At 60.7% G+C, this 223,531-nt stretch carries 236 protein-coding genes, 1 tRNA gene and 2 pseudogenes (1 of these 239 cut by a window edge); 161 read left to right on the top strand and 78 right to left on the bottom strand.

Translation table 11 applies throughout. The features are described from left to right. The 5 genes from I2E45_RS01190 to I2E45_RS01170 all read left to right on the top strand — a co-directional run. A protein-coding gene (locus I2E45_RS01190; protein WP_195443819.1) for a flavodoxin family protein crosses the window boundary here: on the top strand, positions 1-398 show its 3' portion. 226 nt of this gene lie to the left of the window's left edge; 398 of the gene's 624 nt are visible here — the last part of the coding sequence; the start codon falls outside the window, past its left edge; its stop codon occupies positions 396-398. Between the two features lie 16 nt (positions 399-414). Beyond that, on the top strand, positions 415-756 hold the full coding sequence (locus tag I2E45_RS01185; protein WP_195443817.1) for an arsenate reductase family protein: 342 nt from the start codon (positions 415-417) through the stop codon (positions 754-756). 86 nt (positions 757-842) lie between these two features. Beyond that, the gene (locus tag I2E45_RS01180) at positions 843-1,973 is read left to right on the top strand and encodes a CobW family GTP-binding protein (RefSeq protein WP_195443814.1); all 1,131 of its coding nucleotides are present in this window, start codon (positions 843-845) and stop codon (positions 1,971-1,973) included. Positions 1,974-2,067: 94 nt separating this feature from the next. Beyond that, positions 2,068-2,667 carry a tRNA (cytidine(34)-2'-O)-methyltransferase gene (locus I2E45_RS01175; RefSeq protein WP_195443812.1) on the top strand — a complete coding sequence of 200 codons (600 nt, stop codon included), beginning with the start codon at positions 2,068-2,070 and terminating at the stop codon, positions 2,665-2,667. Between the two features lie 144 nt (positions 2,668-2,811). Continuing rightward, positions 2,812-3,912, top strand: coding sequence for an ATP-binding protein (locus tag I2E45_RS01170; RefSeq protein WP_271741852.1), 1,101 nt, complete (start codon positions 2,812-2,814; stop codon positions 3,910-3,912). A 40-nt stretch (positions 3,913-3,952) separates the two neighbouring features. On the opposite strand, the gene I2E45_RS01165 is transcribed toward I2E45_RS01170, so the two are convergent. The 4 genes from I2E45_RS01165 to I2E45_RS01150 all read right to left on the bottom strand — a co-directional run bounded on the left by I2E45_RS01165 (position 3,953) and on the right by I2E45_RS01150 (position 10,417). After that, positions 3,953-6,433: an excinuclease ABC subunit UvrA gene (locus I2E45_RS01165; protein WP_195443870.1), complete on the bottom strand. Its 2,481-nt coding sequence runs from the start codon at positions 6,431-6,433 to the stop codon at positions 3,953-3,955. Positions 6,434-6,458: 25 nt separating this feature from the next. Further along, the gene (locus I2E45_RS01160; RefSeq protein WP_195443810.1) at positions 6,459-7,577 is read right to left on the bottom strand and encodes an AAA family ATPase; all 1,119 of its coding nucleotides are present in this window, start codon (positions 7,575-7,577) and stop codon (positions 6,459-6,461) included. Between the two features lie 93 nt (positions 7,578-7,670). Continuing rightward, complete coding sequence (locus I2E45_RS01155; protein WP_195443809.1) at positions 7,671-9,674, bottom strand: GTP-binding protein; 2,004 nt, start codon at positions 9,672-9,674, stop codon at positions 7,671-7,673. A gap of 254 nt (positions 9,675-9,928) precedes the next feature. Beyond that, positions 9,929-10,417, bottom strand: a complete 489-nt coding sequence (locus tag I2E45_RS01150) for a GNAT family N-acetyltransferase (RefSeq protein ID WP_195443806.1) — start codon at positions 10,415-10,417, stop codon at positions 9,929-9,931. A 77-nt stretch (positions 10,418-10,494) separates the two neighbouring features. Here I2E45_RS01150 and I2E45_RS01145 point away from each other — a divergent pair, with 77 nt between their 5' ends. Beyond that, entirely contained in the window at positions 10,495-10,791 is a 297-nt protein-coding gene (locus I2E45_RS01145; protein ID WP_055286660.1) for a hypothetical protein, read from the top strand. 48 nt (positions 10,792-10,839) lie between these two features. Here I2E45_RS01145 and I2E45_RS01140 read toward each other — a convergent pair whose 3' ends face one another. Further along, positions 10,840-11,544, bottom strand: coding sequence for a class I SAM-dependent methyltransferase (locus I2E45_RS01140; protein ID WP_195443803.1), 705 nt, complete (start codon positions 11,542-11,544; stop codon positions 10,840-10,842). A gap of 434 nt (positions 11,545-11,978) precedes the next feature. Between I2E45_RS01140 and I2E45_RS01135 the strand changes: the two genes are divergently transcribed. Then, positions 11,979-12,380, top strand: a complete 402-nt coding sequence (locus tag I2E45_RS01135; protein WP_195443800.1) for a hypothetical protein — start codon at positions 11,979-11,981, stop codon at positions 12,378-12,380. 128 nt (positions 12,381-12,508) lie between these two features. On the opposite strand, the gene I2E45_RS01130 is transcribed toward I2E45_RS01135, so the two are convergent. Continuing rightward, positions 12,509-13,324: a putative RNA methyltransferase gene (locus I2E45_RS01130; protein ID WP_195443798.1), complete on the bottom strand. Its 816-nt coding sequence runs from the start codon at positions 13,322-13,324 to the stop codon at positions 12,509-12,511. A gap of 178 nt (positions 13,325-13,502) precedes the next feature. Here I2E45_RS01130 and I2E45_RS01125 point away from each other — a divergent pair, with 178 nt between their 5' ends. Further along, positions 13,503-14,885 (top strand): MATE family efflux transporter, encoded by a 1,383-nt coding sequence (locus tag I2E45_RS01125; RefSeq protein WP_195443797.1) that lies wholly within the window; start codon positions 13,503-13,505, stop codon positions 14,883-14,885. Between the two features lie 27 nt (positions 14,886-14,912). On the opposite strand, the gene I2E45_RS01120 is transcribed toward I2E45_RS01125, so the two are convergent. Further along, entirely contained in the window at positions 14,913-15,779 is an 867-nt protein-coding gene (locus tag I2E45_RS01120) for a LysR family transcriptional regulator (RefSeq protein ID WP_195443796.1), read from the bottom strand. A gap of 158 nt (positions 15,780-15,937) precedes the next feature. Here I2E45_RS01120 and I2E45_RS01115 point away from each other — a divergent pair, with 158 nt between their 5' ends. Both I2E45_RS01115 and I2E45_RS01110 read left to right on the top strand, forming a co-directional pair. Then, positions 15,938-16,840, top strand: coding sequence for a DMT family transporter (locus I2E45_RS01115; protein WP_195443794.1), 903 nt, complete (start codon positions 15,938-15,940; stop codon positions 16,838-16,840). A gap of 88 nt (positions 16,841-16,928) precedes the next feature. Beyond that, positions 16,929-17,654 carry a uracil-DNA glycosylase gene (locus I2E45_RS01110; protein WP_195443792.1) on the top strand — a complete coding sequence of 242 codons (726 nt, stop codon included), beginning with the start codon at positions 16,929-16,931 and terminating at the stop codon, positions 17,652-17,654. A gap of 55 nt (positions 17,655-17,709) precedes the next feature. On the opposite strand, the gene I2E45_RS01105 is transcribed toward I2E45_RS01110, so the two are convergent. From I2E45_RS01105 to I2E45_RS01095, 3 genes are all read right to left on the bottom strand, one after another. Then, the gene (locus tag I2E45_RS01105) at positions 17,710-18,390 is read right to left on the bottom strand and encodes an SDR family NAD(P)-dependent oxidoreductase (RefSeq protein ID WP_138111790.1); all 681 of its coding nucleotides are present in this window, start codon (positions 18,388-18,390) and stop codon (positions 17,710-17,712) included. A gap of 9 nt (positions 18,391-18,399) precedes the next feature. Then, a complete protein-coding gene (locus I2E45_RS01100) occupies positions 18,400-19,122 on the bottom strand; it encodes a VUT family protein (RefSeq protein ID WP_229058757.1) in 723 nt (240 codons plus the stop codon). A 156-nt stretch (positions 19,123-19,278) separates the two neighbouring features. Continuing rightward, positions 19,279-20,892, bottom strand: coding sequence for a peptide chain release factor 3 (locus I2E45_RS01095; protein ID WP_055286676.1), 1,614 nt, complete (start codon positions 20,890-20,892; stop codon positions 19,279-19,281). Between the two features lie 392 nt (positions 20,893-21,284). Between I2E45_RS01095 and I2E45_RS01090 the strand changes: the two genes are divergently transcribed. The 4 genes from I2E45_RS01090 to I2E45_RS10535 all read left to right on the top strand — a co-directional run bounded on the left by I2E45_RS01090 (position 21,285) and on the right by I2E45_RS10535 (position 24,597). After that, positions 21,285-21,665 carry a GntR family transcriptional regulator gene (locus I2E45_RS01090; RefSeq protein WP_195443790.1) on the top strand — a complete coding sequence of 127 codons (381 nt, stop codon included), beginning with the start codon at positions 21,285-21,287 and terminating at the stop codon, positions 21,663-21,665. A 23-nt stretch (positions 21,666-21,688) separates the two neighbouring features. Next, the gene (locus I2E45_RS01085; RefSeq protein ID WP_195443787.1) at positions 21,689-22,570 is read left to right on the top strand and encodes an ABC transporter ATP-binding protein; all 882 of its coding nucleotides are present in this window, start codon (positions 21,689-21,691) and stop codon (positions 22,568-22,570) included. After that, positions 22,567-23,265, top strand: coding sequence for an ABC-2 transporter permease (locus I2E45_RS01080; protein WP_195443784.1), 699 nt, complete (start codon positions 22,567-22,569; stop codon positions 23,263-23,265). Before I2E45_RS01085 ends, I2E45_RS01080 begins: the two co-directional genes overlap by 4 nt. A gap of 456 nt (positions 23,266-23,721) precedes the next feature. Next, positions 23,722-24,597 (top strand): EamA family transporter, encoded by an 876-nt coding sequence (locus tag I2E45_RS10535; protein WP_195443781.1) that lies wholly within the window; start codon positions 23,722-23,724, stop codon positions 24,595-24,597. 15 nt (positions 24,598-24,612) lie between these two features. Here the strand turns inward: I2E45_RS10535 and I2E45_RS01070 are convergent, their stop codons facing one another. From I2E45_RS01070 to I2E45_RS01055, 4 genes are all read right to left on the bottom strand, one after another. After that, complete coding sequence (locus tag I2E45_RS01070) at positions 24,613-25,404, bottom strand: EFR1 family ferrodoxin (RefSeq protein ID WP_195443777.1); 792 nt, start codon at positions 25,402-25,404, stop codon at positions 24,613-24,615. 37 nt (positions 25,405-25,441) lie between these two features. Continuing rightward, the gene (locus I2E45_RS01065; protein WP_195443775.1) at positions 25,442-26,731 is read right to left on the bottom strand and encodes a chloride channel protein; all 1,290 of its coding nucleotides are present in this window, start codon (positions 26,729-26,731) and stop codon (positions 25,442-25,444) included. Positions 26,732-26,856: 125 nt separating this feature from the next. Beyond that, positions 26,857-27,390, bottom strand: coding sequence for an LOG family protein (locus I2E45_RS01060; RefSeq protein WP_195443772.1), 534 nt, complete (start codon positions 27,388-27,390; stop codon positions 26,857-26,859). 35 nt (positions 27,391-27,425) lie between these two features. After that, positions 27,426-27,851, bottom strand: coding sequence for a potassium channel family protein (locus tag I2E45_RS01055; RefSeq protein WP_195443770.1), 426 nt, complete (start codon positions 27,849-27,851; stop codon positions 27,426-27,428). A 223-nt stretch (positions 27,852-28,074) separates the two neighbouring features. Here I2E45_RS01055 and I2E45_RS01050 point away from each other — a divergent pair, with 223 nt between their 5' ends. Next, the gene (locus tag I2E45_RS01050; protein WP_195443767.1) at positions 28,075-30,879 is read left to right on the top strand and encodes an ATP-binding protein; all 2,805 of its coding nucleotides are present in this window, start codon (positions 28,075-28,077) and stop codon (positions 30,877-30,879) included. A gap of 41 nt (positions 30,880-30,920) precedes the next feature. Beyond that, positions 30,921-31,400 carry a pyridoxamine 5'-phosphate oxidase family protein gene (locus I2E45_RS01045; RefSeq protein ID WP_117746139.1) on the top strand — a complete coding sequence of 160 codons (480 nt, stop codon included), beginning with the start codon at positions 30,921-30,923 and terminating at the stop codon, positions 31,398-31,400. 70 nt (positions 31,401-31,470) lie between these two features. On the opposite strand, the gene I2E45_RS01040 is transcribed toward I2E45_RS01045, so the two are convergent. The 4 genes from I2E45_RS01040 to tsaA all read right to left on the bottom strand — a co-directional run bounded on the left by I2E45_RS01040 (position 31,471) and on the right by tsaA (position 36,738). Next, entirely contained in the window at positions 31,471-33,663 is a 2,193-nt protein-coding gene (locus I2E45_RS01040; protein ID WP_195443764.1) for a hybrid sensor histidine kinase/response regulator, read from the bottom strand. Next, positions 33,660-34,529: a substrate-binding periplasmic protein gene (locus tag I2E45_RS01035; protein WP_195443763.1), complete on the bottom strand. Its 870-nt coding sequence runs from the start codon at positions 34,527-34,529 to the stop codon at positions 33,660-33,662. Before I2E45_RS01035 ends, I2E45_RS01040 begins: the two co-directional genes overlap by 4 nt. 144 nt (positions 34,530-34,673) lie before the next feature. Next, entirely contained in the window at positions 34,674-35,888 is a 1,215-nt protein-coding gene (locus I2E45_RS01030) for a MalY/PatB family protein (protein WP_195443761.1), read from the bottom strand. 112 nt (positions 35,889-36,000) lie between these two features. Beyond that, positions 36,001-36,738, bottom strand: a complete 738-nt coding sequence (gene tsaA / locus I2E45_RS01025; RefSeq protein ID WP_229058755.1) for a tRNA (N6-threonylcarbamoyladenosine(37)-N6)-methyltransferase TrmO — start codon at positions 36,736-36,738, stop codon at positions 36,001-36,003. A gap of 141 nt (positions 36,739-36,879) precedes the next feature. Between tsaA and I2E45_RS01020 the strand changes: the two genes are divergently transcribed. Further along, positions 36,880-37,707, top strand: coding sequence for a TipAS antibiotic-recognition domain-containing protein (locus I2E45_RS01020; protein ID WP_195443757.1), 828 nt, complete (start codon positions 36,880-36,882; stop codon positions 37,705-37,707). A gap of 51 nt (positions 37,708-37,758) precedes the next feature. After that, complete coding sequence (locus I2E45_RS01015; RefSeq protein ID WP_195443755.1) at positions 37,759-38,004, top strand: glutaredoxin family protein; 246 nt, start codon at positions 37,759-37,761, stop codon at positions 38,002-38,004. Positions 38,005-38,068: 64 nt separating this feature from the next. Here the strand turns inward: I2E45_RS01015 and I2E45_RS01010 are convergent, their stop codons facing one another. Continuing rightward, positions 38,069-39,022 (bottom strand): tRNA dihydrouridine synthase, encoded by a 954-nt coding sequence (locus I2E45_RS01010; RefSeq protein WP_195443753.1) that lies wholly within the window; start codon positions 39,020-39,022, stop codon positions 38,069-38,071. A gap of 544 nt (positions 39,023-39,566) precedes the next feature. Here I2E45_RS01010 and I2E45_RS01005 point away from each other — a divergent pair. Beyond that, entirely contained in the window at positions 39,567-40,700 is a 1,134-nt protein-coding gene (locus tag I2E45_RS01005; protein WP_195443751.1) for a hypothetical protein, read from the top strand. A 271-nt stretch (positions 40,701-40,971) separates the two neighbouring features. On the opposite strand, the gene I2E45_RS01000 is transcribed toward I2E45_RS01005, so the two are convergent. The 4 genes from I2E45_RS01000 to I2E45_RS10620 form a co-directional block, all read right to left on the bottom strand. Continuing rightward, positions 40,972-44,226 (bottom strand): ABC transporter ATP-binding protein/permease, encoded by a 3,255-nt coding sequence (locus I2E45_RS01000; RefSeq protein ID WP_195443750.1) that lies wholly within the window; start codon positions 44,224-44,226, stop codon positions 40,972-40,974. A 254-nt stretch (positions 44,227-44,480) separates the two neighbouring features. Beyond that, positions 44,481-45,452 (bottom strand): TlpA family protein disulfide reductase, encoded by a 972-nt coding sequence (locus tag I2E45_RS00995; protein WP_195443748.1) that lies wholly within the window; start codon positions 45,450-45,452, stop codon positions 44,481-44,483. A 29-nt stretch (positions 45,453-45,481) separates the two neighbouring features. Further along, positions 45,482-46,384: a 4Fe-4S binding protein gene (locus I2E45_RS00990; protein ID WP_195443746.1), complete on the bottom strand. Its 903-nt coding sequence runs from the start codon at positions 46,382-46,384 to the stop codon at positions 45,482-45,484. Next, positions 46,377-46,448, bottom strand: a complete 72-nt coding sequence (locus tag I2E45_RS10620) for a CD1871A family CXXC motif-containing protein (RefSeq protein ID WP_254179316.1) — start codon at positions 46,446-46,448, stop codon at positions 46,377-46,379. The genes I2E45_RS00990 and I2E45_RS10620 overlap by 8 nt, the downstream gene beginning before the upstream one ends. A gap of 147 nt (positions 46,449-46,595) precedes the next feature. Between I2E45_RS10620 and I2E45_RS00985 the strand changes: the two genes are divergently transcribed. The 7 genes from I2E45_RS00985 (at position 46,596) to I2E45_RS00960 (ending at position 58,692) form a co-directional block, all read left to right on the top strand. Beyond that, positions 46,596-47,288 (top strand): response regulator transcription factor, encoded by a 693-nt coding sequence (locus tag I2E45_RS00985; protein WP_229058754.1) that lies wholly within the window; start codon positions 46,596-46,598, stop codon positions 47,286-47,288. Continuing rightward, the gene (locus I2E45_RS00980) at positions 47,285-48,436 is read left to right on the top strand and encodes a HAMP domain-containing sensor histidine kinase (RefSeq protein ID WP_195443741.1); all 1,152 of its coding nucleotides are present in this window, start codon (positions 47,285-47,287) and stop codon (positions 48,434-48,436) included. The genes I2E45_RS00985 and I2E45_RS00980 overlap by 4 nt, the downstream gene beginning before the upstream one ends. Positions 48,437-48,503: 67 nt before the next feature. After that, positions 48,504-49,337 carry a hypothetical protein gene (locus I2E45_RS10350; RefSeq protein ID WP_229058753.1) on the top strand — a complete coding sequence of 278 codons (834 nt, stop codon included), beginning with the start codon at positions 48,504-48,506 and terminating at the stop codon, positions 49,335-49,337. Continuing rightward, positions 49,322-49,507 (top strand): response regulator transcription factor, encoded by a 186-nt coding sequence (locus I2E45_RS10345; protein WP_271741872.1) that lies wholly within the window; start codon positions 49,322-49,324, stop codon positions 49,505-49,507. The genes I2E45_RS10350 and I2E45_RS10345 overlap by 16 nt, the downstream gene beginning before the upstream one ends. Positions 49,508-49,663: 156 nt before the next feature. Further along, entirely contained in the window at positions 49,664-54,016 is a 4,353-nt protein-coding gene (locus I2E45_RS00970; protein ID WP_195443735.1) for a hypothetical protein, read from the top strand. Positions 54,017-54,408: 392 nt separating this feature from the next. Beyond that, on the top strand, positions 54,409-56,406 hold the full coding sequence (locus tag I2E45_RS00965; protein WP_195443731.1) for a DNA gyrase/topoisomerase IV subunit B: 1,998 nt from the start codon (positions 54,409-54,411) through the stop codon (positions 56,404-56,406). A gap of 45 nt (positions 56,407-56,451) precedes the next feature. After that, complete coding sequence (locus I2E45_RS00960; RefSeq protein ID WP_195443729.1) at positions 56,452-58,692, top strand: DNA gyrase subunit A; 2,241 nt, start codon at positions 56,452-56,454, stop codon at positions 58,690-58,692. A 103-nt stretch (positions 58,693-58,795) separates the two neighbouring features. Here I2E45_RS00960 and I2E45_RS00955 read toward each other — a convergent pair whose 3' ends face one another. The 3 genes from I2E45_RS00955 to I2E45_RS00945 all read right to left on the bottom strand — a co-directional run bounded on the left by I2E45_RS00955 (position 58,796) and on the right by I2E45_RS00945 (position 60,447). Further along, a complete protein-coding gene (locus I2E45_RS00955; RefSeq protein WP_195361426.1) occupies positions 58,796-59,326 on the bottom strand; it encodes a flavodoxin family protein in 531 nt (176 codons plus the stop codon). A gap of 236 nt (positions 59,327-59,562) precedes the next feature. Then, positions 59,563-59,901 (bottom strand): ATP-binding protein, encoded by a 339-nt coding sequence (locus tag I2E45_RS00950; RefSeq protein ID WP_195443726.1) that lies wholly within the window; start codon positions 59,899-59,901, stop codon positions 59,563-59,565. A 303-nt stretch (positions 59,902-60,204) separates the two neighbouring features. After that, complete coding sequence (locus I2E45_RS00945; protein WP_195443723.1) at positions 60,205-60,447, bottom strand: hypothetical protein; 243 nt, start codon at positions 60,445-60,447, stop codon at positions 60,205-60,207. 379 nt (positions 60,448-60,826) lie between these two features. Between I2E45_RS00945 and I2E45_RS00940 the strand changes: the two genes are divergently transcribed. Both I2E45_RS00940 and I2E45_RS00935 read left to right on the top strand, forming a co-directional pair. Further along, a complete protein-coding gene (locus I2E45_RS00940) occupies positions 60,827-61,288 on the top strand; it encodes a PH domain-containing protein (protein ID WP_195443720.1) in 462 nt (153 codons plus the stop codon). Further along, positions 61,224-61,715, top strand: coding sequence for a YjdF family protein (locus I2E45_RS00935; RefSeq protein WP_229058752.1), 492 nt, complete (start codon positions 61,224-61,226; stop codon positions 61,713-61,715). Before I2E45_RS00940 ends, I2E45_RS00935 begins: the two co-directional genes overlap by 65 nt. 208 nt (positions 61,716-61,923) lie before the next feature. Here the strand turns inward: I2E45_RS00935 and I2E45_RS00930 are convergent, their stop codons facing one another. Next, positions 61,924-62,373, bottom strand: coding sequence for a hypothetical protein (locus I2E45_RS00930; RefSeq protein WP_117848167.1), 450 nt, complete (start codon positions 62,371-62,373; stop codon positions 61,924-61,926). Between the two features lie 563 nt (positions 62,374-62,936). On the opposite strand from I2E45_RS00930, the gene I2E45_RS00925 reads away from it, so the two are divergent. From I2E45_RS00925 to I2E45_RS00915, 3 genes are all read left to right on the top strand, one after another. After that, positions 62,937-63,566 carry a class I SAM-dependent methyltransferase gene (locus I2E45_RS00925; RefSeq protein ID WP_195443717.1) on the top strand — a complete coding sequence of 210 codons (630 nt, stop codon included), beginning with the start codon at positions 62,937-62,939 and terminating at the stop codon, positions 63,564-63,566. Next, the gene (locus tag I2E45_RS00920) at positions 63,553-64,158 is read left to right on the top strand and encodes a class I SAM-dependent methyltransferase (RefSeq protein ID WP_195443714.1); all 606 of its coding nucleotides are present in this window, start codon (positions 63,553-63,555) and stop codon (positions 64,156-64,158) included. Before I2E45_RS00925 ends, I2E45_RS00920 begins: the two co-directional genes overlap by 14 nt. 118 nt (positions 64,159-64,276) lie before the next feature. Continuing rightward, on the top strand, positions 64,277-65,107 hold the full coding sequence (locus I2E45_RS00915; protein WP_195443710.1) for a class I SAM-dependent methyltransferase: 831 nt from the start codon (positions 64,277-64,279) through the stop codon (positions 65,105-65,107). Between the two features lie 95 nt (positions 65,108-65,202). Here the strand turns inward: I2E45_RS00915 and I2E45_RS00910 are convergent, their stop codons facing one another. From I2E45_RS00910 to I2E45_RS00875, 8 genes and pseudogenes are all read right to left on the bottom strand, one after another. Continuing rightward, a complete protein-coding gene (locus tag I2E45_RS00910; protein ID WP_229058751.1) occupies positions 65,203-66,087 on the bottom strand; it encodes an ROK family protein in 885 nt (294 codons plus the stop codon). A gap of 79 nt (positions 66,088-66,166) precedes the next feature. Next, positions 66,167-67,291 (bottom strand): glycoside hydrolase family 172 protein, encoded by a 1,125-nt coding sequence (locus I2E45_RS00905; RefSeq protein ID WP_172676343.1) that lies wholly within the window; start codon positions 67,289-67,291, stop codon positions 66,167-66,169. A gap of 12 nt (positions 67,292-67,303) precedes the next feature. Beyond that, complete coding sequence (locus tag I2E45_RS00900; protein WP_055287011.1) at positions 67,304-67,702, bottom strand: PTS sugar transporter subunit IIA; 399 nt, start codon at positions 67,700-67,702, stop codon at positions 67,304-67,306. 26 nt (positions 67,703-67,728) lie between these two features. Then, entirely contained in the window at positions 67,729-68,562 is an 834-nt protein-coding gene (locus tag I2E45_RS00895) for a PTS system mannose/fructose/sorbose family transporter subunit IID (protein ID WP_195443707.1), read from the bottom strand. Positions 68,563-68,564: 2 nt separating this feature from the next. Next, positions 68,565-69,350: a PTS mannose/fructose/sorbose/N-acetylgalactosamine transporter subunit IIC gene (locus I2E45_RS00890; protein ID WP_117680462.1), complete on the bottom strand. Its 786-nt coding sequence runs from the start codon at positions 69,348-69,350 to the stop codon at positions 68,565-68,567. A 9-nt stretch (positions 69,351-69,359) separates the two neighbouring features. Then, positions 69,360-69,833: a PTS system mannose/fructose/N-acetylgalactosamine-transporter subunit IIB gene (locus I2E45_RS00885; protein WP_055287016.1), complete on the bottom strand. Its 474-nt coding sequence runs from the start codon at positions 69,831-69,833 to the stop codon at positions 69,360-69,362. Between the two features lie 123 nt (positions 69,834-69,956). Then, positions 69,957-72,698 (bottom strand): PRD domain-containing protein, encoded by a 2,742-nt coding sequence (locus I2E45_RS00880; RefSeq protein WP_195443704.1) that lies wholly within the window; start codon positions 72,696-72,698, stop codon positions 69,957-69,959. A gap of 226 nt (positions 72,699-72,924) precedes the next feature. Next, positions 72,925-73,143 (bottom strand): annotated as a pseudogene (locus I2E45_RS00875) (phosphorylase family protein); the annotation flags it as partial. 21 nt (positions 73,144-73,164) lie between these two features. Here I2E45_RS00875 and I2E45_RS00870 point away from each other — a divergent pair. From I2E45_RS00870 to I2E45_RS00775, 20 genes are all read left to right on the top strand, one after another. After that, entirely contained in the window at positions 73,165-73,380 is a 216-nt protein-coding gene (locus I2E45_RS00870; protein ID WP_195443701.1) for a hypothetical protein, read from the top strand. A 353-nt stretch (positions 73,381-73,733) separates the two neighbouring features. Beyond that, complete coding sequence (locus I2E45_RS00865) at positions 73,734-73,994, top strand: hypothetical protein (RefSeq protein WP_123220199.1); 261 nt, start codon at positions 73,734-73,736, stop codon at positions 73,992-73,994. A gap of 113 nt (positions 73,995-74,107) precedes the next feature. Beyond that, positions 74,108-75,070: an Abi family protein gene (locus tag I2E45_RS00860; RefSeq protein ID WP_195443698.1), complete on the top strand. Its 963-nt coding sequence runs from the start codon at positions 74,108-74,110 to the stop codon at positions 75,068-75,070. Between the two features lie 504 nt (positions 75,071-75,574). After that, on the top strand, positions 75,575-75,994 hold the full coding sequence (locus I2E45_RS00855; RefSeq protein ID WP_117648540.1) for a YjdF family protein: 420 nt from the start codon (positions 75,575-75,577) through the stop codon (positions 75,992-75,994). A 738-nt stretch (positions 75,995-76,732) separates the two neighbouring features. Further along, positions 76,733-76,951, top strand: coding sequence for a helix-turn-helix domain-containing protein (locus I2E45_RS00850; RefSeq protein ID WP_073293326.1), 219 nt, complete (start codon positions 76,733-76,735; stop codon positions 76,949-76,951). A 78-nt stretch (positions 76,952-77,029) separates the two neighbouring features. Then, a complete protein-coding gene (locus I2E45_RS00845; protein WP_073293324.1) occupies positions 77,030-77,278 on the top strand; it encodes a helix-turn-helix domain-containing protein in 249 nt (82 codons plus the stop codon). 4 nt (positions 77,279-77,282) lie between these two features. Further along, on the top strand, positions 77,283-77,798 hold the full coding sequence (locus I2E45_RS00840) for a hypothetical protein (protein ID WP_195443695.1): 516 nt from the start codon (positions 77,283-77,285) through the stop codon (positions 77,796-77,798). Between the two features lie 14 nt (positions 77,799-77,812). Further along, positions 77,813-78,601, top strand: coding sequence for an ATP-binding protein (locus tag I2E45_RS00835; protein WP_195443693.1), 789 nt, complete (start codon positions 77,813-77,815; stop codon positions 78,599-78,601). A 201-nt stretch (positions 78,602-78,802) separates the two neighbouring features. After that, positions 78,803-79,336, top strand: a complete 534-nt coding sequence (locus I2E45_RS00830; protein WP_195443690.1) for a peptide ABC transporter substrate-binding protein — start codon at positions 78,803-78,805, stop codon at positions 79,334-79,336. A gap of 57 nt (positions 79,337-79,393) precedes the next feature. Then, entirely contained in the window at positions 79,394-79,945 is a 552-nt protein-coding gene (locus I2E45_RS00825) for a hypothetical protein (RefSeq protein WP_195443685.1), read from the top strand. Then, on the top strand, positions 79,942-81,759 hold the full coding sequence (locus I2E45_RS00820; protein WP_195443682.1) for a VirD4-like conjugal transfer protein, CD1115 family: 1,818 nt from the start codon (positions 79,942-79,944) through the stop codon (positions 81,757-81,759). The genes I2E45_RS00825 and I2E45_RS00820 overlap by 4 nt, the downstream gene beginning before the upstream one ends. Positions 81,760-81,843: 84 nt before the next feature. Further along, on the top strand, positions 81,844-82,059 hold the full coding sequence (locus I2E45_RS00815; protein ID WP_006234636.1) for a hypothetical protein: 216 nt from the start codon (positions 81,844-81,846) through the stop codon (positions 82,057-82,059). A gap of 12 nt (positions 82,060-82,071) precedes the next feature. Further along, positions 82,072-82,497 (top strand): PrgI family protein, encoded by a 426-nt coding sequence (locus I2E45_RS00810; RefSeq protein WP_073293314.1) that lies wholly within the window; start codon positions 82,072-82,074, stop codon positions 82,495-82,497. After that, positions 82,466-84,943 carry a VirB4-like conjugal transfer ATPase, CD1110 family gene (locus I2E45_RS00805; RefSeq protein WP_195443679.1) on the top strand — a complete coding sequence of 826 codons (2,478 nt, stop codon included), beginning with the start codon at positions 82,466-82,468 and terminating at the stop codon, positions 84,941-84,943. Before I2E45_RS00810 ends, I2E45_RS00805 begins: the two co-directional genes overlap by 32 nt. Before the next feature lie 29 nt (positions 84,944-84,972). Continuing rightward, the gene (locus tag I2E45_RS00800) at positions 84,973-86,547 is read left to right on the top strand and encodes a glucosaminidase domain-containing protein (protein ID WP_195443676.1); all 1,575 of its coding nucleotides are present in this window, start codon (positions 84,973-84,975) and stop codon (positions 86,545-86,547) included. Between the two features lie 30 nt (positions 86,548-86,577). Continuing rightward, the gene (locus I2E45_RS00795) at positions 86,578-87,276 is read left to right on the top strand and encodes a hypothetical protein (RefSeq protein ID WP_175406002.1); all 699 of its coding nucleotides are present in this window, start codon (positions 86,578-86,580) and stop codon (positions 87,274-87,276) included. A gap of 2 nt (positions 87,277-87,278) precedes the next feature. Continuing rightward, positions 87,279-88,280: a conjugal transfer protein TrbL gene (locus tag I2E45_RS00790; protein WP_195443673.1), complete on the top strand. Its 1,002-nt coding sequence runs from the start codon at positions 87,279-87,281 to the stop codon at positions 88,278-88,280. A 109-nt stretch (positions 88,281-88,389) separates the two neighbouring features. After that, positions 88,390-88,848, top strand: a complete 459-nt coding sequence (locus I2E45_RS00785) for a hypothetical protein (protein WP_042433176.1) — start codon at positions 88,390-88,392, stop codon at positions 88,846-88,848. A 12-nt stretch (positions 88,849-88,860) separates the two neighbouring features. Beyond that, positions 88,861-91,590 (top strand): VaFE repeat-containing surface-anchored protein, encoded by a 2,730-nt coding sequence (locus tag I2E45_RS00780; protein WP_195443671.1) that lies wholly within the window; start codon positions 88,861-88,863, stop codon positions 91,588-91,590. 72 nt (positions 91,591-91,662) lie between these two features. Next, the gene (locus tag I2E45_RS00775; RefSeq protein WP_195443668.1) at positions 91,663-92,394 is read left to right on the top strand and encodes a class B sortase; all 732 of its coding nucleotides are present in this window, start codon (positions 91,663-91,665) and stop codon (positions 92,392-92,394) included. Between the two features lie 205 nt (positions 92,395-92,599). On the opposite strand, the gene I2E45_RS00770 is transcribed toward I2E45_RS00775, so the two are convergent. From I2E45_RS00770 to I2E45_RS00745, 6 genes are all read right to left on the bottom strand, one after another. Then, complete coding sequence (locus I2E45_RS00770) at positions 92,600-93,154, bottom strand: hypothetical protein (protein ID WP_073293304.1); 555 nt, start codon at positions 93,152-93,154, stop codon at positions 92,600-92,602. Beyond that, positions 93,151-94,422: a relaxase/mobilization nuclease domain-containing protein gene (locus tag I2E45_RS00765; RefSeq protein ID WP_138111682.1), complete on the bottom strand. Its 1,272-nt coding sequence runs from the start codon at positions 94,420-94,422 to the stop codon at positions 93,151-93,153. The genes I2E45_RS00770 and I2E45_RS00765 overlap by 4 nt, the downstream gene beginning before the upstream one ends. Further along, a complete protein-coding gene (locus tag I2E45_RS00760) occupies positions 94,410-94,856 on the bottom strand; it encodes a CopG family transcriptional regulator (protein WP_138111680.1) in 447 nt (148 codons plus the stop codon). Before I2E45_RS00760 ends, I2E45_RS00765 begins: the two co-directional genes overlap by 13 nt. Before the next feature lie 210 nt (positions 94,857-95,066). Continuing rightward, the gene (locus I2E45_RS00755; protein ID WP_195443665.1) at positions 95,067-96,023 is read right to left on the bottom strand and encodes a ParB/RepB/Spo0J family partition protein; all 957 of its coding nucleotides are present in this window, start codon (positions 96,021-96,023) and stop codon (positions 95,067-95,069) included. Then, positions 96,010-96,774, bottom strand: a complete 765-nt coding sequence (locus I2E45_RS00750) for a ParA family protein (RefSeq protein ID WP_033499416.1) — start codon at positions 96,772-96,774, stop codon at positions 96,010-96,012. The genes I2E45_RS00755 and I2E45_RS00750 overlap by 14 nt, the downstream gene beginning before the upstream one ends. A 205-nt stretch (positions 96,775-96,979) precedes the next feature. Then, positions 96,980-97,351 carry a YraN family protein gene (locus tag I2E45_RS00745; protein WP_195443661.1) on the bottom strand — a complete coding sequence of 124 codons (372 nt, stop codon included), beginning with the start codon at positions 97,349-97,351 and terminating at the stop codon, positions 96,980-96,982. Between the two features lie 546 nt (positions 97,352-97,897). Between I2E45_RS00745 and I2E45_RS00740 the strand changes: the two genes are divergently transcribed. The 3 genes from I2E45_RS00740 (at position 97,898) to I2E45_RS00730 (ending at position 99,437) form a co-directional block, all read left to right on the top strand. Beyond that, positions 97,898-98,173, top strand: coding sequence for a hypothetical protein (locus I2E45_RS00740; protein ID WP_154313562.1), 276 nt, complete (start codon positions 97,898-97,900; stop codon positions 98,171-98,173). Positions 98,174-98,341: 168 nt separating this feature from the next. Continuing rightward, a complete protein-coding gene (locus tag I2E45_RS00735) occupies positions 98,342-98,554 on the top strand; it encodes a YlcI/YnfO family protein (protein WP_227561562.1) in 213 nt (70 codons plus the stop codon). A 4-nt stretch (positions 98,555-98,558) separates the two neighbouring features. Beyond that, complete coding sequence (locus I2E45_RS00730; protein ID WP_035010864.1) at positions 98,559-99,437, top strand: phospholipase D-like domain-containing protein; 879 nt, start codon at positions 98,559-98,561, stop codon at positions 99,435-99,437. On the opposite strand, the gene I2E45_RS00725 is transcribed toward I2E45_RS00730, so the two are convergent. Then, positions 99,410-99,640: a hypothetical protein gene (locus I2E45_RS00725; protein WP_425292712.1), complete on the bottom strand. Its 231-nt coding sequence runs from the start codon at positions 99,638-99,640 to the stop codon at positions 99,410-99,412. The genes I2E45_RS00730 and I2E45_RS00725 overlap by 28 nt on opposite strands. Positions 99,641-99,690: 50 nt before the next feature. Next, positions 99,691-101,610 (bottom strand): tetracycline resistance ribosomal protection protein Tet(W), encoded by a 1,920-nt coding sequence (gene tet(W), locus I2E45_RS00720; protein WP_195443658.1) that lies wholly within the window; start codon positions 101,608-101,610, stop codon positions 99,691-99,693. Between the two features lie 675 nt (positions 101,611-102,285). On the opposite strand from tet(W), the gene I2E45_RS00715 reads away from it, so the two are divergent. From I2E45_RS00715 to I2E45_RS00700, 4 genes are read left to right on the top strand one after another with little or no spacing between them, the layout of a single operon-like run. Beyond that, the gene (locus tag I2E45_RS00715) at positions 102,286-102,936 is read left to right on the top strand and encodes a hypothetical protein (RefSeq protein WP_199408098.1); all 651 of its coding nucleotides are present in this window, start codon (positions 102,286-102,288) and stop codon (positions 102,934-102,936) included. Position 102,937: 1 nt separating this feature from the next. Next, on the top strand, positions 102,938-106,000 hold the full coding sequence (locus I2E45_RS00710) for a type III restriction-modification system endonuclease (protein ID WP_032746259.1): 3,063 nt from the start codon (positions 102,938-102,940) through the stop codon (positions 105,998-106,000). Position 106,001: 1 nt separating this feature from the next. Beyond that, positions 106,002-107,129 carry a DUF4238 domain-containing protein gene (locus I2E45_RS00705; protein WP_195443653.1) on the top strand — a complete coding sequence of 376 codons (1,128 nt, stop codon included), beginning with the start codon at positions 106,002-106,004 and terminating at the stop codon, positions 107,127-107,129. Positions 107,130-107,180: 51 nt separating this feature from the next. After that, positions 107,181-108,884, top strand: coding sequence for a DUF262 domain-containing protein (locus tag I2E45_RS00700; RefSeq protein ID WP_195443650.1), 1,704 nt, complete (start codon positions 107,181-107,183; stop codon positions 108,882-108,884). 3 nt (positions 108,885-108,887) lie between these two features. On the opposite strand, the gene I2E45_RS00695 is transcribed toward I2E45_RS00700, so the two are convergent. The 3 genes from I2E45_RS00695 to I2E45_RS00685 are packed head-to-tail and all read right to left on the bottom strand — an operon-like array spanning position 108,888 to position 110,594. Beyond that, entirely contained in the window at positions 108,888-109,313 is a 426-nt protein-coding gene (locus tag I2E45_RS00695; RefSeq protein ID WP_195443647.1) for a plasmid mobilization protein, read from the bottom strand. 5 nt (positions 109,314-109,318) lie between these two features. Beyond that, a complete protein-coding gene (locus I2E45_RS00690) occupies positions 109,319-110,389 on the bottom strand; it encodes a site-specific integrase (protein WP_195443645.1) in 1,071 nt (356 codons plus the stop codon). A 1-nt stretch (position 110,390) separates the two neighbouring features. Beyond that, entirely contained in the window at positions 110,391-110,594 is a 204-nt protein-coding gene (locus tag I2E45_RS00685) for a hypothetical protein (RefSeq protein ID WP_006681531.1), read from the bottom strand. A 140-nt stretch (positions 110,595-110,734) separates the two neighbouring features. On the opposite strand from I2E45_RS00685, the gene I2E45_RS00680 reads away from it, so the two are divergent. Continuing rightward, complete coding sequence (locus tag I2E45_RS00680) at positions 110,735-111,148, top strand: helix-turn-helix domain-containing protein (RefSeq protein ID WP_022349661.1); 414 nt, start codon at positions 110,735-110,737, stop codon at positions 111,146-111,148. A 953-nt stretch (positions 111,149-112,101) separates the two neighbouring features. Here the strand turns inward: I2E45_RS00680 and I2E45_RS00675 are convergent. From I2E45_RS00675 to I2E45_RS00665, 3 genes are all read right to left on the bottom strand, one after another. After that, positions 112,102-112,818 (bottom strand): DUF3800 domain-containing protein, encoded by a 717-nt coding sequence (locus tag I2E45_RS00675; protein ID WP_324249322.1) that lies wholly within the window; start codon positions 112,816-112,818, stop codon positions 112,102-112,104. A 217-nt stretch (positions 112,819-113,035) separates the two neighbouring features. After that, positions 113,036-113,635, bottom strand: coding sequence for a hypothetical protein (locus I2E45_RS00670; protein ID WP_195443643.1), 600 nt, complete (start codon positions 113,633-113,635; stop codon positions 113,036-113,038). Positions 113,636-113,664: 29 nt separating this feature from the next. Beyond that, a complete protein-coding gene (locus tag I2E45_RS00665; RefSeq protein WP_195443641.1) occupies positions 113,665-113,919 on the bottom strand; it encodes a hypothetical protein in 255 nt (84 codons plus the stop codon). 114 nt (positions 113,920-114,033) lie between these two features. Between I2E45_RS00665 and I2E45_RS00660 the strand changes: the two genes are divergently transcribed. Both I2E45_RS00660 and I2E45_RS00655 read left to right on the top strand, forming a co-directional pair. After that, positions 114,034-115,239, top strand: coding sequence for a helix-turn-helix transcriptional regulator (locus tag I2E45_RS00660; RefSeq protein WP_195443639.1), 1,206 nt, complete (start codon positions 114,034-114,036; stop codon positions 115,237-115,239). A gap of 85 nt (positions 115,240-115,324) precedes the next feature. Then, positions 115,325-116,611, top strand: a complete 1,287-nt coding sequence (locus I2E45_RS00655; protein WP_195443637.1) for an SEL1-like repeat protein — start codon at positions 115,325-115,327, stop codon at positions 116,609-116,611. A 102-nt stretch (positions 116,612-116,713) separates the two neighbouring features. On the opposite strand, the gene I2E45_RS00650 is transcribed toward I2E45_RS00655, so the two are convergent. The 3 genes from I2E45_RS00650 to I2E45_RS00640 are packed head-to-tail and all read right to left on the bottom strand — an operon-like array spanning position 116,714 to position 120,117. Continuing rightward, a complete protein-coding gene (locus tag I2E45_RS00650; protein WP_195443635.1) occupies positions 116,714-118,531 on the bottom strand; it encodes an ATP-binding protein in 1,818 nt (605 codons plus the stop codon). Then, positions 118,524-118,988 (bottom strand): ABC-three component system middle component 2, encoded by a 465-nt coding sequence (locus I2E45_RS00645; protein WP_195443633.1) that lies wholly within the window; start codon positions 118,986-118,988, stop codon positions 118,524-118,526. Before I2E45_RS00645 ends, I2E45_RS00650 begins: the two co-directional genes overlap by 8 nt. Continuing rightward, the gene (locus I2E45_RS00640) at positions 118,975-120,117 is read right to left on the bottom strand and encodes an ABC-three component system protein (protein ID WP_195443630.1); all 1,143 of its coding nucleotides are present in this window, start codon (positions 120,115-120,117) and stop codon (positions 118,975-118,977) included. The genes I2E45_RS00645 and I2E45_RS00640 overlap by 14 nt, the downstream gene beginning before the upstream one ends. A gap of 239 nt (positions 120,118-120,356) precedes the next feature. On the opposite strand from I2E45_RS00640, the gene I2E45_RS00635 reads away from it, so the two are divergent. From I2E45_RS00635 to I2E45_RS00560, 16 genes are all read left to right on the top strand, one after another. After that, the gene (locus tag I2E45_RS00635) at positions 120,357-120,692 is read left to right on the top strand and encodes a helix-turn-helix transcriptional regulator (RefSeq protein ID WP_195443628.1); all 336 of its coding nucleotides are present in this window, start codon (positions 120,357-120,359) and stop codon (positions 120,690-120,692) included. Between the two features lie 214 nt (positions 120,693-120,906). After that, positions 120,907-121,086 (top strand): helix-turn-helix domain-containing protein, encoded by a 180-nt coding sequence (locus I2E45_RS00630; RefSeq protein WP_229058750.1) that lies wholly within the window; start codon positions 120,907-120,909, stop codon positions 121,084-121,086. Between the two features lie 7 nt (positions 121,087-121,093). Then, complete coding sequence (locus I2E45_RS00625) at positions 121,094-121,624, top strand: hypothetical protein (RefSeq protein ID WP_195443624.1); 531 nt, start codon at positions 121,094-121,096, stop codon at positions 121,622-121,624. Positions 121,625-121,638: 14 nt separating this feature from the next. Further along, a complete protein-coding gene (locus tag I2E45_RS00620) occupies positions 121,639-122,433 on the top strand; it encodes an ATP-binding protein (RefSeq protein ID WP_195443623.1) in 795 nt (264 codons plus the stop codon). A gap of 233 nt (positions 122,434-122,666) precedes the next feature. Further along, positions 122,667-123,191: a peptide ABC transporter substrate-binding protein gene (locus I2E45_RS00615; RefSeq protein WP_195443621.1), complete on the top strand. Its 525-nt coding sequence runs from the start codon at positions 122,667-122,669 to the stop codon at positions 123,189-123,191. Between the two features lie 88 nt (positions 123,192-123,279). Next, a complete protein-coding gene (locus I2E45_RS00610; protein ID WP_195443619.1) occupies positions 123,280-123,834 on the top strand; it encodes a hypothetical protein in 555 nt (184 codons plus the stop codon). Continuing rightward, positions 123,831-125,663, top strand: a complete 1,833-nt coding sequence (locus tag I2E45_RS00605) for a VirD4-like conjugal transfer protein, CD1115 family (RefSeq protein ID WP_195443617.1) — start codon at positions 123,831-123,833, stop codon at positions 125,661-125,663. Before I2E45_RS00610 ends, I2E45_RS00605 begins: the two co-directional genes overlap by 4 nt. Positions 125,664-125,853: 190 nt before the next feature. Beyond that, a complete protein-coding gene (locus tag I2E45_RS00600; RefSeq protein ID WP_013978966.1) occupies positions 125,854-126,069 on the top strand; it encodes a hypothetical protein in 216 nt (71 codons plus the stop codon). Between the two features lie 10 nt (positions 126,070-126,079). Then, a complete protein-coding gene (locus I2E45_RS00595) occupies positions 126,080-126,487 on the top strand; it encodes a PrgI family protein (protein ID WP_195443614.1) in 408 nt (135 codons plus the stop codon). Next, entirely contained in the window at positions 126,471-128,981 is a 2,511-nt protein-coding gene (locus I2E45_RS00590; RefSeq protein WP_229058749.1) for a VirB4-like conjugal transfer ATPase, CD1110 family, read from the top strand. The genes I2E45_RS00595 and I2E45_RS00590 overlap by 17 nt, the downstream gene beginning before the upstream one ends. Further along, positions 128,974-130,548 (top strand): C40 family peptidase, encoded by a 1,575-nt coding sequence (locus I2E45_RS00585; protein ID WP_195443611.1) that lies wholly within the window; start codon positions 128,974-128,976, stop codon positions 130,546-130,548. Before I2E45_RS00590 ends, I2E45_RS00585 begins: the two co-directional genes overlap by 8 nt. A 15-nt stretch (positions 130,549-130,563) precedes the next feature. Next, positions 130,564-131,274: a hypothetical protein gene (locus I2E45_RS00580; protein WP_195443608.1), complete on the top strand. Its 711-nt coding sequence runs from the start codon at positions 130,564-130,566 to the stop codon at positions 131,272-131,274. A gap of 62 nt (positions 131,275-131,336) precedes the next feature. Beyond that, positions 131,337-132,275 carry a conjugal transfer protein TrbL gene (locus I2E45_RS00575; RefSeq protein WP_229058748.1) on the top strand — a complete coding sequence of 313 codons (939 nt, stop codon included), beginning with the start codon at positions 131,337-131,339 and terminating at the stop codon, positions 132,273-132,275. A 125-nt stretch (positions 132,276-132,400) separates the two neighbouring features. Next, complete coding sequence (locus I2E45_RS00570) at positions 132,401-132,877, top strand: DNA gyrase (RefSeq protein WP_195347144.1); 477 nt, start codon at positions 132,401-132,403, stop codon at positions 132,875-132,877. Between the two features lie 15 nt (positions 132,878-132,892). Then, positions 132,893-135,949 (top strand): VaFE repeat-containing surface-anchored protein, encoded by a 3,057-nt coding sequence (locus tag I2E45_RS00565; RefSeq protein ID WP_195443604.1) that lies wholly within the window; start codon positions 132,893-132,895, stop codon positions 135,947-135,949. 76 nt (positions 135,950-136,025) lie between these two features. Further along, a complete protein-coding gene (locus I2E45_RS00560) occupies positions 136,026-136,763 on the top strand; it encodes a class B sortase (RefSeq protein ID WP_195443602.1) in 738 nt (245 codons plus the stop codon). Between the two features lie 275 nt (positions 136,764-137,038). On the opposite strand, the gene I2E45_RS00555 is transcribed toward I2E45_RS00560, so the two are convergent. Further along, positions 137,039-137,554 carry an HIT family protein gene (locus I2E45_RS00555; protein WP_195443600.1) on the bottom strand — a complete coding sequence of 172 codons (516 nt, stop codon included), beginning with the start codon at positions 137,552-137,554 and terminating at the stop codon, positions 137,039-137,041. Between the two features lie 138 nt (positions 137,555-137,692). Here I2E45_RS00555 and I2E45_RS00550 point away from each other — a divergent pair, with 138 nt between their 5' ends. After that, positions 137,693-138,292 (top strand): hypothetical protein, encoded by a 600-nt coding sequence (locus I2E45_RS00550; protein ID WP_195443598.1) that lies wholly within the window; start codon positions 137,693-137,695, stop codon positions 138,290-138,292. 125 nt (positions 138,293-138,417) lie between these two features. Here the strand turns inward: I2E45_RS00550 and I2E45_RS00545 are convergent, their stop codons facing one another. The 7 genes from I2E45_RS00545 to I2E45_RS00515 all read right to left on the bottom strand — a co-directional run bounded on the left by I2E45_RS00545 (position 138,418) and on the right by I2E45_RS00515 (position 143,818). Then, entirely contained in the window at positions 138,418-138,990 is a 573-nt protein-coding gene (locus tag I2E45_RS00545) for a hypothetical protein (RefSeq protein WP_195443596.1), read from the bottom strand. Then, entirely contained in the window at positions 138,987-140,237 is a 1,251-nt protein-coding gene (locus tag I2E45_RS00540; RefSeq protein ID WP_195443594.1) for a relaxase/mobilization nuclease domain-containing protein, read from the bottom strand. The genes I2E45_RS00545 and I2E45_RS00540 overlap by 4 nt, the downstream gene beginning before the upstream one ends. A 1-nt stretch (position 140,238) precedes the next feature. After that, entirely contained in the window at positions 140,239-140,658 is a 420-nt protein-coding gene (locus I2E45_RS00535; protein ID WP_229058747.1) for a hypothetical protein, read from the bottom strand. Between the two features lie 262 nt (positions 140,659-140,920). Then, a complete protein-coding gene (locus tag I2E45_RS00530) occupies positions 140,921-141,847 on the bottom strand; it encodes a ParB/RepB/Spo0J family partition protein (protein ID WP_195443593.1) in 927 nt (308 codons plus the stop codon). Continuing rightward, entirely contained in the window at positions 141,840-142,601 is a 762-nt protein-coding gene (locus tag I2E45_RS00525) for a ParA family protein (RefSeq protein ID WP_195443590.1), read from the bottom strand. Before I2E45_RS00525 ends, I2E45_RS00530 begins: the two co-directional genes overlap by 8 nt. 127 nt (positions 142,602-142,728) lie before the next feature. Continuing rightward, positions 142,729-143,331 carry a hypothetical protein gene (locus I2E45_RS00520; RefSeq protein ID WP_195443588.1) on the bottom strand — a complete coding sequence of 201 codons (603 nt, stop codon included), beginning with the start codon at positions 143,329-143,331 and terminating at the stop codon, positions 142,729-142,731. 97 nt (positions 143,332-143,428) lie between these two features. Further along, the gene (locus I2E45_RS00515; RefSeq protein WP_195443585.1) at positions 143,429-143,818 is read right to left on the bottom strand and encodes a YraN family protein; all 390 of its coding nucleotides are present in this window, start codon (positions 143,816-143,818) and stop codon (positions 143,429-143,431) included. Between the two features lie 489 nt (positions 143,819-144,307). On the opposite strand from I2E45_RS00515, the gene I2E45_RS00510 reads away from it, so the two are divergent. From I2E45_RS00510 to I2E45_RS00465, 10 genes are all read left to right on the top strand, one after another. Then, positions 144,308-144,508 (top strand): hypothetical protein, encoded by a 201-nt coding sequence (locus I2E45_RS00510; RefSeq protein ID WP_195443582.1) that lies wholly within the window; start codon positions 144,308-144,310, stop codon positions 144,506-144,508. After that, positions 144,492-145,103: a DUF1819 family protein gene (locus I2E45_RS00505; protein ID WP_195443579.1), complete on the top strand. Its 612-nt coding sequence runs from the start codon at positions 144,492-144,494 to the stop codon at positions 145,101-145,103. The genes I2E45_RS00510 and I2E45_RS00505 overlap by 17 nt, the downstream gene beginning before the upstream one ends. Next, positions 145,104-145,700, top strand: a complete 597-nt coding sequence (locus I2E45_RS00500) for a DUF1788 domain-containing protein (RefSeq protein ID WP_195443576.1) — start codon at positions 145,104-145,106, stop codon at positions 145,698-145,700. Positions 145,701-145,714: 14 nt separating this feature from the next. After that, positions 145,715-149,314 (top strand): BREX system P-loop protein BrxC, encoded by a 3,600-nt coding sequence (gene brxC, locus I2E45_RS00495; protein ID WP_195443573.1) that lies wholly within the window; start codon positions 145,715-145,717, stop codon positions 149,312-149,314. A 1-nt stretch (position 149,315) separates the two neighbouring features. After that, positions 149,316-152,870 carry a BREX-1 system adenine-specific DNA-methyltransferase PglX gene (gene pglX / locus I2E45_RS00490; RefSeq protein WP_195443571.1) on the top strand — a complete coding sequence of 1,185 codons (3,555 nt, stop codon included), beginning with the start codon at positions 149,316-149,318 and terminating at the stop codon, positions 152,868-152,870. 9 nt (positions 152,871-152,879) lie between these two features. Beyond that, positions 152,880-154,382: an ATP-binding protein gene (locus I2E45_RS00485; RefSeq protein ID WP_195443569.1), complete on the top strand. Its 1,503-nt coding sequence runs from the start codon at positions 152,880-152,882 to the stop codon at positions 154,380-154,382. Continuing rightward, on the top strand, positions 154,372-157,005 hold the full coding sequence (gene pglZ / locus I2E45_RS00480; RefSeq protein ID WP_195443567.1) for a BREX-1 system phosphatase PglZ type A: 2,634 nt from the start codon (positions 154,372-154,374) through the stop codon (positions 157,003-157,005). Before I2E45_RS00485 ends, pglZ begins: the two co-directional genes overlap by 11 nt. A 10-nt stretch (positions 157,006-157,015) precedes the next feature. Next, positions 157,016-159,187: a protease Lon-related BREX system protein BrxL gene (brxL, locus tag I2E45_RS00475; RefSeq protein ID WP_195443565.1), complete on the top strand. Its 2,172-nt coding sequence runs from the start codon at positions 157,016-157,018 to the stop codon at positions 159,185-159,187. Positions 159,188-159,414: 227 nt separating this feature from the next. Next, complete coding sequence (locus I2E45_RS00470) at positions 159,415-160,041, top strand: Hachiman antiphage defense system protein HamA (protein WP_195443563.1); 627 nt, start codon at positions 159,415-159,417, stop codon at positions 160,039-160,041. Further along, complete coding sequence (locus I2E45_RS00465; protein ID WP_195443561.1) at positions 160,038-163,049, top strand: DEAD/DEAH box helicase; 3,012 nt, start codon at positions 160,038-160,040, stop codon at positions 163,047-163,049. The genes I2E45_RS00470 and I2E45_RS00465 overlap by 4 nt, the downstream gene beginning before the upstream one ends. Before the next feature lie 24 nt (positions 163,050-163,073). Here the strand turns inward: I2E45_RS00465 and I2E45_RS00460 are convergent, their stop codons facing one another. The 3 genes from I2E45_RS00460 to I2E45_RS00450 are packed head-to-tail and all read right to left on the bottom strand — an operon-like array spanning position 163,074 to position 164,714. Beyond that, positions 163,074-163,442 carry a plasmid mobilization protein gene (locus tag I2E45_RS00460; protein WP_195443558.1) on the bottom strand — a complete coding sequence of 123 codons (369 nt, stop codon included), beginning with the start codon at positions 163,440-163,442 and terminating at the stop codon, positions 163,074-163,076. Continuing rightward, positions 163,442-164,515, bottom strand: coding sequence for a site-specific integrase (locus tag I2E45_RS00455; protein ID WP_195443555.1), 1,074 nt, complete (start codon positions 164,513-164,515; stop codon positions 163,442-163,444). The genes I2E45_RS00460 and I2E45_RS00455 overlap by 1 nt, the downstream gene beginning before the upstream one ends. Beyond that, on the bottom strand, positions 164,505-164,714 hold the full coding sequence (locus tag I2E45_RS00450) for a hypothetical protein (RefSeq protein WP_195443552.1): 210 nt from the start codon (positions 164,712-164,714) through the stop codon (positions 164,505-164,507). The genes I2E45_RS00455 and I2E45_RS00450 overlap by 11 nt, the downstream gene beginning before the upstream one ends. 149 nt (positions 164,715-164,863) lie before the next feature. Here I2E45_RS00450 and I2E45_RS00445 point away from each other — a divergent pair, with 149 nt between their 5' ends. Further along, complete coding sequence (locus I2E45_RS00445) at positions 164,864-165,286, top strand: helix-turn-helix domain-containing protein (protein WP_195443550.1); 423 nt, start codon at positions 164,864-164,866, stop codon at positions 165,284-165,286. A 501-nt stretch (positions 165,287-165,787) separates the two neighbouring features. Here I2E45_RS00445 and guaA read toward each other — a convergent pair. Then, entirely contained in the window at positions 165,788-167,386 is a 1,599-nt protein-coding gene (gene guaA / locus I2E45_RS00440; RefSeq protein ID WP_195443549.1) for a glutamine-hydrolyzing GMP synthase, read from the bottom strand. 267 nt (positions 167,387-167,653) lie between these two features. Here guaA and I2E45_RS00435 point away from each other — a divergent pair, with 267 nt between their 5' ends. Further along, positions 167,654-168,667 carry an asparaginase gene (locus I2E45_RS00435; RefSeq protein ID WP_195443548.1) on the top strand — a complete coding sequence of 338 codons (1,014 nt, stop codon included), beginning with the start codon at positions 167,654-167,656 and terminating at the stop codon, positions 168,665-168,667. 21 nt (positions 168,668-168,688) lie between these two features. Here I2E45_RS00435 and I2E45_RS00430 read toward each other — a convergent pair whose 3' ends face one another. Continuing rightward, positions 168,689-168,907, bottom strand: coding sequence for a helix-turn-helix domain-containing protein (locus I2E45_RS00430; RefSeq protein WP_035136926.1), 219 nt, complete (start codon positions 168,905-168,907; stop codon positions 168,689-168,691). 76 nt (positions 168,908-168,983) lie between these two features. On the opposite strand from I2E45_RS00430, the gene I2E45_RS00425 reads away from it, so the two are divergent. Further along, positions 168,984-169,373: a hypothetical protein gene (locus I2E45_RS00425; RefSeq protein WP_195443547.1), complete on the top strand. Its 390-nt coding sequence runs from the start codon at positions 168,984-168,986 to the stop codon at positions 169,371-169,373. 9 nt (positions 169,374-169,382) lie between these two features. Here the strand turns inward: I2E45_RS00425 and I2E45_RS00420 are convergent, their stop codons facing one another. The 3 genes from I2E45_RS00420 to I2E45_RS00410 all read right to left on the bottom strand — a co-directional run bounded on the left by I2E45_RS00420 (position 169,383) and on the right by I2E45_RS00410 (position 172,222). Continuing rightward, positions 169,383-169,766 carry a DUF1648 domain-containing protein gene (locus tag I2E45_RS00420; protein WP_089572786.1) on the bottom strand — a complete coding sequence of 128 codons (384 nt, stop codon included), beginning with the start codon at positions 169,764-169,766 and terminating at the stop codon, positions 169,383-169,385. Between the two features lie 11 nt (positions 169,767-169,777). Beyond that, a complete protein-coding gene (gene ychF, locus I2E45_RS00415; RefSeq protein ID WP_055309950.1) occupies positions 169,778-170,854 on the bottom strand; it encodes a redox-regulated ATPase YchF in 1,077 nt (358 codons plus the stop codon). Between the two features lie 114 nt (positions 170,855-170,968). Then, the gene (locus I2E45_RS00410) at positions 170,969-172,222 is read right to left on the bottom strand and encodes a 4Fe-4S binding protein (RefSeq protein WP_195443546.1); all 1,254 of its coding nucleotides are present in this window, start codon (positions 172,220-172,222) and stop codon (positions 170,969-170,971) included. Between the two features lie 154 nt (positions 172,223-172,376). Here I2E45_RS00410 and I2E45_RS00405 point away from each other — a divergent pair, with 154 nt between their 5' ends. After that, entirely contained in the window at positions 172,377-173,333 is a 957-nt protein-coding gene (locus I2E45_RS00405; RefSeq protein ID WP_195443545.1) for a 2-hydroxyacid dehydrogenase, read from the top strand. A gap of 131 nt (positions 173,334-173,464) precedes the next feature. Here I2E45_RS00405 and I2E45_RS00400 read toward each other — a convergent pair whose 3' ends face one another. Both I2E45_RS00400 and I2E45_RS00395 read right to left on the bottom strand, forming a co-directional pair. Further along, positions 173,465-174,565 carry a glycerol dehydrogenase gene (locus I2E45_RS00400; RefSeq protein ID WP_195443544.1) on the bottom strand — a complete coding sequence of 367 codons (1,101 nt, stop codon included), beginning with the start codon at positions 174,563-174,565 and terminating at the stop codon, positions 173,465-173,467. Positions 174,566-174,643: 78 nt separating this feature from the next. Continuing rightward, entirely contained in the window at positions 174,644-175,867 is a 1,224-nt protein-coding gene (locus tag I2E45_RS00395) for an iron-containing alcohol dehydrogenase (RefSeq protein WP_022093871.1), read from the bottom strand. A gap of 500 nt (positions 175,868-176,367) precedes the next feature. Between I2E45_RS00395 and I2E45_RS00390 the strand changes: the two genes are divergently transcribed. From I2E45_RS00390 to I2E45_RS00370, 4 genes are all read left to right on the top strand, one after another. Continuing rightward, positions 176,368-177,444 carry a hypothetical protein gene (locus tag I2E45_RS00390; protein ID WP_195443543.1) on the top strand — a complete coding sequence of 359 codons (1,077 nt, stop codon included), beginning with the start codon at positions 176,368-176,370 and terminating at the stop codon, positions 177,442-177,444. Further along, positions 177,444-178,487 (top strand): hypothetical protein, encoded by a 1,044-nt coding sequence (locus I2E45_RS00385; protein WP_195443542.1) that lies wholly within the window; start codon positions 177,444-177,446, stop codon positions 178,485-178,487. Before I2E45_RS00390 ends, I2E45_RS00385 begins: the two co-directional genes overlap by 1 nt. Positions 178,488-178,532: 45 nt before the next feature. Beyond that, a complete protein-coding gene (locus I2E45_RS10340; RefSeq protein ID WP_229058746.1) occupies positions 178,533-180,710 on the top strand; it encodes a MurT ligase domain-containing protein in 2,178 nt (725 codons plus the stop codon). Between the two features lie 101 nt (positions 180,711-180,811). Continuing rightward, a tRNA-Glu gene (locus I2E45_RS00370) sits at positions 180,812-180,888 on the top strand. Here the strand turns inward: I2E45_RS00370 and I2E45_RS10580 are convergent. From I2E45_RS10580 to I2E45_RS00350, 3 genes are all read right to left on the bottom strand, one after another. Further along, on the bottom strand, positions 180,847-182,286 hold the full coding sequence (locus I2E45_RS10580; protein WP_411161275.1) for a recombinase family protein: 1,440 nt from the start codon (positions 182,284-182,286) through the stop codon (positions 180,847-180,849). The genes I2E45_RS00370 and I2E45_RS10580 overlap by 42 nt on opposite strands. A 90-nt stretch (positions 182,287-182,376) precedes the next feature. Beyond that, the gene (locus I2E45_RS00355) at positions 182,377-182,658 is read right to left on the bottom strand and encodes a hypothetical protein (protein WP_195443541.1); all 282 of its coding nucleotides are present in this window, start codon (positions 182,656-182,658) and stop codon (positions 182,377-182,379) included. Between the two features lie 3 nt (positions 182,659-182,661). Then, positions 182,662-182,886 (bottom strand): helix-turn-helix domain-containing protein, encoded by a 225-nt coding sequence (locus I2E45_RS00350; protein ID WP_195443538.1) that lies wholly within the window; start codon positions 182,884-182,886, stop codon positions 182,662-182,664. A 133-nt stretch (positions 182,887-183,019) separates the two neighbouring features. Here I2E45_RS00350 and I2E45_RS00345 point away from each other — a divergent pair, with 133 nt between their 5' ends. The 29 genes from I2E45_RS00345 to I2E45_RS00205 all read left to right on the top strand — a co-directional run bounded on the left by I2E45_RS00345 (position 183,020) and on the right by I2E45_RS00205 (position 194,814). Next, positions 183,020-183,226: a helix-turn-helix domain-containing protein gene (locus I2E45_RS00345; RefSeq protein WP_195443535.1), complete on the top strand. Its 207-nt coding sequence runs from the start codon at positions 183,020-183,022 to the stop codon at positions 183,224-183,226. Beyond that, entirely contained in the window at positions 183,227-183,367 is a 141-nt protein-coding gene (locus I2E45_RS00340) for a hypothetical protein (protein WP_195443532.1), read from the top strand. Further along, the gene (locus tag I2E45_RS00335; protein ID WP_195443531.1) at positions 183,364-183,717 is read left to right on the top strand and encodes a hypothetical protein; all 354 of its coding nucleotides are present in this window, start codon (positions 183,364-183,366) and stop codon (positions 183,715-183,717) included. The genes I2E45_RS00340 and I2E45_RS00335 overlap by 4 nt, the downstream gene beginning before the upstream one ends. A 56-nt stretch (positions 183,718-183,773) precedes the next feature. Continuing rightward, positions 183,774-184,064, top strand: coding sequence for a hypothetical protein (locus tag I2E45_RS00330; protein ID WP_195443528.1), 291 nt, complete (start codon positions 183,774-183,776; stop codon positions 184,062-184,064). Then, positions 184,057-184,392: a hypothetical protein gene (locus tag I2E45_RS00325; protein WP_195443526.1), complete on the top strand. Its 336-nt coding sequence runs from the start codon at positions 184,057-184,059 to the stop codon at positions 184,390-184,392. The genes I2E45_RS00330 and I2E45_RS00325 overlap by 8 nt, the downstream gene beginning before the upstream one ends. Continuing rightward, the gene (locus I2E45_RS00320) at positions 184,389-184,850 is read left to right on the top strand and encodes a RusA family crossover junction endodeoxyribonuclease (protein WP_195443525.1); all 462 of its coding nucleotides are present in this window, start codon (positions 184,389-184,391) and stop codon (positions 184,848-184,850) included. The genes I2E45_RS00325 and I2E45_RS00320 overlap by 4 nt, the downstream gene beginning before the upstream one ends. Further along, a complete protein-coding gene (locus I2E45_RS00315; RefSeq protein ID WP_195443523.1) occupies positions 184,847-185,182 on the top strand; it encodes a hypothetical protein in 336 nt (111 codons plus the stop codon). The genes I2E45_RS00320 and I2E45_RS00315 overlap by 4 nt, the downstream gene beginning before the upstream one ends. 2 nt (positions 185,183-185,184) lie before the next feature. Further along, the gene (locus I2E45_RS00310) at positions 185,185-185,403 is read left to right on the top strand and encodes a hypothetical protein (protein ID WP_138378172.1); all 219 of its coding nucleotides are present in this window, start codon (positions 185,185-185,187) and stop codon (positions 185,401-185,403) included. Next, complete coding sequence (locus tag I2E45_RS00305; protein WP_195443521.1) at positions 185,396-186,403, top strand: DUF1351 domain-containing protein; 1,008 nt, start codon at positions 185,396-185,398, stop codon at positions 186,401-186,403. The genes I2E45_RS00310 and I2E45_RS00305 overlap by 8 nt, the downstream gene beginning before the upstream one ends. Before the next feature lie 9 nt (positions 186,404-186,412). Continuing rightward, entirely contained in the window at positions 186,413-186,979 is a 567-nt protein-coding gene (locus I2E45_RS00300) for an ERF family protein (RefSeq protein ID WP_195443519.1), read from the top strand. Between the two features lie 3 nt (positions 186,980-186,982). Further along, positions 186,983-187,336, top strand: a complete 354-nt coding sequence (locus I2E45_RS00295; protein ID WP_138378169.1) for a hypothetical protein — start codon at positions 186,983-186,985, stop codon at positions 187,334-187,336. Further along, the gene (locus tag I2E45_RS00290) at positions 187,333-187,953 is read left to right on the top strand and encodes a single-stranded DNA-binding protein (RefSeq protein ID WP_195443517.1); all 621 of its coding nucleotides are present in this window, start codon (positions 187,333-187,335) and stop codon (positions 187,951-187,953) included. The genes I2E45_RS00295 and I2E45_RS00290 overlap by 4 nt, the downstream gene beginning before the upstream one ends. Before the next feature lie 88 nt (positions 187,954-188,041). After that, positions 188,042-188,638 carry a hypothetical protein gene (locus tag I2E45_RS00285; protein WP_195443876.1) on the top strand — a complete coding sequence of 199 codons (597 nt, stop codon included), beginning with the start codon at positions 188,042-188,044 and terminating at the stop codon, positions 188,636-188,638. Further along, positions 188,613-189,329 (top strand): ATP-binding protein, encoded by a 717-nt coding sequence (locus I2E45_RS10530; RefSeq protein WP_195443516.1) that lies wholly within the window; start codon positions 188,613-188,615, stop codon positions 189,327-189,329. The genes I2E45_RS00285 and I2E45_RS10530 overlap by 26 nt, the downstream gene beginning before the upstream one ends. Next, positions 189,326-189,781 (top strand): hypothetical protein, encoded by a 456-nt coding sequence (locus I2E45_RS00275; protein WP_195443515.1) that lies wholly within the window; start codon positions 189,326-189,328, stop codon positions 189,779-189,781. The genes I2E45_RS10530 and I2E45_RS00275 overlap by 4 nt, the downstream gene beginning before the upstream one ends. A gap of 2 nt (positions 189,782-189,783) precedes the next feature. Then, positions 189,784-190,161, top strand: coding sequence for a hypothetical protein (locus I2E45_RS00270; RefSeq protein WP_195443514.1), 378 nt, complete (start codon positions 189,784-189,786; stop codon positions 190,159-190,161). After that, positions 190,158-190,370 carry a hypothetical protein gene (locus I2E45_RS00265; protein WP_195443512.1) on the top strand — a complete coding sequence of 71 codons (213 nt, stop codon included), beginning with the start codon at positions 190,158-190,160 and terminating at the stop codon, positions 190,368-190,370. The genes I2E45_RS00270 and I2E45_RS00265 overlap by 4 nt, the downstream gene beginning before the upstream one ends. After that, positions 190,367-190,573 (top strand): hypothetical protein, encoded by a 207-nt coding sequence (locus I2E45_RS00260; RefSeq protein WP_195443510.1) that lies wholly within the window; start codon positions 190,367-190,369, stop codon positions 190,571-190,573. Before I2E45_RS00265 ends, I2E45_RS00260 begins: the two co-directional genes overlap by 4 nt. Beyond that, the gene (locus I2E45_RS00255; protein WP_195443508.1) at positions 190,546-190,896 is read left to right on the top strand and encodes a hypothetical protein; all 351 of its coding nucleotides are present in this window, start codon (positions 190,546-190,548) and stop codon (positions 190,894-190,896) included. Before I2E45_RS00260 ends, I2E45_RS00255 begins: the two co-directional genes overlap by 28 nt. After that, positions 190,889-191,113, top strand: coding sequence for a hypothetical protein (locus I2E45_RS00250; protein WP_195443507.1), 225 nt, complete (start codon positions 190,889-190,891; stop codon positions 191,111-191,113). Before I2E45_RS00255 ends, I2E45_RS00250 begins: the two co-directional genes overlap by 8 nt. A gap of 2 nt (positions 191,114-191,115) precedes the next feature. Beyond that, positions 191,116-191,340 (top strand): hypothetical protein, encoded by a 225-nt coding sequence (locus I2E45_RS00245; RefSeq protein WP_195443506.1) that lies wholly within the window; start codon positions 191,116-191,118, stop codon positions 191,338-191,340. Then, the gene (locus tag I2E45_RS00240) at positions 191,337-191,705 is read left to right on the top strand and encodes a DUF4406 domain-containing protein (RefSeq protein ID WP_229058742.1); all 369 of its coding nucleotides are present in this window, start codon (positions 191,337-191,339) and stop codon (positions 191,703-191,705) included. The genes I2E45_RS00245 and I2E45_RS00240 overlap by 4 nt, the downstream gene beginning before the upstream one ends. Beyond that, positions 191,695-191,955, top strand: coding sequence for a hypothetical protein (locus I2E45_RS00235; RefSeq protein WP_195443504.1), 261 nt, complete (start codon positions 191,695-191,697; stop codon positions 191,953-191,955). Before I2E45_RS00240 ends, I2E45_RS00235 begins: the two co-directional genes overlap by 11 nt. Before the next feature lie 5 nt (positions 191,956-191,960). Then, a complete protein-coding gene (locus tag I2E45_RS10325; RefSeq protein WP_229058741.1) occupies positions 191,961-192,776 on the top strand; it encodes a DNA cytosine methyltransferase in 816 nt (271 codons plus the stop codon). Between the two features lie 56 nt (positions 192,777-192,832). Next, complete coding sequence (locus tag I2E45_RS10465; RefSeq protein WP_271741934.1) at positions 192,833-193,111, top strand: DNA cytosine methyltransferase; 279 nt, start codon at positions 192,833-192,835, stop codon at positions 193,109-193,111. Continuing rightward, the gene (locus tag I2E45_RS00220; protein WP_195443503.1) at positions 193,108-193,341 is read left to right on the top strand and encodes a hypothetical protein; all 234 of its coding nucleotides are present in this window, start codon (positions 193,108-193,110) and stop codon (positions 193,339-193,341) included. The genes I2E45_RS10465 and I2E45_RS00220 overlap by 4 nt, the downstream gene beginning before the upstream one ends. Further along, positions 193,338-193,694 (top strand): hypothetical protein, encoded by a 357-nt coding sequence (locus I2E45_RS00215; protein WP_195443501.1) that lies wholly within the window; start codon positions 193,338-193,340, stop codon positions 193,692-193,694. Before I2E45_RS00220 ends, I2E45_RS00215 begins: the two co-directional genes overlap by 4 nt. 186 nt (positions 193,695-193,880) lie before the next feature. Next, entirely contained in the window at positions 193,881-194,171 is a 291-nt protein-coding gene (locus tag I2E45_RS00210) for a hypothetical protein (RefSeq protein ID WP_138378155.1), read from the top strand. Between the two features lie 229 nt (positions 194,172-194,400). Then, positions 194,401-194,814, top strand: coding sequence for a hypothetical protein (locus I2E45_RS00205; protein ID WP_195443499.1), 414 nt, complete (start codon positions 194,401-194,403; stop codon positions 194,812-194,814). Positions 194,815-195,125: 311 nt separating this feature from the next. Here the strand turns inward: I2E45_RS00205 and I2E45_RS00200 are convergent, their stop codons facing one another. Genes I2E45_RS00200 through I2E45_RS00185 form a run of 4 tightly spaced genes read right to left on the bottom strand, consistent with a single transcriptional unit; the run spans position 195,126 to position 197,140 of the window. Further along, positions 195,126-195,449, bottom strand: coding sequence for a hypothetical protein (locus I2E45_RS00200; protein WP_195443497.1), 324 nt, complete (start codon positions 195,447-195,449; stop codon positions 195,126-195,128). Between the two features lie 59 nt (positions 195,450-195,508). Beyond that, positions 195,509-196,162: a DUF2786 domain-containing protein gene (locus I2E45_RS00195; RefSeq protein ID WP_195443495.1), complete on the bottom strand. Its 654-nt coding sequence runs from the start codon at positions 196,160-196,162 to the stop codon at positions 195,509-195,511. 51 nt (positions 196,163-196,213) lie between these two features. Next, positions 196,214-196,549, bottom strand: coding sequence for a DUF2958 domain-containing protein (locus I2E45_RS00190; protein WP_178414306.1), 336 nt, complete (start codon positions 196,547-196,549; stop codon positions 196,214-196,216). A 57-nt stretch (positions 196,550-196,606) separates the two neighbouring features. Beyond that, entirely contained in the window at positions 196,607-197,140 is a 534-nt protein-coding gene (locus I2E45_RS00185; protein ID WP_195443493.1) for a hypothetical protein, read from the bottom strand. 221 nt (positions 197,141-197,361) lie between these two features. Here I2E45_RS00185 and I2E45_RS00180 point away from each other — a divergent pair, with 221 nt between their 5' ends. From I2E45_RS00180 to I2E45_RS00085, 20 genes are all read left to right on the top strand, one after another. Beyond that, positions 197,362-197,616: a helix-turn-helix domain-containing protein gene (locus tag I2E45_RS00180; RefSeq protein ID WP_195443491.1), complete on the top strand. Its 255-nt coding sequence runs from the start codon at positions 197,362-197,364 to the stop codon at positions 197,614-197,616. Further along, a complete protein-coding gene (locus I2E45_RS00175) occupies positions 197,585-198,295 on the top strand; it encodes an adenine nucleotide alpha hydrolase family protein (RefSeq protein ID WP_195443488.1) in 711 nt (236 codons plus the stop codon). The genes I2E45_RS00180 and I2E45_RS00175 overlap by 32 nt, the downstream gene beginning before the upstream one ends. Further along, on the top strand, positions 198,285-198,863 hold the full coding sequence (locus I2E45_RS00170; RefSeq protein WP_195443484.1) for a hypothetical protein: 579 nt from the start codon (positions 198,285-198,287) through the stop codon (positions 198,861-198,863). Before I2E45_RS00175 ends, I2E45_RS00170 begins: the two co-directional genes overlap by 11 nt. A gap of 258 nt (positions 198,864-199,121) precedes the next feature. Further along, complete coding sequence (locus I2E45_RS00165) at positions 199,122-199,361, top strand: hypothetical protein (RefSeq protein ID WP_138378146.1); 240 nt, start codon at positions 199,122-199,124, stop codon at positions 199,359-199,361. Positions 199,362-199,363: 2 nt separating this feature from the next. Further along, entirely contained in the window at positions 199,364-199,777 is a 414-nt protein-coding gene (locus tag I2E45_RS00160) for a hypothetical protein (RefSeq protein WP_138378145.1), read from the top strand. Continuing rightward, the gene (locus I2E45_RS00155; RefSeq protein WP_195443480.1) at positions 199,761-201,038 is read left to right on the top strand and encodes a hypothetical protein; all 1,278 of its coding nucleotides are present in this window, start codon (positions 199,761-199,763) and stop codon (positions 201,036-201,038) included. Before I2E45_RS00160 ends, I2E45_RS00155 begins: the two co-directional genes overlap by 17 nt. Next, entirely contained in the window at positions 201,039-202,490 is a 1,452-nt protein-coding gene (locus I2E45_RS00150) for a phage portal protein (protein WP_195443478.1), read from the top strand. After that, positions 202,471-202,914: an SH3 domain-containing protein gene (locus I2E45_RS00145; protein ID WP_195443475.1), complete on the top strand. Its 444-nt coding sequence runs from the start codon at positions 202,471-202,473 to the stop codon at positions 202,912-202,914. Before I2E45_RS00150 ends, I2E45_RS00145 begins: the two co-directional genes overlap by 20 nt. Then, positions 202,907-204,433, top strand: coding sequence for a minor capsid protein (locus I2E45_RS00140; RefSeq protein ID WP_195443473.1), 1,527 nt, complete (start codon positions 202,907-202,909; stop codon positions 204,431-204,433). Before I2E45_RS00145 ends, I2E45_RS00140 begins: the two co-directional genes overlap by 8 nt. Further along, positions 204,430-204,639: a hypothetical protein gene (locus I2E45_RS00135; protein ID WP_138378140.1), complete on the top strand. Its 210-nt coding sequence runs from the start codon at positions 204,430-204,432 to the stop codon at positions 204,637-204,639. Before I2E45_RS00140 ends, I2E45_RS00135 begins: the two co-directional genes overlap by 4 nt. Before the next feature lie 78 nt (positions 204,640-204,717). After that, on the top strand, positions 204,718-204,981 hold the full coding sequence (locus I2E45_RS00130; protein ID WP_195443471.1) for a hypothetical protein: 264 nt from the start codon (positions 204,718-204,720) through the stop codon (positions 204,979-204,981). Between the two features lie 159 nt (positions 204,982-205,140). Further along, the gene (locus I2E45_RS00125; protein WP_195443469.1) at positions 205,141-205,827 is read left to right on the top strand and encodes a DUF4355 domain-containing protein; all 687 of its coding nucleotides are present in this window, start codon (positions 205,141-205,143) and stop codon (positions 205,825-205,827) included. After that, the gene (locus tag I2E45_RS00120; protein ID WP_195443467.1) at positions 205,814-206,128 is read left to right on the top strand and encodes a hypothetical protein; all 315 of its coding nucleotides are present in this window, start codon (positions 205,814-205,816) and stop codon (positions 206,126-206,128) included. Before I2E45_RS00125 ends, I2E45_RS00120 begins: the two co-directional genes overlap by 14 nt. An 18-nt stretch (positions 206,129-206,146) precedes the next feature. Then, a complete protein-coding gene (locus tag I2E45_RS00115) occupies positions 206,147-207,229 on the top strand; it encodes a major capsid protein (protein ID WP_195443465.1) in 1,083 nt (360 codons plus the stop codon). A 2-nt stretch (positions 207,230-207,231) separates the two neighbouring features. Next, a complete protein-coding gene (locus I2E45_RS00110; RefSeq protein WP_195443463.1) occupies positions 207,232-207,576 on the top strand; it encodes a hypothetical protein in 345 nt (114 codons plus the stop codon). After that, positions 207,573-207,887, top strand: a complete 315-nt coding sequence (locus tag I2E45_RS00105) for a hypothetical protein (RefSeq protein ID WP_195443460.1) — start codon at positions 207,573-207,575, stop codon at positions 207,885-207,887. Before I2E45_RS00110 ends, I2E45_RS00105 begins: the two co-directional genes overlap by 4 nt. Next, positions 207,875-208,240, top strand: coding sequence for an HK97 gp10 family phage protein (locus tag I2E45_RS00100; protein WP_195443457.1), 366 nt, complete (start codon positions 207,875-207,877; stop codon positions 208,238-208,240). The genes I2E45_RS00105 and I2E45_RS00100 overlap by 13 nt, the downstream gene beginning before the upstream one ends. Positions 208,241-208,250: 10 nt before the next feature. Next, positions 208,251-208,664 (top strand): DUF5072 family protein, encoded by a 414-nt coding sequence (locus I2E45_RS00095; protein ID WP_195443454.1) that lies wholly within the window; start codon positions 208,251-208,253, stop codon positions 208,662-208,664. Between the two features lie 12 nt (positions 208,665-208,676). Continuing rightward, positions 208,677-209,219: a phage major tail protein, TP901-1 family gene (locus tag I2E45_RS00090; protein ID WP_195443451.1), complete on the top strand. Its 543-nt coding sequence runs from the start codon at positions 208,677-208,679 to the stop codon at positions 209,217-209,219. Between the two features lie 12 nt (positions 209,220-209,231). After that, complete coding sequence (locus tag I2E45_RS00085; protein WP_195443448.1) at positions 209,232-209,654, top strand: hypothetical protein; 423 nt, start codon at positions 209,232-209,234, stop codon at positions 209,652-209,654. A gap of 2 nt (positions 209,655-209,656) precedes the next feature. Here the strand turns inward: I2E45_RS00085 and I2E45_RS00080 are convergent, their stop codons facing one another. After that, positions 209,657-209,860 carry a hypothetical protein gene (locus tag I2E45_RS00080; RefSeq protein WP_195443445.1) on the bottom strand — a complete coding sequence of 68 codons (204 nt, stop codon included), beginning with the start codon at positions 209,858-209,860 and terminating at the stop codon, positions 209,657-209,659. Between I2E45_RS00080 and I2E45_RS00075 the strand changes: the two genes are divergently transcribed. The 16 genes and pseudogenes from I2E45_RS00075 (at position 209,846) to I2E45_RS00005 (ending at position 222,808) form a co-directional block, all read left to right on the top strand. Next, positions 209,846-210,055: a hypothetical protein gene (locus I2E45_RS00075; protein WP_138378128.1), complete on the top strand. Its 210-nt coding sequence runs from the start codon at positions 209,846-209,848 to the stop codon at positions 210,053-210,055. The two genes, I2E45_RS00080 and I2E45_RS00075, sit on opposite strands and share 15 nt — an antisense overlap. Next, positions 210,048-212,645 carry a tape measure protein gene (locus I2E45_RS00070; RefSeq protein ID WP_195443443.1) on the top strand — a complete coding sequence of 866 codons (2,598 nt, stop codon included), beginning with the start codon at positions 210,048-210,050 and terminating at the stop codon, positions 212,643-212,645. Before I2E45_RS00075 ends, I2E45_RS00070 begins: the two co-directional genes overlap by 8 nt. A 3-nt stretch (positions 212,646-212,648) precedes the next feature. Next, entirely contained in the window at positions 212,649-214,958 is a 2,310-nt protein-coding gene (locus I2E45_RS00065; protein WP_195443440.1) for a fibronectin type III domain-containing protein, read from the top strand. After that, complete coding sequence (locus I2E45_RS00060; RefSeq protein ID WP_195443438.1) at positions 214,951-216,033, top strand: hypothetical protein; 1,083 nt, start codon at positions 214,951-214,953, stop codon at positions 216,031-216,033. Before I2E45_RS00065 ends, I2E45_RS00060 begins: the two co-directional genes overlap by 8 nt. Beyond that, the gene (locus tag I2E45_RS00055) at positions 216,023-216,277 is read left to right on the top strand and encodes a hypothetical protein (protein ID WP_195443436.1); all 255 of its coding nucleotides are present in this window, start codon (positions 216,023-216,025) and stop codon (positions 216,275-216,277) included. Before I2E45_RS00060 ends, I2E45_RS00055 begins: the two co-directional genes overlap by 11 nt. An 11-nt stretch (positions 216,278-216,288) precedes the next feature. Continuing rightward, positions 216,289-217,014 carry a hypothetical protein gene (locus tag I2E45_RS00050; protein ID WP_195443434.1) on the top strand — a complete coding sequence of 242 codons (726 nt, stop codon included), beginning with the start codon at positions 216,289-216,291 and terminating at the stop codon, positions 217,012-217,014. Positions 217,015-217,027: 13 nt separating this feature from the next. Further along, complete coding sequence (locus I2E45_RS00045) at positions 217,028-217,942, top strand: DUF6273 domain-containing protein (protein WP_195443433.1); 915 nt, start codon at positions 217,028-217,030, stop codon at positions 217,940-217,942. 105 nt (positions 217,943-218,047) lie between these two features. Then, positions 218,048-218,518, top strand: coding sequence for a hypothetical protein (locus I2E45_RS00040; protein WP_229058740.1), 471 nt, complete (start codon positions 218,048-218,050; stop codon positions 218,516-218,518). A 34-nt stretch (positions 218,519-218,552) separates the two neighbouring features. Further along, positions 218,553-218,690, top strand: a pseudogene (locus I2E45_RS10320) (DUF6273 domain-containing protein); the annotation flags it as partial. A gap of 192 nt (positions 218,691-218,882) precedes the next feature. Then, positions 218,883-220,112: an RNA-directed DNA polymerase gene (locus I2E45_RS00035; protein WP_195443431.1), complete on the top strand. Its 1,230-nt coding sequence runs from the start codon at positions 218,883-218,885 to the stop codon at positions 220,110-220,112. A 118-nt stretch (positions 220,113-220,230) separates the two neighbouring features. Continuing rightward, entirely contained in the window at positions 220,231-220,557 is a 327-nt protein-coding gene (locus I2E45_RS00030; RefSeq protein WP_195443429.1) for a hypothetical protein, read from the top strand. Then, positions 220,557-220,727, top strand: a complete 171-nt coding sequence (locus tag I2E45_RS00025; RefSeq protein WP_138378119.1) for an XkdX family protein — start codon at positions 220,557-220,559, stop codon at positions 220,725-220,727. Before I2E45_RS00030 ends, I2E45_RS00025 begins: the two co-directional genes overlap by 1 nt. After that, positions 220,727-221,062, top strand: a complete 336-nt coding sequence (locus tag I2E45_RS00020; RefSeq protein WP_138378118.1) for a hypothetical protein — start codon at positions 220,727-220,729, stop codon at positions 221,060-221,062. The genes I2E45_RS00025 and I2E45_RS00020 overlap by 1 nt, the downstream gene beginning before the upstream one ends. 12 nt (positions 221,063-221,074) lie before the next feature. After that, positions 221,075-221,383 (top strand): hypothetical protein, encoded by a 309-nt coding sequence (locus tag I2E45_RS00015; RefSeq protein ID WP_195443426.1) that lies wholly within the window; start codon positions 221,075-221,077, stop codon positions 221,381-221,383. Positions 221,384-221,431: 48 nt separating this feature from the next. Next, entirely contained in the window at positions 221,432-222,493 is a 1,062-nt protein-coding gene (locus tag I2E45_RS00010) for an N-acetylmuramoyl-L-alanine amidase (RefSeq protein WP_195443423.1), read from the top strand. 3 nt (positions 222,494-222,496) lie between these two features. Continuing rightward, entirely contained in the window at positions 222,497-222,808 is a 312-nt protein-coding gene (locus I2E45_RS00005; RefSeq protein WP_195443420.1) for a hypothetical protein, read from the top strand. The last annotated feature ends 723 nt before the right edge of the window (positions 222,809-223,531 follow it).

Below are 223,531 nucleotides of genomic sequence, written 5' to 3'. Positions count from 1 at the left end.
AGGCCGACGGTTTTGTCTTTGGCTCGCCCGTCTACTATGCGCATCCCAGCGGACGCATCCTCTCGGCACTCGATCGCGCATTCTATGCCGGCAGCAAGGCCTTTGCACACAAGCCGGGCGCTGCCGTCGCCGTCGCCCGTCGCGGCGGTACATCGACCACCTTCGATGTGCTCAACAAGTACTTCACCATCAACCAGATGCCCGTGGTCGCCTCCACGTACTGGAACAACGTGTTTGGCCGCGTGCCCGGCGACGCCGATGGGGATGCCGAGGGCCTTGCCACCATGCGCAACATCGGTAAAAACATGGCCTGGCTCCTGCGCTGTATCGAGGCAGGACAGGCCGCTGGTATCAACGCACCCGAAGCCGATCGCGCAACGACCAACTTCATCAGGTAGAACGGCGGAACATACTATGAACGTGCAAATCTTCGGCACCAAGAAGTCCTTCGATACCAAGAAGGCACAGCGTTATTTTAAGGAGCGCCGCATTAAGGTGCAGTTTATTGACCTTAAGGAAAAGGAGATGAGCAAAGGCGAGCTCACGAGCGTGATGCAGGCGGTCGGCGGCATCGACAAGCTGCTCAACCCCAAGGCCAAGGACGAGGAGACGCTCGCGCTCATCCAGCACCTTACCCCCAGCCAGCGCTTCGACAAGCTGCTCGAGAACCAGCAGGTTCTAGCCGAGCCCATCGTGCGCAACGGCAGAAAGGCCACCGTCGGTTATTGCCCCGATGTATGGGGAGCCTGGGAGTAGCCTGTGTTATTTGCCGGCGCGTGGGTATAAGAGCAGGCGTTTGGCATAAGATTCAACTGTAAGCCATGTCTAACAAAGGAGGGCACATGCCCAACAAACCCGTCAAGATCATCATGCTTACCGGATACCTCGGTGCCGGCAAGACCACGCTGCTCAACCACATCCTCGCTAACGACGGCGGCATCCGCGCCGCCGTGATCGTCAACGATATCGGCGAGATCAACGTCGACGCCAGCCTTATCGCCGACGGCGGCCTTTCCGAGACCGATGACCTCATCCCGCTCACCAACGGCTGCATCTGCTGCACGCTTTCGGACGACCTGGCCAACCAGCTGCAGGGCATCGCCGATTCGGGCAACTTCGACTACATCATCATCGAGGCATCGGGTATTTGCGAGCCTATCCCCATCGCCTACACCATCTCGAGCTTCTGCGACGAGGCCAAGGCGGGCGGCGAGCCCAAGCTCGCGCTTGACAACATCGTGGCCGTGGTCGACTGCGCCCGCATGTACGACGAGTTCAACGGCGGTCGCGACCTGCTGGCCGAGGATATCGACGAGGACGACATCGAAAGCCTGCTCATCCAGCAGATCGAGTTCTGCTCCACGCTGATCCTCAACAAGACCGATACCGTGACGCCTGAGCAGATCGCCGAGCTCAAGGCCATCGTGCGCAGCCTGCAGAAGGACGCCGTGATTGTCGAGGCTCAAAACGGCGAGGTCCCCATGGAAGAGCTGCTCGACACCGACCGCTTCGACTTTATGCGCGCCTACAACTCCGCCGCCTGGATCGAGGCCATGGAGCATCCCGAGGAGCACGACGACCCCGAGGTGCTCGAGTACGACATCGAGACCTTTGTATACTCGCGCCGCAAGCCGTTTGACCTGCAGAAGTTCACCGATTTTGTTGAGCAGGAATGGCCCGACGAGGTCATCCGCGTCAAGGGTCCGCTGTGGCAGATCGGCGATCCGGACATGTGCTACATGTTTGAGCAGGCCGGCCACCAGATGCGCCTGATGGAGAACGGCCTGTTCGTTGACTCGGCGCCCGAGGGCGAGAAGCAGAAGATTATCGACGAGAACCCCGAGATCATGCAGATTTGGGACGACGAGACGGGCGACCGCATGACGAGCCTGTGCATCATCGGCCGTCACATGGACAAGGATGCACTCATCGCCTCCCTCGATGCCTGCCTGACCGACTGGCACCGCGCCTAGGTTTATCCAAGCGGACATTTTCCGCCTACGTAACCGCCAAACCACCACGAAGGTGCCCTTCGTGGTGGTTTTTCATTCCGAGCCAAGGAGATTCATGTTCAACATCGTGCTGTATGCGCCCGAGATTCCGGCAAACACGGGTAACATCGGCCGCACCTGCGTGGTCACTGGCGCCTGCCTGCATCTGGTGGAGCCACTGGGCTTTTCGCTCGATGACAAGACGGTGCGTCGCGCCGGCCTGGGCTACTGGCAAAACTTGGACGTGACGACCTATGCCGGCTGGGAGGATTTCCTTGCCCGCAACGGCCTCTCCCCCGCCGACGAGCGCCTGCATCTGCTGACCAAAAAGGCACGCCGCACCTATGCGCAGAGTACCTACCGCGACGGCGACTACTTGGTCTTTGGCAGCGAGAGCTCGGGCATTCCCGAGCCACTGCTCGCCGCGGCGCCCGAGCGCTGCGAGCGCATCCCTATGCTGCGCGATTGCGACTCGCTCGATAACGCCGAGGCTTGGGAAGCCCACGAGGAATCGCTCGGACATACCGAGGACAGCCACGAGGCTATCCTTCAACAGGACATCTGCGGCAACTTCGTCAACCCGGACGACTACCGCATCAGTGCCCTCAACCTCTCCAACAGCGCCGCCATCGTCCTCTACGAAGCCCTGCGCCAAACAGGCTTTCCGGGAATGTGACAAAGGAACTGTCCCTTTGTCACATTCAAGCGCCGCGCCGATGGCGCACACGCCTAATTGATGCTCTAGATAAAGAGCCCTCACTTTTAATCAGAATTAACTAAAGTAAAATGAAGTTAAACGGCGGTGTGAAAGGAGAGCCTTGTGAAATATCTCGAGAACCCGTTTACCCCCAGTTTTGGTGAGGTTCCTGCCCATCTCGCTGGCAGACAACAGATTATTCGGGATTTGGACCGTGCCTTCTTGAGCCAGCGCAGGCGCCCAGAATTGACCTCGATCTTCTCAGGCGCGCGTGGAACCGGTAAAACCGCTCTCATGTCGTCGCTCGCGACAATGGCGGAATCCCACGGCTGGATAGCCGTAAAGACGACCGCGCTCCCGGGAATGCTTGAGGAAATCGAGTTCGGGGCGAAACGTGCTGCCGGCCATCTTATCGACCCGTCTAAGAACTTCGAAGTCACCGGTCTCGGAATTGCACCGCTCGGCAGCATCGAGGTCAATCGCGTTCACGATGCCTCAACCTGGCGTTATCGCATGAGCGACATTATCGACCAGCTCAACGAAGCGGGCACCGGTCTGCTCGTCACGGTTGACGAGGTGGACCCGACACTCGACGAGATGATTCAGCTCGCAGCGACGTATCAGCACTTTGTGACCGATGGGAAACGCGTCGCCCTGCTCATGGCAGGACTTCCCAACAACGTATCGACACTACTGAACCACAAGACGGTCTCGTTCCTTCGCCGCGCCCAACAATATCATCTGGGTCGCATTGCCGACTATGACGTACGCGAGGCCTTGATTCGCACAATCCAGGAAAACGATCGCCTGGCAGATGCTGAGGGAATCGATAGAGCCGTTCGCTCGATCTCTGGTTTTCCCTTCCTATTGCAACTCGTAGGCTACCGTGCCTGGGATCTCACAAGCGATTCGAAGAAAATCTCGTCGCGCGACTTTGACCTGGGAATCAAAATCGCGCGCGACGAGATGGACGATCGAATCCTCGCGGCAACCTATCGGGAACTCACTGCAGAGGACAAGCGATTCCTCGTCGCCATGCTCGATGACGAGGAAGAGTCCACCACCGCTGACCTTGTCGAGCGCCTTAAGCGTTCGCCACAGCAGGTCTCCCGCTACCGACGCCGCATGATAGATGCCGGCATCATTGGGGAGCGAGGACGAGGGCTCGTCGCATTTGAATTGCCATTCTTCCGCGACTATCTCGCGGCTCAATGCGTGAAATAGGCATCAATGAGGCAAAGGGACTGTCCCTTTGCCTCATTGTCTATAGGTAGCGGCCGGTGATGCTTGCGGAGCAGGCCGCGATGTCGCCCGGCGTGCCGGCGCAGACGATTTGCCCGCCCGCGTCGCCACCGCCCGGGCCCATGTCGATCACGTAATCGGCATTGCGGATAAGGTCGAGATCGTGTTCGATCACGATAACCGTGGCGCCCTTGGCAACAAGGCCATCAAACACACTCAGCAACACCTGAACATCGAGCGGATGCAGGCCAATCGTGGGCTCGTCAAATACGAATACGGCATCATCCTGCACGCGACCCATCTCGCTCGCGAGCTTAAGACGTTGAGCCTCGCCGCCCGAGAGCGCCGGCGTGGGCTCACCAAGCGTGAGATAGCCCAAGCCCAGGTCGTGCAAGGTCTGTAAACGCACCTGAACTTTCTTGAGCCCCACCGTGGCATCGAGCGCCTCATCCACACTCATGTCCATGAGCTGCGGCAACGTAAGTAGGTTCCCGTCCTTGCCCTCGCGATGGATAAGCGAGGCCGCGTCTGCATAACGTGAGCCACGGCATGCTGGGCAGACGATCTCGACATCGGGCAAAAACTGCACGTCGAGCGATATCGAGCCCGTGCCGTCACACGTAGGGCAGCGCAAGGCGCCGGTGTTGTAGCTAAAGGCGCCCGCCTTGTAGCCGGCTGCCTTGGCCTCAGGCGTACGGGCGAAGGCGCGGCGCAGCTCATCATGGATGTCGGCATAGGTCGCTACCGTCGAGCGCACGTTGGCGCCGATAGGCGTAGCGTCAATCAGGTTTGCGCGTGCGATACCCTCGGCATCGACCCAGCGCACATGTTTTGGCAGGCGCTCGCCAGCTGCCTGCGCCTTAAGCGCCGGGATAAGCGTCTCGAGCACCAACGTCGTCTTGCCCGAACCCGAAACGCCCGTCACCGCAACGAGACGGCCGCGCGGAATATCGACTTCGAGCGGTTTGACGGTATGGATGGCCTCGGTTGCCATGCGGATGTGGCCCTGATCGAACATTTCGTCGTCAGTCACCTGCGGACGCAAGCGCTTGGACTCTGCACGCAAAAACGGAGCGATGCGGCTGCCCTGCGATTGTTCGACCTCGTCCACCGTGCCAGCGGCAATCACATTACCGCCGCCTGCTCCGGCACCGGGGCCCATCTCGACCAGATAATCAGCTTCCGCCAGTACGCGCGTATCGTGGTCGACAACGACCACGGTGTTGCCGTCATCCACCAGATCGCGCATCACGCCTACCAAGCCGTCGACATTGGCAGGATGCAAGCCGATCGAGGGCTCATCTAGCACATAAAGCACGCCCGTCGATCGATTGCGCACCACGCGGGCGAGCTGCACACGCTGACGCTCGCCCGTAGAGAGCGTGGCACCGGCGCGATCGAGTGAAAGGTAATCGAGACCCAGGTCGACCAGACGACGGGCCGCGCTCAAAAACGAATCGCAGATATCCGTCGCCATGGGCTGCATCTCGGCCGGCAAGGATGCGGGCACCCCGCGCACCCACTCAATCGCCTCGCTCAATGTCATGGCCGCCGCCTGTGCTAGATTGATACCGCATACCTGGGGCTGGCGTGCGGCCTCGGAGAGACGCGTACCGCCACAGTCATGGCATGGCCCCTCGCGCAGAAAGCGCGCAACACGCTTGAGCCCCTTATCGTCCTTGACCTTGGCGAGCGCATTCTCGACGGTATAGACGGCGTTGTAATAGGTGAAGTCGAGCGGCGTGGCGCCCTCGCCGTTTTTGGGAACGTAGAGAATGTGCTTTTTAACCGCCGGGCCGCGGAACACGATGTCGCGCTCTTGAGGCGTGAGCTGGTTAAACGGCACGTCGGTGCGCACGCCCATCTCACCTGCCACCTGCTTCATCAGATCCCACATGAGCGTACCCCAGGGAAGCACCGCGCCCTCGTTGATAGTCTTTGACTCGTCGGGCACCAGGCTCGCTTCGTCCACCTCGCGCATGACACCGGTGCCGCCACAGGTGGGGCATGCACCGCCGCTATTGAAAGCCAAATCCTCGGCACTCGGCGCATAGAACTCGCGACCGCATGTCGAACACGTGAGCGACAGGCCCGCAGCCACGTTAAGGCTCGGCTCCACGCGTGCCCCGCAATGCGGGCACACGTGATGGGCGCAACGGCTAAAGAGCAGACGCAGGCTGTTGTTGAGCTCGGTCATGGTGCCAAAAGTGGACCGCACGCCCGGCACGCTGGGGCGCTGATGCAATGCGAGCGCGGCCGGCACGTGCAGCACCTCGTCCACCTGGGCGTGTTCGGCCTGCGTCAGACGACGGCGGGTATAGGTGCTGAGCGCCTCCAGGTAACGGCGCGAGCCCTCGGCGTAAAGAACGCCCAGTGCCAGCGAGCTCTTACCCGAACCCGACACGCCGGCAATACCCACGAGCTTTCCCAGCGGAATATCGATATCGATGTCCTTGAGGTTGTGTACACGCGCTCCACGCACTTCGATAGCCTGCGGGCTCATCTTCTGTTCTGTCACCTTTATCACCCTACTCGTGCCATAAAATGCGATCGCTAATGTACGCGCCCAGCATGGGCACGGTAAATCGGACGAGGCCGTATCCGGCAGCTTCGATGACGCGCTCGCGAATCAGGCTTGCGCGATATTTACTCGCCCAGCTCTGGGTACGATCGCAGCGCTCAATGATATCCGCCATGCGCGTCGGCTTACCCTCGTCAGCAGCCATGGCCTCGATAAAGAGGCGCTGTGGACTACGCAGTCCGTAATATAGAGGCGCGTCAACCGCCTCGTAGAACTCGGAGACGGCATCCGCATGGCCATCCTCGACATCGCGCCTTTCGATGACCTGCGAGCCACGCCGGACAGCAGACCGCCACATGTAATAGCCCACCAGCTGAACCATATAGGGATGCCCCATGCTTTTGCGCGCCGCAAGGTCCGCCGTCTCCGCGTCAACGTAAAGACCAGCGTCTTTGACCGTCTGGATATACGAATCGCGCACCTTGGGCAAAGATATCGCCCCCAGCGTGCGCTGCTGGGCACGCCGCAAAAACGTCACGCTCGGCTCTTCGAGCAGATCGTCAACCATACTGGGTAAGCCGGCAAAAACAAGCGCAAGGCCGCGCTGGTCGCTATCGGACAAGCCCGTGGCATCCTGGTCTCCGAGCACCTGCTGATAGAGAACGGCAAGAGCCGCCAGCTCCTCGATAGACGCAGATTGAGCCTCGTCAATCGCAAACAGTATGCCCTTGCCTGGACCGAGCTTCTTGAGGCGCTCGTTGACCAGCCCTCGCAACGTCTCGCCCTTTGCTCGCGCCGCCTCGACCGACATCCGCCCAAACGACGGACCGAACTCCATTGACGTCACAACGGGTTTATTCGAGCGAAGCGCGTCGGCCAAGCGGTCGCATAAGCCAAGCGAAGCGGAATCGGAGACAACCGCCCATCCGCGCTCGCTGGCTAGACGTTGCAGCTCCCGCAGGAGAACTGTCTTGCCGCAGCCGCGGTTTCCCGTAATGAGCATGAGCCTGCCCGGCGCTCCGGCGCCGTTATCGAGCCCTTCCTCAAAATCTTCGATGACCGACTCGCGACCGATGAGTATCGGAGGCCGCTTGCCAGCCGTGGGCTTAAAGGGATTTGGATTCATGTCGGCCTCCTCGGATTGGCAAACCCTGGTAATAGTTATACCAACTTATACCGAGTTATACCAATAGCATGTGACAAAGGAACTGTCCCTTTGTCACATGTGGCCGAAAAACTCGGCGTCTGCTGCTCGCCAGGGGCGGAAGGTGGCGGGATCGATCTTTACGTGCGCCGCGGCGGGTACGTCGTACCATTTGACCGTGTAACCGGCGCCGTGAGAGCAAAAGACCGAGTCGGGCGTGTTGGGCAGATCGGCTTCTGGCTCATAGGCGGCCGTCTCGATGACGCGCTCGGCATCATGACAGGGCGCGTGGCCGGCAAACTCTAGGTACAGATGTCCGCGACCACTCGTGTAGGCAGCCACCTCCAGCGCGTAATCCTGCACTTCGGATGCCGGCACGCGACCCACAAGCTTCGCCCGGTCTCCCGCCATCGTCGGCGGCTCGTACTCGGCACCCATACGCGTGGCATCCGAGAGCGCCCGGCCCACGCACTCCCCCGGCACCTCGAGCTCAAAGCGATACCACGGCTCCAACAGTACCGCCGCGCCAGCCTCACGCGCCTGCATGAGCCCCTGGCGAATCGCGCGGTACGTGGCCTGGCGAAAATCGCCGCCCTCGGTGTGTTTGGCATGCGCACGGCCGCCCGTGAGCGTAATGCACACATCGGTGATGGGCGAGCCGGTCAGCGCGCCCAGGTGATCGCGCTCCATGGCGTTGGTGAGTGCCAAACGCTGCCAGTTAAGATCGAGTTCGTCGGTCGAGGTCACGGTGCCAAACTGCACGCCCGAACCCGCTGGCAACGGCTCCAGGCGCAGATGTACCTCGGCATAGTGGCGCAGTGGCTCAAAGTGGCCCACGCCCTCGACCGGCTGCGAAATAGTCTCCTTATAGAGAATGCCGCCGGGCTCAAACTCGACCGCAAGGCCAAAACGATCGGCAAGCACGCGCTGCACGACCTCGAGCTGCACCGCTCCCATGAGCTGCAGATGTATTTGTTCAAGATGCGTATTCCAGCTTACGCCGAGCATGGGATCTTCGTCCGCCAACTCAGTCAACGCTTTGAACACCGTATGGACATCGTGTTCGCCCGGAAGCACCGTATAGGTGAGGACTGGCGCAATGACGGGCGCATCGCCCGCAGGCTCCGCGCCCAGGGCGTCCCCTGGGCGAACGTGCGCAAGACCCGTCACGGCACAAATACCGCCAGCAGCAATTTCTTGGGCAAGCTCATACTTCTCGCCGTTATAGATGCGTACCTGATCGACCTTTTGCTCCCATGCCTCGGCACCGGAACGTCCGTCAATCATCTGCTTGGCATGCAGTGTGCCGCCGGTTACTTTAACCCATGCCAAGCGCTCGCCGCGATCCCCGCGGCTGACACGATAGACGCGCACGGCAAACTCCGGGTGCCATGCCCGGTCGCGCATCAGCGTGCATATGCCATCCAGCAGCTCGTCCACGCCTTGGTCCTTGAGCGCCGAGCCAGCAAAGCAGGGAAAGAGCTTGCGCTCGGCAACCATGCGCGACAGCGTCGCGACGGAAAGCTCACCCGCCTCAAGAAACTCCTCGAGCGCTTCTTCGTCTAACGCGGCAGCGTCCTCCTGAACGGCCCCGCCCGCCAGCAGTTCGCCGGCATCCAGGCAGCCCTCGGAGAGACGTTGCCCAAGTTGTGCCAGCAAAACATCGCGGCCGGGATTCTCCAAATCGATTTTGTTGATGAAGATGAACGTCGGGATGTCATAACGTGCAAGCAGACGCCACAGGGTTTCGGTGTGCCCCTGCACGCCATCGTTGGCGCCCACAACCAAAATCGCGTAGTCGAGCGCTCGCAATGTGCGCTCCGCCTCGGCTGAAAAATCGACATGTCCCGGTGCATCCACGAGCATGACGTGGGTATCGCCGTGGTCGAGCACGGCCTGCGACGAGAAAATCGTGATGCCACGCTCGCGCTCGATCGCGTTAGTGTCCAGATGCGAATCGCCATCGTCCACGCGGCCGCACTTGCGAATGCGGCCCGCGTTGAACAGCATGGCCTCGGCCAGCGTGGTCTTGCCGGCATCGACATGCGCCAAGATTCCAACGACCGCTTGCTTCGACACGGCTCTCCTCTTATTACAAGCCCATCGCACGCGGCAACGGGCGTTCACGCTCCACACTGGATGATACAATTTACGGGCCGGCGGGCGAAGCGGGCCCTATCCCCCGACCGAGCTCATCGCCCCGCGTTGCCGCGCGGCGGTTTTCGTAGGTTCGCGCCTTGCGAAAGCCGGCTTTCAAAACAGTGCAGCGAACGAAAATGGCCCCACCTGAGGCCATTTTCGTTCGCGCGAATTGTTGATACGCGTCCCCGCTCTTATGCCTCGCGCAGCCAGTCAAACGCAACACGCGGTGTGCCGTCCGACACATACACGATGCCGGCGCGCTCAAACCCCGCCTTGATGCTCGCCCCCTGCATGGGCAGGTTGTCCTGATGCGTGTCGATGCGCAGGTGATCGGCACGCTCCTTGGCAAAGGCAAACATCGCAGCCGTGATACCGTGCACGGTGCCGTCGGATGCCACACGGTGCAGCACGGCGTACGGAGTGTCGCTACGCCATTGACCGTCCTCAATTACGTCATAGCACTCGTCCGGGCCCGGTAAAAAGGCAAACGTCGCCACCACGCGGCCGTCGACTTCACACACATAGCTGCCACCGGCGGCGATATCGGCAGCCAGCTGCTCGGCAGAAGGCGTGCCCTCGGGCCACTGCGTGGCGTTGCCATGCGCGCGCATAAAGGCGCGGGCGGCGTCGTAGATAGCCATGACGGCGGGAATGTCGGTATCGAGGGTTTTTCTGATCATCACGCGGCGACCTCACGTTTATTGGTATCACTTTGATTGAGCAATGATACCAGCGTTTGAAGAGGGGCGCGAAGCAGATGGGGAGCAAAAAGCGAGCCGCTTGGTCAAAAGCCAAAAGCGAGTTTTTAGGCGCTGCCACGGGCGGCGATATGAGCGACCTGTTTGCGCGCGAGGATGAGCGCCGCGACGCCCTGGACGCCGAGCGCGATGAAGCCTGGCGCTACAAGTCGTGCGAACGCAAAAACCGTTACGACACGCGTGCCGAGGCCGAGGCAGTCATGGCCGACTGCGAAAACCATGGGCGGCGTGGTTTGGCCTGCTACAAATGCGAATACTGCGGCGGCTGGCACCTGACGTCGCACCCTTGGAAATAGGCACCGCATCGGTACGGCACTGACGGAGTGCCAGCCATCGCACGCAAGCTACGGGCGCGGCGGCACTAAAACATCGTAACGAACTGCCTTGCCCGCAAGTTGATAGCTCGGCTTAACGCCGGCAAGCAGCGGCCCCTTCACCGGCCGCTTGATAACGACCTTGCGCGGATGCACCGCAAGCGCAGCTTCGACCAGCGTCTCCTCATCGGCGCACGGCTGTTCCAGATGATGTAGGAGCTGGAACTTCTTTTTGACCGCCGCACTTTTAGTACGCTCGGGAAACATGGGGTCCAGATACACCACGTCGGGAGCCGCGAGCTCGCCCTGCCCGATCAGCTCAGCTGTATGGCGAAGGCCGGTAATACTGTCCTCGCCCGCATGTAAGCGCATGCGCGCCACGGCTGTCGCAAGCGCCGGATCATCTGCCGCGCGATCCAAAGCATCCTTGAGGAGTGCCGCGATCACGCAATCCTGCTCATACAGATCGACGGTAAAGCCCGCGGCCGCCAACAGCAGCGAATCCTCGCCAAAGCCTGCCGTGGCATCAATCGCCCATGGGCGCTCGATACCTTTTGTGCGCGCAGCCTTTACCAGCAGCTCTTGCTGCAAACGGCCCTGCTTGAGCCGCGGATGCATGCGGGTGAAATCGGCGCGCAGCTCCATCGTGCCGTCGGTGAGCGTGAGTCCCTCGGACTTCCCGGCCAGCTCAAGCCCCGCGGCCCGAGCAACAGAAAAGGGATCGACTACGCCCATGGGTACTCCTTAGCAAGCAAAACGAATACGTGAGCGCCGTTTGTGTCGGCACCCCACCGTCCGCTATTGTCCCACATGCGACATGGCCCACAGCATCCCAATGCAAAGCACCGCCATCAATCCCGTGCACACGGCAGCGATCACGGAATCACTCATGCGCCTTCCCAACGACCGCGGCTCACGCACTTGCCCTGCTCCGTACATCATGGCTTCTCCTTCGGTCCAGCTCTTACCATGGCCCCATCATCGCAGCGCCGCGCATACGCTGCCATCGATTTGACTTACGCCCAGCTTTCTTTTTTGAAAGGTTGGACCGTGCGGGCAAGAGACGCTTTCAAACGCATGCATCGCCGCGTTGAACTACAATGTGCTTCACCATATGTGCAGTACATTGGGTGCGCCAAGTTGGCGTACTCGTATCGAAAGGACCAGCCATGAGCTTCACTCGCAAGACTCTCAAAATCCTTGCTCTCATCTACTTTGTTTTGGGCATCGCCAGCCTCGTCACCGCCGGCGTCGGTATCGCCACGGGCGGTCTCGATTCCACGTACGGTTCGTACGCCACGCTCGCAGCGGTCGTGCTTATCGCCAAGGGTCTCGTCGACCTTGCCGCAGGCGTCACCGGTATCAAGGGCGCCAACAAGCCTTCGCAGGTGGGCGGCGCGTTTAAGCTCGGTATTGTTGCCGCGGTCGCCACGCTTGCCCAAGCGGCGCTCACGCTTCCCGCGTTTGGCGGCGATGCCATCAACTTTGGCGCCTTTGTCATCGTGGTGTACGACCTGTTCTTTGTTCAGCAGGCACACGCCGTTAAGGCCGAGAACAAGGACCGCCTATAAGCGCTCGCTTCTCATAACCTCTGCAGCCAAGCAACTAAAAAGGGCCGATCGCGCATCTCCGCGGTCGGCCCTTTACGTTTGCCCAGATAAAACCTACCAAAATAAACCTGTCCCTTTTTGGCAGGTTGTTAGCTGTGGCGGTACTCGGCGATGATGAAGTCGATGTCAGTCTGAAGGGTATCGAGGTTTGCCAGGCGTTCTTTGTCGGAAGGGCGCGTACGGTAGTAGTACGGCGTCATCTGGAACACTGCCTCGATGTCGGCCTGGGTCTGAAGCGTAATATTCGCAGACACCCGCTGCATTCCGACTAACTCGAGCTCGGTGGTCTTCGGCAGCTTCTCATCGTTAAGGTACGGCGTGTCGTAGAGCACCTCCTTAAGCCCAAAGAGATGACGGGCGCCCGGCACCACGGTGTAGAGCGAGCCCTCTGGCGCCAGCACGCGGGCAAATTCGCGCTCGTTAAAGGGAGCAAAGAGCTCGGTCACCATATCGAAGGCGCCATCGGCCACGGGGATATCCTTCATGTTGGCTACGAAATAGGCTGCATCGCCGCGCTTGGCGGCCAGGCGAACCATCTCTTTGCCCAAGTCGAAACCGTAAGCATCCACGCCCGGCACCGCGCCCATGGCGCTGGTGTAGTAGCCCTCGCCACAGCAAATATCGAGCAACGTCATGGGGCCGTTCGTAGACGCGGCGCGCCCAGACACCTGCTTGCGCACCAGCTCAACCATCGCATCGCGCAACGGCGCATAGTATCCACGGTTCAGAAAGTCACGACGGCTGCGTGCCTGCGACTTGGGATCGCCCATGGAGTCGCCGCTCTTGGACGAACGTAGTAGATATAGATAGCCCTCGCGAGCTCGGTCAAACCGGTGTCCGCCCGCACATGCAGCACCACGCTCGTCGTCCACCAACGGCTCATGGCAAACGGGACACAACAACATGGCAACTCCTTAGCGCGAACAACACAACGCCCACCATTGTCGCACGCCTTCCCCGCCTAGTCATTGGGGACGTTCTTGAATGACTAATCGTTTTAGAACGTCCCCAATGACTAGTCGATTAGGAGTATCATCGTCTGCGCAAATAAGCACGAAATAGCATGTTAGAGATTGAGAGCGTATGGCTGACACCGTATCTAAGCACATTGACATGACCACCGGCTCGCTGTGGCGCAATATTCCCCTGTTCGCCTTCCCCGTGGCCGCCACGAGCATCTTGGAGCAGCTGTCGAACCTCATCGCCACGGTCATCATCGGTAACTTCTCGGGCGACCAGGGAACCCTCGCCATGGCGGCAGTCGGCTCCAATGTTCCGCTTACCAGTCTTATGCTCAACCTGTTTATTGGCATGTCGCTTGGCTCCAACGTGGTCATCGCCAACGCTATCGGCCGCAACGATCAGAACATGGTCAAACGCGCCGTCCATACCTCGATTTTAATGGCACTCGTGGGCTTTGTCGTCATCGCGCTGGGCGAGATCTTTGCCGAGCCCATGCTCGCCGCGCTCAACGTTCCCGCCGAGACCATGCCGCTCGCCTCACTCTATCTACGCGTCTTTTTGCTGAGCATGCCCTCGATCTTGCTCTACAACTTTGAGGCCGCGATCTTCCGCTCCGTCGGCATCACCCGCATGCCGCTGCAGGCGCTTGCCGTGTCCACCGTCCTCAACATTGGCCTGGATCTCATCTTTGTCCCTGTGCTCCACTGGGGTGTCGCGGGCGTCGCCATCGCCACCGCCATCGCCTACACCGTCAGCGCCGCTACGCTCTTTGTCCGCCTGCTCAAGACCGACTCCGTCGTCCGTGTCACCCCGCGCGACTTGGCTATCGACCCCGTCGCCCTCAAGCGCATCGTCAAGATCGGCCTGCCCGCCGGCATCCAGAGCGCCGTCTTTGCCGTCGCCAACATCATCATCCAGTCTGCCATCAACAGCCTGGGAACCGAGGTCATGGCAGCATCGAGCGCCGCCATGAGCCTGGAGTACGTGTGCTACAACCTGCTCAACAGCTTTAGCCAGGCGTGCACCACCTTTGTGGGACAAAATCACGGCGCTCGCCAGATCGACCGCTGCACCAAGACGCTCAAGGTCTGCCTGGTCGAAGGCGGTATCGTTGCACTCACCACGATCATCGTTATTGTCAGCCTGGGGCGCGAGATCCTGTCGCTGTTCAACAGCGATCCCAACATCGTCTCGATCGGCTATATCCGCGTGTGTTCGATCTTCCCGGCGTACGCCTTTAGCATGTTCTACGAAAACATGTCCGGCTACCTGCGCGGCTTTGGTATCTCGCTCATGCCCGCTCTCATCACCATGATTTGCGTCTGCGGCATTCGCTTCTACTGGGTGTTCTGCGTGTTCCCGCACTTCCGCACCTTTGCGAACATCATGATGGTCTACCCCATCAGCTTGGGCACCACGGCGTTCTTCATGGTCGTGGCGGTACTACTCTGCCACCCGGCACGCACCTATCGCGCCACCCAAGCCAAAGCGACAGCCCGCTAAACACCGCACCCAACGCCACGCCAGTCATTAATTGACAATATGCGAGCTCATATAGTCGATAAAGCGCCTCGTGGCGATAGGCATGGTATCCCAGCTGCGCCAGGCGGCCACCACGTCGCGCGAGGGGGCATGCACGATGGGCCGCACACGAATATCGGCTCGCATGCCCTCCACAGTACGCCGGTAGAGCATGCTCACGCCTAGGCCCTCCTCCACCATTGCCATGATGGTGTAGTCGTCGGTCACCTCACTCGTCACGTGCGGCGACAGTCCATGCGTTGCGAATGCATCGAGCACCAGACTCTGTTCGCCCTCATCCAGCAGCACAAACGGCTCGGACGCCAGGTCGGCAAGTGTCACCTTTTCCTTTGCCGTCAGCGGATGCTCGGCCGGCAACAATGCTACCAACTCGTCGTGATAGACCACGCGCTTCTCGAGCCCAGCGGTAAACCCACGTGCCGTAAAGCAAAAATCAACCACGCCATCGTGCACCCACTGGGCGTTGCGCGTGTAATCGCCCTGCTTGAGGGTAAAGCGTACGCCCGGGTGCAGAGCTCCAAAGTCGCGAATCACGCGCGGCAGCACGGTTCGACTCACGTTGGTAAACGTCGCGATGCGAATATCAGTCGACGAAAGCCCCAGCAGTTCCTGGCGCTTGCCCTCAAGCTCGGCCTCGGCAGTCACGATCTGGCGCAGGTACGGCAGATATTGTTTACCGTCGCGCGTAAGCGACACGCCCTGCTTACCCCGCTCGATAATCGTAGTGCCCAGCTCGCGCTCGAGTGCCTTGACGGCCTGGCTCACCGCACTTTGCGTATAGCCCAGCTCATCGGCCGCACGTTTCAGACTGCCGCGATCGACCACCATACAAACAATCTGATACCGCGATGCCATCGTGCCTCCACATCGGTGTAGCTGTAAAACGTTTTGTCAGGGCTTTTCCCACCAACATTAGCATTTCTTAATCATACTGAAGATACATTCGCTTTACTACATCCACATCTGGGAGCAGAATCCTTTTTGCGAAACCGTTCTGTAACAAAAGGAGTCCCATGGATCGCAAAAAAGCAATCGCGCTCTCATTTTCCGTTCCCGTCGCATGGGGCTTTTCGTATCCCCTCATGAAGATCGGTATGGACAGCATGAACGCCACGAGCATCGTCGCGCTACGCTGCATCATCGCCTTTGTGGTCTGCCTGCTGCTCTTCCACAAGTGCGCGTTCCGTATCAACCGCGACCTTATGGTCCGTGCCGCCATCATCGGCGCCATCATGGCAACCGAGCTCACCTGCATGTGCCTGGGCTCCAGCCTCACCTCTGCCTCCACTGCCGGCTTTTTGCAGAGCCTGACGGTCGTGATCGTGCCGTTTGCCAACGCCGCCCTGCTGCGCCGCGCCCCCGAGCGCAAAGCGCTCGTCGGCACCGCCATCGTCACCTGCGGTATGTTGCTGCTCTCGGGCGCCGACTTCACCAGCCTGAACCCGGGCGCGCTCATCATGCTGCTCTCCGCTTTTGTCTATGCCGGCCATATCATTGTGGCGAAGCGCTTTGTCGAAGAAGTCGATCCGCTGTCCCTGGGCGTTTGGCAGCTGGGCTTCGGCGGCCTGTTCTCGGGCATTGCCGCATGCGTCTTTGGCGGTTTCACACTTCCCAGTACGCCCAGCGAGATCGTGGTTGTTGTCGCGCTCGCACTCATTTGCTCTGCCTACGGCTTTATCACCCAGACGCTCGTGCAGCCCCACGTGCCCGCCGAGACCACCGGCTTCGCCTTCTCGCTCGAGCCGGTCTGCTCCGCTGTCTTCTCGTTCTTCTTGGTCGGCGAGGTCCTGAGCCCCATCGCCTTCTTTGGCGCCGCCCTCATCCTCACCGGCGTCATGGTAGCAACCGTCGAGCTTCCGCGCCTCCGTGCACATGGACAGGCTCGCATGGCAGGAGCGCCCGAGCGCGTCTCGTAGACCCCGCTCCTTATACAGCCGCGGCATAAAGGCAACCGGTGCGCCTTTACAATAGATGCCAACAGAGCATCTGACGTAAAGGAGCCCCATGGACGCCGCGACCCGCGACCGCAACATAGCAACTTGGTTGGGCGATGCGCCGCAGCCGGTACGTGACACTACGAACCAGCTGCTCGAGCGCATCGCCCTTTTGCGTGCCGAGCAGACCATCTACCCGGCACAAGACGACATCCTCAATGCCCTCGCCTATACGCCGGCCGACCAGGTCAAGGTTGTCATCCTGGGTCAAGACCCCTATCACGGGCCCAACCAGGCCATGGGGCTGTCGTTCTCGGTCCCTGCGACGCAAACCAAGTTGCCGCCGAGCCTGCGCAACATCTATAAGGAGCTCAAAGCCGATCTGGGTTGCCCCATTCCCGCCACGGGAGACCTAACCCCATGGGCACAACAGGGCGTCCTGCTCCTCAACACCACGCTCACCGTGCGCGAGCATGCCGCGAACTCGCACGCCAAGCTGGGCTGGAGCGCGCTCACCGACTACGTTATCGAATGCTGCTGCCAGCTGCCCCAGCCGGTAGTCTTTTTGGCATGGGGCCGCTTTGCCCAGCAGATGGTCGAAGGCAAGCTCGCCGCGACCGGCGCGGGCAAGGCAACCGGCAAGTTCTGCCTGGCCTCCACGCACCCCTCGCCGCTTTCGGCCAACCGTGCCACGGCAGAACTCCCCGCTTTTATGGGATCGCGCCCCTTCTCGGCAGCCAATCGGCTACTCGAGCAGCACGGCTCGACCCCCGTCAACTGGACTTGCCTCGGCTAAAAATCGATACATCAAAAACGCGCCCGACGGCAATCTTGCCATCGGGCGCGTTTTGTTACTCGGGCCAGATAAACTGGGTGCGGCCGGCCTCGCCACCATCGATCAGCAGACTCTGTCCGGTCATAAACCGGTTGGTCACGCCCACAAAGTAGATCCACTCGGCGATTTCTTGGGCGGTGGCCCAGCGCTTAAGCGGCGTGAGCTCCATAATCTGGTTCCACAGGTGTTCGTCTTCCATCACGCAACGGTTGAGCGGCGTGATAACGCCACCCGGGTCCACACTGTTGGCGATGGCCTGCGGCGCCAGGCGGTTTGCAAGGTTCTTGGTGTAGGCGATAACGCCGCCCTTGCTGGCAGCATAGGCGGGAAACTCCGATCCCGTATGTCCGCTCGCCGACCCCACATTGACCACGGATTCGATAGCCGGCGCCGGCTTGGCGGCAAGCCCCTCCCCCACAAAGGCGTAGCGCTCGGTCACGTTGATGGTGCCACACAGGTTGGCGGCGATGTCGTCAGCCGAATCCTGCACACCGGCAACGTTCACGATTACCTGGGGTTCAAGGTCGTCCGGAAACGCGTCCGGCTTGCGGACATCAACGATCAGATGGCGGTAGCGCTCGTGTTCGATCGCCGCCGGCAGCAGATCAAAGCCCACGACCTCGTGGCCCTCGTCCAAAAAGCGCTGCACGCACGCGGCTCCGATACCGCCCGAAGCGCCCGTGATCAAAACCCGCATACTTGCTCCTTAGGCGGTTGCGTGGCGCTCGAGGTACTCGGCGCCCACGTTCTCGCGCTCCCAGCCGCGCACGACCTTGTAGCCCACGGGGCTCAGGAAGACCTCGCACAGCAGCTCGGCGACGGCACCCGTCAGCGAGCACATAAGGACCTGTACCCAGGTCCAACCAAAGAACGTGTGGCTTACCACAATGGCAAAGACCAGGTTGTCGATAAACTGGCCAACGCCCGTGGACACATAAGAGCGGAAGGCAAAGCTCGCAAAGTTATTCTTTTTGAGCATACGGCCGAGCGACTGGTTGAGCGTGGAGTTAACCACGGCAGAAACGAGCATTGCCAGCGAAGAGCCCAGCACCACGTACCAGGTGCCGCCGATGGTGGCATTAAGGGCATTGTTGACCTCGATCATGCCCGTATCGTAGTACGCGCCCCACATGCCGGGCGTGAGCGAGCACGCCCAAAAGCACAGGCTCACGGCAAGGTTGACCAGCAGCGCGAGGATAGAGATTTTGATGGATGCCTTGGCGCCAAAGCGCTTGCAGATCATGTCCTGGCACAAAAACGAAACCCAGCTCACCACAAAGCCGCAATCGAGTGCCAGATACGGCAGGCTGATGAGCTCTTTGTTGGCCAGCAGGTTCATCATGATGACGCTCACGAAAAACAGCGAAACCGTTGCCGCGGGAATGCTCCGCAACAGGACCTTGTAGTCCTCCATGACCTTCTTGATCATTATGTACTCCTTTGGTTTTAGGTTTAACGAGCAGGATATCGGACCCGAACTGCTCGGACGCCCCGGTCTTGAGACGACGGTGGGTATGATAGCCGCTCACACGGCATCAGGCAAGCAAACGGCGCGGCAGCCCCGCAGGACCACCGCGCCGATGCGTTAAAAGGCTACGTTGCCAAACTCCGACAGGATAAGGTCGGGGTTGTGGTCGGTTGCCCAATCCACGTTCCACGGGCTCGTGAACAGCAGCAGCTTGCCGCCGCGCATGTCCTCGACGCGCAGCGTGTCGCGCGTGAGCGAAAGGCCCGGAATATCGATGGTGTCGGGGTCGTTCTGGATCCAGCGGATGTCCGTATAGGGCAGCGGCTGGCGACGAACCTCAACACGGTACTCGGCCTTGAGACGGCGCTCGAGTACCTCAAACTGCAGCACGCCGACCACGCCCACGATGACGCTCTCCATGCCGGCACCCAGCTCGCGGAAGATCTGAATGGCGCCCTCCTGGGCAAGCTCCTCCATGCCCTTGACGAACTGCTTGCGCTTGAGCGTGTCGACCTGTGTAATGCGAGCGAACATCTCGGGGGCAAACGTCGGGATCTGCGGATACTGCACGTGGCGCTTGCCGGAGCACACGGTGTCACCGATGCTAAAGATACCCGGGTCGAACAGGCCCACGATATCGCCCGCGTACGCCTCGTCCACGATGGCGCGGTCATCGGCCATCATCGAGGTGCCCGTGGCAAGCTTAAGTTTGCGGTTGCCCTGCACGTGGAAGGCATCCATGCCGCGCTCGAACTTGCCCGAGCAAATGCGCACAAAGGCGATACGGTCGCGGTGGTTCTTGTCCATGTTGGCCTGGATCTTAAACACAAAGCCGCTAAAGTCGTCGCGGCAGGGATCGACCGGTTCACTGGTGAGCGTATCGGTATAGGCGCGCGGCGTCGGGGCCAGACGCAGGAACTCCTTGAGGAAGGGCTCCACGCCAAAGTTGGTGAGCGCCGAGCCAAAGAACGCCGGGCTCAGCTTGCCGCAGGCTACGGCATCCAAGTCGAGCTCGTCGCCGGCGCCATCGAGCAGCTCGATGTCGTCCATCAGGTTCTTATGGTTCTCCTCGCCGATAAGCTCGTCCATGGAAGGATCGCCCAGCTCGGCCTCGACCTCGGCGACCTTCTTGGTGGCGTTGGCGTGGCCGTCGCCCTCAAAGGCGATAACGCGACGGGTCTGACGATCGAACACGCCGCGGAAGTTGCGCCCGCTGCCGATCGGCCAGTTCATGGGATACGTATTGATACCCAGGACGTTCTCGATCTCTTCCATGAGCTCAAACGGATCGCGAGCCTCGTGGTCGAGCTTGTTCACAAAGGTGAAGATGGGAATGTGACGCAGCGTGCAGACCTTAAAGAGCTTTTTGGTCTGGGCCTCGACGCCCTTGGCGCCGTCGATGACCATGACCGCGGCGTCGGCGGCCATAAGGGTACGGTAGGTATCCTCCGAGAAGTCCTGGTGGCCGGGGGTATCGAGGATGTTGACGCAGGCGCCGTTGTAGGTGAACTGCAGAACCGAGGAGGTAACGGAAATACCGCGCTCCTTCTCGATGTCCATCCAGTCCGAGACGGCATGCTTAGCCGAGCTCTTGCCCTTGACCGATCCGGCGGTCTGAATGCTGCCGGTATAGAGCAGCAGCTTCTCGGTAAGCGTGGTCTTACCGGCGTCCGGGTGGCTGATGATCGCGAATGTGCGGCGCGACGAGATTTCATCCGACAGGCTTGCCATGCGGATCCTTTCTTGCATTGAGTGCATTACGTCGTTGTAACCGCCCTATTGTAGCCGCGAAATGCCGTTACAGGGCGCCTATCAGGACAAATTCATCAGTTGGGGTCTAGGGTAGCAGTCGATAGCGGCACTCCGCAGCAGTTTGTCTCGATCTGTAACATCTAGCAGCCAAAATCTTCTCCAGTTGTTACAGATCGAGACAACCAGGTGGGGCCCGCCAGCAAAATCTCAATCTGTAACAGGTAGCCGTCCAAATCGGTTCCAGATGTTACAGATTGAGATGAATGAACGAGTGGACAATCCCTATTTGCCTCTTGCGTAACTGTGCATAGTGTATATATACTGTGCTTACCGGTTATATACACGTGTAGTTCAACAGCTAAGGAGTCGCTGTGGACATCATCCTATCCAATTCGAGCGATAAGCCCATCTACGAGCAAATAGCCTCGCAGGTCAAAGCTCAGATCCTTTCGGGCGCACCTACTGCGGGAGCCAAACTCCCCAGCATCCGTGCGCTCGCGAGCGATCTTGGCGTGAGCGTCATAACCACCAAGCGCGCCTACGCCGACCTGGAGCAGCTCGGTTTTATCTGCACCGTGCAGGGCAAGGGCTGCTTTGTCGCCGAGGGCAACCAGGAGCTCTTGCGCGAAAACCAGCTCTGCCATATCGAAGAGTTGCTTGCGAAAGCGGCGAGCCAAGCCGAAACCCTGGGCGTCACGCGCGACAAACTGCACGAGATGCTCGACCTGGTAGCCCCCGAAACCATGCAGTAGCCATCTGCAAGAAAGGCTATACCATGCAAAACTTGCTAGAACTCAAAGGCATCTCACGCCGTGTGAGCGACCGTTTTTCGCTGCGTGATGTCACGCTCGCTGTGGAGCCCGGCCAGATTGTCGGCTTTGTGGGTGCCAACGGTGCCGGCAAAACAACGACGATTCGAGCCGCGCTTGGGCTTATCAAACTCGATGCCGGCGAAGTGCACCTGTTTGGGCAGCACTGTGGCGCCGACGCGCCCGATGAAGCGCAGCGCTGCTTGCACACTCGTGTCGGCCTCGTGCTGGACACATGCCCCTTCCCTTCCACACTCAAGGTGACCGAAGTTGAGGCACTCGTAAGCCCGGCGTACCCCGCCTGGAGCCATGGCACCTTCGCCGACCTCCTCAGCCAATTTGGCCTCGATCCCAAGGCAAAGGTCAAGGACCTTTCCCGCGGCATGGGCATGAAGCTGCAGCTTGCCTGCGCGCTCAGCCACCAGGCCAAGCTGCTCGTTTTGGACGAAGCCACCGCGGGGCTTGATCCCATGGCACGCGAGGAGCTGCTTGATGAGCTGCTTGCCTTTGTCGCCGACGGCCAGCACAGCGTGTTACTCTCGAGCCACATTACGTCTGACCTCGATCGCGCCGCCGACCGCGTCATCTGCATCGATAACGGCTCGATTATTTTTGACCTGCCGCGCGAGGACATTACCGACCGCGCCGGCATCGCCCACTGCACCCAAGCACAGGCCGCCGAGCTTATGGCTTGCGTCGAAGGCGCCCGTGCCGTCCACCACGCCTATAGCGTGGACGTGCTCGTGCCCAACCGTTGCGAAACGCTCGAGGCCTTCCCCGAGATTCCCTGCGATCGGGCAACCATTGATGACTATCTGCGCCTCATGCTGAAAGGGGCTTCGAAATGAAACGCGCCTTTATGTCCGAGCTCGCCATCGCTCGCTCGCTTATCCCGAGTATTGCGGGCGTCGGCTTGTTCATCTTCGTTGTGCTGACGCTCGCCAACGCGTCGGATGGCGATTCCGGTATGAGCGCCGGCGCCTGCGCCGTCAGCGCCATGTCGCCCATCATAGTCATGAACTCACTGGCCGGTTTCGACAATCAAAACGGTTGGGAGCGCTACCGGGCAACGCTGCCCTTCTCGCGCAAAGACATCATCTGCGCACGCTACCTGAGTGTTATTGTCTTCTCCGCCGTCATGGCATGTGCAGCTACGCTTTTGAGTATCGTCGCCATCCCGCTCTTCAACGGCACGGGCATTCCTTCGACAGGACAAACCGTCTTTGAGATCGCAATAGCCTCGGCAGCCTCGATGCTCATCTCCCTCATGATGGTGTTCTTGGCGCAGCCGCTGTTCTTTCGCTTTGGACACATGGAGGCGCTGCGCCTATCCGTCGGCCTGTTTGCCCTGCTCTGGTGCCTTGCCATTGCCGCGTTGAGCTCCTCCAACCCCATCAGCAACTGGCTCATGTCGATTGCCGGGGCGAATCCCGATCCCACCGTCCTTGGCTGTCTGTGTGCAGGAACTGCAGTACTGGCGCTCGCACTATGTGCAATCAGCTGCGCTGTCAGCACCAAGGTTTATCGAGTACGCGATCTGTAAACGACAGCTAAAAAAGCTTAGGTGGTAGGTGGTACCCCGCGTTTTTTTTCAATGAAACAAGGCGGCATAGCGTCACCACCGCCCCTCACAGCAGGCCGTCTAGTTCTTGGCAACCAAAAAGACACCGTCAGCATATCGAAGGTGAATACTTTTCCGAGAAGTGAACGAGTAAAAACAGCGCCCTGTAGCATCGACATTTTTAAGGACTCAATTCCTGCGGTTTTGTCTAAGAATCCTGCAGTTTTGTTCGAAAAAAGTGTGCATGTTCCAGGGGTCCAGATTTACTCGTTCACTTCGCGGAAAACCATTCACCTTCGATTCGAGCCTTAACCAAATGCCCTCTCGAACTATGGCCCCTGTCTCACCACAGCGATATCAAAGCTTCATGGCGGGACGGTATCATCGGACGAGCGCCGTAAATCTGGCGCGGTCGTTCTTTGGGGAGGCATTTCACCCGTGTCGTGGGTCGCAGCAGCATTTGTGTCAGCTTTCTTTGCCGGCGTCACATCTGTCCTGGCCAAATGCGGCATCAAGCAGACTGACTCCGATATCGCGACGGCCATTCGCACCTGCGTGGTGCTCGTTTTCGCCTGGGCAATGGCGGGCATTTCTGGATCCATTGGAACCATCGGCAGCATCGAACCCAGATCTTGGCTCTTTCTCGTCCTCTCGGGACTCGCTACCGGTGCTTCGTGGATCTGTTACTTTAAGGCGTTGGGCATCGGAGACGTCAATAAGGTCGTACCGGTCGACAAGATGAGCACCGTACTCGCCGCACTGATCGCCATCGTGCTTTTTGGCGAGACGGGCAACCTTGCGGTTAAGCTCGTGGGAACCGCTGTCATCACCCTCGGCACGTTTTTAATGATCGAGAAGAAGCAGTCTGCCGGACCCGAGCAGCAGCAAGACCGGACCTGGCTCGCTTACGCCCTCGGCGCCGCCGTGTTCGCGGCGCTCACGTCCATCCTTGCCAAGGCTGGCATCGAAGGCGTCGAATCCAACCTGGCCACGGCAATCCGTACCTGTGTGGTACTGGTTATGGCATGGGCGATCGTGGCAGCCAAGGGAAAACTGGATCAGGTCGCGCACGCTGACCGGCGCGAGCTCACATTTCTCGCAACATCGGGCATCGCGACCGGAGCATCGTGGCTGCTCTATTACTACGCCATCGCCACAGGCCAGGTAAGCGTCGTGGTGCAGATCGACAAACTATCGATTGTCGTATCGGTACTATTTGCGCGCCTGGCATTCAACGAAAAACTCTCACGACGCAGCGCCATCGGTCTCGCCCTCATCGTCCTGGGCACTGCAGCGCTCGCAGTTTGGAAGTAGCGCGGCCAGCAGCCGCTACATCCTCACACCTGGTTTGGGATGCCTGTACTGACCGTGGGATGCCGTGCGCTTACCGTGCGAGATGGCAAATTTGGGACAACAGTGCAGGCAACGAAGGCAGGCGGCGCACTCCGGCTTTGTCCAGACGGGAAGGCCGTCGCGCATCTCAATCGCCGCCATGGGGCAGCGCTTGGCACACAGACCGCAGCCGATGCAGCGATCGGCATCGACGGCAAACTTGCTCGTCTGTTGCATGCGCGGCAGCCCAATTGCGTGATACGCGCACGATGCAAACAAAGGCACGCGATGGCGCATCATGTTGCCCGTGCGGCGTGCCCGCACCGCCTCGATCACGGCATCAATCTGCGCCTCGGCAGCTCTATTGATACCCTCAACCTTTTGAGGGTCAGACAGGTCGAAAACAGGCGTCCAGGTATCGGGCATCTTGACGCTCATCGCCGCATCTAACTCGAGCCTACGCTCGTGTAGCAGATCGCGGGCAAACTTGGCCGATTGGCCGGTCGTCGAACCGTACGTCGAAACATAGAACGTATAGGGCTGCTTGCCACCGTTCGCATCGGCGCCATCCGACAGGTCGGCAGTCTTCAAAAACTCGATCATCGGCGTCGGCAGACCCCAGGCATACACCGGAGCAACAAATCCCAGTTGGCAGGGACCTTCCGCCAAGGCAAGGCGAAAGGCCTCGGCATCAAAACGCTCAATCGACATAACCCTGTCGTCCGTCGCCGCCGCAATGCGACGCGCCACATGTTCGCTGTTCCCCGTCGCGCTAAAGTACAGGATCATCTCGTACCCCTCTGGAGTTGACTCACGATTAACCGCGCTACTTGCGCAGCGGCTTGGGCAGTGGAATACCGGCGGCGATAACGGCGGCGATGATCATGCAGACGATACCCTTGAGTGGGAAGCACATGAGCAGCAGGCCCACGACCATGACCGGCTGACGCATGACCGCACCCATCGTCGATGCCGTGCAGACGGCGACGCAAAAGACCGGATCTGCGCCGGTGAGGATGGCAAGGCCATAGCCCAGGCTTACGCCCGAGAAGATAACCGGGAAGAAGTGGCCGCCGCGCCAACCAAGGTTGATGAGGGCAGGCGTCAGCATGGCCTTAACAAGACCGGTCGCAATAAGTACGCCGGCGGGAATGGTCAGATAGGTTTCCATGAGCACGTCGGCCTGGGTCTCGCCGGCAAACATGGTGTAGGGCAGGACCGTGCCGCAGATGGCGAGCGCCAAACCGGCTAGCATGGCCTTGACGACAGGACACTCCCCTATGGCATGGGCAAGCGCTTCGCTCGCGTGCTCAGAGACAAAGTACAGCCAGCCGCAGATTGTTCCGATCAGCGACAGAGGAATGAGCCAGGTAAGCTCCAGATTGCCTACCTCGGCGGCGTCGAACCTGGGCATGCCCATGCCGCCGCCCACAAGCTGGCCAAGCAGCAGGTAGGTACCCAGACCGCCGGCAATCGCAATACCGTAGACCACCGTCTTTTGCGCCTTGGGCAGCTTGATGGTGATCTCGCCGGACGCGGAGCCCTCGTCGCCGTCGGCACTACCGGCAAGCGGCGCCACAAAGCCAAAGACGGGCGCGGTAAAGAGCGCCGTCAGGGCAGCCTGGGTACCCAGCAGCGTGAGCTCCCTAAACTCGGCGCCAAAGCGACGCATACGGTCGCCGACCCAGCTGCACAGACCCGCGATAACACCGGTCAGGCCGGCCTCCGGTCCAATGCTTCCGCCAAACAGCAGCGGCAGCAATGCCGCGAGCGAAAGCTTGCCCAGGTTGTCGTACGGGTAGCGCCCGTCTTGCTTAACCTTAGCCATCACCTGGTTGAGGTCATCGGTCTTGGTGCCTGTCATCTTTTCGTACAGACCGATTAACAGACCGCCCAGCAGGCAGACGAAAAACGGGTACGGCAAAAAGCCAAACGGGCCGCTGGCAAGCTCGGGCGAAGCGACGCCCAGCGCGTGCGGAATCTCGGTCCATAGATAGTCGATACCGTGCTCCATCGCAAAAAAGAACAGCCAGACCGCGGCACCTGCGAACGCACCGGTCACGGCAACGCTAAGTAAAAACAGCGCGCGGTTTGTGGGTTTGGCAAGGTTATCCATCGGGTCCTCCCGCGGTCAAAGTCGACATAGTTATGTTTTATTGTAGAGCGAGCGTTGCCCGAACGAGCCAACCGTCTGCGCCGCAAACGGCACCATTGGGAGTCATAGCGGGACAGGCTCAAGACTTATCCGTTGATAATCGAGGCAATCTCGCGCAAATCGTCGGCAAAGTAAATGCCTTGCTGGCGCTGCGGGCTCGATAAACCCTTATCGATCATGTGCCCGAGCAGCGCCTTGAGGTCGTTGTAGTAACCGTCCAGGTTATACAGAATGCACGGAGCACTCAGGTGCCCCAACGACACCGCGGACATGACCTCGGCAATCTCCTCGAGCGTGCCCGTCCCACCGGGAAAGGCGATGAACGCATCGCCGAGCTCAATCATCTTGGCCTTGCGCTCCGCCATATCGCTCGTCACGATGAGGTCGTCGATACCGTCATGTTGAAACTCGGCCTCGATAAAAAAACTCGGCTCCACACCCGTCACGTGTCCGCCAGCATCGAGCACGCTATCGGCGAGCGCGCCCATCAGGCCCGATTTGGATCCGCCGTATACCAGCGCGTGTCCGTTGGAGCCAATCCAGCTACCCAGTTCTTGCACCGCAGGCAGAAATGCTGGGTCATAGCCGGCACTGGCACCCAGGTACACGGTGATGTTCATATTTGCCCCCCCTGTTGTGGCGCACGACGTTCGTCTTAGTGCTGGCGTCGACGATACTCGCGCACGCGACGCGAAAGATCGGCAAGCTCGTCGCGATCGAGCTCTTCCAAATGCTCCAGATCATCCATAAAGCGTGCCATGGTGTCCTTTTGACGCATCTTGATAAGCGTATTGCAGTAGTTCACCGCCACGCCCGTGAGCATGGCGATGTAGAAGATGCTGATGACGCTCAGAATGACGGTAATGGCGCGGGCAACCGGTGTCTCGGCCGGAATGTCACCAAAGCCGATGGTCGAGACCGTCTCAAAGCTAAACCACAGGCCATCGCCAAACGTGAGGGTCGTGGGCTCGGACAGCCAAACGGCCGTCGAGCACAGCAGATAGAAGATAAGAAACAGGCCCGTGATGCGCGCAAAGCCAGCCTGGCGCAACACGTCGGCAAGCGTCCTCAACTTGTTCATCGCGACCCCTTTTCCCAGACGCCCAATCACGTTCGCTCGGTATTGTCCCACGCCTCCCCCGCAAACGAAACTAGTCATTGGGGACGTTCTTAAATGACTAGTCAAACAAGAACGTCCCCGATGACTAGTCGTTTAAGAACGTCCCCAATGACTACCAGCTGCCGCCTGGGCGGGCTGAGCTGGTATCCTTATGCGGTAATGTCTCGATTCGTTAGGATTGCATGTGAGAGCTGCCACTGTCCTTCGTTCAGTTATATATCGCGCTCTGGCCATTGTGCTTGCCGCGCTTGCCGTACTAAGTTCTATCGCGCCTGTCCAGGCTTTTGCCGATGACTCTAGTCAGCAAGTCAAAACGGTCCGCGTCGGCTGGCTCGTCAACAACGAGGGCTTCCAGAACGGCACCCCCGGCGAGCGTCTCTCGGGATGGGGTTACGAGTACCTCCAGACCCTGTCGTACTACACGCCCGGCTGGCGGTACGAATACGTCTCCGGCACCTTCACCGAGCTTATGGACATGCTCGAGACGGGCGAAATCGACCTCATGCCCAACATCTCCTATTCCGAGGAACGCGCCCAAAAGCTGCTCTTTTCCTCGAACCCCGAGGGCACCGAGCGCTACTACATCTACGCCAAGCCCGATCGTGACGACCTGACCAAGGGTGACCCCCAAGCGCTCCAAGGCCTTACCATCGGCTACAACCCCGACGTTATGCAAACCTTCGTTGGCCAGCAGTGGCTCGCCAACGAAGGCATTACCTGCACATACAGGGAGTATGACGGGGGACCCATGCTCTTTGACGCACTCGCAAACGACGAAGTCGATGCCGTTATCATGAACGACACCATTTCGTCGCCCGATGCCTCCCCCATGTTCTACGTTGGCTCGAGTGATTACTATTTTGCCGTCCCCAAAAGCCGCCCCGACCTGATGGACGACATCAATGCCGCCATGTCGGCAATCGCCCGCGTCAACCCACGCTATATCGACGAAGTCAAATCTAACTACTCGGCCCAAAACAGCGGTTCATCATCGCTCAACGGCCCCGAACGTTCCTGGCTCAAAGCAAATGACAACACCATCACGCTTGGCTACATTACGGGCAAACTCCCCTACTGCAACGAAGACGAGGACGGCAAAATGGAAGGCTCGCTCGCATCGCTTGCGACGACGTTGCACGATAAATTTGGCATTACGGTCAAAACCGTCGCCTTTGATAGCTACAAGATGATGTCAAAGGCCCTGTCAAAGGGAAGCATCGACGCTGCGCTGCCGGTATACCGAGATTACTGGTTTGCCGAGCAATCTGGCGTTGTGCAGTCGGTATCGTTGGGAACCGTGTCCCTCACCGCCATCCACACCGGCGGCAACCTGAACAAAGACCTTCAGAACATCGCCTGCACCAAATCATCGTTTATCAACCAAAATGTACTTGAAAGTCTGTTCCCCACAGCGACCGTGACCGAATACCAATCCGCCGATGAAGCGTTCGACGCCCTCAGGAAGGGAACGGCACACTGCATCGTCGCTCCCAGTTCACGTGTAAAAACCATCGGCGACCGTTATGATCTCGAAAGCTACGAGACGACCGAGCTCCCTGACACCTGTGAGCTCTCGTGCTGGATTTCGCGCGGAAAACCCGAGCTGTTGGGAATCATCAACAAGGGCATCATCAATGCCGGAGAATCGCTCTCCGCAAGCAATTACTCCTCCACGTCGTACACGGCCCAGGAATCCAACACGCTTCAATTCCTTTATCGCAACCGTGCCGCCGTTGCAGCTGCCCTCATCGGTATGTTGTCGGTCGGCATCGTCCTGCTCATCTGGGCACTCGTGCGCGCTCGAACCGAGCGCAAAAAAGCCGATTCCGCCAACGCCGCTAAGACGGCATTCCTCACGCGCATGAGCCACGACATCCGTACACCGCTCAACGGTATCCTGGGCCTTATCGAGATCGAGGAATTGAAGGAAGGCGATATCCAGGTCGCCCGCGAAAGCCGTGCCAAGGCGCGCGTTGCCGCCAATCACCTGCTCTCGCTGATCAACGACATCCTCGAGATGGGCAAAATCGAAGACCGCAAGCTAACACTGGAGCATACGCCTTTTAACCTCAAAGAGCTCTGTGACGATACACTGGTGCTGTGCAAGCTCCGCGCGTCCAGTAACGGCATCACAATGCAGGACAATAGTCTGCCGTACGCCGCGGGGCCATACATGATCGGCAGTCCCACCCATATCCGACAGATCATGATCAACCTGTTAGACAACAGCATTAAGTACAACAAGCACGGCGGCTCCGTCACCTTTAGCTCAAAGACCAAGCCACTCGATAACGGGCGCGCGCTCTTTTGCTTTAGCGTTTCGGATACCGGCATTGGTATGACTCCCAAGTTTTTAAAGCATATCTATGAGCCGTTTGCCCAAGAAGGTGACGATGCGCGCAGCAAGTTCCAAGGAACCGGCATGGGCATGCCAATCGTCAAGTCGCTTATTGAACTGATGGGCGGCACGATTGAGATTTCGAGTGAGGTTGGCGTGGGGAGTACGTTCAACGTCCAGATTCCGCTCGATATCGACAAAGACCCTCAGGCAAGAGAACGCGCGGACGAGCAAGCAGACAGCTGCTCGCTTGCCGGCATGAACGTTCTTTTGGCAGAAGATAACGAGCTCAATGCCGAGATTGCCCAGGCGCTGCTCGAAAGCGAAGGCATTGTCGTAACTCGCGCCGCCGATGGCAACGAAGCGGTCGACCTATACGTTGGCCGTCCCGCCGGCAGCTTCGATGCGATTCTGATGGACATCATGATGCCGGGCATGGACGGCTACGAGGCGACCCGCGCGATTCGTCTGAGCGAGAAGGTCGATGCAGCCGATATCCCCATCATCGCGCTCACCGCCAATGCCTTTGCCGAGGACGCCAAGGCGGCACACGAAGCCGGCATGAACGCCCATCTGTCCAAACCGCTCGACTTTAACAAGCTCAAAAACATACTCGCCCGCATCAAGAAAAACGGAGCTGTTTCGCTATAGTTTGTGCTCAACAACCATACGCAGTAGAAAGGACGCCAACGATGTTTAGGCCCTTACGTCGAAAGAAACGCGCCATCACCGACGAGGAAGCGCGCGAACTGCTCGCTACCTGCAAGCGCGGCGTCTTTGCCGTCAACGGCGACGATGGCTACCCGTACGCCATTCCCGTCAACTACTTCTTTGACGCCGAGCACGACAAGATTTATTTCCATGGCGCCAAGGCCGGCCACAAGGTCGACGCACTCAAGCGCGATGACAAGGTCTGCTTTACCGTTTACGGCAACGAGTGGTACAAGGACGGTGACTGGGCTCCCTACGTTATGAGTACCGTGGTCTTTGGCCGCTGTCGCCTGGCGAATGACACCCCCGCGTTTATCGAGGATAAAGTCCGCCAACTCGCGCTTAAGTACTACCCTTCTGCCGAGGAGGTCGAAGAGGAAATCGCCAAGGACATTAAGGGCGTCCAGCTCTACGAGATTACGATTGAGCATCTTTGCGGCAAGCAGATTCAGGAAAAGTAAGCCTCAAAAGCAAAACTCACAAATAGCACTATGGCCTGGTTCCAACCCACCTTGGAACCAGGCCATATGCTTATGAAGCGTCGGCGGCTATGTGCGCAAGCGCCTCAACGAGCTCCTGCGAGCTCACGGGTTTACTCAGGTGCGCATCCATGCCCGCCTCACGCGAAAGCCTGCGGTCGTCGGCAAAGGCGTTGGCACTCACGGCGATAATCGGCGTGGTCGCGGCATCCTCGCGATCGAGTGCTCGAATTCGACGCGTGGCCTCAAGGCCATCGATACCGGGCATCATGATGTCCATCAACACCACGTCGTACTCGTGCGGTGCGCTCGCGGCAAACGCCTCAACGGCAGACTCGCCATCCTTAGCATGTGTCACGACGGCACCGGCACGGTTGAGCGTAAACTGCGCGATCTCGGCATTCAGATCGTTATCCTCTACGAGCAAAACGCGCAAGCCCTGGAGCGCATCGCCATCACCCGCATCCACGCGAACTGCCTGAGGAATCTCGGAGCGCTTGCATTTCTCGAACGGCAGGCGGATGGTAAACGTCGTCCCCTGCCCCAAGACGCTCGTAAAGCTCATGGTTCCGCCCATAAGCTCGACCAGCTGTTTTGCGATAGGCGCGCCCAGGCCAGTTCCCGACGAAGCGCCTTCCACCTGTTGCTTCTCGCGGCAAAACGGCTCGTAGAGGTGCTGTTGGAACTCCTCGCTCATGCCAATACCGTTGTCGGCGATCGTGTATTCATAGACAGGGACGCCATCTACAGGCTCCACCTCGCGGCACACCAGGCGAACATAGCCGCCCTGGCGGTTGTACTTGACGGCATTGCCGGCAATATTGAGCAACAAGCGCTTGAGGTGCGTCACGCTCACCCGTGCATAGGGATGATCAAGCGTCTGCTGGTCGCAGATAATTGTCACCAGACGCTCCTCGGCCTGGCGCTCCAGAATATCGCGCACTTCACAGTTGAGTGCCACCAAATTTGTGGGTACGAGGTTCAGGTCGACCTGCCCGCTCTCCAGGCGACTCATATCGAGCGCCTCGTTGGCAAGGTCGAGCAGCAGTCCCGATGCCGTCCAGATCTTTGAGCGGCACTCGGTCTGCTTTTGCAGATCGTCCGCATTGGCATCGCCAACCTCGACCATGCCGCGAATACCGTTGATAGGCGTGCGCAGATCGTGGCTCATGCGACGCAAAAACTCCGTCTTTGCCGAGTTGGCGGACGAGGCCTCGCGCGCCGCCTTTGCCAGCTTGTCGCCATAGTCGCGCTCCTGCAGCAACAGGTCGGTCATGCGCTGGCGCTCGGCACGGCGACGCATCATCACAACGGCGGCTATTGCACCGCCGTAGAGCACCAGCACGCAGGCGACAACGGCGGCGACGATCTCGAAGTAATGCCGCGCCGAGGCATAGGTGTACACATAGAATTTGTGCGCTTTTCCAAATGTGCCCAAATACCACTCGCCGTCGGCGTTAATCAATTTGACCTTACCGGCCAGGCATCGATCCTTAATACCGTCGACAATGAAGACATCCGTCACAGGCAGATCGAATACGCCCAATATGGTGGGTTCAACGGCATTGGTCGCAACGACCTTGCCGTCGCTTTCGATCACGATATTGCCGCTATCGATGGTTTCGTAGCCTTCGAGCAGGCTCTGCAGTTTGAGCGTATTACTCGCGACCGCCTTCGCGCCCTGATGCCTTACCGCGATAACGACGCCCTCGCCATCCCGCCGAGACACGCAGCCAATGTCTGCGACCGAATCATCCGCAAGCGTGATGCGGGCGGTATAGGACTTAAGCGGATGAGTTGCCACCTCCAGCACGGGTGCTTCCTTGAGATACGTAGCAAGCGACTCGTAGCCCACGCCATCCGTCGAGGACTCGGACACCAAATTGCCCGATGCATCCGTCACAATCAGCGCGCTCACGTTGAACTGGTCGGCGTATTGCTCCAGCATGGCGTTATCCACCGAACCGTCGCGCTCCATATCGCGAGCAGTCTCTCCGGCAATCTCCATAACGCGAATCAGGTTTTTGGTCGCATAGGCGCTGTTGAACGCGTCGTAGGAAAGGCTCTGCGTCGCCACGTAATCGACAACGTCGGCAAAGCGCTGCTCGGCTTGGGCCGTCGTGTAACCGTAGCTCATCATGCCGGCAACAACCGAGAGCGCTATCCCCAGCAGAGCGACAAGGAGCCATGCCCCTGTCGAACGATTGCCCCGCTCCTGAGCGGCGTGGTCGGGCGCATCGATCATGACAGGCCCTCCATATTCAAAAATGGCGAAGGGTCATCAAAGTACTTTGACACCAGACGTTCCATGGTGCCATCGGCAAGCATTTCTTGATAGGCATGAGCGAGCTTAACGTCGATGCCGCGCGTATCGTTGATATCGAAAGCGGTGCCCAAACCGACCTCTAGCAGCGGCTCATCCAAAATGCGATATGTCACACCATAGTCTTTTTCGTAGGTGAGGAACGAGGACTCATGCGCGGCGATAGCGTCGACCAGGCCCTCGACGAGCGCCGGGTTCAGATATGAACCGTCCGAAAAGCTGTAGAGCTCCTTGGTCTGCGGAACGTTTTCATTTGTGCGATTGAGCAAAATGCCCTCGGGCTTGGTGGTGGACTGAACCGCCACGATCTTATCCTCAAGATCGGCAAGCGTGTAGATATCGCTCTGGGGATCGACCGCGACCACCTGGCGGCTCGCAAGGTACGGGCCGGCCCAACGATATTCGTTTTCGCGACCCGTCATACTAAAGCTGCCCATGACGCAATCGAGTTCGCCGCTCGCCAGCAGCTCTTTCTTCTTTTCCCAATCGATCATCTGGTATTTTGGCTTGTAACCAATGCGGGCCAAAGCCTCGGTCAATATCTCGACATCCAGGCCAACGATATCGCCGTACTCGTCGGTATACACAAACGGTGGATAGAGGTCGCTGCCGACGTTGAGCGTCTTAAGGTTGTCGTCTTTGGCCTGCGAGGCGTCCGGGACTTTTGATGCTGGCGTCGAGGCTTCGTCATTGTTCCCGGAACAGCCGGCCATCGCTATGACAAAGGCGCTCGCCACTGCAAGCGCAACAAACAACGAAATGGCAGCCGAGCGACGGGGTCTTTTCATCGAACTCCAGACGATCCTGTTTACAGACTGAAATGGTTAAAAATAATAGCAAACAAAACCACACGAGCGCCCAATGGTTACAGACGTTTTACCATGCGGGGCCTTCTTGCCGACTTGACAGAAGGCCCCGCATGCAGTGCTCACTTACCGTGCATTAAAAACGTAGCGGTCCAAGCGGTCGCACGCTTCCCTTACGCGCGAAAGCGGCAGCGCCAGATTCACGCGAATGTGGCAGGGCCCGTGGAACGGGCGGCCGTCCTGATACCCCACGCCCACGCGCGCCCCCTCGTCAAGCAACCACTGAATATCGCGGCCATGCTCGCGGCACCACTCGGTGCAGTCCAGAAACACCATGTACGTGCCCTGCGGACGCGAATAGGACACGCCCTCAAAATGCTCGTCCACGTAATTGCAGAAGTACTCGATATTGCCGGCAAGCACCTGGTTGAGCTCGTCCACCCACTCGTAGCCCTGCGGCTGGTAGGCACCGATAAGCGCATGCATGGAGAGGACGTTCATCTCGTTGTAGTGGGTCTTGTTGGACACGGCGCACACGCGGTCGCGCAGCGTCTCGTTGTAGATGATGTGGTAGCTGCCGACCAGGCCCGCCAGGTTGAACGTCTTGCTGGGCGCGTAGAGGGCAACCGTGCGCATGCGGGCATCCTCGCTCACCGACTGCGTCGGGATGTGCTTGTGTCCCGGCAGGATGATATCGGACCAAATCTCGTCCGAAATCACCACGCAATCGTGCTGGCGATAAATGTCCATGGCGCGCTCGATCTCGTCGCGCTCCCATACGCGGCCGCAGGGATTGTGCGGCGAGCAGAACACCGCGGCATGGATGTGGTTTTGGGCGAGTTTGCGCTCCATGTCCTCAAAGTCCATGCGCCACACGCCCTGGTCGTCGAGCTTAAGCGGGCTGTGGACAATACGATAGCCCGCGGCCTCGATGGACTTGGTAAAGCCGATGTAGGTAGGGCTGTGGACCAGCACCGCATCGCCTGGCTGGACATACGCGCGTAGCGTCGACACGACACCGCCCAGCACGCCGTTTTCGTAGCCGATATGCTCCGGCGCCAAGTCCTCAACGCCGTTGCGACGGCTCTGCCATTCGATGATGCGGTCGAAGTACTCGGGACGCGGATTGAAGTAGCCAAACATGGGGTGCTGAGCGCGCTTGATGATGTACTCCTGAGCCGTGGGCACCGTGGCGAAGTTCATGTCGGCCACCCACATGGGAATGCGGTCGAAGCCCTCGTCGGGTGCGTTCGGAGCCATACCGGGGATCTCGCCCCAAGAGTCAACGGCGATGGCATCCATGCCGTGGCGGTCGATAAGCGAGCTAAAGTCGTATTTCATGCTGAGCTCCCATGCAAAGCGGACTATTTTGGTAGGCGTTATTGTCCACCAGCATGGGCGATTTTGACATGGGGCTTGGCGCTTAATTTGACGGGTTCAGACGAATGACTGGTTAGTCTTGCGCGTCGTTGACGGCGACTACGGTTAGCTGGGTTTTATCGACCGTAAAAGATATGTCGAGCCCAGCATAAGCTAAGTGGTAAACGCGGTTTGGCTCGTGCTTGCTGCCCGCGCGGCGCGGATCTTGGCAAAGGACCTCGACCAAGCCGGGGAGCTTTGCGGGCGGGACCATATCCTGCAGCGCTTGTGGAAACTCAACATCGAGCTCTTGCCACGGAGCACCCTCAATCCAGCCGCCGGTCGCATCCGGGTGGCAGTCCGCAAACGGGATGTAGGGCTTGATATCGTAGATGGGCGTGCCGTCGCGCAGATCGGCCCCCAGCACATGGATGATGGGGCCGTCGTCGGTAAGCTCCACGCGGTCGAGCTTAACGCAGGTGAGCCCGATGGGATTAGGGCGAAACGGACTGCGCGTGGCAAAGACACCCACGCGCTCGGCTCCGCCCAGACGCGGCGGACGCACGGTCTTCGACCATTTTGCGTTGGTTCCGGACCTGTCCCGCGTCTTGGCATCGGCGGCTATGTCCTTAGCCGTGCCGCCGGGCGTTCCGTTTTCGAAGCGCCACAGCAGCCATAGGTGAGAGAAGGAGCCCAGACCCTCAACCGCCGCGTTGGAGGCAAATTCCGGCTCAAAGACGATTCGTCCCTGTAGATGAGGCGCCAAAAAGCTGTTGCGCGGAATGCCGAACTTCTGCGGCAGATCGGTATGTATGTGTGCAATAGGTTCCATGCCGGCCATTGTACGGCATGAAGGTGTGGGGCGTTGCGCGCAATTCTTCGCCGCGGTCCCCCGTCGTGCAACCAACGGTTGCTTGGAAGGGCACCTGCTGCCGCGTATGCTTAAGCCGCCAACCAGCAGAAAGGAGCCGCTATGGCCTTTGCAGAAAAGCTCATCGCTGTCCGTCGCGCCCATCACCTTACCCAGGAGCAGCTCGCCACCAAGCTCTTCGTCACACGCCAAGCCGTCAGCCGTTGGGAGCGCGGCGAAGTCACCCCGGGTATCGACATGATGAAGCTCATTGCCGCCGTAACCGGAGAGCCGCTGCCCCACCTGCTCGAAATGCCCGAGCATTATTGCCAGAGCTGCGGCATGATACTCACGCCCGACGACTGCGGCACCGACGCCACGGGCGCCACGACCGACCATTACTGCAAGTGGTGCTACGACCACGGCAAGTACACCTACGACACCACCATGGAGGCGATGATTGAGGATTGTGCCCCGCGGCTGGCGCAAAACACCGGCATGTCGCTCGACGAAGCCGTCTCGCTCATGGGCGCCGTCCTGCCGCAACTGGAGCGCTGGCGCACCGTGCAGGAAAACGAGGAGCGCCACGGTGCCGAAGCCCGGGCGCGCTATGGCGATGAGGCTATCGATGCGGCAAACGAAGCGCTGCTGGACATGGACCCCGAGACATGGAACGACATGAAGGAACTTGAACGCGCTATTCTGGGTCAGCTCTCGATTGCCATGGGCGACGGCGATGCGGATGGAAGCGAGGCTCGCAAGCTTGTCGCGATGCATCGTCGTTGGATTGGTCTCAACTGGGGACGCGAACCCCAGGACGAAGCACACCTGGGCCTCGCCCACGGCTATCTTGCCGATCAGCGCTTTATCGACTACTACGACAAGCCCTGCGGCACCGGAGCCACGGCGTTTCTGGTACAGGCCATCGAGTCGTCGTTGACGCGCGCATAGACCGCGGCGGCTTTGGGTATTTCAATCAAAACCTCAACCGATTGGAGACCTATGGCTACTGATCATGAGCTCGAGCTGTACGTTATGACCGGCTGCCCGTATTGCATAAAGGTCAAGCACTTTTTGGCCGATAACGGCGTGACCATTCCCGAGCGCAATATCTCGACCGATTCCGATGCCGAACAGACACTCATCTCCATCGGCGGAAAACGCCAGGTTCCCTGCCTGTTCATCGACGGCAAACCACTCTACGAATCGAGCGACATCATCGCATGGGCACAGGAGAACCTGCTCTAGTGCAACAGAGTCGTTGGGGACGTTCTTAAATGACTAGTCGTTAAAGAACGTCCCCAATGACTAGCTAACTGTGGAAGCGGGCTATGGGCGCAAGTGGCTGCTCGCGAAAGACGCGATCGACGGCGGCGCGGTATTCGTCGACCTTTTTAGTCTTGCGCACGAGCTTGTGGACGGTAGCGGGGTCGGCGAAGGCGCATTTGGCGTAGAACCACCACTCCTTCATGCGAAAGACCGCATTACCGCCAATCTCTTCTGCATATGCCGCAAACAGCGTGTCGTGGAAGCGCTGCAGCTCAGCAGCCGTTGCAGCAGGGCCGCCCTTGACCATGCGAGCCAACGCGGGGTTCGCAAGCAAGCCACGCCCCAGCATCACATGGCGTGTACCGGGATAGGCCTCAACCAGCGCGTCCATATCCTCAAGATCAAAAATGTCACCGTTATAGGCGACCGGAAACGGCGCGCGCTCCAGCGTCTCGCCATAAAACTCCTTGCGCGGCGTGCCCGTATAGCGGTCCTTTTGTACGCGCGGGTGCACGATCAGCTCTGCCAACGGTATGCGGCAATACAGATCGAGCACGCGCTCGTATTCGTCGTCACTCTCCAGCCCCAGCCTGGTCTTGACCGATACCGGCAACGGCGAGCGTTCGCACACGTCGCTCAAGAACACCTCAAGTTCGTCGAGATTACGCAAGAAACCCGAGCCCTTGCCCTTGGCGACAACCGTCCCCGAGGGGCAACCCAAGTTGAGATTGACCTCGCGATAGCCCATGTCGGCGAGCACCTGTGCCGCCCACACAAACTCGTCCGCGTTCTTGGACATCAGCTGAGGCACTACGTTAAGCCCCTGGTTATTGGCAGGATCGATCTCCTTAAACGCCTTGCCGCCAAAGCGGTTGCCCACCCGCGGCGGCGGCAAAAACGGCGTGTAATAGCAATCGAGTGCGCCGAAGCACTCCGCATGCACGCGACGGAACACATGCCCGGTAATCCCCTCCATAGGGGCAAGCGAAAGAATCATCTACTCTTCTCTCATATCAACGGATGTGACAAAGGAACCGCCCCCTTGTTACATGCATTATGCCTTGTGCTCCAGATGATTCACAAGGCAGAGGCAGCAGCTTGACGATAATCACCCTTCCATCCGGCGCCTCATGCAACGAAGGTGAATGGTTTTCCGCGAAGTGAACGAGTGAAATCGGACCCTCGATGCATCGACACTTTTGGAAGGCCAATTCCTGCGGTTTTATCACTCAAATCCTGCGGTTTTAGCGTCGAAAAATGTGGGTGCTTCAGGGGTCCAAATTAGGTCGTTCACTTCTCGGGAAACCATTCACCTTCGATTTGCTGGCGCTCACAAACAGCGAGAGGCTGTCCCACGACACCCCCCTTGCGCGTCATTTGCCCCATGACAGCGGCTTCATGCTCCAAAAGACGACGTTCGCGATCAAACGATCGCCAACAGCATGCTGTTGACCGCTATGTCTGAACAACAGACACCCTCCACTCATCTATACTCAAGAGCGCGTGCACATCGCCCAAAAACGATGAGAGTCGAGGCCCCCATGCAGCAGCTCACCGAACGAGAAAAGAAACGCATCCAGCGGTACTGCATGTACCCCAAGATCGCAGCGACCGCACTCATCATGTCGTTCGTAGCATGCCTGTTGATGTTGCCGCTCCAAATGATCAACGATATCGCGTTCCACCAAAAGGAATTCCAACCCGCGGGCATATATACCGCCATCGCACTCACCGTAATCGAGCTCGTCATCTTTTGCTATTGCGCCCTTGCACCACGCTTTGGAATGCAGGGCAAACAGTGGAAGGAGCTGCAGGGCAGGCTTGCGGTAGCCCAGACCAACAAGGACCGTTCCGCGGAGGTCGCCGGCGTACTTGCCACGCAAGCTGCCGGCCGCCTGCTCAAGAACAGCGACAACGATCTCGCGCGCAACCTGGGCGGTGCCGCCGAGGTCGCCAGCGCCGTGGGGACAGTCACCACGGCGGCAGACGTGCTGGCCGAGACCTCGAGCAATGCCGAGGCCATGGCGGCTGCATACGGCGTTGCGATTCCGAGCGCCAAGAAACAGATTATCGCGCTCATCGCAGTGCCCGCCATTGTGCTGCTTGGTGTCTACATCCCGCAGTTTGTCCAGGGAAATAACGAGCTTCAGGCAAGAAAGGCTGCAGCCGCCGAGCAGCTCGCCATCGCGCAAGATGCCTTGGAGCCCGCGTGCGAACGCGTCGCAGCAGACGACCCATACGAGTCGTATCACGACTACGGCTACCGCATTATCGGCTATCTACGCGACAATGACCTCGGCGCTCAAGCGGCCTATGTCTACCTTTCTTTTGATGCAGACGGCATGCTCACGGACGTCGATTACACCAGTCAGATCGACCCCGAGGCAAGCCTCGCAGACAACCTCGCCCGCGCCGAGCAGGATATCGCGACGCTCTGCGCCCCGCTCAACGGGTTGGACATTTCCGTTGCCACACCGGACCTCCTCACGCCATACAGCCTGTCGGATGAATTTAAACAGGCATTTTTAGCCGGATCCCTATATGAAGAAATCAGCATCAAGGCAGAGGACGAATCCATCAAGTCGTACTACACCTTTGACACCGAGCCCAAAGAAGAGTTCGACGAATACACCCATCCGGAAATTAGGCTTATGCTCTCTGCAAAGAAGAACTAAAGGCTTACGCTCTAATTTTCGCTCGCGAACATCGTCTATATCTCGAGGTCTAATACTTTTCCAAGAAGTGAACGACCGTTTTTTGACCCCCGAAGCATCGACATTTTCTGGCGCCAAAACCGCAGGATTCAACAATCAAAACCGCAGGAAATTGCATCTCAAAAGTGTCGACGCTTCGGGGGTCCATTTTGACTCGTTCACTTCTCGGAAAAGTATTAGACCTCGAATTCACAAGCCGCTCAATGTGACAAAGGGACCGTCCCTTGTCACATTATTCGGAGCGCAGGGCCTCCACGGGGTCCTTTTTGGACGCGCTGCGAGCGGGCAGCAGGCCGGCAACGACCGTCAACAGCACCGAAATTGCAATGAGCACCAGCGCATCCTGCACGGGCAGACTCATCAGGTTGGGGACCTGTTTGGCCGCAAGCGCCCAGGCATTAACCGGAAAGCTCACAGCCACCACGACGACGATGGCAAAGACGCCGGCGATGAGGCCTTCGATAAAGGTCTCGGCATTGAATACGTTGGCCACGTTGCGCTTTGACGCGCCGATCGCGCGCAGGATGCCAATCTCCTTTTTGCGTTCCAGCACGCTGATGTAGGTGATGATACCGATCATGATGGAGCTCACCACCAGGCTGATACTCACGAATGCGATGAGCACCAAGCTGATGGTGTTCACGATGTCGGTCACCGACCCCATGATGATGCCCATGTAGTCGGTGTACGAGATTGCCCGCTCGTCGTGGCCGGCGGCTTTGACCTGCTTGTTGTACGCATCGATATGGTCGAGTACGCGCTCCTTGGCCTCAAAGTCACGCGGGAAAATCTTGACCGAGATGGGGTCCGCCTCGTCCGCATAACCCAGTGTGGTCAGGTTGTTGTCATAGGTGAGCTTCGACGCCTTGGCATAGCTCATCATGAGCGAACTCAGGTCCTCGACGTCCATGTTGAAGTGAATGGCATTGGCAAAGGCGCTCGCATCAACACGCATGGCGCCCGCCAAGTTGGCAATACTCGACGACATCTGCGTAGCCATCTGTCCCATGAGCCCCGCCGCGCCTGCTTTAAGCTGGGACGATACCGTCGACGCTATCTGCTCGCTGATCGCCTTCATCACCTGATCCATAGCCTGCTGCAGATACGGAGCCAGCTGCTTTTGCACATAGTCGGTCATCGCCTGCTGCAGGCGCTCGGCCAGGGCATCGCCGCCGAGCGCTTTGAGCTGGGCCAGGATTTGCTGGGCTGCCGTATCACTCTCAAGATACGTCGAGAACGCGGCGGCAAGCTTTGACGCGTCCTTAAGATCATCGGGTGTCAGCGCCTTAAACTGATCAGACTGCAAAAAGCCCTCAAACAGCTGGTTGGCCAGCGTTCCCACCTGCTGCATTTGCTCGGGCGTGAGTTCCAGACCGTCAAAGATACCCGAGAAATCTGGGGTTGGCGCTTTGGCCATGATGTCGCTGAAGTCGATGTCCTTACCAACGCCAGAAAGGTCAATGTCCAGCCCGGACAAGTCGATGCCAGAAAGGTCCATACCACCGGCAGCGCCCGAGAGCGCAGGCGTATCGAACGAGAACGCGCTCTTCAGCGCCGCCTCATCCACGCTGAACATACTGCCCAGATCCACGCCTTGTTTGGCCTCGCCCTGCAGCTCATCGAAAGACTTGCCCGTAAAGACATCCGTCTCGGGGTGGGCGAGTTGCTCCTGCACAATCTGCGAATCGGCGGCGCGCTCCATAAGCTGGCGAGTCAGCGCATGCGTGTAGGCAATGCCCGGAGACAACGCGCTCGCGTTGGCGGTCTCGTTAGGTTGCACCACGCCCACAATGTGCACGTCAATACCGTCGGCAACCTTGGCGGCCATAAAGTCGGCGTCGCCAGACATGTCAGTCCACATGCCGGTCTCTTCGTTTTTGCGATACGCATCGGCCGGCGACAGCACCTTAAACGTCGTGGACAGCGCATCGTCGTAGGTAAAGTCGGCGCCGGTCTCGGGCGTTTCGACCCCACCGTCTGCCGTCATGGCGCTGTTGACCAAGTCGTTGAGCTCATTGATATCCAGCGCGCCGATGCTGTAGAGCGTGTAGTCGCCCACCGTACCGCGGCTCGAAAGCACCATCACGGCTTCGTTGGCGGACGTGGGCCAGTGACCAGCGACGACATCGTACTGGCTGTCGAGCAGACTCTGGTCGTCGATCATCTCGTTGAAGACCGAGGTTCCCATGGATTCCATGCTCACCGTTGCCGCCGAACTTGCGCCTCCGCTCATGGCCTCGGTCATAGCGTTGGGAACAAGCCGAACGGGCTTCTCGTCACCCTTGCCCGCACGATAGACAACCGGCGTCACGCCGTAGCCGTACTGGATAGCGTTGACTTCTTTATCGATGCCGTCGCCACCGGCATCGAGCCATGCCTTAAAGCTCGTCATGTCGTTGGACTTAACGCTCGCAAACATATCCTTTACGGCCGTGACCACGGGAATCTTATCAGTTCCCTGAGCCTTGCCGTCGGTGCCGTCGTCGGATAAATCCTCGCCGTTGGACGCCTCATCATCCACAGCCCCCTGTCCGCCCATCATGGACGACAGGTCGTAGTCCTGCTTGGAGATCGTAAGCGGGTAACTCGAGAGCGTATCCTCCTCGACCTTTTTGATGTAGCCGTTTACGCCGTTGGACAGCGCTAGGATCGCCGCAATGCCGATAATGCCAATCGAACCTGCAAAGGCCGTCATGGCCGTGCGACCCTTCTTGGTCATGAGGTTTCGGGCAGAAAGCCCCAACGCCGTCACAAAGCTCATCGAGGTTTTGCGCGTAGGCTTAGCCTCGCGACGCACGGCCTTTGCTACATCAAAGGGGTCGGAATCGTCGGTGATCTTGCCGTCCGCCAGGTTGACGATGCGCGTGGCGTACTGGTACGCCAGCTCGGGATTGTGCGTGACCATAATAACCAGACGGTCGCGCGCCACGTCCTTGAGCAGATCCATGACCTGTACGGATGTCGTTGAATCCAAAGCGCCGGTCGGCTCGTCTGCCAGCACAATCTCGGGATCATTAATCAGGGCGCGGGCGATGGCCACACGCTGCATCTGCCCGCCCGAAAGCTGGCTCGGGCGCTTGTTAACGTGCTCGCCCAGGCCGACTTTCTCCAACGCCTCGCGCGCACGCTGGCGACGCTCGGCATGCCCCACGCCCGTGAGCGTAAGCGCCAGCTCCACGTTTTCCAAAATGGTCTGATGCGGAATGAGGTTATAGCTCTGGAACACAAAGCCGATGCGGTTGTTGCGATAGGCATCCCAATCGCGATCGTGAAAGTCCTTGGTCGATATGCCGTCGATCAGCAAGTCACCAGAATCGAAATGATCGAGCCCACCGATAACGTTGAGCATCGTAGTTTTGCCCGAGCCCGAGGGACCCAGAATGGCCACGAACTCGTTATCGCGAAAAGACAGGCTTACGCTATCGAGCGCCACCTGCGTAAACGACTGCGTAACGTACCTTTTGCAAATACTCTTGAGCTCCAACATGGACGGCAACCTCTCCCACGCGGGCGCACTTGCCCGCTCTCCCCCGCCGTTCGTATTCGACGCGTTTGTCCTACTCTATCCCCATTTTTTGCCGGCGCCAGTGAGGAATGTAACGAAGCACGCCAAAAAACGAACGGGACGGCGCCTAAAAGAAGAGGCCCCGAGCGGGACCTCTATATGGTGGAGATTATCTTGAAAGGCAGCGGACCACTCCGCGCAGCGGCGCACGATCCTCGCCATGCTTTACGCGTTTTTTACTGTTCGCTATTCGCAATCGCCTGGTCGATAAGCTTGTCGAGTGCTGCGCGCTGCTCGGCGGAGCTAATGGCTCCCACGATTGGATCCCCTACGATGTTGCCGTTCTGATCGATGACATACGTCGTCGGGAACGAGAACAAATTTGACGTGAACTTACCGGCCTCGCTATCCGACTTGAACCAGATGTTCTTATATGTCACGCCCTTCTTGCTCAGCACGTCCTTGGCATCTGCAATCTCGCCCTTGTTGCCATCGAGCGTAAAGGAATTGACGCCCACGACCTGGCCGCCCTTCTCGGCAAGCTCCTGATTCAGCTTCTCAAGATCGCCCAGCTCGCCCACGCACGGCTTGCAAGTAGTGAACCAGAAGTTCATGACGGTGACCTTGTTCTTAGAGAACAGCTCGTCGCTGTTCACGTCGTTGCCATCCAGGTCCTTGCCCGTAAAGCTGGGGAACTTCGTCGCCTCGCTCGAAGCATTGGCACCAGCCGTCATGCCAGCGGTCGAAGCGTCGATGCTCTCGCCTGCACTCGGCGTGCTTCCACAGCCGGGGAACTCCTTCTCCAGGCTCTCGAGCTTGTCCTCGATCTCCTTGATCTGCTGTGCACCGGCCTTGAGCGTCTTGAGCTCATCCGCCGTGAGCTCATCCTTGGCGCCGTCGATGGTCTTGAGCAGGAAATCGCCGTAATTGCTGCCGTCCTCAATCATTGCCGAGTCTTTATTTGCCGCATTGAATACCTTTTCCCACAGCGCGTTATCACTCGAAAAGATCTCGTTCTCCTTCTGCATGAGCTTCGCATACAGCTCGGCGGCCTCGTCGGCATTGGCCGGCTTCTGCGCAGTGAGTTCTGCGATCTTAGGATCGGAGCTCGCAGATTCGCTCGCATTGCCGCCAGGTGCCGAGCACGCCACAAGACACAAGGCCAGCACCGGCACCATAAACAGGGCCGCAATCTTAGAAAGCTTCATAGTCGTTCCTCCGTTTTGTCGAAGCTTGTTTACTTTTTATCGGCAGTCAAGGGAAGCTTTTCCGCCGACACATCCAGGCCATAGCGATAGCTGATGGCATCGACGGGGCAGGCCCCGATGCACTTTCCGCACCGGATACATTCGGCATGATTGGGCGCGCGGACCACATCAACGTCCATCTGACAAACCCTTGAACACTTGCCGCACGAGACGCATTTGCACGCGTCGACCTGAATCCCCAACAAGGACACCTTATTCATGAGCGCATAGAATGCGCCGAGCGGGCAAATCCATTTGCAGAAGGGGCGATAGAACAAAACGCTCAGCACTACCACGGCAATGAGAACGACAAGTTTCCAAGTAAAGAGCCGCCCCAGCGCAGATCGAATGCCGGCGTTGGCGATGGCCAGCGGAATGGCGCCCTCGAGCACGCCCTGGGGACAGATGTATTTGCAAAAGAACGGATCTCCCATCCCCAGATCGTTGACCACCAGCACAGGCAGCACTACCACAGCAAACAGCAGCACGACGTACTTGATGTACGTGAGCGGCTTGAGCTTTTTCGTGGAGAACTTTTTGCCGGGAATCTTGTGAAGCAGCTCCTGCAGCCAGCCAAACGGGCACAGAAAGCCGCATACAAAGCGTCCCAGCAGCACGCCGAGCAAAATGAGCGTACCGGTAACATAGTAAGAAAAGTTGAACTTGGATGAACCTACTACCGACTGGAACGACCCGATGGGGCACGCACCCGATGCCGCGGGGCACGAATAGCAGTTAAGCCCGGGTACGCAGACTGTTTTCCCCGCGCCCTGATAGATGCCGCCTTTGGCAAAGTTTGACAGGTGAATATTGGTGACCAGCGTCGCCGCCGCCTGAATGAATCCGCGAAATCGGGCCAAAACATGCGACGCAGTGTTTTCTCTTTTATCCAATTCCGATACACTCCAAGCACAGCCTAATCGCTTTGGCCAGCACGGCATCCGCCTCGCCACGCATAACACCAAAGCACACCATGGCAATTCCGACGATCAACAAAGCGACCTGTACCACGGGTTTTACCGCTTTGAACAACCTGACCACTCCTTTCGTTACGCGACCATTGGACCATATCGGCTATAAAATCCGTGTTAAGCGCGATTTGGAATGTGCAGGGAGACTGTTATGCGTATTTTGATCGTCGAAGACGAGCGAGCACTGTGCGATGCAATCGCGCGCAGCTTGCGAAACTTGGCGTACAGCGTCGACTGCTGTCACGATGGACGGGAGGCGCTCGACCTGCTGGGCATCGAAGTCTTTGACCTCGTGGTACTCGACCTCAATCTTCCCCATGTCGACGGCATGACCGTGCTCAGGGAACTTAGGAAAACCGATTGCGAGACCAAGGTACTGATTCTGTCCGCGCGTGGCGAAGTATCCGATAAAGTCGCCGGACTCGATGCCGGCGCCAACGATTACCTTACCAAGCCGTTTCATCTGGACGAACTTGCGGCAAGGATCCGCAGCCTTACCCTCAGGCGCTTCGCACAAAGCGACATAGTATTAACCTGCAGAAAGCTCAGCTTTGACACCAAGGCGCGCATCGCTTCCGTGGACAGTGAAGCTCTATCTCTTACACGCAAGGAAACGGGAATCTTGGAATACCTGATGCTTAATCAGGGGCGACCGGTAAGCCAAGAGGAGCTTATCGAGCACGTTTGGGATAGCAGCGTGAACAGCTTTAGCAACGCAACCCGCGTTCATATCTCGTCGCTCCGAAAAAAGTTGCGCAGCGCTTTGGGATACGACCCGATTCGCAATCGGATTGGAGAGGGCTACGTTATGGAGGACAGTGAATGAAAAGGCTTTCGCTGCAATGGCGCATAACGATTATGACGGCACTGCTCACGTGTGCGGCATGCGTGCTGACGAACTGCCTGGTCGGCTATACGGGCATGCGCTACATGGATGCCATCGGCAGTGACATCTCGGCCTTTACCGCAACCGGCGAAGATTCGCCCCAGGCGTTCGACCCAACGAAAGCGACCCTCGATAACGAGGTTACGATCGTCGTAAACGACGCACAGGAGTCTTTTGGCACGACAGCCTGGTGCATCACGGCTGGAATCACACTCCTTGGCGGCGTGCTGGCATACTTTGTGAGCGGCCGTGCACTCAAACCGCTACGGGCTTTTGCAGCCCAGGTTGAGCGTGTGCAGCCTGACAACCTAAGCGAAATCAGGCTCAGTGAGGATGTGCCCACCGAGTTACAACGATGCAGCGCCTCTTTCAACGACATGATCGCCCGTCTTGGCGAAGGGTTCTCTGCACAGCGTCAGTTTACCGGCAACGCCGCACACGAGCTGCGCACCCCGCTCGCCCTTATGCAAGCACAGATTGAACTATTCATCTCCGAGCACTCCGGTTTGCAACCCGAAACAGCCGAGCTGCTCGGCCTGCTACAAGAACAAACCGAGCGCATGTCGCGGATGACCAAGGTATTGCTCGAGATGAGTGAGCTCCACAGCGTTCCTTGCGAGGACGATGTTGAACTTGGTCCCTTGTCCGAAGAGGTCCTCACCGACCTTGCGCCACTTGCCGAAAATAAGGGCATAGCCCTCAATTGTGCTGGAGACGCTTTAGTAATCGGGAGCGACACGCTCCTCTATCGGCTGGTGTTTAACCTGGTCGAAAATGCCATCCATTACAGCCGCCCCGGCTCGACTGTCAACGTCTCCATCTGCGACAACGACAGCCACGTGTTCCTGAGAGTCGAGGACCAGGGCCCGGGAATACCCAAGCAGTACCGTGAGAGCATCTTCCAGCCGTTCTTTCGTCTAGACAAATCCCGCAGCAGGGCATACGGCGGCGCAGGACTCGGGCTAGCGCTTGTTTGGGAGATTGCAGCGCTTCACGGTGGCGCGGTAGAGGTCGAAGCAAGTTCCGAGAGCGGGACCACCATGCTCGTAAGCCTTCCAAAACGATCCGTAGCGTTAACCGAACAGTAAAACGAAAGGGGTCCCGAGCAACAGGAGTACAATTGCTGCATTGTTGCCAGCTGTTGGGAGATGGAAGATGGACTGCGATGGCTACCCATGCGTTCCCATGCCGTTGATGTGCACCGCCTTTGTGCCGGGGCAGATTGACGCTGCGGTTGCAGGCATTTCCGACCCCGATTCACGCACCATCGCCATGGCAGAAGCGCTGTACTTTCGCGGACAGGCCGCCCTCGCTGCCAAGACGGCGCGCCCCTATCTTGACGCCACCGATTCCGCACTGCGCTATTCCGCATGCTTTATCTGCGGATACGCCAGTCTGTCGCTCAACCGTATCGCCGACGCCCGCCGTTGTCTTGCGGGCATCCTCGATACGCCAACTGACGAGGAATCACCCGCCGTCCACGCCACGCATATCCTGTTCGCCTCGGCCGCAAGCGTCCTGCTGCACTTGTCTTCCCCGTATTCTGCCGAAGAGTTTTATCCGCTTGCGGCGCATCTGCCCGAAGGCCTGCGCCTGTTCGCCAGCTACGTGATGGCGCATGCCCTGTACCTGCGCGGCGAATATGGCCGCAGTCTGGGCATGGCGGAAAACGCCCTGATCATGAAACAGGGGAGTTATCCCATCTCGGAACTGTTCCTGCACCTGGCAGCTTCCATGGCATGCATGAGCCTCAAGGACATCGACGCCGCAAAAACGCACTTCGGAGTTGCTTGGAACATTGCGCGTCCCGACGGCCTTATTGAGCTCATTGGCGAGCATCACGGCCTTTTACAGGGGCTTATCGAGGCATGCCTAAAACGCAATACCCTGACGACTTCGCGCGCATCATCGAGATCACGTACCGCTTCAGCTACGGCTGGCGGCGCATCCACAACCCCGATTCGGGCGAGGACGTGGCCGACGATCTAACGACCACAGAGTTCACCATGGCCATGCTCGCCTGCCGTGGATGGACCAACGCCGAAATCGCTCGTCATATGGGTGTGTCGCCGGGCACCGTTAAAAACCGCCTATCCGGCGTATACGCAAAGCTTGGCATCGGCACACGCGCCGAGCTAGTCGCGCATATGTTGCGTTAGCGACCGAGCTGCCGAGCGCATCGAACGCGTTTCGGAACCCCGGCGCTTCGCTCAATCAATTTGGACATTTTGACCCTTGAATGGCACTACCGCCACGTGGCGCCTTCTCGCAAAATTGGATTATTTCCACCGATACCTGCGGGATGGGAGCCAAAGATGCTTGATCGCCGTTCGTTACTTGTTGCCGGAGCGTCCTCGCTGGCGAGCATTATGTTGCCGCGCGTGCCGGGAAGCGCAAACGCCTTCATATTGCCGTTCGCGCCCACCGAGGCATACGCCGATGAAGATGATCCCTTCAAGGTCTTGGTGCTCTCGCGCACCATGTTTGGCGTGGTCGTAGTCGACGTCGCCAACAAGAATACGCCCATCACGGGTGCCCAGGTCACGCTCACATCGCGCTATGCCGCAGGCAAGCAGCTCACCGCCACGACCGATGACGAAGGCACGGCCATCTTTGAGGTCGCGCCGCTTTCGGAAGGCTACGTGGACGAGACAACGCTTCTCGACGCGTACGACTTTAACGGCGGCATCTCCATTAGCATGGCAGGCTACCGTGATGTCGAGATTCCCCTTGCGCGTATCCAGGGTGGCACCGCCATTACCGCGCCAACGCGTCCGCTTTCTGACGGCGAGCCGTACTTTCGCCAGCTCACGTTTGACGAATGGGACATCCAGTACGCTGAAGCCACGTTCATGACATTGCCGAAGGACGACACGGCAAACGAACAGCCCGATACGCACGCCTTTACTGTACAGGCTCATCTGCCGCAGGGCGGGCGGGCAACGCTGCGCATCAACAAGGTAATGCCCGCCACGGGCAGCTCGCCCGAAACCGTCACGCAGGTTGGCCAAGTCAAGGCCAGCGCATCGGGCGCGGATAATCTGGCGACGTTCACGCTCGAAGACACGTTCCTCGATGCAGCCTCGGGCCTTCTGGAAGAAGGATGCAAGCTGCGCTTTGTCCTCGACTATCAGGGCAAAACCTATACACTCTCCTCCCCCATGGCCGTTGTCACCGCGCCGGCCGCAAAGGCGGAATCGGGCTCGACCACCATCATTCCCACCACTATGGACCAAGAGATCACTCCGTTTGATTTCCCAGCGGCGTTTCCCGGCATCGGCGGCAACAAGTTCACCTGCTGGATGCCCTCGTTCCCCATTCTGTTCGATTTCTCGTTTGCCGGGTACGTACTGTTTGGCGGAGGATACAAGCCGGTCGGCTACATGAACGATTCGGGCAACCCTGATCCGGAATACTGGAAGAAATCGCCGCGCGAGTCGGGCGCCAAGCAGGCAAACCGCTACCTCGACGAGATGGAGGGGAAGTGGAATCAGTACAAGAGGATGAGTGCCGGTTCGGGCACCGATCCAAGAAACACCAAGCTCCTTCGCCACCATTGCACGCCGCTGTTCACGATGGATATCGCCACACAGCTGTACGGCTCGCTCGCCTACGATTGGGTGGGCAAAACCTGGGGTAACAACAACGACCCCGCATACGGCAATATTAAGGCCCTCTTCCAGGTAAGAACCGACCTCAATTGGACCGAGCAGTTTACCCTAGGACCGGTGCCATTTTTCCTAAACGTCAACCCCTGGGTGCTGGCAAAACTGGCGCTCGCCGTGGGTGCCCACACGCACGGCAGCGGCGCGGCGTTTTTTAAAAACATTTCGCTCGACTATTCAAACACGTCGGGCTCGTTCACCATCCAGATCGGGCTTGCCGTCACCTTTGGCGCCGGCGTTGCAGGCGTCGCTTCGTCTGCCGTGCGCGGCGCCGCATCCCTCACGCTGTTCATTGGGTACGAGAAGGCAGATGGACACCAGCTTCCGCGACTGCGCGTAGGTGCAGACGTCGATGTCGATGTGATACTCCAATTCGTAATGTTCAAGTGGACCACCAAGGCTTGGTCGGGGTCGTGGCCCACGCTCATCGATTCGTGGAATATGTCGGTGAACAATGGCGACCAGTATGTGCTCCAGCGCTCTGAGCTCGCATTGGGTGGAGATACGCCTTATACGCTGGATGCCTGCTTCGGCTCGGCCGGCAACATTGAGGCGGGCGGCGTGCCGCAATTTATCGCATCGGCCACCATCGTCACCAACGCCGAACTGCTCGCACGCGCCGAGGTTAAGGCCACTGCCGTAAACGCCGCGCCTGTCGTGCGCGATTGGGATCAAGCGGTCACGCGCATTGAGCTCGAGGCGGATGCAGAAAGCGACGACACGGGACAGATCGAGCATTTCGTCCACGTGCTGATGGAGAACGACGAAAACGCCGCGCCGATGTATGAGTACACCTACATCGGTCAGGCAACGAACACCGCTGCCGACCCGAACGCCGATTCTGCCGGCGTGTCGGAGGACGAGCGTGGCGGCATCAAGCCCTCGAGCGACAACGTGCTGTTTGCTGGCGTGCTCAGCGAAGCCCACATGAAGCTGGCAATGATTGCCGGCGTAGAATGCCTGTTCCGTATCGCCTCGGTGCGCTACGGCGACAATGGTCGCTCGCGCCTGGTGGTACACACAAAGGCAAACGGAACGTGGTCCGCTCCCACGCCTGTGGACTTTCCCCTTGGGTTTGGCGAGGGCGACGTGGAGCGCGACAGCATATACGATTACGACTTCGACGTAGTGGAATATACGGACGGAAGAGGAAACCAGGACGCCTACGTGCTGCTGGTCTCGGGCGAGCGCCCCGCCGGCGACGACACCCTTTTCGATATGGCAAGCACAGCCGGCATACTGTCCGTTGTGCGCCTGCGCATAAGCAGCGACGGAGTTCGCGTGGTATCGCACACGTCGTGGCGCAGCATCTCGCGCGGCCGCCTTCAGGAGGATGGCTACCATTGCCTGCAGTGCCCACGCATCACGGTGGGCAAGACACTTGTCAACGGGCGCCTGTCGGGCGCCTACCTCCACCGCCGCGGAACCACCGCAGAAAAGGCGCTCGGCAGCGAGGCCGAGGTTGCGCTGGAGTGCTTTACCCTGTGGTCGGACGTTTCGGGCGACAGCCTGACGTTCCGCCAAGTTCTCCGTTTTCCGCAGGCACCGTCGAGCATCGAGCTCGGCGCGCCCGAGAATATCAACGGCAAAATGGTGGTGCCCGTTGCATACGAGACCGCAGGCGGTTGTGGCTGTGCATCGTACGCCGTGATCGGCCAGTCCATTGCGGGCTGGGGCGTTATGTCGCCAGATGCCACAGTACCCCACGCGGTGCCGTGGCCGCAGCACACGGGCTTTTTGGCTACCGTCAACGAGCAACTGCAGCATATTACTTGGACGCGAGGCGCATCGGTATTTGCAACGCAGCCCGTGGGTGCCGCAGGCTGCGGCCCGGCATCGTTTAGCGTAAGCAACAACGGCAGGTGCGTGCTCTATGTAGAGAACACCGATGGCAAGGTGGGACAAACCTACGACGAAGAAGGCAACCCGGTAGCAGTGATGGGCAAGCACTTCCGCATCTTCGCCAGCACCTTGGCAGGCGATCTGTTCACGGAGCCGTTCGTGATGTGCGAGCTGGACCATCCCGTCGATCAGATAACGACATTTTTGACGTCGGGGAGCATGCTCTCCGCGCTCGCCACGCACATTGTGAGCGCGGAGAAGAGCGAGGCAGAACTACACGGCATCGAAGTGCCCTTGGTGGCGTGTGCCACTCCGACGGGCGCAGTCGCTACCTCGGGCGCGGTGGTGCCCGGAGCAGCAGGCGAATCCTTCATGGTCACGGTGCGAAACGACGGCAACACCTTGCTGACCGCCGGCACGATCGATCTGTACCGAGAGGGCTCCAGTCAGCCGTTCTCCAGCGCATCCATCGGGTTCGGAGTGAACGCACGCATGGCATCGATCTACGATCCAGAGCTTGCCGAGGACGCTTCGGCCAACGACATGACACACGTGAAGTACACGCTCGAGACGCTGGGCGCACATTTTGCAACGCACCCGCTGGTAGCCGACAGTGGCAACGCCGTGCTGGCACCGGGTTGCACGGCACAGTTCCGCATGAGCTTCGCCATCCCCGAGAGTTGGAGCGACGAGGTGGGCAAACGTGTAACGCTGTATGCGAAGGCGCGTAATCTGGTGGCGCTCGATCCCGTAACGCTCGAGGAAATTCGACTGGGCGCAAACTCGGCGCTGGGTGCCGTACTGCACGAGCTTCATGTGCCCGACGCGGCATGCGAACGCTCAGAAGTTCAGGTCGGCGTATGCGACAACGCGGATACGACGGGGCTTCACGATGCACCGATGACGGCGGACGGCAGTGGCGGCTCCGGCGGAAGCAGCTCCGGTAGCGGCAGTGGCTCTGGCAGCGGCAAGGATCACGGCAATAACAAGCGCCCCGGAAAAGCGGGCGCGCTTGCGGGCACGGGCGATGTCAACGCTCCCCTTACGGCAGCCGCAGCAGCACTCGCCGCAGCAGGCGCCGGCCTCGTCGCCTACAGCGCCCGCCGCACGGCGCTCGAAACCGACACCGCTGATGAGGTCAATTCGGATAGGCCTCGCTAGCTCCTAGTTACTTTTGTGAGAGACGCCGACTCGGCTCATCGAACACCAAAAGGGGCTGGTTCTGGATACCCAGAGCCAGCCCATTTCGCATTAGATATCATCAGGGGAGTCGAGTTCTGCCTCGAGCTTGGCACGGCGTCTTTTCGCCAACAATCCGCACGACATGTCTTCGACAGCGTATCCAACCGCAAACGCAGCAGGACGCATTCGGCCGTCTTCAAACTTACTCGGACAGAGCCGACTCGGTTTTGTCCGAGTAAACGAATCTCCATCGAACTCCGAACGATTGTTCGATGGATTTCGTGTTGGTTGGAATCGCCTATGGGCTGGGCTATGCTACCTTGACTATCTATATGACTTAAACGCAGCAAAGGAGCACCGAGAGAGCGAGTATGGCAAAAAACACCGCAAACTATGGTAACGACAGTATCCGCCAGCTCAAGGACGAGGAGCGCGTACGCCTGCGTCCCGCCGTCATCTTTGGCTCGGACGGACTCGACGGCTGCGCGCATGCCGCCTTCGAGATCCTGTCCAACGCCGTTGACGAGGCGCGCCAGGGCTACGGCAAGCTCATCACCCTTACCGCCTTTCGCGATGGTTCCATTCAGGTAGAGGACAACGGCCGCGGCTGCCCGCTCGACTGGAACCCCTCCGAGAAGCGCTTTAACTGGGAACTCGTCTTTTGCGAGCTCTACGCCGGCGGCAAATACAACAATAACCAGGGCGGCGACTACGACTTCTCGCTCGGTACCAACGGCCTGGGCTCATGCGCAACCCAGTACGCCTCCGAATACATGAACGTTACCGTCTGGCGTGACGGTAACAAGTACTCCCTGCACTTTAAGAAGGGCAAGGTCGTCGGTCCGAAAAAGAAGGCACTCGAGATTGAGCCCAGCGACGAGAACCGCACCGGCACCACCATCAAGTGGCGCCCCGATCTTGAGGTCTTTACCTCGATCAGCATCCCCCACGATTGGTATCGCGAGACCATGCGCCGCCAGGCCGTGGTCAACGCCAACGTGACCTTCCGCCTGCGTATTGAGGGCGACAATGGTGAGTTTACCGAAGAGGATTTTTGCTATCCCAAGGGCATCGAGGACTACGTGCTCGAGAAGGTCGGTACCGACTACCTTACCGAGCCCTTCTCTATCGAGGCCGACCGTCGCGGTCGCGACCGCGAGGACCTGCCCGATTACAACGTAAAAATCACCGCGTGCATGTGCTTCTCGCGCACCTTCATGATGCAGGAGTACTACCACAACTCATCGTGGCTCGAGAACGGTGGCTCACCCGAGAAGGCCGCCCGCAGTGCTCTGACCAGTGCCATCGATGCTTACATTAAGCAACAGGGCAAGTACAACAAAAACGAGAGCGGCATCAAATGGCAGGACGTCCAGGACTGCCTGGTGCTGGTGACCAACTGCTTCTCCACCCAGACGTCCTATGAAAACCAGACTAAGAAGGCCATCAACAACCGCTTTATCCAGCAGGCCATGACGGCATTCTTTAAGGAGCGCCTCTCGACCTACTTGATCGAGAACAAAGATGCCGCCAACAAGATCATGGAGCAGGTGCTCATCAACAAGCGCTCGCGCGAGAACGCCGAAAAGACGCGCCAGAGCATCAAGACCAACCTACAGCAGAAGACCGACATGGCCAACCGCGTGCAGAAGTTCATCGACTGCCGCTCCAAGGACAAGAGCCGCCGCGAGATCTACATCGTAGAGGGCGACTCGGCAGCAGGCGCCATCCGCACGTCGCGCGATGCCGAGTTCCAGGGTGTTATGCCCGTCCGCGGCAAGATCCTCAACTGCCTGAAGGAAGACTATCCGCGCATCTTTAAGTCCGACATCATCATGGACCTCATGCGCGTGCTGGGCTGCGGCGTGGAGATCAAGGACAAGCGCATCAAGAACCTTGGCGCCTTTGACCTGGACAACCTCAACTGGAACAAAGTCATCATCTGTACGGACGCCGACGTCGACGGTTATCACATCCGCACGCTTGTGCTCACCATGCTCTACCGCCTGGTGCCCACGCTTATCGACGAGGGTTACGTGTATATCGCCGAGTCGCCGCTCTACGAGATCAACTGCAAAGAGAAGACCTACTTTGCCTACACCGAGCTCGAGAAGAACGGCATCCTCAAGGAGATTGGCGACCAAAAGTGCTCCATCAACCGCTCCAAGGGTCTTGGTGAGAACGACCCGGACATGATGTGGCTCACCACCATGAACCCCGAGACGCGCCGCCTGATCAAGGTGGAGCCCGAGGACGTCACCAAGATGGAGACCATGTTCAATCTGTTGCTGGGCAACGACGAGGCAGGCCGCAAGCGCCATATCTCTGAGCACGGCAAGGAATACCTGGACCAGCTGGACCTGCAATAGCAGTAAATCGACAACGACGGCCCATAAGAAGTTCAAGAGGAAATCGTGGCAAAGAAGAAGACGAAAAACCAGCCAAAGAAAAAGCAGGTCAACGCCGAGAACGTCATCGGCCTGCACTCCGAGGTCACCGACCAGCCGATCACGCAGACGCTCGAGGTCAACTACATGCCCTACGCCATGAGCGTCAACGTCTCGCGTGCGTTCCCCGAGATTGATGGCTTTAAGCCCTCGCACCGTAAGCTGCTCTACACCATGTACAAGATGGGCCTGCTCAAGGGCGAGCGCCAGAAGAGCGCCAACATTGTGGGCCAGACTATGAAGCTCAATCCGCACGGTGACGCCGCGATCTACGAAACGATGGTGCGTCTGGCCACCGGCAACGAGGCACTGCTCGCTCCCTTCGTGGAGTCGAAGGGCAACTTTGGCAAGTACTATTCGGGCGACCTGAGCTACGCCGCCTCACGTTATACCGAGGCCAAGCTCTCCCCCATCAGCGCCGAGATTTTCAAGGACATCGACAAGGACCCGGTCGACTTCGTCGACAGCTACGACGGCGCCATGAAGGAGCCGCGCCTGCTGCCCACCACGTTTCCCAACATCCTTGTCTCGGCCAACAAGGGCATCGGCGTCGCTATGGCGTCCGACATCTGCGGTTTCAACCTCAACGAGGTCTGTACTGCCACGATGCATTACCTCAAGGATCCCGACTGCGATCTGCTCGAGTACATGCCCATGCCCGACTTCTCGACCGGCGGCGAGATAATCTACCGCCGCGAGGAGATGGAAAAGATTATCGAGACCGGCCTTGGCAGCTTCCAGATCCGCTCCCGCTGGCGCTGGATTCCCGAAGAGCGCATTATCGAGGTCTACGAGATCCCCTACACCACCAAGACCGATGTCATCATCGAGCGCATCGTCAAGCTCTCCAAGGAGGGCAAGGTCAAGGAGATCGCTGACATCCGCGACGAAACCGACCTCTCGGGCTTGCGCATCGCCATCGACCTTAAGCGCGGTGTCGACCCCGACAAACTCATGGCCAAGCTCTATCGCTCGACCACGCTGCAGGATTCGTTCTCGTGCAACTTCAACGTGCTCGTCGACGGCTATCCCCGTGTTATGGGCGTGCGCCAGATTCTGCACGAGTGGGTCAAATGGCGTATTGAGTCCACGCGTCGCCGCATTAACTTTGACCTGGGCAAAAAGTCCGAGCGCCTGCACCTGCTGCACGGCCTCGAGGCAATCTTGCTCGACATCGACAAGGCCATCGCCATCATCCGTGGCACCAAGCTTGAAGCCGAGGTCGTGCCCAACCTTATGAAGGGTTTCGACATCGACGAGACCCAAGCCGAGTTTGTTGCCGAGCTCAAGCTCCGCAACATTAACGAAGAGTACATCCTCAACCGCACCAAGGACATCGCCAAGCTCGAGGGCGAGATTGCCGAGCTTGAGGAGATCCTCTCCAGCGAGGAGAACATCAAGAAGGTCATCAGCGACGAGCTGGCCGCGGTCAACAAGAAATATGTGATGCCGCGTCGCACGGGCAGGATCGAGCCCCATGAGGTTATCGAGGTAAGCTTGGAGCCCGAGGTCGAGGAGTACCCGGTGACCATCATGCTCTCGCGCGATGGCTACCTTAAGAAGATGACGGACCGCGTGCTCAAGAAGGCGACCACGCTCAAGTACAAGGACGGCGACAAACCCTTTATCGAGTTCCCGTCCTCCAACACCCACGAGCTGCTGGTCTTTACCAACAAGAGCCAGGTGTACAAATGCAAGGTTGCGGCGTTTGAGGACACCAAGTCGGCCCAGCTGGGCTCGTACCTGCCGACCGATCTTGAGATGGAACCCGACGAGAGCGTCATCTGGGTCATCGACCCCGAGGACTATAAGGCCGACGTGCTGTTTGTCTTTGAGAACGGCCGCGTGGTGCGTGTCGCACTTTCTGGATACGTCACCAAGACCAACCGCAAGCGCCTCAAGAACGCCATCTACGGCGGCAGCAAGCTGCTGTATGCCCAGGTGCTCAAGGAAGACCGCGACATCGCACTGGTCTCGAGCGACTATCGTTTGATGAACTTCAACACGTCGTTGCTCAAGACCAAGACGACTACCAACACGCAGGGCGTCCAGGCCTTTACCGCCAAGAAGGGCCGCTCGGTCACCACCGTCGGCACAACCGAAGAGATCCTTGGCGCCGGCGTCTCGGCCGAGAAGTTCACCGCGCAGAGTCTGCCCTCCGCCGGTGCCCTCATGAAGGAAAACGACATGCCGAGCCTGTTTGATTAACAGCCGTCTGGCCGGTTTCGACAGCCCAGCTCCCTTGAAACGCAGCAAGGCCCGAATGGTTCAAATGAACCTTTCGGGCCTTGTTCGTTATTGGAAATGCGCGCTAGGCAAGCTTGCGAGCGAGCTCTCGCACCTCTTCCAACTTGGGCGACGATGCCATGCTATCGCGCTCGGTCATACCGCTGATGGTGACAATGCCCAGGTCCTCCCACTTGCAGTACGCGCAGGTTGACTTGTACATAGCGATCGCCGCATCATAGACGCCCTCACTGTGACTATCGAGTAAAAGGGCCGTCTTGGTGAACGGGAAGCCTGTAGCACCGAAGGCGTACAGGCGGTCAATGGCAGCTTTCTCCTGCGCAGTGATATCAAACCAGTAGATGGGCGAAGCGAAGACAACCATGTCGGCGTCTTTCAGCGACTCGATCACGCCGGCCATGTCGTCCTTTTGCACGCAGGTGCCCTCATGGGCAAAGCAGTACTGGCATCCCAGGCAGCCGGCGATCTTTTTGCCGGCAACGCGGATGACCTCGACCGTATTGCCGCCCTCGCGCGCGGTCTCGGCAAACGCCTCGACCATGGTGTCGGTATTGGCGCCCTTGCGCGGGCTGCCGCTCAATACAACGATATTCATAAGAATCTCCCTTCTTCATGCCGCAGGCGCACGGCATATTTTTTGTTTTAACCAAAACGTATGGAGTTATTCAATCGCCTCGTTTCAGCTACTCCCACTCGACAATAGGAGCCACTGGCCAAAAGCCTGTCAACATCAAAACAAGTTTTCAATCTATCGATTCTACGTGAGGCAATGGTCCTCATTTGATACCCGCGCTGTTTGCGCACTAGGGAGCAAAGGAATCTGGCCGCCGCTCAAATAAGATCACCGCCATCTTGCATAAACGACGCCATGTTAAGGTGCCTGACGCCATCCCTCTCCTGCAATAGAGGATCAAGCGTGAACAAGTAGCGCGGATACCCATCCCGGATGTGGCCGAACGGCCTGTACTCGCGCTCCTCGACGCCTCTGTCGGCAATCGACATAGAGACCTGGATGTAGGCGTAAGCATTGCGCCTACGAGCGATGAAGTCACACTCGAGCTTCCCAATACGGCCCACAGAAAGCTCGTACCCGCGCGATGCAAGATAGAGGTAGATCTTCACGTCGGTATATACGCAAGATGCACCCCTTTTTCTCAGCGTCCATTTCATCAGTTATGGGGGTACTTTTTTACATTTTATAAAAAAGCGTACCGATAACTTATTCCCACTCAGTTTCGAAAATCGAATGGTTTTGAAGTTTCGAAAGCGGCAGAGCACCATGCATAAGGGCATGTTGGGATCCGCACCAGTAAAACAGGAATTAACTCACGCGAGAAGGCGCCGCCCCGTCGCCTCGATGCGTGCGACAGGCAGATTAGGTTTGGGGAGTAGAACGACCCTTGCGCGAGGCGTGAATTGTAATCGATAAAGCCGAGCTTTGAGAACATGCGGTTTATCTCGTCGAACGTTGAGTCAACAGGGACTTGCGCCCCGTCGGCCGACTTGGCGACGCCCATGTCCATGATGCCGGGCACAAGTGTGAATGCGCCACGTGGAGGCGAAGGGGCCACCCGAAAGGTTGATGGTAAGCGAGCACCAGAGGTCAAGGTAGTCCTCGCCTTCCGGGTTTATGAGGTCGAGGGCGAGTGCCCCTCCCTCGGTCGCGTACAGCGGCGGCAGGCACTCGGCCAGCTCCTCAGTCATAAGCGCTTGCATGTCCGTCTCCCCTCCAGGCCACGTCGGACCCCTAGAATCTTCGCCCCGCGGGCAAAGCCTCGGCGCGCCCCATGGCATCTCGGCTTTGCCCCCTGCAATGTCGCGCAGCGGAGACACCACCTGGGACGGATGTCGATGCATCGAACCCGAGACCGGGCGCGGCGGCGGGGAGCCTCTCGCGCGAACAATCTGCTCGATCCTGCCGCACCCATCTTAAAAAAGTTCGAAAAACGTTCAATCGTACGACATCCGTCGAACAGTCGGGGGTACACACCACTACAGAAGGCCCACGGAACGGGGGGCGAGATGGTCGGCGACGGGTTCAAGGCACTCTCCGGCCCCACGCGCCGCCAGGGAGGGCGTCGGGAGGGAGGCCGTAATGGGTGAGAAGGGCGAGCGGCCGGAGCGGGTGTTCCCCGGCAGGACAGACCCGTGGTTCATAGCGGCCATGGTGATTGTGGCGGGCGGTTTATCCGCAGCGTGTATCGCGTGTTTCCTGAGCTCAAGTCCCGCGCTCCTATGGGGCTGGCTCGCGCTGGTGCCCGTCCCGGCCCTCGTGGCCCTGGCCGCCCTTCCCGTCCGCAGCAACCGCCTCGAGCTCTACGGCGACCGCCTCGTCGTCGTGTACGCTGGGACGCGTTCGGTGATACCCTACGCCCACGTGCGGGGCGTCCGGCGCACCAGGACGCTCTGGGCGGGGACGGCCAACTCGCTCGACCGCGTCTACATCGAGGCGCCCTACGACGACGACGCCATCGTCTCGGTGACCGACAACGATGCCCTCGTGGCGGAGCTCGAGCGTAGGTGCGGCCTGCGGCCCGGCTGCGAACAAGGCAACTAGCTTCGCAGGGCGGCTATCAGCGACTTGCTGCTCATCGTCATATCACGACGGCCAATTCTGGGTCGGGCTGGCGGAGCACGTCGAGGACGGAAGGTACGGCGTCGCCCGCATCGTCTTCGGCGCGGAGCCGTCCGATGAGGAGATTCTGCGATTCGTTACAAGCGAATGGGAGAAGCTCTCGTTCTTCGGCGACAAGGCCACTGAAACAAGCAAGCCCGCGAAGAACCCCAAGCGGCGCGCTCGCGAGGCGGCGAAGGCCCTTAAACGGCCCGCTGTGAGCACCAAGGCACAACAGGCGCTCGCGGCACAGCGGGAAGCGATGAAGCGGGAGTCGGCTCAAGCAAGAAGTCAGCGTCGCGCGGATGAGGCGGAGGCGCGCTTCGAGCAGCGGAAGTTGAAGCGCAAGCAGAAACATCGCGGGCACTGATCGCCATTTGCAGCAAGGCAAACCATATACAGCAGCGGCGCCAGTTCCACTTGAAGCCGACGCCGCGCAGACGCTAATGGTGACGGCTATGCACGGGCACGGTCGCGCCACCGCACTTCACAGCTTGTTTCTCAAGTATTTGGGACGCACACGCGGCGTTCAAAAATGCGGAGCGACTCCGCATGGCTCGAGACTGAGCCGAGGTGCCCTACTTCTCGCCCTCCAGCAGCCCCACGATACGGTCGATGTCGACGGCAAAGCGAGGCCTTCCCTCGCGCTCGTAGCGGTCGAGGTATGCCTGGCACTCGGAGACAATGCGCTTGGTGTTGCCGTCGATGATGCGCTGGAGCGTCTCGTAGTAGGCCGAGCCCTCGGTCCTAAAGCGGCGCTGGTAGGCCTTGGTTATGGGGAACATCTTGATGTAGTGGATGCCGTGGCGGCAGCCGGGGCGCGTCGTGGGGCGGGGTGGCAACGCAAAGTACTGGTCTTTGGGCACGTTAGGGGCGATGTTGGAACGCAGCGGCACGGCGAAGTCCCTGCGCTTCCCGCGGAAACGCAGCCTCACCACCACGATGCAGGGGCGATTGTGCTTAAGCATGAGCTCGCGGTCGCCCTCGACGAGGTCGAAGAAATCCTGAGAGATGGATACGATCTTCATCGGTTACGCCCCCTTCATACGAAGCGGGGCCCGCATCGCTGCAGGCCCCTACAGGTGGGCGATATTCTACGCCTTGCGGCACCCCGTCGCCCACGGAGGTTAAACGTACACGTAAGCCGTACTCTGAAAGCCGCGGCTTCCGGCAAGTAGTTTATACCACGAAAGGTCGCTTTCAATGCGCATAGCTCGCAAAATAACACTCGTTGGGCCGTCACCCCTGACCGTTACCCTCCAATCTTCATTGAAGTCAGCAGGTCAATTCATATAGTCATGGGGGTTTATCCTGAAGGAAATCAAATTTATACCCCCATAACTAAGGAATTTTCTATTCCCACTCAATGACTAGAGCCCTGGTGTAATTGGCTGGATCACCGTTCCGGGAACCGGTATCGACCTACCTGTCCGCCAAGCTCCTTCTTCAGCTCCAGCCTAGTATCTGACTCGCGCCGTTATAAGCGAAAACCGAAGAGATGCATCTTAGCCAAGAAATAAGGTTAGCCTTATTTTACTGTATGATTCGTGTGTTATAGTTAGATGGCTCTAACTGTTTGGGGGCGATAGCCATGCACGAACGCAAGGGCTTCTGGGACAAGAATGCCGGTCGATACGACCGTTTCATGCGAAACGACCGGGCGGCGTATGAGAAGATGTATGGACTGATCAGGCCGGTAGTGAAAGCAAAAACCGTACTGGAGGTTGCCACCGGCACGGGGCTTATCGCAAAGAGCATCGTGAATGCGGCGGCACACATCGAGGCTACAGACGCTTCTGCACAGATGATCCTTGAAGCAAAGCGGGACAATCAATCCGCAAAGCTGCACTTTTCCGTACAAGATATGTTCCGCCTGCCCTATGCACAGAAGTCCTTCGAAGTGGTGATCGCGTCCAACGCGCTTCACATAGTGCCGCATCCAGAAAAGGCCCTGCAAGAAATCAGGCGGGTGCTGAAGGACGACGGCGTGCTCATCGCGCCAACCTTCACCCACGCGGGAAACTCGGTTTCCGGCAAGGTAAAAGCCTTTTTCATGAGTATGGCAGGATTCCCCCTCCACAGCAGGTGGACAAGCGAGGAATACCTGTGTTTCCTGCGTCAAAACGGCTGGGCGGTGCAGAAAAGCGCGGTGCTGAAGGCTTCGTTCCCGTTGACCTATGCGGAATGCACGAAATCGGAGGGACCAGATGTCGTTCTTTGAAAACACCCGCAAGCCCGTGGGCCTCGGCGGAAAACTTATGGTTGCCATGATGAATCTGGGCCACAGCCCTGTGGCGCGGTGGGGACTTCGATTTCTACGACTTGCGCCAAATGCCAAGGTGCTGGATTGCGGCTGCGGCGGCGGGACGAACATAAAACGGCTGCTGAAAAAATGCCCGCATGGCGTCGTCAAGGGCATCGACTATTCACCCGTCAGCGTGGAGAAGACTAGAAAGCTCAACCGAATTGCAATTCAGGAGGGGCGTTGCGCCGTTCTGCAAGGCAGTGTGGCAGATATGGCGTTTGAGGATAGCTACTTCGATGCCGCCACGGCCTTTGAGACCGTCTATTTTTGGCCCGATTTGCCCCGATGCCTCCGTGAGGTCTGGCGGACGCTGAAGCCAGGCGGGACAATTCTTATCTGCAACGAGAGCAATGGCGATACGGACAAGGACGAGAGGTGGACGCAGATCATCGGCGGCATGACCATCTACAAGGACATTGAATTAAAGGCGTGTCTGGAGCAGGCGGGTTTTCACGAGGTGCAGATACGCAAAAAGAAAAGGTGGCTCTGCGTCACGGCGCGGAAGTAAGGGTATCAAGCACGGGCGTTTTTGCATCCACCCTGCACATGGCGATAGGCATGACGGTCATAGCGGCTGTGCTGGCGGCGGCACTTATGACAGTTTTTATTCACTGAGGAAGAAACCTATGAAATGTAAAATTGAGAAAAACACCGTGCAAGAGACGCTGATCCTCCCGCTGTATTCCCGAAAGCTGTGTACGGAGCTGTACCCGAACCTTTACAGGGATGAAACAGCGGTTCGCCTGCTCGACCAGATCGACTACGACTTTTCAGAGGCAGAGAAAAACTCCCGCAGCCTGATGCAGCGCTTTGGTGCGCTGGAGGTGGCCATGCGGCAGAGTGACCTTGCTTTCGAGGTGCGGGATTACCTGGAAGGCCATCCCAATGCGGCGGTGGTCAATCTGGGCTGCGGGTTGGACAACACCGGCAGAACCTGCGACAACGGTAGATGCAAGATCTACAATCTGGACTTCCCGGATGTGATTGCCTTGCGGCAGCAGCTACTGCCCGCCGGGGATCGGGAACAAAATATCCCCTGCGACCTGAAAGACACCGCATGGTTTGGCAAAATCGATGCCTCCGGCGGGGCGGTGTTCTTTGCCTCCGGGGTGTTCTATTACTTTCTGACCCAGCAGGTCCGGGAACTGGTGCGGGAGATGGCGGACGCTTTCCCCGGCGGTGTGCTGGTCTTTGATGCTGCCAATCGGACAGCAGTAAAGATGATCGCAAAAACATGGCTTAAGACTGCAAAAATCAAGGATGTGGGGGCATATTTTGCGGTTTCGGATGCCGCCAAGGAAATCGGCACGTGGGACAGCCGTCTGCAGGTCACAAGTCGCGGCTATATGCTGGGTTATAACGATTTGAGAGACCCTTCTGTCAGCGGCTTTTTCCGGTTTCTCGCAAGGGTCGGTGACAACGGGATGAAAATGCAAATCGTGAAAATAAGATTTTGAGAGACAAAAATGCAAAAGACGGGCACTTCTTGCCGCTCAATTGGCAAGAAGCGCTCGTCTTTTCTTAACGCGTTGTATGGCGGAGAGAGCGCAAGTTACGCGAGCGCCCTTCTTGCCAGCTCGGCCGCGCCGAGGATTCCTTGGTCGCCGCCGCAGCCCGGGGCGCAGATGTAGCGCTCCATGTCCTTAAGCTCGGCGGTCTGGATGTAGCCACCCAGATATTCGAGGGTTTTCTTGCGGACGATGCCGTAGAGCTGCTCCTGGTGCATCACGCCGCCGCCGAGGACGATGCGGCGAGGCGAGTACATGAGCACGAGGTTCGCGCACATCTGCCCCAGATAATCCCCCTCGAGCGCCCACACCTCATCGTTGTCCGCGAGCTCGGCCGCGGGCTTTCCCCAGCGCGCGGCAATGGCGGGGCCGGAGGCGAGGCCCTCGAGACAGCTCGCGTGGCTCGGGCAGACGCAGCGTCCCTCCTCGGTGGGACGGGTCCTTACCAGCATGTGGCCGGCCTCGGGGTGCAGCATGCCGTGAAGGAGCCTGCCCGCGCACATGACGCCCGCGCCCACACCGGTGCCGATGGTCACGTAGACGGCGTCCTCGAGCCCCTTGCAGCAGCCGAAGACCACTTCGCCGAGGCAGGCAACGTTCACGTCCGTGTCGTAGGCCACCGGAATCCCGAGGGCGTCGGCGAACGCGGCGCGAAGACCATGGCCTCGCCACGCGAGCTTGGGCGTCTGGAGGATGGAGCCGTAGCGCTCGTCGTTGGGGTCGACGCAGGTCGGGCCGAAGGCGCCGATGCCCAACGCGTCCACATCACGGACGGTGAACCACTCGATCATCTGCGGGACGGTCTCGGCGGGCGTAAGCGTCGGGGTCTCCATACGGTCGAGGACCTCGCCGTCGCCGGACACCACGGCACAGACCATCTTGGTCCCGCCGGCCTCGAGGGCGCCGAGCCTCATTTGCTTTTCGCTCATGTGATCCTCCTTACAAAGGGACGCCCGCAGTCATGGTCAACCGCGGGCGCCCATAACGTTGGCTTGTTTCGAGGCGACCCTACCTGGGCACGCGGTCCTGCCTTGCGGCAAACGGGGCGAGCACGGCGTGCGGCTCGCTTTGGTACCAGTAGGCGACGGTGGAGATGTCGTCCTCGCGCTCGTAGAGCTTGATGTCGTCGTTGCCGAGGTCCTGGAACGTCACGCGCAGGTCCTCCTTGAACGAGATCGGGTCGGGAAGGTGCCACCTGTAGAGGCCGTGCCTGGGCAGCGCGTCGTCGTTGGTCGCGAGCATCGGGTTCGGGTTCGGCTTGCCCGCGCTGAAGCGGTCGCGCGTGGCGTCGCGCGTCGAGCGGTACGGGTAGCCGGCGAACAGCGTGTTGAAGCACTGCGCCTCGGGCAGCGCGTGGGGCGGCCTGTCGAGGAAGGCCCAGGCACCGCCGAAGTAGTCCTCGGCTCCCGTCGAGGTGACCGTGGGGAACTCCTCGTCGCCGTCGAGGAAGAACTTCATCTCGCCCTCGCCCCACCAATAGCGCTCCAGGGCGCACAGGGCCATGTAGGTGCCGACGTAGTAGCCCTTGCCGCGCACGCCGTCGAGCACGGTGTAGTCGACGCCCCTGCGGGTGCTGCGCTCGCGGTTAAAACGGGCGTGGAAGTACATGGCGTCGTCCGGCACGTCGGTGAGCGCGTAGTTGAACGTGTAGAAGATGTACTTAATGAACCCGGGGTGCTCGCTCGTAAGCGTGACCTTGGCGTGCTTCCTGAAAGGCATCTCGAAGTAGCAGTTCATGCCGCCCGTCGGGTTCACGCAGATGGGCATCGAGTTGACGATGGCGCGCTCACCAAAGCCGTTGCAGAAGAAGTCGCCGACAGGGCACTCGACCGAGGGGGTCTCCTCGTCGTCCCAGTAGAAGCGCAGCACGAGGTCGCGCATGACGAAGCTGCCGGCGGCGGTCTTGTCGGGGACGGTCATCCAGATGTGGCGGATGATGCCGGGGCCCTCGATGTCCGCGAGCGTGATGGTCTCGCCGGACTCAAGGGGCACGCAGCACGAGCCCTTGCGGCCGACGCCGAGGTGGCTGGCCGACATGGCGGCACGGCCCTTCTCGCCCGTGATGTTCTCGGGGGTGATGGCGCGGCTTTCCTCACCGCCGTGCATCCACACGTCCTTAAGGAACTCTCTCATCGTCGACCTCCTCTATTCGTCGTCTTCGCACTCGGCGGAACTGGCACCGTTCACGTAGACGATCTGCTGGCGCGCCTCGTCGACGAGGGCGTCGAAGTCGAGTTTCTCGTCGGGGCGCGCGAGCGCGACCGTCATGGCGAGCGGGAGGTTGACACCCGCGATCACGTGGATCCGGTCGGAGGCGAAGCGGGAGAAGCGCTGGTTCACGCTGCCGCCGAGCGCGTCGGTGAGGACGACGACCTCGTCAGTGCCCGAAAGAGCCGCCTCGACCGCCGCGTCGAGCCCCTCGCCGTTGTCGTTCACGTAGGCGCACACGGCGTTGACGGCGTCGCTCTTACCCGTAAGGAACTCGAGGGTGTCCTTGAAGCCCTGGGCGAGAAGGGAATGGCTCGCCACAACTATCTTTCTCATTGATTCACCAATCTCTTGGGTCGAAGCTAGGCAAGGATGCCGGCGGCGGAGGCGACCATCGCGAGGACGATCACCACGAGGATGAGGGCCGTCATGCTCGCGTTCTTCTTGGTAAGAAGGTAATACGCGCTTCCCGTGATGGCGGTGGGGATCATGGCAGGCAGGATCTTGTCGAGCAGCGGCTGAATCTCCATCGAGACGTCGCCGAAGCTGAAGCTAATCGGGCAGGTGACGCCGATGACCGAGGCGATGAGGCAGCCGACCACGGTGAGGCCGAGCACGGAGGCGGCGGCAGTGAGGTTGGGAAGCTTCTCGCTGAAGTCGGTGACGAGCTTCACGCCCTGCTTGTAGCCGAACTCGAGGGCGTGCATGCGGACCCAGAAGATGGCCAGGATGAGCGCGAACCAGATGCCGGCTCCCACGGGGTTGCCCTCGATGGCCATGTAGGCGGCGATGGAGCCCATGATGGTCGGGATCATGGTCATGAGCGGGGAGTCGCCGACGCCGGCGAGCGGTCCCATGGTGCCAATCTTCAGGTCTTGGACGGCGTCCGCCGCCGCTAGGCCGTCGCGTTCCTCCATGGCCACGCAGGCGCCAAGGATGATGGCGGCGAGCCAAGGCTGGGTGTTGTAGTAGCGGAAGTGGTTGTTGAGCGCTTGCTTATAGTCCTCGTCGTTCGTGTAGATCTTCCTCAGGACCGGCGAGAGGGCGTAGGCGACTGAGGCGCCCTGCTGGGTCTGGTAGTTGAAGGTGCACACGCTCATGAGCCAGCGCCAGTTCGCGTTGCGCAGGTCCTTCTTGGTGACCTTGTAGCCGGAGGGCTTGCCCTCGGCGACGGCGGTGATGTTCTCGTTTTCCATGGTTACTCATCCTCTCCGATGAAGGCGTCTGCGGAAGCGTGGGCGGCGAGCTCGGTGTCCCTCTCGGCACGCTGGTAGAACGCGATCGCGAGGGCAACGCCGACGATGGCGGCGCCGATGATGGGCACGTTCAGGAAGGCCGAGAGGAAGAAGCCAGCGAGCAGGTACTGGAAGTACTTGCCGGTGGGCATGTAACGCAGCAGCATCGCGATGCCGACGGCCGGGAGCATCTTGCCGGCGAGGGTGAGGCCGGAGAGGAACCACTGGGGCATAACCTCGAGGAGCCAGTTGACGGCGGGCTGGCCGAGGGTCACGGAGACAAAGACGGGCAGGGCGGCGCACAGGCCGAAGAGCACGGGGCAGACCCACAGGATGGCGTTCATCTGCTTGAACTTGCCCTCGTCGCAGAACTTCTGGGACTTCTCGACGACGAAGCCGTTGAGGATCTTGACGATGACGTCGAGCTGGATGCCGAGCATGCCGACCGGCAGGCCGATGGCGAGGCCCGTGTCGGAGCCCAGGGTCACGCCGTAGGCGGTGGCAATGATGGCCATCGTGCCGTAGTCGGGAATCGACGAGCCGCCGAAGCCCGCGACGCCGAGCTGCATGAGCTGGATGGTGCCGCCGATGACGAGGCCGGTCTGCCAGTCGCCCATGACGACGCCGGTGATAAGGCCCCAGAAGACGGCATAGTTGACGAAGATCATCGGGATGCCGTAGTAGTCCACGTGCTTGATGAAGGCCAGCAGGGTCAAAAGGACGACTTGCAGGATAGTGAAGTTGACCATGATCCCTCCTTAGATGAGGTCGGCGACGGAGACGGGCTTGTCGGCGGGCACGAACTGTGCCGTCACCTTGACGCCGCGGGCGATGAGCGCCTTGTAGCTCTGGACGTTCTCGGCGGAGGCATAGGCGCGCTGGGTGAGCTGGACGCCGCCCTCCTTGACAAGAGAGCCGCCGACGATCAGCGACGGGAGCTCGATGCCCGACTCGACCAGGTGAAGGATCGTCTCGGGCTCCTTGGCGATGACAAAGACCTTCTCGCGGTCGTACTTGCCCGCCGCGAAGTTCTTGAGCGCGGTCTGCTCGGAGATGATCGAGACGGCCATGCCCGCGGGGCGCGCCATCCTCATGGTGGACTTCAGGACCTCGTCGCCGGCGACCTTGTCGTCGATGACCATGACTCGGGTCGCGCCCGACACCGGGGCCCACTGCGTCACGATGATGCCGTGAAGCAGGCGATTGTCGATTCGTGCCATAACAACACTCATGTTTGCTCCTATCAAATGAAGTTTTACGTTCGGTACTGCCTCGGCGCTATCCGGATTCGCGCCGGGCAAGGGGTTATCGGATTATTGAGGACGCGCGGTCAGCTCGCGGCGGCGCGGGGAAGGTCACTCGTCGAGCAGGAGGTCCGAGGAGCCGAGGCGCTCTTCTCGCGCCGGGGCGGCGCTCACGCTTATGTAGTCGAAGACATATGCGATCTCGCTTACGGGAACCTCTACGCGATAGCGCGTCGAGATGCTCGAGAAGCTCTGCCTGAAGGACTCGATGAAATCGGCGCGTTCCTCCTCGAAGCGGTCCTGGCCAACGTAGGTCTCAATGGGGTTTCTGGTAACAAGGCGCTCGACGAGACAGCAGAGGTGGACGTAGAGCCCAATGATGGCGTTGCTGCCGATCTTCTCGCCTGTCCTGCGCTGAAGCTCGTGCACGGCGCTCTCGATCTCGTGGAATAGCCGCTCCGGGTCGAGGATGGTGATGGAGCGGATGACGTTCTGCAGCGTCATGTTCGAGAGCAGCTTCTCGTGGAAAGAAGAGAGCTCGGAAGCGTCAAGCCACCTGCCGAACACGGCATCGACCTTAGAGGCGGACGCCGTCGACATGATGTCCTCGAGGGCGACGAAGGGAACGGAGGCGACCCCGGGGTCTCCCGTGCCGATGACGGCGCAGACGCGGTGCTCGGAGAAAACGGCGTCGTTCGACCCGTTCGCGACGAGCTGCTTGAAGGGCCTCGTGAGCAGGCGCGCGCCTATGGTGCGCGGGAGGCTCTGCGAGACGAGCAGGCGTATCCTTTCCGCGGCGTCGACCCCGGACTCGGAGCAGAAGACGATGGCGTCCTCACGGTTGACGCGCTCGATCACCTTGCAGTGCGTCACGCACGCGGCGGTCGCGTCGCCAAGAACCTCGGCGATGGACTTGCCGCCGAGCAGCCCGACCCCGATCTCGAGCGCAAGACCGGTAGAGACGTTGTTCACCACGCCGATAGTGGAGTCGGTAACGTTCTCGAGGGCCTTATAGGCCTCCTCCAAGGAGCCCATGTCGACGAGGAACACGACCCCGGTGCAGTAGGAATGGCGGTCGACGAGGCGCTGGAGCGGACCGACGATGTCCTTCAGCTGCTGGTCGTAGGGCATGTCGACCGCCTCGTACACATGCATGCCGAGCATACGGTTCGCCGCGTCGGCGATGCTCGTCGCCGTTGAGTAGCCGTGGGACAAGATGACGCAGAGCGTCCGAGGGGCCTTCGCATCGCGAGACTCCGATGCGACGCACAGCGTCAGAAGCGTCTTCGTGAAGTGATCGAGCGAGATTCCGAGCGCCCCTTCCACGTCTGCGGCGACCTGATCGGAGACACTCGAGGCAAACGGCAATTCGGAGGTCACGGCACCGAGGAGATGGGAGATTTGCTCCGCACAGGCAGACTTTCGCTTAGCCAGGCCGATACCCGGCCACAACTGCAGGCAAATCTCCTGGGCCAGTAGAAAAGCGACCTTCCTCGAAAGCTCGATGCCATAAGAAGAGCCTGCGTCGGCAAGGACCGCGCCCACGATGCGCTCGAAGGCGCGCGACCTCGAGGAGGTAACGCCGCAGCCGAAGATCAAGTGATCCTCAACGCCGCGCACAGCGGAGACAGCTTGCGAGACGAGCTCGGAGACAGAGAGCTCCCCGGCGCAGAATCGCTCATCGAGAGAGCACAGGGCATCGAGCGCCTGCTCGACCGGCCCTGTGCTCTCGGCGGCATCCAGGGACGCATCGATCAGAACGCCATCGTCGGGCTGTTGATCGATCTGTGCGGAGGAGAGGAGCCCGCTGGGAAGAAGATACGGGCGAACGACGACGTAGTCGCCCTCGCGATTGAGAAACGCTTTGGCGCAGCAGTTCGTCACGCAGGCGCGCAAGCCGGCGATGTTATCGGAAAAGTCCGCGTTCACGAGGCAACGGTATGCGCCGCGGCTAATCTTCACATCAGAACCGATTCGGCACCCCTCGCTGCGCAGGAAGCTCAAGATGAGATCCTCGCGCTCCTCGGGGGTCCGCTCCTTGAGTGAGGGGACGCGGGCACAGATGGGCATTTTGCTGTAGGCCGAGGAAACCTTCAGGTCATCGGCGGAAAGCGTCGTCGAAAGAACGAGGCGAGCGCGCGGCGCATCCTGGGAGGCATCGAGCCCGAGGGCCGTCGCAAGGCAGTGCTCCATCGCAGAGGGAGAGAGTGCCTCGATGCCGTTGACAAAAACCACACCCCCGCGCGATTTCGCGATCGACTCGTCAAGAAGCCCGTTGAACGAGGCGGCGTCCGGGACCCCGGCGCAGTCGATGCGCACATAGGAGGAGTCGCGGGACAGCAAGCCCTGGTTCTTGCCGTACTCGTACACAAGACGAGAAAGGAAAGACTTGCCGACACCCACGCCGCCGCTCAAGAGGATGGGCAGGCCAAACGGAGGGTACTGAACCGCAGCCTTGCACTGCTCGACAACGGAGCTGAGGCTCAGGTCAAAGCCCACGGCACGCGCGAAGTCACGGTGATCGGCGATTCCCGTCGCCTGGATGAGGTCGGCGAGCGAGGCGTACTCGCTTGCAGAGAGCTTTACCTGAAAACGCTTCTGGAACGCGCGGCGATGAAAATAACGGACAGGCCTGCCCGCCACCTTAACCACAAGGCCGGCGCGAACAAGGTCGTTGAGGTACTGGCTCGCCAGACTCCTGGAGATGATGAGCGTCTCGGCGATGTCGGAGGTGGACAGACGGGCAAGGTCGTCGAGCGAGACGGCAGAGGTAAGGGCCTCGAGATGCTCGAGAATCCTGTCCCTCATGTCGACGGGCTTCTTTGCCAAGCTGTCCTGTGCGGTCTTGTCCATGACTTCTTACCTCCTTGTACAAGGAGTATAAGGGGAACACAGAGAACGGAAGGGGGCGCGTGGGGGAATCAACAGCCCCGAGGAGAAGTTCACCACTTGAGGGGCAGAAAACAACGGCCATTGAACATTCAGGGCCGACGCTCAACACTTCGACTCGACACTTCGCTTTGGAAAGGGCCCTGCGCGCCGGGGTCCCAACATAAAGAAGAGCCCCGGCGCGCAGGGCCTAAAGCTTAACCATGCGCGCGGCGATGCGGGCGCAGTCGCAGGCGGCCTTCTTCTCGAAGGTGTTGTAGTCGACGACCTGGCCCTCGGCGCAGGGCTTGTCGCTGATGGCGCGCACGACGACGAGGGGCACGCCGTTGAGATAGGCGGCCTGCGCGATGGTGCAGCCCTCCATCTCGCAGCACAGGTCGCCGAAGGTCGCGAGGATGCGCTCCTTCTGTTCCGCGGGCGAGACGACTCGGTGGGCAAGGTCCTCTCAAAAGGGGTCGTCCGATGCCGCAAGACCTCGATGACCGACTACCGCCTCGAACAAGTGGCGGATTACCTCTGCACTATCGAACTTGCCTTGGTCAAGTACGAGGCCAAGGAGGACGGCGAGACGTACAACAAGTTCTTCGGAGGTATAGGCTCTTTCAAAAGGAACTGGTTCAAGCAAGCCCGCAGCAAGCGGATATAGGTGGCCTAGCGGTTTCGCAAGGAACGGCCAGCTCTCCTCTGGCGAGGAACACCGGGCGACGTGCCTCAAGCAGCGGAAGCTGAAGCGCAAGCAGAAGCAGCGCGGGCAATGATCGGTGCCGATATGGGCCCAGACGTGAACAGTGCTACGTCCCCTGTTCACGGGGCGCGAAACCGCAAAGGTTGCACAGAGGTTGCAAAATAAGAAGCCCCCGACCTGTTTTCGCAGGTCAGAGGCTTGAAATCAACGAATATCGTTTACTCCCACTCGATGGCGTCGGTTCTGCCGTCCCGTCACTCCAGTTACACCCAGTTTTCGGCATCGACACGGAACGCGTGCCGCCGAATGACGCGATGTCGCGTTTCGTCGGCTTCGGGGACAAAAGCTGGGACAACCTCAAAAACTTTTTTCAAACTCAGGGCTTTGAGTTTTTGTTTTTGTCCCAAAGTGCGCGGCGGGTCGCCTTTGGAGGCTCGATGGCGCCGAAAACGCCCGTTTTGAAACTCAACCGCCCTTTTGCCCGCAAGCCGCCAGCTGCAATCGCAAGTGAATTAACGCGGGTGGCTTGCGCGCCATTTGCAAAACCCCAGGTCGCAGGTCTTCGCCATTCGTGAACAAAGTGAGTAGTCTCAGGTGGCTTGCTTATGAGTTGGCGAACGGGCCTTCAGGATTCAGGGCAAACATGCTGGTAGAATAGGATTCTCAAATCAATGACAGGAGACCGAGCATGGCCGAACCCCACGATAGGAAGCCGATCCTCACGATCGAGCGGCAGATAGAGCACCTCAAGCAGAAGGGCGTAGCCTTCGAACTGTGTTCCGAGGAAGAGGCCGCGGACTACCTGCGCGACAAGTGCAACTTCTTCAAGCTCGCATCCTACCGCAAACTCTTCTCGAAATACGAGGGAGGCCCGCGCGACGGCCGCTACGTAGACCTCGACTTCGGCCAGCTGCGCCTGCTCGCGGCGCTCGACCAGGAGCTGCGCCACGCCCTGCTCGGCATGACGCTCGACATCGAGCACTTCCAGAAGGTGACACTGCTTCGCGAGATGGAGGACCGTGGAGAGGACGGCTACGCCATCGTGGCCGACTACATGGCATCGCTTACCACTGCAAACAGGGAGTACCGCCTGCGCGAGCTCAAGATGAGCGGCCGCAGCCCCTACAGCTCGAGCCTCTACGCGAAGTACTCCGGCGACATGCCTGCCTGGGCCTTCCTTGAGCTCACCTCGTTCGGCACCCTCATCGACTTCGTGCGCTTCTGCGCCAGGCGATGGGGCGACAGGCGCCTCGAGGCCTCCCACTACGACCTCAAGCGCGTGAAGTCCGTCCGCAACTGCGCCGCGCACGGCTCGTGCCTGATCAACTGCTTCGCCGAGAGGGGCGCCGCCCGGGGCTCGGCGTCCAGCGGCGTCTCCCGAAGGGTCGCCGCCGTGGGGATTCCCAAGGCGACCAGGAGGAAGTGGATGGGGAATACGGCCATGCAGGAGGTCGCGACCGTGCTCGTGGCGCACTCCGGCTTGGTACCCGAGGGCTCCTCGCGCTCGCGCGCCGCATCCGAGCTCGCCGAGATGTTCGCCAGGGCCGACGGCGAAACCGAGGCGCTGCCCGACAAGGGGCCCGACGCCGCAGCTCGCTCCGCGCTCGAGTTCCTTCGCAGGTTGACAGAATCGCTCGGGTTGGTAGAATAGCCTGCAGATAGCAAAACCTTCACGGTTTTAGGGGCGGACTTGCGCAAGCGACTCTGCCCTATTTTTATATTCACTCGCTATAGGAGACGGATGATACCTGGGTCAATGACAGAACTGAGAAGCCCGGAATAATGGAGCCAGTTAGAAACCCTCGGGTTTGCGGGGCGGGATCGTGAGAGCGATTCTGCCCTATTTTTTTCCTCCGTCTGCCCCAACAAAGTAGTTCGAAGATAGCCTGTAGGTGTCCTCGTGGGCGCCTTTTATTTTCAGGGAATCGGCCGCTTCATGAACGAGCGACCGGCTTGACCTAGATCGAACCGCCTTCATCTCCGTCTAGGCGCCGGCAATCAACATCGTGAATCCGCGCGTGCTACAATGCGGGCACCAGAGATGAAAACACAGTCCCCGTCGGGTAGTCGTGGGCGTGCGGGAGTCCGCATCAGTAACCTGCCTCCTTGGTTGTCCCTTCTCTGCATGGTCATCTACATAAAGGAGGAACCAGCCATGCAGATCAGCGTGTCGTCCACCCTGACCGTATATCACGACGGCCAATTCTGGGTCGGGCTGGCGGAGCATGTCGAGGACGGCAGGTACGGCGTCGCCCGCATCGTCTTCGGCGCAGAACCGTCCGATGAGGAGATCCTGCGATTCGTTACAAGCAAATGGGCGAAGCTCGCGTTCTTCGGTGACGATCCGTCCGAGGCGAGCGAGCCCGCGAAGAACCCCAAGAGACGCGCCCGCGAGGCGGCGAAAGCCCTCAAGCAGCCGGCGATGAGCACCAAGGCGCAGCAGGCGCTCGCGAATCAGCGGGAGACGATGAAGCGGGAATCGGCTCAAGCAAGAAGCCAGCGTCGCGCGGATGAGGCGGAGGCGCGCTTCGAGCAGCGAAAACTGAAGCGCAAACAGAAGCATCGCGGTCATTGATACCACCATCAACCCATATATAGCAGCAGGCGTAGCTTCGATTGAAACTACGCCTGCCACCTGGTGCTATAACGTTATACAGAACGTATGTTCTATACCCACTCGATGACTAACCCAGTCCGAGCACTACCGATGCGTGTCGCGTCATACCGCCTAAGAGCTGATTCGTTCAGAAAAGGTTCAGGGGGATCGTCGAGTTTATTGCACCCTCGCGTTTTACAAAAGAGAGTACAAGGCCCTCTAGCTCGAATTATTGCATTTAGAACCCCGCCGCTCGTCCATCCCAGCTTGCCCAGAAAGCCCTCCCGCAATGTCCGTGTCCCAACAGATGGGTACCATTTATCAGGGTGCACCTGGGGCAACGGGCCGGCAGGCCCGCGCAAGGTCGCTCGCATAACACGCAACATCAAACACGACAGAAGAGGCGAACGACAGATGCCGGACCCCGGACGACAGCACCGCGGAAGAGAAGCATTCCAACCACAACCGAACGAACATCGCTCCTAGGCAGGCGCCCGCATGGGCGCCTTTTACTTTTCAGGGACTTAGCTGAGAGCTAAGCCACGCGGCTCATGGCCGTTTCGTGGAGGCCCGACCAGCTCGACCCACCTCGACCCGTCTCCGTTCCCGTCATGCGCGCGATGCGCCAGCAGGCGGTTCAATCGTCGCGCAGACGAAAAGGGACACTGTGCCGCGCGGTGTGCCCGCACGGTGCCGCACGGGAAGATTGGAGGAACCATGGCACGCACAGCCGAATGCGCCGCGCCCGAGAACAACCAGGGCCGCGACGAATGGATGACGGTGATCGAGATGCAGCAGTACATGAGGGCGAGCCGAAACAAGGCGTACGACCTCATCTGGTCGGGAGAGATCGACTCGTACAGGCTCGGCAGGAAGCTCCTGGTTTCGAGGGCGTCAGTGGACGCCTACATCGAGTCGAGGAGCGGCAGGAAATGACGGCGGCGACCGCCCCGGGAGCCGCCCGCGGCCGGGCACGCGAGGGAGCCTCGAGACGAAAGGAGCTCGAGGACGACCATGACCAAGAGCACTAGCAGGAGCCAGGTGAGGCTCATCGCATCGACAAACGCGATATTCGGCGCCGACGAGGCGTGCGCGATGCTGCGCATCAGCCGCGACGCCATGTACCGGCTCGCCAAGGACCGCGACGACCCGTTCCCGATCCGCTACATCGGCGGCAAGACGCGCGACGGCATCGTGCTGCACGACGAGCTCGTCGCATGGGTCGAGCGCAACAGCGTCGTCGGCTCGCCAAGAAGGGGCTAGCGCCATGGCGGCCGCAGGCCCGAGGGGGCGCGACGGCCCCTCCCCGCGCGAGTTCGCGACGGTACGGCACTTCATGATGGCGGACCTCGGCCTCTCAGGCCTTCCCCTGCTCGTCTACGCGCGCATCTTCGGCTTCTGCGACGCCGGGTGCGGCTACTTCGAGAGCAAGGGCGGCCTGGCCCGATTCCTCAACGTGCAGGAGCGCAGCGTCCACCGCGCCATCCGCGACCTGCTCGACCGGGGCCTCATCGAGGAGTGCGGCGTGCACGCCCCGGCGCGCGGGCATGCCACCAAGCGATACCGCATCGTGCGCGAGAGGCTGCCGCCCGGAGCGTTGGCAACCCCTGACGATTCGTCAGGGTTCCCGGCGCGAAAGGGTGACGAAATGACAGGGTTCGCCGCGAACAAGGATGACGAACCGTCAGGGCTCGCAGCCCGAACCCCTGACGAAATGACAGGGAAACCCCTGACGATATGCCACCCAATAAGCAAAAGGGACAACAAGGACTTCAGAAGATAAGGAAGGGGCGCCCGATGGACCGAGCGGGACTCATCACCCTGGAGCAGGCCCGGGCCGCCGGGCTCTCCTTCGACGAGCCGGAGCCGAGGGCGTGCCCGCACTGCGGCGCCGCCCTCGAACCGCTCGGCGCAGCGCTGGCGGGCAGGGTCACCTGGGTCTCCAGCGCCCCCTGCCCGTGCGAGGGCGCAACCAGCGAGCGGGAGGCCGAGGCGCGAAGGCGCGCGGCCCTCGCCGCCAAGGAGGAGGCCGCCCGCCGGGAGAAGGCGCTCGCGCGCGCGGGCATCCCCAGGCGCTACTGGGCCGCCGAGGCCGACCGCCCCGAGTTCGCCGAGTACATCGCCTCGTTCGCCGGCAACGGAGGCGCCGGGCTCTACATACACGGGGGCGTCGGCGCCGGAAAGACGCACGCCGCCTCCGCCATGGCCAGGCTGTTCGCCGAGGCCGGCTACGACGTCGCCTTCACGACGGCCAAGGGCATGCTCGAGCGCGTGAAGGCCACGTTCGACGAGGGCGGCACCGAGGCGGCCGTCGCGCGGTACGCCAAGTGCGACGTCCTCGTGCTCGACGACCTCGGCAAGGAGGACGCGACCGAGTGGTCCGTCGGCACCGTGTTCAGCGTGCTCGACGCGCGCTACGAGGACATGCGCCCGACCATCGTCACGTCGAACTACGCGCCCGGCGCGCTTGCGGACAGGCTCGCCAGGCGCGGCGAGCGCGTAACGGCAGAGGCGATCGCGAGCAGGATCTCCCAGACCTGCAGGCCCGTCTACCTGGGCGAGAGGGACAGGCGCCGGCGCAGCTAGCTTGTGCGCTTCCCGTGGAGGCGCGGACGGCTCGACCCAGCTCGACCCATCGCGGGCGGCCCTGCTCTCTGCCGCAATCGAAATCGCTATACACGTCTTGGGCGGCGCCGACGCGCCGGCACGCACGCCTGCTCCGACTCGCACCGTGCCCCCATCGCGAGGACGCCGCCCGCCAAGCAACAAACGAAAGACGGAGGGCCCATGGACGGCTTCGAGAGGATAACCGGCCGCGAGCACGAAGAGCTCGTGGAGAAGTGCCAGGAGAACGGCTGGCTCAAGGTCGGCGGCTTCGACTGGCAGGACGACCCGTTCCTCGAGGAGTACCCCTACGAGTTCTCCCGCACGGAGAGCGTCGACAGGCTCCGCGAGGCGCTGGGCTCGGGCAACTGGGCCATACGCCAGGGGTTCTGCTACCGCGACCTCGCGTTCATCCAGCAGGTGAACGGCGGCGACGAGTGGTGGACGCTCAAGCGCGACGGCGACGCGTGGACCGGCTTCGAGAGCTGGAGCTTCGGCGCCATCGCCCAGGAGCCCGAGCGGTTCGAGCGCGCCATGCGCGACATGTGCGAGGCGACGCCGGAGCAGTGCCGCAGCGGCGAGTGGGCCCATCTGCACGAGAAGGCTCCCGAGCCGCTGGCGCAGCGCGCCGCGTCCGCCCGCGAGGCGAGCCGCGCGCACGCCGGGCAGGAAGCCCGCGCCCCAATGGCGCGCGAGAGGGCCGTCGGGGCCGAATAGGGACGACCGGGGCGCGAAGGCGCCCCTTTTTCATCTCGACTGGAAGGGAGGCGCGGGATGGCGAGCGACTACGGGGACGAGGCGGGCGGCAAGCTGCTCGACTGGATGCTGAGAATCGGCCAGGAGGCCGGCGCCGAGGCAATGGCGCGCAGCGCGAGGGAGCTCTCAGAGCGCCTCGCAGGGATCCGCGGGACCATCGCCGGCGGGCGCGCCGAGGCCATCGCGGCCGACGGCGCGCCGACCTACGCGAAGCTCAGCCTCGAGGAGCTCTCTGGGCTTCCCGAGTACGCGACGATCAAGGAGGTCGTCTCCGACAAGCTGCGCGCCGCGTCGGTCGAGCACCACATCATCCCCGGCGAGGGCCGCGACTGGCTGCTCTTCAAGGTGGAGGACGCCCCCGAGGTCGACGAGGCCTTCCGCCAGCTGGAGCAAGAGACGGGCAAGGCCGCCGATCGCGCAAGGGAGCGGCTCTCCGAGATAGCCGAGAGGCGCCAGGAGCCCGAGCGGCTGGCGGAGCGCGCGGAGCGTGCGCGCGAGGCGTCGAGGGCCCACAGCCAGGACATCGGCCGGGAGCGCGGCCCGCGCCAGATCGAGGGGCCCGAGAGATGAGGTGGCAGGCGGCGGCCGCGCTGGCCGCAGCCGCGTTCGCCATGGGAGATGCAGCGGCCGCGGCAATAGCGGCGTCGGGCGCGAACCCGATCCTCGACCCGGAGGCCGCCATGGCGGCGATCCCGGCAGCGCTCCGCGCGGGGCGCGTCTTCTCCGCGGAGGCGCTTCCCCTGTGCGCCGGGACCGCCTGCGCGTGCGGCGCGCTCCTCGCCTGGGCCCGCTCACTGGGGACCAAGGGGGCCCGGCGCGACGGCGAGGAGCACGGGAGCTCCAGGTGGGCCACGCGCAAGGACATCGCGCCCTTCGGCGACCCCAAGGACCCCGACAACAACATCATCCTCACCGACAACGCGCGCATCCGCCTCGTGAGCCGCAGGTTCGACCTCTCCACCGACACCAACGACAACGTGCTCGTGGTTGGAGGACCCGGCACCGGCAAGACGCGCTACTACGTCAAGCCGAACCTCCTGCAGGCCAACGCCAGCTTCTTCGTGACCGACCCGAAGGGCACGCTCATCCGCGAGATGGGCGGCGCGCTGGCGGAGCTCGGCTACGAGATCCGCGCGTTCGACACCATCGACTTCACGCGCTCCATGCGCTTCAACCCCATAGCCTACATACGCGACGAGGCGGGCGTCATCCGCTTCGCCCGCGGCATCGTCGCCAACACCGAGGGCGAGGCCGACCACAAGGGCGACCCCTACTGGGAGAAGGCCGAGCGCCTGGTCTACACCGCGCTCACGGCCTACCTCGTCATGCACTGCGAGCCCGCCGACCGAAACCTCGACGGGCTGCTCACGCTGCTCTCGCTCGCCGACGCCCGCGACGACCCGGGCTACATGAGCCCGCTCGACATGGTGTTCCGCGAGCTGGAGACCGGCGAGCGCTACGTCAGGCGCGGCGGCGCCTCGGCGGAGGGCGGATCGCTGCGCGGCTTCGCCGAGGAGGACGGCGCGTGGGAGTGGGTCAAGGTCCGCGAGCCGGCGCCGCCCGACGACTTCGCGCTCGCGAGCTACCGCGAGTTCCGCGTCGCCGCCGGCGACACCATGAAGTCGATGCTCTCGAGCTGCAACGTCCGCCTGAAGCCGCTGTCCATCCGTGCCGTCCGCGACCTCACCTCCAAAGACGAGCTCGACCTCGCCCACATGGGCGACGAGGGCGCCAAGGTCGCGCTCTTCGCGTCGATGAGCGACACCGACTCGACCTTCGACTTCCTGTTCGCCCTGCTCATGGACACGGCCGTGAGCGCGCTTTGCGCCGAGGCGCTCGAGGCGCACGGCGGCTCGCTGCCCACGACGGTGCACTTCGTCTTCGACGAGTTCGCCAACATCGGGCGCATACCCGACTTCGAGCGGACCATCGCCGTCACCCGCAGCCGGAACATCGCCGTCTCGATGATCGCCCAGTCTCTCTCGCAGCTGAAGGAGACCTACGGCGACAACAACGCCGAGACCATCGTGAACGCCTGCGACACGCTGCTCTACCTGGGTGGCAAGGCGAACGAGACCAACGAGGAGATCAGCAAGATGGCCGGCAAGCAGACGGTGGCGAGCGAGACGCAGAGCGACTCGCGGGGCGCCGGCTGGACCCGGACCGTGAACCGCGGCATCTCCGAGCGCGACCTCATACAGCCCGCCGAGGTGGCGCGCATGCCGCGCGAGGACGCGCTCGTGCTCGTGAACGGGTGCATGCCGCTCATGGACCGGAAGTACCGGCTCGAGCGCCACCCGCGCTCGCGCCTGCTCGAGGAGGCCGCGCGCCGCGGCCCGTTCGACTTCGCGGAGTACCGCAGGCAGAAGGAAGGCAACTCGTGACGGGGCCGCGGCGGGCGCGGGCCTCCCCCGCCGCGGGGGAGGAACAGCAAGGAACATCGTCAACCGAAAGCAAAGGAGAGCAGCATGCTCGCAAACGTCATCAAGCTCGTGTCGGGCTGCGTGACCTTCCTCGGCGGCTTCCTGGTCGTGTGGGGAGCGGTCTCGCTCGGCCTGGCCATCAGGGAGCAGCAGGGCGGCCCGCAGATCGCGACCGCCATATCCACCATCGCCGGCGGCGCGATCATCATCGCCGCGTCGGTCTACTTCGGTCAGCTGGACACGTCCTGGCTGCCGGCATAGGGGGCGTCGCGGATGGCGCTCAGGATACCGGTGCAGAAGGACATCGGCGAGTACGAGGAGAAGATCGTCGGGAAGATGAGCCTGCGCACGCTCGCATGCGTGTCGCTCGGCTTCGGCAGCGCGGTCGGGGCGGCGGCCTTCGTCCACCTGGGCCTGCACGCCGACGTCGCGGACGCGGCCTTCCCGATCATGCTCTGCAGCATGCCGTTCTGGCTCGCCGGGTTCTGGCGGCCCTTCGGCATGCGCGCCGAGGAGCTGCTGCCGCTTTTGGCGGCACACGAGCTCTCCCCACAGCTGCTCGCGTACGAGCCCTGCCTCGCCGGGAGCCTCCCCGAGGGCTCGCCGCGCCCGGGCCGCCCGGGACGTCGCGCGAGGCGCAGGGCAAGGAAGAAAGGAGCCGAGCTCTATGAGCCGAGCAAGAAGCAACAAGGAGAATAGGCCGAAGCGCCCGAGCACCCTCGGGCTGCTCCTCGGCGGCACGGGCGGGCGCAAGGACGCCTCGAAGGGCGCGGAGGCCGAGCGGCAGAGGCGCCGCCGGGAGCGCGACCGCTCGCGCGATATGGCCGCCTACGTCGGCTACGACGCCATGTACAGGGACGGAATCGCCCAGGTGATGCCCGGGGTGTTCAGCCAGACGGTCGAGTTCTCCGACATCAGCTACCAGTCCGCGCGCAAGGAGGCGCGCGAGACGGCCTTCACCGTGATGAGCTCGCTGTTCAACTACTTCCCGGCGGACTCCCACGTGCAGCTCCAGGTAGTGAACGCGCCCATCCCCGCCGACGAGGTCGGCCGCAAGGTCTTCTTCGAGCCCGGGGAGCGCGCCACCGCCGGGCTCGCCGAAGAGTACAACCGGATCCTCAACGACAAGATGCGCGAGGGCGTCTCGAACCTCGTGCGCCACCGCTACCTGACCTACGCCGTGGGCGCCGACGACGTCGACGCCGCGGTGCCCAAGCTCGCGCGCATCCGGGGCGACGTGGAACAGACGCTCGCGCGCATACGCTGCTCGTCGCGCGCCCTCGACGGCGTCGAGAGGCTCGAGCTTCTGCAGGGGCAGCTGCGCCCGGGGTCGCGCTTCGAGTTCTCCTGGGACAAATTGTCCCCGACGTCGGGAGCGCGCACGAAGGATTTCGTCATGCCCTCCACGCTCGACTTCAAGCCCGAAGGCAGGTCCGACTGCTTCCGCAGCGACGGGCGCTACGGCGCGGTGCTCGCGGTGCGCAGCTTCGGGTCGGTCATCGAGGAGACCTACCTCGCCTCCATCATCGACCTGCCGCTGCCGCTCAACGTGACGCTGCACGTGCAGCCCATCGCGCAGAGCGAGGCGCTCGCGCTCGTGAAGCGCCAGATCGACTGGATGGACAAGGAGATCATCGACGAGCAGATGAGCGCCGTGAAGAAGGGCTACGACTACCAGATCCTGCCGCCCGAGCTGCGCTTCTCGAAGGAGGAGGCCGAGGAGCTGCTCGACTTCCTGCGCAACAAGTCCGAGCGCCTGTTCGTCTACACGGGCCTCGTCTACACCTGGGCCGACAGCCTCGAGGAGCTCGACCGCCGCGTCCAGCAGGTGACGAGCGTCGCGCAGGGCTGCACGATCGGCCTCGAGCCGCTCCACTTCCGCCAGCGCCAGGCGCTCAATTCGGTGCTCCCGCTCGGGGACAACCACGTCACCGTGAGCCGCTACCTCACCACGGGGCAGGTGGCCATGCAGATGCCCTTCGCCAGCCAGAGCCTCGACGAGGCGGGCGGAGGCTACTACGGGCAGTCCAAGGAGAGCGGGAACCTGGTGCTGTGCGACCGCAAGCGCCTGGCGAGCCCCATGGGCTTCGTGTGCGGCAAGCCCGGCTCGGGCAAGAGCTTCTCGGTCAAGCGCGAGATAACCAACACCGTGCTCGCGCACCCCGAGGACGAGGTCGTGATCTTCGACCCGGCCGGCGAGTACGGCAACCTCGTCGGCGCGCTCGGCGGCGCGAACGTCGAGCTCGCCCCGGGATGCTCGGCGGTGCTCAACCCCCTCGACACCGCCGACGTCGCGGACCGCGCCGACGCCGCCAAGCTCGCGTACAAGACCGACGCGGCGCTCGCGCTCTCGAGCGCGCTCATGGCCGAGGGCCGCGAGGGCCTGCCGGAGCGCGACCGCTCGATCATCGCCCGCTGCGTCGGCGAGGCGTACCGGGAGTGCGCGAGGGACGGCCGCCTGCCCACGCTCGGCGACTTCCACGCGGCGCTGCTCGCTCAGCCCGAGCCCGAGGCCGCCGACATCGCGCTGCGCTACGAACGCTACGTGAAGGGCGCGTTCTCCTTCTTCAACGGCCAGAGCAACGTGGCGCTCGACAACCGCATCACCAACATCGACATGCACGGCCTCGGCCAGAACATGCGCGTGTTCGGCATGATCACGGCGCTCGAGATGGTGCGCAACCGCGTGATGGTCACGCCGCCGCGCCCCAACTACACGTGGCTCTACATCGACGAGGTGCAGAGCCTCTTCGCGCATCCGACGGTGGTCGAGTACTTCGCCCGCCTGTGGCGCGAGGGGCGCAAGTTCGGCCTCATCTGCACCGGCATCAGCCAGAACACGAGCCACATGCTGGCCAACGCCGAGGCCCGCGACATGGTGCTCAACTCCGAGTTCTTCCTGCTGCACAAGCAGTCCACCGCCGACCTCGACGCATGGGCGGAGATGCTCCAGCTCTCCGCCACGGAGCGCGGCTACATCGGCGACGCCGTCAAGCCCGGCGAGGGCCTGCTCATCAGCGCCGGGATCCGCGTGCCCATCACCGACGACTTCCCGAGGGGCTCGCTCTACGACCTGTGGAACACCAAGCCCGCAGAGGTCGCCGAGCGCGAGATGCGCCGGGCGGCGCGAGAGGCGGAGGAATAGGAATGGCCGGCCCGAGCGAGGGCGGCGGGATGCTCGAGGTGGTAGGGGCGCGGCGCCGCGACGTGCTCACCGCGGGCGACGTCGCGGAGACCGAGCGCGACGCCCTGGGAAACGTCTCGGAGGGAGCCGGCCCGCTCGACGAGGCGGGAGGCCCCGCCGCAACGGCGAAGGGACGCCCTTCCAGGCCCGACGCGCCGGAAGGCGGACTCGGGGACAAATTGTCCCAACCCGCCGGAGACCGGCGCGCGGCGGTAGCGATGCGCTCGCGCGTCGAGGCGGCGAAGCTGGCGATCGCCCGGGAGGCAGTCTCCCAATTCGACGACTCGGAAGAGCTCGAGGGCGCCTCGGGCATGTACGACGCGGGGCATGCGGCCAAGAAGGCCGCGGGAGGGCTGCGGCGGAGGAAGGCGAAGAAAGCAGCCCAAGGCAGCCGCAAGGCGGCGACCGCGCTCGGCGCCCCAAAGGGAGGCGTGCGCGGCCCCGAGGCAGCCGGCGCGACCGCCCCGGCCAAGCACCAGGCGGCCCAGGCGGCGGCGCAGGCGTCGGGCGAGGCGGCCCGAGCCGCGGGGTCGAAGGGCGCAGCCTCCGCGATCGCGGGCGCGGTCTCGGGCGCGGCGCCCGCCCTGCTCGGGGCGGCGGCCGGCATCGTGGCCTTCGTCGCGTGCGCGCTCGCCGTCGCGCAGCTGCTGAGCGCGCTGTTCGGCTTCTGGGACGACGCGGCCTCCAAACAGGGCCTCGAGGGGCTGCCTCCCTACATCACCTACGAGATGGTCGAGGCGGCGGTCGAGTGCCAGGAGGAGTACGGGCACCCGGCGGGCTGCACCATAGCGCAGATCATCCAGGAGTCCGGCCAGGGGGACCGCATGAGCCAGCTCGCAGAGCGCGACCACAACCTCTTCGGCATGAAGTGGTGGTCGGGCTACGCGGGCTGCCCCGAGGTGGCCGGCAAGGCGAACTGGGCCACCAGCGAGGAGTACGTGCCAGGCGAGCACACCCAGATCACGGCGAGCTTCATCCGCTTCACCGGCGACGCCGAGTGCATCCGCTTCCGCAGCAGGGTCTTCCTGCAGGCGGAGCGCTACTCGGGCAACGCCCTCATCCAGGAGGCGATCGAGAGGCACGACTCGGACAGGATGGCCGAGGGGCTCAAGGACGCCGGCTGGGCGACCGACTCGTCCTACGTCGAGTCCTTGAAGTCGATCATGGCGCAATGGGGCCTCTACCGGCTCGACTCCATGACGGTCGAGGACCTGAAGGACTCGACCGCGAACGGGAACGCGATCGTCGAGGCGGCGTACAGCCAGCTCGGCGTGCCCTACGTGTGGGGAGGCTCGACCCCCGGCAAGGCGCTCGACTGCAGCGGGCTCACGCAGTACTGCTACGCGCAGGCGGGCATCCGCATAAGCCACTACACGGGTTCCCAGTACGAGGAGCTCAGGCGCATACCGCTCTCGGAGGCGAAGCCCGGCGACATCCTCTACCGCTCGGGCCACGTGGCCATCTACATCGGCGACGACAGGTACATACACGAGCCGCGAACGGGCGACGTGTGCCGCATAGCGAGCGGCATCGGCAGCTTCAGCTGCGCGCTCACCGCGAGATAGGAGAAACCAATGCAGGGAAAGTCAAGGGTCATGGCCGCCGTCGCGGCAGGCGCGCTCACCGTGGCGCTCGGCGCGGGCGCGGCGCGCTGCGCCATCGCCCCGCAGGAAGGCGCGCAGGATAGTCCCCAGGAGCAAGAGCAGCCCGCGGCTGCAGGCGCCGACGCGGCGACCGGGAAGGCCGCCTCGGGCGCCGAGGCGCTCTGGAACACCGCATGGACGGGCGCCGACGACCCGACAGCCACGCTGCGGATCGTCGAGGGCGCCATGGTGGAGAGCGCGGGCGGCACCGAGCGCGCCTGGTTCTTCTCGGCCGAGGAGCCCTCCGAGGCCGGCGGCGTGCTCAGCGTGCCCATCGAGGTCAAGGGAACCGGCGACAAGGCGGGAGGGCTCTCGCTCATCCAGGTCTCGGGCAGCGGGGACGCCCGCACCCTGGCATGCGACCTCCTGACGCAGGCCTACGTGCCCCAGAAGGCGCAAGACGGAGCGTTCTCCGTGACCGGCACCGACGACCGCCTCTCCAAGGCGCTGGGCGCCGACTCGGCCGACATCAAGGACATCGTCGCCAAAAAGGCGGCGGAGGTGTCCCCGCGGGCGACGGGAGCCACCTGGGACAAGGAGGTGTGGCTCGACTACGCCGGGAACGTCGCGTCGACGACCTTCACGCTCGACGACCCCGCCTCGACGGTGGTCACCGTGGTCTCGCGCGGCGGCTCGCTGGAGGCGATGTAGCCATGGGGGCGCTCAAGGCGCAGCGCCGCAGGGCGTTCGCCATCTCCGCCGCGGCGGCGTTCGCCCTCTGCGCGCTCCTGCTCGTCCCCGCGCAGCCGGCATACGCCGACATAGCCGGGGACGTCAACGATTGGCTGTGCGGCCTTCTGCGCGACTGCTGCAACTGGATGTTCAAGGCTCAGACGGGCGTGCTCGGGTCGATCGGCGCGAACGGGATCCTCTCGGCCGACTTCGCGCACATGCTCACGAGCTCGAGCGACCTGACCATGCACGACGTCGCCCGGGGCGTATGGCAGGTTGCCATCCTGCCGATCGGGTGCGGGGTGCTCGGCCTGGTCTTCACCCTGAAGCTCATCGAGATCTCCCAGCGCATGGACGGCAGCCAGAGCCTTCCCGGCGTCAAGGAGGTCGTTTTCCTTCTCGTGTTCTTCGCCGTGTTCCTGTTCCTCATACAGAACAGCTTCGACCTGATGGCGTCGATCTACGAGGTCTGCGGGCTCGCCATCGACCGAGTCGAGGCGCTCTTCGGCGCCGGAGGCGCGCTCGACCTGCCCGAGGTGTCCGTCGTCACCACCGACGACGACATCCCGTCGCTCATCGCCATGCTCGTCGTGAGCCTCATCAGCTGGGTCGTGGTGCTGGCGGCCTACGTCGTCGCCCTCGTGGTCTGCTGGGCCCGCGCGCTCCAGCTCTACATCATGGCCGCGTTCGCCCCGATCCCGCTGGCGTTCCTCGGCATGGACGCCACGCGCCAGATAGGCCTTGGCTACCTGAAGAGCTTCGGGGCGGTCTGCATCGCCGGCGTCATCATCCTCGTGCTGCTCATATCGTTCCCGCTCGTGCTCGGCGGGCTCACCGGGGCGAACCCCGGGACGGGCACCCCGGCCGACGCGGTCGCGAACGGGCTCACCTACGCGCTGCAGTACCTGGCCATGTGCGTGCTGCTCATCCTGGCCCTCGTGAAGAGCGGCTCCTGGGCGCGCGACATCGTGAGCGGCTTCTAGCGGAAAAGCGAGGAAGGGGGCGGTCGCCATGAGATAGGGGCACCGCGCCGGGGCACGCGTCCCGGCGGATGAAGACAAGGACCGATTGAAAACGAAAAGGAGGAAAGACATGGAAGAGAGGAAGAACGTGTACCTCTCGCTGCACAAGAGCTTCGTGCGCGAGGGCATCGAGTACACCGACCGCGCGACCGGCGAGGCCAGGACCTTCAACTCGGCGACCCTTCCCAAGGGCACCGTCGTCGACGGCGTGGACGTGGGAGGCTACGAGTTCAGCCCCATGTTCGTGAACGAGAGCCGCTTCAAGGGGGCCGACTTCCGGGACATACCGCTGCTCGCGAACCGCGAGGTGTGGCTGAGGAAGACGGTGATGGGCCCGGACGGCCAGCCCGAGCTCGACGAGGGCGGCCGCGCGGTCAAGGACACCGTGAAGGTCATGCCCGCGCAGCTCAAGGAGGCCGTTGACGCAGGGCGCTCGCGCTACCTCGCGGAGCGCGCCGAGCACGCCCGCCAGGCGAGCCGCGCTGCCGAGCACGAGGCGCCCCGCGCACAGCGAAGCGTCGAGAGATAGGGAGGCGGAAAGATGAACGCAGCGAAAGACTGCACCCTGCAGGAAAAGCTCCTCCGATGCGCCATGGCGCTCATCCTGGCGGCGGGGGCTCTGCTCGCCTCCGTGGCGGCCTCGCCCGCCTACGCCGCGCCGAGCACGGTAGACGTGTCCATCGGCGGCAAGATCCCCTACGGCGGCTTCGCCACCACGTGGATGAGCGCCGACGGGAACATCGCCTACTGCGCCGAGCCCTCGTCCCCGACGCCCGCGGCGGGCTCCTACTCGACGAGCCCCGTGCCGAGCGGCGACGTGACAGCGGCGATCTGGTACTCGTTCGGCTCTCCCGGCTTCGACGCGTCGATGTTCCCGGGCAGCTGGTACGACGGCGGCGGCTGGGACGACGCGAAGTACGCCGCGGCGAGCCATGTGCTCATCGCCTACGCCTACTCTGGGTCCGAGTCGGCTGCCACGCACGGCACGAGCGCCGAGTTCGCCTCCTGGGCGAAATCCGAGCTGATCGGCGGGACCTTCGCCAAGATGAAGGCGGGCGCCGGCAAGGTATCCGCCGGGTTCGAGGCGTTCTGCGTCAGGACCGGCGGCGGCTCTCAGACGCTCGTGAGCTTCAGCTGGTCCGCAGGCGGAGTCAAGGTCGCCAAAACGGACTCCGAGGCGGGCGCGGAGCCCCAGGGCGACGCCTCGCTCGACGGCGCGAGCTTCTCCGTCGTTAACGAGACCGGCCGCTACGTGCTGGTCGGCGGCAAGTACTACGCCGACGGCGAGGTATGCGCCACGATAAAGACCGCGCCCGAGGACGGGTCGCACGTCGCCGCGACCGGCGCCGACACCCTCCCCGCGGGCAATTACCGCATCGTCGAGTCCGGCGCGCCCGAGGGCTACGACGCCAGCGACGCCTCCGTCGCGTTCGCCGTGAAGGCCGACGAGGTGCGCGACCTCACGGGCGACCCCGTGACCGACGAGGTCTTCCGCGGCGGCGTGCAGGTGACCAAGTCCGACAAGGAGCTGCAGGCGTCCGAGGCGCTCGCGGGCAGCGGCCACAGGGAGGCGCCTGGCGAGCACCCCGGCCTCGACGGGATCGAGTTCACCGTCACGAACCGCTCGGCGCACAAGGTCCTCGTTGACGGCGAATGGCGCGAGCCGGGCGAGGCCGTGGCCACGCTGACCACCGCATGGAACGACGAGGCCGGCGCCTACACCGCGCAGACCGCGGCCGACGCACTGCCGTACGGGACCTACGACGTGCGGGAGACGGCGACGAACGGGAGCTACCTGCTGACCGACGGCGAGCCCCGCACCTTCGAGGTCCGCACCGGCGGCGAGGTCGTGAGCGCCTCCGCGGACGGCGCCGCGCTCGAGTTTCGCGACCAGGTGGTGCGCAACGACCTCGAGCTCTCCAAGAAGAGCGAGTCCGACAACGCCGGCCTCATGGTCCCGTTCGCCATCGAGAACGCGGCCACCGGCGAGACTCACGTGCTGGTCACGGACCGCAACGGCGACGCGTCGACCGCGAGCAGCTGGAACAGGCACTCGAGGGACACCAACGCCAACGACGCCCTGCTTGGCCATGAGGGCCCGATTGCTGCCGCCGACATGGACCCGAAGGCCGGCATCTGGTTCTCGCTCGGCGAGGACGGCTCCTCGGCGCCGGTCGACGACTCGCTGGCGGCCCTGCCGTACGGCGCCTACACCATGACCGAGCTGCGCTGCGATGCCAACGAGGGCCTCGAGCTCATCACGAGGAGCTTCTGGGTCGATCGCGACTCGACGGTCGCGAAGGCCGTGTGGATGGGCCTCGACGACCAGGAGGGCCCGCGCATCTCCACCACGGCAAAGGACGGGGCGGACGGCGACAAGGACGTCTCGGCCGACGCCGAGGCCAAGGTCGTCGACACCGTCGCCTACGAGGGCCTGAAGGCCGGCGAGGAGTACGAGCTCTCGGCCACCCTCGTCGACAAGGCGACCGGCGAGCCCGTGGCCGACGCCTCGGGCGTGCCCGTGGAGGCCAAGGCCGAGTTCGCCCCCGCGCTCTCGACCGGCAGCCAGGACGTCGAGATCGCCTTCGACGCGAGCCTGCTCGGCGGCCGCGACCTGGTCGCGTTCGAGAGCCTACGCAAGGACGAGGCCGAGGTGGCGTCGCACGCGGACCTCTCCGACGAGGGCCAGACAGTCCACGTCGCCGTCGAGGTGGGCACGCAGGCGGCCGACGCCGCCGACGGCGACCAGGTCATCGAGGCCGGCAAGGCCAAGGTCATCGACACGGTGGCCTACAAGGGCCTCGTCCCCGGCGAGACCTACATCGCCGTGGGCACGCTCATGGACAAGGGCACCGGAGAGCCGTTCCTCGACAAGGACGGCAACGAGGTGACCGCGCGCACGCCCTTCGAGCCCGAGGCGCCCTCCGGCACCGTCGAGGTGACCTTCGAGTTCGATACCGAGGGCCTGGCCGAGGGAGACGAGCTCGTCGTCTTCGAGAAGGTCCTGGACTCCGCCGGCAACGTCGTGGCGGCCCACGAGGACATCGACTCCGCCGAGCAGAGCGTCGTCGTGGACAACCCCGGCACGCCCGAGGTCCCCGAGGAGCCCTACGCCAAGACCGGGGCCGACGCCCCCGACGGCACCGGCTACGCCGTGGCCGCGGGCATCGCTCTGGCAGCTGCGGCGGGTGCGGGCGGGGCGCTCGCGTACCGCAAGCGCAAGACGGCCGGCGCAAGCAAGGACGCGGCAGACGAAGAGCCGGAAGAGTAGCGGCGCCGCATCGATACCGAACCGGAGGCCCTGGGCGCTCGCCCGGGGCCTCCCCTGCGAACGGGGGAGGACATGAACAAAGGGAAAGCCGCCACGGCGCTCGCCATTGCCGTGGCGTTGCTGGCGATGGGGGCGCTCGCCGTCCTGCCGCTGTCCGAGAGGAACCCTTACGAGGTGCACGAGGTGCCTACTGCGGAAGAGGACGCGACAATGGAGGCTCAAGAGACGGGAGGCGGCATCGACTGGGACGCCCTTCCCGCCTCCGTCGTCGCTTGGGTGCGCGTGCCGGGCACGACCGTCGACTACCCGATCGTCCAGGGCCGGCCCGAATCGCCCGACTTCTACCTCACGCACGACGCCGGCGGCGAAAGATCCGCGTGGGGCGCTCCCTACATAGATGCCGGGTGCGCGCAGGGTGCCGAGAGCCCGCTCGTCATCGTCTACGGGCACCACATGTCCGACGGCACCATGTTCGCGCCGCTCGCGCAGTACTCGTCGCGCGACTTCGCCGAGGGGCACCGCACCATCCGGGTCTACACCCGCGAGAAGGCGATCGAGCTCAAGGTCTTCGCGGCCGACGTGGTCGACGCGAGCTCGGAGGGCAAGCGGACCGACTTCGCCGACGCGGCGGAGCTCGCCGCCTACCTCGGGGACAAATTGTCCCGGTGCGAGGTCGTCCTGGAAGAGCCTTCGGACGTCGCGCAGGCCTGGGCCTTCGTGACGTGCAGCTACCAGACGAGCAACTCGCGCACCGTCGTCTACGCGAAGGAGGTGGAAGGATGGGATTCGCGCCCTTCGGAATAGGGCTCCTCATGGGGCTCCTCACGCTCACGGCCTACGCCTGCTGCGCAGCCGGCGACGACGACCGGGACTAGCCGTGGGAAATCGAAATCGCACAACGGAAAGAGGCGGGCAATTGCCCGCCTCTTCTCACATCACCCACTTGAACACGGCACGGAACAGCCAGACGAAAAAGCCCAGCGTGACCTTAAGCGCCGCCATGAGGAACCTACCAAGCCTCTTCATCGACGTCACCCCAATCTTCCTTGACCTTGCGGGCGCCCTCGTCGGCGCCCTCCTCCTTCTCTTGCGCGAGCAGCCTCGCCAGCTCGTCGGGCACGCCCGGGACCTCTGCCCTCCCCAGAGCGCGCTGCAGGTCCCTTATCTGCGATTTCAGCGGTTTTGAGGGAGGGCCCACGTGCTCGCGGTAGCAGGCGCCGATCGCGGCCGCGTCGCACAGGAAGCCCCGCACCCGGGCGAACGCCTCGTCGCCGTCGAGCAGGACGCGGCGGGCTCGCCCCAGCTCGGCCTCCGAGGCCAGCATGAAGCGCCAGCCACGGGACCTGCGCGCGGCCGGTATCCCGTCCGCGGGCGCGTCGGCGCGCCAGTCGTCGCGCACCTGGTGCCAGTTCGCCGTGAGCCAGAGCCCCTTCTCGGGCTCCTCCCGCATCTCGAGCTCGAACTCCGTGAGCATGTTCGCGCCGGAGAACGGCGACCCCTCCGTGAACGAGAGCGTGTCGAACAGCGTCGTCCTGCCGCCCTCGTACTCTATCCTCACCATCATCTCCGGCCCCTCTCCCTGCGCTGGTCCTGCTGGGCCCGCTGCCGCTCGGCGGCGAGGATGCGCTGTTGCTCGTCCGCTCGGTGGCACTGGCGCGAATTGCCGCTGGCATCGTCGCGCCCTTCACCGTCCCCGTAGCGGGTCTTGAGCGGCATGAGCCCGTTCTCGGCCATGTAGGCGCGGGCGGCCTCGAGGCGACGGTATCCCTCGCCGCCCGCCTGGCCGCGCCGCTCGAGCGTCGCCATCCTGAGCCCGAACTCCTCGATGGACTCGACGTCGAACTTCGCGCACGTCTCGAGCGCCGAGGAGAGCCTGCTCAGCTCCGAGAGGTCGTTGAGCTCGAGGGCTCGCTCGGCGGCCTCGCGGATCCGCGCGGCGCTCGCGTCCGTGGGGCGGTAGGCGCCTTCGCGCTCGAAGCGCCGGCGCAGCATCTCCTTGCCGTAGACGAACCCCAGGCGCTCGCCGGTTACCTTCTTGGACGGTTCCTCCGCCAGGCTGAACACCCAGTCGTCCCGCCGCGCCTTGGCCGAGTTGTCGGCGACGTGCACGCCCAGGGCGTCGAGGATGCCGAAGAACTCCGCCTCGTCGCGCGCCGTGGTCTTGGCGAGCGCGACGCGGGCGCGGATGTCGCCGACCCACGAGTAGCCGCCCGAGCGCATGATCTCCTTCTCGGCCCGGCCCAGGTAGACGCTCCTGCGGCTCCTGGGCCCGCCCGCACCTGCCCGCCCGCGCGCCTTCGACGGAGATTCGGGCGCCCGGTCGTTGGAGAGCCCCGACAGCCCGCGCTCGCGCGCCATGTCCTGCAGGTCTCGGTTGAGGTCCTCGGGGTGCTGGGTCTGCATGCGGTAGCCGGTGCGGAGGTTGGCGTTGTTCACGACGATGTGCGCGTGCGGTATGCCGCGGGCGTTGTCGTCGTGGTAGACGATGGCGATCTCGTGGTCGTCGAAGTGCCTGAGCGCCCACGAGCACGCGAGCTCGCGCAGCGTCACCAGGTCGATGTCGTCGCCGGGGTCCGGCGAGAGCACGAAGTGCTTGAACGTGCGCGCGGGCTTGCCCCTCCAGGGTGCGTCCGTGCCGAACGCGGCGCGCGTGGCGTCCATCTCGGCGTCCCAGGCGCAGGCCTCCTTGGCGTCTTCCCCCAGCGCGCCGGCGTCGCGCTCGTCGTAGCTCAGGTTGAACAGGTCGCGCGCCAGGGCGCGGCCTCCCTTCTCGAGGTAGCGGCGGATGCCGCCCGTCGAGCCGTGGCCGCTTATCGGCTTCAGGATCGGCATGGCGAGCCCTCCACGAGCGAGTCGGCGCCGATGCGACCGAGCTCCGCCGCCATCTCTCGGGCCGCGGCGTTCACGTCGGCGAGCTCGCGCTCGATCGTCGGGATGCTATCCGCGACGAGGTCCCGGTCGACGTGCCCGTGGCGGGCGTGGAAGTTGATGAGGTTCATCGCGTGCACGGCCTGGTTGTAGTGGTAGCCCCACTTCGTGAGCTCTCGCGACATCGCCCACAGGGCCCTGCGGTCCACGAGTATGCGGTGCTCGTCTCCCGCGTTGGCCTCCGTCGACAGCGGTATGCGCACGAGGTAGCGCAGGTACTCCGACTTGCTGAGGCCGGCGCGCTCGCACCGCTCGCAGAGCGCGCCGTAGTCGCCTCCCTCCATGCGGAACGTGACGCGGCGCTCCTTGCTCTTGGCGGCGCCGGCTTCCTCTTCCATGGCGGATTCCTTTCCTCGGGCCCGCCGCGCGGCGGGCGCGTCTCTCTAGGGGCGCGGGGGATCCCCCGCAGGCGGCGGCCCGGCTCGGGCGCCGCCTCTGGGACCGGGCCTCGCGAAAGCGGGCTCCCGAACGGCCCGCGGCATGACGGGTCCGAGGCCGCCCGGTCCCCAAGTGCTATGGACGCCCGACGCGATGTCGGACGCCATAGGCTACTTGCTGGATTTCGAACCTGAAGCCCTTCTGCGGCGCTTTCGGACATCGCTGCCCGCATCCGCGTACGGGGCGGTCATGAGCGCCATCTCGCGCAGCAGTGTGAGGTCGGCCGCGCTCGGGTTATCGGGCGGGCTCTCCAGGAAGTCGGCGACGAGCCTCGCGGCCTTCGCGATGCGCCCGTCGGGGCCGGCCTGCGTTTTGCTCTCGCTCCTCACGTAGTCGGAGAGCTCCCGCTTGGTGCGCCGCCAGGGCTCCATGGCGGCGTGCATCTCCGCTTGGCGCTCCTTCGGCATGCCCGCGAGCGAGCGCACCGCCTCGGCGCTGAGGTTGCCGCGGTCGGCCTCGGCGGCCCACTCGGGCGAGAGGTCCTCGGCGATACGGCGGGCCAGCCTCTCCTCGCGCGCGATGGTCTTGCCGGAGACCTTGCGGCCCGTCTGTCGCTCAATGATGGCGGCCTTCACGTCGTCGACGCGCATGCCGGAAAGTGACGGGTCCTCGGAGCGCAGGCGCACGGCGTCGCCTCTGAGCGCCTCGGTCGCTGCGGCGCGCTCGGTCACGGTGAGCGCGCGGGTGAAGTAGTTCGCGGCGTGGAGCAGCGTCACCGCCCGCTCGTCGTCGATGCCCTCTATCACGCGGCAGGGCATCTTCTCGTAGGCGGGGTCGTCCTTGGCGAGCAGCGCGTAGGCGGCCTTGCGCCGGTGCCCGGAGACCATCTGCCACGAGCCGTCGCCGACCTTGCGCACGAGCGGCAGGTCGGTGAGGCCGTCCTCGCGTATGGACTCGGCGAGCTCGGCTATCCCCGTTGGGTCCATGGAGTAGGCGGCGTTCGCCGGGTGGTCGGCGATGTCGGCCACCGCTATCTCGGACACCGGGTAGCGCCCGCGGGTGCGCGACGCGCCGTCGAGAAGCCCCGTGATGGTGAAGCCCGCGGCCACCTGGCTAGGCGAGCTCACGGGACACCTCGTCGGCGAGAGCTTCGTAGTCGCGTGCGGGGCGGCTCCCTGGCTCGAAGGCCGCCACCGGCTTCCATTGCCAGCTGCCCTCGCAGACCTTGCTGCTCGCGTGGATGACCGTCTCGAACTGCTCGCCCGGGAAGAACCCGTCGAGCACGGCCGCGCCCGTGGCCTCGGCGTTGGTCATGCGGCCGGGCACGCAGGTGCGCAGTATCTTCCATCTGGGCGTGGGCATGCGCAGAGCGTCCGCGATGGAGCGCGTCGCCTCCACGGTGAGCGCCGTGCCGCGCATCACGGTGGAGTCGAGCTTCACGGGGATGACGACCATGCCGCCCTCCGTTGCGGCGAGGTAGGCGTTGAAGGCGAGCCTGCGCATCACGGGGCTGCAGTCGATGAGGCAGACGTCGTAGGAGCCCGAGGCGTCGTCGAGGGCGAACTTGAGGCGCTGCTCGCGCAGGAGCATCTCGTTCTGGTCGACGAGGTCGATGGTCGAGGCCACCACGTCGAGGCCCTCCCCGGCGGCGTAAGCGACCTCTTCCACGGGCGCGCCGCCGTAGAGCAGCTCGACCGAGGTGCGGCGCTCGGAGGCGGCGCGGTCGTAGAGGCCGAAGAAGTCGGTGGCAGACGCCTGCGGGTCGAGGTCGACGAGCAGGGTCCGAAGGCCCCTGGCGGCGAAGATGGCCGCCAGGTTGACGGCGGTCGTCGTCTTGCCGACGCCGCCCTTGTAGTTGGAAATGGCTATCGTGCGCATGGGTCGCGTCCTCTCTAGCGTGGGGCGCGCCTCGCCGCATCCGGTCCGGCGCGCCCCGAGTCTCGGAGCGTCGGGACAAAACCGTACGGATTTGTCCGACAAGCGGAGTGTACCACGAAAACGTACGTATATGTACGTTTTCGTGGTACAGGGGCCGGTTTCGGGGGAAAGCCCGGCCCCGGGAGCCCAGGGCCGGGCGCGCCGCCTAGGAGAGCGGCTCCATCTCGCCGAAGCAGTTGATGTGGTGGCGAAGGAGTGCGCGGTTCTCCTTGACGACCACCATCGCCACCTCGTCGAAGCGGACCGGGGTGTCGGCGTAGTCGTCGCCGTTGCCGGCGAGCCACCTCGCCGCCAGCGCCTCGCGCAGCCCGCGCGCCCTGTGGGCCTCGGGGAAGCCGTCCGTCCCGATCCGGACCGTGGCGTCGACGAAGACCAGGGTCCCGTCCTCGTCCACCGCCACGAGGTCGATCCCGCCGATGCCCTCGGGTCCCTGCCAGGCCTCGTCGACGATCTCGTAGCCCTTGCGCTCGAGGAAGGCCTTGACCGCGCCCATCGCCTTTTCCTTCATGTCGTTCATGTCTTGCTCCTTAGACTCTGAGGCCCGCCCCTGTGGCGTGCCTTGCGCCGCGTGAGTCGCATGCAGCGCGGGCGTGCCTGCAAGGGAGGAAGCGAAGTCGGGCATGGAAATAGAAGTCTCCCGACGGCAGTTTTTCGCGTTGTTCGCGCGCGGAGCGCATGGGGCGAAGAACCCGAAAAAGTGTCGCGGCCCTTGCTGGCCGCCTGCCGGCGTGCGACCCTGCGCGTCCAAGGAGCGCCGGGGCGGGTATTCGGATCAAAGGGGCGCAGGCGTGCGGCATGGAATCCGGCGTGGGCGCCGAGACCCTCCGGGCATGGGATGCGGCCCATCGGCGGTTGCTGGGCTCCCGCGGGGATTGACGACGACGTCGTGGCGGGGACGGAGGCGGGTTCCCGAGTCGCGGCGCCGCGGCATGAGTCGGGACGGACGGCTTTCCCGTGCCGCTTGCGGCCGATGTGCGCACAAGATCGCTGGCGGTGAGGCTTTCGTTGCGCGGAACGGCTACGGTGCTGCGCGACACGTCCGTTGAGAGAAGGAGACGAGCTGATGTTGGGCTACGAAGAGAAGGTGGAGCGCCTCGAACTGCTCGACGCGGTGGCGGATGCCGGGAGGCTGGCGAGGGGCCTGGACCAGCTGCTCGAGTCCCTGGCGCATGCCGACCAGCTGGACCCGCTCGACGTCGAGGGGATTCTGGCCCTGAAGTCGATAAGTGAGAGGTGCGCCGAGCGCATCGGCGACGCCGCGCGAATCTTGGAGGCTCAGAACGAGGTTCTCTACGCCGAGGAATGGGCAAACGCCAAACCTCGCGAAAACGAGAGATGAGGACCCGAACGAAAGCGGCCATCCAAGCCCGATCAGGGCGTCCATCGCCGTCCGCGCTCATATAAAGCCTGGACATCGGCTGTCCTCGCATTCCCAGTGCCGCCGCGTGCCGTCGCGTTATAATGCTGCAAACGCATTTGTATTGCATTTCGAGCGATGGGAGCGCAGATGCCCGACAGCTACAAGGAGCTCATCAAGAGCAATCCCGACGAGACCGAGATCAGAAGCTTCCTGGTGGACGGCGACCAGGTCTCCGTGACCCTGCGCATCCCCGACACCCTGCGCGACGCGGCGAAGGAGGAGGCGGCCCTGCGGGGCATGAGCTTCTCCGCCTTCGTGCGCACCTGCATGATCGAAGAGCTCGCGAAAAAGGGGGCATAGAGGCGTGAAGTCGCTAAGCAACGTCGGCGCGGAGCGCCTGGGAGACGCCCTCGGCGAATCCATCGACGACGGCGCGAAGTTGTCGATAATCAGCTCGTATTTCACCGTGTTCGCCTACGGGGAGCTCAAAGAGGAGCTCTCCAAGGTCGACGAGGTGCGCTTCCTGTTCAGCGAGCCCACCTTCATCAAGCGCATGGCCGACTCGAAGGAGCCGCGCGAGTTCGAGGTAGCCCGCCGCGCGCGCGAGGTCGGCGTCGGCGGCTCGGGGCTCGAGCTCACGCTGCGCAACAACCTAAACCAACGCGCGCTCGCCCGCGAATGCGCCGAGTGGATCCGCGAGAAGGGCGTCTTCAAGTCCGCCAAGACGTCCGGCGCCATTCAGCCGGGCGGCACCTACGTGGTGGAGAACCCATCCGGCGACGACCACGCCTTCATGGGCGCCGCCGCGAACTTCACGCAGGAGGGCCTCGGCTACGAGCGCCGTCCGGGAACCGTGACCTGCGTGAGCCATTTCGAGAACGCGACCGAGGCCGTCGGCCTCAAGATGATGTTCGAGTCGGTCTGGGACAACCCTGCCATGGTCGAGGAGGTCACCGCGCAGGTGGCCGCCCAGGTCGAGACGCTCTACCGCGAGAACCCGCCCGAGTTCATCTATTTCCTGACCCTGTACCACCTGTTCCGCGACTTCATGGAGGACGACGAGGACAACGGCATCCGCCCCGGCCTCAAGTTCGAGGAGTCCGTGGTCTGGAGCAAGCTCTACGACTTCCAGAAGGACGCCGTCGTGGGCGCCATCCGCAAGCTGGAGAAGTACAAGGGCTGCATCATCGCCGACTCGGTGGGCCTGGGCAAGACCTACGAGGCGCTCGCCGTCAAAATGTAATCCGCAGGATTAGGAGATAGAAGTTCCGTTACTTTGGGACGCACTACCTCTCTGTGAAATTCATTAGATTCGTCACCCATTGCATTATCCCAAAATTGTGCGTTCTCCTCCCAGATTTTTTTACTTTCCTCTGTTCCCATGTTCTCTCCCACTCCCCAAATTTGCTTTTTTGCTTCCATTAAATCTTCCTTACTATATTCCATTGTTACCCTCCATAACTTCTGATTGTTGCCGTCTTGACGATTATGTATCTTTACATTACCTTCTGAAACATATGGCGCACCTTGTCCAGGCGGCTGTTTGGACGGCGGGGCTGGATGACCGGCTGACCGACAGCGGCCTGATATCCTTTCAGCTCTGTAAGGCATACGCTCCGCCCGTTGGTGTAAAAGGCCAGATCAGTACGGTATGCCTGTATACAGCGGGCGGGAATCTCGCCAGTAAAGACAACTTCATCCTTTTTTACCTGGGCCGTTTCGATGGTGGCACAGTATTTCGGTGCATCATGATAAGCCCTGGAAAGGTATTCCTGGGGCGCATAGAGGATGAAGGAGAGATAAGGTTCCAGCAGCTGCGTCCCCGATTCCTTCAATGCCTGTTCCAATACAATCGGGGCCAATGAGCGGAAGTCCGCCGGCGTGCTGACCGGACTGTAATAAAGCCCGTATTCAAAGCAAATCTTACAGTCCGTTACGTTCCAGCCGAACAAGCCCTGCTCCAGCCCGTAACGGATACCATCCCTGACAGCGTTTTGAAAACTCTGGTTCAAGTATCCCAGCGAAACCCGGCTCTCGTATTGTACACCGGAGCCAAGCGAGAGTGGTGTAACAGACAGTCCTATGGATGCCCAAAACGGGTTGGGCGGCACCTCGATATGGATGGTGTGGCTGGCTGCTTTGAGCGGCCGCTCCATATAAATGATGGAGGGTTCCTTTACCACTGTTTCAAGCTTGTATTTTTCCGACAGCAAAGCGGAAACAACCTCCAACTGCACCCGGCCCAAAAAAGAAAGAATGATCTCATGGGTGATGGAATCCACTTCGAAACGCAAAAGCGGGTCAGTATCCGCAAGTTGCGTAAGAGCGTCCAGCAGCCGTTCTCTTTGCGCTGCCGTTTTCGGCGCAATCGCCGTCCGCAGCATGGGGAGGGGGTCCTCGCGCCACCTTTTACGAGGGAGCCGGGTTTGGTCCCCTAATACATCGTTTAACCTCACGCTGTCGCTGGGAAGGATAACAATTTCACCCTGATAAGCGGTGTCTGTCCGAACAATTTCCCCTTTGGATGGAATACGCATCTCTGTGATTTTCAGCTTTTCTCTCCCGGCCAGGGCCACCGTATCCCGCAGGCGCAGCGTTCCGCTGTATAACCGTAGATAGACACGCCGCTGGCCGCAATCGGTGTACTCAACCTTGAAAACGCTGCCGCATAGGGCGGCGCCCCCCTGTTCCCCAATCGGTTGGAACAGCCCTGTCACCGCATCCATCAACGGTTGAATGCCAAGGCCATTTTTGGCGCTGCCATGATAGACTGGGAACAGGGAGGCGTCTTGAACCCGCTGCTGTTCCTCCCGCGCAAGTTTTTCCCGGCTGATTGGTTCTCCTGCGATATACTTTTCCAATAATTCATCGTTATTTTCGATGACCGCATCCCATGCTTCTATGTCGGTATTTTCCTCCAGGACTATTTCCGGGGACAGCGACACCGTCTGCTTGATGATAATATCGGCGGAGAGCTTATCCCGAACAGACTGAACCACGCTCTGCAAATCAACGCCAGCCTGGTCGATCTTGTTGATAAAGATAACGGTGGGAATGTTCATTTTCCGCAGGGCATGGAACAGAATACGGGTCTGGGCCTGCACGCCATCTTTAGCGGAGATCACCAAGATGGCCCCATCTAAAACAGCCAAAGAGCGGTACACCTCCGCCAAAAAATCCATGTGGCCGGGCGTATCCACAATGTTAACTTTACATCTGTGCCACTGGAAGGAAGTGACTGCCGCTTGAATGGTAATCCCACGCTGCCGCTCCAAAAACATGGTGTCCGTCCTCGTTGTCCCTTTTTCGACGCTCCCCGGTTCTGAAATGGCTCCGCTGGCATATAGCAGGCTCTCCGTCAAGGTCGTCTTTCCAGCGTCTACATGGGCAAGAATTCCAATATTGATTATTTTCATGTGATTGTCCTCCCTTTACAGCCCCAAAGGGCATAAAAATCCCCAGCAGTAAAATACTTTTACCACTGGGGATTATAAGTTGCTGACATACACATATACAGCATACACCTGTTTGTGATTGCTGTTTTTGGGGATATGTCAAAATTGATAAGGCAAAAGTATTCTTAAATTGGGTACAAAAAACTAAGCCCCTACAAAAGTAGCTATCATAATCCTTTGTTCCCACTATTTGATTATAGTTTTATTTAAGATTACCTTGCCGCATATTTTTTACTCCTTTTCTGGTTTAAATCATTGTATCACATCAGTTTTAGGAAAGCAAGTACCTAAAAGAAATTTTTCTTCCCCTTATATGTAACAATCATACCGGCTTCCTAGCGTTCAGAATGTTTTCTGCTGTCTGCTGTGGTGTTTGGTTGGAATTGTCCAACCAAAAGCCGATCCGTGGTGTTGTCTGCATTTTACTAAATACAAATTCAATGTATACAGAAAGATATAAGGAGTGGGAGGGATTCCGCCGTAGTTGGCATTGTAGGAAAATCCAAAAGTTTAGATTTTCCCACAATGCTTATCTTTTGGTCTTTGGTTCGGAATAGTGTAGTGCTGGCGGTCTATCTCTTGTTTTCGGTTGCTTGCTTCCTTACCGTACATGAGCATTTAAGCACGGGTGATATTGTGCTTGATTTTTTCTCAGGCTCAGCATCGACCGCCCATGCCATGTTCCTGCAGGAGCTCGGAAAAGATGATCGCTATCAGTTTATCCTTGTCCAGCTTCCAGAGCCTTGTGACCCGAAACGCGACGCCTACAAGGACGGGTATGAGACTCTCTGCGACATAGGCGAAGGACGCATTCGCCGCGCAGGCGACAAAATCAAAACCGAGCTCGAGGAATCCAACCGTCAACTCAAGCTTGGCGAGGGACCCAAGCAGCTTCCCGACATCGGCTTCCGTGTGTTCGAGCTCGATGAGTCCGGCATTGAGAAGCCCGAGCCCGGTCAGCTCCTCTTCGACGTGGTCAAGCCCGATCGCTCCGATATGGATATCGTCTTCGAGATGATGCTCAAATGGGGCCTCGAGCTCACGCTGCCCGTCGAGAAGTCTGAAGCCGCGGGCTATCCCATCTGGTCCGTCGCTTGCGACGAGCTCGTCTGCTGCATGTCCCGAGGCCTCACCATTGAGGCGCTCGAGGCCATCGCCGACATGGAGCCCAGGCGCGTTCTCATCCTCGATTCCGTCCTCGACGACACCCTCAAGCTCAACGCCGTGCAGATCTTCAAGCACGCCGGCGAGCGCATGGGCTGTGAGATCGAATTGAGGACGGTCTAGCATGGCGGCGCTCGAGTTCAAGTTCTCATCCGACCAGCAGCACCAGCTGGAGGCCATCGAAGCAACCTGCGACCTGTTCCGCGGACAACAATTTATTGGCAGCGTATTCTCCGCCGATTCCGGCCGCAAAGGCCAGACGGCAATCGGCGAGCTCATGGTCGGCCACGGCAACGAGCTTCGCGTGGCGCCGGGCCAGCTCCTCGACAACCTGCACGCCGTGCAGGAGGAGGGCTGCCTCCCGGCAACCGACGTCCTCACCGATGGGCGCCTGCGAGACTTCACCGTCGAGATGGAGACCGGCACCGGCAAGACCTACGTCTACATCCGCTCCATCTACGAGCTAAACCGCCGCTACGGCATCACCAAGTTCGTTATCGTCGTGCCGAGCGTGGCCATCCGCGAGGGCGTCCTCAAGAGCCTCCAGACCACCCGCAGGCACTTCGAGACGCTCTACGACCGCACGCCGCTCGACTACTTCGTGTACGACTCGAAGGACATGGGGCCGGTGGGTAACTTCGCCACGTCGAGCTCCATCCAGGTCATGGTCATCAACATCGACGCGTTCAACAAGGGCCTCGAGAAGGATGGCACCGCGAAGGAGGGCAACCTCTTCCACCGTCCCAGCGAGAAGCTCACCGGCGGCTTCAGCCCTCGCGAGCTCGTGAGCGCCTGCAAGCCCGTCGTCATCATCGACGAGCCCCAGAGCGTCGACAACACCAAGCAGGCCAAGGCCGCCATCAAGAGCCTGAACCCGCTGTTCGTGCTGCGCTACTCGGCCACGCACAAGCAGGCCTACAACATGATCTACCGCCTCACGCCGGTCGACGCCTTCGAGCGCCACCTGGTGAAGGGCATCTGCGTGGACTCGATCAAGGCCGAGGCGAACCTCAACGGCGCGTACGTGAGGCTCGAGTCCGTCAAGTCCGACCCGTTCTCCGCCAAGGTGTCCATCGACGTGCGCCAGGCCGACGGCACGCAGAAGCGCAAGGCCGTCACGGTGAAGACCGGCAACGACCTCTACCAGAAGAGCGGCGAGAACAGCGACTACGAGAGCGGCTGGGTGGTCAACAACATCGGCGCCGCAGTGGGCGACGAGTTCATAGAGTTCCAGAACGGCGAGGTGCTCGAGCTCGGCGAGGCGCTGGGCGACGTCAACGAGGAGGTCGTCAAGCGCGCGCAGATCCGCCGCACCATCGAGGACCACCTGGCCCGCCAGTTCGAGCTGTGGCCGCGCGGCGTGAAGGTGCTCTCGCTCTTCTTCATCGACCGCGTCGACCGATACCGCGTCTACGAGCCCGAAGTCCACGGCGGCCTGTACGCCCTGATGTTTGAGGAGGAGTACGCAGGTGCCCTGAACTCGAAGGCGCCTCGTCGCATCGCAAAGGCGGCGGGGATCGGCAAGGGCACGTGGCTCGAGTGCTACGAAGCCGTCGGCGCCCCGCTGGTGCGCGACCCCCACGCCGTGCACCAGGGATACTTCGCCAAGGACAAGAAGGGCAAGTTCAAGGACTCCAAGGGAGCCGCCGGCACCGCCGACGACGCCGGGGCCTTCGAGCTCATCATGCAGAAGAAGGAGACGCTCATCTCCTTCCCGGACGGCAAGGACGCGGACAAGGACGTCTCTTTCGTCTTCAGCCACTCCGCGCTCAAGGAGGGCTGGGACAACCCCAACGTGTTCCAGATCTGCACGCTCGTCGAGACAAAGGACAACCTGACCAAGCGCCAGAAGATCGGCCGCGGTCTGCGCCTGTGCGTGAACCAGGATGGCGAGCGCCTGTACGACCCAGAGGCGAACGTGCTCACCGTCATCGCGAACGAGAGCTACGACGACTTCGCCAACGGCCTGCAGAAGGAGCTTGAGGCTGAGGACTTCAAGTTCGGCGTCATCACTCCGGAGAGCTTCACGAAGGTCACGGTCAAGGGCGATGATGGCGTCGAGGAGCGCCTGGGCTACGAGAAGTCCAAGCAGGTCTACGACCACCTCGTCGCGACCGGCATGGTCGACGGCAAGGGCGCGGTGACGCCCGAGCTGAAGGCGGCCGCCGAGGAGGGCAAGGTCGAGCTCCCCGCCGAGCTCGAGCCTGCCAAGGAGCAGGTCGAGGCGATCATCATCCACAAGTCCCAGAGGGTCCAGATCCGTGACAAGGCCAAGGAGGTCTCGGTCGAGCTGCAGAAGGACGTCACGCTCGACCCTGCGTTCCAGGCCCTGTGGGACCGCATCCGCCAGCGCACGCGCTTCCAGGTCGAGGTCGACTCCGGCAAGCTCATCGAGCATGCCATCGAAGCTGTCGACGGCATGCTCGCCGTGCGCCCGCCCCAGGTGACGAGCGAGCGTGCCTCGCTGGGCATCGACGACGCGGGCGTGAGCGCCGAGGGCACGGGCACCTCCGTGGTGTCCGTTTCGGGAAAGGTGAAATACGACCTTCCCGACCCGATCGCAGAGCTGCAGGACGCCGTCGGGCTCACCCGCGGCACCATCAAGGCGATCCTCGAGGGCTGCAGCCGCCTCGACGAGTTCGAGATCGACCCCGCGACCTTCCTCGCGCAGGTCGGCGACAAGATCAACCGCGTGAAGAACGACCTCATCGCCCAGGGCATCAAGTACGTGCGCCTTCCCGAGGACGAGTGGTACACCATGCGCGACCTCGAGCTTGACGACTACACGGCCTACCTTGGGCAGAACGCGTGGAAGCCGGACATGACGAGCAAGAGCCTGTACAACTACGTGGTCTACGACTCGGCGGGGGTCGAGCGCTCCTTTGCCGAGGCTCTAGACAAGCAGGAGGAGGTTCTCGTGTTCGCGAAATTGCCCTCGGCGTTCAAGATCGACACGCCGCTCGGCAGTTACAACCCCGACTGGGCGTACGTCGAGGAGGCCGACGGCGAGCGCCGCGTGTACTTCGTGACCGAGACCAAGGGCGGCAAGAACGGCGAGCCCGCCCTGCGCGACGCGGAGAAGATCAAGATCGGCTGCGCCAAGAAGCACTTCGAGGCGCTGGACCTCGGAAACGACTTCCATTACAACGTGCGCACGACCTACCAATACGAGGCGGTGAAGGCTTAGGATGTCGAAGCTGCCCGGAAAGATGACGCGAAAGCAGCACTGGGTGCCGCGGTTCTACCTGCGCCATTTCGCGGATTCCTCCGGGCAGCTTCATGCCTACAGCAGACAGAAGGGCTCCTTCTTCCGCACGAATTGCGAGAACCTTTGCAGCATGCGCGATCTTTATGAGGTCGAGCATGCCGATGCGACAGGCGATGCGACAGACAGATTCTATGCGCAGAACCTCATCGAGGTTAAGCTATCTGAGCTCGAGAGCCGCATCGCGCCGCTTTACGATCGCTTTTTGGAACGCCAGAAAGAAGACCGGTGCGAAGACGAAGGGTATTCTGATGGGAAAGCCGCCGTTTGCGAGCTGGCAGCAAATATCATCGTCCGGCACCCTATCAGTATGCGCGTCGACAAGAAATGGTCACGCGAGACTGCCGAAGAGCTGCTCAGAAACGTTCATCTGACACCCTATGAGCTCGGCTTGCTCGATTGGTCGGATTGGCGCGGGGATTCCCAAGCGGTGGTCGAGCTTGCCGCCGCCGCAACCATGCTCTTCTCCAACGATGATATTGTGCCAGTTAACCGTATTCGAAAGGCTTTTTTTGAGAAGAGCTTCTCCATCCTTAGGGCACCCGTCGGCTCAGGGTTCGTTACGACGTCGATGCCTATGTTCATCATCGGGCCCGAGAACGACTCGTACGATTTTCATCTCGCGTATATGCCGTTGAGCAGTGAGTATGCTGCGGTCTTTTCAGATGACCCTCTATTTCTGCCGTTTGCGAGACTCGGTTTTTCGGGCGTCGAGTTCATGAACCGACTTCTTCTGCTTAACTGCGAGCATTGGGATGTCGCCATATCGAGGGGAAGCGGCCCGCTCGAGCACGCGGTACGCGATTGGAGTCAAGCGAACAGTGCCGAATTCATGCACGAGATGTTCACGCGCGACGGCAGGGAGCTATCCCTCGACACAGTGATCTACGACCGCTCGAAGAAGAAGGGGCAGACGATGATCGATACCATCGACCGTGGCTGCCTCGAGGGCGGCTGCCTTGATGACGAGGACCTGCGCATCATCTTCGAGCACCTTCTGGGGAGAAGACGGCAAGGACCGGGAACATTAAAGGGTCAAGCAGCGTATTGATAAAATTGACCCCGCCAGCAATAACCGCAAAGGATAGATAGGGCTTTAAGGATGGATGCAGGAAAAGCAACGATAAGCGGCGTGTTCAACGGATCGCGCCTGCTCGAAATACCTTTTTACCAAAGGGCGTACGTCTGGGGAGAAGAGCAATGGGAGCGTTTCCTCGGCGACATGGAGTTCGTCACGGCCTCGAAGCGGCCCTATTTCCTGGGCTCCATCATCCTGAAGCAGGCCTCCTCCGGCAACACCTGGTCCGAGGTCTCCGAGGTTCGCACCGTCATCGACGGCCAGCAGCGACTCACGACCATGGTCATCTTCTTCAAGGCACTCTGTGCAAAAAACGGCACCAACAATTTGTTTGAGCGAGATTTCGTCCTGGAGACCGGCGATGTCGCCTTGCGGCACGGCAAGTACGACCGGCAGGATTTCGAAAAGGTCGTCAGCGCCACGGGCTGCGAACCCCTCGAGGGCTCCTCGGCCATCGTCCTTGCCTACAACTACTTCCTCAAGAATATCGACCCGGAGAAGGTCGACAGGAACACGATCAAGTCGAACGTCCAGTTCGTCTGCATCGACCTTACCGAGGGCGAGGACGAGCAGCAGATATTCGACACCATCAACTCGCTCGGGGTGCGCCTGACGACGGCGGAGCTCCTCAAGAACTACTTCTTCAACCGCGAGAACGAGCAGGCGTTCAAGGAGTGCTGGGAAGACGTCTTCGAGCCCACGGCTGAGAAGAGGGAGTATTGGGAGCAGGAGATCGTTACCGGGCGCATCAAGCGCACGCTCGTCGACCTCTTCTTCGACGCGTTCCTCCAGATTCTGGTCCAGGACAAGAGGCGTGGCGTCACGACCGAGGACAAGCTCTTCTATTCGCGTACTTCGAACCTCTTCCAGTCCTACAAGGATTTCATCGGCAGGTACTGCAACGGCGACAAGGTCGAGATTCTCGACAACATGAAGGCGTATGCCGAGGCGTTCGAGTCCACGTTCGACCCTGGCTACTGCGACGCGGACATCCCCTCCGCTTCCGGCGTCGAGCGCCTGAACGTGCTGATATTCGGCCTCAAGAACTCGACGCTCATCCCGTACGTGCTCTACGTTCGAAAGAACGCGGAGTCTTCGAGCGAGGAATCTAAGATCTACGCCCTGCTTGAGAGCTACATCGTCCGCCGAATGCTGGTTCAGGCGACCACGAAGAACTACAACAGGCTGTTCACCTCGCTGATCCTGAACGAGGTGAAGGACGCGGAGGCGCTGAGGAAGGCTCTCGAAGCCAATGACGAGGCGACGACGTACATGCCCGGCGACGCCGAGGTTCGAGCGGCATTCGAGGAATCGTGTCTGTACAACCTCCAGTCCAAGGGCGTCCTCTATCTGCTGGAAAGCGCCATTCGTCCGGGCATGAGCAGCACGGCCCTGCTCGGGTTCAACCAGTACACCCTCGAGCACATGATGCCCAAGAAGTGGCGCAACAAATGGGGAGCCCTCGACGACGAAGCCGCAACGCGAAGGGACCGGAAGCTCCTCACGCTCGGCAACCTCGCCATCATCACGCATTCGCTCAACGCCTCCATCCGCGATGCCGATTGGACCACCAAGAAGCAGGGAAAGGGATACAAGGACGGCTTGGCCCTCTGCGCCGCCGGCCTTGCGACCATGGCCGGCGCCCTAGAGAAGGAGTCTTGGAACGAGGGCGATATCGCCGATCGCGCCGAATGGCTTGCGGACAAGGCGTTGGAGGTCTGGCGCTAGGCCCTACCTGCGTCCCATCTCGAAGATGCTTGCGGTGTCGGAACCCGCATCGATGACGGATGGAACCGGCTCTTCCAAAAACGTAGTTCGTGGCGATGTCTCTTCCGTCGGCGCGTCAACAGGCTCGCCGAGCGCCAGGAAGAACCCCATAACGAGCTCAACCCTCTGCTGCAGGGACTCGCTCAGCTCGCCGTAGGAGGCCGCCAGCCGCACCTCCTTGGCCAATTCCGCCATCGAGTCCCTCAGTGCCTTCTGCACGCTCACGGAGGGCCTCACCTCGACCTGGGTATCGGTGAGCTTGGCGATGATGTAGTCCTGCCTGCTCATGCCGCTCCAGGCTGCCATCTCGCATATGAGCTTGCGCTCCTCGGGCGTGCAGCGGAACGCCATCGTCTTGCTGCGCTTGCGGGCGCTGTTCTCGCACGGCATCCTTCTTACCCCCTCGCCCCGTCGAGCGCGGCGGCCATCTCGTCCTGCTTCGTGGGGAACAGGTGCGCGTAGCGGTAGGTGATGTCCACCGCCTCGTGGCCCATGCGCTCGGCGATGGCCAGCGCGGAGAAGCCCATCTCTATCAGCAGGCTCACATGGCTGTGGCGTATGTCGTGCACGCGGATGCGCTTCACGCCCGACGCCTTGCACCCGCGCTCCATCTCGTGGGCCAGGAAGTGCTTGGTCACGGCGAACAGGCGCTCGTCGGGGGCGACGTCGTCGCGCATCTCGATGAAGTCCGCCATCTCGTCGCGCAGGAAGGCGGGCATGACGATCGTGCGCACGGACTTGGGCGTCTTGGGGTCGGTCACGGTGTCAACGCCGTTGAGGCTCTGGTACGACTTGTTGATGCGCAGCCGCGAGCTCTCCAGCATGAAGTCGGACGGCGTGAGCGCCAGGAGCTCGCCGCAGCGTATGCCCGTCCAGTAAAGCAGCTCGAAGGCGTGGAATGAGAGAGGCTTGTCCATGACGGCCTCGCTGAACCTCAGGTACTCGTCCTTGGTCCAGAACTGCATCTCGCCGCCCTTCTTCGAGCCTATCTTGTCGACCCTGCGCACCGGGTTGTCGCTGAGGCCGTAGTAGCGCTCGGCGTGGTTGAAGATGGCGTTGAGCTGGTTGTTCACTGTGCGCAGGTACGTCGGTGCCCAGGGCTTCCCGTCGGCGTCCCGGTGCTCGGTGAGCTCGTTTTGCCACCTGATGACGTCGATCGGCCTCACGTCGCACATGCGCATGTCCCCGAAGAACGGCACGAGCTTGTCGTTGATGATGTACTCCTTGGTGATCCACGTGTGCTCGCGTATGCGCGGCTTCACCTCGGAGGCGTACACCTCGACGAACTCGGAGAACGTCATGTCCATGGCCCCGCCGTTAAGGCTCTTGAACTGGCTCTCCCACACTGCGGCCTCCACCTCGGAGGAGAAGCCGCGCTTCGTCTTGTGGCGCTTCGAGCCGCGGGCGTCGCGGTAGTAGCACTGCACGTAGAACGTGCCGTTGCCGTCGTCCTTGTACACGGGCATGTCAGTCCACCTCCGGGAAGTACAGGGCGTCGAAGACGTCGCTTCGAACGCGCCCGCGGATGACCACGCGCCCGCGCGCCTCCTGCTCGGCGTTTATCTTCCTGATCACCTCGTAGGCGCTGCCTTTCTTGATCCTCAGCAGCTCCGCGACCTCGTCGGCGTCCAGCATGTGCGGCCTCGGCGTCTTCGCCACCTTCTCGTCCATGGCTCCTCCAATCAATGGCGTACGGATACGTACGGTTCACAGATTCAGAGTAAACGTACATATCTGTACTGTCAATAGAATTGCGTACATTTGCGTACGCTGATAAGATGTGCTGGTACGTAATTCCAGGAGGAGGGCTCATGTCCGTAGGCGAGAACATAAGGCGGTACCGCAAGTCGCGCGGCATGACGCAGGCGCAGCTCGCCGAGGCGGTCGGCCTGACCGAGGGGGCCGTGCGCCACTACGAGAGCGGCATCCGCGCCGTGAAGCCCGAGCTGCTCGAGTCCATCTCCGCGGCGCTCGGCGTGTCCGTCAACGCCCTCAAGGATTACGGCGTCGAGACTGCGGGCGACCTCATGTCGCTGCTCGTGCGGCTCGAGGACTCCTTCGGCATCGTGCCCGCAGCCGACGGCACGGGCCTCTCCCTGAACCCCAAGGCGCCGCACGCGCCCAAAGCCGCGATGGCGATCGAACTGTGGGCAGAGAAGCGCGCGCAGCTCGAAAACGGCAAGATCGACGCCGACGAATACGAGGACTGGAAAGCCTCGCTGTAGCGGCTCTCCGCATTTCGCGATCAACGCAACCGAATCAGGACGGTGGACCAGGCGGCGAGCGCCGCTCGGGCCTGCGTAAGCTGAGTTTTTACTCCCCATTGCATGCCAAGGCATTTCCGGCGCACCTGGGGAGTAAATGACGCGGTGGCTTACACGGCGGCACGCGGCAGTACGCCGCGGCATTTCCCCTGGTTACTCCCGTTTTCATTGAGGCGGCGAGATTCTTTACTCCCCATTAACCACCTGGGAAAACGCTGTGAGAAGACCGCCGAAAAGCCTATTGAGTTCGATTTGAGTTTCACAGGCCCCGAAACGGCCCCGTTTGGCTCTCGGAGACAAAAATCGCGCGTCTACTCACTTGGGATGAATCCTTACTCCCGTTCCTCCGAATGCCGCACCGTGCCTTGCCGTCTTGAAACACGGGGGAGTAAATTGCGAAATCGCAGGTGAAAGGGAGTAAAACGACAAAGAAAAAGCCTCCGTCCCAACGCGGGAACGGAGGCTCGGTTATCGTATTTACTCACCAACATCGCTGGCGGCTTTGCCATGACTCTCGTACGAAACGAAACTCAGCGGCACAGTGCGGCACTCAAAAATGCAGGTCAGAACCCTATCAGCCTACTCCCACTCGATAGTTGCGCACGTGCACGACGTGCTTTTGCGTGTCTTATCGTCCATAAGGTGCTACCTTGTGTCATATCGTCCGAATCAATCCCGAATCAAGGGTTGATTCGGGAGGGCGGGGAATAGTTGCATAATGTCCCGATACTAGACATTATGCGCGCTACGACTCCCCGATTCGCACTTGGGAATCGTTACGGGTGGCTTGGAAACTGACCGATTCATGCGAATCAGCTGCTTAAACTATCCTCGAATCGCCGTTTGCCGTTCCTGGACAATTGTCACAAGCGGTTTGCCGATAACGTTCTGAAATCCAATCAGCCGCCGCGCGATTAGATTCTCTTCGCCCGCACTTCCTTGAGGATGCCCTTCCTGAACTGGGACCACGAGCCAAAGAACTTCTCATCGGTAGCGGTGGACGCTTTGTCGGCGTACTTGAGGGCGGTCAGTTCCATCGTGCAGATGTAGTCCGCGATCTGGCTGAGCCTGTAGTCCGAGGAAGAGGCCAGCCTGTAGACCATCGCGTCTTTCGAGAGGGCGTAATCGACGGCCTTGTGGATCGCCTGCGCGACCGACTTCTGCCCGTCGTCGTAATAGATCTTGACGACATCGAAATCCTGGAAGTACGTCAGCTTGTCGAACAGGAAGTCGACGAGGCGCTTGCGCATCGCGGCCGTGACTCCGTCGAGGTCGCCGTGCTCCTTCGTCTTGAGCGTGATGCACGTGTAGCGTACCGGCATGTGGCGGAAGAAGACTCTGAACGACGAGAGGAGACGCTTCCTGTCGGCAGGGTCCATGTTCTCGTAGCTGTCATGGCCGTTCAGCAGCGGGGAGGCATGGAACGGGATGTCGGGCAGACCCTTCTCGGCGAGCGAACGCTCGTACAGGCGAATGCTCTCGGACACGTCCTCGTCCTGCTCGTGGAGCACGAGCGTGAGGAGATAATACCTGTCCCTCAGGTTGTCGCTCCCGGATTCGTCTATGAACAGGCTGAGCTCGCGCAATTCGCCCCCTAAAACAAAGAAAGCCGGGGAAAACGTCCCCGGCACTTGGAAGCCCTCCTATCGGAGAACCACCTACTTTATACCATCGAATGCTGTTTTTGGCAATAGAAGAACACTCCTCTCGTTTCTCATTCGGGGCACTCGCCTGCGATTCCCTGCGAAGTCAGCGTGATTGCAAGTGCGCGTTGGCTCCAAGCGTATAAGAATGAATGTCTGGATAATTCGGCTTGTATCCTAAGGACTTCGCTGTATGACATGGACGTCACACAAGCCATCTTGAGAGAATTCCAAATTGGATGATGACATGGGCAAGTACCGACAGGCCGAAGCAGGCCATGAGAGCGCAGATGCTGACTGTAAGCCATTTCGGGAACCCGTTGTTTGTCTTCCTCGTGGCCATTCTTTTCGGTGGATAGGGCGAATAGGTGTCGGCATACTCGTCGGTGTCTGCAGACTCTTCGCCAAGGAGCTCGATGAACTCATCGAGTTCCCGGCACAGCCTCTCGCCGTCGATGCCAATCTCGAACAGGTGCGTCTCGTCGTGCTTTGCCAGCGCTTTCGCGTTCCCATGTAGGTAAAAGCGCGCGCCGTTGACGCCGTTGGCCAGAGCGGTGCGCTCGGAGACGAACAGATGCATCAGCTCGCGCAGGCTGCTGAGCTTTCTTCCGTCGTCGACTCCGTGCTTCGATGCCAGATCCTCTAGGTGCGTTATGAGGTCGTAGACCCCGACATTGCCTTGGAAAGAGGAGATGTAGACGCGCGAGAGCATGTAGCCCTCAAGCTCACGGTACGCTTTGAAAGCGTCAGCGTAGGTGAGTACGGTGCCCGGTTTGGGAAAGGAAATGTGTATCGTTCCGCTCATGGCCTGTCCTTTCGGGATCGCGGTCTGTCTTAGAGGCTGAGGGTTGGGATGGAAATCTGGACTGGGAACGCCTTGCCGAGTCCCACGATTTGTTCGGGCGTCCAACCTGCCTTTATCGCGGTTCTTCCCATGGAACCGAAGACGCCCAGTGCAACGGCTATAACGGGCACAGCTGGGTGTTTCTCCATGAAATCGAGTGCTCTGTTGCCGAGCTCGATGACTTTTTCGCCGAATTTGGGTTCGCTTGGAGTGATGGGCCTTACAGGTGAGTCGATGGTTGCCATTTCTTCCTCCTATCACTGTGGGATGAATTGATTATTGGCGAATCGTCTCGATCCTGCTCATCAGAACTCTTTTGAAGACCTAAAATAATTAAGGTCATTTAGATTGGAGGGGACATGTCAAGAACCATCTCTAGCGAGGAAATCGAACAGCTGCTTCCGCCGCATGTCGGCAAAAGCCCTCTGAAAGACGGAAGACCGCTTCCAACTCGGGAGAGGCTGCTCGCGGTATTGGAGATACTCAGGGTCTTCTCCGACGATGAGGAGGGGCTCACTGCGAAGGAAATCGCTCGAATAATCGGATTGCTCAGCGGAAGCGCTCCTTCCGAGAACACGGTGCTGGATGACCTGAGGGCACTTTCCGACAATCCTCCCTTCGGGATGGAGATAAAAGCGGCTTCCAAAGGCGACAAGAAGGGCTTCCGCTGCGTCCAGAGGTTCGTGACTCCTGACGAGGCAGCAGTACTCGTCAACTTGGTGAAGACCTGCAAGTACCTGAGTCCTGACCAGCGTGAGACGCTGAGCGGCAAGATTGTCGGAACGATGCCCGAAAGGAAACAGGACGAAGTCGTCGGGACTGTCTACGTCGATGAACGGCAGACCAGCGATTACGTAGATGTCTTCCGAGCGGCAAACGCCGCGTCCAAGGCAATCAACGAGGGCAAGACGGTCACTTTCAGATACGTAAGCCATCTCATGAACGGATCGATATACGAATCAGAGGAAAAGGAAGAGACGCCCATCGCCCTCATCTACAGCTTCGGGCACTACTATCTCGAGACCTGCGTTCCCACGGAAGCCTCTCCTGGTGGCGAAGCGTGGTACAGGCGTCTCGACCGGATGAAAGATGTGGAGATCGGAAGAAAGACGAGATACGCACCGCGAATACAAGAACTGTCCCATTCGGTTATAAGGGACGTCTCCGAGAAGTTCGACATGTATGGTGACGGCGTATGCAGAACACTCTTCCTTCGCGTAGAGGGCTCACACGCGAAATACGTCTATGATGCATTCGGCAATGACATCAAGTTCGAGCACATCGACGAAGAGGCCGCCGTCGGATATGTTTGCATAAGAGTGCAGCTCTCTCCGACATTTTTCAGATGGCTGTTCGGTATGTCGCCGAAAGTATCCTTGTTCTGCCCTAGAGAACTAACTTGGGCGCGTCGTTTCAATGGATTGCACAATTGTAATCAGGCAACTTTAGCGTTGCTAGTCGAAGATTATCGTGCAGCAACTAAACTCTATCTAGATAAGCTCACTGCAGTCCGCAACGATGTCGCTGCCCGAACAACGGTTGATAAGCATGTCACAGGATTGTGACATTTCTTTTCTCTGAAGGTTGGAGAAGTCGTATGTTGAATAGATAAAGGCTTCTCGATATTAAAGTCAAAGAACAGGAACGAAAATGAACGACAGTAGCCAGGTAATTCATAACGTAAAGAAAACTGCGACGAGAGTAATCCAGAGATATCTAGGGCTGCTGGTCGAGGAAAGATGTCCAGACAGGGAGAGCTGGATAAAAGAAGTCGAGCGCATTCTGGAGGAAGCGTGCAGGAGGAAAGGCAAAGAGTCTCGCCACAAGGTGAGCTATGAAGCCGTTATCAGGCAAATTGAGCATATTGGGCTTGAGAATGTCGATATGAGCAGTTGGGATTTGACCGCCCTGCGGACGATTGTATTGTATATTCATCCCTTAGAGATTTGGCTTCCCGATGCGCAATACAAACTTTTTGTCGATATAGTTAATGACAAGAACTACGATTCGCATGAATCGACAAACGAGCCATGGGAATATGTAAAGCCGTGGTCGTATGAGGCTCTTGACCGTATAGAGCGCTTTGTGGAAAGCGCAGATGGGATGCTAAGCAGGGAGCGATACGAGGACTTTTCTGCGGCGTCTCTCAAGATTATCCAAGAAACGAAGGATGCGAACAGGGAGGAATTTGATGAGCATTTTAGTCTGATGAGAGATTTGGAGCGTCAGGCGAAAATGGAAGCACACGATATCGCTTCTTCCTCCGATCCTCTTGCATCTTATGGAGCGGTATTTAAGAAATGGCTATCTCGATTTCCCGAGGACAGGCATTCGTCGCTTCTTCTCTGGCATAAATTCAATGAGGCTCTGGTTAGCGAGGGGTATACGCCGGCCGCATCGAATCTTGCTTATGCATACTATTTTGGAGACGACATAACGCCAATCGACTACAGCAAAGCGGCATATTATTTCGAAATTCGTGGCATAGAAAACTTACTCCGGGATGAGAAGATCCAATATGCAGGGTTGCACCTGCGTGGGTTGATTGCAAACGCCTCGCCCAGCAAGGGAGAGCGTATCCTTTCCGACATGGAATGCCAATCTATGAATTTATGTTTGGCGAGGGAGCATTTCTACGGCAGATGGATTCCCCGAAACTACGCAAAAGCAGCCACGCTCTACGAAGCCTCTCCTACTCAGAGGATAACCCCTGAGTCAAATTCTCCCATCATGCAAGCGCAGGATTATGCGAATCTCGCAAGTCTTTACGCAAACGGACTGGTTGACGGGGCATCGCCAGACAAAGGGCGTTCTTTGATTGAGGATTTAAATCGAAGCCTAAGAGGTACCAACTCCACAATTGAGACTTACCAGAATGAAGAAGGGTTTACGTTTTATCGGGTGACGAGGAACGAACCGATTCGCTTTATGGGGTAAACATTCTGGCAAGACAACCACCAATTGCTGCGTTGTTTAATTCGGGCGGATAGCACAACCGAACTGCTTGTTGAGACAAACTGTCCCAGCGGGACGACTGTTCTAGCCTCTGACTAGAAACCCTTGCCTCAAAGTGCCCTCTCCTCGTCCGAATCTGATGATATTTGCATCGCTATAGTCTACGTTCTCTGGAATATCGTTTTCGGCTATTAGTACCTGGCAAGAACCGCAGTTTCTGATGATGTAGCTGAAAAGCGAACTCTTCATATCATCTGACGCAGGATCGGTCACGTCCTGTTTCAGGCTCAGGATTGGTGAGTCCATGATAAGCATCTTGGGCTTATGTATGCCTTCGTCCTCGATGAACTTCATGAGGGTGAATGCGTACAGGGTATTCAGGAAAGCCCTGTAGCCCTTTCCCTCATGCCTTTTGTCTTTGCCGTTCACAACGACATCGAACGTGCTTTGCGACAACCCCGCAACTCTGAATTCGGGATAGTTGCATTCCCTTATTGCTTGACAGACGGCTGAGCTCAACCTGCTGAATACCGACGTGTCGAACATTTCCTTTGCATCGAATACTGGAGCTGATTCATCCTCGCCGCTTTTCTCGAAGATATCCATGCTGAATTCACTGCTCAGGGCATCGAGAGTATCTACCTCCTGCTTGAGTTGGGCGATTCGCTGGTAGTTTGCCAATTCTTCCCGGAGCTTTTCCGCCTTTGGGCAAAACTCTTTTGCCAGAAGATCTTTAACGGAACTGCTTTTAGCCCGAAGGGAAGCTTGTCTAGAATCCAGCACGGAGATACGCTCGTCCGTCTCGTCTTCGAGAGCTCTCAGGTCGTTTATCTGAAGGCGCACTTTCTCGAGCTCCGCCTTTGATGCCTCGATATAGGATTCTCTGTCACGGGGGACGTGTACCTCCGAGTCGCAGAAAGGGCACCTGCTTTGTTCATTGTCCGGTTTGCTGCTTTCTCCCTCGATGATGAATTCCAGTCTCTTCACATCTGAATCGTATTGGGAATGGAGTAGTCTGTACCTCTCCTTGAGTTGTTTCTCTAAAGTCAACTTATCGTCTGTTTCGTAGATGTCGTTCAAGAGCTTCTGGCTTTCCTTTTGAACTTTTGTTATCTCCGCGTCAGCGGCGCTAATTTCGTCCATCATCTCGGAAATAAGCGTTTCAACATCTGCCGTGCCGGCTTTTTCGATCTCCTCTTGAAGCTCCTCTCGCTTGCTTTCTAAGGACGAGATTTTGCCGGAAATATAGGCAATCACTGCCTTCTTCTTCGCTTTTCTTATCTCGGGATCTTCGTAGTCGTCCTCTCGAACACCTCCTTCATAGATGAGGTATGCAAGTGCGTTGATGCAAGGTGTGATTGAGTTGTAGCCCGGGTTTTCAATAATCGACTTCTCTTTGAAAATATCTTCTTCTTTGATACAGAGTTGATGAAAGAAGGTTCTGGGGGAAAGCCTTTGAGTCTTTCCTTGCTGGCTGGAAATGATCTTGACAGTATTCGGTATGCCGAGTATTTGCATGAGGATATCCATATAGGATTTTCTCTTAGGCTTCTCGCTCGGCTTTACTTTGTATACACCGCCCTCTATCCCGTCAACTTCCGAGTCGATGGTTACTTCGTTGATGGGTTTCGCCTGCCCGTCATCAAGTCCAATCGCTCTTTCGATAATCAATATCTCGCCGTTTTCGTTAACGAGCTGCATTGAAACACAGTCGTATCCCTCTACCAGCGGATCGAAGGGTTCTTTCTTGCCCCCAAAAAGGTAATCGAGGCAGTTGACAATCATCGACTTTCCGCTATTCGAAGGGCCGCAGACTATGTTCACCCCTGGTTCGAGATGTACCGTCGAAATCTTTCCCGACGTGCTGGTTGCGGACAGTCGCGTGACGATAAAGTTATTCATTGTCCAGCTCCACTTCGCTTGCGTACCTTGCCTTCTCCCTGATAACAGCGAATACGGACGTTATACCTCTGGCCTCGATCAGCTCGAGAGCCGACGATGCTGCTCGCTGGTACTCTTCTGCGTATCTCGATTCCAGCGAGCTAACGTAGCGATGACCACGTAGGGTAATCCTATATAAGAACCCGCTTTCAGTTGCGCTTGGCAAAACGAACCCATCAATCACGAGAAGCCTCATCGCCTCGTTCATCAATGATTTTCGTGCCGCCAGCTCGCAGTACATGTAGGGATTATCCCCATTCGGAGAATCGGCAGACAATTTAAACTCTTTACCGTAGGTGGCAATAAAGTCAGCAACTCGAATGGTCTGTTCGTCCAAATCGATGTCCGATGCGTCGAGGAGTAGCAGGATCCTCAGGGAGGTCTCAAAGGCGGTGTTAAAAACCTTATCGGTCCTCATCTAGCCACCCCCTAATTCTTCTGTCATTCACAAGGATGTGGCATACGCCTTTTTTGACATAAGTCCTTATCCAGTCGGTGTCACGATTTACCCAGACTCCATCCATGTTGAGATTCGCGGCCTGTGTGAGGACTTCATCTAGCCTCTGCCTTCCCGTATCGAATTTGCGCCCGTGGATGTCAATGACCCCGTTGAACACCTCTTCTTCGAGAATCTCGAATTGATCATCGCCTTCTGCGTCGTAGGTATCCCTCATGCATCGTCTTATGAATTCCGCCGAATAGTAGTCTTTTCGCTGCCTTGTGAGATGATCTTTGTACCTTGGGAATTCATCTATTTCGTCTGCCGAAGTGAATTCGGCGTTTTCTTCTTCGCCGTAGACTCTGACGAGCGCATCGACGTAGGGCAGCTCACATTCGGCAATATCTTCAGGGACTTCAGGATCTATTCTTCCTTTAAATTTCGGGAGCGGCAGCTCTTCTTCCCCTTGCTCAGATTTCTCGGAGAGCTTGTTGTCCCAAGAAAGCGACAGCTGCAGCGAACGCGCAAGGAAAGGCGCAAGGTTCTCCTGATCTGCTAAGGACGAAAGCTCTTCTTTCACCGCTTTGGAGCAGTCTGAATCGAGAATGAGAGTGATTAGCTCAATTCGTAGCAAATCGAATTTGCATTCGTTGAGTCTAGGAAGAACAGATTTCTCATAGTTTTCAACAATGGAATCCTCTACAGCCGCGTCCCTGCAGTGTCTCCTGATCTCACCGTGCGCTTCTTTCTTGCGATTCATGATGCCGCTAGCTTCTTTTTTCGAGCAGCCAATAGGCTGCCCTGTTTGCCCTTTGAGCTTAAGCGGTTCTGCAATCAGTCCATAGAGCAGCTCAATCAAGTCAGCATCTGCGATAGCGCCAGTCCAGGCATCTTTCAATGCACGGACGTAGCCCGAAAAGACAAAGTCATCAGAAATATGTTTTCCCTTTTTAGCTACCTCACTCACCGTCTTAATCTCGGTCGGACGCGTTTGCTTCCTTTCGATCTCACAACGTGGAAACCACGGGGAACCGGAGGGTAACCGCCGGGTAACGACATCCTTCTGCTGCGTCGATATGCTTCTAATTGCAACGTGAGCAGTCGACATGCACCAAGGTGCCTCCCGCTGCAAATTATACCAATCGTCGAATACTCCTATCAAACCCCAGCTCAGAGGTGGTCCTCCTGCTGCTGATGGAGCAAGGGAGTGTTCTTCGATAGCGAAATGAAGTAAGGCCTTGAGTGTGGATTCGGCGGGTTGCGCGAATTCTCCGACCAACCAAGGAGACACGATCCGATGTTGAGTATTCGCGCTGCTCATATCATCGGTCGAGGAAGGATCGACCCATGACAGACAAGAAGCAGCCTGTTATCACCATGCCCGATCTCAAGCATGAGGGAGAGAGCGGGGGCAATGCCCTGTACGTTATGCGCCTCGTGCAGCAGCCTGTGCTGCCGCAGGATGCCTATTCACCGAACGAGATAGCGCATCTTTTGGGAATCAGCAAGAAACGTGTCTATGCATACGCGAGCTCGCCGAGGAATCCGCTTCCTTTGCGCAAATGGCCAAACGGTGCGCGCGGCTCGTTCGCATTACGCGATGAACTCGTCGAGTGGCTCCGCGATTTCACCACGCTTCCCGAACCGTATTACCCACCGAAAGACAAAAGTAATTGCGTCTAGCTGACCCCCTACAGCACCTGGAAGGCTCCGTCTCGATATACGGGGCCTTTCGTTTTGTTTCACTGCAGTCAATGACGCGTCAGATCAAGTCAATCACGGACACAGCGGTGCACGGCAGTGCAGCCGCGGAAAGAGAGCCGACATGCAAACCATTGAGCAGGCAGAAACGCATCGGACTTCTGTCGACAGCATTAGCGTGGAGAAGGCCGTTCCAATGCCGCCCCTGTTCACGATCTCAGAGCTCGCCGATTACCTCCAGGTTAGCACGGCGACGGTCTATCGCCTCATGCGCGATGGTGTCCTTGTGGGTGTGCGCATCGGATCTTCCCTGCGTTTTACCCAGAAGAACATCGAGGACCTTCTCGAGAACTGCGCAATCGACGCCGATCTGTAGGTATGTCATGTGCGGGGTGGAGGAGAATCCGGAAAGACCGGAGGACTTCAATCTCGAGGGGCACGGATTCGTCCTGGTCTGGGACTTTATGGGGCGCGACTTGGGCCTCAAGAACGCCGACCTGGTTGTGTATGCCCGCATCTTCGGGTTCGAGAACTCCGGGAAGGCTTTCTACGAGTCCAAAAGCGGAACCGCCCGTTTCTTCGGACTGAGCGAGCGCGCGGTGTTCGACGCCGTGAAGCGCCTCAAGGAAAAGGATCTCATCATGGAAGCCGAGCCGTGCGCCGAAGCGAGGCGTATCGGCAGTAAGTGCTACAAGGTGGCGGTGGAGCCCTTGCAGGCGATTGGCGTCATGAGTGCTGACCATGAAGGTTTCTCATATGAAGACCCTTCACCCCATGAAGATGCTTCGGGGGCAGACTCTCCCGTGCATGAAGATGCTTCACCTTCGCGCGTCGGCGGCCATGAAGACCCCTCACTTCCATCTATGAAGGAAGTTCACCCGATACCAAAGAGCAAGAACAAACATTTCGAATAGATAGGACTAATGATATGAAACCTGATTTCCAGCTCTACACGCTCGAGGAGGCGAAGGCGAAGGGTCTCCCGTACGAAAAACAGGAGAAGCGCGTTTGCGAGCACTGCGGCAAGCCACTCGAATGGCTCGGAATCATCTCGAAGGATGGTTTTGTGAGGTGGGTGACGGTCAAGGACTGCGACTGCAAAGGAAGGAGAGCTCAGATCAAGCGGCAGGAAGAGGCCAAGGAACGTTTGCGCGAGGAAAGGGCCAGACAGGCGGCACTTGCCAAGTGCAGGAAGGCGGGAATCGGCAAGCTCTATTTGGAGGCATATCCTTCGGTACCCGAGTGCATCGAATACGTAAACACTTTTGCAGATGCCAATGGCAAGGGCCTCTACATCCAAGGAAGCGTCGGGGCGGGAAAGACCTACGAGATGTGCGCGCTGGCGAAGGCCTTCGTGTTCGCGGGGTATTCCGTCAAGGCTACGACCACGCTCGCGATGCTCAACTCGATCCACGATAGCTATAACGGCAGCGAGCATGACGGCGTGCGCAGGTTCTGCGAGGTGGACATCCTCTTCCTCGATGATATAGGAAAGGAAAACGCCAACAGCTGGGCGCTTACGACGCTGTTCGAGGTAGTTAACTATCGCTACGAGAACATGCTTCCCACCGTTTTCACATCCCAGTACAGCCTTGATGCTCTCGAGCGTCGCCTTTCACGCAATAACGAGGTGGAAAGTGCCAAAGCCGTGGTCTCGCGCATCTGTGAGATGAACAAGGTAGTGGTGCTGAAAAGCCCTGACCGTCGCAGGAGGAAAAATTAATCCGACTTGCAGGCCCCCTAGGGAACCTGAAGCGGCTCTCAGGGGAATTTGCGCGAGTGCCATGCGGTTAACTGAAGCAGGGCGGCTGCCGGGTAGTCCAAGACGGACAAACCAAGCGGCCGCCCGCAATCAACACGCCCCTGTCTCTAGGGAACGTGTTTCGGAATAGCAAGCACAACTTCAAGCGTCCTTTCCGGCATGGCTGGGCAGGCGCCTAAGGAAAGGGATAAGCCATGGCGAACGCTTCTAGACTGCAGAGAGCCGACGACGAAACCGTCGAGTCTCTCGTGGCCAAATGCCAGGAGAACGGCTGGCTCAAGCGCGGCGGCTATGCCTGGCAGGACGACCTCTATCTTGAAGAGTACCCATACGAATTCGCGAAAGCCGGCAGCATCGAGGAGCTGCGCGGCTTCTTCGCGCAGGGAAACTTTGCGCTCCGCCAGGGCGTGGTGTACGAGGATCTTGCCTTCGTGCAACAGGTCGACGGCGGAGACGAGTGGTGGACGCTTAAAAGTGACGGCTCGGATTGGGTCGACTTCGAGAGCTGGTCCTTCAATGACATCGTGAAGGAGCCAGAGCGGTTCGCGCATGCGATCGAGTGCATGCATCGCGCAACTCCAGAGCAGTGCAAGCGTCTCGACTACATGAGCGCTATTCCGAGCATCGAGGACGCGGCAAGACGCGCACGGGATTCCATCCCGCAATTGAATAAGACTGCGAACCCGCATTCGCGAAATGCGCGGGCGGAGGTTCGCTGATGCATCTGAGAAGGCGGGTTCATCCCGCCTTCTCTGTTTTGGGAAGGCGACTGGGACAGTTTGTCCCACTGGAAAGAAAGGAAAACCAATGACGAACGACTTCGGCGACGACTCCGGCGAGAAGCTCGTCGACTGGATGATCCGCATCGGCCAGGATGCCGGAGAGGCGGCGATGGTGGCGGGCGGCGAGCGATTGGCTTCGGCATTCAAGCGAGCCCGCGGCGATTGCGAAAACATATCCGGAGGGGAGATCGAGTCCTCTCCGGGTGTCGCGGAATGGGCGAAGCTCGACATGTCGGAGTTCGCGGCCCTGCCCGAATACGAGACCATCCGCCAGATCATCGACGAGAAGCTGTCCCGCGAGGGCATCCGCCACGAGTTCGCGCCCATGCCCGAAGGCGAGCACCTCGTCTTCATGGTCGAGGACGCGCCTGCGGTGAACGATGCCTTCAAGGACCTCGAAAAGGCCACTCGGGCCTCTGCCCCGCGTGCGGAAAAAGAGCTCTCGAAGATGCGCGAGCGCGCCAAGGACGAGCCTATAGCCGAGAAGGCCGCGCATGCCAGGGAGGCGTCCTCTCGTCTCGAGGCGGCCAAGGGCAAGGCACGCGATATCTCGCGCGGCGTCGAGACGAGGGCGAAATGAGGCCGCTATCACAAGCTATCGCCGTGTCCGCGGCGAGCATCGCGTGCTTCTGCGCCGGCGACGCCCTTGCGAGCGCGGCGAGCGCATCGGGCTTCCCGAGGTGCGACGCTCTCGTCCTTCTGTCAGAAATGCTCGAAACGGGGCTCACGTCAGAGCCCATGGCGCTTGCCGTGGGGCTCATGGCAGCCTGCGTCCCCTGGGCGGTCTGGGCGCGCAGACTCGTGCGCGCGGGCACGTACCGGCAGGGAGAGGAGCACGGCTCGGCCCGCTGGGGAACACTCAAGGAGGGGCTCGCGTTCATGGACAGGAAGGATCCCGCCAACAACATCCTTCTCTCGAGGGACTTCGCTCTTGCCCTCAAGCCGAAGCGCTTCGACCTCAAGCACGACCGCAACCGCAACGTATGCGTTCTCGGCGGTCCCGGCTCGGGCAAGACGCGCTACTACGTCAAGCCGAACATAATGCAGAAGAACGCCGACTTCTTCGTGACAGACCCCAAGGGCACGCTTTTGGGCGATGTCGGGTGGGCCCTCGAGGACGCCGGCTACGACATCCGGACCTTCGACACCACCGATTTCTCGCGCTCGATGCACTACAACCCGCTCGCCTACGTGAGCGACCAGGCGGACATCCTCGTCTTCGTCGAATGCCTGATCAAGAACACCACCGCCGAGGACCGCAAGGGCGCCGACCCGTTCTGGGAGAACTCGGAGCGCCTGCTCTACACGGCGCTCGTGGCGTTTCTCGTGTACCACGCCAGACCCGAGGAAAGGGACCTCAACTCGCTCATGCTGCTTTTGAGCCTTGCCGAGGCGCGCGAAGAGGACGAGTCCTACATGAGCCCGCTGGACCTCATCTTCGAGGAGCTCGAGACGGGCATGCGCTTCATGGAGCGGGGGCGCGGGCAAAGCGCGCAAGGGGAACGCCCCTTCGACGACGGAGGCGACTGGGGATGGGTCCGCGTCGGCGAGCCCCGCAGTCCCGAAGAAGATTTCGCGCTCTCGAACTACCGCGCCTTCAAGGTGGCGGCGGGAAAGACGCTGAAATCGATCATCATCAGCTGCAACGTGCGCCTCAAGCCGCTCTCGGTCGATGCGGTTTCGAAGCTGATCTCCTACGACGAGATGGCCCTCGACGCGCTCGGCTCGGGCGAAGGCAAGCACGCCATCTTCGCGAGCATGTCGGATTCCGACTCGACCTTCGACTTCCTCTTCGCGCTCCTCATGTGGCAGGCGACGAGCGTCCTGTACAAGACGGCTCTCGCTCGCTTCGGGGGCTCGCTCAAACGGCCCGTGCACTTCCTGCTCGACGAGTTCGGCAACATCGGCACGGTGCCCGATTTCGAGAGGGTCATCGCAACGGCGCGCTCGCGCAACGTGAGCTTCAGCATCATCCTGCAGTCGGCAAGCCAGCTCGAGCGCGCCTACAAGAAGGAAGGCGCGAAGACCATCCTTGACTGCTGCGACACCGTGGTGTTCCTGGGCGGCAAGTCCACCGAGACCAACGAGATGGTCTCGAAGATGGTCGGCAAGCAGACCGTGAAGGTGCTCACGGAAAGCGATTCGAGGGGCGCGAACCGCTCCACGACCCAGAACTACAACGTGATCGAGCGCGACCTCATGACGCCCGACGAGGTGGGCAGGCTCCCGCGCGACGAGTCGATCGTCCTCATCAGCGGGACCTACCCCCTGAAAGGGGCGAAATACCGCATCGAGGAGCATCCCTCCTATCCGGAGGTCGACCCCGGGCATGCGGACGCGAGGCACGAGGAGCGCTTCGACTTCAAGGAGTACCGGGAAAGGAGAGGCGGTGATGCGCCCATGAGATGAGAGATGGGACGGCGGGAGCCGACACTCCCTTGACAAGCGCGGCGAGGCCAGCTTCCACACAGGCCAGCCGCGCGCCGTCCCGGATGCAAAGGGGCGCGAGATGCGCTCCGCAACCAATTGTACCAACTGGGGCGGCCCCCTCATAGCTTCGCGCGGCCGTCCCTTTCAAGACATGCAAAGGAGACACGGGATGCTCTCAAACATAATCGGGCTCGTTTCCGGCTGCGTCACGTTCCTGGGCGGCTTTCTGGTCGTCTGGGGCGCGGTGTCGCTCGGTCTCGCCATCCGGGAACAGCAGGGAGGAGCCCAGATCGCAAGCGCGATCTCGACCATCGCAGGCGGGGCGATCATCATAGCTGCGGCGATTTACTTCGGGCAGCTCGACACGTCCTGGCTTCCAGCTTAAGGAGCCGGAAATGCTGTCTGTAAGGGTCCAGAAGGACATCGGTGAATACACCGAAAAGATCGTCGGCAAGCTCTCCGCGCGCACGCTCGTGTGCCTCGCGGGAGGTCTCGCCTCGGCTGTCGGAACAGCCGCCATCTGCCAGTTCATGCTCGGGATCGAGGTGCGCAACGCAGCCCTTCCCGTCATGTGCGCATCCATGCCGTTCTGGCTCGCGGGGTTCTGGCGGCCCTATCACATGAAATTGGAGAAGTTCGTCCCGCTTTGGCTCGATTTCCAGCTCGAGGACCAGAGGGTCTTCTATCGCTCGACCCCCGTGCTCGAGGGCGCTCGGCCCGCTCCTGCGCCGGGGAATCCGTCGCGCAAGGCGAGGCGGAAGGCGAAGAGGAAGGGGGCCGAGCTCTATGATCCTGTCAGGTAAGGGCAAAAAGGAGTCTCCGACGGGGAAAGCCGAGCCGCGCAAGGGCAGCTGGCGCGCCCACGGCGCGCACGCCCGACCGGCGGGGCTGGAGGAGGAAGAAAAGAGGGTCGAGCAGGCTGCGCGCCGAAAGAGGCGCGCACGCGCGGAAGCCAAAGACGTGCTCTCGGCAATCGGCTACGACGCAATGTACGCCGACGGGACCGCGCAGGTAGAGGAAGGGCTGTTCAGCCAGACCATCGAGTTCGGAGACATCAGCTACCAGTCGGCGCGGGAGGAGAACCAGCAGTCCGTCTTCGCAGCTATGAGCGAGCTCTACGACTACTTCGGATCGGAGACCTCGGTCCAGCTCACCATCATCAACACCCCCATCCCCGAGCGGGAGATCGGGCGCAAGCGCTTCTTCGAGAAGAGCGACCCGCGCGTCGACGGATACGTCGAGGAGTACAACCGCATCCTCAACGACAAGATGCGCGAGGGGGTGTCGAACCTCGTGCGCCACCGATACCTCACCTTCCTCGTGGGGGCGGACGACGTCGATGCGGCTGCGCCCAGGCTCGCGCGTGCCCGCAGCGACTGCATGCAGACGCTCGCGAGGATCCGATGCGAGTCGCGCACGCTCGATGGGCAGCAGCGCCTGGCGCTGCTCCAATCCCAGCTGCGCCCGGGATCCGAGCCCTCGTTCTCGTGGGACAAACTGTCCCACGCGAGCGGGCTTCGAACCAAGGACCTGGTCGCGCCCTCCGTGCTCGACTTCAAGCCCGAGGGGCGCGCGGACTGCTACCGGGCGGACGACGCCTGGTGCCGCGTGCTTGTCTTCCGCGGCTTCGGAAGCGATTTGGAGGACGATTGCATCGCCAACGTCGTCGACCTGCCGATGCCCCTGAACGTCACCCTGCACGTTCACCCCATGGGAAAGGCGGCAGCCGTCGCCTACGTGAAAAAGCGCATCGCCTGGATGGACAAAGAGGTCATCGACGAGCAGATGAGCGCGGTGAAGAAAGGGTACGATTTCTCGATACTCCCGCCCGAGCTCTCCCATTCGAAGGAGGAGGCCGAAGAGCTCCTCGACCAGCTGCAGAACAAGAACCAGCGCCTGTTCACCTACACGGGGCTCGTGTTCACCTATGCGGACACGGCGGAGGCCCTCGACCACCAGACCCGCCAGATCATGGCGGCTGCCCGCCAGCGCTCCATCGAGGTCGAGCCGCTGGCGTACCGCCAGCGCCAGGGCATAAACTCGATCCTGCCGCTGGGGCTCAACCATGTGGACGTGTCCCGCTACATGACCACAGCGCAGGTTGCCATACAGATGCCCTTTGCCTCCCAGGAGCTCAACCAGGAAGGCGGTGGCTACTACGGCCAGTCCAAGCAGTCGGGCAACCTCGTCATCTGCAACCGAAAGAAGCTGGCGAGCCCCATGGGCTTCGTCTGCGGCAAGCCCGGCTCGGGCAAAAGCTTCAGCGTCAAGCGCGAAATCATGAACACGATCCTGGCCTATCCCGACGACGAGGTGATCGTCTTCGACCCCGCAGGAGAATATGCGCCGGTGGTGGAGCCCGCAGGCGGGACCTGCATTCGCTTCTCGCCGGACACCGACACGTTCATGAACCCCTTCGACCTCTCCGACGTCGCCGACAAGGCAAACCAGGCGCAGCTCGCATTCAAGATCGACGCGATACTGGCGCTCTCGAGCGCGACCATGGCGGAAGGGCGAGAGGGGCTGCCCGAGGCGGACAAGTCCATCATCAGCCGGTGCGTGGAGCTCGCCTACATGCGCTGCGAGGACAAGGGCCGCCTGCCCGTGCTGGGCGATTTCTACGAGCTGCTGCTCGACCAGGAAGAGCCCGAGGCGCGCGACATAGCGCTCCGCTACGAACGCTACGTCAAGGGGGCGCTGTCGTTTTTCAACCACCAGAGCAACGTCGGCTTCGAAAACCGCATCACCAACGTGGACTTCAAGGACCTCTCGCAGAACATGAGGGTGTTCGGCATGCTCACCGCCCTGGAGGCGGTTCGCAACCGCATGTACGCGAACTTCGAGCGCGGGGTGACGACCTGGCTCTACATCGACGAGGTCCAGAGCCTCTTCGGGCACCCGGCGATCATCAGCTACTTCTCGAAGTTCTGGGCGGAGGGGCGCAAGTTCAACCTGATATGCACGGGCATCACGCAGAACTCGACCTACATGCTCGAGCACGAAGACGCCCGCAACATGGTGCTCAACTCGGACTTCGTGCTGCTCCACAAGCAAAGCCACCTGGACCGGAAAAGCTGGGTGGACCTGCTGGCCCTCTCGGCGCAGGAGGAGGGATACATCGACGACTCCATCAAGGCAGGCGAAGGCCTGCTGGTGGCAGGCGGCGTGCGCGTGCCCCTCAAGGACGACTTCCCGAAAGGGGCGCTCTACGACCTGTTCAACACCAAGCCCGAGGAGATCGCCCAGATAAAGCGCGCCCAGGCGTTCGCGCGCGCCCGGGAGGGCGGCGATGCCTGAGAGCGTTGCTAAATACTCCGCCGATTCCAAGCGTCTCGAGGCGACGGGGCGAACCGAGGCCCGCGCGCTTGGCGAGAGCGAGCGTCAGGACGCCTTCTCGGCGGGAATCGTCAAGGGCGCGGCCGAACGCGCGGGCGAAGCCCTGGCGACGAGGGACGGGTCTGCGGGGCGGGGCGGGGCGGTTTCCTTCAAACCCTCCCCTGCCGGTGCGGAGAAGGCGAAGCCGAAAGCGCATCTTGCCTCGCAAGCCAAGGGGAACCTCAAGCGCGCGATCGCGGACGCCGCCGTATCAGAGGCGGACGACTCCGAGGAGCTCTCCGGCATCGAGCGGGCGAGCGGTGCCGTACGGGGCGCGCGTTCCGTGATCGCACGGCGCGCCGCCTCAAAGAAGGCGCCTGCGGCCTCGAAGGCGAAGGGCCCTCTGAAGGGGACAGCCAAGCATGCCAAGGCAGGGGCACTCGGGCATGGCGCTGCCGCGAGGGCCCGGCACGCGGCAGCCAGCCAGGCTTCCGCCGGGGCGGCGAAGGCCGCGGCATCCGCCGGCGGCAAGGGCGCGGTCGTGGGCGCGGTCTCGTCGGTAGCCGTCCCCGTGGCAGGCGTGCTCGCAGCGGTCATGGCGTTTCTGCTCGCCGTGCTCGCGATCTCCCAGATAGTGAGCGCGCTTTTCGGCTTCTGGCAAAACGAAGCGTCAAAAGCCTCGCTCGAGGGACTTCCCCCGTACATAACCTACGAGATGGTCGAGGAGTCGCTCGCCTGCCAGGAGGAGTACGGGCACCCGGCAGGATGCACGCTCGCCCAGATCATCGTCGAGTCGGGGCAAGGGGACCACCTCTCCGGCCTCGCGACCCAAGACCACAACCTCTTCGGCATGAAGTGGTCGAGCTCGTACGCGCTGTGCGAGGAGGTCGCTGGCAAGAGCTCCTGGAGGACCGGCGAGGAGTACGGCGGCGAACAGGTCACCGTCACCGCCGACTTCATCAGCTTCGTCGGCGCCGCCGAGTGCATCCGCTTTCGGAGCCGCGTCTTTCTGCAGGCTAGCCGTTACGCAGACAACGCGCTCATACGCGAGGCGGTGGCGAACCACGATTCGGACAAGATGGCCGAAGGGCTCAAGGACGCGGGGTGGGCGACGAGCTCGAGCTACGTCGAGAGCCTCAAGTCCGCCTTGGAGGCCTACAACCTCTACCGGTTCGACGGGATGAGCGTGGAGGACCTGCAGTCAGGAGCCCTTTCGGCGGACGCGGTGGTTTCCGCAGCCTACAGCCAGCTCGGGGTCCCCTACGTGTGGGGCGGGACGACGCCGGGCGTCGGCCTGGACTGCAGCGGCCTCACCCAGTACTGCTACCGCCAGGCGGGGATCCCGATCCCGAGAAACACCGAAAGCCAGTACGCCAAGGGCAAGAAGCTCTCCCTGTCGGAAGCCCAGCCGGGCGACATCCTCTACCGAACGGGGCACGTTGGCATCTACATAGGGGGCGACCGCTACATCCACGCTCCCCACCGGGGCGAGGTCGTGAAGATCGATAGCGGGATCTCGAGCTTCACCTGCGCCCTGTCGTACCGATAGAAAAGGAGCAAGAAGATGGACAAAAAGACGAAACTGATGGCCATATGCGCCGCGGGCGCAGCGGTGATCCTCATAGGGGCCGGGCTCGCCCGCTGCGCGGCCACGCCCGCAGAACCGGAAGCGGCAGTGCCGGCTGCCGAGGAGGCGAGCGCGCCCCTCGTCCAGGAAGGCGAGGCGCTTTCCGACTACATGGGAACAACCTGGGAAAGCGCAGACGGCTCTGCGACGCTCACCCTGTCCGAGTCGACGATCGTCGAGCAGGGAGAGGCGGGAGCCCAGGTCATGTACTACGAGGTGCTCTCCGAAGATACCAGCGACGAGGGCCTCGCAGCGCAGATTTCGTTCACGCGCTCGGCCGACGAGCCAAGCTCGCAGACCCTGCTCTCGATACGCCCGTCGGCAGATTCGGCCAGCCTCACTTGCGACGCCCTCGCGTTGTCGAAGAGCTACCTGCTCGCCGAAGGCGCTTCAGCGGGTATCGAGCTGTCCGCGCACTCCTCCGAGCTCAACGAGCTCCTCGGTGCGGACGACTCCGAGATCGCCTCCGCCATAGCGCCTAGGGCGTCAGTTGTATCCCCAACCGCGACGCTCGCCACTTGGGACAGCGAGGTCTACATCGACTGCAAAGAGGACGTCATCACGACCACGTTCCATCTGGACGACGGCGCCTCCACCATCGTGCAGCTCTCGCTCGACCGCGCTACCGGGGAGCTGAGCGCGCTATGAGGCGGGTAGCTGCCTTCATTGCGAACAGGCGCTTTCGCCTTGCTTTCGCAACGACTCTCCTGATGCTCGCGGTTCTGTTCCTTCCTGCCGCTCCCGCATACGCGAGCATCGCGGACGACGTCAACGCGTGGCTCGCGGGGCTTCTGCGCGACGCCTGCAACTGGATGTTCACCAACCAGGTCGCCGTCCTCTCGAGCATCGGCTACGACGGCATCATAGGCGCTGACTTCTCGCAGATGCTCACGACCGCCGGAGACGTGTCCATGTACGACATCGCACACGGCGTCTGGGACGTCGCGGTGCTGCCCATAGGCTGCGGCGTGCTCAGCCTCGTGTTCACGGTGAAGCTCATCCAGATCAGCCAGCGAATGGACGGCAACGCCTCCTTCCCCGGCGTGAAGGAGGTCGTGTTCCTGCTCGTTTTCTTCGCCGTGTTCCTCTTCCTCATACAGAACAGCTTCGAGCTCATGGAGGCGGTCTACTCGGTGGTCGGTCTTGCCATCGACCGCACGATGGCGCTGCTCGGATCGGGCGGGGCGATGGACCTCACCGCAGTGAACGTGGTCACCGAGGACGACGACGTGCCCGCCCTCATAGCGCTGCTGTTGGTGTCGGTCATCAGCTGGGTCGTGGTGCTCGGAGCCTACATCGTGGCGCTCGTTGTCTGCTGGGCGCGCGCCATCCAGCTCTACATCATGGCCGCGTTCAGCCCGATCCCGCTCTCCCTCATGGCGTTAGACGACACCCGCCAGATAGGAATCGGATACCTGAAGAACTTCACGGCGGTGTGCCTGGCGGGGCTGATCATCCTGATCCTGCTCATAGCCTTTCCGCTCATCTTGGGAGGCCTCACCGGGGCGAGCACCTCGACGGGCACCCCCATCGACGGCATAGCGGCGGGGCTCACCTACGCGCTGCAGTACCTGGCGATGTGCGTGCTGCTCATCCTCTCCCTCGTCAAGAGCGGCGCATGGGCGCGCGACATCGTCTCGGGAATCTGATCCGGGAACTGACGTTTTGAAAGGGGGTGGTCGCCTTGGATGGCTGACCGAAACCGAAGGCAAGGCAATCAGGCGGGGCTTCCACAACTACGCACGCCTAAAGGATGCAAAGAAAGGGGCATGAAATGCCTGAGAAAAAGAACACCTACCTCACGCTCCACAAGAATTTCGTGCGTACCGACATCGAGTACGCCGACCGCGTTACGGGCGAGTCGCGCACCTTCAACTCGGTCACGTTGCCGAAGGGCACGGTGATCGACGGAGTGGACGTGAGCTACTACCAGTTCAGCCCGATGTTCGTCAACGAGTCCCGCTTCCGCGGGGAGAACTACCGCGACATCCCGCTTCTGACGGATCGCGAGGTGTGGCTCAAGAAGAGCGTTCTCGACGAGAACGGGCAGCCGATCGTTGACGAGAACGGAAAGCCGGCAAAGGACGTCGTGCGCGTCATGCCGGCGCAGATCAAGGAGGCGCTCGACCGCAGCCGCAGCGAGTACCTGCAGAGCCTCTCGGAGAAGGCGCGCGGAGCGCGCGAGGGCTCGGAGCGCCTGGGAAACGGCGATTCACGCGCCGCGCATAGCCGCGAGAATCTGGCGATGTGAGCGAGGTGGGAGAAGATGAAAGAGAAAGCGATGGAGAGGATAACCTCCTCGAAAATCGTGCGCGTGGCCATGGCGATGGCCCTCGTGTTGTCCGTCGCCATCGTTCCTGCATCCGCGTACGCCGCTGGGAACGTGAACGTCTCTATCGGCCGCGACATCCCCTATGCGGGATACCTCACCACAGATATGAGTGCGGATGGGCAGCTCGCCTACTGCATCGAGCCCATGCGCGGAACGCCGGCTGCGGGGTCGTACTCCACGAGCCCTGCCGAGGACCTGGCCGCAGCCATGTGGTTCTCCTTCGGCGCACCCGGCTTCGACGCGTCCATGTGGCCTGCCTCCTGGTACGATGGCAGCGGCATGGACGACGACAAGTACCAGGTCGCGAGCCATATCCTGCTCTCGTATGCGAACCTCGGTTCCGCAGCGCAGGCGACCTACGGCACGAATGCCGATTTCGCCTCCTGGGCGGAGCGCGAGGTGATCGGGGGCGCTTGGAGCAAGGTCTGCTCGCGCGCAGGCGAGGTCTCTACCGGGTTCTCAGCCTTCAGGATCGACACGGGCACCGATTCCCAGGAACTCGCGAGCTTCACCTGGGACCGTGGCGGCGTGAAGATCTCCAAGGTTGACGCGGAGGCGGGCTCATCCGAGCAAGGCGACGCTTCCCTCGAGGGAGCCGAGTTCGCCATCGTCAACGCCTCTGGGATGAACTCCTTCGTGGGAGGGCATAGCTATGCCGACGGCGAGACGGTCATGACCATCTCCACCACCTGGGACGGCTCCGCCTACACCGCGCAGACCGCAGGCGACGCACTCCCGTGCGGCTCCTACCGCATCGTCGAGACATCCGCGCCCGAAGGCTACCTCGCTTGGGACGGTGCGCTCGAGTTCGCGATCGAAAGCGACGGGCAAGTTGTCGACCTCACCGGGGGTCCCGTCTCGGACGACGTGATCCGCGGCGGCGTGCAAGTGGTGAAGGCAGACGCCGAGCTTGGCAAATCCGAGGCGGTAGGCGGAAACGGCCATACTTCCGACGGCATTGGAACGACGCTCTCCGGCATCGAGCTCACCATAACGAACGACTCTGCGGCCAAGGTCCTCGTGGGAGACGCCTGGTACGAGCCAGGCGACACGATCATGGCAATCGAGACCGCCTGGAACGAAGAGGCGGGCGCGTACACGGCGCAGACGGCCTCCGACGCGCTGCCCTACGGCACCTACACGATCCAGGAAACCGCAACCAACGATACGTACCTGCTGACCGACGGCGAGCCCAAGACCTTCGAGATCCGCGAGGACGGCGTCATCGTCTCGGCCGATGCCGCTGGCGGGGACCTCGAGTTCCGAGACCAGGTCGTTCGCAACGACCTCAAGATCTCCAAGAAGGCAGAAGACACCAACGAGAGTCTGCAGGTGCCCTTCGCCATCACCAACGAGGCGACCGGCGAGACCCATGTTTTGGTGAGCGATCGCAACGGCCAGGCTTCGACCGAGGCAAGCTGGAACAAGCACACCGCCAACACCAACGGAAACGACCATCTGCTCGAGGCGGATTCCATCACTTCCGAAATGATGGATTCCGAGGCGGGGATCTGGTTCGGGCTGGGCGAGGACGGATCGGCAGCGCCCGCCGACGACGCGCTCGCCGCTCTTCCCTTCGGGCAGTACACTCTCGAGGAGCTTCCCTGCGAGGCGAACGAGGGCTACAACCTCATAACGAAGACCTTCTGGATCGACCGCGATTCCGGTGTTGCCGAGGCGGTCTGGATGACGCTCGACGACCAGGAAGGACCGAAGATCGGAACGCAAGCGGCCGATGCGGCTGACGGCGACCAGATCGCCCAGGCGGATGAGCAGGCGACGATCGTCGACACCGTCTACTACGAGAACCTCGAGTTCGGCGGAACCTACACCCTTACCGGTACCCTCATGGTGAAATCCACCGGCGAGCCCCTGCTCGACGCGGATGGCAACCCCGTGACCGCCACCAAGGAGTTCACGGCCAACAACACGAACGGCTCGGTCGACATCGAGTTCACCTTCGACGCGAGCCTGCTCGCGGGCGAGGACGTCGTGGCATTCGAGAGCATGGCCAAAGACGGTATCGAGGTCGCGACCCATGCGGACATAGAAGACTCTGGCCAGACGGTGCACTTCGTCGACATCGGGACGACCGCAACCGACGCCTCCGACGGCGACAAGCTCGTGACGGGCTCCGAGGTGCTCATCGCCGATGAGGTCTCCTACGAGGGGCTGACCCCCGGCGAGCGCTACACGCTCGAGGCAACGCTCATGGACGCGGAGACGGGAGAGCCCCTGAAAACCGGCGAGGGTCCCCTCGCATCTGACGTGACCGCATCCGTCGAGTTCGTCGCCGAGGCAGCCGACGGCATTCAGGTCGTAGAGCTCTCCTTCGATTCTGCCGGCCTGGGCGGTCATCGCCTGGTCGTGTTCGAGAAGCTGCTCGATTCGCAAGGATCGACCCTTGCCGTGCACGAGGACATCGACGACGAGGGCCAGTCCGTAACGGCCGTCGAGATCGGGACCGTGCTCGTCGACGCGTCCGACGGCGACCACACGGTCGAGAACGGGACGGTGAGCGTCGTGGACACCGTCGAGTACAAGGGGCTCGTCGCTGGCGAGACCTACACCGCCCACGGCACCATCATGGACAAGGCCACCGGCATGCCTCTCGAGGATTCGGACGGCAACCCGGTGACTTCCACCGCGGAGTTCGTGGCTGAAAGCTCGGAAGGAGCCGTAGAGGTGACCTTCGAGTTCGATGCGTCGAAGATCGAGGAGGGGGCTGCGCTCGTGGCGTTCGAAGAAGTGCTCGACGTGAACGGAAACGTCGTCGCCGTGCACCAGGACATCGACGACGAGGGGCAGACCGTGCTCGTCGACAATCCAGAGACTCCTGGCACCCCCTACGACAAAACGGGCAACGATTTGCTCCCTGTATGGGTTCTGATCAGCGTCCTGGTCGTCTGCGGGGCGGCAGCGGGCGCATATGTGCTTCGCAGCCGTGCCCGTAACGACGCGGCAGGCGCCAAGGAGGCTTCCGACGAGTAGCTAGGCTTTCTCCTCGGCTTATAGAGAAGGGCGGGGCGGCGTTAGAGCCTCCCCGCCTGTCATTTTGGAGGCTCCTATGAAGACGAACATCAAGCAGAGGCTTGCCCTTCTGGCATCGATAACGGCATTGATCGGCGCTGCGGTGCTGGGGATTTGGCTCTTCGGCATCCACAGCAGGGCCGTGGACATAGACCCGTCTCCCGTTTCGAACACCCCCTTGGAATGCGAGGCGGGCGATGGGTTTCCCGTTGTCGACTGGGAGTACTGGCTGTCCGTGAACCCCGATATCGTGGCCTGGGTGAGTGTCCCTGGCACGGGTATCGACTACCCGGTGGTCCAGGCGAGCGCCGACGACCCGACCTTCTACCTCGACCATGACGTCTATCGGGGCTGGAACCCCTACGGATGCCCCTATCTCGATGCCGGGTGCGCCGAGCGGGGGATCGACAGCCCGCTCGCGCTCGTGTTCGCACATCACATGAACGACGGCAGCATGTTCTCGGCGTTCGCCAGCTATTCCGACGCAGGATTCGCCGAGGCGCACAGCGAGATCTTCCTTCAGACGCCCGGGGAAAAGATCCGCCTAAAGGTCATCGCGGCGGATGTCGTGGACTCCAACGTCGAGTACAAACGTTTGGACTTCGCCGGAACCGAGGATTTCGACTCCTGGCTCGGGAGGCTTTTGGCGGAAGCTGACGTCGTGCTCGATGGAGACACTCGTGCAGAAAGCGTCAAGGCGTTCTGCACCTGCAGCTACGGCAGGTGGAACGGGCACGAGAGGACGATAGTGTATGCGTGCGAGAGGGCGGAATAGCGAATCTGGCCATATGTTTCTTCATCGCCATGCCGATGAAGGCAATCGCGACCGCAGAATACGCTTCATTCTATCAAGTGGGATCAATCAAGCGCGAAGGAAATGCTTGCTGCATACAAGTAGGATAGCTCAGATAGCCATTACGCTTGTCGTAGACGATAGAGCTTCTGCCCTACATGTTGTTGCTGGCTTTTGCCGTGCTCCAGCTTTTTGAGGGCAATAATTGATATTGTCTTAGCATATTGCCTTTGTGGCATTCAATGCGATGTATTCTTTCATTTAAGCAATACGTCTACTTTTCCTAGAGGGCATGGCGATTCAAAATCGCTTTCACGTAACATTGCAATATTATGATTAAGTCTTTCAATTATTGCATCAAGGTCTTTCTCATTTAGAGGTCTGTTCGTATCGTAAACTGAAGATTTCGGATCAGGAAAAAAGAGTGCTTGACCAGGTGTTTGCCTCGTTTCGATTTCGCTTCTCCCATATACATGGATGTGGAAATGTCTTTGCTGTTTACGAAGGAACGACCAGTTTCCGTTATCTTGAAAATTCAACCAAATTATTTTGAGTCCCCGTTTTCGTAGAGCAACAATATAAGCCGCTTCCAGCGCTTGAAGTAAGACGGCTAATTTTTGCGCTTCTCGAACGGAGAGCTCGCTCCTGTAGCTAACATCTCGTTTAGGGTAAACAACAAGATGGCCTCCATCATCTCGATCTACGTGTGGGCGCTTCGGTAACCTTATTTGAAAATCATCATCTTCCCAAACGACTGGCTCGATATCATCCATCAGCTCTTTCTTCCTTCTGTCTAAATCTGCAGCATATCGCGGTACAATTCATAACTAATAAATTGTACCGCGTTTGAATAATGCATCATCAAACAGGCATTACATGCGTCTTTATAGCAACTTGTTAGGAAGAACGGTTTGGAAGAATTTTCTAGAATAGAAAGAGCCAATGAACTTACGGCTCAATATGAAATGCAATATGAAACATTGAGAGAAGAGATTTCTAACTGCACACGCTACTCAAACGAATTCTCAACATTTTCAATGACTGCTCTAGCAGCTGTTCTTGCATTTGCATTTTCGTCCGATAACCCTTTTCTTTTCTTGGTTCCCTTCGTGCTAATAATTCCGTTGTCTTCAAAAAGTCTGTATTACCGTAAGAATATTTCAAAAATTAGCGCATATATGATCGTCATGCTTGAGCCAGGAATTGAGGGCTATCTATGGGAGACTCTGGTTGAAAAGTACAAAGAGGATAAAAAGTATTCAAAATTTACCATTTTTAGAAATTACGAATACTTGTTTGAATCTGCCATCTGCGTGTTGCTGTATCTGTACTATGCGGCTGAATCGAGCTTCGATACCATACCTTTAGCCATAGGGGGATTGTTTGCCCTTGTTGCACTTATATACGTCTCCATTATTTCATATAAGATGGCGCATACTGGGCAGCTTAAGTCAGTTTCGATACGAAAATGGGAGCAGATAAAACGCGATATAGAGGCGTGTGAAGAATAACTTCACACGCTCAGACAAAGCAATTGCATTCAATTGTGTGCTCGCAGTGCAATATACTTCACATAAACCGAAACACGGCTTTAAACAGCCAGCGGACGAACGCACCTATTCCTCTGAATATCGCTCTAATCATCTTCAAATCCCTCCATCCAGTTTCCCTCTTCTTTTTCCAAGGGCATTTCTTGGGCCGCCTCAGCCTCGATTGCCCGTTCGAGCGCATTTGCCGTGATTCCGATGGCTTCGGCCATGAGCACCTGGCTCGCCGCCAGCTCCTCGTCGGCGTTTGCCAGGTATTCGTTCAGCCGCACGATGCGGCCTGCAAGCGATCCTCCAAATCCGGTGAACAGGAAGCAGGCTCGGTCTATCTTCGCCACGTCAACGAGCTCGCCGAACAGCCTGGCGAGCACCGCCGAGCCGTCCATGGCGATGCTCTCGATCGCGGCAGTTTCCTTTGGTGTGGCGAGCTGGAATCTCCAGCCCTTCTCGCGCCTCGCCTCGGGAACGCCTTCTCCCTCTTCTCGGTAGCTCTCGTTCGCAGCGTAGCAGTGGGCAGTAAGCCAGATGCCGTCTTTTTCGGCGTCTTCGTAGTCGAGCGTGAAGTCGGCGAGCATGCTCTTGCCCGAGAAGGGCTGGGCTTCGGTGAAGCGGTCGGTATCGAATACCTCTATGCGCCCTTCGTAGGCGATCTCTATCCTCATCGAGCCTCCCTCCTATCTCGCTGCCTGACCCGATGCGCTTGTGCTTTCTGGCTCCGCTGCTCCTGATCGTCTCGCCTGAGGGCTCCTTCCGCGCTCTGCGGCGGCCTTTGCCGCTTCGTCTGCAAAGTCTCGGGCAGCAGCCTTGCCTGGGCCATGTACGCCCGCACCTCGCGCAGAGCGTTCGCCTGATCGGCGGAGCCCGCATCGCCACGGGACTCGAGCCTTCTGATCCTTCTGTCGAGGTCCGCGAGGCTGCGGGCGTTCGAGGACATGCAGGCCTCGATGGCCTTGGCGAGCCGATCCAGTTCCGAAAGGTCGTTCAGTTCGAGCGCGCCTTCGGCATGGGAGAGTATCTCGCGCGAGGATGCCGGGGTGGGGTGCCAGGCGGCAATCCTGGAAAAGCGCCGCCTGAGCGCCTCCTGCCCGAAGGAGAGCCCCAGCTTCTCTCCGCCGATGCGCCAGGTGGGGTGGTCGGCGAGCGAGTAGACCCAGTCACGCCTCCATGAGCGCTCTGAGTTCTGCGCGACATCGACTTCCAGCGTTTCGAGCACTGCCATGAACTCGTCCTCGTTTCGGGCGAGTGCCTTGGCTACCGTCACGCGGTTGCGTATGTCCGAGACCCAGGAATAGCCGCCCTCGCTAGCGATCTCCTTTTCTGCGCGGCGGATGTAGGTCTTCTGCATCGTGGCGGGCGTTTTCTTGCGTGCCGGCTCCTCTTCGCATTCCCTCACGATCTCGTCCCTCATGAACCGAAGCCCCCGCTCCTCGGCGAGGTCCTGGAGGCTGCGGTTGAGCTCCAGCGGGTCGGGGGTCTGCAGCCGGCGCTCGGTTGCCAGGTTGGTGTTGTTGACGACGATGTGCGCGTGCGGGATCCGGTTCTCGTTGTCGTCGTGAAGGACGATCGCCACCTCGAAGTCGCTGAAGTGCTTGAGCGCCCAAGCGCTCGCGAGCTCCGCGACCTGGTCTGCGGTCAATCCGTCTTGGGGGTCGGGCGACATGACGTAGTGCTTGAACGTGCGGGCCGGTTTGCCGCGGTACGGCGTGTCGTTGCCGCAGGCGTGCCTCGTCGCGTCCATCGACTTCGCCCAGTCGAAATCCCCCGGGGCTTCAGAGACGTTCTCGAAGACGCGCTCCTCTTGCCATGCGAAGTTCATCGTCAGGACCCCGAGCGCGCGTCCCCCTTTCTCGAGGTAGCGCTTTATGCCGGCGCACCCCGTGTGCCCGGCTATGGGCTTCAGGAGCGGCACGCTAATCGCCCCCGACTATCGCGCGACCCTCGAGGGCATCGAGCTCGCTTTCGATCTCCGAGCGGCCCTCTTCGACCTGCGCGAGCAAAAGAGCGCACTCGTCGAGCTTGCCGGATACCCACTCCAGGTCCCCTCGGCCGTGCTCGAGGGCGAACTTTATGGAGTTCAGGGCGTGCATGCCCTGGTTGTAGTGATGTCCCCACTTGACGAGCTCGCGAGAGAGCTTGCGCATGGAGCGCCCATCGAGCAGCACGCCGCCGCGGTCGGCGTTCGCGGCGTCGTCCGCGACCATTCGCGCGACGTAGCGCAGGTACTCGGAGCGCGTGAGCTCCTCTTCGTCGGCTCGCTCGCAGACTGCGCGGAAGTCGGCGTCGCTCACGCGGGCGGTGAGCACGTTGTCGTATTTCAAGACCTTCGTCATCTTCTCGATCCTTCGCATCCTTCGCCGCGCGGACGTCGTGGAAGCTTGCGCGGCGCGTCTTCTCAGGGGCGCGGGGCATCCCCCGCATGGCGGCATTCGCGCATCTCCGCGCTGGCGTGACCCTCCCCTTGCGCCGCCTGGCGCAGGGACGGGGCAGAGCGGCGCATTCGGGTGCCTGAGATGCCGCCTCCTATCTCGTGTATACGAGATAGGCTACTTGCTGGAAATGGTGCAGGAGCCCCAACGGGGCGCCTGCATGGGGCTAAATTCGTCCGAGGAGCCTGTCGGCCATTCCCGCGATATCCTCAAGCGCCTGCCTGTCCAGCTCGCTCGGTTCGCCCAGTGCTTTCGATTCGTAGCGCCTGAGCGCGCGCAGGGCGCTTCCGAGCGGTGCCGAAGGCTTCCGCTCTTCTTCTTGACGAGGTTTCGCGCTCGGCTCGCTCGTCGCTTTCCTCAGGAACTCCGTCGTCTTCTTCTTGTCGAGAGGATGCTCCTTCCACGAGGAGAAGAGCCGTTCCTGCTCGTCGGGTTCCATTTTCGCGAGGGCGTTCACGGCGTCTGCCGAGAGCGAGTCGGAAAGCGCCGCCTCGCGCCACCCCGCGACAAGATCCTCTTCGATCTTGCGCGCCAGCGACTCCTGGCGCTGGATCGTCTTTCCTGACACCTTTCGCCCTGTCTGCTCCGAGATGATCGCCGCCTTGATGTCTTCCGTGCGCATGCCGGAAAGCTCGGGGTTTTCCACCCGCATGCGCTCGACCTCCATCCCGAGAGCGCGGCTCGCCGCTGCGCGCTCGGTCACGGTGAGGTTGCGCACGAAGTAGTTGGCGGCATGGAGCAGCATGACCGACTGCTCGTCGGAGATGCCGCGTATTATCCGGCAGGGGATCTGGGCGTACCTCTCGTCCTCTTCGGCGAGCATGGCGTATGCGGCCTTCCTGCGGTGCCCGCTCACCATCTGCCAGCTCCCGTCGTCGAGCTTGCGGACGAGGGGCAGGTCGGTGAGACCCTCTTTCTCGATGCTCTTCGCGAGCTGCGCTATCCCCGCATCGTCCATCGAATAGGCCGTGTTCTCGGGATGGTCGGCTATCTCGCCGACGGGGATTCTCTCGATAGGGTAATCGCTTCGAGTGGCCGCGTTCTTGTCGAGGAGGCCCGAGATGGTGAACCCCGATGCCGTTGCCCTAGCCATGGAGCACCTCCTCTGCGAGCCTCTCGTAGTCCTTCGCGGGGCGGCTGTCGGGCTTGAACGTCGCAACGGGCTGCCACTGCCAGCTTCCCTCGCAGACCTTGGAGCTCGCGTGGATGACGGTCTCGAACTGGTTGTCTGGGAAGTAGGAGTCGAGCACCTCCGCGCCGGTGGCCTCTGCGTTCGTCATGAGCCCTGGAACGCAGGTGCGCAGGATCTTCCATTTTGGCGTGGGCACGCGCAGGGCGTCGGCGATGGACTCTATGGCGTTGACCGTGAGCGCGGTGCCCCGCATCACGGTGGAGTCGAGCTTCACCGGCACGACGACCATTCCGTCTCCCGCTGCTGCGAGATAGGCGCTGAAAGCGAGGCGTTTCATGGTGGGGCTGCAATCCAGTATGCAGATGTCGTAGAGCCCCGTGCAGTCGTCGAGCGCGAATCGCAGCCTCTGCTCGCGCAGGAGGAGCTCGTTTTGGTCGACGAGCTCGATGGTCGAGGGCACGACCGAAAGGCCTTCCGTCCCGGTTTCGAAGGCGATGTCCTCCACTGCCGCGTTTGCGTAGAGGAGCTCCACCGCGCTTCGGCGCTCCTGCGCGGCCTTGTCGTAGAGACCGAAGTAGTCGGTAGCGGACGCCTGCGGGTCCAGGTCGATGAGGAGCGTTCTCAGGCCCCTCTTTGCGTAGATTGTGGCGAGGTTGACCGCGGTGGTGGTCTTGCCGACCCCGCCCTTGTAGTTCGATACCGCGATGGTTCGCATGTCTTCTGCCTCCTTTGCATCTTCAGATGCCGCCGTGTGATGTGGAAGGTTCGGCGGCGTCCGCGTTTCGTATACCCAGTATACCCTAAACCGTTCGAAAACGAACGGTTTAGGGCGGGAAAGGCGGCTACTTGCGGCCAACGATCAGGGCGGATTTCTCTTCGATGCGGTTGTTGGGGTTCCATGACCAGTCGCCGTCGTGGTCGTAGCGCGCCACGAGCGGCGTCCCGTCATCATCGAAGGCGACCACCGGGTAGGTGGAGTACTTGCCGTCGATCCCTCGAGCCCACACCTCGTCGCCGAGCTCAAGTTCCGAAGTCGCCACCTCTGTGGAGTCCAGCAGCGCGCCGAGTCTCTCGGCTTCGGGCATGGACTCATCGAGCGCGCGGAGCATCCCGTCGAAATCGTGTTCGTCTTCCTCTACGAAACCCTCGTACGGGAGGATGCGGTCGACTATCTTCCATCCGTCGACGACGTAGATCCCGTTGTCTCCGGGGTTCATGCGCCTGTCGTCGGAGTAGGGCGCTATGCCCACGCTCAGCGTTCCGCCGAAGAAGTTGCCGACGACCTGGCAGAGCCTGGCCCATCCGTAGCTGTCGGAGCTCGGCGCGCGGTAGCCCTTGAGCTCGCAGTACCTCAGCAAGGGCTCTACGGTGTCGCGCCCTCCGTTCCAATGCAGGTACAGCCCGATCTTGCGTTCGGGGGTGGTGATGACGGCTCGGTTTCCCATGATGCGTTCCTTTCTGCGAAGATGCGAATCGGTTGGTGCGCCGCCTCGAGCCGGTGCCCGAGGCGGCTTATGTCGAATCCGGCTAGACCCGGAGGTCCTAGTCGGCCTGGCCGGCGGTAAGCCCGCACCCGAGGCAGTTGATGTGGTGCTTCAGCAGCGCCCGGTTTTCCGAGAGGAGCATCATCGCGATGCTGTCGAAACGTACCGGCATGTCGACGTAGCCGGCGTCGTCTGCGTGCTCCGAAAGCCAAGCCGCCGCGGCGATCTCCCTGCGTTCGCGAGAGCCCTCGTTGCCTTCTTCGGGCATTCCCTTGTCGAAGCCGTGCCGTGCGTAGACGTCCACGAAGACCACGGTGCCGTCTTCCCTTGCCACCAGGTCGAGCGAATTTCCGCCTTCGGATTTCCAGTTGCTCTCGATGACCTCGTATCCGCGCTGCTCGAGAAACTTCTCCGCCGCCTTGATGGCTTTTTCCTTGAGTTCGGACATGATTGACCTCCTTGGGTATCGGCGGTTCGCCCCTTTGGCCTTCCGCCTTGTGAAGCGAGGGGCGCATGGGTTCTGCCGCGGGCACAAGGGAGGAAAGCGAAGGAGGGCTTGGAAAGAGATTCGCTCCGGTGTTTTTCGAAAAGTTTTGCCTGCGTCAAACGGTCTTTTTCAGGGAAAAGTTTTCGGGAAACATCGCTGGCCCTTGCGTCGGCGGCAGGTTCCGTGCGGCAATGCGCGTGCAAGGCAGGTGGCGAAGGGGCACTGGCGGTCGAGGAGGCATCTTGCGAACTCATAAAAGCTGAGGCAGATGATGGGTTTTCGGCTAGGAACTGGGGCGGGCAGCCTGCTGGAATTACCGAAGAGGGCGTGCAGCTTGCCGATATGTGGTCAAAATGGCATGTCGCCAGCATGTCGGAGGTAAATTGCGGCAGGCATGGTACACTTTTTTATAACTTTTATGAAAACCCGAGAAGGCGAGAGGTGGTCTCGATGGACGAGCAGGATCTGAGAAAGCACGTGCTCGGTGCGAAGAAGACGGAGCGGATCATCTTCGCCGCCACGCCCGAGATGAAAAGCGCGCTCGAGAGAATCGCGCATGAGAAGTGCACGAGTGTCTCTGCGCTGCTCACCTCGCTTGCGCTCGACGAGGTTATCGCCAACAAGGAGCTCTTCGATGGCAGCGCCGAATAGGAAGCTTCTCGGCAACACCATAGCCCGCGAACAGTTCCTGCTCAACGAGGCGCGCATCATGGCCCAACTCAGGCTCGAGGGGATGTCCGCCGACGAGGCGGCGCGCAAGGTCAAGGAAGAAAACCTCTTCAGGTACCCAACAGAGCGCAGCCTGGGCAGGATCACACTCGCGTGCAACCGCAGGCTCGACGCCCTCGGAGACGAGCGTCTAGTGCGTATCGTGGCTTACGGAATGCCCGATGCTGCAGCGCAGACGAACCTTTATGCGATGATGCAGTTCTACCCGCTTGTGCGACATTTCATGACGACCGAGATAGCTCGTCGCTACGCCGAGCTTGACTACGAATTCGGGTCCACGGACATGAACGCCTACTTCACGCGCCTCGCATCCGAGTTCGACAACTTCGCGATCATGTCCGAGAGCACCGTCTCGAAGCTCAAGCAGGTCCTTCGCAAATGCTTGAAAGAAGCGGGGCTGCTCAATCAGGAAAACAGGCTCATGCCGGTGATTCTCGACATGGAGCTGGAGAATGTCCTTCGTGAACGGAAGGATGTTGAGGCGCTTCGGGCATTCGGGGCAAGGGAGGAGATGTAGATGACGATCACTTATCGCGACTCCGCGCCAGCATCGGCGTTATCCGAGTTCGAAGAGCGCTGCGAGGCGTTCAAGACGCGTTTGCAAAGCGATGATTTCCTCCACAACCGCGGCCTTGGAAACGAGGTCGGGATATACACGTTTTGCTATGATCCGCGGCTCAAGGCGGAGGCGCGGCGCTTTTTGGACAGGCTAAAGGGCGACCCCTCGCTTCCGTGCAGGATACGGGAGGCCAACCTCTACGACATCCTGCTGGATATATGTGCCGACAAGAGGATTCTGGATGCGGTGCCGAAGATGGAGGAGAAGCGCGGGCGCGAGCAGCTCAAGAAGCGCCTGTCGAGCGTGGCGAGCGCGGAGGCGTTTGCGAAGAGGATCTCTGCCGAGGAGAACGTGCCGGGCGATGTGCTCGTTATCACGGGCGTCGGCGAGGTGTACCCGTTCATGAGGGTCCATAACGTACTCGACAACATCCAGCATCTATTCGAGAACACGCCGGTGGTCGTGATGTACCCCGGAAGGTTCGACGGGCAGACGCTCTCGCTCTTCGGCAAGCTCACCGACGGCAACTATTACCGGGCATTCGACCTGATTTAGGGAAAGGCATGCATATGCATATCCGTGACATATTCGAACACGATATCGACCGCGACATTAATGGCGTTGTGAAGGTTGGCGACGTCGATGAAAAGCTCGTCATCCAGGAGCTCGAGGAATACGTCGTTGCAAAGGAGCTCCAGGGTCACTTCGCGACGTTCTTCCACAACTACGAGCGCTCCATCGACATGCCGACCGGCAAGATCGGCGCGTGGATAAGCGGCTTCTTCGGATCGGGCAAGTCCCACTTCCTGAAGATGCTCAGCTACGTGCTCTCGAACCCGGTGGTCGGCGGTAAGCGCGCGGTCGACTACTTCGAGGGCAAGATCGCTGACCCCATGGTGTTCGCTTCCATGAAGCGCGTCTCCGCCATCCCGACCGAGACGTTGCTGTTCAACGTGGACTCCAAGGGAGGCAAGTGGAAAGAGGGAGACACCGCCAAGACGGCGCTCTTACGCTCGTTTCAAAGGGTGTTCTACGAGAACCGGGGTTTCTACGGCGAGGACCTCAAGCTCGCCAAGCTCGAGGCTTTCATCGACGAGAAGGGCAAGACAGAGGAGTTCCGCGCGGCCTTCGAGCGCATAAGCGGCATGGACTGGTTGGATAACCGCGACGGCTGGTCGTTCTACGAAGACGAGATGGTCGAGACCTTGCAAGAGGTGCTCGGGATGAGCAGGGACGCCGCCCAGCACTGGTTCGACGGCACCGAGACCGACGTCATCTCGTCGGAGACCTTTGCCAAGGAGGTCGCCGAGTACATCGCTAAGAGGGAGTCGGAGACCGGTGGCGAGTTCAGGCTTCTGTTCATGGCCGACGAGATAGGCCAGTTCATAGGCTCAGACAGCAGCCTCATGCTGAGCATGCAGACGCTGACCGAGGACCTGGGCACCTACTGCGGAGACAAGGTCTGGATCGTCGTCACCAGCCAACAGGCGATCGACTCGGTGACGAGCGTCGTCGGCATGGACTTCTCCAAGATCCAGGGACGCTTCGACACCAGGCTTTCGCTGTCGTCGAGCGACGTTGACGAGGTCATCAAGGAGCGCATCCTCGCCAAAAAAGACGAGGCGAAGGCAGCCCTCGAAGTCGAGTACGGGCAGAAGGCGACGGTGCTCAAGAACCTCTTCACCTTCGACGACTCCACGAGCGACCTTTTCGGCTACGCCAGCGAGCGCGACTTCGTGGAAAGCTACCCGTTCGTGGGCTACCAGTTCCGCATCCTGCCCGACGTGTTCACCAGGACGCGCGAGCACGGCTTCTCCGGAAAGCACATGTCCAGCGGCGAGCGCTCGATGATATCGGCTTTCCAAGAATCTGTCTGGCCGGTCGAAAACGACGATATCGGAGCGCTCATCCCGTTCTGGCGTTTCTACGACACCATGGAGACGGCGCTCGACTACGGCATCCGCCAAGTCATCAACCGCTGCCAGGACGCCGCCGACGAGGGGCACGGGCTGTTCCAACAGGACGTGCACGTCATCAAGACGCTCTATCTCATCCGCTACATCGGCGACATCACGCCCAACGTGAACAACATCGCCAACCTCATGATCGACTCCATGGACGTCGACAAGGTCGAGCTGCGCCGCGAGGTACAAGCATCGCTCGAGCGGCTCGTCCGCGAGAACAAGGCCGCAAGAAACGGCGACAGGTACAACTTCCTCACCAGCGAGGAGCAGGACGTCGCCGACGAGATATCCAAAGTGCAGATAGAGTCTTCCGAGGTCATCGATCGCATCAAGCGCCTGCTCTTCGACGGCATATTCACCTCGTCAAAACACCGCGTGGGTGTGAACGACTTCCCGTTCGACCGCTACGTGGACGATTCGGTTCACGGCAAGGACATGGGCGGAATGAAGCTCAACGTGATCACCTACGCGCACGAGTGGTCGCGCCTGGCCGATTCCGAGTTCGCCTTCAAGTCGACGAACCAGGCGCTCATAGGACTGGAAGAGGGAGACTATTACGACCTTTTGGACATGAGCTGCCGAGTGGAGAAGTACATCCGCATGAGCTCACGCGAGCAGTGGTCGGCTTCGAAGCGTGAGATCGTGACCCGTAAGCGCGAGGAGGCGCGGGAAAACGAGAGGGCCGCGCGCAAGTCCCTCGAGGATGCCGTGGCACACGCCCGCGTCGCAGTGGACGGGCGCATGGTCGCCGTCCGCGAGAAGAGCGCGCCGAAGGTGATCGAGGCCGCGCTGGACGAGCTCGTGAAGAGCACCTACACCAAGGCCGACTACATCGATGCCTCGGTAAGTTCCGATTCCGAGATCATCTCGGTATTCAGAGGCGAGCTCTTAAACCAGCCCGACACGGACGGAAACCTGCCGAACCAGCGCGCCATGGACGAAATCATGCTGTTCCTCGACGCTCAGGCATATTCGAAGCAGGCGACCAATATGGGAGACCTCAAGCGCAAGTACCAGAAGGTGCCCTATGGATGGCGCGAGGCGGACATAGCGGCCGTCGTCGCGCGCATGCTCTACGACCAGAAGGTCGCCTTGTCGGTCGGCGGCAAGCAACTCGACTCGGGCGATGCCCACGCGATCGTCGCGTGCCTCAGGCGTGATGCGGACAAAGCCTCAATCAAGAAACGAGAGGCGATCGATCCTGCGACGCTCGCGACGGTTCAGCGTCTCATGAAGGACTTCGCCGACACGAACCAGGTTCCTGCCGACGAGGATGGTTTAGTCGCCTTCACCAAGGAGAAACTGCACGATGTCCAGGAGGAATGCAGGGACCTCCTCGCCCAGCGCTATTCCAGAAGTGCCTACCCAGGCAAGGGCGTGGTCGTCGACGGCCAAAAGCTTATCGCTAACGTAGTATCCAACGAGACGGATCCGCTTCTTCTGTGCATGGCGCTTGCCAACAGGCAGGTTCAAGACGGCCTGCGCGACTTCGCCGAGGACATGCTCGAGATCCGCGGCTTCTTCAACAGCCAGGTGCGCCTGTGGGACGATTCCACCAGGCTCATCGGCTCTCTCAAAACTGAAGGTGTCTACTTGGAAGGCGATTCGGAGGCGCAGGATGCCATCGAGCGCATCGAGCGCATCCTGGGCATGGAGAAGCCCTACTCGGCAATCAAGGACCTCGGGGCCCTGAACTCGAGGCTTTCGGGTGCGCTGAGCAAGGCCGCAGGGGTCAAGCGCGACAACCTCCTCGAGAGCATCGAGGATGCGGTGTCGGCGCTCGAGCGTTACGCGAAAGACGAGGCGGGAGCGCTCGAAAGCGCGGTAGCGGGAGTGCTTTCCTCTATTCGTCAGGATGCCGCTGCGAAGAAGAACGCCGCAATGAACGAGACGCGCTGTAGCCAGCTCGATGCCCAGCTCAAGCAGCTCGAGACATGGGGCGGGCAGCAGTACCAGAAGATTGACGATGCGATCGCTCAGGCTCGCGCGAAGGAAGAGGCGGCAAAGCGCGGCAAGATGCCGACTAACAGCGACATGCCGCCAGCGAAGCCGGCGGCACCCAAGCCAAAGGTTCTGCACCGCAGCCGCGTGTGCCCCACGAGGACCTTGCGAAGCGAAGAAGAAGTGCTGGCGTATGTGGATAGCGTAAAAGAAACCCTGATGGATGCGCTGCACGAAAGCGGCGCGGTAAGGCTGGGAGATTAGCATGCACGATTCAGCCATTAAGAATTTCTGTGTTTGGGCACGCCGCGAGCTCATCTCTGAAGTCGAGCGCAGATGCGCCCTGTACGACATATCGGAACATCCAGAGAACCCGAAGGACGCACAGGCCGTTGGCGGCAGGGTTCTCTCCTCCCAAGAGCGCAAGCAAAGGTCAGACCTTTTGCGGAAAGCTCACGACGAAGGCTACGACACACTAGTGGAGCAAGCCGCATATACCTGGTTTAACCGCATTATGGCCATCCGTTTCATGGAGATAAACGACCGTCTCCCGTCGCACACGCGTCTCCTTTCCGGCAACGACGGCTCCTTCAAGCCGCAGGCGCTTGCCGAGGCGTTGCAGGTGGACATAGAGGGCATCGACCGTGCGCACGTGGCTCAACTGGTTCAATCGGGCGATGATGAGGAAACGTTCCGCTATCTGTTCCTTGCCCAATGTGCTGAGCTTGCCAGTTGCATGCCCACGGTGTTTTCGCAGGTCGGTTCGAGCATGGAGCTGCTTCTGCCCGACGGTCTACTAAGGGCGGGCGGCGTCATCGAGCGCATGGTCGGGGACATTCCCGAAGAGGACTGGCTCGAAGGCGTGGAGATCGTGGGCTGGATGTACCAGTACTACGTCTCCGAGCGCAAGGACGAGTACTTCGCGTCCAAGCGCAAGGCGACGCGCGAGGACCTGGCCCCTGCCACCCAGCTTTTCACGCCGGAGTGGATCGTCCGCTACCTGACGGAAAACTCGCTCGGTCGCCTGTGGATGCTGAACCACCCGGACAGCGCGCTTGCTACCCGCATGGAGTACTACATCGCGCCGGATGGGGATGTCGAGGCTGATTTCAAGTGCATTGAGTCGCCGGAGGACATCACGGCAGTGGATCCCGCCTGCGGAAGCGGCCATATACTCGTGTACGCCTTCGACTTGATAGCCGCCATGTACGAGGAGGAGGGCTATTCCCGCAGGGATATCCCGCGCCTTATCCTGGAGAAGAACCTCACGGGTCTCGAGATCGATCCGCGCGCGGCGGCGATGGCGAGCTTCGCGCTCACCATGAAGGCGTGCGAGTACGACTCGCGCTTCCTGCGTCGTGGGGTGCGTCCGAGAATCACGGTACTCTCTCGCATCGAGTTCGACGAAAATGAGCGCGATGCCATAGCTCGCACGATGAAGGACCAGGAGCGTATCGACGCGCCGTTCCTGCTCGAACAGGTCGACCTGCTTGACGTCTTGGCCCATCTCGACGAGGCGGGCAGCCTCTTCGCGCCGACGGAGGCAGATCTGGGATCGGTGAGGGAGGTCGCTGAAACCGTCATGGACGAGGCGGGCATGTTCGGCATGGCCGCCGCCGTGAAAGCGCAGCGGGCACTCGAGGAGCTTGAGCCCCTTGCGCGGCATTATGACGCGGTTATCGCCAACCCGCCCTATTTCGGAAGCGGCAGTATGAACCCTTGGATGGGCAAGTGGGTGAAGAAGAACTACCCCGATGGAAAAGCGGATCTCTTTGCTGCTTTTATTTGCAGGGGCTTTTCTCTCGCGGATGCGCGCGGCTACAGCGCCATGGTGACCATGCAGTCGTGGATGTTCCTGAGCAGTTTCGAGAACCTGCGCAAGAGTATCATCGAGACTAAGACCATCGCCAACATGGCTCATCTCGGGGCTCGGGCGTTTGATGCCATCAGCGGCGAGGTGGTTCAGACCACAGCCACAGTGCTGCTGAACGATTATCAGAACGCTCGTGGAGGATATGTAAGGCTAGTCGATCCGCTGGGAGAAGCTGTAAAAAGCGCAGCATTGCGAGAGGCAATACGCAACCCTGAATGTGGATGGTTCTACCGTGCCAACCAGCAGGATTTCAAGAAAATCCCTGGCAGCCCGATTGCATATTGGCTACCAAGTGATGCCGTAATGCTTTTTGCAAGCAACTCTATGTTGAGTACCGAAATTGATGCTCGAGTTGGTCTGATAACTGGAAACGTGAATCGCTTTTTAAAGCAATGGCAGGAGGTATCTTTTAACTCTATAGAATTTGGGTTAATGCCTGGTGATTCTAATTTACGCAAATGGATTCCTTGCACTAAAGGTGGCAACTATCGCCTTTGGTATGGAAATAACAATTTTGTTGTAAATTGGGAAAATGACGGTTGGGAAATGAAAAACGATAATTATGACGGGTCAAGATGCCGTGCGCATAATTTCAATGGGACCCAAGCATTCAAGGAAGGGATATCTTGGAGCACTATTTCTTCGGCATCATTTCATTGCAGGTATGTTCCTAATGGGTTCATGTTTGATACGGCTGGTCCATTCTGTGAGGTAATTAACCTTCATAACTTGAACTATATTTTGTCACTTATGTCATCATCGACATATCGATCCTTAATTAATGTTATAAATCCTACTTTGAACTTTCCTCCAGGTTATCTGGGGTCAATTCCTTACGTTGAGCCCGATGAGATAACAAGAAATACTGTTGATACATTGGCACCCACCAATGTTAGCATTTCTCGTGTTGATTGGGACTCCTATGAGACTTCATGGGATTTTGACAAACTCTCCCTCATCCGCCTCCACAGGTCTAAGGGGACTCTAGAACAGGCTTATGAGTCCTGGAAAACAGAGTGCAGTGAGCGATTCTATCAGCTCAAGGCAAACGAGGAAGAACTCAACCGTATCTTCGCGGAAATCTACCACATGGAAAACGAGGTGCCTATCGAGGTGCCGCTCGACAAAGTGAGTGTGCACATCGTCTTTGACAGTGACGATGATGTGCCCGAAGAACTGAAAGGCAGCAATTACGTCCGCACGAAGGCGGACGAGGTGAAGAGCCTCATCAGCTATGCAGTGGGCTGTATCATGGGTCGTTACTCACTTGACAAGTCGGGACTCGTGCTGGCGAACCAGGGCGACGGTCTTTCCGAGTATCTGCAGCAGGTGCCCGAGCCTAGCTTCACACCCGATGCAGATGGGATCATTCCTCTCACCGATATCGAATATTTTCATGATGACGCGACGGGTCTGTTCGTCGACTTTATGGCAGCTGCATTCGGTGAGGAGCACCTGGAGGAGAACCTGCAGTTCGTCGCCGACGCTCTTGGTGGTACTGGCACGCCACGCCAGGTCATCCGCGCGTACTTCCGCGACGGGTTCTTCTCGGACCATTGCAAGGCCTACAGCGTGCAGAGCGCGGGCAAGCGTCCTATCTACTGGCTTTTCGACAGCGGCAAGAAGGGCGGCTTCCGTGCACTTTTCTACATGCACCGCTACACGCCAGACCTTTTAGCACGTCTGCGTACCGAGTATGTACTTCCGCAGCAGGACCGCTACAACACGCAGATCGACGCTATTGACGACGCAATGGCGACGGCGGACAGACGGGAGGCCGCCGACCTGCGCAAACGTCGCAAGAAACTCGCCGACCAGCTCGTCGAGACGATCGCTTTCGATGAGAAGGTGCACCATCTCGCCGACCAGATGATTGAGATTGATCTCGACGACGGCGTGAAACACAACTACGCGCTGTTCCAGGACGTCCTGGCGAAGATCAAATAGGAGGACGCGATGTCAGAGAGCCAATCCATCGAATACAAGAGCTCGTGGCGCGATGAGTACCTCAAGTGGGTCTGCGGCTTCGCCAACGCGAAGGGCGGGACGCTCTACGTCGGCATAGGCGACGACGGCAGCGTGACGGGGCTTTCCGATGCGCGTCGCCTCCTCGAGGACATCCCCAACAAGATCATATCCGGGTTGGGCATCGTGGCGGCCGTCATGCTGCACGAGACGCGCCAGGGCTCCTATCTCGAAATCGAGGTGGAGGCGCAGGCCTTCCCGGTGAGCTACAAGAGCCAGTACTACGTTCGCGTCGGCGCGACGAACCAGCTTTTGAGCGGCACGGCACTGGATACCTTCCTCTTGCGCAAGCAGGGGCAGAGCTGGGATGCCGCGCCCGTCCCCGACGTGAAGCCGGATGACCTGAGCAGCGAAGCGATAAGGGGGTTCGCCGAAAGGGCTCGAGGCAAGGGGCGCGTGCCCGACGAGGCGTTGGCGGAAGAGCCCGGCACCCTCGTCCGCCATCTGCGGCTCGACCGCGATGGCTATCTGACGAACGCCGCCGTCCTGCTGTTCCATCCCGAGCCCGACCGCTACGTGCCGGGGTGCTCAGTGAAGATCGGGTACTTCGAGGAAGCCGAGATCCTCTACCAGGACGAGGTGTCGGGCCCCATCGTCGAGCAGGCGGACAAGGCGATAGACCTCCTGTACTCGAAGTACCTGAAGGCGCAGATCAGCTACGACGGCATCCGCCGCGTGGAACGCTATCCCTTCCCCCTTTCCGCGGTGCGCGAGGCGGTGGTGAACGCCATCGTCCACAAGAACTACCCCTCGGGCGCGCCGATCCAGATACGCGTCTACGACAACCGCCTCGTCGTGGGGAACTCGTGCATCCTGCCAGAGGGCTGGAACGTGGACGACCTGCTGGCACCGCACCCCTCCGAGCCGCACAATCCCAAGATAGCCAGCGTCTTCTTCCTCGCAGGGCACATCGAGAGCTGGGGCAGAGGCGTGCAGAAGATCTTCAGCGACTGCAAGCTCGACGGCATCGGGGTTCCCGTTTTCCGCATGGTGGGCAACAACCTCAGCGTGGAGTTCGAGGCTCCGAACGACCGTCTGGCGGGTGCGGGATCACCCAGGGAGAAAGATGCCGTTTTGGGTATGGAGCGTACCGATTCGAGCAGGAAACGTACCGATTCGATTGAAGAACATGACGATTCGGACGCAGAACGTGCCGATTCGCCCGAAACGTCACGAAACGACAACGGCGGTTTCAATGCGACGACCCTCCAGAACATCGACGAGCTCCGCAGAAGTCTCTCGGATGCGGACCAGTTCGGTCGGCACGAGGTGATCGAGACCATTGGAGGTTCCGACAGCCGTGCCGGCAAGCTCCTGAAAAAGATGCTCGAGGCAGGAATCATCGAGCAGGTGAAGGGGCACGGCAAGGGGCGCTATCGGTTCAAGAGGACCCGCACCCAAAAAAGCGGAGAGGAGGAAAGCGGTGGCAGATAGCGCTGCAGATCAGCTAAGACAGGTATTCTCATCACCTCATCTTGACGAGGAAGATAGGCGCATCGTGTTCTGGCACGATGTGGAGGGCTCCTTTGCCCAGGAGTTCGAGCAGCTGCGTCAAGAGGGAATCGGCGGGGCAGGCGGAAGGAAGGTTCTCTTTGCCGACGCCTCCAGCGAGTCGCTCTTCGACCTGAAACGCCGCATCCTGCGCGAGAACCGCGAAGACGACTTCCTCGTCTACACGCGCTCTTCCCGGGACTTCTCGGAAGGCGGGCTGGAGGGAAACTGGCTTGCCGATATAGAGCTTATATCCGAGCACTTCCAGGCCGACAAGGCATCGATGCTCTTGGGAGAGGTGAATGCCGGCCCCGATGCGCGCGACGCGGTGGCGAGGTTTGCGAGGTTCTTCGGGGCGGCAGAACGGCGTGCAGCATACCTCAAGCGCATGCCCGAGACCGCGACCCCTGGTGACGTTGCGGTTGGCGTTGTCTCCACGATCTTAAAGGCGCAGACGTCCCGCATGGAGGACATCGTTGAAGGTTTACTGTGTGCTCTGCACGAAGGTAGCGGCGAGCAGCTCCTCTCCGATTTCGAGAAATACGATGCCCTCTCGGCGCTTGCCGCCCTGTTGGAGAAGCGCCTGGGCTATACCGGGGACCCCACATCCGAGACCTCTCTTTCGGAGCACCTGCTGCTCTCGGCTGCGTTCTGCACGCTGCCAGAGGACGTGATGTCCGGCTACTCCAATAGGATCTCCAAGACACATGCGCGCTTCTGTCTCAATATTGTCCGCGATTGGCTTGACAGGCAGGATACCCGCAGCATCCTCTACGAGATATGCCGCAGGGTCGAACAGGAGACGAACCTTTCCGATGTGCTTTCTGGTGCGGAAGTCTCTCGACTTTCGGATACTGACATTTTCCCATGCGTAAACGAGGTTATCCTGACCTCCTTGCTGGGCAGCCTGGCGCAGGGGTCTGACCGCAGTGCAGAGGCTCTTGCCATCTGCCAGAGGCGCAAGAACCTCAAATGGTACAAGCGCGTTGCGTGCTTCTTTGACCTGCTTGTCAATGCAGCGCAGGCCGAGAGCTTCTACCGCGAGCATCCGCAGGGCTTCCACGCGCCTAATCCCGTTGATGCATGGAAGGGCTACGTGAGCGGCTGGAATTCCATGGATGCCATCTACCGCAGCTTCTGCACTTCCTTCGACGAGTGCCAGTTGAGTGCCGAGGAGGTCCCCGACGCGTTGCGCGATGCCGCGGAGAAGACAGCGGAGCGCGTCGAGAACCTGTATGTGAACTGGTTCCTTCCTGGAGTAAACGGCTGCTGGATCGGATGTTGCGAGCCCGATTGGGCCGAGAAAGGCCATGTTGCGGGAATGCCGCTGCAGAGAGAGTTCTACAACCGCTACCCCTCGAGAAACTCGAGGGACTTCAAGCGAACCGTGGTGATCGTATCCGATGGCATGCGCTACGAGGTCGGGGCAGAGCTTGCCCGCAGGCTCGAGCAGGAGACGAAGGGTTCCGTCACTCTGGAGGCGTGCCAGAGCGTGTTTCCCTCGGTCACGGAGTTCGGCATGGCGGCACTGCTCCCGCAATCTGAGATCTCATACTCATGGGACTCCGGCGAGGTTTTCGCCGATGGTATGCCAACGAAAACCACGAAAGAGCGCGAGGCTGTGCTCCAGAAAGCAGTTCCCGGTGCGCGGGCGCTGACGGCGCAGGATCTGCGTGCGGGCAACCGCGCTGCGCGAAGGGAGCTTGTGGGCAGTGCGCCGCTCGTGTACATCTACCAAGACAAGATCGATTCGACCGGCGAGAAACCCAAACTCGAGCACGACGTGTTCGCGGCCTGCGAGAGCGCTGTCGACGAGCTCGTCGCGTTGTGCAAGATCGTCGTGAACGACCTCGGCATCAACCGCGTCTTCGTGACGGCGGATCATGGCTTCCTCTACACGCGTAGGCCCCTCAAGGAGCACGACAAGATCGCCAAGGCCGACATCGGGTCGGGCGATGTCCAACTGCACCGCAGGCACGTCCTCTCCAGAGAGGCTATTGATAGCAACATTCTCGTGAAGATGAACATGGAAGACATCCACGGCGGAGAATATTATGGACTGGCGTTGCGCGAGTGTATCAGGTTGAAAAGCGTCGCGGGCAACAAGAACTACGCCCATGGGGGTGTGAGCCTTCAGGAGATGTGCGTCCCGGTCATCGAGTTCAGAAACCACAGGTCCAATTCGAAGGCGCGGGTCGACCAGGAGAAGGCGACGCTTTCCCTAGTCTCCACCAGCAGGCGCATCACGAGTTCCATGTTCCACGTGGATCTGTACCAGCGCGAACCCGTTTCCGGCAAGGTGCTCCCATGCGAGTACGAGCTGTGCCTCACCGACGGCTCGGGCAACCCGGTCACCGACATCCAGAAGGCGCATGCGGACATGGCGACACCCGACGAACGCGCCAGGGTCTCCAGGCCCATGTTCACCCTCAAGGCAGGTATCGACTATCCGCCTGACGAGCGCTACTTCCTGGTGTGCAGGGACAAGGAGACTGGCGAGATCGCCTGGAAGGAAGAGTTCACCATCGACATGGCCTTCGCGCCTTCGGTCGATTTCGGTTTCTAGGAGAGATGAAATGTCAGAACATCAGACAGATGCGGTTCCCGCACTCGAGCTCGATCCGCTCGACAGAAAGATCATGGAGGCCTTTCCCGGTAAAACCGTGAGGAAAGATCTCACCTCGCTCATGAAGCGCGGCGTGAACGTGCCCACGTTCGTACTGGAGTACCTATTGGGCATGTACTGCTCGACCGATGACGAGGAGTCGATCGAGCAGGGGCTCGACCGCATCAGGAGAATCCTGACCCAGAACTACGTGCGACCTGACGAGTCGGAACGCATCAAATCAAAGATACGCGACTTGCGCACCTACACCATTATCGACAAGGTGACCGCGAAGGTTGACGAGTACCGTGACATCCACGTGGCGACGTTTTCCAATCTCGCCATCGACCCCGTGGTGATGCCCGACGAGTTCGTCCGCGAGTATCCCAAGATGCTCTCCGGCGGCATGTGGTGCATCATGCAGATGGAATACTTCCGTCTCGAGGACGAGCTGGAAGACGAGCTCGCCGACATCTTCGACGAGCCGCGCAAGCCCCGTTCGGCGCCGAAGAGGAACGCGGGCCCTGAGGACAACCCGTTCAAGATCGCGAACCTCACCCCCATCCAGATGCCGAGGCTCGACCTCGACTCGATAATCGGCCAGAGGGAGAGGTTCACTACCGACGAGTGGATCGACCTGCTCTTGCGCAGCGCGGGCTATGAACCCGCTGGCATGGAGCTGCGCACGAAACTCCACTTCATCGAGCGCATGGTGCCTTTGATTGAACGTAACTACAATCTCTGCGAGCTCGGGCCGCGCGGAACGGGCAAGAGCCATATATACAACGAAGTGAGCCCGTATGCCATCCTGCTCTCCGGTGGTCAGACCACCACGGCGAACCTCTTCGGCAGGCTCAACGCGAGCCCCAGGCACGCGACGAGCATGGAACGCACCGGGCTCGTTGGCAACTGGGACTGCGTCACCTTCGACGAGGTGGCGGGCATGCACTTCAAAGACACGAACGCCATCCAGATCCTCAAGGGCTACATGGCGGGCGGCACGTACGCCAGGGGAAGAGAGTCTTTCAGCGCTGACGCCTCCCTCGTCTTCGAGGGAAACATCAATGACAGCGTGCACAACGTGCTCAAGACCACGCACCTGTTCGATCCGTTCCCGCCGGAATTCAACGAAGATTCCGCGTTCTTCGACCGCATTCACTGCTACCTGCCTGGCTGGGAGATACCCAAGATGCGCAGCGATTTGCTCACGAGCCACTACGGTCTCATCACCGACTGCTTGAGCGAGTTCTGCAAGGAGATGCGCAGGAGGGACTATACCCATCATATCGATGGCTTTTTCAGGTTGAATAGCGACTTCAACACACGCGACGAGATAGGCGTTCGCAGGACCTTCAGCGGACTCATGAAGCTTGTCTTTCCAGACGAGAACATTGACAAGGAAGATGCGCGCATGATTCTCGAGTACGCCATCGAGGGAAGGCGGCGTGTGAAGGAGCAGCTCAAGATCATGGCCGGCGTCGAGTTCATGGATGTGAACCTGGGCTACGTCGATGCCGAGAACCCCGCTGACGCGCGCATCGTGTTCGTAGCCGAGCAGGCGGACGAGACCCTGATACCCGAGGCTCCGCTGCAACCGGGGCACGTATTCGCGATAGGGCGAAGCATCGACGACGAGTACGCCGTATACAAGCTGGAGAACAAGGCGGTTGCGGGGTCGTTCCGCTTCGAGAACGAGGGCGTAGGTTCGAACCGTGCCGCTCGCGAGTGTATTGAGGCTGCATGGAGCTGCTTCGAGAACAACGGCGACCGCGTTGCGGCTGGTATGCACATGAGGAAGAAGGATTACCTCCTCTTTGTGAACGATCTGCAGGCGAAGGGACCGAGCGACGAGATCAGCCTAGCGGAGTTCATCGGGCTTTGCTCTGCAGCATGCAACCGTCCCGTCGTGGCCTCTTTGGCGATTCCCGGCATCGTTAGGCTCTCGGGATCCATGGATGATCTGAAGGGGCTCGAGGATATCCTGAGGGTGGCCAAGAACGCCGGTGCAAAGCGAATTCTTCTGCCGTTCAGCGCAATCCGCGACATGCAGAACATTCCCATGGAGCTTGCCAGCAGCGTCAGCCCGGATTTCTATCAGGACGGCGACATCGTAGGCGCGGCTCGCAAAGCGTTGGCGATCTAAAGGTTGTCGCTTCAAGGTTGTGATAGGTATTGGAAAAGACACCCATAAACTGTTCAAACATCAGGGATCTTCCAAAGCCGGATTTCATCAAATGGCTTGTTGAAGAAGAGGACGTCTTAATCGCTGGTGTTAGCACTAGGTGCTTTCGACTCGAGGGTGACATCGACGAGGAGGCTCTTCAGAGGTGGGCGCTACATGTTAGAAGGCACTATATTCGAGATGACGAGTTGTCCGATTATGTTAGCTTCTACGAAACTTCCACAGAAGAATACTTGCGTGATAGCTGTATCCCTGATATTCCGCAAATTATAGGTGGCGATTTCGCGGAAATCATGATCAGCGATCTTCTCCAGTTTGTTGAGGGGTATGAAGTTCCTCGATACAAACAACATGGCCGGACTGACAAGAACAGCTCGGAGCATGGTTCGGATGTGATTGCCTATAAGATTACCGATCCAGAGAAACCAAATGCGAGCGATGAGCTACTGGCAATTGAAGTCAAATCGCGCAGTGCTTCGACTGATTTGACGGGAGCTATCTCTGAAGCTTCAAAGGACTCGAAAAAAGATAGAAGTCGCGTGGCCATGACGTTATCGTATTATTCAATGCGCAGTCTTAAGTCCGGCGACAGGCAAACATCTGCCGAGCTGAGACGCTTTCTTAAAGCTAGCGAACATCCCTTCATAGAATCATTTGGGATAGGAGCTGTGGTTGGCGTAAAGAATGCCAAGCGTCAGCTTGACGGTAGAGACGCATCCGAATTTCTAATCAATCAAAACGATCGAGTATTCATTATTCACAAAAATCACCTCATGGATTTGATTCGCGAAGTTTACAGCAGGTGTATCCGATGATCTTTGGAAAACGTTCCGACCGCGAACTTAAATATGCAAAAGCCAAGGCGAAAGCCACGGAATTTTTCGTCGATCCCTCATCCGTTCCTCATTTCAAGTTGAATTCTGATGAGCTTCACTACACTTCGATTTTGACGTTATCGACATATGTTAATTCGAGGTTGTCGGGGGATGATGGCGCAGAATACATGACTGATCTGCAAAAGGTTGGATCATTCTACGACTCGGCATCGAATGACGAGCGCTATCGTGAGTACTCGGATGGCTACTGGACGCTTGCCATGGCGACATATTTTCTTCTGGGTAACTATGGGAGCGCAAAGGTGTGCGCAGAAAAGGTCAAGGAACCGGATTTCTATGGCGCAAGGGCAAGGACTCTATATGACCTTATCATGTTCCTCCTTGTTCCATCTCAGCCGGTTCCGCCGGACCTGGCTATACTGGCAGACTACTTAGCTGGCGAGGATGTTGATCGTGCCGAAGTGATCTCCGCCGCTGATTCCCTTTTGACGGAGGACAGCCCAGAAGATACTTTCTTCAGCGGGGTTCTATACGTCTCGATATCCGATGCTGTTTCCTGCTCCGCGAGGGCGCTGCTTCCAGGGTACACTCACCTTGATATCAACGATTGGCGGTCCTTTCTTTCAATAGAAGCAGCCCCAAAGCTTCTCTGGCAAGCTCAGAGGCAGATAGGTTTAGCCGGGGTATTTGCGGGCGAAAACGCGTTCATCCAACTTCCCACTGGTTCAGGAAAGACCAGAAGCGTGGAGCTACTACTTCGTTCAAGAATACTTGCAAAGCACTGTCGGATGGCAGTCGTGGTTGCTCCTCTGCGGGCGCTTTGCTCTGAAATTGCTCGAAATCTGTCCGCTGCCCTGAAAGGAATCGCGAGGGTCAAACAGGCGTCGGACGTAATGGAAATCGACTCATGGTTCGAGGAGGGCGCATCTGATCATGAGATTATAGTTTCCACACCGGAGAAGCTTGGTTTTATCATCCACCATGATCCGTTGCTTTTACAGGAATCGGATTTGTTCGTCTTCGACGAAGCTCATTTGCTTGATAGTGAATCGAGGGGCCCCGGATACGAATTGCTGTTAACGGAGATATTTAGATTTAAGCCCGATGTGCAAATGGTTTTGATATCCGCTGTTGTCTCGAATGCTGACGAGATCGCAAAATGGGCATTTGGCGATTCTGAGAGAATTGTAAAAGGGGGAAACATCCAGGTCACTGAAAAGTCAATCGGCTTAATCCAGAACAAGGGGTCTCGAGTTTCTTATGTCAACCGAGAAGACATTTCCAGTGAAGACTACTTCGTGATGGTGGATGTTGAGCCTCAGGAATTGGATCGGTTTCCAAGAGAGCGGAAACGCAGATATTTTCCTGACTACAGTGGAAATGATCCTGAGCAGGCTCGTGACCTCTCAATCTATTATGCAAATAGGCTTCTTCCTAATGGAGCTTGTGCAATCTATGTGCCGAAAAAATCATCGTTGCCTTCTCTGCTAAGAAGGCTTGACGAATTATCGCGTCGCTCGGCGAATATAACCAACTTGCTGCTCTCGATACCTGCGGACGAGAAGAAAAGACTTACCAGTCTCGTTTGCAAGCATTATGGAAAAGACAATTGGATTACCCCCGGAATAAACGCCGGCATATTGCCTCATTATGGAGATCTTCAAGGGGCGATTAGGCAAGCGGTGGAATATGAGATTGAACGAGGGGATGCAAAATGCGTAGCTTGTACATCTACGCTAGCAGAAGGCGTTAACCTTCCAATCAAGTATCTCATTATAACTGGTGCGAGAAAAGGATATGAAACTCCTCGGACTAGGGATTTTCAAAACCTAATAGGCAGAACTGCGCGATCGGGAAAGTATAGCGAAGGCAGTGTCTTGCTTGCTGATAATACAGAAGGCTTCAGAAATAAAGAAATGTATTCGACTCTGATGAAAGAATCAGAAACTGAGCGATGCGGAAGTGCGATCGTTAATCTTCTTTCAGATGCTACCACACAGGATAATCGTGAAGCCTTCATTCCTGGTGAATCTATAGTAAACGTGATTCTCGAACATCTAACAAACCCTCGACTTGAATACGAACTTGCAAGTGCTTTTTCAAGGACACTCGGTTGTGATGACTTGCGAGCACGCGAGCTTGCCTCTAGAAGAATGCGTCCTCTCGAGGCGATAGAAAGTTATCTATCCGGCGTGTTGGCAGCGAACATGGGTGAAGTTGATGTATTGGAGCTGTGTGCGTCAACTTACGCGTACACATCGTCGGACGAGGAGACGCAAGAACGACTTATCAAACTGTTCCAGGCGATATACGAATCGCTTGAATCAGTTAGCAAAGAGAACGCGGCTTTATTTCATATGATGCAACTAGGCACTCGAACGGCATCGTCGTTAATCGATTGGATTGAATCTCCTGAAGGTAAACGCTTTATCGAAGGGGGGTGTTCTGAAATACACCTAGCGGTACATCAGTTCATGCTTCCTAACCCGGACATCGCAGGTCAACTGAACGAGGAGCAGTTATCTCTCATCATTGGCCTATGGATAGACGGGGCAAATTTATCTCAAATTACGAATACTTTAAACGAGCAATTTGATTTTAAGCATGAATTTAAAATTGGAAAAACTGAGAAGATAGTATCTGGAGTCGTGAGGTTCACCTTCGCTCATTTCGTCTCAAGTATGCTAGATGTCGTTCGGGAAATAGATGGTCTTTCAACGGCGGATAATATCGAAAAACTTTCCGCTTTCCAGCGGAAAGTCAAATATGGTGTGTCCAGTCTGAGCGAGGCAATGATATGTGAAGAGGTTATCGACGATCGGATGATTGCCAAAGAAATAGTATCGATAACGGGCATGGCTGGTTCGTTGTCTGATCCGGCAATTCTGAAGTTTGGGGCACTTGCCAATAGGGAGGCAATCGAGAAATATGCGGATTCGCTTCCTGCATACTGCTCAAAGAGCATACTTGAGTGGATTAGTTCTTAGGAGACCGAAGCGCACAGAAAAAGTTTATAAATCTCGATTTAGCTCAGCGATTACAGCGTCTTCTTTATCCATCTGGCACGCTGCTTTACCTTTGAGACCTGTAAACAAATCAGATAGCAGGCTAACTCTAGCAGCAAGCAGCTCGTCCATTTCGGAACAATCGCGCAGTCGGGAAAGCTCCTGGTACACCGCCCGCATTTCGTCGCGGAGCATCTTGTAGGTGCGGATGTCCGGGACAATCGTGAATTCCTTGTCCTCAAGCTTGGTCATGATGTATTCCTGTTGGGTCACCCCTGCGGCTTTTGAAAGCAGTTCGATCCTCTCGTTTTCCTCGGGGCTTACGCGGAACGCTTTCGATATGGTGCGTTTGCGTCGGTAGTTGGGGCAGGGCATCAGAAACCACCTCTTTCGTTGTCAAGCCCGTTTGCCATGTCGTCCTGGATGTTGGGGAACAGATGCGCGTACCTGAAGGTGATATCCGATGATTCGTGGCCCATCCTATCCGCGATAGCCACGGCGGAAAATCCCATGTCGATGAGCAGGCTTACGTGGCTGTGCCTTAGGTCGTGGATGCGGATGCGCTTAACGCCGGCTTTCTCACTTCCTCGTTTCATAACGCGTGAAAGCTGGCTCTTTGACACGGGGAACATCCTGTCGCCAGACCCGATCTTGGGATGTTTGGAGAGGTAGTCCCTGATTGTTTCTGCGAGGAAGTTGGGAAGCTTCACGGTTCGTATCGACTTGGGCGTCTTGGGATCCGTGATAACGTCGCGTCCTCCCAGACGCTGGTAGGATTTGTCTATACGCATGGTGTTGCGACTCCAGTCAAACGAGTCTGGTGTGAGAGCCAGCAGCTCTCCTTCCCGAATCCCAGTCCAGTAGAGAATCTCGAAAAGAACGAAGAACATCGGGCTTTCCATCATTACATCGGCGAACTTGAGGTATTCCTCTTTCGTCCAGAAGTTCATTTCCTTGGTGTCCTTCGAGCCCATCTTCATGGTGCGTACGGCGGGGTTCGGATTAAGTCCGTAGAAGCGCGCCGCGTGGTTTAGTATTGCGGTTAGCTGATTATTGACGGTTCTTAGGTAGGTGGGGCTGTACCCTTTGCCATCGTTAGCATCGGGGCTCATGAGCTCGTTCTGCCACCGCACGATATCGAGGCTCGATATCTCGGCCATCCGTTTCTTCTCGAAGAAGGGCAGAATCTTCGATTTGATAGTGTATTCCTTCTGCCGCCAGGTGTGCTCTCTTAGCCTTGGTCTGACGTCGGCGGCATAGACCTGGAAGAACTCGCCGAATGTCATTGCCATAGTGCAGCCCGCCGAGGCAATGAAGTCTTCCTCCCATGCCTGTGCTTCTTCAGGGGTGGAAAAGCCCCTCTTGTACTTATGCACCTCGTTGCCGAACTTGTCCTTGCATCTGAACTGAGTGAACCAGGTGCCGTTGTCGGATTGCTTAACGACCATCGTCTCTTACCCCGCGCTCGTCTCCGAAGTACTTCTCTTCGATTATCTGGCTGCTGACCCTACCTGGTATGGTCGCGCACCCGCGCTGCTCCATTTCGCAGTTGAGCTCCCTGATGATCTCGTACGCCTTGCTCCTGCATACTCCGAGTTTCATCGAGACCTCAGAGGCGCTTAGCAAGCGCCTCTCTTTTCCATCCATGTATCCTCCTAATAGTTCGAAACTGAACGGTATATCATCGGCTATAGTAATAGTTCGGAAGTGAACGGTCAATACATACCGTTCAATTTCGTGCTATATTGTCTATGCGATGCTATATGAGACTATCTAGACGCTGACAGGAGAGTTGTATGAGGTCCGGAGAGCTCATCAGGAAATACCGCAAGGCGAAGGGATTGACACAGGCCGAGCTCGCAGATGCTTGTGGGTTGACGGATTCCGCCATCAGGAACTATGAGCTCTGCAACAGGACGCCTGGCGTCGAGCAGGTAGAGTCCATCGCTTCTGCTTTGGGAATCTCCCCCGAATCTCTCCGCGAGGTGTCCCTCGAGTCAAGCCGGCAGGCTCTAGAGCTCTTGTTCAGACTAGAAGGGGAGTTTGGGCTCGTTCCCGATGAGATTGACGGTGAATTGGTTCTGAAGATCGACAGGAAGGCAGAAAAATCCCAGAAACTCGCCCAGGCGGTTAAAACTTGGAAGCATATGATTGATTCGGAAAAAGCTGGCGAGATCAGCTCTGAGGAGCTGTCTGAATGGAAGCTCTCATTGCACTGAAATCAAGCCACTTCAGGAATAATTGCGAATCAAAAATCAGCGGCCTTCGGGCCGTTTTTCTTAACCTGGATGCAGGAAATCAGATCCCGTAACACCGCTAAAGACGATTTGTCATTCCCTTATGCTGAACTGGCCTTTTGCAAAAAATAAGTATGAAAATGACGTTTGATTCATGTTTGATTCGAATCAACCTGTTTTACGCCGTAACTGCCAAAAGGAGTCGTGACGGGTGGCTTTGCGTAATTGCGCAATGTTGCATGTCGTTGCAGGTTCGTGCATGTTCCGAATAATCGTTCAAGTTGCGTCACCTTTTGGGAATGATTCCGAATCAAAGACGCAGGTTAATGGGCAAAAAAATACCCCGAAACTTCTTGAATTTCGGGGTATTGGTCGGTTTGTCATTCCGCTTTGTTTTCAGTGGCTTGCAACGTTGTGCAACTCACTGACATCTTGTGCATCGCGCTGAATCGTTGCAGGTGATTTTGCAATGCTGACCTGGGGCTATTCCCACTCGATGGTCGCGGGCGGCTTGGACGTGATGTCGTAGCACACGCGGTTGGCGCCGGGAACCTCGGCAACGATGCGGCCAGAGATGCGGGCCAGCACGTCGTAGGGCAGCTTGGCCCAGTCGGCGGTCATGGCATCGCTGGACTCGACGGCACGCAGGATGATCGGGCGCTGGTAGGTGCGCTCGTCGCCCATAACGCCAACGGACTTGATGTCGGGCAGGACCGCGAAATACTGCCAGCAGCTGTGCTCGGAGTTGCGCTCGCCGGTCTGCTCAAACAGGCGCTGGTTGTAGGCGTCGAGTTCCTCGCGCACGATAGCGTCGGCGTTCTTGAGGATCTCGAGCTTCTCCTTGTCGACCGCACCGATGATGCGAATAGCCAGACCCGGGCCCGGGAAAGGCTGACGGAACACGATGTGACCCGGCAGGCCAAGCGCCAGACCAAGCGCGCGGACTTCGTCCTTAAAGAAGTGGTCGAGCGGCTCGATGAGGTCGAAGCGCACGCCCTCGGGGAACGGGATCAGGTTGTGGTGGCTCTTGATGGTGGCCGTCTTGCCGCCCGTTTTGCGAGCGCCGGACTCGATGATGTCGGGGTAGATGGTGCCCTGAGCCAGGTACTTGACCGGCTTGCCATCGGACTCGAGCTGCTGCGCCACGGCGAAGAACTCTTTCCAGAACTGCGTACCGATGATGCGGCGCTTCTCCTCGGGCTCGGTCACGCCGGCCAGAAGCTCGGCATAGCGGTCCTCGGCGTGGACGTGGATAAAGTCGACGTCAAACTGCTTGGTGAAGACCTCCTCCACCTGCTCGGGCTCGCCCTTGCGCAGCAGACCGTGGTTGATGAACACGCAGGTCATCTGCTTGCCCACGGCGCGGGCGCCCAGCGCAGCCACGACGGAGGAGTCGACGCCGCCGGACAGGGCCAGAATCACGCGGTCGTCGCCGACCTTCTCGCGGAACTCGGCCGTCATGGTCTCGACCAGGTTGTCCATGCTCCAGTTGGGCTCCAGGCCGCAGATCTCAAACAGGAAGTTGCTCAGCAGCTGCTGACCGTACTCGGAGTGCTTGACCTCGGGGTGGAACTGAGTGGTGAAAATCTTGCGCTCGACGCACTCCATGGCGGCAACCGGGCACACGTCGGTGCTGGCGGTAACGGTAAAGCCCTCGGGCACCTCGGAGACGGCGTCGCGATGGCTCATCCACACGGTCTGCTCCATGGGCGTGGAGTTAAAGAGCTTGGCGCCGGCCGTGCGCGTGATAGTGGCGCGGCCGTACTCGCCCACCTCGGAGTGGCCAACCTTGCCGCCGAGCGTCACGGCCGTGATCTGATGGCCGTAGCAGAAGCCCAGGACGGGAAGGCCCAGGTCAAAGATGGCGGGATCGATGGACGGAGCGTCCTCGGCATACACGGAAGCCGGGCCGCCGGAAAGGATGAGCGCAGAGGCGTTCATCTCGCGAATCTCGTCGGCCGAGATGTCGCAGGGGACGATCTCGGAATACACGTTGAGGTCGCGGACGCGACGGGCAATGAGCTGACCGTACTGCGCACCAAAGTCGAGTACGAGGACCTTTGCGGAAGCCTTTTGATCCATGGTTCCCCCTCTTGTTGGCGGGGAGCCGGTGCCCACCCGCGTGAATGAACGAAAATAACCTCCATAGTGTACACGTTATATGGGGTTTCTCGCCCCTCGCGGCCATCAGCGCACGGCAAACGCACGACCTGGGCCCCTATTTGAAGGCAATTGAAGTGTTTTCAAACGTTACAGATGATGTAATACGTTTGAACATTGGACGCCCTGTGCCACAATACTGCCGAACGACTCCGCCTCTGCGGCGGCAAATACGATAGGAATACCAGCATGAAGCGCATCCTTCTCATCGCCACGGGCGGCACCATCGCATCGACCGAGGACGGCAACGGCCTCTCCCCCGCCCTGACCGGTGAGGAGCTCGCCCAGAGCGTCCCCGAGATCTCGGGGCTCTGCGAGCTCGACGTCGTGCAGCCCATGAACATCGACAGCACCAACATGCGCCCGAGCGACTGGATGCGTATCCGCGACGTCATTGTCGAGGGTTATGCCGACCACGACGGCTTCGTGATTCTGCACGGCACTGACACCATGAGCTACACCGCAGCAGCGCTTTCCTACCTGATTCAGGACAGCCCCAAGCCCATCGTGCTCACCGGCTCGCAAAAGCCCATGGGCAATCCCTTTACCGACGCCAAGCTCAACCTGTACCAGAGCCTGCTCTATGCACTCGACGAGCATTCGCACGATGTGTCGATTGTGTTTGGCGGCGTCGCCATTGCCGGAACGCGCGCCCGCAAACAGCGCACCATGAGCTTTAACGCATTCATTAGCGTCAACTATCCGCCCATCGCCTATATCCGCAACGACCGCATCGTGCGCAACGGGCTTCACGGCACGCATCAAGGCGAAAACCCGGTGCGTTTCTACGACAGCATCGACCCGCGTGTATTTGTACTCAAGCTTACGCCCGGCGTAAACCCGGGCATCCTCGACGCCCTTGCCGATAGCTACGATGCCGTGATTCTGGAGACCTTTGGCATTGGCGGTATTCCCGAGTTTGGCGAGTCCGGTGAGTCATTCCAGGAGGCAATTTTCCGCTGGGTCGATTCGGGTCGCACCGTTGTTATGACCACGCAGGTTCCCGAAGAGGGCCTCGATCTGGGCGTTTATGAGGTCGGCCGTGCTTACGCCGATCATCCGGGCATTCTGCGCGGCGATGACATGACCACCGAGACGCTCGTGGCCAAAACCATGTGGGCGCTCGGCCAGTCACGTGATGCGTCAGAAATTCAGCGCCTGTTCTACAGCCAAGTCAACCACGACCGCATCCCGATGGCGTAGCCAGGCATCGACCGGTATCCCCTACTCAATGCCTTCAAGAAGCTCTGACACCGTCATGCCGAGTGCGGGCGCGATCTTAAATAGAACCTTGAGCGTGAAATTTGCCGTCCCATCTTCGATTCGGTCGAGGTAGGGTCGGCTGATTCCTGTCGCCACACAAAAATCAACCTTGGAGATACCAAGGTCCCTGCGTGTCTCTTCGACCCGCCTGCCAAGAATCTGTTTCGCACGTTCGTCCATGCAGCCGAGTTTGAAATGGAGCCGAACATAAACGTAAACTATAGTTTACGTTTTCCCGAATACACAGGAGTTTTCTATGTCGGGTTCTTCGGTCCGCATGTACCGAGCCACGCTTCGCACAAACAGCGCGCCGCCCAAGCTCGTCGTCGTTGAAGCTGAATGCCTTTCGCCCGATGAGCGCACAGCATTTGCATTGCTATCAAGTCGCGTCGCCGCCGTTCTGGTCCCCTGCCCGACGCAAGGCGAACTTGCCATCCGATGCCAAACGCACGGCTGCTCGCTCAATCAGGCTGCCGTAATCGCAACCAGCCAACGCGGCCTGCCGCTCCTTTTAGAAGCCGGCATAGCACTCGCCCTTCGCGGCGCCGGATACGAAAACGAGGCCGCCGCCGATGCAGTCTTTCAACCACGATCGAGCGGCGGCCTCGCAGCAGCCATCGAATATGCTTGCAGGCTCGTTGTCTAAAAGGACAAGCTAGAAACCAAAGCCAAAGCCCGTTCCGGTAATCGCCGAGTACATAAAGTAAACGTTGATCACGTTGAGGAACACACCCGTGATGCAACCGTTGCGCAGGTAGCGCTCGCACACGATGCGCGCCATGGCGGCGGAGTCGTCATTGTTCTTGGCTTGGCGTCCCGCCGTAAAGTACGTCGCCACGCTCAGCAGCAGATTGAGTACCGGCAGTGCCAGCAGCTCGTAGCTCTTACCCCAGCGCGTCACCTCGCCGGCGGCGTTAAACTTCGTTGCCACCTCGGGGCCAATGTTGGGGATAACACACGCTGCAACCACCAGCGGAATCACCGCAAGTACGAGCAGCGCAATACCCATGTAGCCAGCTTTTTTGCCATATTTAAACATGCGCGTCGTCCTTACACGTTAAAGCGGAAGTGCACAACGTCGCCATCGGCCATGACATAGTCCTTGCCCTCAATACGCAACTTGCCGGCGGCCTTGGCGCCCTGCTCGCCGCCGAGCTCGATGTAGTCGTCGTAGCCAATGACCTCGGCCTTAATAAAGCCGCGCTCAAAATCGGTGTGGATGACACCGGCGGCCTGCGGGGCGGTCGCGCCCTGACGCACCGTCCAGGCCTTGACCTCCATCTCGCCGGCCGTAAAGAACGACTGCAGGCCGAGCAGCTTGTAGGCAGCCTGAGCGAGCACGTCCAGGCCGGGCTGCTCCAGGCCTAGGCTTTCCAGGTAGTCGGCAGCGTCCTCGGGATCGAGCTCGGAAAGCTCGGCCTCGATCTTGGCGCAGATCGGCAGCGGCTTGACGCCGTCGATGGGCGCCAGGTCCTCGTTGAGCATATCCTCGTCCACGTTGGCCACATACAGGATGGGCTTCATGGTGAGCAGGAACAGCCCCTTGGCGGCGGCACGCTCCTCGTCGGTCATCTCCATGGATGCGGCGCGCTTGCCCTCGTTGAGCCAGGCAAGCAGGCGCTTGGCAACCTCGAACTTGGGCATGAGCTCCTTGTCGCGCTTGGCCTCCTTCTCGAGCTTAGGCAGCTGCTTCTCGAGCGTGCCCATGTCGGCCAGGATAAGCTCAGTCATGATGGTGTCGGCATCGCCGGCGGGATCGACGAACTCGCCCGTGCGGCCCACCTCACGCATGACGTTGGGGTCCTTAAAGTAGCGTACGACCTCACAGATGGCGTCGGTCTCGCGGATGTTTGCCAAGAACTGGTTGCCCAGGCCCTCGCCCTCGTTGGCACCCTTCACCAGGCCCGCGATGTCGACAAACTCGACCGTCGCCGGCACAATGCGGCCCGGGTTGACGATGTCGGCAAGCTTTTGCAGGCGGCTATCGGGCACATCGACGATACCCACGTTGGGGTCGATCGTGGCGAACGGGTAGTTGGCGGCAAGGCCGGTCTTTTTGGTAAGCGCGGTGAACAGCGTCGACTTGCCCACGTTGGGCAGGCCCACGATACCGATGGAAAGGGACACGACAGCTCCTTTTGGTACAGGTACTTCAAACCGTATAAGTATAGCGCCGCCGCAGCATCCGGGCGAATCCGGACACCGCGGCGGCGCAAATGAAGCAGAGATAGAGCTCGCTGACTAGTCCGCGAGCTTTTCCACCTGGTCGAGCATCTTGTCGAGCTTGGCCTTTGCCTCAGCCTTGACCTTCTCAGCCTCTTCGTGAGCCTTCGCCTTCTGAGCGGCCTTTTCCTCGGCTTCGGGATCGACGACGACCAGATTGGACGCGTCATGCTCAACAAGCTTGAGCGCATGTTCGGGACACACCTTGACACAGGCGCCGCAGCCCAAACAATACGTGGACTCCAACGCAAAGCGGCCGCTTCCCACCAGATCGCAGGCAAACGTGGGGCACACGTTGACGCACTCACCACACGACGTGCACTTGTCAAAATCGCACTCCGGCGTGCTCACCTGCATGTTCTGGGCAAGCTCGGGGTGGTTTTGCAGCGTCGAGAGCACCAGCTGCCGCCCGTGCGTGAGCGAACGGCGACGCTTGGTCGTCGTGGTGCCGCACATGGTGTTGAGCGTGCGCTCCAGCTGGGTAATCTGATGGCGATGGGCCTTGAGCTTTTGCGTCACCGAGGCCAGCGCCGCCGTCGCCGGATTGAGCTTGGTCACCGTCAGGCCCGTGGTGCGGGCGATCTTTTCCATGTACTCCTTGCGCTCGTACTCGCGGCGCTTATGGCATTTGAGGCTCTTGGAGTCGACCTCCAAGCCCATACCCGTGCCGGACCACTCCTCGGCCTTCGCAATCGCCTCGCCCAGAATGTCCTCACCGCCGGTGTTGCGGCACTTATCGCACACGCCCAACGGCAGGTAGACGCTCACGTTGGGATAGTCGGCCAGTACCGAGAACCAGGTCTCGGCAGTAATATCGCCCACGCAGGCGACGACAACCTCGTTCTCGCGCGGCATGCGCTTAAGGGCGCGCGTGCAGGTAACGTAGGCGGTCTCGTGGCTCGTGGCAGCAGAGACGATATCGTCATACAGGTTTTTGGGCGCCAGGCGCGGCGAGATGATTGCCTCGGTCGGACAGGCAGCGGCGCACAGGCCGCACTTGCGACAGGAGTCGAGGATCTCGATGGCGTCTTCCTCGACCTCGATAGCGTTGACCGGGCACACGTCCATGCACGCAGTGCAGCCGCTCTTTTCGTTTTTGCAGGTCAGGCACGGAATGGTGTTACCGCGCGGACGCTCCTTGTAGTCGGCAGGATTCCATTGCGGCGCCGACGGATCGAGTGCATCGGTCACACCGCCAAGCGGGTTTTTAAGAAAGTCGAAACCCTTGCTGATCTCGATAATGTCATCAAACAGATCGTGTTCCTGCGCCATGCGCGGCCCCTCCCTGAGCAGTGCAAACAAGCAAGAGATAATGATACGCTATCGGCCCACGCCTCGGGCAAATTACACGCGGCGCACCTTTGAGGCAAATAGACCTACAATCTATTGCCAGCCTAATCGCCTAGGTTTATTGAGGAGTCACAAGATGAAGATTGCCCTGATCGAACCGTTGGGAGTACCCGAGCAGACCATCGACAGGCTCTCCGCACCCCTTAAGGACGCCGGACACGAGTTTGTCTATTTCGATACCAAAACAACCGATCCGGCCGAGCTCGCTCGACGCAGCGAGGGCGCCGAGGTCGTCATGATCGCCAACAACCCCTACCCTGCCGAGGTCGTCGCCGGCGCCGATGCGCTCAAGATGATCGCCGTTGCCTTTACGGGCATCGACCACGTGGGGCTTTCCGCCTGCCGTGAGCGCGGTGTTGAGGTTCGCAACTGCGCCGGCTACTCCGACGTTTCGGTCGCCGAGCTCACCTTTGGCCTGACCATCGACGTGCTGCGCAAGGTGGGCGCCGCCGATGCCGCCGTCCGCAGCGGCAAGACGAGCGCCGGCCTAATGGGCACCGAGATCCGCGACAAGACCGTGGGTATCGTGGGCTGCGGTAAGATCGGCTGCGCCACGGGTCGTCTCTTTAAGGCCTTTGGCGCCCGCGTGCTGGGATATGCCCGCCACGAGCATCCCGAGGCAGCCGAGGCCGGCATTGAGCAGGTTTCGCTCGAGCAGTTGCTCGCCGAGTCCGATATCGTAAGCCTGCACCTGCCTAACAATGACACCACGCGCAAGAGCTTTGGCACCGAGCAGTTCGCCCAGATGAAGGACGGTGCCGTCTTTATCAACTGCGCCCGCGGTGCCATCGTGGATAACGATGCCCTTGCCCAGGCACTCAACGACGATAAGCTCGCCGGTGCCGGCATCGACGTCTTTGATATGGAGCCGCCCATCCCCGCCGACTACGCGCTCGTCAACGCCAAGAACTGCACCTTCACGCCACATGTAGGCTTCCTTACGCACGAGGCCATGCAGCGCCGCGCCAAGATTGAGTTCGACAACGTCGTCGCCTACGTCGAGGGTCGCGCGCAAAACGTTTGCGAGCTGTAGTCAAACGAGGGCGGGGCAAAACCTCATCGCAGGCCTACCCCGCCTTCTTTGGTTCAACTAACCTGACCCCTTTGCACCATAGCAAAAAGGGGCAAAGCCATCTGCTGGCTTTGCCCCCTCCTTAGCTTGATTTACTCATCCATGAGATAGTAGTGGCCCAGCGCGTCGGCACCTAGGATGGCGTTTGCGACCATCTCGGGCGTCACCTCAAACGGCATGTTGCACATGGTGTCCTCGGGCGCGCAAGCGGCCTCGGCAACAATCATGGCCTTCTCGCGTGTAAGCTCGGCAACGCCAAGTTCCTTCATCGTGACCGGCAGGCCCAGCTCAATGCAGAAGCCCAAGACTTCCTCAAGCTTCTCAGTCGGGGCATCCTCGAGTACCAGCTGGACGATGGTGCCAAAGGCGACCTTCTCGCCGTGATACATGCCGTGGCACTCGGGCAGCATCGTCAGACCATTGTGGATGGCATGAGCAGCAGCAAGGCCCGAGCTCTCAAAGCCAATGCCGGAGAGCAGCGTATTGGCCTCGATGATATGCTCGACGGCAGGCGTGAGCGCGCCCTTCTCCAGCGCGACCTTGGCCTTGACGCCGTCGGCCATAAGCGTCTCGTAGCAGAGCTTGGCGAGCGCCAGACCGGCCATTCCGCCCTTACCGCCAGCGCAGGTGCCGCCGTCGGCATCGTGCGTCGCCTGAGCCTCGAAATAGGTTGCGAGCGCATCGCCCATACCGGAAACCGTCAGGCGCACCGGGCTCGCCGCGATAACCGTCGTATCCATAAGGACAATACTGGGGTTTGCCTTAAGGAAGAGGTACTTATCGAACTGGCCGTCATCGGTGTAGAGCACCGAAAGTGCCGAGCACGGTGCATCGGTCGAAGCAATGGTGGGGCAAATGATAACCGGGGACTCCAGGTAATAGGCGACGGCCTTCGCGGTGTCGAGGATCTTGCCGCCACCGACGCCGACGATGATGTCGCAACCGTTGTCGCGGGCGAGCGCAACCAGGCGATCGACCTCGCCCTTGGAGCACTCACCGTTAAAGTCCTCAAACAGCAGCTCGGCCTTAGCCTCGGCAAAGCCGCCCTCGATCTTGGCACCGACGCGCTTCTTGCCCGAAGGCGTCACGATGACGAGGGCCTTAGCGCCGAGCGGCTCGACATAGGAGCCGAGCTTGGCCAGCTCGTCCGGGCCCTGGATGTACTTGCTGGGGCTATTGAAAATTGCAGCCATAACTATCCCATTCTCTAAAAAAGAAAGGGGCTCCGTACAGATGCGTGCGGAGCCCCTCGTTGCGATAACAAGAGTCGATTAGAAATCGATGTCGGTGTCGTAGTAGCAGGCCTTGAGGATCTTCTCGAAGTCGGCAGCCTTGGTCTCACGCGGGTTCTCGGGCGTGCAGGCGTCCTGCTCGGCGTTCGCGGCAATCTCGGGCAGCTTGGCGAGGAACTCCTCCTCGGAAACCATCTGCGGGTTCTCGGCGTCGACCTTCACGCCACCATTCGCGTAATCCTTGATGGACTGCGGAATGTTGAGCTGGTCGTTGAGGTCGCGAATCTTCTGGACGAGTGCAGCGATGAGCTCCTCGTTGGTCTCGCCGGGAAGGTGCAGGATCTCCTTGGCCACGTAAGCGTAACGCTCGGCAGCACGGGGATCCTTGGAGTTCCACTGGATGACCTTGCCCAGGTACATGGCGTTAGCAGCACCGTGGATGATGTGGCCGTTCTCGAAGGCAGCACCGGTCTTGTGAGCCATGGAGTGAACAATGCCCAGCAGGCCCGAGGAGAAGGCGATACCGGCGATGCACTGAGCCTCGTGCATGTGCTGACGGGCCTCATGGTCGCCAGCATAGGACTTGGGCAGCCACTCGACGATCTCGCGGATGCCGTGCAGAGCGTTGGCGTCGGTGAACATAGAGGCGCAGGTGGAAACGTAGGCCTCCATGCAGTGGGTCAGAGCATCCATGCCGGTGTGAGCGCACAGCTTGGCGGGCATGGTGTAGGTGAGCTCGGGGTCGACGATGGCGACATCAGGGGTGATGTTGAAGTCGGCCAGCGGGTACTTGATGCCCTTTTCGTAATCCGTGATGACGGAGAATGCGGTGACCTCGGTAGCGGTGCCGGAGGTAGAGGAAATGGCGCAGAAGTGAGCCTTCTGACGCAGCTCGGGGAAGCTGAACGGCTGGATAATGTTGTCGAAGGACTCCTCGGGATACTCGTAGAAGACCCACATGGCCTTAGCAGCATCGATGGGCGAACCGCCGCCGATAGCAACGATCCAGTCGGGCTCGAAGTCGCGCATAGCGGCTGCGCCCTTCATGACGGTCTCGATGGAGGGATCGGACTCGACGCCCTCGAACAGCTTGACCTCCATGCCGGCCTCTTTGAGGTCGGCCTCAACGTCCTGCAGGAACCCGCCGCGGCGCATAGAGCTGCCGCCAGAAACGATGATGGCCTTCTTACCCTTGAGGTTCTTCACCTCGTGGCGAGCGCCCTCACCAAAGTACAGATCGCGAGGATTGGTAAAACGTCCCATACTGTGCCTCCTAAACAAGCCCCTCTTAGACTTGCGTATATAACGGAGCACCCAATTGGCTCCGTTAGGACCGGTTTGCGCGTTGCCGGCGATGACAATGCGCGATGTCTAAACGTCTCAACGCTCAGACAAACACTATTTTACCGTTCTGGTTGGTCAGTTATTCACCTAAAGCCGCCAATGATGAAACGTTTTTTCTATCCCTGAAGACCCTTGTGCGGCATTCATACTCCCAAGCTGGGCAAACGTTTTATCAAGGTTGACTACATATCCCGGGCAGGACCGTGCCCCTCCAAAATATGCACCGTTCGCCGCCAAAAATCGACCGTTTGCGGCACCGTGATACCACTCGGTCGTCCAAGGTGCCGACATTTGTGCGACATCCGTCTTCGTGGTGCAAAGGTGCAAGTCCAAGTGCGGCACCCCCGTTGTGCCACATGCGGGTAAACTAGAACTTTATATAGAAACATTTGAACCCTAACCGCAGCAAAGGAGGCCCCATGGCATTCGATCCCATTCAAGAGGATTGCCATCGCCTCGTTCTTGAGGCCTTGCGCCGCGACAATATCCCGCTCACCGACGCTGCCGCCGTAGAGCATCTGATGGAACAATTCACCCGCAACCCCGCACCGCTCATCGTGCACGACCGCGACCGCGCCGGGCACCTCATTGCCAAGGTGGTCGAGGCTGTCGACTACCGCATTCCCTTTATCCCTGACGATACCCAGGCAGAGCAGGAAGAGGCAGCTGCCGAGAACATGCTCCGCGAGGCAGCCGCGCTCGACCCCACCAACTGGGACGCTCAGCGCATGCTGACCGCCCTCACCGCCGAATCCAACGAGGAATACGTGCAGTATCTGGTGTCCAAGTGCGACGAGGTGGAGCATGACCTGGCGCTCAAAATCGCCTCGGCGCAGGACCCCTACGAGCGTGAGGCCGCAGGCGACCTTACGCGCCGCCCCTATCTGCGCTGGCTTGCCGCCCTTGCGTCACGCGCGCTCATTAGCGGCCGCTATCGCATGTCGCTCGAAGCCGCAAACCGCAGCCTCGACTTTGCGCCCAACGACCCCGCCGGTGTCCGCCACACCGCGATGCTCGCCATGGCAAAGCTCGAATACCCCGCCGAGGAGCTCAAGCGCTTTCGCTCTGCCCACTCCGTCCCCTATCTCGCCAACACGCCGCTGCGCCGTCGTCCCAAGGATGCGGAGCGCGACTTGGACCCGTGGACGCTCATCGCGCTGATGAGCGCTGCCTGGCGCGAGCTGGACTACGAGGGCGCCGAGCACTATTTGCGCATCCTTGCGCGCTCGTGTCCGCACGCAGCCGAGGCACTCTACTTCCAAACCGAGTTTCCCGATGGCGTCTATGCCCGCGTCAACGTGGGTGTGGGCTCCACCGACGAACTTGTCCTTGCGCTGTCCGAGGCGACGCCGGTACTGCAGGAGGGCCTGGGCGCCCCCGACAACGCCAGTTTTGCCGCCTGGGTCGCCACCAACGATATCGTGCGTTCCCAAATCGATGAGCGCATACTGCGGGCGGCCGAGCAGGGTTTGCCGTTTAAGGGAGGAGACCTCTAATGGATCCGAGCGTCTACATCCCCGCCTACCTGGAGCGCACCTATCTGGCGTCGCACCCCGAACTCACCGATGCAGCACGCGAGCTTGTCCATAACGACGTGAGCGTCAACCCTCATAAGTATGCGCAGACCGAGCATGCCCAGGCACTGCTGTCCTATGCCGGTGTTCATCGCCACCTGCTCGACGAGCTCCATCGCATCGAGGACATGGGCAGTGACGAGGAGTTCGAACAGACGCGTAATCGCCTGTTCGACGACATGCGCGATGAGCTGCTCAAAATTGTCCACGTCGATGCACTGGCCGTCGACGCGCAGCTGCTCGCCATCATCCTGGCCGACACGCCCGTTGACGCCTGCCTGGGTGACCTGATGAAGCTCGAGGCGACCACGGCCGATTACCTGCAGCAAAGCGTGCCCGGGTTCGACATGGAAGCCCCGCACTACTGGGCCAATAATGTTTTGGCCGACGGTGTCACCGCGGCAGACCTTACCGTGAGCGAGCCGGCCCTTATCGGGTGGCTCCACACGCTCGAGGCCATCTCGCAGCTGTGCATGGCGAGCGCTCGTTACCGTGCTGCCGCCAACTACGCCCGCCGCGTCCTTAAGGCAGAAGGCTATCCCACCCGGGCCGCAGGCACCGTGCTGCTCGCCCTCGCTCGTCTGGAAGACCAAGACGGCTTTTTTGCCCTGGCCCACCAGCTCGAGGAACAGGTGGGAGCCGATGCACTCGAGAACTCCCCCTGGTACCTGCTCGCCCGCACAATCCTCTTGTTCAAAACGAACAAGATGCGTCCGGCGGTGCGTGCGCTGCGTGAGTTCGCTAACCGCTGCGAGGGCGGCGCATTCTTCTTGCTGAATCCCATGTACCAGACACCGTACCTTCCCTGCCGACCCGAGCCGCGCGACCCCTGGGACCTCTCGCACCAGGCGGTTTGGGAAGCCGACGGCATTATCTCGGACACCCCCGACTTTGCCCCCTGGGCCAACGCCTGCGAAGACGTATCGCAGCTTGCCCAGGAATTTGCGCGCCGCTACGGCTTTTAGCGACGCGATCGCCCCGACCATGTCATCTATGTTAGGAACGGCTTCATGAACTTCCGCTCATCTCTTGCCTGCACCTCGAGCGATATCGCTCGCTGGGGACTGCGCTCTGTCCTCAAACGCCAGGGTGGCGTGCTTCCCGGCCGCATCGCCATGAAAATCGACCCCGAGCTGCTAAGCGACCTCGCGAGCCTGGTCGACCGCAGCGTGGTGATCACCGGCACTAATGGCAAGACCACCACCTCCAACCTCATCGCCGATGCCGTTGCTGCCAGCGGTGCTACCGTGGTGTGCAACCGTGCCGGCAACAATATGGAGCCTGGTGTGGTAGGTGCTCTGCTCGAGGCCCGCGGCGGCCTTAAGCACGCTGACAGCGGCAAGCGCGTGGGCGTTTTTGAATGCGATGAGCTCTACACCGTGCGCGTTCTGCCCAAGCTCAAGCCGACGTACTTTGTGCTGCTCAACCTGTTCCGCGACCAGCTGGATCGCTATGGCGAGATCGATCACACCCAGGAGGTCATCGCCCATGCGTTGGAGCTCTCGCCGACAACAACGCTTATCTACAACGCCGACGACCCGCTGTGCGCCTCGATTGCCGCGCGCGTTCCCAACGCGAGTATTGCCTTTGGCATCGACGGCGCCACCAACACCGAGTCCGACCGTATTAGCGACTCACGTTTTTGCTCACAGTGCAACGCGCCGCTGGAGTATGACTACGTGCAATACGGCCAGCTCGGCGCCTACCATTGCCCCTCGTGCGGCTGGGCCCGCCCTGCGCTTGTCCGTCGCGTGACGGGCGTGGAGCTCGGCTGCGACGGCTATGGTTTTGACCTGGTGTTTGGATCTGATTCCAGCGCGCCAGCCGCACACATCGTCACGCGTTACAACGGCCTGTACATGGTCTACAACGTTGCCGCTGCATTCTTTGCCGCACATGAGTTAGGCGTGAATACGGCGCACCTGCAGCCCACGCTCGATGCCTACGTCCCCGCCGGCGGACGCATGGGCCGCTGGGATATCGCCGGCCGCACCGTCGAGGCCAACCTGGCTAAGAATCCCGTAGGCTTCGATCGACAAATCCAGTCCATCAAGACGGCAGGCGGCAGACTCTGCGCTTTCTTCCTCAACGACAACGATGCCGACGGCCACGATGTATCGTGGATCTACGACGTCGACTTTGAGCGCATCGCCGACACGCCGGGTCTTGTCGCCTTTGCCGGAGGCACGCGCGCGCACGACATGCAGGTACGCCTCAAGTACGCCGGCATCGATGCCGCGATTATCTCGGACGTCGCGCAGGCAATTGGCGCCGTGGCAGACGAGGCCGCCGATGACACCTTCTACGCCGTCGCCAACTACACGGCCTTCCCGCCGCTGGTCAAGGAGCTCGACGGGCTGAAAGGCGCCACCGCCGACGCTGTTGCCGGGCGCGCCGTAGCCCGTGCCGACGGCAGCGCTCTTCCTGTCAGCATCGCGCCAGTCGAGCTTTCGCGCCCGCTGCGCATCGTCTACCTGTATCCCGATGCCCTTAACCTCTACGGCGACGGCGGCAACGTCATCGCCCTCGAGCGCCGCTGCGCCTGGCGTGGCATTCCCGTGCGCGTGGACGAGGTCCGTATGGGCGAGTCACTCGATCTCACCGATGCCGATATCGTCATGATGGGTGGCGGCTCCGACCGCGACCAGCTAGCCGTGGCACACGAGCTGCTCGCCCAAAAAGACAAGGTCGCGGCCTATGTTGAGGACGGCGGCACACTGCTTGCCATCTGTGGCAGCTATCAGCTGCTCGGCCGTTCGTACTACATGGGCGACGATCGCATTGAGGGCCTGGGCGTCATTGCCGCCGAAACCGTACGCGGCTCCGACCGCCTGATCGGCAACGTAGCCGTCAAAACCGATCTGGCACCTGAGCCCTTTGTGGGATTCGAGAACCACGGTGGCCGCACGCTTTTGGACGCCGAGGCCACGCCGCTCGGAACGTCCGTCGTCACGGGCACCGGCAACAACGGCGACGATGGCTTTGAGGGTCTCATCTACAAGGGCGTCATCGGCACGTACCTGCACGGACCGGCACTGCCCAAGAACCCCGAGCTCGCCGACTGGTTGATCGCCCATGCCCTCGAGCGCCGTGGCGATGCACAGGCCGCCGCCCTGCTGCCGCTCAAGCCCCTCGACGACACCTACGAGCACGCCGCCCACGACGCCGCCATGAAGCTCCTCCCCTAACGCCCCAACCACCACAAAGGGGACAGGCACCTTTGTGGTGGTTTTTCAGTTTGCCAACGATATGTGAACAGCTAAAAAAGTCTGCTATACTCTTTCCCGCTGTCCCCATCGTCTAGCGGCCAAGGACGCCACCCTTTCAAGGTGGATATCGCGGGTTCGAATCCCGCTGGGGGCACCATTCCAATTTTCCTCGAACCCGCTGGATGTCAAGTCTGGCGGGTTCGTTGCTTTCCGTGTCGTAGTTCAGTGTCACGAGCACGTCTTCGTCGGATACGCTCACCTGCCATACGAACGCCTTCAATAGCGTTGCGTCATCGAGCTTCGCGCCGCACTGCAGGAAGTCCGCGAAGCGCTCCGGGTCTATCTTCTGCTCCTGGATGACCTGTAGGTCGTAGTTGGCGCGAGCCTTCTGCTGCTCAAGCTCGGCTATGCGCTCCTTCACGCCCGGCGCTATGATTCCCTGCTCGATGGCGTTCAGGATGTTCTTCAGCCCGCGCTCCGCAGCTGAAAGGGATTCCGCCGCCTGTTTTCGCCTTGTGGCAATCTCCGCCCCGTCTGCCCTGTCGGCGACCATGCGGGCTATCCTCAAGGCCTCCTCGCGGTCGGAAAGCAGCTCGCGTAGGGCACCGACGATAGCGCCCTCAAGCTCCTCTCGGCGAACGTTTCTCATGCAGCCGTCAACGCAGCTGTAGTACTCGTATTTGACGTTGTGCCGCCCGCGCCCGCTCACGCCCTGCAGGTTTCGCCCGCAGCCGGCGCATATGGCCTTACCAGCCAAGGCGAAATCGCCCCAGTCCTCCGAAGAGCGCTTCTTGGTTCCCTGCACCTGCTGAGCGTCCATGAAAGTCACCTCGTCTATGATCGCTGGCATTCCGCCCTCCTTGACTATGCCGCCCCACTCGTAGCGCCCCGTGTAGCGCCTGTTGTGGAGCATCTGGTAAACCATCGAGTAGCCGCACGGGTTGCCGTTTGAGGTCTTCACGCCTCGCTGGGCGAAGTCCCGAGCTATCGAGTTCACGGTCTCGCGGTTGATGCGCCGCTTGAAGGCCTCGCGCACGAACGCGGCGTCATGCTCGTCTATCTCGTACTCGTCGTCCTCCGACTTGCGGTAGCCGAACACGCGCACGCCGTTGGTCTTGCAACGGAGCGCGTTGCCCTCCATTCCGCGCTTGGTGCGTATGGCGGTCTTCTTCGACTCGCAGGCGGCAAGGCCTTCCAGCAGCTTCTCGTAGATGATGCCCTCGGGCGAGTCGGGTATGGCCTCAAGCGCCGACACGAGCTTCACGCCCTTCTTGGCAAGCTCGCGCTTGTATATGGGCGCGTCGTACTCCCCACGGGAGAAGCGATCCATCATGTACACAAGCACTATGTCGGATTCGCCCGCGTTGGCTATCATGCGCTGGAACTCGGGGCGGTCGTCGGTGCGGCCCGATATGGCGTAGTCGCAGTACTCGGCGGCGATGGCATAGCCCTCGCGTTTGCACCAGTCGCGGCACACGCGCAGCTGGTCGTCTATCGAGGCCTCGCGCTGCTTGTTGCATGAAAAGCGGGCGTATATCACCGCTGTTTTTGGCATAATATGAAACGGCCTCCTTTCAGAGGTTCTTTGGAAAAGCCCCGCGGGCAGCGTTGCAGCGCTGTGACCCCGTGGGGCTTCTTTTTTTCTTTACCTATATAAGACGGTAAACGAGTACAGCATCATGTCGCTGTCGCGCGTGTTGGCGCTGACGGCCATCTTGACATCGACGACTTGACAACCTTTGTCCTGGATGCGCGACAACGTTCCGTCGATGCGCTCGGTAACCTTGTCCTCAAGCTGCGTGGCGGTCGAATACATGGCCTTGCCCGCGACCTGGAACACGAGGGCGTGAACCTTCCCGTCGCTCACGATGAACTCGTCCGCATCGCTAGCCATCTTCTTAGCGGCGCTTTTGTTGAACATTCCCATGTGTTATTCCTTCCGTTCGCCAGTATCCCAAGGCCCCGTACCCAATAGTTCGTCAACGGAGCATTCGTAATACCTTGCAAGCTTTATGAGCTTTGATCCATTGATTTCACGTTGCCCGCTTTCCATCATCGAGTAAGCGGGAACACCTATACCGAGAACAGCGGCCACTTCGGGCTGCTTCTTCCCATACTTGAGTCTTGTTTCCTTGAGACGGAATTGCGTGCCCACTGTGCCCTCCTTGCTTCTATAGGCACATTGTACAAAAAAATTTACAAATAGTGAATTCCTTACTTGCAAAAGGTCAGAAGTTCTTCTATATTCACTAATTGTGAAGTTCACAAATAGTGAAATGGAGGTGCATATGAACCCGATCGCAAGCGAGCGAGTTCGAATCGGTCTTAGCCAAGAAGATTTGGCAACGAAGCTCGGACTCAAAAGCCGCGCCACTGTTGCTAGCTACGAAAGTGGCGGTGAAATCCCCGGCTCGAAGCTCGTAGCCATGACGAAGCTTTTCCATTGCTCCGCAGACTACCTGCTTGGACTTACGGAGAACAGGACGGTGGCCTAAATGGCCGAACAGCAGACGCCCACCAAGCAGCAGGCAGAAAAGCCCAAAACGCCGCGCGAGCTGGCATTCGACCACATGTGCGACGTGCTGGTCAAGGCGTACCGGGAAAGCGAGCAGAAAGGCGAGAAGCAGGCGCGATGAGGCAGTGGTCGACACGTGAACTCAAGTACCTCGAAGAGCACGCGGGCGAAGGCGCTAAAGCGATAGCCAAGGCGCTGGGACGTTCGGAAGACTCGGTTAAGTGGCAAGCGCAACATTGCGGACTCTCGCTCCGCAAGCGCAGCCAGTGCCCCAACTGCGGCAGATGGACGTTCCGCCCCCTGAACCGAATCAACGGCTGGTGCATCGAGTGCACGAAGGAACTTCACATGTCCGACCTAGCCGAGCAGGCCAACGCCATGCGAGAGGAGGCGATCAGGGAGAAGAGGAACAACCAGGAGCGACAGCGCTACTACAGCGCAAAGAGCCGCGCCAAGAAAAAGCAAAAATAGGCACACCAAAAGCCACACGTGCTATGACCTGCGGAAACATCAGAAAGGAGCACGAAATGCAAAGCAAAAAGAAAGCGAGCGCCCCCAGCTACCACACTCCGAGCGCCCGCATGAACCGCATCGAGAACGATGCTTCGACCATCATACCATTCGAGCGCAAGCCCCGTCCCACCGCGAAGGAGATGCAGGACGCCTCCCAGTTCAAGGCTGGCGTTTTGGTCGGCTTCCTCGCCGCCACGATCATCTTCCTCATCGTCCTGTGGGCGTGGGTAATCCCCACGATGGACGGCACTGTGGCAACGGCCCAGCAGGCATACGAGACCACGGCGGGTGTCGTCCATGCGTAACGACGAGCGCTACAGCCCCAAGCCGCAGAGCAACCAGCTTGAGATATTCGGCCTCGGCTCCGCAGGCGAGCAGGACTTCCAAGAGGCCCGCAAGTGGATCGAGGACAACCCAGGCGCTTGGAACTTCATGGTGGAGAACGCCGTGAGGCTCAACCGCAAGGGCTACGTGTCGGTCAACTACCTGGTGAACATGGTGCGCAATGAGCTGCACGTGGCCTGCAAGAACGGCATCGCCCCGAGCCTGGCCCGCATCATGGAGGCCCGCTACCCGCAGCTGAAGGGCGCTTTCAACAAGCACCGCAGCCAGTCGGACGGTTTCAGCGAATGAGCTGGGTTCAAACGCTGGCGGCGACGGCGCGGGTCGTGGTTCCGGTTCGCGAGGTCGTGGGCAAGCAGCGCCCCCGCACCGATTACCGCAACCACCGCACCTACACCCCCACCAAGACCCTGAAGGCCGAGAAGGAGGTGCGCGACGCGTGGCGGGCCGAATACGGCGAGACCTTCGCCGGGCACGACGGCCCCGTGAGGATGCGCATATCCACCTACCGACCGCTCGCTAAGAGCAACCCCAAGTATTGGGAAGGGCGCTCAGACATGGGAAAGCCCGACTGGGACAACGTGGGCAAGCTCGTCTGCGACTCGCTCAACGGCCTCGCATTCAAGGACGACCAGCAGGTGATCACCTGCACCGTGGACAAGCGCCCGAGGCCCTGCCACGGGACGCAACCGTTTATCAGCATCTACATCGAGTACTTCGTCGAGGAGTACGTGAAGGAGAAGAAATGAAGCACTTCGAGAACAACGTGAACGACGGCATGAGCCGCACCGACAGCATCGAGACGCTTATCGACCTCACCAGCTGCATCGCCGTGAACGCCCTCATGGTGGCGGGCGGCGAGGCCGAGGCCGACGAGAAGGACGCGGGCGCTTGGTGGGCCATGATCGCCCTGGCCGAGGCCGCGCTTGAAAGCTACCCCGAGGACGTGCGCGCCAAGGGCTACCAGGTCGTCAACGAGAACACCAACCGGGAGCTTGTGGAGCAGGCGCGCCGCAAAGAGGCCGAGCAGGCCGCCAAGCACGTCATGAGCATCATCTTCGGCGTGAAGAAGGAGGACTAGCCATGGCGCTGATCACGACACAGCCGGTAAGCGCACGCGCCCTGTTCAAGCAATCGACCATCAAGGGCGACGAGGCGGTCTTGCAGTTCACCGTCCGAATGGACAGCGAGAACGCCTTCCCCCTGATGAAGAAGACGGGCGGCTACGTAATCCTGACCGTGGAGAGCGAGCAGAAGACCATCGAGTTCGATGACGAGACCGGGGAGGTCTGGGATGAGTAACGAAGCCGAGAACGTTGTGGCCGAGGTCATCGAGGAGCAGGACGCATCGAGCCTGACCGTGGCCTACAAGCCGTCCGTCATCGAGGCGAACTTCGACGCGCTCGAAGCCCACGTGCGCAAGACCGCCGAGGCCTACGATGGCGCGACCTACGACCTCACCAAGAAGGAGAACATCGCAGAGGCCAAGCACGACCGCAGCTACCTCAACGGCCTCAAGAAGGAGATCGACGAGCGCCGCAAGGCCGTGAAGCGCGAGTACAGCAAGCCGCTCGACGCCTTCGAGAAGCGCTGCAAGCAGATCACGGCCATCATCGACGAAGCCGCCGACAACATCAAGGCGCAGCTCGACCAGGCCGAGGAAGAGCGCAAGGCCCGCGCCTACGCCAAGCTGCAGGAGCACTACGAGGAGTTCGCCGGGCTTCTGGCCCCCGTCGTGCCCTATGAGCGCTTCCACGAGCCGCAGTGGCTCAACAAGGCCTTCGGCGAGATCAAGGCTTACGAGGCGCTTGAGGCGAAGGTCTCCAAGCTGGCGGGCGACTGGGAAACGCTCAAGTCGCAGTTCGAGGGCGAGCCTTTCTATGCCGAGGCCGAGCGCGAGCTGTTCGCGACCCTCGACCTGGGCGCAGCGCTCACAGCGGCCCGCAAGGCGGCAGAAGAGGCCGCGCGCATTGCCGAGCTGAAAGCCGCCATGGAACCTGAACCAGAGCCGGAGGCCGCGCCCGAACCCGCCGGCAACTGGTATCCGGGCGGAAGCCCCATGCAGGAGATCGGCGACGAGCCTATCGGCCCCGCGCCCATTGCCGCACCGGCGCCCGCGCCCGCACCAGTTGCCTCGCCGGCGCCCGTGTCGAGTGGTCCTGCAGCCCCCTGCGTGATGCTCATCGACTCCGCCACGACCGACCAGATGCAGGCCATCGGGCGCTTCTGCGGGAGCATCGGCGTGAGCGGCGTGTTCAAGCGCGGCACCCTGCAGCAGGTCTACGAGCGCACGATCCGTTAGGAGCAGCGAATGGCAGACGACAAGCACATGACAATCGACCAGGCGGTGGCGCAGGTTCAGCGCTCCGTGGTCGTGCCGAAGGCGCGGTACAACGCGCACGGCAACTACTACTACCGCTCGATGGAGGACATCGTTGCCGCGCTCAAGGAGCCTTGCCGTGACGCGGGCGTGTTCTTCACCCTCAACGACTCCATCGAGCAGGTGGGCGACCGCTTTTACGTGAAGGCCACCTGCCTCGTGAAGTTCGAGGACGGCACGCCCGGCGAGATCGTCATTTGCGCCTACGCCCGCGAGCCGCTCGCCCAGAAAGGCATGAGCGAGACGCAGCTCACCGGCTCGGCGTCGAGCTACGCGCGCAAGTACGCGCTCTGCGGCATGTTCGACATCGACGGCACGAGCGACCCGGACTCCCTGAACGGCGTGGAAAAGCCCGAGAAGGAGCCGCCCGTGCAGGGGCCGTTCGACGCCAAGTGCAAGGCCTGCGGCACCGCCTACCGCTTCAACAGCCGTGAGCAGTACGAGCAGTTCATCCAGAGCCCCGGTTGCTGCGCGACCCCGACGTGGACGGTCTTGTAGGCCATGCAAGACCTGTACGGAGAGCGCGAGCAGCTTTTCGACCAGCTCATGCAGGAGCTTGAGGCCCTTCGCAGGACTGGCCAGCAGTACGCCGAGAACGAGGCCGAGTACCGCAAGGCGCTGCGCATAGCCATCTTGGAGGAGCGTTCCAAGGGCACGCCGGTCACCGTGATAAGCGACCTGTGCCGGGGACGCCCCGACATAGCAGAGAAGAAGCAGCTGCGCGACTGCGCCGAAGCGCTCTACAAGGCCTCAAGCGAGGCGATCATGGCGCTCAAATTACGCATCAAAGTCGTTGACGCCGACATCCAGAGGACATGGACGAGCGGCGGCACCGGAGAAGGAGGTTATTTGTGAGCATCAACCGAGTGAACATCACGGGCAACCTGACCCGCGACCCCGAGCTTCGCAGCACGGCGGGCGGCATGGCCGTCCTCGGTTTCGGCGTGGCGGTGAACGACCGCCGCAAGAACCAGCAGACGGGCCAGTGGGAGGACTACCCGAACTTCGTCGACTGCACGATGTTCGGCAACCGCGCCGAGGCCCTGAGCCGCATCCTGCGCAAGGGCATTAAGGTGGCCATCGAGGGCAAGCTGCGCTACAGCTCGTGGGAGGACAAGAACGGCGGCGGCAGGCACTCGAAAATCGAGATCATCCCCGACGAGGTGGAACTGCTGAGCCAGAACGCCAACACCCAGCAGCCGCAGCAGCACGCGCCGCAGGGCTACCAGCCGCAGGCCTATGCGCCCCAGCAGGCCTACCAGCCGCAGCCCGCCCCGCAGCAAGCGCCCCAGCAGTGGAACGCCCAGCAGGCGTACCAGAACCCGCCCGCAGCCCCGCAGCCGCGCCAGCAGGCACCAGCGCCCGCGCCGCAGGCCTACGCGCCCCAGCAGGCACCGCAGGCCCCGCAGCAAGCGCCTCAGCAGCCCGTGCAGCAGTCGATGGACGTGTACGACGAGGACATCCCCTTTTAGGGGTGACGGCGGCGTGCAAGTCCTGGACTCGCTCATAGACGGGCCGCTGAGGCTTCGCAACCGCAGGGAGGGCGACGAGCTTATCGGCATGATCGTCCGCTACCTGCGCACGGGCGAGGAGCCAGAGCCGCGCACGGACACCCAGGAAGCCGTGCTGACGGCGATACGGCCCGTCATGGAAACCTCCCGCTCGCGCATCGTGGCGGGAGGCAACGGCGGCAAATCATCAAGCAGCGATGCAAGCAAGGCCGAAAGCAAACGGCCAAGCAAAACGGGGAGCAAACCGCAAAGCAAAAGCGGAAGCAAAACGTCAAGCAAATCATCAAGCAGCGATGCAAGCAAGGCCGAAAGCAAACGGCCAAGCGAAGAGGAAGAGGAAGAGGAAGTAGGAAGAGGAATTAAGGAAGAGGGAAAAGCGAGTGCGGCGCGTTTCCGCGCCCCCTCTCCCGAAGAGGTAGCCGAGTACGCAGCCGCCTATGCGGCGTCCAAGGGCATCGACCTCGCCTCGACCGACTTCGACCCAGAGCGGTTCGTCGACTTCTACGCCCAGAAGGGCTGGATGGTCGGCAAATCGCGAATGAAGGATTGGAAGGCCTCCGTGCGCAACTGGGTGCGCACCTCGAAGCCGATACGCGAGACGAAGCAGGAGGTGAGCGAAGGTGACGACTTTTCCCAGTACGACTGAGTGCCCGCATTGCGGGGCTGTGCTCAACGCGCGGTACGCCCAGCTGGGCCTCAAGCGCCTGTTCTGCGGCTACGAGTCGTGCGGCTGCGAAGGGGCCGTCGCCGAGCGCGCTGCCATAGCGGCGCAAGAGCAGGCTGAGGCCGAGAAGGCCGTCGCCGAGAAGCGCAGGCGCTCGCTTGTGCGCTGTGGCGTGCCCGAGCGCTACCTGGGGCTTGACCACCCCATGGCCGACGAGCTTGCGCTTGCCATGGAGGGCGGCCAATGGCTCTACCTGTGGGGCGACGTCGGCACCCGCAAGACGACCTGCGCCGCAGCCGTGGCCATGCGCTTGCACGACCGTGGCAAGTCGCCGCTCATGGTGCCGATGTACCGCGTGCTCGACGAGATTCAGCGCAGCTTCCACGACGGCGGTGATCCCTTGAAGCGCTATGCCGAAGCGGGCTACCTGCTCATCGACGACCTGGGCAAGCGCAGGCCCACGGGCTTCGTGCTCGACAGCCTGTTCCAGCTCATCGACCAGCGCTACTCGGCGATGCGCCCCACGCTGGTCACCACGCAGTACAGGCCCAGCGACCTCGTGCGAAGGCTCGCCGAGCAGGGCGACGCCGACACGGCCAAGGCCATCGTGTCGCGGCTGCGCCACGGGGCAAGGGTGGTCGAGTTCGACGGCCCGGACGGGAGGCTCTCATGATCCTGCAGGCGAGCCAGCTGCGCGGCTGGCCGAAGGAGCGCGCCGAGCTTTACGGCAAGCCCCACCTGGGGGCGCGTTACACGGGCAAGCGGTCGTACGAGCTTCTGCAAGACCGTTGCTGCGTGTGCGGCAGGCGCGCCCAGAGCTGCCACCACGTGGCGCACCGCAGCTGGGGCCTTGAGTTCGAGCTTGTCACCCCGAACGGCACGTGGTCGCTCCGAAGCCCGCTTTTCGCCCTGTGCGGCAGCGGCACGACCGGGTGCCACAACCAGTTCCACGGCGGCGCGGGCCTCAAGGCCGAGTGGCGGTGGCGCTCGAAGGTGTACGAGGAGGCCTGGTGGACGGGCCAGCTCTTGGAGGTCTACGAGCCTCACCACCCGGGGCTGTACGAGTACGGCTACTGGGTGATAACCGACGAACACGGAAACGAAATGATCCGAGAAGGGAAATGACCATGGAAATCAAGACTTGCGAGCAGTACGTGCTCGCGCAGCTGTTCGACCAGCAGGACGAGAACGACATGCTCAACCGCGAGCTGAAGCACCGAGACGAGCGCATCGACGAGCTGGCCGGACAGATGAAGACCATCGAGGCGGTGCACGACTCGCCGATGCAGGAGGCCATCCGCAAGGCCGGGCGCGATGCGCTCATGAGCCACTGCACGGGATACGCGTGCGAGGTGACAGACGGCGAGACGTTCGAGGACTGGTGCCTTGAGAATGTGCGCAAGTACTACCCGCCCGAGGGCATCAGCGTGCATGCGTTCATCAAGGAGTTCGAGCCTGAGCTTCGCGCGAAGTACGACAAGCAGGCTGCCGAGGCGCGCGAATGATACGCATTTACGAGCGCTCCCTTTGCCAGAGCTACGCAAGCGCATACCGGCAGGGTATCGAAATAGCAAGCACCGGCACCGAGGAAGAGGCGCTTTCCATCGTGGAGGCCCTGACCGACGACGACTACCAGTGCTTCGCCCTGCTTGAGAATGGCACGGTGATCGACACGCGGGGCCGCTTCCCCGGCTGCATCGAGGTGGCGCGATGAAGAAGACCATCACGCTGTGCGACATGTGCGGCAACCGCATCACCGACGACCCAAGGCGCAGCAGGAACACCGGCACGTTCTACCGCGAGAGCTGGGACGGCGAGTTCTTCGAGCTGTGCGGCCCGTGCGCCGACAAGGTGCAGAAGTTCATCCATGGAAGGAAGGAAGGAAGACGATGGCGACCGAGATTGAGCCGCTGGTGATACCGTTCGACCCGCTCTGGGTCACAACCAGCAAGCGCGAGTACCGCGATGCCGTGCGCAGGATGGGCGAAGAGCCGGGAGACCCCGAAGGCAAGGACGGCCTCACCACCTGCGTCCCCGGCAAGGGCTGCGTCATCTGGATAAGCCACAAGGTCAAGACGCCAGACCTGTATGCGCTGGCCGCCCACGAGGCCGTGCACGCCGCCTGCGACATGCTGGGCGGCATCGGCGAGGAGGAACCCGGCTCCGAGGAGCTGGCCTACATGGTGCAGACCATCACGGCGGGAATCATCATCGCCTGCGAGGGCCGCAGCGATGGCTAACGCCAAGGTGTTGCGGAAAGCGCAACTGCTGCGCTTGCTGGTCAACGAGCTGTGCGACAACATCGAGGCCCGCGAAGCAAGCGAATCGTGCCTGCATACCTACAGCAGCCTCGGCTACGGCCTGGAAGACGGGCAGGGCAAGACCCAGATACAGAACGACATACGCAGGTGCAGGAGAACGCTCCTCGACCTGTGGAAACTGATCGGGAGGCAGTGAAGATGGCAAGGAACGCCTACGGCGGCTACTGCCGCGAGTGCGGCAGGTGGACGCCTCCGGGCTTCGGGCATTTTGAGCGCCGGGGCCGAAAGTGGTTCGTCCACTGCGTCAAATGCGCGAGCGGGCGCGAGCTGCCGCCCGAGGGAGACCAGGCGGCGCGGGAAATGCAAAAACACATCCAGAACATGAAGCGCGACGGGCGCTACGGAAAGAGAGGATACCGATGAACGACACCGAGAAGAATCAGACGATCGAGGAGACCGCGACCGTGAAGAAGGCCATGATCTCCCAGCCGATGGCCGGCAAGACCGACGAGGAGATCGCCGCCGCGCGCGACCTCGCCGTGGCGAAGCTGCGCCAGATGGGCTACGAGGTCGTGAACACGCTGTTCACCGACGAGTGGTACAGCGACGAGGCCATGAAAGAGCGCGGCGTGGTTCAGGTGCCGCTCTGCTTCCTCGCGAAGTCGCTTGAGAACATGAGCCTGTGCCACGCCGCCTACTTCTGCAAGGGCTGGGAGGATGCACGCGGCTGCAAGATCGAGCACGAAGTCGCCGAGGCCTACGGGCTGGAGGTCATCCATGAGCAATAGCGAGTTGACAGCAGACGATGCGAGGCGCATGGCATCCCGCTCGGGAAACAAGTACGTTGCGGAGTTCGAGGGGCTTATCGAGCGTGCGGCGAAGGACGGCAAGCGCGGCGTGCTCCTTTGCTACACGGACTGCAACGCCGACGAGCATGCTGCCATTTCCGTGTTTGAGCGCAGGGGCTTCTCGATCGTGCGGCGAAGCGAGAACGTCGGCGGCACCATGCAGCACCCCGCCTACTACGCCGAGTGGTGAGCGTCATGGGATTGAAGTACGTCTCGCTATTCAGCGGGATAGAGGCCGCGACCGTCGCGTGGGAACCGCTCGGCTGGGAGCCGCTGTGCTTCGCCGAGTTCGACGAGTTTCCGAGCGCTGTGCTCGCGGAGCGCTACCCGAACGTGCCGAACGTCGGCGACGTCACGAAGGTCAAGTGGAAGAAGTATCGCGGCAAGTGCGATCTGGTCGTAGGCGGCATCCCGTGCCAATCGTTCTCGATCGCTGGTAAACGAGAGGGGTTGCAAGGTGAATCCGGTCTCATGTTTGAGTACATTCGCGCAGTACGCGAGATACGCCCTCGATGGTTTCTTTGGGAAAACGTCCCGGGAGCGCTCTCAAGCGAAGGCGGGGAGGCTTTCCGACAGCTCCTGTCCGAAATGGACAAACTCGGGTACGGCCTAGCGTGGCGCGTACTTGATGCGCAGTTCTTCGGAGTGGCCCAAAGACGGCGCCGTCTCTTTCTTGTCGGACGCCTTGGAGCCTGCCCCCCCATCGGCGTACTTGTTGAGCCAGAGAGCCTGCGCGGGCGTTCTTCGACGGGCACGGAAGAGAGGGCGCGGCTTGCCGCCGAGGCTAGAAGCAGCGCTCGAAGCGCAGGCTTCAAGTACCACCAGGGAAGCGGGGCCGGCGGAATAGGCTACGAGGAAGAGGTATCGCCGACCTGCACCGCCGACTGGCACAACCCGGCCGTTCTGACCGAGCCGATAGCGATGGCCGACCTCAACGCAAACACGGCCATCGACGAGAACATGGTTGGAACCCTCAAAGTCGGCGGCGATGCGCCGACGGTGTGCGTATGAGCGCCTGCACCTTGGTAGTTCGCTGCGGATGCGCTGGCGGCGGCAAAGGCGCGCTTGTGAGCGACGATGTGTCGCTCACCCTCTCCACCGCCAACACGCAAACGCTTTTCGCAGACGAGGGAGAAACCATGATCGTCAGAAGACTCACGCCTTTGGAGTGCGAACGACTCCAAGGCTTCCCAGACAACCACACGAGGATACCGTACAGAGGCAAGCCAGCTGAGGAGTGCCCTGACGGCCCACGCTACAAGGCCATAGGCAACTCGATGGCCGTTCCGGTCATGCGCTGGATCGGCGAGAGGATTGCGATGGCGGACAAGGAAGAACCGAAATGACCGACCAATACGTATTCAACCCCGACATACACGACGAGTGGAAGCCGCCTGCGCACCGCTGCGAGAACTGCGCCCACCACGAGCACGACGTTGTGCCGATCGTTCATTTCGACGTGGACGGCAACGAGGCCGGCAGCACTGCCGGCACGCGCTGCTACTGCAACCACGGCGGCAAGCACTTCGTCACGGGCGACAACAACCACTGCGACTACTGGGAGGAGGCGCGATGAGCTACGACATACGCCTGTGCGACCCCGTGACGCACGAGGCGCTGCAAACCGACGTGCCTCACGACATGCGTGGCGGCACCTACGCCATGGGCGGCACTACCAAGCTTTGGCTGAACGTCACCTACAACTACGGCAAGCACTACTACCGCGTGCTCGGCGAGAAGGGCATCCGCACCATCTACGGCATGACGGGCGCGGAGTCCATCCCTGTGCTCGAAGCGGCAGCGGCCAAGCTGTCCGACGAGGTTTCGGACGACTACTGGGAGGCCACCGAGGGCAACGCCAAGCGCCCGCTGCTTCAGCTGGCGGCGATGGCCCGCATGCGCCCAGACGGCGTTTGGGACGGTGACTGACGATGGCGAGGGTGATCGCGACGCAGGAGGTGCCGGAAAACTGCTCGACATGCCTTTACGGGAAGTTCTACGGCTGCAGCCATGCCGACCGCCAGAAGGATTGGACGTACTACCGCTTTTGGCAAGGCCTGAAGCCCTGCCCGAGCTGGTGGCTTGACCAGAACCGGTTCGAGAGGGCGTGATGAAATGGTTGACTTCGAGCCGCCTAGCGGCTGGAACCTGCCGCCGGGATGCTTCGAGTCCGACCCGCGCGCGCCGTGGAACCAGGAAGAGCCGAAGACCTGCGGGAACTGCTCGCACTGCCTGGAAGGCTGCTGCGATTTCGGGATATGCGGGCTTGAGTTCGAGGATGCGTTCGACGAGGCCGACCACGAGGTGAAGACCACGCCGTGGAAGGCTGCGCTCTGGGCGCGTGATTGGATCGTTGAGCACTACAAGGATGAGCAGGAGGACGTGTGCGACCGATGGGATGGCTAGCGACCGCCGCCATGGCTTTGCTGCTGGGAGTCCTGGCCATTGAGGCCTGGGCGATACGGATGCTGGCGGCGGGGCTGGTGCTGCTGTCCCTGCTCGCCTGCGGTTAGGGGGGGCGCGTTGCGAAACGTGAACTGGGGCTGCCTGGCGTTCCTCGCCGTGGCCCTGATTATCGATGCTTTTGCCGTGTGGGCGGCTTCATCGCTCGCGCGCTGGATGATTGGAGTTTGATATGCAAGATTGCGTGATTATGGGCAGCGTCGCCACGTTCGACGGCGTTGCGCCCGACAAGGCCCAAGCCCTGAAGGTGCTTGAGGAGGCTTCCGAGGCGTACAACGCCTGGCAGGCGTGGTACGAGTGCCGCGACGCCGAGGCCAAGGACTGGTGCGGCCAGTCCCTCATGGAGGAGTGCGCCGGCGTCGTGCAGGCTGTCGCAAACCTTGTGAAGGCCTGCGGCTGCGACGACATGCGCCTGCACCTCATGGACTGCGAGGACAGGAACCGCAAGCGCGGGCGCATCACCGGCTCGAAGCCCTATCCTGGTGCCTGCGGGCGCGAGGGCTGTAAGCGCTTCGTGTTCGTGCCAATTCCTCGCCCCTATGGGGTGCTGGGCAAGCTCAAGGCCAAGATCGGGGGCTTGAAGTGAACCGCGCGCAGAAGGTCATAGCCGCCGTGGTGTATGCCGGTAGCCTCGTGGCTGTGTCGCTCGCAATGATCGGGGTTTGCTCCCTGCTGGCTCGCTGGGTTGCCAGTATATGGGGGCTTGTGTAGCCCCTGAAGGCATGAAGAAGCCCCCTAGAATCGAATCTAGGGGGCTTTCTGCTGCCTGCTGCTATCTGCTCTGCCCTGTGGCCTTCTCGGCTGCTATGGCCTTCTCTAGGTCTCGTTTGGCCTCGCTGATGATCTGCAAAAGCTCGTGCCACTGCTTCGGCTCTCGGTCTTTCATGGTTTGCCTTTCTAGTTGTATGTGTCGCAGATGCTCGGGGTGCCGTCCCATAGGGTGAGCCGGTACCCGCATAATACGAGTTCGGGGCTGTTCTTCGCCCTGCTGTAGTCCCTGACCTTGAGGCACTTCCCGTTGTCGCTCGCCTCGCGGCCCATGATCGGGTCATAGGTGAAGCGGTTCGGCAAGGGCATGTACTTGCGCTCCCACCCGTAGGCGTCGGCCAAACCCTCGAAGGTGCTTTCTATGGGCCTGATCGTGGCTGTTTTCGCTGTGGCCTTGATGGCCTGGTAGAAACTGCCCTCGCATTCGAAAATGTCGCCTGCTTTTACCTGCATGGTGTGCCCCTTCCTAAAGATCGGGGCAAGGCCTGAAGCCCTGCCCCTATGTCGTTCTGCTATGCCGGGAGGAGGTTGCCCCTCGGGGCCTCCACGCGCCGGCTGCGCACCGCGTCGCGCCCCTGCTGCATGCCTCGGCTTATGCTGTCGTTGTTGGATGCCTTGAGGCCTCGCCTATGGGATCGCCCAAGCCCCAGGCCCTCGAAGTAGTCCTCAACCTCCTTGGGGCAAACGATCATCAGCTCGAAGCACTGCTTCTCAAGCTCGGCGCGCACCCCGGCGATGAAGCCGATAACGAAGTTCGAGTAGGCGTCGGGGTCGGTGTACGCGAAGTCCTGATACTCGTTTGCCAGCCTGTGGCAGGTTTCGAGCAGGTTCGCGTAGACGATCTCCGCCGCCTCGCTGTCGGCCTTGTAGCCGACGAACACGAACTCGTACTTGCGGGCCGTCACCCTGCGCTGGTACACCTTGCACCTGAAGTTGTCGGCGATGGTCTGCGCCAGGCTCGGCGCCCACGCCTTTGCCGTCCACCCGGTGGTGGTCTCGGTCACCCGCTTCACCTCGTCGGCAAGCTCCCATTCCTCCACGTCGTTGTCCGCGATGAGCTTCTGGGCCTTGAGGGCGAACTTGATGGCCTCGGCCTCGTTGCAGCCGTTCTCCACGCTGTGCTCGCGAAGCTTCTTGATCTTCTCGATGATCTTTTCTCGTTCCATGGTCGAACCCTCCTTAATGGGAGGGGCTAGGCCCCTCCCGGTAGTGATCTGTTACTTTTCCCAGAGGTAGCCGAACGCCTCGGCTATCCTGGGAACCTCGGTAACCTTCTTGGGTGTGAAATTGGTCTCGCGCTCGAAGTAGTTCAGGCCGTATTTGCGGTTGATCTCCTCAAGCTCTGCCAGGTTGAAGTAGCCCATCTCGGGGACTGCCCCGAAGACGAACCCGAACATGTCGCCGGTCTCCTCGTCGTACTCGGTGGCGTAGAAGTCCCAGCCGTTGAAGCAGCTGAACCAGTGGCCGTAAACCACGGTCTCGGCCTTCTTGCCGTCTTGCGAGTAGAGCGGCGGGAGCTTCTTCTGAAGCTCTTTCGTGAGTAGCTTCTGCATGGTATGATCTCCTGTGTGTTGTTGTGGGAGGCCCCTTCTCGGGGCCTCCTGCTTGCTTTAGGCTGCTTGCTCTGCTGGTCTGATGGGGTTCGTTTCGCCGATGTTCCAATCAATGGCCTTGGCGTTCTGCCACTTGCCCTGATCGTCCATGTAGTAAAAGCCATGCTTGCCGAAGTACTTTCGAACCTTCAAGGCCCCGGACTCGATGCCATCGGCTATGACCTGCTTTCGAAGGTCTTTCACCATGTAAATAATGGCTTCTTCGTCGCTGTTGGCCTTGAATGCCTCGGTTACCTGTGCAAGGTAGTTATCGCAAGCCCTCATGATCTCCACTTGCTCGTAATCGGCTCGGGGGATCTCGTTAATTGGCCTGTGCTTCGTGGCCTCTACTGTGTACCTGCCAAGCTCGGGGTATGCCATGTACTCGTTTACAAGCTTCAAGGCTGTTGCAAGCTCTAGGCCATCCTTTCGGCCCTGGGGGCCTTTCCTGAAGTAGCCTCGTGCTCGCATGCCCTCGACTATGGCTAGGATCGTGTGGTTGCTCACCAGCTGACCACTTACCACCAGATCTAAACTCTGCTGCTCTGCCATCTCTGTAGCCTCCTTATTCGGTTCTAAAGCTGCTTGCTAGCTCTGTGGGCTTTGTGGCCCTCATTGCTGACAACTGAATTGTTGCACAATAATTAGTGTGCTATAGGCACAATGCACAATAGATATTGTTCTACACAATACCTGCACAATTGCTATTGTTGTATCCCTATTGCTATTGCTGTATCATCAGGGGATCAGATCAAGGCATGAAGGGAGGTTGCATGACACCGACTGAGGCGCTTAAAGAAATGCTCGACCGTTCCGGCATGAGCATGTACGCGCTTTCAAAGGCCATGGGCAAGAGCAGGAACTACGTTCAGAATACGATCAAACAAGGTTCCGACCTAGGCGCGGGAAACCTCGCGCTCATGGCTTCTCACATGGGCTTTAAGCTGACGTTGAACGGAATGGGCGAACCCATCGAGATAACGGAGAGGAGCGAAGATGCCGACGATAATCAAGGGCCAGCCGACTAGCGCCGAGATTCGCAAGCGGCTCAAGGCGGAAGGACGCCCCGTGGTGCTTTCCTGCTCGCTGGGCAAGGACTCGCTGGCCGCCTGGGTGGCGCTTGAGGACGAGGGTATAGAGGTCGTGCCGATCTACTACTGGTCTATCCCGGGCCTTCCGATGGTCGAGCAGAACGTGCGAACCATCGAGAAGGTGTTCGGCGTGAAGATACACCAGTACCCGCACCCCAGATGGTCGAGGACGCTCAACAACTGCGTGTTCCAAAGCCCGGCGCACTGCGACGTGATCGAGGCCGCGAACATGCCGGTCTACAGCTACGACGACATGCGCCCCTACATCCTCGAAGACCTCGGCCTGCCCGATGACACGTGGTTCTGCGACGGCGTGCGCGCCTGCGACAACCCGTACCGTCGAGCCAGCCTCACCAAGCACGGCCTCATGAAGCAGACCACGCACAAGGCCTCGGTGGTTGCGGACTGGACGAAGGCAGAGGTCATGGATGCGATCGCCCGCAGGGGCATCGGCCTGCCTCCGGACTACGAGCTGTTCGGGCGCAGCTTCGACGGCCTGGACATGCGCTTCATGAAGCCCCTGCGCGAGAAGCGCCCCGACGATTTCGCCGTGGTCAAGAAGTGGTACCCGTTCATCGAGGCAGACGAGAAGAGGTGGGAGCACTATGGGCTTTAAGTTTGAGAAGCCGCAGAAGGCGCGTAAAGAGGCTAAGGCGGCCGAGGAAGCGCAGCTGACCGACCACCAGAAAAGCTACCGAGACCGCGAGAAGCGCGAGGAGAAGCGCTTTCAGATGGCCGTCGATTCCGGCTTCTGGATCTGCTTCTGCTTCCATGACGCCGAGGAGCGCGGGCGCTTCGCCGATCTGGTCAAGGCCGATGCCGAGGGCTGGACGTTCGGCGACGTAATCCGCCCCGTGTTCGAGGAGCGCATAGGCCTTCAGAACAAGCGGCAGTTCAAGCCGAAGGAGCAGAAGGGCACGCCGATGCCGAACCCGCTCGATTCGGTCGAGACCACCGACAGCCTCGAAGGCGACAGCTTCGCCGAGGCCGATGCCATACTCAAGGCGTTCGAGTCGCTTGAGGTTAAGCCCTACTACGACAACGTTTGGAGCAGCGCCTACTACGTCGTGTGCGTGTTCCGCGACTCCGACGACCTCGAAAGCTTCATCAGGGAGTATGCCCTGGCGAAGTACGGCGACCTGTACATGGACGGGTCGAAGATCCTTGAGGCCCTTGAGGCCTAAGGCCAATCTCACGCGCATAGGAAAATCAAGGCGTCCTTCGGGACGCCTTTTTTGTTCCCGAAAACGAGAGGAGGCAGGCATGTTCGGTCGTATTCGCCGCGCAGCGGGAAACATCGCCAACCGAGTGCGCTCCGCGTTCAATCGCGGTCGCGGCAGCTCTTCCGGCCGCTCCTCCTACTAAGGGTGAACCCAGGGCCAGCGCGATCATAAGGCGCTGGCCCTTTCCATCGTCAAAGCAAAACAGAGAGGAGTGAACGCATGGCAGCCAAGCGAGAGAAGCCCACACTTCCCACCGACACAGACTGGCCCGCCGAGACCGTCACATGGTTCAACGCGTGGCGCGACGACCGTTGCAGCGACCGCTGGGACGAGCGCCAGTGGCAGTACGTCATGGACACCGCCATCGTCCACGCCCTCGTGTACGGCTCCAACGACTTCGGCGCGCTCGCCGAGCTTGACAAGCGCCTGCGCTTCATGGGCCTCACGTTCGAGGACTAGCCATGAACGACCAGAACCTCATCAAGCCGAAGCGTGACCAGACGCCCGAGCAGCGCCGGGCCGCCGCCTCGAAGGCCGGCAAGGCCGCCGCCAAGAAGCGCCGCGAGAAGAAGCAGCTGCAGGAGATCGCCAAGACCGTGCTGCACATGCCGTTCGAGGGCACCGACGCCGAGCTGGACGAGCTGGAGGGGATGTCCTTCGAGGACTACCCCGACCGCAAGCTCACGGTTTCCGAGATAAGCGTGCTCAAGGTCGCCAGGAAGGCCATGAAGGGCGACATAGCCGCGCTTCAGTTCCTTCGCGACACCGCAGGCGAGAAGCCCGTCGAGAAGGTCGAGGTGGCAGCGGACGTGTCGCACGCGGCCGAGGAGATCGGCAAGCTGATAGAGGCGAAGCGCCATGCCGACAAGGGCTGACCTCATCGACCTGGTGTACGACTGCCCCGCCGACATCGCCGTGAAGCTCGGATACGACAAGCTCACCGACCTGCACAACAAGTGGATCAAGGACATGGTGTTCGGCACCGAGGACGAGACGATCCAGGCGCACCGAGGCTCCTTCAAGACCACGTGCCTGCACATCTCGTTCGCCTTCATCCTCGTGCTGTTCCCCGGCGAGCGCGTCATATTCCTGCGCAAGACCGACGACGACGTGGCGGAGGTCATGACGGCCACGGCCAACGTGCTTCAATCCGAGTGGTTCCAGGCTCTCGGGCGCATGCTCTACGGCACCGACCTCGTGATAACCAAGGCCACGCAGTCGTCGGTGTCGACGAACCTCAAGCAGGGTGTGTCGGGCGCTCCCCAGCTGTTGGGGCTTGGATGCGGCGGCTCGCTCACGGGCAAGCACGCCGACAAGGTGTTCACCGACGACATCGTGAACGTCAAGGACAGGGTGTCTGCAGCCGAGCGCGAGCGCATCAAGCTGCTGTACATGGAGCTGCAGAACATCCGCAACCGTGGCGGGCGCATCTTCAACACGGGCACGCCATGGCACAAGGACGACGCCTTCCAGCTGATGCCCAACATCCGCCGGTGGAGCTGCTTCGAGACGGGCCTCATGAGCCGCGAAGACATAGAGCGCGTGAGGGCCAGCATGTCTCCGTCCCTGTTCGCTGCCAACTACGAGCTGAAGCACATCGCCGACGAGGACGCCATGTTCACCAACGCACAGTTCTTCAAAGAGCCGCAGCTTTTGGCGGACGGCATAGGCCACATAGACGCGAGCTACGGCGGCGCCGACTACACGGCCTTCACCTGCGTCAGGGAGAGGAGCGGCATCTGGTACGCGCACATCCGCATGTGGCATAGGCACGTGGACGACTGCCTCGACGAGATCCTGAAGGAGTGCAAGGCCCTGCGCATCGGCACTGTCTTCTGCGAGTCGAACGCCGACAAGGGCTATCTGCGCAAGTCCATCATCCGCAGGGGGCACCCGTGCTGCTCCTACCAGGAGGCGGAGAACAAGTACATCAAGATAAGCACGCACCTGCGCAGCCAGTGGGCCAACGTGAGGTTCCTCGACTGCGACCAGTACCCGCTCGACGCGGACGCATTGAACCAGGTGCTCGACTACAGCGAGAACGCAGCGCACGACGACATGCCGGATTCGCTAGCAAGCGCGATAAGGCAGTGGCAGAGCAAGCCGGGCGTGAAGTTCTTCAAGGGAGGCATATAAGTGGCGCACGAGTTCCATTCCTTCTACTACGACCAGATGCAGCGCGAGCCCGAGACCGAGGACTTCCGCGTGCCCGCCGGCACCGAGATGACGCCCGAGCTGCTTCAGAGGCTCATCGACGAGTTCGAGCAGGCCCACAAGCCGCGCTACGAGTACCTGGACGCGGCCTACAGGGGCCATTACGCCATCTTCGACCGCGCCTGGCGCAGGAAGCCCGACTACAAGCCCGACAACCGCATGGCGGCGGACTTCGCATACACCATCACGCAGACCTTCGAGGGCTACTTCATCGGCGTGCCCATGACGCTTTCCGTGCGAAACGCCGAGGGGATGCCCGATTCGCGGAAAAGCGCCGTGGAGGCGTTCATCGCCGAGTTCACGGCGAGAAACCTTCAGGAGGACGTGGACGCAGAGCTTTCGAAGATGGCCTCAAAGTTCGGCCACGCCTACGAGATGCTTTACCAAGACGAGGACGGCATGCCGCGTTCCATCGCGGTCGCGCCGCTGACCGCCTTCATGGTGTACGACGACTCCGTGCTGAAGCGCCCGCTGTTCTTCGTGCGCTGGTTCTACGGCGACGACGGGGCCATCAAGGGCAGTTGGTCGGATGCCGCGCAGGTGGTCGATTTCGCCCGCACCAACGAGGGCTTCGCCTTCGGGGAGCCTAGCGCGCATGCGTTCGGGAGCGTGCCGGCAGTCGATTTCCGCCAGAACACCGAGGGGCGCGGCCTGTACGAGGGCGTGCTTTCCCTCATCGAGCAGTACAACGCCGTGCTTTCCGAGAAGGCCAACGACGTCGAGTACTTCAGCGATTGCTACATGGTGGTCAAGGGCAAGGAGCTTGACGAGTCCGAGATAGAGAATATCCGCGAGAACAAGATCATCAACCTGTTCGGCGAATCGACCGAGGGCCTCGATGTGATGTTCCTCGTGAAGCCGAACGCCGACGGCGTGCAGGAAAACCTCATCAACCGCCTGGAAACGCTCATCTACAAGACCGCCATGGTGCCCGACATCACCGACGACAACTTCGCCACGGCCTCCGGCATAGCGCTCAAGATGCGCATGATGCCCATGAGCAACCTAGCGCGAAACAAGGAGCTGAAGTTCAGGCGCGGCGTGCAGGAGCGCATGCGCCTTCTGGCCGCCTACCCCAACGCCGATTTCGCGGGCGACGACTGGCAGGCCGTGGAAGTGACCATGCACCGCAACATGCCCGACGACCTGCAATCCGAGGCAAGCGTGGCCGGGCAGCTCTCTGGCATCGTGTCCGAGGAGACCCAGCTTTCCGTGCTGTCGTGCGTGAGCGACCCCAAGGCCGAGATGCAGCGCAAGCGCGACGAGCAGGAAGAGAAGGCCGACGCCATAAGCGGCGGCATGCCCACCAATAGGACGGCCCAGGCCGATGACACCGAAGAGGAAGGAACCAACGATGAAGGTAGCGATCTATAGCCGAGGCAAGCGCCTTGCCATCCGCGAGCAGCCGAGCGCAGAGGCGCCAATTATCGGAACGATGGACAGCGGTTGCGCCGCGCACGTCGAGGATGCCGCACCCGGCTGGCTTGAGCTGACCATGGGCGGCTACATCCGCGAAGACCTCGTGACGGTCGGCTCCCTGGTGGATACGACAACGTACGCGATCAAGGAGCAGCCGAGCGGTGCGCCGCAGCCCGAGGCGGAACAGCAGCAGGAAGCGCCTGCGCAAGAGGCCGAACCCGAGCCTGCCGAAGAGCAGCCCGAGGCGGACGACAACGCCGGCCTGATGGCCATGAAGATCAACGAGCTGCGCGAGCTTGCCAAGGGAAGCGGCGTGGCCCTTCCGAAGAACGCCACCAAGGCGCAGATCATCGAGCTTCTTATGGGCAGCGATGAGTAAGCCTAGCGACGAGTACTGGCGCGAGCGCCGAGACGAGTTCCTTGCGCAGCTTGAGAAGGACGAGGCCGCCTTGCGCAAGCGCCTTGAGAAGGTGTACGCCAGCGAGGCGGCCAAGCTCGACCGCCTCATAGCCGCCTACTACGCCCAGTACGGCGAGGACAAGGTGATCGAGTACCGCCGCCTGCTGCAATCCATCAGCGCGGAAGACCGCACCCTGCTCATGGAGCGCATGGACGACTTTGCCAAGAAGTACCCGCAGTACGCCGACCTCATGCCCGTCCGCGAGTCCATCTACCGGCTGAACGAGCTTGAGGCCATCCAGCTTCAGATACGCATCCAGCAGTACGAGATAGGGGCCATCGAGCAGGCAGAGCTTCAGCGCCACTTCTCCGAGCAGGCGCGCCGCGCGGCCAACATGGCCGCCGAGGAGCTGGGCTTCGGCAAGGACTTCTACCGCTACGACTCCGAGGTGGTCAAGGCCACCGTGGGGGCGGCATGGGCCGCCGGTGAAGACTTCTCGGCGCGCATCTGGGCAAACCGCGAGAAGCTGGCGAGCTATCTCAACGACGACTTCTCGAAGCTCATAGCGCGCGGCGTCTCCTATGACGAGATCTCGCGCGAGCTTCGGGCGAGGCTGAACCACAGCGGCACCCGAACGGCCATGCGCCTCGTGTACACCGAGGGCACGTACCTCTTCAACGAGGCTCAGGCCCGCGTTCACGAGTCCGAGTTCGAAAGCTACGCCATAAGCTGCATACACGACGGCAAGGCCTGCGAGGTGTGCCGCGAGCTTGAGGCCTACCAGAAGCAGCATCCGGCCAAGTTGTCCGAGCGCATGCCGGGAACGAACTTCCCGCCCATGCACCCGTGGTGCCGCTGCTCCTACACCCTTGAGGTGGCCGACTGGGACAAGTGGATAGACGAGTACGTGCAGAAGCGCGGCGGCGATTCGGGCACCCAAGCCACGCGCTTGCGCTCCGACGCCATGGTGCGCGAGCCTGAAACCACGTCGTTCCTGCAATCGCTTCAGCGCGTAGGCTCGACGCTCGCGGGGCTTGATTTCAGGCTCAAGGGCCAGCAGCCGCTCGCGCGCAAGATTCGCACCGACTCGCACGACAAGACCATGAGCGAGCAGGAAGCGGCCGACTCCATCCACGACGTGCTGCGGTACACCTTCCAGCTTCAAACGGCCAGCTTCGCCGACGAGTTCGCCCGCATCCGCGCCGAGCTTGAGAAGGCTGGCTATACTCTGGTCAAGGTCAAGAACACGCTGCAGAGCACGGGCGTGACCTATCGTGGCGTCAACTGCCAGTTCGAGACGCCCGACGGCTTCAAGTTCGAGCTTCAGTTCCACACGCCCGAGTCGCTTGCCCTGAAGGAGAACGAGCTTCACAAGCTCTACGAGGAGCAGCGGCTTCCCGAGACCGACCCGAAACGGCGTGCCGAGCTTGTGCGCCGCATGATAGAGCTGTCCGACGGGCTTTCAACCCCGCCCAACATCGAGGAGGTGCGCAAATGATTTACTACACCGACGATTCCGTGAAGCGCGTGTCTCGCATCGACCTTGAGGCAGGAACCGCAGAGACCTACAACTTCACGCTCGGGAGATGGCGCGACGACAACGACCTGTGGGCCGTGCTGGTAGGCGAGCTTTGGCTTGACGAGATAAGCCAAGAGCAGGCCGAGGCTATCATCCGCAAGCGCAACAAGGAACTCCACCGCTAAAACCGAACACCCTTCTCACCTCCACGGTAGAACGAAGCCCCCGACATGGGGGCTTTTCTTTTGCCGATTGGAGGAGACGTGATCAGGGCCGAGTACATCACACGCCGGGGCTGCCCCGCGTGCGAAGCCTACAGGAAGGCGGTCATAGAGCCGCTTGCAGCCGAATACCCAGACCAGGTGCGCGAGCACTGGGCATGGGACGGCCTCATGGAGCGGCTGAACAACTCCGAGCGCATAACGCGCATCCCCATGGTGGTGATAACCGACGAAGGCGCGGAGGTCATGCGCCTTGCCGATCTGCCGACGCTAGAACGCCTTGAAGACATCCTAGACCCCTCGTAGCGGGCGAATCTCACGCACGCGGGACACTGGCTTGGTCAAAGACCGACCGAGCGTTGAAGTCGTTAAAAGCCACGGCATCGGGCAGGCGTGGAACCCGCTAAAAGCTACGGCGAAACGTGCAGGCATGAGCCACGAGAAACCTTATGGAGGGTGCGAAACATGGCGAAAGACGGAAACCGACAGAAGTTCGCTGGCGTAGCGGACGGAAACCTCACGCCGCCGCAGGGCGGAAGTGCCGACCCCGCAAGCGATGGTACAGAAGGCAATGAGGGCACCGACCCAGACCCCGAGCCTAGCGGCAACGAGGGCAACGGCACCGACCCCAAGCCCTCGGGCAAGACGTACACCGACGACGAGGTGAACGCCATCGTGCAGCAGAAGCTCGCGCGCGAGGGCAAGAAGCTCGAAAAGCGCATCCGCGAGGAGCTTGCGCAGCAGGCCGACGACAAGCGCTCCGAGGCCGAGAAGCTGGCGGGCATGAACGACCTGCAGCGCGCGCAGTACGAGCTGAAGAAGGCCCAGGGCGAGAAGGCCGAGCTTGAGCGTCGCATCAACCTCGCCGAGCAGATGGGCGTCGCGCGCTCCGAGCTGAAGGCCGCAGGCATCGACCTCGGCGACGAGCTGCTGTCCATGTTCGTTACGGAGAAGGCCGACGACACCAACGCCGCCATCTCCAAGATCAAGGAGCTGTTCCCCAAGGCGGTAAACGCCGCCGTGCAGGAGGCGCTGAAGCGCCAGCCCCCGAAAGACGGCGCGGGCACCGAGCCCAGCCAGTCGTTCGCGTCGAAGTTCGCATCCGATTACAGCAACCGAATGAACGGAGGAAAGAAAGATGGCGCTCAATAAGGCGTTCACCTACGGCGAGTCCCAAAGCATCCTCGATTCCGAGGTGGGCATCGTCGCGAAGACCCGCACCGCCACGCAGGCCATGGCCAAGGAGGTCGATGGCCGCAAGCTCATCAAGGCGGGCGCACTCTTCACGGGCACGTCCGAGTCCGGCGTGTTCCTTGAGGACTACGACATGACCGACACCGACAAGTGCCCGGCTGCGGTCATCTTCCAGGGCCGACTCAAGGCCGACAAGGTATCCGCCGAGGCCAAGGCGAAGAAGGCAGACCTCGCCGCAGCAGGCCTCTACCTGGTTTAACGAAAGGAGCAGCGCAACATGCGTCTCATCTCTGAACTCATCACCGAGCGCGACATGCTCGACTTCTCGCAGGGCTTCAACGTCCAGCGCAGCTACACAGGCTCCCGCCTGTTCCCCGACCGCAAGACGCAGTACATCGAGGCCGAGTACACGCGCCTTTCCGAAAACGGCAACCTGCCCACCGTGGCAATGATCCACGGCTTCGACACCGAGGCCCACATCGGCTCCCGCGTGCCGTTCGAGCGCGTGACCACCGAGTCCCTGCTCATCAAGGAGAAGATCAACCTCTCCGAGCGCCTGCGCCGCATCACGCGCGGCCTCGACATGCAGATGGACTCCGTGCGCCGCTACGTCTTCGACGACGTGGCCCGCACCGCAGAGTCCGTCGTCACGCGCGCCGAGAAGGCCAAGATCGAGGCTCTGACCACGGGCAAGATGGTCATCGCCGAGAACAACGTCTCCATGGAAATCGACTTCGGCGTGCCCGAGGACCAGAAGGTCACCGCCAAGTGGGCCGTGGCCGACACCGACATCCTGGGCGACATCGACAATTGGGTGACCATCGCGCAGGGCAAGGGCCAGACCCCGACCGTGGCCGTCACCTCCAAGAAGGTGTTCTCCCTCATCCAGCGCAACGCCGCCGTGCAGAAGGCCATCTTCGGCGTGAACGGCGCGGGCATCCTGCCCAGCCTGGCGCAGGTCAACAACCTGCTCGCGCAGCAGTTCAACGGCCTCACCATGTCCATCGACGAGGAGCGCTACGGCATCATCGGCGCGGAGGGCGGCAGCGTTTCGCAGGGCCGCTTCTTCCCCGAGGGCAAGTTCGTCATGTGCTCCGTCGGCTACGACGGCTCCGTTGGCACGGGCCTTTGGGGCGTCACCCCCGAAGAGCTTGAGCAGGGCGGCGCCTTCGACGAGAAGCGCCAGATGCAGTTCGTCACCTGCACCCGTTGGGACACCCCCGACCCCGTTGCCACGTGGACGAAGGCCTCCGGCGTGTTCATCCCCGTGCTGCCCAACGTCTACGGACACATCATCGCGACCATCGACACCACCTCCACCCAGGCGCTCGAAGACGAGTCCAACCACGTGGAGGGCTAGCCATGGCCGCGCTCGTAGACCGCGTTAAGGCGCGATACCTGCCCGACGAGGCCGTGCCGGACGACTCGGCAATCGAGGAGATGATCCAGACGGTCACCGACCGTCTGCTCATCCGCCTCAAGGTCGAGAGACTTCCGCGCCTGGCCGAGTCAATCGCCGTCGATGCGGCGGTGAAGGCCCTGCGCCTGCGCGGCTACGAGGGCAGCACCTCCGAATCGGCGTCCGACGGCGGCAGCATGTCGAACTCGTTCATCGACGACGTGCTGTCCGCCTATTCCGACGACATCGAGGCCCTGCGCGAGGCGTGTCGCCCCAAAGGCATCAAGTTCATGGGAGCGCGCCGATGAAGTGGTGTAGGGCAAAGGCCTATAGACGCGAGCAGACGGGCATCGACGAGCTGCACAACCCCATTTGCTCGACCGTCGAGGCGTTCGACTTCTTCGTTCGCTTCGGCCCGAGCCACAAGGTTCGCAGCGCCGAGGCGGGAAACGCCTTCGACAGCGTTTCCCGCGCCCTGCTCACCAAGCGCCCGGCAAGCGACTTCGCTGGCATCTGCGGCGTCGAGGTCAAAGGGGCTTCCTACGAGGTCGAGAACGTCATGGCCGACGGCGACGCAACCGTCGTGAGCGTCAAGAGGTGCAAGCCATGGGCCTCGTGATACGCGACGTGAACGGTCTTGCCGAAAAGCTCAACCGCCTTTCGCACGTAAGGTTCGAGGCCGTGATCATGAAGAACATGGCCCAAATCTACAACCGTGGCAAAGCGGACGGCGGAACGCCCGTATCTACCGAGAAGACCAGGCCTGGTGGGCCACACGGCGAGCTGCGCATGTCGTTGGGGCAGTCCGGCGACACCGTCGGATACGCGAAGGACTACGCGCCTCACGTCGAGTACGGCCACCGCACGGTGAACGGCGGATACGTGGAGGGGCAGCGATTCCTGCAACGCAACGTCAAGGCGCAAGAGCCGATATTCAGACAAGACCTAATCGACCAGCTACGGAAGCTCTAGGGAGGGCGCGATGATCCAACGATTAAGCCTCGCGGTGTTCCTCGGTTGCCTCATAGAGGCCATCGAGGCGGGTACCGGCACCAGCTGCTACGACAGCCCAGAGAATCGTGATTCGCCGCTTTACAGCGTCGAGCTGCAATCGACGCAGCCTGAGAACACCAAAACCATGTACATCGACGCCATCACCGTTTGGGTGCACTGCATCAGCGAGCCAGTGCGCCCATACAGCAACGCCAAGGTGCTCGGCATGGTGCAGCGGCTCGAACAGGCGCTTGCTGACGGCTTCGAGCTTCCAGCGCCGTTCAGCCTCTACCGCACGACCTGCAACGGCGTGCAGACCGTAAAGAAAGACGAGACCGACGAGGGCCACGCCATCGCGGAGTTCACCTTCCGCGTTTGCTACGGCCTCCGCGTCAAGAACTAGAAAGGAACCGAGATGTCTACTGCTCAGCAGGACACCAACCTCATCGGCTGCGACTTCGACGCAGCAACCGCCAAGGCCCTCAGCGGCAACGACATCGTTGCCCTCGTTACCGACAAGACCGGCACCGAGCTGCTCGCCGTGAGCGGCCAGCAGGGACTCAAATTCAACATGAGCCAGGACAACACAGAGGCCGCGACCAAGGACGACGCCATCGGCGGCTGGACGCTCAAGTTCGCCAGCTCCAAGAGCTGGGACGCATCCATCGACGGCCTGTACTCGCCCGACGACTCCGCCACGAAGACCGTCGCCAAGGCGCTTGCCGAGGGCGAGTACCTGTGCCTGAAGGTCTGCAAGCGCATCCGCACGAGCGCGAACACCAAGTACGTTCCGCTGCGCATGGGCCTCGCGCTCGTGTCCTCCGACAGCTTCGAGGCGCCGAACGACGACAACGCCACCTACTCCATGGAGTTCCAGGGCACGGGCAAGCCGTGGCTCTACGAGACCGCATCCGAGGAGCAGATCACCGCAGCCACCATCACCGTTTCCAACAGCTAAGGAGCCTGACCAATGGCAGAAGACACCGAACTCGACGCATTCCTTGAGGATTCCGCCGCAGACGCCACGGAAGCCGAAGACATCGTGAACGAGCTTGAGCAAGACCCCGAGAGCATGGAGCCGCAGACCTTCACCGTGCGCGGCCACGTCTGCGAGATCCGATTCTCGCGCAAGCGCATCGACCTCTACGAGGAGCGCCACACGCCGATCATCGCCTCGTTCTACAAGAACGACGGCATGTTCACCTTCAAGGAGCTTGCGGCCATCGCGGGCTACGGCCTGAAGGTACAGGGCGGCGGCTACTTCCTGCCGCAGAAGGCCGAGGAAATCGTGAACAAGCTCATCGACACGAACGGCTACCCCGTCGTGTTCCAGGCCGTGATGATGGCGCTTCAGCGCGACTGCGCTTTTTTATTCAAGGGCGCAGGGAACTAGCCCTAACGCGCCTCACCGGCTTCGACTACTTCACCGCCAAGCCGAAAAGCGGCGAAGCCGCGCAAGACGCCGCCCTGTTCCGCAGGGAGGCCGACTTCGCGTTCTTCGCCGCCAGGCTCGGTTGGGATTACGAGCAGTACGCGCAGCACACGCCCGTGCAGCTCGCGTTCGTGCGCAAAGAGCTTGAGACCGTGACCGTCGACCAATCGAACCTCTTCAAGGACGCCGTACAGGTGGCGGTTGCCAACTGCCTGTCCAAGAAGCGCCACAAGCTCTGGAAAAAGCGCAACGGCTCCTTCCGCGAGGACTCCTTCACCTACGAGGAGATCGACGCGCTGAAGGAGCAGCACCGAAAGAACCCGCCATGGACGCCTTGGGGAGGAGGCAAGCTGAATGGCTGATTACGTTCTCTCCGCCAAGGGAACCTACGACGGCTCGAACTTCGACTCGGGCGTCGATGGCTCCGCATCGAAGCTCAAGGGCCTCACCGAGACGGCCAAGGGCGTCGGCTCGCAGGTGGCGGGATACTTCGCGAACAGCTTCGGCAGCGTTGCGAAGTCAATTGGCAACGCCATCGGAACGGTTACCGCAGGCGTTACCACGCTCGCCGCCACCGGCGGCATGAGCCGCGCCTTGAACATCGAGAAGGCCCAGACGATGTTCAAGGGCATGAAGCTCGAATGGAGCGACTTCTACAGCACAATCCAGCAATCAGTTGACGGAACGGCGTTCGGCTTCGACACCGCCGCGCAGGCGTGCGCCCAGCTCGCCGCATCTGGCGTCGCCGCCGGCAACGACATGGAAAAGGCTCTGAACGGCTGCGTGGGCACAGCCGCCACGTTCGGCCAGGACTTGGGCGACCTCTCCTCGATTTGGGCCAAGGTGGCCGCGAACGGCAAACTCTCAGGCGAGCAGGTCGCGCAGTTCACCGACCGAGGCATCAACGCAATATCAACGCTATCGACCTACTTGGGCAAGTCCTCCGACGAGGTTTCCAAGATGGTCACGGCTGGCAAGATCGACTTCCAAACCTTCTCCGACGCCATGTATTCCGCGTTCGGCGATTCGGCAAAGGCGGCGAACGAGACCTTCACCGGCTCCATGGCGAACATGAAGGCCGCGCTCTCGAAAATCGGCCAGGATTGGATGACTCCGCTCAAGGACTCCGCCATCCCCGTGTTCAACTCCATACGAGGCGTACTGAACTCGTGCCGTGCGGCGCTGAAGCCGCTCACCGTGGCCTTCGGCGAGTTCCTGGGCGTCACATACGACGCGCAGGGCAACCTGACGCGCACAGGCGGCGCGGTCGAGAAGGTGTGCGGGTTCCTCGACAGCCTGGCCGAGAAGATCCAGGGCGTAGACCTCTCGCAGCTCGGAACGGGCGGTAAGGTGGCCGCCGCCGCTTTGGCCGGCCTAGCCGCCGTGTCGCTTGGCGGCCTCATCGGGCAGATTCCCGTGCTCGGCGCGCTTGCCAACTCGCTTACGGGCGGCATCGTTCCGGCTCTGAAGGGCGTTGCCACTGGGTTTCTGGCGCTTTCCGCGCCTGCTGCGGTCGCTGTCGCGGCAATCACCGCCTTCGCGGCAATCTTCGCCTACAGCATGGCAACCAACGAGGCGTTCCGCAACTCCATGGTCGGCATCGCTTCGAGCATCGCGTCATCGCTCACCCCGGCGTTCCAGAGCCTCACGGCTTTGGCCGAACCCCTTCAAGGGCTTTTCGCCGCCGCCGTAATCGTCGTGAACAGCTTCTCGCTCGCCATCGGCGGGCTGGTTGCGGCAATCGCGCCGGTCATCGCCTCGATCGTATCGGGCCTCGTTCCCGTAATCGGAACGATCATCGACGCGGTAGGCCAGGTGGCGCTAGCCATCACGACGACGGTTTGCCCAATCATCCAGCAGGTGACCGACCTCATAACGGCCAACATGCCGCTGATCCAGCAGGTCATATCTGACGCATGCACGCTTATCCAGACGGTCGTCTCCACGGTGCTTCCCGTTTTGGTCGAGATAATCACATCGACGATGACCGCTATTCAGGGCGTTATCGATGCCGTTTGGCCGTACATCTCGGTCATCGTGACGTCCGCCATGCAGGCGATCCAGGACATCATCACGATTGTCTTGGGCGTCATCAACGGCGACTGGGGTTCCGTTTGGAGCGCCATCCAATCGCTGGCAGCGAACGTGTGGAGCATCATCCAGAACGTCATCAGCGGCGGCGTTGCGCTCATCCAGGCGGTCATACAGAACGGCCTCGCGCTCATCCAGAGCGTGTGGGACTCGATTTGGGGCGCTATCGGCAACTGGGTGACCAGCACGTGGAACAGCATCAAGACTGCCGTGCAAGGCGGCATCAACAACGTGAAGTCGTTCATATCGGGCGGCCTGTCCACGGTGCAATCCATCTGGTCGTCAGCATGGAACGCGGTCGGCAACATCCTGAACAACGCGTGGAGCAACATCCGCAACGGCGTGTCGAACGGCATCAACTCCGTGGTGAGCTTCGTGTCGTCGATTCCCGGGCGAATCGTGAGTGCGCTGGGGAACCTCGGCTCCCTGCTCTACAGCGCCGGCAGCTCCATCATCAGCGGCCTGCTCAACGGCATCAAGTCGAGCATCGGCGGCGTGTACGACTTCGTTTCCGGCATCGCGGGCAAGATCGCCAGCCTCAAAGGCCCGAAGCGCAAGGACTTGCGCCTGCTCATCCCGAACGGCGGCTGGATCATGCAATCCCTCGAAACGGGCCTGAAGAAGCGCTTCGAGGGCGTGAAGGCCACCGTATCGGGCTTCGCCGACGACCTGAGCATGTCGTTCGGCGGAAACAGCGTCACCTACGAGACCGGGGCGGCGGCAGCCGTCGGCTCGGTTTCCGGTGGCGACACCTATTACCTGTCAATCGACGGAGCTACGGCGAACGCAGACGTGGCGGTGGCCGACGCCATCGACACCTTGGTTGCCGCAGCCCGCCGCTCATCCACAGCGAGGAGGTAGCCCGTGGGAGAGCACACAAGGGAGATACAGATCGCGGGCCGCAACCGCTGGTATCGCGGCTACATCTCCGTTGACAGCCAGTGGAACGTCAACGACACCACGACTCGCCTGCGAGTCACCGCAGCGATCGACGACAAGTACGCCGCCGAGTACGGAACGCACTACGACGTCGTGGTGAACGGCTCGGTGCGCAGCTCGCGCGACGTCGTGCTGAACAACTACGGCAACTGGGCGACGCGCGACGCGGTGACATTTGATGTGGACGTGCCGCGCGGCGCGAGCGGCTGGAACTGCCCGGTGCAGGTGCACGTCTACGGCAAGACGTACAACAACTACTACGGCTCTGCCGGCGGCGACGCGTGGGCGACCGTGTACGCATGGGTGCCGCAGCGCGGCTACTCGCAGCCGCATCCGCCCAAGAACTGCAAGCTGCAGCGCGTGTCCGACACGTCGCAGAAGATAACCTGGGACGTCGATTACACGGGAATGGACGGTGCCTACCCGTGGGCGGGCGTCTACGTTGACCGCCGCACCGACGATGGCTCATGGGTGAACATCGCCGACGTTTCGTGGGACGTCCAGAACTACACGGACAACTCGACCAAGGCCGGGCACAAGTACGAGTACCGCCTGTGCGCGCACGGCCCCGGCGGCAACTCCGTTCACGCGTCAGTTGGCACGACCTACACCACGCCCAACGCGCCGTCGCGCGTTGAGGCCGTGAAGGCCGGCGCTACCGAGGTGACCCTGCGCGTGTACGGCGCCGCGGCGTACGCAAACGCGTGGGGCGTCCAGCGATCTGTCGACGGCGGCTCGACGTGGGCGGGCATAACGACGACCACCGAGGGCGAAGACCCCGCATGGCTCGACCTGCACGACAAGGCCGCGCCAGCCGGAACGGTCGTCTACCGCGTTCAGGCGAAGCGCGGCTCGCTCGCCTCGGCGTGGGTGAAGTCGAACTCGGTAACCACCATCACGCCGCCGCTCGCCCCGAAGGTCACCGCGCCGACCGTGGTGGCCACCGGAAGCCAGGCGGCGGTGTCGTGGGTTCCGAACCATCCGGACGGCTCGCAGCAGACCGCCGCGCAGGTCGAGTTCAGCGGCCCGAGCGCGATCACCGAAAGCGTCACCACGGCGAAGAGCATTAAGAAGTCGCTCGCCAAGGGCAGCTGGAGGGTGCGCGTTCGCACCAAGGGCCTGCACGCCGATTGGGGCGCGTGGTCTGACTACGTGCCGTTCGTGGTCGCCGATTACCCGTCGTGCTGGGTTGCCTCGCCTGCGACCGACGGCGTGCTCATCGACTCCGTGCCGATGACCGTTCAGGTATCGGCCTCCGACGAGACAGGGATAGCCAATGCCACGCTGACGCTTTCCGAGGTCGGCGGAGCGACGATAGCCACGGCCGACGTGACGAGCATGAAGCCCGTCGAGCTTGGCAGCTACACGACCATCAAGAACGGAATCGACTACCTGCTCACCTTGACGGTGACGGGCGGCTCGGGCCTGTCGAAAACGGCCACGCGCCGGTTCAAGACGCACTGGGCGGAGCCGGCAACCCCCGTAATCACCGTGACGTACGGCGATGACCTCACGTGCCACGTGAAGGTGGAGAACGGCGTTTCCGCCTACAACGTCGAGGAGACGACGATCATAGGCCCGATGGCCTACGACGAGGACACGGGCGAGATACCCATGCTCGGCACGATCACGTGCGACGGCGACGAACTGGTGCTTGGCGACGCGTCGAAATGCGTCGGCTTCGTGGTCGAGCGCGTGCTGGACGAGGGCGACCACCTTCTCACGTCGAGCCTGCTCGATGCCCAGGAAACCATCGACCGCGTGCCGCCGCTCAACGCCGACTTCAAGTACCGCGCAACTGGCACTGCGGCGAACGGAACGTCTTCCTACGCCGAGGCCAAGGCGAACCTGCACGCCGAGTGCATGGCGCTCAACTTCGGCCAGGATGCCTCGACGCTGCTCAAGATGGAGCTTGACGCCAAATACTCGACATCTGCGGCGCGAAGCTTCAACAGCTTCCATTTCGCCGACGGCGGGGAAAACGGTGGGCTTCCGCAGTCGTATGCGCTCGATGAGGCAGACCTTGCGACATCGGCCTCTTGCCTGCTCGAACGCGACGGGCACGACCTGTTCCGCAAGATCATGCGCACACAGTGGCAGGGCTGGTGGCGCGGCCTCGCCGGCGAGCGCGCGTTCGGTGCGATGACTTTCAACGAGTCGCTTAAATCTGCGGGGCTTTGGTCGGCATCGGCGAAGGTCGAGCACGATGTGTTCGAGGAGCCGAGCAATGCCTGATTGGAAAAAGCGATTCACGGCCTCGTACCGCTTTATGCGCGTTGACCGAAAGACCGGCCTCGATGTCGAGCGACTGCGCAACATCCGAAACGGCGGGAGCATCGAGCGAAACCAGGACACCAGCTACGAGACGGGCAAGATCGACTACCTCGGAACGCTCGACCTCGGTAGTGACCTCCTGCGCATCTACCTCGATGCCACGTTCCCGGACGACACAACGGTATCGGAGCCGCTTGGTACGTTCGTCGTATCGACGCCAAAGCGTTCAACTGGCTACAACTCGTCTGAAGCAGACCTATCAGGCCGCTTGTCCGAGGTTGCGGAAGACGAGTTCGACGCCCCGCGCTCGCTTGCGGCTGGCAGCAACGCCGTCGGCGAGGCGGCGAAGCTCCTGCGCGAGGTCGGCCTTGAGGTTATCGCCAACCCGTCCGACTTCACGCTAACGACCACGTGGGTTATCGGGGCAATCGGCAACGGGGAGAGCAACTACGCCACCCGCCTGAAGGCCGTAAACGCCCTTCTCGATGCGGCGGGCTTCAGCTCGGCGTCGTGCGACCCGATGGGGCGCGTGCTGCTGCGCCGCTACGTCGAGCCTGACAAGCGCGCGCCAGCGATGGTCATGGAAGAGGGCAAGCGGGCGCGCTTCGAGGACGGCGGCACCGAGGAGCTGGACAAATCGGGCGTGGCGAACGTCGTGCACGTCGATTACTCGACATCCGACGAAAGCATAAGGGGCACGGCAATCGACTCCGACCCCAACAGCCAGTACTCGACCGTCACGCGCGGTTGGCGCAAGTCGGCCAAGTACACGAAGAGCGAGCTTCCGGCAGGCTCCACGGCGGCTGAACGGCAGGCCAACGCCAACGCCGAGGCGGCGACCCTCCTGCGCACCCAGCAATCCGCGATCCACCGCCTGAAGGTGACGCACGTCTACGCGCCCGTGGGCGTTTCCGACGCCATCGAGGTTCGCTGGCCGAGCGCCGGCATCTTCGGGAACTTCGCGATACGTAAGCAGACTCTCACCCTCGTGGGAGGATGCCCGATGGAATTGGAGATGAGGCGATTTGAACGCTAGCACCATAGCCGACGCGGGCGAACAGCTTGCCGCCCTGTTCTCGCCGCAAGGCGGCTCGGGGCACTCCGTGGGCTTCGGCACCGTGAAGTCCGTCTCGGGCGCGACGCTCGCGGTCGCCATATCCGGCACGACGCTCTCGGGGCTTCCGATGACCACGGCATGCTCGGCGGCCAAGGCGGGCGACCGTTGCATCGTCGAGACCATCGGCCCGCAGGCTATCGTCACGGGCCTAATAGCCAAGTAAGGGAGGTATTGATGGCAGAAACGACCCAATACGCCGCCCTGATGCTCGACGCCAACGGGAACGTCGATAGGGTGCGCACGACCGACGGCAAGATCTACTACATTGCATCGACCATCGCCATGGATTCGGCGGAAGCGGCGCAAGAGGCCGCAGCGAACTGCAAGACGGCCATGGACAACGCCAACGCCGCCGAGGAAAAGCGGGTTTCGGCCGAGAAAACAAGGGCTTCGAACGAGACCTCGCGCCTCAACGCAGAGGTGAACCGCGCCAACAACGAAGTGGCCCGCGTCAACAGCGAGAACGCCCGCAAAACGGCCGAGTCCTCGCGAGCAAGCGCCGAGAGCGCCCGCAAGTCTGCCGAATCGACGCGCGAAAGCAACGAGGCCGCCAGAAAGACGGCCGAGTTGAAACGCCATGACGAGCACATCGCAGACCAACAGGCCTCGTCGAACGCCGCAGCTGCCGCCAGTGGCGCGGCCTCGCGCGCCGACGCGGCGGCAAACCAGGCCCTACAGATCGCCAACTCGATCGCCCAGGGCAGCGTCGGCGATTCCAGCATCGCAGACCTGCGCAGCCAGAACGAGAAGCTGGCCTCGATGCTCGCGAACGCCACGGGCAAGTTCTTCTTCATGGGCGGCACCGTCTACGCCCCGTCGGCGAAGGCGTCAATAAGCAACGGAACCGTCACGCTCGGCTCCACCTGCTCGGTATCAGGCACGACCATCGTGCTCGCATAGAAAGGAAACTCAAATGGCAACAGTGAACGCAGAGCGCTTCGGCATTGACGGGCAAACCTACACGCTCATCGACGGCACGGCCCGAGAGAACGCCCAGCTGGCGCTCAACAACGCGGAGTACAACCGCCAGAGCCTCATCGGCAAGTACGGCGGGCAGAACATCGCCACCATCCTTGCCGGGGAGATCGGCAGCGGTACGGTGTACGACGCCCTGCACAAGCGCATCGCCGCCGGCAACTTCGCTGGGCTGCGCGTCGGCGACTACATCGACGTGCCGCTCGTGAGCGCGTCAAACGTGGCGGCCCAGCAGTCCGTGCGCTTCCTGCTTGCGCACTTCGACCCGTACTACCAGTGCGGCGACAGCGCCAAGGGCCACCACATCGCGTTCATCGCGTCCGCGCCCGTCGCCGTGGCCAAGACCGTCACCGGCGGGGCCAACGACAGCTTCCTGATGTGGAACACCGCGAACACCAACCAGGGCACCGCAGACGTGAAGAACCCGTACCTGAACAGCAACCTCAAGGCGTGGGAGAAGCTGTTCGAGGCGTGCCTGCCCGAGGGGCTGACCAAGTACCTGCTCACCCAGCGCGTGCTGCTTGAGGAGCGTTACAGCGCGAGCGGCGCGCTCAGCGACTCCAACAGCTGGGGCTGGCAGGACATCGGCAAGGTGTGGTCGCCCTCCGAGATGGAGGTGTACGGCTGCCCGGTGTGGGGCACCAAGGGCTACAGCGTGGGCTTCGACTGCCAGTTCGACCTGTTCCGCGATACCGCGCACCGCTTGAACGGAACTCGGTACAACTGGTGGCTGCGTTCCGTCATGGGTGGCTCGTCGTCCAACGTGTGCTACGTCAACCACGGCGGCAATGCCAACTACTATTCGGCGACGGCCACCTGGGTTCGCCCCCGCCCCGGCTTCCTCGTCGGCTAGCCAGCCGAGTGCTCTATACTTCTCTTTCGATGCGACCGCCTTGCGCGGTCGCATCCCTGCCCGCGCAGCGGGCCGTTTTTTTCGCCACTATTTCCGGGAGGTGCCATGAGCGGCGTCTACCAGCGAAACCGCGAGGTGTCCGAGTACAAGTTCTTCACGCAGGCCATCGCCATCCGCGTGGAGGTCAACAAGCTCATGGCCTCCTCGTCGGTCGTGCCGAAAGCCTACAGGCTGCTGAACGCAGTCCCCACGGTGGAGACCGCGCGCAGCATCGTGTACAACGTCAACCGCGCCGACTGCTTCTACCCCAACAGCTCGTTCAACGCGCTTGAGCGCAGGCGTTACCTGACGCTGGCGATAGCCGACTGCGAGCAGCTGATGCTCGACATGCAGTGCCTCATGGACATCGGCCTGCCCGTGAACGCCAACCGCTTCGAGGCGCTGGCGGGCATGGTCGAGGAGGAGATCAAACTGCTCAAGGGCGCGCGCAAGAACGTACGCGTCACCGGCAAGAAGACGACAGAGGAGCGCATAGCCGAGGCCGAGGCCGAGCTAGAGCGCCTGCGTTCGTTATAATGGGCGGCGGTCCCGCCTTGTATATCGGTACAATTGGTGGCTGCGTTCCGTCATGGGTGGCTCCTCGTCCAACGTGTGCTACGTCAACAACAACGGCAATGCCAACTACAATTCGGCGACGAACACCTGGATTCGCCCCCGCCCCGGATTCCCTTACTGCCAGACCGAGTAGGCCAGCGTGCCGAAAGCAGAGCGCGAAGAGGAAGGAAGGCGCGACCATCGGGCCTACGCCCGTAAATACGCACCCCGCGAGGGTGGCCGGACGCTGCTTGCATGGCGCGGCGCTCCGTGGCTTCGCCGCGTTTCATGGCCATACCTCAAGCGGCTGTCAGAGCCACATTGCAAGCCGTGCGGGGTGCCTTCTATGAACTCGGAGCAAAGGCGGGCCGCACGCCGGAAGCGCCGCGAGGAGAAGCGCGCCAGGGCCAAGGCCGAGCGCGTCAAGGCGTGCACCCTTGAGACGGTGGCCGACCTCAACAGCCTGTGCAAGGCTTCCAAGCAGGCCGCGCGTGGCGTCATGTGGAAGGCCTCGACGCAGCGGTACATGAAGGACTACCTGCGAAACGCCGTGAAATCGCGCCAAGACCTTTTGGAGGGCCGCGACATATGCCGGGGCTTCATCCGCTTCGACCTATGGGAGCGCGGCAAGCTGAGGCATATCAGCGCCGTGCACTTCCCCGAGCGCGTGGTGCAGAAGTCGCTGTCCCAGAACGCGCTCGTGCCCGCGATCGTGCCCACCCTCATAGCCGCCAACTCCGCGAACATCAAGGGGCGCGGCACCGACTACGCCCTTAAGCTGCTCAAGCGCCACCTGACCGACAACTGGAGGAGGCACGGCGGCGATGGCTACATACTGCTGGGCGACTTCTCCGACTACTTCGCGCGCATTGCCCACGAGCCGGTCAAGCGGCAGGTGGCCGACGCGCTGCTCGACCCGCGCGTGGTCGCCCTTGAGCACCGCCTGATAGACGCGCAGGGCGAGGTCGGCCTGGGCCTGGGCAGCGAGCCAAACCAGATATGCGCGGTGGCGCACCCCAACCGCATCGACCACTACGTGGCCGAGATGCTGCGCCCCGAGGCCTACGGGCGCTACATGGACGACTTCTACCTGATCCACGAGTTCAAGGAGTACCTGCAAGTGTGCCTTCTGCTGATAGAGCACGAGTGCGCGAAGCTCGGCATCGCGCTGAACCCGCGCAAGACCCGCATGGTGAAGCTGACGCGCGGCTTCACGTGGCTGAAGAAGCGCATCTTCTACACCGAAACGGGCCGCATCGTCATGAAGCCGTGCCGCGACTCCATCACGCGCGAGCGACGCAAGCTGAAGAAGATGGCCCGCATGGTGGCCGAGGGGGTCATGACGCCCGAGCAGGTGCAGCAGAGCTACCAGAGCTGGCGCGGCGGCATGGCTCACTTGGACGCGCACCGCAGCGTGCTGGCCATGGACGCGCTGTACCGCAGCCTGTTCGAAAATCTCGCGGGGGGGGTTGCTCAATGCAACCAAGCCCGAAAGACGATTCGGGCGGAACGCCCTCGCCATAGCGGAAGGGCGGCAACTCAAAACGGCGGCCTAGACGGGTCGAAAACGAAATAACCAAGACAGCGAAGGCGTGCTGCGGCGCGCCTTCTTTCTTCGCGCCCGCCCAAACGGCCAGGCAATCTCACGGCGCTAATACGATGGCGGCACATTCCCCGATAAGGAAGGAGTCCGCATGGACACTGAGGAAGACATGCCGCGCCCCGACGAGCTTCGAGACGGCACCGTGGCCGAGGTCAACGCCCTGCGCGACCTGCTGTCGCAGATCGGCGACCCCGACGCGGCGCACGACGCGGGCGTTCTCGACGATGACGAGTACGTGGAGCGGAAGGCGCGAAAGCTCGCCTACACCTCCGCGCTCGCCGCCTACGCAAACGGCGAGGTGCCCGACCTCCCGGCGCTGCTCGAACAGATGCGCGAGCAGGCGTCCCAGCCGACGCAGACCGAGACCAACACGGCGAACATCGACTACCTGCTCATGACCGTGGGAGGTGACCAGTAATGGCTACGAAGAAAACCGTTGAGCATTCCAAGCACTTCGCGAAGGTCAAGAAGTACTACGACAAAGACCTTTGGAGCAAGGCGCGCGTCTACAAGGCTGTCGAGTGCAAATGGATCACCGCCGACGAGTACAAGGAAATCACCGGGGAAGAGTACGCGGAGGCCGAGTAATGGACATCGAGGCGGTAGCCCTCACGGCTTTCGTTTCAGGCCTCGTCGGCGCTATCGTCTCGGGCCTCGTGGCCGCGCTGAAGTCGCAAGGCAAGAAGGCCGTCGAGCGTTCCGAGGAAGAACGGGCCACCGACGAGGCCGTGAAGATGGGCATGCGGGCGCTTCTTTGGCGTGAGCTGAAGAACATCCACGAGCAGGCCGTCAAGCAGCACGGCCTCACGGTCGCCGACCGAAAGCACCTCGAAGGCGTCTACGCCGCCTACCACGGGCTGGGCGGCAACGGCACGGGAACGCGCCTCTACACGGACGCGATGAACCAGCCCGTTATCGACTAGGAAGGAAACGAAATGAGCGCAATCCAAGCAGCCCTGACCGTGGTGACGGTTCTAGTGGTTCCGTACCTCGTGCAGGCAATCAAGACCAAGGCCATGAGCGGCAACGCCGCCCGATGGGTCGCAATCGCGGTTTCCGCCCTGTGCGGCGCGCTGACCGCGATGGCGAACGGCATCCCGACCGACCCCAGCGCATGGGTGACTTCCATCTTCGCCTGCGTCGGCGGCGTGCAGGTGGCCTACGCCGCCTTCAAGGCCGTGGGCGTCACGTCGAAGTGGCTCGACTCGCTTCTGGCGCTCGGCGACGTGAAGAAGGAGGGCTAGCCATGGATGACGAGACCTTGGAAGAGCTTAACGACGGAAGGGGCGACGATGACGAAGAGTAGCCTCTGCACCTACGTCAACATCACGGGCAACCGAAACAACGGGCGTTCGGGCAACCGCGTTTGCAAGATCACGCCGCACTACATGGCGGCCCATTGGACGGGCAGGCAGTGCGCCGACTATTTCGCGGCCACGGCCCGCCAGGCAAGCTCGAACTACTGCATCGGCTACGACGGCGACATCGCCATGAGCGTGGACGAGGACGACCGCGCCTGGACTTCCGCGAGCAAGTGGAACGACGACCGCGCCATCACCATCGAGTGCGCGAACAACGCAGACTCCTCGCTCACCGACGCCACGTGGGCCGCGCTCGTCAACTTGTGCGCCGACATCTGCCGCCGCTACGGCTTCCGCCTCGCATACGACGGAACGCGAAACGCCACGCTCACCGAGCATCGCATGTTCTCCTCGACCGATTGCCCCGGCGCGTGGCTGCATGCCCGCATGGGTCAGCTCGCATCCGAGGTGAACGCGATTCTCGACGGCGGCAGCGCCCCGACCGTCGCGCCATCGGTACCGGCAGAGCAGCCGAGCGACACCGGCAAGGAGGGCACAGGCTTCAACGGAACCTACCGCTGCACGGTCGATTGCCTGAACGTGCGGGACGTGCCGGCGCTTTCAGGCTCCGTGGTCGCTTCCTACGGCAAGGGCGAGACGGTCAACCTCGACGACTGGTACTGCATCGCCGACGGCTACGTGTGGGGTCGTTACACCAGCGACAGCGGTCATACGCGCTACATCGCCGTCGGCAAGCCCACGGGCGGCTACGACCCGAACGACTACCTCGTGCGCGTTGGAACCGCTCAAGTGCAGACTGGCAACTCGGCGGGCACGTACCGCATTTGCGTCGATGCCCTGAACGTGCGCTCCGGCGCGGGCACCGGCTACTCGACCGTCGCCACCTACCATCGCGGAGAGACCGTGACGCTCGACGGCACGTTCGCATCCGCCGACGGCTACGTTTGGGGCCGCTACACGGGAGGTTCCGGCTACAAGCGCTGGATCGCCGTGGAAACCGCCTCTGGCGAGAAGTACGCCGAGAGGGTGTAGGTGATGCCGTACCCAAGCCCCGCCGACGAAGACCGCAACGGCGGGTGCGGCCCGCTTGTGGCGGCGGTGCTCCTGCTGCTCATCATGTTCGCCGCCGCCTCATGCGCCAGGCAGGCCATGGGAGCGCAGGAGATGACCGTATCGCCAGCCCGCACCGACGGCCCCATCTACGACCTGCCCGATGACGTGCATCAGCAGATCGTGTGCGACCGTTACAACCACGAGTATCTTCTGCTCACCACCGACGAGGGAGGCGTGTACCTCATGCCGTACCTCGACGAGAACGGTGACCAGGCGATTATGCCGCAAGCCTAGAGCGTGGTATCCTAAGCAGAACGATCGTCCCGAACGAGCATATTTCGGTTCGAGAAGTTGTTCGGACGGGGCACCATTTGAATTGAAGAGCCCGTTACCCTCGCGGTAGCGGGCTTTTTGCTACCGATATGCCGGGATTCGAACCCGACAGGGTGCGAAGCTGAGGAAACGCGCAAGCGTTTTCCAGCGCAGCACGCAAGGAGCGGAGCGACGCAGCGGAAGCGGGCGGCGCCAGCCGCACGCGGACATCCCGCTGGGGGCACCATTTGAATTGAAGAGCCCGTTACCCTCGCGGTAGCGGGCTTTTTGCTACCGATATGCCGGGATTCGAACCCGACAGGGTGCGAAGCTGAGGAAACGCGCAAGCGTTTTCCAGCGCAGCACGCAAGGAGCGGAGCGACGCAGCGGAAGCGGGCGGCGCCAGCCGCACGCGGACATCCCGCTGGGGGCACCATTTGAATTGAAGAGCCCGTTACCCTCGCGGTAGCGGGCTTTTTGCTACCGATATGCCGGGATTCGAACCCGACAGGGTGCGGACCCCGGCATCATCGCAAAGCCAGCGGGCAAAAAATAGCAAATATGAGTACTGTTACCATTTTAGTAACAGCGATTTCATGCCTTCAGAAGGCGATTTAGCCGTCAGGCGGGTAGCGCGCAGAGATGTGGTGTAAGAGGCGGGGCATGCCCCGCCTCTTCCCTTTCTTGAAAGGGAGGGGACACCGC

Origin of the sequence: Collinsella aerofaciens, from assembly GCF_015555045.1 — a bacterium.
GTDB lineage: Bacteria > Actinomycetota > Coriobacteriia > Coriobacteriales > Coriobacteriaceae > Collinsella > Collinsella aerofaciens_W.
Note: the sequence above shows the minus strand (reverse complement) of the source record. Positions and strands in the feature narration are given on the sequence as shown.

What these genes read in the sequence shown, in the direction of transcription:
- I2E45_RS01185 (WP_195443817.1), top strand. Translation starts at nt 415, where the DNA reads ATGAACGTGCAAATCTTCGGCACCAAGAAGTCCTTCGATACCAAGAAG.
- I2E45_RS01180 (WP_195443814.1), top strand. Translation starts at nt 843, where the DNA reads ATGCCCAACAAACCCGTCAAGATCATCATGCTTACCGGATACCTCGGT.
- I2E45_RS01175 (WP_195443812.1), top strand. Translation starts at nt 2,068, where the DNA reads ATGTTCAACATCGTGCTGTATGCGCCCGAGATTCCGGCAAACACGGGT.
- I2E45_RS01165 (WP_195443870.1), bottom strand. Translation starts at nt 6,433, where the DNA reads ATGAGCCCGCAGGCTATCGAAGTGCGTGGAGCGCGTGTACACAACCTC.
- I2E45_RS01160 (WP_195443810.1), bottom strand. Translation starts at nt 7,577, where the DNA reads ATGAATCCAAATCCCTTTAAGCCCACGGCTGGCAAGCGGCCTCCGATA.
- I2E45_RS01150 (WP_195443806.1), bottom strand. Translation starts at nt 10,417, where the DNA reads ATGATCAGAAAAACCCTCGATACCGACATTCCCGCCGTCATGGCTATC.
- I2E45_RS01145 (WP_055286660.1), top strand. Translation starts at nt 10,495, where the DNA reads ATGGGGAGCAAAAAGCGAGCCGCTTGGTCAAAAGCCAAAAGCGAGTTT.
- I2E45_RS01140 (WP_195443803.1), bottom strand. Translation starts at nt 11,544, where the DNA reads ATGGGCGTAGTCGATCCCTTTTCTGTTGCTCGGGCCGCGGGGCTTGAG.
- I2E45_RS01135 (WP_195443800.1), top strand. Translation starts at nt 11,979, where the DNA reads ATGAGCTTCACTCGCAAGACTCTCAAAATCCTTGCTCTCATCTACTTT.
- I2E45_RS01130 (WP_195443798.1), bottom strand. Translation starts at nt 13,324, where the DNA reads ATGTTGTTGTGTCCCGTTTGCCATGAGCCGTTGGTGGACGACGAGCGT.
- I2E45_RS01125 (WP_195443797.1), top strand. Translation starts at nt 13,503, where the DNA reads ATGGCTGACACCGTATCTAAGCACATTGACATGACCACCGGCTCGCTG.
- I2E45_RS01120 (WP_195443796.1), bottom strand. Translation starts at nt 15,779, where the DNA reads ATGGCATCGCGGTATCAGATTGTTTGTATGGTGGTCGATCGCGGCAGT.
- I2E45_RS01115 (WP_195443794.1), top strand. Translation starts at nt 15,938, where the DNA reads ATGGATCGCAAAAAAGCAATCGCGCTCTCATTTTCCGTTCCCGTCGCA.
- I2E45_RS01110 (WP_195443792.1), top strand. Translation starts at nt 16,929, where the DNA reads ATGGACGCCGCGACCCGCGACCGCAACATAGCAACTTGGTTGGGCGAT.
- I2E45_RS01105 (WP_138111790.1), bottom strand. Translation starts at nt 18,390, where the DNA reads ATGCGGGTTTTGATCACGGGCGCTTCGGGCGGTATCGGAGCCGCGTGC.
- I2E45_RS01100 (WP_229058757.1), bottom strand. Translation starts at nt 19,122, where the DNA reads ATGATCAAGAAGGTCATGGAGGACTACAAGGTCCTGTTGCGGAGCATT.
- I2E45_RS01095 (WP_055286676.1), bottom strand. Translation starts at nt 20,892, where the DNA reads ATGGCAAGCCTGTCGGATGAAATCTCGTCGCGCCGCACATTCGCGATC.
- I2E45_RS01085 (WP_195443787.1), top strand. Translation starts at nt 21,689, where the DNA reads ATGCAAAACTTGCTAGAACTCAAAGGCATCTCACGCCGTGTGAGCGAC.
- I2E45_RS01080 (WP_195443784.1), top strand. Translation starts at nt 22,567, where the DNA reads ATGAAACGCGCCTTTATGTCCGAGCTCGCCATCGCTCGCTCGCTTATC.
- I2E45_RS01070 (WP_195443777.1), bottom strand. Translation starts at nt 25,404, where the DNA reads ATGATCCTGTACTTTAGCGCGACGGGGAACAGCGAACATGTGGCGCGT.
- I2E45_RS01065 (WP_195443775.1), bottom strand. Translation starts at nt 26,731, where the DNA reads ATGGATAACCTTGCCAAACCCACAAACCGCGCGCTGTTTTTACTTAGC.
- I2E45_RS01060 (WP_195443772.1), bottom strand. Translation starts at nt 27,390, where the DNA reads ATGAACATCACCGTGTACCTGGGTGCCAGTGCCGGCTATGACCCAGCA.
- I2E45_RS01055 (WP_195443770.1), bottom strand. Translation starts at nt 27,851, where the DNA reads ATGAACAAGTTGAGGACGCTTGCCGACGTGTTGCGCCAGGCTGGCTTT.
- I2E45_RS01045 (WP_117746139.1), top strand. Translation starts at nt 30,921, where the DNA reads ATGTTTAGGCCCTTACGTCGAAAGAAACGCGCCATCACCGACGAGGAA.
- I2E45_RS01040 (WP_195443764.1), bottom strand. Translation starts at nt 33,663, where the DNA reads ATGATCGATGCGCCCGACCACGCCGCTCAGGAGCGGGGCAATCGTTCG.
- I2E45_RS01035 (WP_195443763.1), bottom strand. Translation starts at nt 34,529, where the DNA reads ATGAAAAGACCCCGTCGCTCGGCTGCCATTTCGTTGTTTGTTGCGCTT.
- I2E45_RS01030 (WP_195443761.1), bottom strand. Translation starts at nt 35,888, where the DNA reads ATGAAATACGACTTTAGCTCGCTTATCGACCGCCACGGCATGGATGCC.
- tsaA (WP_229058755.1), bottom strand. Translation starts at nt 36,738, where the DNA reads ATGGAACCTATTGCACACATACATACCGATCTGCCGCAGAAGTTCGGC.
- I2E45_RS01020 (WP_195443757.1), top strand. Translation starts at nt 36,880, where the DNA reads ATGGCCTTTGCAGAAAAGCTCATCGCTGTCCGTCGCGCCCATCACCTT.
- I2E45_RS01015 (WP_195443755.1), top strand. Translation starts at nt 37,759, where the DNA reads ATGGCTACTGATCATGAGCTCGAGCTGTACGTTATGACCGGCTGCCCG.
- I2E45_RS01010 (WP_195443753.1), bottom strand. Translation starts at nt 39,022, where the DNA reads ATGATTCTTTCGCTTGCCCCTATGGAGGGGATTACCGGGCATGTGTTC.
- I2E45_RS01005 (WP_195443751.1), top strand. Translation starts at nt 39,567, where the DNA reads ATGCAGCAGCTCACCGAACGAGAAAAGAAACGCATCCAGCGGTACTGC.
- I2E45_RS01000 (WP_195443750.1), bottom strand. Translation starts at nt 44,226, where the DNA reads ATGTTGGAGCTCAAGAGTATTTGCAAAAGGTACGTTACGCAGTCGTTT.
- I2E45_RS00995 (WP_195443748.1), bottom strand. Translation starts at nt 45,452, where the DNA reads ATGAAGCTTTCTAAGATTGCGGCCCTGTTTATGGTGCCGGTGCTGGCC.
- I2E45_RS00985 (WP_229058754.1), top strand. Translation starts at nt 46,596, where the DNA reads ATGTGCAGGGAGACTGTTATGCGTATTTTGATCGTCGAAGACGAGCGA.
- I2E45_RS00980 (WP_195443741.1), top strand. Translation starts at nt 47,285, where the DNA reads ATGAAAAGGCTTTCGCTGCAATGGCGCATAACGATTATGACGGCACTG.
- I2E45_RS10350 (WP_229058753.1), top strand. Translation starts at nt 48,504, where the DNA reads ATGGACTGCGATGGCTACCCATGCGTTCCCATGCCGTTGATGTGCACC.
- I2E45_RS00970 (WP_195443735.1), top strand. Translation starts at nt 49,664, where the DNA reads ATGCTTGATCGCCGTTCGTTACTTGTTGCCGGAGCGTCCTCGCTGGCG.
- I2E45_RS00965 (WP_195443731.1), top strand. Translation starts at nt 54,409, where the DNA reads ATGGCAAAAAACACCGCAAACTATGGTAACGACAGTATCCGCCAGCTC.
- I2E45_RS00955 (WP_195361426.1), bottom strand. Translation starts at nt 59,326, where the DNA reads ATGAATATCGTTGTATTGAGCGGCAGCCCGCGCAAGGGCGCCAATACC.
- I2E45_RS00950 (WP_195443726.1), bottom strand. Translation starts at nt 59,901, where the DNA reads ATGAAATGGACGCTGAGAAAAAGGGGTGCATCTTGCGTATATACCGAC.
- I2E45_RS00945 (WP_195443723.1), bottom strand. Translation starts at nt 60,447, where the DNA reads ATGCAAGCGCTTATGACTGAGGAGCTGGCCGAGTGCCTGCCGCCGCTG.
- I2E45_RS00940 (WP_195443720.1), top strand. Translation starts at nt 60,827, where the DNA reads ATGGGTGAGAAGGGCGAGCGGCCGGAGCGGGTGTTCCCCGGCAGGACA.
- I2E45_RS00935 (WP_229058752.1), top strand. Translation starts at nt 61,224, where the DNA reads ATGCCCTCGTGGCGGAGCTCGAGCGTAGGTGCGGCCTGCGGCCCGGCT.
- I2E45_RS00930 (WP_117848167.1), bottom strand. Translation starts at nt 62,373, where the DNA reads ATGAAGATCGTATCCATCTCTCAGGATTTCTTCGACCTCGTCGAGGGC.
- I2E45_RS00925 (WP_195443717.1), top strand. Translation starts at nt 62,937, where the DNA reads ATGCACGAACGCAAGGGCTTCTGGGACAAGAATGCCGGTCGATACGAC.
- I2E45_RS00920 (WP_195443714.1), top strand. Translation starts at nt 63,553, where the DNA reads ATGTCGTTCTTTGAAAACACCCGCAAGCCCGTGGGCCTCGGCGGAAAA.
- I2E45_RS00915 (WP_195443710.1), top strand. Translation starts at nt 64,277, where the DNA reads ATGAAATGTAAAATTGAGAAAAACACCGTGCAAGAGACGCTGATCCTC.
- I2E45_RS00910 (WP_229058751.1), bottom strand. Translation starts at nt 66,087, where the DNA reads ATGAGCGAAAAGCAAATGAGGCTCGGCGCCCTCGAGGCCGGCGGGACC.
- I2E45_RS00905 (WP_172676343.1), bottom strand. Translation starts at nt 67,291, where the DNA reads ATGAGAGAGTTCCTTAAGGACGTGTGGATGCACGGCGGTGAGGAAAGC.
- I2E45_RS00900 (WP_055287011.1), bottom strand. Translation starts at nt 67,702, where the DNA reads ATGAGAAAGATAGTTGTGGCGAGCCATTCCCTTCTCGCCCAGGGCTTC.
- I2E45_RS00895 (WP_195443707.1), bottom strand. Translation starts at nt 68,562, where the DNA reads ATGGAAAACGAGAACATCACCGCCGTCGCCGAGGGCAAGCCCTCCGGC.
- I2E45_RS00890 (WP_117680462.1), bottom strand. Translation starts at nt 69,350, where the DNA reads ATGGTCAACTTCACTATCCTGCAAGTCGTCCTTTTGACCCTGCTGGCC.
- I2E45_RS00885 (WP_055287016.1), bottom strand. Translation starts at nt 69,833, where the DNA reads ATGAGTGTTGTTATGGCACGAATCGACAATCGCCTGCTTCACGGCATC.
- I2E45_RS00880 (WP_195443704.1), bottom strand. Translation starts at nt 72,698, where the DNA reads ATGGACAAGACCGCACAGGACAGCTTGGCAAAGAAGCCCGTCGACATG.
- I2E45_RS00865 (WP_123220199.1), top strand. Translation starts at nt 73,734, where the DNA reads ATGTCGCGTTTCGTCGGCTTCGGGGACAAAAGCTGGGACAACCTCAAA.
- I2E45_RS00860 (WP_195443698.1), top strand. Translation starts at nt 74,108, where the DNA reads ATGGCCGAACCCCACGATAGGAAGCCGATCCTCACGATCGAGCGGCAG.
- I2E45_RS00855 (WP_117648540.1), top strand. Translation starts at nt 75,575, where the DNA reads ATGCAGATCAGCGTGTCGTCCACCCTGACCGTATATCACGACGGCCAA.
- I2E45_RS00850 (WP_073293326.1), top strand. Translation starts at nt 76,733, where the DNA reads ATGGCACGCACAGCCGAATGCGCCGCGCCCGAGAACAACCAGGGCCGC.
- I2E45_RS00845 (WP_073293324.1), top strand. Translation starts at nt 77,030, where the DNA reads ATGACCAAGAGCACTAGCAGGAGCCAGGTGAGGCTCATCGCATCGACA.
- I2E45_RS00840 (WP_195443695.1), top strand. Translation starts at nt 77,283, where the DNA reads ATGGCGGCCGCAGGCCCGAGGGGGCGCGACGGCCCCTCCCCGCGCGAG.
- I2E45_RS00835 (WP_195443693.1), top strand. Translation starts at nt 77,813, where the DNA reads ATGGACCGAGCGGGACTCATCACCCTGGAGCAGGCCCGGGCCGCCGGG.
- I2E45_RS00830 (WP_195443690.1), top strand. Translation starts at nt 78,803, where the DNA reads ATGGACGGCTTCGAGAGGATAACCGGCCGCGAGCACGAAGAGCTCGTG.
- I2E45_RS00825 (WP_195443685.1), top strand. Translation starts at nt 79,394, where the DNA reads ATGGCGAGCGACTACGGGGACGAGGCGGGCGGCAAGCTGCTCGACTGG.
- I2E45_RS00820 (WP_195443682.1), top strand. Translation starts at nt 79,942, where the DNA reads ATGAGGTGGCAGGCGGCGGCCGCGCTGGCCGCAGCCGCGTTCGCCATG.
- I2E45_RS00815 (WP_006234636.1), top strand. Translation starts at nt 81,844, where the DNA reads ATGCTCGCAAACGTCATCAAGCTCGTGTCGGGCTGCGTGACCTTCCTC.
- I2E45_RS00810 (WP_073293314.1), top strand. Translation starts at nt 82,072, where the DNA reads ATGGCGCTCAGGATACCGGTGCAGAAGGACATCGGCGAGTACGAGGAG.
- I2E45_RS00805 (WP_195443679.1), top strand. Translation starts at nt 82,466, where the DNA reads ATGAGCCGAGCAAGAAGCAACAAGGAGAATAGGCCGAAGCGCCCGAGC.
- I2E45_RS00800 (WP_195443676.1), top strand. Translation starts at nt 84,973, where the DNA reads ATGCTCGAGGTGGTAGGGGCGCGGCGCCGCGACGTGCTCACCGCGGGC.
- I2E45_RS00795 (WP_175406002.1), top strand. Translation starts at nt 86,578, where the DNA reads ATGGCCGCCGTCGCGGCAGGCGCGCTCACCGTGGCGCTCGGCGCGGGC.
- I2E45_RS00790 (WP_195443673.1), top strand. Translation starts at nt 87,279, where the DNA reads ATGGGGGCGCTCAAGGCGCAGCGCCGCAGGGCGTTCGCCATCTCCGCC.
- I2E45_RS00785 (WP_042433176.1), top strand. Translation starts at nt 88,390, where the DNA reads ATGGAAGAGAGGAAGAACGTGTACCTCTCGCTGCACAAGAGCTTCGTG.
- I2E45_RS00780 (WP_195443671.1), top strand. Translation starts at nt 88,861, where the DNA reads ATGAACGCAGCGAAAGACTGCACCCTGCAGGAAAAGCTCCTCCGATGC.
- I2E45_RS00775 (WP_195443668.1), top strand. Translation starts at nt 91,663, where the DNA reads ATGAACAAAGGGAAAGCCGCCACGGCGCTCGCCATTGCCGTGGCGTTG.
- I2E45_RS00770 (WP_073293304.1), bottom strand. Translation starts at nt 93,154, where the DNA reads ATGATGGTGAGGATAGAGTACGAGGGCGGCAGGACGACGCTGTTCGAC.
- I2E45_RS00765 (WP_138111682.1), bottom strand. Translation starts at nt 94,422, where the DNA reads ATGCCGATCCTGAAGCCGATAAGCGGCCACGGCTCGACGGGCGGCATC.
- I2E45_RS00760 (WP_138111680.1), bottom strand. Translation starts at nt 94,856, where the DNA reads ATGGAAGAGGAAGCCGGCGCCGCCAAGAGCAAGGAGCGCCGCGTCACG.
- I2E45_RS00750 (WP_033499416.1), bottom strand. Translation starts at nt 96,774, where the DNA reads ATGCGCACGATAGCCATTTCCAACTACAAGGGCGGCGTCGGCAAGACG.
- I2E45_RS00745 (WP_195443661.1), bottom strand. Translation starts at nt 97,351, where the DNA reads ATGAACGACATGAAGGAAAAGGCGATGGGCGCGGTCAAGGCCTTCCTC.
- I2E45_RS00740 (WP_154313562.1), top strand. Translation starts at nt 97,898, where the DNA reads ATGTTGGGCTACGAAGAGAAGGTGGAGCGCCTCGAACTGCTCGACGCG.
- I2E45_RS00735 (WP_227561562.1), top strand. Translation starts at nt 98,342, where the DNA reads ATGCCCGACAGCTACAAGGAGCTCATCAAGAGCAATCCCGACGAGACC.
- I2E45_RS00725 (WP_425292712.1), bottom strand. Translation starts at nt 99,640, where the DNA reads ATGGAATATAGTAAGGAAGATTTAATGGAAGCAAAAAAGCAAATTTGG.
- I2E45_RS00710 (WP_032746259.1), top strand. Translation starts at nt 102,938, where the DNA reads ATGGCGGCGCTCGAGTTCAAGTTCTCATCCGACCAGCAGCACCAGCTG.
- I2E45_RS00705 (WP_195443653.1), top strand. Translation starts at nt 106,002, where the DNA reads ATGTCGAAGCTGCCCGGAAAGATGACGCGAAAGCAGCACTGGGTGCCG.
- I2E45_RS00700 (WP_195443650.1), top strand. Translation starts at nt 107,181, where the DNA reads ATGGATGCAGGAAAAGCAACGATAAGCGGCGTGTTCAACGGATCGCGC.
- I2E45_RS00695 (WP_195443647.1), bottom strand. Translation starts at nt 109,313, where the DNA reads ATGCCGTGCGAGAACAGCGCCCGCAAGCGCAGCAAGACGATGGCGTTC.
- I2E45_RS00690 (WP_195443645.1), bottom strand. Translation starts at nt 110,389, where the DNA reads ATGCCCGTGTACAAGGACGACGGCAACGGCACGTTCTACGTGCAGTGC.
- I2E45_RS00685 (WP_006681531.1), bottom strand. Translation starts at nt 110,594, where the DNA reads ATGGACGAGAAGGTGGCGAAGACGCCGAGGCCGCACATGCTGGACGCC.
- I2E45_RS00680 (WP_022349661.1), top strand. Translation starts at nt 110,735, where the DNA reads ATGTCCGTAGGCGAGAACATAAGGCGGTACCGCAAGTCGCGCGGCATG.
- I2E45_RS00670 (WP_195443643.1), bottom strand. Translation starts at nt 113,635, where the DNA reads ATGAGCGGAACGATACACATTTCCTTTCCCAAACCGGGCACCGTACTC.
- I2E45_RS00665 (WP_195443641.1), bottom strand. Translation starts at nt 113,919, where the DNA reads ATGGCAACCATCGACTCACCTGTAAGGCCCATCACTCCAAGCGAACCC.
- I2E45_RS00660 (WP_195443639.1), top strand. Translation starts at nt 114,034, where the DNA reads ATGTCAAGAACCATCTCTAGCGAGGAAATCGAACAGCTGCTTCCGCCG.
- I2E45_RS00655 (WP_195443637.1), top strand. Translation starts at nt 115,325, where the DNA reads ATGAACGACAGTAGCCAGGTAATTCATAACGTAAAGAAAACTGCGACG.
- I2E45_RS00650 (WP_195443635.1), bottom strand. Translation starts at nt 118,531, where the DNA reads ATGAATAACTTTATCGTCACGCGACTGTCCGCAACCAGCACGTCGGGA.
- I2E45_RS00645 (WP_195443633.1), bottom strand. Translation starts at nt 118,988, where the DNA reads ATGAGGACCGATAAGGTTTTTAACACCGCCTTTGAGACCTCCCTGAGG.
- I2E45_RS00640 (WP_195443630.1), bottom strand. Translation starts at nt 120,117, where the DNA reads ATGTCGACTGCTCACGTTGCAATTAGAAGCATATCGACGCAGCAGAAG.
- I2E45_RS00635 (WP_195443628.1), top strand. Translation starts at nt 120,357, where the DNA reads ATGACAGACAAGAAGCAGCCTGTTATCACCATGCCCGATCTCAAGCAT.
- I2E45_RS00630 (WP_229058750.1), top strand. Translation starts at nt 120,907, where the DNA reads ATGCCGCCCCTGTTCACGATCTCAGAGCTCGCCGATTACCTCCAGGTT.
- I2E45_RS00625 (WP_195443624.1), top strand. Translation starts at nt 121,094, where the DNA reads ATGTGCGGGGTGGAGGAGAATCCGGAAAGACCGGAGGACTTCAATCTC.
- I2E45_RS00620 (WP_195443623.1), top strand. Translation starts at nt 121,639, where the DNA reads ATGAAACCTGATTTCCAGCTCTACACGCTCGAGGAGGCGAAGGCGAAG.
- I2E45_RS00615 (WP_195443621.1), top strand. Translation starts at nt 122,667, where the DNA reads ATGGCGAACGCTTCTAGACTGCAGAGAGCCGACGACGAAACCGTCGAG.
- I2E45_RS00610 (WP_195443619.1), top strand. Translation starts at nt 123,280, where the DNA reads ATGACGAACGACTTCGGCGACGACTCCGGCGAGAAGCTCGTCGACTGG.
- I2E45_RS00605 (WP_195443617.1), top strand. Translation starts at nt 123,831, where the DNA reads ATGAGGCCGCTATCACAAGCTATCGCCGTGTCCGCGGCGAGCATCGCG.
- I2E45_RS00600 (WP_013978966.1), top strand. Translation starts at nt 125,854, where the DNA reads ATGCTCTCAAACATAATCGGGCTCGTTTCCGGCTGCGTCACGTTCCTG.
- I2E45_RS00595 (WP_195443614.1), top strand. Translation starts at nt 126,080, where the DNA reads ATGCTGTCTGTAAGGGTCCAGAAGGACATCGGTGAATACACCGAAAAG.
- I2E45_RS00590 (WP_229058749.1), top strand. Translation starts at nt 126,471, where the DNA reads ATGATCCTGTCAGGTAAGGGCAAAAAGGAGTCTCCGACGGGGAAAGCC.
- I2E45_RS00585 (WP_195443611.1), top strand. Translation starts at nt 128,974, where the DNA reads ATGCCTGAGAGCGTTGCTAAATACTCCGCCGATTCCAAGCGTCTCGAG.
- I2E45_RS00580 (WP_195443608.1), top strand. Translation starts at nt 130,564, where the DNA reads ATGGACAAAAAGACGAAACTGATGGCCATATGCGCCGCGGGCGCAGCG.
- I2E45_RS00575 (WP_229058748.1), top strand. Translation starts at nt 131,337, where the DNA reads ATGCTCGCGGTTCTGTTCCTTCCTGCCGCTCCCGCATACGCGAGCATC.
- I2E45_RS00570 (WP_195347144.1), top strand. Translation starts at nt 132,401, where the DNA reads ATGCCTGAGAAAAAGAACACCTACCTCACGCTCCACAAGAATTTCGTG.
- I2E45_RS00565 (WP_195443604.1), top strand. Translation starts at nt 132,893, where the DNA reads ATGAAAGAGAAAGCGATGGAGAGGATAACCTCCTCGAAAATCGTGCGC.
- I2E45_RS00560 (WP_195443602.1), top strand. Translation starts at nt 136,026, where the DNA reads ATGAAGACGAACATCAAGCAGAGGCTTGCCCTTCTGGCATCGATAACG.
- I2E45_RS00555 (WP_195443600.1), bottom strand. Translation starts at nt 137,554, where the DNA reads ATGGATGATATCGAGCCAGTCGTTTGGGAAGATGATGATTTTCAAATA.
- I2E45_RS00545 (WP_195443596.1), bottom strand. Translation starts at nt 138,990, where the DNA reads ATGAGGATAGAGATCGCCTACGAAGGGCGCATAGAGGTATTCGATACC.
- I2E45_RS00535 (WP_229058747.1), bottom strand. Translation starts at nt 140,658, where the DNA reads ATGACGAAGGTCTTGAAATACGACAACGTGCTCACCGCCCGCGTGAGC.
- I2E45_RS00530 (WP_195443593.1), bottom strand. Translation starts at nt 141,847, where the DNA reads ATGGCTAGGGCAACGGCATCGGGGTTCACCATCTCGGGCCTCCTCGAC.
- I2E45_RS00525 (WP_195443590.1), bottom strand. Translation starts at nt 142,601, where the DNA reads ATGCGAACCATCGCGGTATCGAACTACAAGGGCGGGGTCGGCAAGACC.
- I2E45_RS00520 (WP_195443588.1), bottom strand. Translation starts at nt 143,331, where the DNA reads ATGGGAAACCGAGCCGTCATCACCACCCCCGAACGCAAGATCGGGCTG.
- I2E45_RS00515 (WP_195443585.1), bottom strand. Translation starts at nt 143,818, where the DNA reads ATGTCCGAACTCAAGGAAAAAGCCATCAAGGCGGCGGAGAAGTTTCTC.
- I2E45_RS00510 (WP_195443582.1), top strand. Translation starts at nt 144,308, where the DNA reads ATGGACGAGCAGGATCTGAGAAAGCACGTGCTCGGTGCGAAGAAGACG.
- I2E45_RS00505 (WP_195443579.1), top strand. Translation starts at nt 144,492, where the DNA reads ATGGCAGCGCCGAATAGGAAGCTTCTCGGCAACACCATAGCCCGCGAA.
- I2E45_RS00500 (WP_195443576.1), top strand. Translation starts at nt 145,104, where the DNA reads ATGACGATCACTTATCGCGACTCCGCGCCAGCATCGGCGTTATCCGAG.
- brxC (WP_195443573.1), top strand. Translation starts at nt 145,715, where the DNA reads ATGCATATCCGTGACATATTCGAACACGATATCGACCGCGACATTAAT.
- pglX (WP_195443571.1), top strand. Translation starts at nt 149,316, where the DNA reads ATGCACGATTCAGCCATTAAGAATTTCTGTGTTTGGGCACGCCGCGAG.
- I2E45_RS00485 (WP_195443569.1), top strand. Translation starts at nt 152,880, where the DNA reads ATGTCAGAGAGCCAATCCATCGAATACAAGAGCTCGTGGCGCGATGAG.
- brxL (WP_195443565.1), top strand. Translation starts at nt 157,016, where the DNA reads ATGTCAGAACATCAGACAGATGCGGTTCCCGCACTCGAGCTCGATCCG.
- I2E45_RS00465 (WP_195443561.1), top strand. Translation starts at nt 160,038, where the DNA reads ATGATCTTTGGAAAACGTTCCGACCGCGAACTTAAATATGCAAAAGCC.
- I2E45_RS00460 (WP_195443558.1), bottom strand. Translation starts at nt 163,442, where the DNA reads ATGCCCTGCCCCAACTACCGACGCAAACGCACCATATCGAAAGCGTTC.
- I2E45_RS00455 (WP_195443555.1), bottom strand. Translation starts at nt 164,515, where the DNA reads ATGGTCGTTAAGCAATCCGACAACGGCACCTGGTTCACTCAGTTCAGA.
- I2E45_RS00450 (WP_195443552.1), bottom strand. Translation starts at nt 164,714, where the DNA reads ATGGATGGAAAAGAGAGGCGCTTGCTAAGCGCCTCTGAGGTCTCGATG.
- I2E45_RS00445 (WP_195443550.1), top strand. Translation starts at nt 164,864, where the DNA reads ATGAGGTCCGGAGAGCTCATCAGGAAATACCGCAAGGCGAAGGGATTG.
- guaA (WP_195443549.1), bottom strand. Translation starts at nt 167,386, where the DNA reads ATGGATCAAAAGGCTTCCGCAAAGGTCCTCGTACTCGACTTTGGTGCG.
- I2E45_RS00435 (WP_195443548.1), top strand. Translation starts at nt 167,654, where the DNA reads ATGAAGCGCATCCTTCTCATCGCCACGGGCGGCACCATCGCATCGACC.
- I2E45_RS00430 (WP_035136926.1), bottom strand. Translation starts at nt 168,907, where the DNA reads ATGGACGAACGTGCGAAACAGATTCTTGGCAGGCGGGTCGAAGAGACA.
- I2E45_RS00425 (WP_195443547.1), top strand. Translation starts at nt 168,984, where the DNA reads ATGTCGGGTTCTTCGGTCCGCATGTACCGAGCCACGCTTCGCACAAAC.
- I2E45_RS00420 (WP_089572786.1), bottom strand. Translation starts at nt 169,766, where the DNA reads ATGTTTAAATATGGCAAAAAAGCTGGCTACATGGGTATTGCGCTGCTC.
- I2E45_RS00410 (WP_195443546.1), bottom strand. Translation starts at nt 172,222, where the DNA reads ATGGCGCAGGAACACGATCTGTTTGATGACATTATCGAGATCAGCAAG.
- I2E45_RS00405 (WP_195443545.1), top strand. Translation starts at nt 172,377, where the DNA reads ATGAAGATTGCCCTGATCGAACCGTTGGGAGTACCCGAGCAGACCATC.
- I2E45_RS00400 (WP_195443544.1), bottom strand. Translation starts at nt 174,565, where the DNA reads ATGGCTGCAATTTTCAATAGCCCCAGCAAGTACATCCAGGGCCCGGAC.
- I2E45_RS00395 (WP_022093871.1), bottom strand. Translation starts at nt 175,867, where the DNA reads ATGGGACGTTTTACCAATCCTCGCGATCTGTACTTTGGTGAGGGCGCT.
- I2E45_RS00390 (WP_195443543.1), top strand. Translation starts at nt 176,368, where the DNA reads ATGGCATTCGATCCCATTCAAGAGGATTGCCATCGCCTCGTTCTTGAG.
- I2E45_RS00385 (WP_195443542.1), top strand. Translation starts at nt 177,444, where the DNA reads ATGGATCCGAGCGTCTACATCCCCGCCTACCTGGAGCGCACCTATCTG.
- I2E45_RS10340 (WP_229058746.1), top strand. Translation starts at nt 178,533, where the DNA reads ATGAACTTCCGCTCATCTCTTGCCTGCACCTCGAGCGATATCGCTCGC.
- I2E45_RS10580 (WP_411161275.1), bottom strand. Translation starts at nt 182,286, where the DNA reads ATGCCAAAAACAGCGGTGATATACGCCCGCTTTTCATGCAACAAGCAG.
- I2E45_RS00355 (WP_195443541.1), bottom strand. Translation starts at nt 182,658, where the DNA reads ATGGGAATGTTCAACAAAAGCGCCGCTAAGAAGATGGCTAGCGATGCG.
- I2E45_RS00345 (WP_195443535.1), top strand. Translation starts at nt 183,020, where the DNA reads ATGAACCCGATCGCAAGCGAGCGAGTTCGAATCGGTCTTAGCCAAGAA.
- I2E45_RS00340 (WP_195443532.1), top strand. Translation starts at nt 183,227, where the DNA reads ATGGCCGAACAGCAGACGCCCACCAAGCAGCAGGCAGAAAAGCCCAAA.
- I2E45_RS00335 (WP_195443531.1), top strand. Translation starts at nt 183,364, where the DNA reads ATGAGGCAGTGGTCGACACGTGAACTCAAGTACCTCGAAGAGCACGCG.
- I2E45_RS00330 (WP_195443528.1), top strand. Translation starts at nt 183,774, where the DNA reads ATGCAAAGCAAAAAGAAAGCGAGCGCCCCCAGCTACCACACTCCGAGC.
- I2E45_RS00325 (WP_195443526.1), top strand. Translation starts at nt 184,057, where the DNA reads ATGCGTAACGACGAGCGCTACAGCCCCAAGCCGCAGAGCAACCAGCTT.
- I2E45_RS00320 (WP_195443525.1), top strand. Translation starts at nt 184,389, where the DNA reads ATGAGCTGGGTTCAAACGCTGGCGGCGACGGCGCGGGTCGTGGTTCCG.
- I2E45_RS00315 (WP_195443523.1), top strand. Translation starts at nt 184,847, where the DNA reads ATGAAGCACTTCGAGAACAACGTGAACGACGGCATGAGCCGCACCGAC.
- I2E45_RS00310 (WP_138378172.1), top strand. Translation starts at nt 185,185, where the DNA reads ATGGCGCTGATCACGACACAGCCGGTAAGCGCACGCGCCCTGTTCAAG.
- I2E45_RS00305 (WP_195443521.1), top strand. Translation starts at nt 185,396, where the DNA reads ATGAGTAACGAAGCCGAGAACGTTGTGGCCGAGGTCATCGAGGAGCAG.
- I2E45_RS00300 (WP_195443519.1), top strand. Translation starts at nt 186,413, where the DNA reads ATGGCAGACGACAAGCACATGACAATCGACCAGGCGGTGGCGCAGGTT.
- I2E45_RS00295 (WP_138378169.1), top strand. Translation starts at nt 186,983, where the DNA reads ATGCAAGACCTGTACGGAGAGCGCGAGCAGCTTTTCGACCAGCTCATG.
- I2E45_RS00285 (WP_195443876.1), top strand. Translation starts at nt 188,042, where the DNA reads ATGATCGTCCGCTACCTGCGCACGGGCGAGGAGCCAGAGCCGCGCACG.
- I2E45_RS00275 (WP_195443515.1), top strand. Translation starts at nt 189,326, where the DNA reads ATGATCCTGCAGGCGAGCCAGCTGCGCGGCTGGCCGAAGGAGCGCGCC.
- I2E45_RS00270 (WP_195443514.1), top strand. Translation starts at nt 189,784, where the DNA reads ATGGAAATCAAGACTTGCGAGCAGTACGTGCTCGCGCAGCTGTTCGAC.
- I2E45_RS00265 (WP_195443512.1), top strand. Translation starts at nt 190,158, where the DNA reads ATGATACGCATTTACGAGCGCTCCCTTTGCCAGAGCTACGCAAGCGCA.
- I2E45_RS00260 (WP_195443510.1), top strand. Translation starts at nt 190,367, where the DNA reads ATGAAGAAGACCATCACGCTGTGCGACATGTGCGGCAACCGCATCACC.
- I2E45_RS00255 (WP_195443508.1), top strand. Translation starts at nt 190,546, where the DNA reads ATGGCGACCGAGATTGAGCCGCTGGTGATACCGTTCGACCCGCTCTGG.
- I2E45_RS00250 (WP_195443507.1), top strand. Translation starts at nt 190,889, where the DNA reads ATGGCTAACGCCAAGGTGTTGCGGAAAGCGCAACTGCTGCGCTTGCTG.
- I2E45_RS00245 (WP_195443506.1), top strand. Translation starts at nt 191,116, where the DNA reads ATGGCAAGGAACGCCTACGGCGGCTACTGCCGCGAGTGCGGCAGGTGG.
- I2E45_RS00240 (WP_229058742.1), top strand. Translation starts at nt 191,337, where the DNA reads ATGAACGACACCGAGAAGAATCAGACGATCGAGGAGACCGCGACCGTG.
- I2E45_RS00235 (WP_195443504.1), top strand. Translation starts at nt 191,695, where the DNA reads ATGAGCAATAGCGAGTTGACAGCAGACGATGCGAGGCGCATGGCATCC.
- I2E45_RS10325 (WP_229058741.1), top strand. Translation starts at nt 191,961, where the DNA reads ATGGGATTGAAGTACGTCTCGCTATTCAGCGGGATAGAGGCCGCGACC.
- I2E45_RS00220 (WP_195443503.1), top strand. Translation starts at nt 193,108, where the DNA reads ATGACCGACCAATACGTATTCAACCCCGACATACACGACGAGTGGAAG.
- I2E45_RS00215 (WP_195443501.1), top strand. Translation starts at nt 193,338, where the DNA reads ATGAGCTACGACATACGCCTGTGCGACCCCGTGACGCACGAGGCGCTG.
- I2E45_RS00210 (WP_138378155.1), top strand. Translation starts at nt 193,881, where the DNA reads ATGGTTGACTTCGAGCCGCCTAGCGGCTGGAACCTGCCGCCGGGATGC.
- I2E45_RS00205 (WP_195443499.1), top strand. Translation starts at nt 194,401, where the DNA reads ATGCAAGATTGCGTGATTATGGGCAGCGTCGCCACGTTCGACGGCGTT.
- I2E45_RS00200 (WP_195443497.1), bottom strand. Translation starts at nt 195,449, where the DNA reads ATGCAGGTAAAAGCAGGCGACATTTTCGAATGCGAGGGCAGTTTCTAC.
- I2E45_RS00195 (WP_195443495.1), bottom strand. Translation starts at nt 196,162, where the DNA reads ATGGAACGAGAAAAGATCATCGAGAAGATCAAGAAGCTTCGCGAGCAC.
- I2E45_RS00190 (WP_178414306.1), bottom strand. Translation starts at nt 196,549, where the DNA reads ATGCAGAAGCTACTCACGAAAGAGCTTCAGAAGAAGCTCCCGCCGCTC.
- I2E45_RS00185 (WP_195443493.1), bottom strand. Translation starts at nt 197,140, where the DNA reads ATGGCAGAGCAGCAGAGTTTAGATCTGGTGGTAAGTGGTCAGCTGGTG.
- I2E45_RS00180 (WP_195443491.1), top strand. Translation starts at nt 197,362, where the DNA reads ATGACACCGACTGAGGCGCTTAAAGAAATGCTCGACCGTTCCGGCATG.
- I2E45_RS00175 (WP_195443488.1), top strand. Translation starts at nt 197,585, where the DNA reads ATGCCGACGATAATCAAGGGCCAGCCGACTAGCGCCGAGATTCGCAAG.
- I2E45_RS00170 (WP_195443484.1), top strand. Translation starts at nt 198,285, where the DNA reads ATGGGCTTTAAGTTTGAGAAGCCGCAGAAGGCGCGTAAAGAGGCTAAG.
- I2E45_RS00165 (WP_138378146.1), top strand. Translation starts at nt 199,122, where the DNA reads ATGGCAGCCAAGCGAGAGAAGCCCACACTTCCCACCGACACAGACTGG.
- I2E45_RS00160 (WP_138378145.1), top strand. Translation starts at nt 199,364, where the DNA reads ATGAACGACCAGAACCTCATCAAGCCGAAGCGTGACCAGACGCCCGAG.
- I2E45_RS00155 (WP_195443480.1), top strand. Translation starts at nt 199,761, where the DNA reads ATGCCGACAAGGGCTGACCTCATCGACCTGGTGTACGACTGCCCCGCC.
- I2E45_RS00145 (WP_195443475.1), top strand. Translation starts at nt 202,471, where the DNA reads ATGAAGGTAGCGATCTATAGCCGAGGCAAGCGCCTTGCCATCCGCGAG.
- I2E45_RS00140 (WP_195443473.1), top strand. Translation starts at nt 202,907, where the DNA reads ATGAGTAAGCCTAGCGACGAGTACTGGCGCGAGCGCCGAGACGAGTTC.
- I2E45_RS00135 (WP_138378140.1), top strand. Translation starts at nt 204,430, where the DNA reads ATGATTTACTACACCGACGATTCCGTGAAGCGCGTGTCTCGCATCGAC.
- I2E45_RS00125 (WP_195443469.1), top strand. Translation starts at nt 205,141, where the DNA reads ATGGCGAAAGACGGAAACCGACAGAAGTTCGCTGGCGTAGCGGACGGA.
- I2E45_RS00120 (WP_195443467.1), top strand. Translation starts at nt 205,814, where the DNA reads ATGGCGCTCAATAAGGCGTTCACCTACGGCGAGTCCCAAAGCATCCTC.
- I2E45_RS00115 (WP_195443465.1), top strand. Translation starts at nt 206,147, where the DNA reads ATGCGTCTCATCTCTGAACTCATCACCGAGCGCGACATGCTCGACTTC.
- I2E45_RS00110 (WP_195443463.1), top strand. Translation starts at nt 207,232, where the DNA reads ATGGCCGCGCTCGTAGACCGCGTTAAGGCGCGATACCTGCCCGACGAG.
- I2E45_RS00105 (WP_195443460.1), top strand. Translation starts at nt 207,573, where the DNA reads ATGAAGTGGTGTAGGGCAAAGGCCTATAGACGCGAGCAGACGGGCATC.
- I2E45_RS00100 (WP_195443457.1), top strand. Translation starts at nt 207,875, where the DNA reads ATGGGCCTCGTGATACGCGACGTGAACGGTCTTGCCGAAAAGCTCAAC.
- I2E45_RS00095 (WP_195443454.1), top strand. Translation starts at nt 208,251, where the DNA reads ATGATCCAACGATTAAGCCTCGCGGTGTTCCTCGGTTGCCTCATAGAG.
- I2E45_RS00090 (WP_195443451.1), top strand. Translation starts at nt 208,677, where the DNA reads ATGTCTACTGCTCAGCAGGACACCAACCTCATCGGCTGCGACTTCGAC.
- I2E45_RS00085 (WP_195443448.1), top strand. Translation starts at nt 209,232, where the DNA reads ATGGCAGAAGACACCGAACTCGACGCATTCCTTGAGGATTCCGCCGCA.
- I2E45_RS00070 (WP_195443443.1), top strand. Translation starts at nt 210,048, where the DNA reads ATGGCTGATTACGTTCTCTCCGCCAAGGGAACCTACGACGGCTCGAAC.
- I2E45_RS00060 (WP_195443438.1), top strand. Translation starts at nt 214,951, where the DNA reads ATGCCTGATTGGAAAAAGCGATTCACGGCCTCGTACCGCTTTATGCGC.
- I2E45_RS00050 (WP_195443434.1), top strand. Translation starts at nt 216,289, where the DNA reads ATGGCAGAAACGACCCAATACGCCGCCCTGATGCTCGACGCCAACGGG.
- I2E45_RS00045 (WP_195443433.1), top strand. Translation starts at nt 217,028, where the DNA reads ATGGCAACAGTGAACGCAGAGCGCTTCGGCATTGACGGGCAAACCTAC.
- I2E45_RS00040 (WP_229058740.1), top strand. Translation starts at nt 218,048, where the DNA reads ATGAGCGGCGTCTACCAGCGAAACCGCGAGGTGTCCGAGTACAAGTTC.
- I2E45_RS00035 (WP_195443431.1), top strand. Translation starts at nt 218,883, where the DNA reads ATGAACTCGGAGCAAAGGCGGGCCGCACGCCGGAAGCGCCGCGAGGAG.
- I2E45_RS00030 (WP_195443429.1), top strand. Translation starts at nt 220,231, where the DNA reads ATGGACACTGAGGAAGACATGCCGCGCCCCGACGAGCTTCGAGACGGC.
- I2E45_RS00025 (WP_138378119.1), top strand. Translation starts at nt 220,557, where the DNA reads ATGGCTACGAAGAAAACCGTTGAGCATTCCAAGCACTTCGCGAAGGTC.
- I2E45_RS00020 (WP_138378118.1), top strand. Translation starts at nt 220,727, where the DNA reads ATGGACATCGAGGCGGTAGCCCTCACGGCTTTCGTTTCAGGCCTCGTC.
- I2E45_RS00015 (WP_195443426.1), top strand. Translation starts at nt 221,075, where the DNA reads ATGAGCGCAATCCAAGCAGCCCTGACCGTGGTGACGGTTCTAGTGGTT.
- I2E45_RS00010 (WP_195443423.1), top strand. Translation starts at nt 221,432, where the DNA reads ATGACGAAGAGTAGCCTCTGCACCTACGTCAACATCACGGGCAACCGA.
- I2E45_RS00005 (WP_195443420.1), top strand. Translation starts at nt 222,497, where the DNA reads ATGCCGTACCCAAGCCCCGCCGACGAAGACCGCAACGGCGGGTGCGGC.